Raw genomic sequence first — 230686 nt, 5'->3', positions numbered from 1 at the left:
CCCATGACAAATCCATCCCGGTTTTTATCAAACGGACGGCTTGCCGTTTTTGGATCTGGATTCGTCGATAAAGCGGTGTTGGCGCAAAATCCGGCAAACGCCATTTTCGTAATTGGCGCCTCCGTGCCGCCGGTAATCATTACATCGGCATCGCCGCGCTGAATCACTTTAAACGCGTCGCCGATCGAATTGGCGCCTGTCGCGCAAGCGGTGACGGTACAAGAATTGATTCCCTTTGCACCTAAAATAATAGATACTTGCCCTGCTGCCATATCCGGGATCATCATCGGCACAAAAAACGGGCTGACTCGGCGGTAGCCACGTTTTTGGAAAATTTCAAACTGTTGTTCAAACGTTTCCATGCCGCCGATTCCCGAGCCGATCCAAACGCCGACTCTTGCTGCGTTTTCTTCTGTGATTTCCAGCTTTGCATCTTTTACCGCCATCAATGAAGCAGCAACCGCATATTGCGTAAAGCGGTCCATTTTCCGCGCCTCACGGCGGTCGATAAAGCTTTCCGGATCAAAATCTTTTACTTCCGCTGCTACTTTCGTCGGAAACTCATCGGGATTGACACGGGTAACAATCCCGATTCCAGACTGGCCGGCAACGATGTTTTTCCATGTTGTTTCCACATCGTTTCCAAGCGGGGTTACTGCCCCAAGACCTGTAACAACGACTCGTCTTTTTTCCATCGCTTCGTCTCTCCTTTTTCATCCATCTTGATCTGTTATCGGCCCCAGCGCAAAGCGATTGCGCCCCACGTCAGTCCTCCGCCGAATCCGACCATAATAATCAAGTCATCTTCTTTGATTTTTCCTGCTTCGAGCTCCTCAACAAGCGAAATCGGAATCGAGGCAGCTGACGTATTGCCGTATTTGCGGATCGTTGTCGACATTTTCTCCTCCGGCAGCTCAAGGCGTTGTCTGGCTGCTTCCACAATGCGAATGTTTGCCTGATGCGGAATAAGAAAATCGACATCTTCTTTCGATAGGCCTGCTTTTTCTAAAACGTTAATGCTCGATTCTCCCATTTGTCGAACGGCAAATTTAAACACTTCCCTGCCGTTCATCACGATATATTCGTCTTTATATAAATGTTTTCCTCCTGTTCCATCGGCCCCTAATTCAAATGACAAAATTCCGCGGCCTTGCGTAACAGGCCCCATGACGACTGCTCCGGCGCCATCGCCAAATAATACTGCTGTATTGCGATCGGTCCAATCCATGATTTTGGATAGTTTTTCTGCCCCGACTACCAATATATAACGATACGCTCCATTGTCAATAAATTGGCTTGCTGTCACCATTCCATAAATAAACCCGGCGCACGCCGCGCTAATGTCCAGCGCCGCTGCTTTAACAGCGCCAAGCCGCTCCTGCAGCATGCAGGCGACAGATGGAAACGCCCGGTCAGGCGTCACTGTCGCTACTAAAATTAAATCAATGTCTTGTGGAGCAATTCCTGCGTCTTCCAATGCCTTTTTTGCTGCCAAATAGGCCATATCGGAAGTGTCCATGTCGTCTGCAGCAATTCTCCGTTCTTCAATCCCCGTTCGTGTTCGAATCCATTCATCGGACGTATCCATCATTTTTTCCAAATCAAAATTTGTCAACACCTTTTCCGGTAAATACCGGCCGATTCCAATAATACCTGCTCCCACACCGAACATCTCCTTTAGAATTATATAACCAATTATTATTACTTGGTACTAATTTTATCGAAAAAATGAAAAGCGCGCAATAAAAACATGTGATTTGTCTAGTCACTTTCGCTTCCTTCGCCATACAGTGCTAATAAGGAAAACGAAAAGGGAGGGCAGTGCGATGGCTGATCACGAAGAGCAAAAGCAGCAGGACAGACCGCTAGACCGTTTTTCCCGCTTAATGTTTGGTCCCTTTCCTCCGTCTCGCCAGTCAAACGATGGAGCCCCTATACAAAATGAGGCCCCTTCACAGCAAGGCCTTGATTTTATGCAGCTTCTCCAAAATATTGATACACTCGTCGCCTCGTTTGATCAATTAAAGCCGTTAATGAAAAAAATCACTTCCTTTGTCGACATGTTCAAAAAATAAAAAGCACCGCCTGCAATAACGGATTCGGGTTTGAAGTACAAAAAGATATTTAACAAATCTAATTTTAAGACCAATTCGCATAGGAATTGGTCTTTTTATTTTTATTGTTTTATATTATAAAATCGCAACTAAATTAGCATACGAATTAACAGAATAATAATATATTTTCACCGATAAAATGGATGTGTCAACATGATCATCGGATAACAATATACGGTCTCATCATCTCATAATCCTCGTGCTCCAAGATATGGCAGTGCCATACATACAATCCTGTATAAGGACCAAACTTCATGACAATTCGAGTTACCTGGTTAGGATTAGCTCTTACTGTATCCTTCCATCCCCGCTCTTGTGGTTCGGGAGGAATCGCCGGACCCGTATAATGGATAATTCTCTCCTTTTTATACTTTTCTACATCGAAATCTCTCCGGTCTAATATTTGAAAATTAATTAAGTGAAGATGAATAGGGTGTGTATCTTCAGTTAAGTTAATTAGATACCATATTTCGGTTGATCCCAATTTAGGATTTTCTGTTATAGGGTCATCCCACCGTTTATTATCCAATAGCATGAGTTTACGACCGTACTTATCCACATTATCGTTTAATGTTAGGTATCGTATCTTTGAAGCTAACTGTTCTTTTATTTTTGGAAGAGGCCCCATATAAGACGGTATAACACTCGTATCAATATTTGAAAGAGGAAGAGTCACTCTAAACTGCATCACAGTACTTGTATTTTCATCTGGCGGATCTCCGGTTGGAAAAGGAGCGGGAGCATCATTTGTCATGATGATATTCTTGCCCTCAAGATTGGTAAAATCAATGATTACATCTGCTCGTTCCGCAGGTGCCAACGTGATTTCTTTGACTCCTATCGGGTATTCCATCAATCCTCCATCCGTCCCGATTTGATAAAAAAGTTGTCCCGAATCAAGCTTTAGCCTATAAAAACGGGTGTTAGAGGCATTTAGAAGCCTGAATCGATATTTACGGGGTTCCACTTTTAGATACGGCCATACTTTTCCGTTCACCAAGATGGTATCCCCAATAAATTCAGGAACTATCGACGTTTCTAATTCCGGGATTGGTTTTTCTGGTTGTTTCGGATAATAAAGAGAACCATCTTTATTAAAAGTCTTGTCCTGTATCATAAGAGGGATATCATATTTCCCACTTGGCAAATTCAATAAACGTTCCCGATGATCTCTGATAATATAGAAACCCGCCAATCCAGCATACACGTTGAGCCTCGTGATACCAAGCGCATGGTCATGATACCAGAGGGTGCAAGCACGATCGTGATTATCATATCGATATATTTGCTTTCTAAAATATGGACCAACTTGTTTGAATCCCTTTGTAAACCAAGCATCCGGGTAGCCATCGCTTTCCCATTCAACACTAGCGCCATGTACGTGTACCACCGTTCGTACTTCCGGTACATCCACATGGGCACCATGCACCGTATAGTCTACTGGCAAAAGATGCTTATTTGGAAGATTGTTGATCCATTTAATAAACACTTTTTCTCCGCTCTCTACTTCAATTGTAGGTCCTGGATAGCTGCCTTCATAGCCCCATACGGTTGTATCATTTAACTCACTATGAAGTGATTGCTTAAATTCCGTCATATTCACTTCATAATAAGTATAAAACTGATCTTTCCATCGAGGATTTAAAATAGGAGGAATGGGGAGTTCATCTACAAATTTAGAGAGAATCATATTTCCACTCCTTTATTACCCTGATGATGATAATGACCTTCTTTTCTAAAGGTTATCAATATTACAAGTCCTGTATGACAAATGGAAATGGTTTTTGCGGTTGACAAACAGTGCGATTGCGCGAGAAAATCAAAGAAAACAAAAGAGAAGCCCGGCGCTGTACACATAGTGCGCACCATTGGAATAGGCGCTTGTTCAACGAACAGGCGCATTAGTTCAACGTAACATAAGATTAAAGCAAAAAGGCATTGTTTTTCCTAACAATGCCTTTTTGCTGCGAATGATAATGTTTTTTGCCGCTAATTACATAACCATTTACCAAACGAATAGTTATGCTAATTTATATTTTGTACCCCTAATCCGTATCCGTTACGCCTGCAAGTGCTTTTTGTTTTTTATCTACCAAAATAATTCCTCTATCGTGTCTAGAGAAGATAGAGGAATTTACGGGAGCTCGTTATATTTCCTGAAAAATTTAACAATTTCCCTTGCCAATTGGTAGTTCTTTTCCGGTAAGTAATAAACAACAAGAACACGATCGTTCATCGCTTTCATCCATTGCTCATACTTGCGACAATGAAGCGACGATGGATAATGGGTCACTCCTGATAATTGCCATATTTTAACCGGAACTTGGTGTGGGATGAGAAGCAGCGAAGGAACTGCTTTTTCGACGTTTGCTTCTTCTATGTCATAGGCAAGTGCAATCTCCTTTACCATGCGCTTATAAAAAAATTGATTTTCCTTTTCATATTCGAGCTGGGCGCGCAAATCGAGACAAGGGGTTAACATCACAACCGCACGGATTTGTTTCGGCATCGCTTCAAGAAGCTGCAAAGCAACGAGCGCTCCCATTCCTTCGGCAAGAATGTAAATGCGATTGTTTAAAATTTCACTTTTCAATACGTAGTAAATCAGCTGCTTCGCTAGACGTACCGCTTTAGAGCTTCCCCAATGCCGGCCATACAGATGAGAGTAAAATACTGTGTAACCATATTCGAGCATCTGATCAAGAAGATTGCGGCGACCTTTATGCTCGATCCAAAAACTTGTATGCTCGTTTACAAAATGGTCCGTATCACCAATAATAAAGAGAGCAAATCCATTTGGGCGTTCCGGCAGATGAATAATGCACCATTGGTCATCGAGCTGAAAAAACCGTTGTTGAACTGTCATATGGATATTCACCCTTGTTTTACGATGCATAATTGTACAGTATACCATATGCGGCGCATAATAAAACGTATGGGTATATGCCTAATGAGCAAGTTGTGGTAAGATAAGAAAAGGAATTTGAAATGATGGGAGGAATAATAAGAAGATGCGGCTGTTTTGGACGTTTTTCTGGACGTTTCTGTTAGTGCAGATGGCTACCTATGTAATGGGATCCATGCAAGGAATCACCTATAATTTTTCTACCGGAGCCTTACTGGGCGTCATTGTGACCGTTCTCATCTTTATTGTCGCCAGTCTGATTCCGGACGAGCCGGTAGAACATCACCATCATTAATCACTTGCATCATAACAAAAGGCTGTCCACGATTTGGACAGCCTTTTGTTATGATTGCGTTTTTATCACAATTTGCCCGTTTTCATAATCGACCACTACCGTACTGTAATCTTTCACCCGTCCAGCAATGATTTCTTTCGCCAGCGGGGTTTCAATTTGCTTTTGCATAAACCGTTTCAATGGCCGCGCTCCGTAAACCGGGTCAAATCCAGATTCAGCGATATATTCTTTTGCCTTATCTGTCAAAGAAAGCGAAATATGGCGGTCGCTGAGCCGTTTGGATAATTCATTGGCAAATTTCGAGACAATTCCTTTTATTTCATTCATCGTCAGCGGCTTAAACAAAACAATATCATCGATGCGGTTTAAAAATTCCGGACGGAAATGGGCACGCAGCTGCTGCAAGACTTGTTCGCGCGTTTCTTCTTTAATTTCCCCGCCTTCCGTCACCCCTTCTAGCAGCAGGTGGGAGCCGATATTGGACGTCATAATCACAACCGTGTTTTTAAAATCAACTGTGCGCCCTTGCGAATCAGTAATCCGCCCGTCATCGAGCATTTGCAGCAAAATATTGAACACTTCTGGATGCGCTTTTTCGATTTCGTCTAATAAGATGACGGAATACGGTTTGCGCCGCACCGCTTCGGTCAGCTGCCCGCCTTCTTCATAGCCGACATAGCCCGGAGGAGCGCCGATTAAGCGGGAAACGGCATGTTTTTCCATATACTCGGACATATCGATGCGGATCATTTGTTCTTCGCTGTCAAATAATGCTTGTGCCAACGTTTTAGCCAATTCTGTCTTTCCGACGCCGGTCGGTCCTAAAAAGATAAACGAACCGATCGGGCGGTTTGGATCTTTAATGCCGGCACGCGCCCGCAGCACCGCATCAGCCACTAGTTCCACCGCTTCGTCCTGGCCGATGACCCGTTCATGCAACAGTTCATGCAAGCGCAGCAGCTTTTCCCGTTCTCCTTCGACAAGCCTTGTCAACGGAATTCCCGTCCAGCGCGAAACGATTTCGGCGATTTCCTCTTCTGTTACTTCCTCGCGAAGCAGCCTTCCCTCATTATTTTCGTTCATTTCTTGTTCTAGCTGCTTTAATTGTTTCTCAAGCTGCGGAATGCGGCCGTGGCGGAGTTCCGCTGCCTTGTTCAAATCATATTCATTTTCTGCTTCTTCTAACTCACGCTTTGCTTTTTCCAGCGCCTCGCGCACATCGCGCACACGCCCAATTGCTGCTTTTTCCTGCTGCCATTGCGCTTTCATGCTGTTTGCCTTTTCCCGTAAATCCGCAAGTTCCTTTGTGAGCGCTTCAAGACGTTCTTTGCTCGCCTCATCCGTTTCTTTTCGCAGCGCCGCTTCTTCGATTTCCAGCTGCATAACGCGGCGCATCACTTCATCCAACTCCGACGGCATCGAGTCCATTTCCGTACGAATCGTCGCGCACGCCTCATCAACTAAGTCAATCGCTTTATCCGGCAAAAAGCGGTCAGAAATGTAGCGGTCCGCCAATGTCGCGGCGGCAACGAGAGCACGGTCATGAATTTTTACGCCATGATGGACCTCAAACCGCTCTTTTAAGCCGCGCAAAATCGAAATCGTATCTTCCACGCTCGGTTCTTCGACAAGCACTTGCTGGAAGCGGCGTTCGAGCGCCGGATCTTTCTCGATATATTGCCGGTATTCATCCAGTGTCGTCGCACCGATGCAGTGCAGCTCCCCGCGCGCCAGCATCGGTTTCAGCATATTGCCGGCATCCATTGCGCCTTCCGCCCTGCCGGCGCCGACAATCGTATGCAATTCATCAATAAATAAAATAATCCGACCTTCACTTTTCTTTATTTCGTTTAACACCGCTTTTAAACGCTCTTCAAATTCGCCGCGGAATTTTGCGCCCGCGACAAGTGAGCTCATATCTAACGCAAAAATCGTTTTGTCCTTTAATCCTTCGGGAACGTCTTTGCGGACAATGCGCTGCGCTAAGCCTTCGACAATTGCCGTTTTTCCGACCCCAGGTTCACCGATTAATACCGGATTGTTTTTGGTTTTCCGCGATAAAATGCGAATAACGCGGCGAATTTCGCTGTCGCGGCCGATCACCGGATCGATTTTTCCCGCTTTCACTTCCGCGACTAAATCGCGTCCATATTTTTTTAACGCTTCGTATGTAGCTTCTGGCGTCGGACTTGTCACGCGCTGATTCCCCCTTATTTCCACTAATACTTTCCATAATGAAGAACGGTGAATGCCGTAGCGGCGAAAAAGCTCACCGATATCATCCGTTTCTGATGCCATTGCAAGCAGCAAATGCTCTACGGAAATATATTCATCTTGCATTGTTTTCGCTTCTTTTTCTGCATTCGTCAAGACCCTCTGCAACCGTGAAGATAAATAAACGTTTTCTGCCCCCGTTCCTAGCACTTCCGGCTTTTTCTTTAACAATACTTGCAGTTCATGAATGAATGCGTCTATATTAACACGCAGCAGTGTGAATATTCTTTTGGCAAGTCCTTCTTCTTGCTGCAATAAGGCCAGCAGCAAATGTTCCACATCGAGCTGCTGATGGTGATGTTTCACAGCAGTCGATTGGGCCGTCATCAAAGCCTCTTGCACTTTTTCGGTAAATTTTTGAATATCCACTGACTCCCCTCCTTTTTGACCTTCTTTGACCTTTATGTATATTATAGCGAATGCTTGCTTGTTATTTCAAATAGAAAGCCACTCCTTGACCGGAATGGCTTTATGGAGGGTAAAAATCCATCACGAAAACGTTCTTTTTTATCCCTTTAACGTTTTAGCAACTAATAGCGACGCCGATTTTTCTCGGCTTATTGCCGTTACGGTTTGCGCATATACGTCCAATGACGATTATGATTCGATGTTTCCGGAAACGTATCTCCTGCTTTGAGCCTGATTTTTTTCGGATTCTTGACATTATCTCCTGTCTCGCCAATTTCAATGTATACTCCGTTGTTCGGCGCTTTATCGCCTGGTTTAAAATGGCGTTGTTGGCCCATTGTCGTATTCCCCCTTATTCAGAGTACATTTTTATCATTCCCTCTTCCCCGTTTGTTCATAACCAAGCAAATAATGGTGACATAAAAAACACCGGGCATATTCCCGGTGCTACTCTCTTATAACAAAGAAACCAAAATCGCTTTTTGCACGTGGAGGCGATTACCTGCCTGCTGAAATACGTATGAATTCGGTCCATCAATCACATCCGCAGTCACTTCTTCACCACGATGGGCCGGCAGGCAATGCAAAAACATATAATCCGGTTTCGCATGCTTCACTAATTTACCATTGACCTGAAACTCCTGGAATGCAGCAAGACGCTGCTCGCTTTCCTGCTCCTGTCCCATGCTCGTCCATACGTCGGTATAAATAACGTCGGCATCGGCGACGGCTTCGATTGGGTCGTGTGTCACCGCGATGTCAGCTCCGCTTTGTTTCCCAATTTGCACGGCTGCATTTACATAAGTCTCTTTCGGTTCATATCCAGGCGGACAAGCAATGGTGCAGTCCATGCCGACCTTGGCAGCAGCAATCATCAGCGCATGAGCGACATTGTTTCCGTCGCCGACATAAGCAAGTTTCAACCCTTTTAACTCCTTCTTTACTTCATAAATCGTCAATAAGTCGGCAAGCGCCTGGCACGGATGATCATCGTCTGTCAATCCGTTAATCACCGGAATCGCCGCATATTGAGCAAGCTCCTCCACTTTGCTATGCGCAAACGTACGAATCATAATCGCATCCACATATTGTGACAGCACTCGTGCGGTATCGGCAATCGTTTCGCCGCGTCCGAGCTGCAAATCATTGCTGTTTAAATAAAGCGCGCTTCCACCGAGCTGAATCATGCCGACTTCAAACGATACTCTCGTGCGCGTAGATGGCTTTTCAAAAATCATCGCCAACGTTTTTCCGGTAAGCGGAGTATAAGATTGTCCGGCAAGCCGCTTTTCTTTTAACTGCGCAGCAAGCGCCAGTAAATCATGAATGTCTTCTGACGAAATATCCATCAATGTTAAAAAATCTTTTCCTTTTAGGGAAACGACCGTGTTCATACGATCACCTCTTTCTCCATTTGTTTTTTCTTTTCAAGCCACTCTTGAACCGATGAAACCGGAAACGGATTTATGCCGATCGCCTGCAAAAAGAGCGCAAACGTCTCGTTTTCGGTAAACACCTTGATTTGGCGGGACAACGCAATGGTTCGATATTCAAAACTTGTTTCATCTTTTTGCAAATCAAAAAACGCCAGCGCTTCTTTTCGTTTCACCCATTCGGAAAAAGGCATGTCGGAAACAATGATTAATTGTTTTTCTTTTATTTGCTCAAGCAATGGTTCGGCTATTTCTCCATTTACATAAATTTCTCGCGCCTCACGCTTTTTCGCTAAATACGGATAAAAAGCTTTCGCCGCCGCTTCCTCTTTTGTTGCTGCAATGCTGATTCCTTCACCGGTCGATTTCATTTCCGGACCGACAAGCGGGTCGACGCCCGGCAGCTTATATGTCGAAAAGACGGGATATTTTAGAACAAAGTATGGCAAGTTCGCCAAATGCCACTGTTTTTCATCAACGACTTCGCGCAAGCATTTCCCAAGCAATAATTTTGTCGCAATTTGCGCAAGAGGAATTCCCGTTGTCTTGCTGACAATCGGCACGGTTCGGCTTGCGCGCGGATTGACTTCGAGAACATAGACTTGCCCGTTGGCAATGACATATTGGATGTTCATAATTCCTTTAAATTGCAGCTTTTTCGCGATTTTTGCTGCATAAGTAATAATATTGTTTTGCTCTTCTTTTGTCAGCGTTTGGGCCGGCAGCCATGCATAGCTGTCTCCGGAATGCACCCCTGCTTTTTCGACATGTTCAATAATCGTCGGCAGCAAAATATCGTTTCCATCAGTCACGACATCGACTTCCGCTTCTTTTCCGTCTAAATATGCATCAATCAGCAACGGATACGCAATCATACCTTGCGCTAACAGCGTTGCCAACTGCTGTTCGTCTTTGACAATAAACATTCCTCTGCCGCCAATCACATAGGAAGGACGAAGCAATATTGGATAGCCGATTTTTTCAGCATTGGCAAGCAGCTCTGTTTCGTTATTGGCCATCATTCCTGGCACATGCGGAATGTCGAGTTCTTCTAACAGCTGATAAAAACGGTCGCGATCTTCCAACCGGTCAATGACATCGTACGTAACGCCAAGAAGCGGGACATTTGCTTCCTCCAGCCCTTTCACTAAATTAATGGCCGTCTGTCCGCCAAATTGAACGATCACTTTCTTGATTTGTTCCGCTTCAATGACGTTTAACACGTCTTCTATCGTCAGCGGTTCAAAATAAAGCCGGTCCGCCACGGCAAAATCGGTGCTGACCGTTTCCGGATTGTTGTTCATTAGCACTGTTTCATATCCTTCTTCTTGAAGAGCATAGACGCTATGGACAGAACTGTAGTCAAACTCGATTCCCTGGCCGATACGAATCGGTCCGGCGCCAATTATCAGCACCTTTTCCTTATCGTTTTTTTTCCGTTCGTCCTCGCCGAAATAAGTGGAATAATAATAATCCGTTTCCGAATGAAATTCGGCGGCACACGTATCGACCATTTTATAGGCCGGAAGGATGCCGAGCTGTTTTCGCTTTGCCCTCACGTCTTGCTCCTTCACGCCCCACGCTTCCGCTAAAAATGCATCCGTAAATCCTTTTTCCTTCAAAAGGCGGAACGTCGCTTCGTCAATTTCGTCCAGATTTGTTTCTTTCGCTTCCTTTTCCAATTCAATGAGCTGATAAAACGAATGCAAAAAGAAACGGTCAATTTTCGTCAGCGCATAGACAGTATCGATCGTTTCCCCGCGTCGGAACAGCTCCAAAATGGCAAAGAAACGGCGGTCATCCCTATTTACAAGCAGCTGTTTCAGTTCGGCTTCTGTTTTTTCGGCAAGCTCCGGCAAATACAGGCCGTTATTTTTGCCTTCTAGCGAATAAACCGCTTTTTGAAACGCGCGTTCCATATTGCGGTCGATCGCCATTACTTCTCCCGTCGCCTTCATTTGCGTGCCGAGCTGGCGGTCAGCAAGCGGAAATTTGTCAAACGGCAGGCGTGGAAATTTTACGACGACGTAATCGAGCGCTGGTTCAAAGCTGGCGTACGTCGTTTTCGTCACCGGGTTCAACAGTTCCGCCAACGTATAGCCAACGGCCAATTTTGCGGCAATGCGGGCAATCGGGTATCCAGTCGCCTTGGAAGCAAGCGCCGAGGAACGGCTGACACGCGGATTGACTTCAATCAAATAATAGCGCTTGCTGAACGGATCGAGGGCAAATTGAATGTTGCAGCCGCCAATAATGCCAAGTGCAGAAATAATTTTAATCGCCGAGGAGCGAAGCATTTGATATTCTTCGTCTGTCAGCGTCTGCGACGGGGCGACGACGATGGAATCGCCCGTATGGATGCCGACAGGATCGACATTTTCCATATTGCAGACGGTAATGCACGTATCAGTATGATCGCGCATCACTTCATATTCAATTTCTTTAAACCCAGCGACGCTCCGTTCAATCAAGCATTGCGTAATCGGACTTTCGGCTAGTCCTTTTTCCACGAGCGCCACAAATTGCTCCATATTTTCGGCAATGCCGCCGCCGGTTCCACCGAGCGTATATGCAGGACGAATAATGATCGGAAATCCGATTTTTTCGGCAAATGCGACCGCTTCATCGATATTGGTAATAATTTCACTTTCCGGAACAGGTTCGCCTAATTCATACATCAAGGCGCGAAACGCTTCGCGGTCTTCCCCTCTTTTAATTGCTTCAATCGGCGTTCCGAGCAGTTTCACCCCGTATTTTTCCAAAATTCCCGCTTCATGAAGCTGAAACGCTAAGTTTAATCCTGTCTGTCCGCCAAACGTCGCAAGCAGCCCATCAGGCCGTTCTTTGGCGATCACCGCCTCGACGCTGTCTACTGTCAGCGGCTCAAAGTAAACAGCATCCGCATGAACATCATCGGTCATAATCGTCGCCGGATTATTATTCACTAAAATGACACGGTATCCTTCTTCTTTTAAGGCAATGCATGCTTGCGTGCCGGAATAATCAAACTCCGCGGCCTGGCCAATGACAATCGGGCCGGATCCGATAATAAGGATCGACTGCAGTGATGTATCCTTAGGCATAGACTTTCTCTCCCTTTACCACTGTTTGTAGAAACTCGTCAAAAATATGATCCGTATCGCCAGGACCCGGGTGCGCCTCCGGATGGTACTGCACCGATAAAATCGGTTTATGGCGGTGCACCATGCCTTCAACAGAACCGTCATTGACATTGGTAAAGCGGATATGAAACGGAGTGTTTGCCAAGCTGTCTTTTTTGACGACATAACTATGGTTTTGCGAGGTCATAAACACTTTTTGTTTCACCGCATCAAAGACAGGCTGATTGGCGCCCCGATGTCCGAAACGGAGCTTTTCCGTATCCCCCCCGTAAGAAAGCGCCACTAGCTGGTGGCCGAGACAAATCGCCAACGTCGGATAACGGTCGATGAGTTGCCGGATGCTGGCTAAATGTTGAGAAAGTTGTTTCGGGTCGCCCGGACCGTTGGATAAAACGATGCCATCCGGTTTTAGCGATTCGACCGTTTGCGGCAAAGTATGATATGGAACGACCGTCACTTTGCATCCGCGCGCGATGAGAGACTGCAAAATCGATTTTTTGTAGCCGAAATCGATTAGCATGAGATGGGGCTGGCCGTCCCCGTACGTTTCGATTTGCGTTGTTGACACATCGCGAACTGGAGATAAATGGCCATCCAACGCGGCGAGCGTACATGATGGCGATACGGTCAGCTGCGCCATCATCGTTCCTTCATTGCGGATTTCTTTCACTAATGCGCGCGTATCGACATGGGTTAATAACGGGATGTTCCATTGCTGCAAATATTCTTTCAAGCTATACTTCGCTTCGTAATGATATCCATGGCTGCTCGCCTCATAGACTACGACCGCCTGCACATGCGGACGCTTGCTTTCAAAATCATCGGCATTAATTCCGTAATTTCCGATGAGCGGGTACGTAAACACAATAATTTGATTTTTATAAGAAGGGTCTGTCAATACTTCTTGATAGCCGGTCATACCGGTGAAAAAGACGATCTCCCCGCTTACCTCCCCATTGGGAAGCGGCGATGCCAATTTTCCTGTGAACGTCTTTCCGTTCGCTAAATGCAAATATGCTTTCATTCATGACACCTCATGATCGAGTTTTTATTTATATGATAGAATTTTTATTCACCCATAAGGATAAAAATGCAGCCGACGATCATTTTGCCGCCGCGGCTCCCGCTTTTTGCATTGTTTGTTTCACGATCTGTACCGCTTGATCCAATTGTTCCTTTGTCACGATCAACGGAGGCAGCAAGCGAATGACATTTGGCCCCGCTGACAGGACAAGCAGTCCTTTTTCATGAATGGCTGGAAGCAAATTCGCAATATCCCCGTGGCATTCAATGCCAACTAATAAACCAAGCCCACGTACTTCTTTCACGAACTCCAATTCCTCGAGCGCTTCTTGAAGCTTCGCTAAAAAATACATTCCTTTTTCTTGGACATCTTGTAAAAAATCGGGCTGAAAAATAATTTCTAACGTTGCTTTCGCGGCTGCCATCGCAATCGGATTGCCGCCAAACGTCGAACCGTGCACCCCGGCACTGAACGTATCTTTCAAAAACGCTTTGCCGATCATCGCGCCGACTGGAATGCCGCTGCCCAACCCTTTCGCGGTGGTAATAATATCCGGTTCGATATTAAAATATTGATAGGCAAACGGTTTACCGGTGCGGCCAATGCCGGTTTGCACTTCATCGACAATGAACAGGGCGCCGTATTGCCGGCAAAGTTCAGCCGCTTTTTGGAGAAACGATGGCTCCGCCGGTCTGACGCCGCCTTCTCCTTGCACAATTTCCACTAGAACCGCGGCGACCTCTTCGTTCATTTCTTTTTCGAGCGTCTCCGCATCGTTAAACGGCAGATGAACAAATTCCGGCAAAAGCGGACCGAATCCTTTATGCACTTTTTCCTGACCGGTCGCCGCCATCGTGGCGAATGTCCGTCCGTGAAACGACTGCCGAAAGGTAATGACTTTATAGCGTCCCGTGTGTTTGCGCGCCAGCTTCAGCGCCGCTTCATTCGCTTCCGCGCCGCTATTGCAGAAAAATACGTAGTCGCCGCAGCTGTTTGCCGTAAGAAGCTGCGCCACTTCTTCTTGCAGAGGAATCGTAAATAAATTGGATACATGCCAAAATTGATTCAGTTGCGCTTCGATCGCTTTTTGTACGGCCGGGTGGCGATGCCCGAGGTTGCAAACCGCAATTCCGGAAACAAAATCTAAATATTGCTTTCCATTTATATCGGTAATTGTCGCTCCTTCGGCCGATTGTACACAAATGTTCCAACGGTTATATGTCGGAAATAGCGCTCCCATTAATATACCCCCACTTCACTTTGAATCGTTGTTCCGTACCAATTTCCGTTTTGATAAAATGACGTTTTTCCGCTGACGATCATCACTGCATGCAGCGATTCCGATAGCGCGGCCAGCGCTGCTTTTACTTTTGGAATCATTCCGCCTGTAATCACACCGTCTTTTATCATCTGTTCAATCGCCTCGACCGTCGCCCGCTCGACGACCACACCGTCCCGCAATATTCCCGGAACATCTGTCACGAACAAAAGCTGCGTTGCTCTAATCGCCTTTGCTACCGCCCCCGCCGCCGTATCGGCGTTAATATTGTATTTTTGTCCGTCCTTATCCGCGCCGAGCGGCGAAATAACCGGAATGTAACGCAACTGCAGCAATTGATGAATAAAAGCGGCGTTGACATCGATCACTTCGCCAACGTAACCAAGCTTCATGAAATCGATTGGCGCCGCTTCAAGCAGCCCGGCATCGAGGCCGGAAATACCGACAGCCGGCAAGCCATGCTGCTGCAAGAGTGTGACAAGCTGTTTATTCACTTTTCCCGCCAGAATCATTTCAACGACGTCCAATACTTCCTTTGTCGTTTTGCGCAATCCGTTCACAAATTCACTGTGTACTTGAAGCCGCTTTAACATCTGCCCGATCTCTGGCCCGCCGCCATGAACGAGAACGATGTTCATGCCTTGTGCATACATCGCTTGTAAACTAGCAAAAAACGCTGAAGACAAATCGCTTAATACGCTGCCGCCGCATTTAATGACAACCGTCTTTCCCATCCTTCTCTCCCCTTGTTACGTGCGATAGCTTGCGTTAATTTTCACGTAGTCGTACGTTAAGTCGCATCCCCAGGCAACTCCTTTGCCGCTGCCTAGATGCAGATCTACTTCAATAACAATTACATCGTTTTGTAAATACGCGATCGCTTCTTCCTCGGAAAACGGCTGCGGTTCGCTTCCTTTTAGCATGACAATCGGTCCAATCGCAATATCGACATTGTCCGGATTCACCATTGCGTCTGCGTAGCCGATCGCCCCGATAATTCTTCCCCAGTTTGCATCAGCACCATAAACGGCCGTTTTTACTAAATTAGAACCCACGATTTGTTTGGCGATTTTTTTCGCATCATTATCCGTTTTCGCCCCGTTCACACGCACTTCAATTAACTTCGTCGCCCCTTCGCCGTCTTTGGAGATTTGCTTTGCTAAATCTTCGCATGTTTTTTTCAGCGCTTCATAAAAGTTTTTCCAGTCTGGATGATCCGGAGTTAATTCCTTATTTCCGGCAAGCCCGCTCGCCATAACAATTACCATATCGTTCGTGGACGTATCGCCATCTACCGTAATTTGATTGAACGACACATCCGTGATCGAGCGAAGCGTTTCTTGCAATAGCGGCGAAGAAATATTGGCATCGGTGGTGATAAACGCCAGCATCGTCGCCATGTTTGGATGGATCATTCCCGATCCTTTTGCCGCTCCGGCGATGGTTACGGTTTTCCCGTCGATCGTCGTTTGGTAGCAAGCTTTTTTCATCACCGTATCCGTCGTCAAAATCGCTGTTTGAAACGCCTCGGCATGGTCGAGTGAATCTCCTGGCTGCAACTTTTTGATTCCTGTGCGGATTTTTTCCATCGGCAGCAATTCCCCGATGACGCCAGTGGAAGCGACAGCGACATGATGCGGGGCAATGCCGAATTGCTGCGCGCATAACTCTCTCATTTCATAAGCATCTTTTAATCCTTGCTGACCCGTACACGCATTGGCGCAGGCGCTGTTGACAACCACCGCCTGCAGCTTTTGCTCCACCGCGATGCTTTGCTGCGTCACTTTGAGCGGCGCAGCCTGAAAATGGCTCTGCGTATAAACGGCGGCGCAGGAGGCCGGCACTTCACATAAAATAACGCCTAAATCTTTTTTCGTATAACGCAAGCCAGCATGAACCCCGTCTGCCTTAAATCCTTTTGGTGTTACTACCGTGCCTTTGCCAACGGAAACAATCTTTCCATCTTGTTTTGCAATCGCCATCGTTTGCTCTCCTTCCTTACGGGTAAATCGGCATGTACGTAAGTCCGCTTTCTTCGTTCCAGCCCATCATCACGTTGAAATTTTGAATCGCCTGCCCCGCCGCCCCTTTGACAAGGTTGTCAATAACAGAAACGACGGTAATTCTTCCTGTCCGTTCATCATATGCAACGCCGATATCGCAGTAGTTGGAACCATATACTTCTTTCGTCGATGGAAATTGCCCAGGTTTGCGAATGCGGACAAATATCGAATCTTCATAACTGGTTTTATATAAATCTACCAACATGTCTACCGACAGAGGTTGCTTTGCTTTTGCATAAATCGTTGCCATAATTCCTCTTGTCATCGGAATTAAATGCGCGCTGAACGTAATCGGTTGAATGCGTTCATTCCACGTTTGCAACATTTGCTCGATTTCTGGAATATGCTGATGGGAATTTACTTTATAAATTTTGACGTTTTCGTTCACTTCAGAAAAATGGGTGTTCAATGACGCCTTTCGTCCCGCTCCCGATACGCCCGATTTGGCATCGACGATAATCGAATTTTCTTCGATGAGCTGCTCTCTGACAAGCGGCGCCAAGCCAAGCAATGTCGCCGTCGGATAGCATCCCGGGTTGGAAAGAAGCCGCGCCTCTTGGATGTTTGGCTTATTCCACTCCGTCAGCCCGTATACCGCCTGCTGCAAATAATGATCGGAAGCCGCCTGCCGCTTGTACCACGTTTCGTATACCGCTCCGTCTTTTAAGCGAAAATCACCCGATAAGTCAATCACTTTCACTCCTTGGTCGATGAACGCGGGCGCGAGTGTACTAGAAACTCCCGGCGGAGTGGCGAAAAAGACGGCCTCGCATTTATTGGCAATTTGTTCGACATCTATTTTTTGCAAAACCGCATCCTCGATTTCACCGACGTGCGCGAAACTTTCCGAAAGATGAATTCCTTCTTGCGAAGATGAATAAAGATAACAACGGCGCACATGAGGATGGTTGCGTAAAAACCGTAGCAATTCCGCGCCGCTGTATCCGGTTGCACCAATAATAGCAATATTCATTGCGCTCCTCCCCAGCCGAATTGTACTTTATGTAGTAATCATTATAATACTGTATAAAAATAAAATCAAATGTATATTTAATTATTTTCCAAATATTTTTTACCCATTTTCAAATATTTTTCAATATATTCACAGTAAATATGATTGACTCCCCTGTTTTTTACTGTAGAATCTTCTATTGGAATGATGTAAAAGGTGGGCTATATTATAATGAAAAGCATTTCTGGGGAACTTCAGGAATTATTGATGGCGATTTACCGCGATATTCCTGTTCAAAAAGGAACCTATTTATTTCAAGAAGGAGAAAAGGCAACGGAGCTTTACTATATTCAGTCGGGAAAAATACAAGTAAGCAAAATAACCGCAGACGGACAAGAACTGACTTTGCGCATCTGCAGCAAAGGGGATTTAATTGGGGAACTGACGTTGTTTTGCGACAATGCAAAATATATGTTGAATGCGAAAGTATTGGAAGATGGAGTCGTTTCCGTCATCAAGCGCGATGTGTTGGAAGAGCGGCTCATGGAAAACCAAAAACTGGCCCTTGAATTTATGACATGGATGAGCAACCATTTTCGCAAAACGCAGACGAAATTTCGTGATCTTATTCTTCATGGAAAAAAAGGCGCATTATATTCGACGCTGATCCGCTTGTGCAATAGCTACGGCGTTATGAAAGAAGACGGTATTCTCATTAACATCCAACTTACTAATCAAGAACTGGCCAACTTTTGCGGCACATCGCGCGAGGTGGTTAACCGCTTGTTAAGCGAATTACGCAAAAAAGGGGTCATTTCCATAAAAAAAGGAAAAATCAAGGTGCTAAATCTTCGCTATTTACGAGAAGAAATCGCTTGCGAAGGCTGCCCGCCGGAACTATGCAGCATCGATTAAGAAAACCGAAAGGCGCTTGATCAACGACAATACGCTATTAAAAAACGAGGTGCGTCAACAGGCGCACCTCGTTTTTATGAGTAAAAAACCATCATGGCAATAAGAAAATAAGCAGCGTTGGCGATTTCTAATATTCCTAGCTTCATAATCGGGAGCGATTTTCCGTATAAATAATCACTTTTGCTTTTGCTGATTTTTCATTGCTCTTATCCTCCACTTACCGGTGGAATAAAGGCGACAATATCGCCAGGCTGAAGTGTTTGCTCATCGCCGGCATATTCCTCATTGACCGCGACCATCACTTGTTCTAGGCTAATACGGTAACGTTGCTTCACTTCTTCCTTTAATTCTTTTACCGTTTTTGGAACATGCGGCAAGATGACGCGTTCTTCACCGACCGCCTCCTGCAAGTGGGCGAAAAAAAGCAATGTAATCATCGCAAATCCTCCTCTTCCGGTCTCCCTGTCGGGTACGCTTTTGTCTCCAATTGATTGCCGACCCATTCCGTGCCATCTTCCCAATGCTCTTTTTTCCAAATTGGAACAATTTGTTTAATGCGCTCAATTGCGTAACGATTCGCCGCGTATGCATCGTTTCGATGCGGCGACGATACAGCGATGACGACTGCGGTCTCACCGATATCGAGCCGGCCGATCCGATGGGTAATGGCGACTTTTGCTTCCGGCCACTTTTCACGGATCTCTTCTCCGATTTGCCTTAACATTTTTTCTGCCATCGATACATACGCCTCATATTGTAAAAACAACGTCCGTTTTCCCTTCGTCCATTCGCGCACCGTGCCAATGAATGTGGTCACCGCGCCGGCTTCCGGACGCATCACTTTTTGGATCACTTCTTCCAAAGAAATCGGCTTGTCCGTAATGACAAAAAGACGTTCATTCATTCGTGTTTTTTCACCTCATTCATCAACCAACGTAAATAACTTTCTTCATCGTCAATAGAAAATAAAGGATAGGAAAAAAAGGGTGGCTGCGAAAAAGGTTGCCACGTAATGACGGCAATAATGTTCGAAAGCTGGGAAAGCGAATCCCAGTCCTTTTCGTTTCGTACCATTACTACTTTTGGATATCGTTCGCTTTTGTAGCCCTCAACAAGGACCAAATCAAGCGGCAACAGCTGATAGAACGATAAAATTTGCGCGAGCGACCATGATGACTGCCGGGCGTAAAGCTGCAGCAATCCGTCTCCTTCCACCGACACACAAACCGCCCCCGCCCGTTCGTGGCGCTCTGAGTCGGTATCCGCATATCGTCTTTCCGGTTCGCCGCCATGCCCATGATGTTTGATCGTTCCAACACGGTACCCTTCAGAAGACGCGATTTTTACCCATTTTTCAATCAGCGTCGTTTTGCCGCTGTTTTTATAGCCGACTACCTGCCAGACGTTCATACGTCGCTTCCCTCTTCATCTTCTAGCAGCCACACCTCAACGGCATCGCCTTTGGCAAACCCGCGCGTTCCTCCTGGAAGCACCATCAGGGCGTTCGCTCTCGCCAATGATGTGACAATATTCGATTTATCCATGCCAACCGGTGCCACCGTTAACCGTCCGTCTTCGAGCGCTACGTAACTTCTGACAAAGCGGGTGAACGGATTTGGCTTTGGAAAGTCGGCCATCAACATAGCCGTTGCTTTTTTCAAATACGGTTTCGTGGAAAATAGACGCGTCCGCACAACAGGGCGCACAAACAGTTCATAGCCGACATAGCAGGCGGATGGGTTGCCCGATAGCCCAAACAATAGCTTGCCGTCAAGATGCGCAACCGTCGTCACGCTGCCCGGGCGCATCGCCACTTTATTGAACAGCACTTCAGCGCCGAGACGTTTATAAATGATCGGCAAATAATCATAATCCCCGACAGAGACGCCTCCTGTTGTAATCAACATATCCACTCGATCGAGCGCGGATTGGATCGCGGCAAAACAAGTATCCAGATCGTCCATTAATTTGCCGAAATAAATCGGCTCCGCGCCGCTGCGGACCACTTGCGCTTGAATCATATAGGCGTTGCTGTTGCGGATTTTTCCCGGTACGAGCGGGTCGGATACATCCAAAAGCTCGCTGCCTGTCGCAAAAATGCCGATGCGCGGCTTGCGCGCCACTTTTACCTTGGCATATCCAAATGTCGCTAATAGCGCCTGTACGCCGGGGTTGATCCGCGTGCCTTTTGGAACAAGAGCATCGCCCTTTTTCGCATCCTCCCCTTGAAACGAAATATTATCTCCCGGACGAAACGGCCGTTTGATCGACATATACGTTTTGCCATCCCGTTCATATTGTTTGGCTAGCTCCAACATGACAACCGCGTCGCATCCAGCGGGAATTTGCGCTCCTGTCATGATGCGCACCGCCTGAAACGGTTCCACCGCTTTTGTCGCCACCTGTCCCGCACCAATCGTTTCAATCACTTCAAATTCGACCGGGTTGTCCAGCTTCGCCTGCGCGGAGTCCACAGCGCGGATGGCAAAACCGTCATATGGGGAGCGGTCAAACGGCGGAACGTCATGATCGGCGCGCAATTCTTCAGCCAAATACCGACCGTATGCTTCCTCAAGCCGAACCGTTTCCGCTTCCCCTTCCCCCGCATATTTCATGACCCTTTCGATCGCTTCCGTTACCGGAATCGGAGTTCGCTTTTCCACCATGCTTTTCTCTCCCTTTCTCATTTAATGGCTGTCCACGATATCCATTATTTTACTTTTTTACATTTAGAAGAGCAAGCAAACTGCCAAAGAAAGCAAGTTTTTATTGGTTCATCCGCACTGTTGATGATCGGAAGTTTCGCGTGAAGATTTACTTAATGCATTGACATTATGTCGATTTTCGCTTTCCAACTGTTCAGCCTTCAACAGCCGAAACATCCCCCATCCCTTCTTTCCTATTTTCATTGTACGGAAACGAAACAAAGCTAGTCGTGATGTTCATCACATTTATCCGTTTCATTTCTTTTCTAACACAATTTGTTCAAAATTTCTTCCCTTATGTGATGTACATCACGACATGCAAAAAAGAAAAGAAATATGCTTAAGTTGTAACGATTGATATAAGATGGAGGTATCAGCCATGGAAAAATGGTTTACAGAACAATCGCTCATCGGTGATATCGTAGCACAATTTCCAAAAGCAAGCGATCTTTTCAAGTCATACAAAATTGATTTTTGCTGCGGCGGGCAGCGCCCATTGCAGGAGGCAATAAAAGAGCGCGGTTTGGACGAAAAAGCGATTTTGGAAGAGCTGAACACGCTTTATGCTCAATCGCTCGAAAATGTCGATCGAAACTGGAAGGAAGCTTCTTATCGCGAGCTGATCGATCATATCATTGGAAAACACCATCGTTACTTGGCGGAAGAACTGCCTCAGCTCAGCCCTTACGTCACCAAAGTGCTGCGCGTCCACGGAATGCATCATCCGCATCTTGCGCAAGTTCATAAGCTGTTTAACGAGCTGAAAACCGAACTGGAACAGCATACGGTGAAAGAAGAAACTTACGCTTTTCCGATTATTTTGCAATTTGAAGAAACTCCGACTCCAGAAAACAGAGAAACGATGAAACAAGTGATTCGCGAACTTGTCAATGAACATGACGTTGCTGGCGACATCATCAAAACGATTCGCAAAATTACGAATGACTTTACCCCACCGGAAGATGCATGCGGTACGTACCGCCTTGTCTACAATCGACTAGAAGCACTAGAAGAAGATTTATTTGAACATATCCATTTGGAAAATAACGTGTTATTCCCGCGCGTTCTCGCAGAAGCAGAGCCATCGGCGGAAATGTCTTGATAAACCAAAAACACTGGACCGTTCCACTAGAAGGAAACGGTCCAGTTTGCTTATCCGCCAATATAAGACATTTCAATTTTCTTCCGCATTTTTGCCGTTTGCTCCGTCCGTTCGTCCGAATAGCGGTCTGTCCGCGTGTTCCATGTGGATGCAATCACTTTCTTGATCTCCTCTTTATCCGCTCCAGAACGAAGCTTTTCTTTCAACGAAACGCCGCTTGTCGCAAACAAGCACGTATACAGCTTGCCATCGGCGGAAATGCGCGCCCGGGTGCAGCTGCGGCAAAATGATTCCGTCACCGAGGATATAAACCCGACTTCCACGTTGGTGCCAACATAGCGGTAGCGGCTTGCCACCTCGCCGAAGTAGGCTTTTTCCACAGGTTCAAGTGGATGCATTTGTTGCAAAAGTTCATACATTTCTTTTTTTGTGACGACATGGGAGAAATCCCAGCCATTGGTCGTGCCAACATCCATAAATTCGATAAAGCGAAGCGTAATGCCCCATTCCTTAAAATAAGAAGCCATCGGGATAATTTGCGAGTCGTTCATGCCTTTTTTCACAACCATGTTTACTTTGACGCCGAGCCCGGCTTCCTGCGCCGCTTCAATTCCTTTTAACACCGGCTTGACCCCGACGCCAACGCCGTTCATTTTTTTAAATATATCATCATCCAGCGCATCTAAACTAACATTAACGCGCTTCAGCCCCGCTTCTTTCAAACGTTTTGCCCATTTCACTAAATGAATCCCATTCGTTGTAAGGCCAATATCGCGGATGCCGGGAATGTGTGTCAATCGTTCAATCAAGATATCCAAATCCCGTCTTAGCAGCGGCTCTCCCCCGGTAATGCGAATTTTCTCGACGCCAAGCTCGGCAAAACTTTCAGCAAGCAGCACCATTTCCTCGATCGTTAATAATTCGTCTTCACGCAAAAAACGGAAATTCGGACCGAATATTTCTGCCGGCATGCAATATACGCATCGAAAATTACATTGATCCGTTACCGAAATGCGCAAATCGCGAAGTGGTCGGTTCCAGCGGTCGACAACGGCCTCCGATTCTTTTCTTTCCATCCCGCTTCCCCCTTTCAATGAGATTTAAACGTTGTCGCACACAGCAGCAGAAAAAACGACAAAAGCACCGTGATGGCTACCCATGCCCACGCTAAATTCATTTCTCCTGACTCAATCGCCACATAAATGGCGGTTGCCATCGTTTGCGTTTTTCCGGGAATATTTCCCGCAAACATGAGAGTAGCGCCAAATTCGCCAAGGCTGCGGGCAAACGCCAAAATCGCTCCGGAAATAAGCGCCTTTTTCGCCAACGGAATCGATATATGCCAAAAAACTTGGTATTCATTTGCTCCGTCGATGCGCGCCGCTCCTTCAATCGTTTCATCCACCGCTTCCAATCCGGCCTTGGCCGATTGATACATAAGCGGAAAGGAAACGACCACAGCCGCAATCACCGCTGCGTACCATGTAAACATCACCGGCGCGTGAAACAATGTTTCTATTCCTTTGCCAATCATACCGTTTTTTCCGAATAAAATGATAAGAAAAAAACCGACAACCGATGGTGGCAGCACAAGCGGAAGCATCAGCAATGTTTCAATGATAATTTTTCCTTTAAACCGGCGGCGCGCCATCCACTTAGCCGTGATGATGCCAAGAAGCATAACCATTACTCCAGAAACAAATGCAACCTTTATGGATAACCAAACCGGCCACCAAAATTCCATCATCATAAAACCTCTTTCAACAACACCATTCTGTTTCACTATATAAAAAAAAGAAGAAAAATGTTGTGATACTACTCACATTTTAACATAACAAACATGCAAATCGTTTTAGAAAAGTTTGTGACAGCATCGTGACAATCATCACGAAGCAAAAAAAGTGTGATTTTTATCACTTCAGGACAGTTTCATTGTTTTTACAATGAAAGTGACAACAAACTATTGGGGTGAACCAGATGCTTGCAGCCAAAAAGTTCAATCAGCAGGACCGCTTTGCCCATTTACGTGAATTGCTTCGTTCCGCCAAACATACAGTCAAAATACGAAAAGGAACGTTTTTATTCCAAGAAGGAATGGCAGCCGCTGAACTATATCTTATTCTTTCGGGGAAAGTGCAAATAAGTAAAATTTGCGCTGACGGAAAAGAGATGTGTTTCCGCATCTGCGGCCCTGGGGAAATTATCGGCGAGCTAACATTGTTTACAGCAGAACCTCGCTATTTATTAACAGCAAAAGTGATCGAAGATGGCGAAGTAGCAGCCATTAAAAAAGATGATTTAGAACAGCAGCTCCTCACTAACCCTTCACTTACCTATGAATATATGCAATGGGTCAGCACGCATGCGCGGCGGACACAAACAAAATTTCGCGATTTAATTATGCACGGCAAAAAAGGAGCACTGTATTCCACGCTTATCCGCATGTGCAACAGCTATGGCGTCAAGCTGGATAACGGAAGCATCCTCATCGACTTAACGCTGAAAAACCAAGATTTAGCCAACTTTTGCGGCACCACCCGCGAAAGCGTCAACCGCATGTTAAACACGTTAAAGCAGCAAGGCGTTCTTTCCATTAAAAAAGGAAAAATTACGATCCATGACCTCGACTATTTAAAGCAGGAAATTCAATGCGAAAACTGTCCGGTGGATATTTGTTGCATTGAATAAAAACCCCCTCCTTTTCGATGGAAAAGGAGGGATGTTTTTAAATTTTCTTTGCACGCATGCGGCGATATACAACATAATGTCTATTTAAATACGTCAGCGGAACGCTCCAAACATGAACAAGACGGGTAAACGGCCAGATGCCAAACAGCAATAAGGCGGTAATAATATGAATTTGGAATCCTAACGGGGCATCGCTTACTAGTTGCGGCAGCGGCCGAAACGTTAAAATGCCTCGAAACCATGGGCCAATCGTATCGCGATAATCAAACGTTCCTCCCGTAGCGGTATATCCTACTGTATTTGTAAATCCCGTTAAAATGACGATGGTTAACAAAAACAATACAAGGAAATCTCTTTTGCTGCTGTTGCGGAAAATACGACGAACGCTTAACCTCCGCCATAGCAGCAACAGAACGCCGATGACCGTCGCGACCCCAGCTGCGCCGCCGAACCAAACCGCCCCGAAGTGATACATCTCATCCGTAATTCCGATTGTTTCATAAAATGGTTTTGGCACCAGTATCCCAGCTACGTGCCCGAAAAAAACAAATATAATTCCCCAATGAAAAAGAATACTTCCCCATCGCAGCCGTCTGCTTTCAAGAAACTCACTTGATTTTGCCGACCAGCCAAATTGATCTGTATTATAACGGTAAATATGACCAACGACAAATAACGTAAGCATGAGATACGGATAAATTATCCAAAGAAATTGATCAAGTAAACTCATCGTGCGTCCTCCATTCATGTTCGTATTTTTAAGAAGCTTTTTTCTCCTCTAAAAATGCAACGATTCCTGCTGCACAACCATTCATGACAAGATAATACGGATTATTCGCTAATTTTAGTTCCTCTGCAATTTTATCAATGGTTTTTTTATGAATGAGAAGCATCTTCTTTGCATGCTCTTTGGGAGCGACAGACGCAAATTCTAAAATGACTGGCAAATAGTCTGGCAGCTCCCCATCCAAAAGATCAAAACCGGCGTTGCGAAACTCTTCTTTTAGTTTTAAAAAGGCTTGGCCGCGCTCTTTCTGATCGCCAAATAGATGGTAAGTTAAATACATTGTGGTTTTATCGCTAAAATCAAACGTATTCACATATATTTCGCATAACGTCTCTATTTCGTTTGTTGTTAAATAGTCCAGAAACTGCGTAAACAGTTTCCGGACGCTTTCATTGCTTAGCGAAGAAATTTCATGGAATAATTGTTCATCACCGATCCACCCTTGTTCCGGGTACTGCAGCAAAATCGAAGCGATTTTAAAAATTTTCCGGTGCTCTTCCATCGATATCACTCCAATAAAATTGATGAAAGTTTTCCGCGTCATATCCCGAACAGCCGGAACAAGATTCCATAAATTCATAACCGACTGCTCCTTGTCCGTAAAACATATTGTCTGCCTTCTCGCGATGTGAAGAAGGAATCACATAGCGGTCGGAATATTTCGCAACAGCGGAAAGCTTGTACATTTCTTTCACCGTATGTTCATCCATTCCAACTTTATCTAATATGCTCTTATCCGGTTCTTTCCCTAAGTTCACGGCGCGCATATAACTTCGCATCGCCACCATTTTTTTCAACACCGTGCGAATCACTTCCGTATCTCCTGCTGCAAGCAAGTTCGCCAAATATTCAATTGGAATACGCATTTGATCAATCGCTGGAAAAATGACGTGAGCATTAATGTCGTCCAATCCGCCGTCAAATGCTCCCATGATTGGGCTTAGCGGCGGAATATACCAAACCATTGGCAATGTGCGATACTCAGGATGAAGCGGAAGCGCAATTTTTTGTTCCACCGCCAATTTATAAACCGGGGAGCGTTGTGCCGCTTCAATCCAATCATCGGTATATCCTGCTTCACGCGCTGCTTTAATCACTTCCGGATCATACGGATTAAGAAATACATCTAAGTGGGCTTGATATAAATCTTTTTCATCCTTAACCGAAGCAGCAGCCTCCACTTTATCTAGGTCATAAAAAACAATGCCGATATAGCGGAGCCGCCCGACGCATGTTTCTGAACAGATCGTCGGCTGACCGGTCTCAATGCGTGGAAAACAAAATGTACATTTTTCCGCTTTATGTGTTTTCCAATTAAAATACACTTTTTTATACGGGCAGCCCGTCATACAAAAACGCCAGCTTCGGCACGCATCATGATCGACGAGCACAATGCCGTCTTCATCCCGTTTATAAATGGCGCCCGATGGACAGGAGGAAACACAAGGCGGATTTAAGCAATGCTCGCAAATACGCGGCAAATACATCATAAACGTTTGCTCAAATTCGAACTTTACTTTCTCTTCAATACCTTTTATGTTCGGATCGCGTTTTCCTGTTTCATATACTCCCGCCAAGTCGTCTTCCCAGTTCGGCCCCCACGTAATTTCCATATATTCACCTGTCAGCTGCGATTTTGGTCTGGCAACGGGCTGATGTTGTTTTTCCGGGCTGTTAATTAAATTTTCATAGTCATATGTCCAAGGCTCATAATAATCGTCAATCGGGGTCATGTCCGGATTATAGAAAATATTTAGCAGTTTATTCACCCGGCCGCCGGCACGCAGCTCGAGCTTCCCGTCTTTGAGCACCCATCCACCTTTACGTAAATCTTGATTCTCCCACTCTTTCGGGTAACCGATTCCCGGTTTTGTTTCTACGTTGTTCCACCACATGTACTCCGCCCCGGGACGATTCGTCCACGTATTATTGCATGTAATGCTGCATGTATGGCAGCCGATGCATTTATCTAAATTCATCACCATCCCAAATTGTGCCCTAATCCTCAAGCCAGTTCACTTCCTCTTTTTTAAGTTTGCGAATAATAACTTGTTCATCCCGTTGGTTTCCCGTTGGACCATAATAATTGAAGCCATAACTTAATTGCGCATAACCCCCGATCATTTGTGTCGGTTTTACATGAATTCGCGTCGGGCTGTTAAATGTTCCGCCGCGAAGTTTGCTGATTGGCGAGCCCGGAACATTAATATAACGGTCTTGCACGTGATACATAAACGCGACTCCGCGCGGCAGCCGGTGGCTGACAACCGCCCGTGCGACGACAACGCCGTTGCGGTTATACATTTCAATCCAATCGTTATCGGCAATGCCTACTTCCTCTGCGTCGTCTTTATTCATCCATACATGCGGCCCGCCGCGAAACATCGTTAACATCAGCAGGTTATCCCAGTAAGTGCTATGGTATGACCATTTATAGTGCGGCGTTAAATAGCGGAGCGCAATTTCTTTGCCGCTCACCTTCGGACGATGGTCCTGTTCATAGAAAGCCAGTTTTCGCAATGGTGCTTTAAACGTCGGTAATTCCTCGCCAAACTCCAGCATTAACTCATGGTCAAGGTAAAAATGTTGCCTTCCCGTTAACGTCCGCCATGGAATGAGCCGCTCGACATTGGTCGTAAACGGAGAGTACCGCCGGTTTCCTGTTTCGCTCCCGCTAAATACAGGAGTCGTCAACACTTGGCGCGGCTGTGATGTAATCGCTTGGAACGTAATGTGCTCTTCCGCCCGTTCTTCCACTAAATCTTTTAGCTTTTGCATCGTCTTTCTTTCCATCTCTCCCCAAGCTTTCAGCGCTAGCGAACCGTTTGTCGCGCTCGATAACGCCAATATCGCCTCCGCTGCGTCACGGTCGGTCAACAAGCTTGGGCAATCTTTATACGGCTCTGTCAGCGAGGAAGAACCAGCCGTATCAAGCAGCCATTTGTATTCTTCTTTGGCGTCCCAGCTGAGCCCTTTTGCTCCGATTTGTTCCCGAACCATCGGGCCGAGTGCCACAAATTTGTTGTACACTTCAGCATAATCCCTTTCCACGATGTGAAGACGCGGAAAATTCACCCCCGGAACCGGGTCGCTCGCTCCGTCTTTCCAATCGTTCACGATTCCAAACGGCTGGGCAATTTCATCTCGTGTATCATGCAAAAGCGGCGTTGCCACAACATCTTTGACTGGCGCAGAAAAATAGTGTTTCGCCATTTCCGAAAATGTTTTCGCTAGTCCTTTAAAGAAATCCCAATCCGATTTTGCTTCCCACGGCGGGGCAATCGCTGGATTAAACGGATGCACAAACGGATGCATATCAGTACTGCTGATATCGTATTTTTCATACCATGTGGCTGCCGGGAGGACGATATCAGAATACAGCCCTGTTCCGTTCATGCGAAAGTCGATGTTTATCATTAAATCGAGCTTTCCTTCGGGCGCGTCATCATCCCAAACGATTTCGTTCGTCTTTAGCCCATCGTTTTGTCCGCTTAAATTCGCGTGATGTGTCCCTAACAAATGTTTTAAAAAATATTCATGGCCTTTTGCCGAGCTGCCGATCAAATTGGCGCGCCAGACAAACATCACTCTCGGAAAGTTGATCGGATCGGACGGATTTTCGATCGCAAACGTTAATTTCCCTTGTTTGATTTCATTGACCACATATTGAATTACTTCTTCGTTTGTCTTTGCGTTCGCCTTTTCCACTAACGTGATGCTGTTTGTGTTAAATTGCGGGTAAGACGGAAGCCATCCTAAACGAGCCGCTAAATAGTTATAGTCGCCGCCATGCTGATAACGCGGCTGATCAAACAATGGAGAAATATGCTCGTCCATCTTTTGATCTTCGTATTTCCACTGCTCCGTTACAAAATAGAAAAACGATGTTCCGTTTTGCAGACGCGGCGGTCCTCCCCAGTCGCGCGCCATCGCAATCGTCTGCCAGCCTTCCAGCGGCCGTACTTTTTCCTGTCCGACATAATGCGCCCATCCTCCACCATTTACTCCTTGCGAACCCGTTAACAAAACAAGGTTTAAAATCGTACGGTAGATAGCATCGGAATGATACCAATGGTTGATGCCTGAGCCCATGACAATCATCGAACGACCTTTCGAATCGATCGCGTTTTGCGCAAATTCGCGCGCGATTTGCGCCGCCGTGTTTCGATCAATGCCAGTAATCGCTTCCTGCCATGCCGGCGTATACGGTTTCGGATCATTATAATCGACAGGATAATCACCCGGCAGCCCGCGGGAAACACCAGTTTTGGCCAGCAATAAATCGAAAACGGTCGTTACATACAGCGTATTTCCGTTTTTCTTGATTGCTTTTACAGGAACGCCGCGTTCCAGCACCATCTTTTTCTCTACTTCAAAATGCGGAATCTTAATCGTAACAATATCATCTTCTTTTCCTAAAAACGTTAATGCCGGATCGATGCCGATACGTTTATTGTCCATGTCGTTTAGCTTCAAATTCCAATTCCCGTTATTTTCCCACCGATGTCCAATCGTTCCGTTTGGCACGGCGAAAGTCTTTGACTTTTCATCCCATACGACCGTTTTCCATTCCGCGTAACGCAGCGGCATGCCGATATCGCTTGCCCGTAAAAAGCGGTCTGCCGCATAATGATCTCCATGTTTTTTAAGCGTGACTAAAAACGGCAAATCCGTATATCTTTTTACATAATTTATAAAGTAATCCGTTTGCCGATCGACATAAAATTCTTTTAAAATAACATGCGTCATGGCCATCGCCAACGCCCCGTCCATTCCAGGCTGAATAGGAAGCCAGTTGTCGGCAAATTTGACAAACTCCGCATAATCTGGGCTCACGGCGACAACTTTCGTTCCCCGGTAGCGCGCCTCTACATAAAAATGGGCATCCGGAGTACGCGTCTGCGGCAAGTTCGATCCCCACACAATCATATAGCTAGAGTTAAACCAATCGGAGCTCTCAGGAACATCCGTCTGTTCTCCCCATACTTGCGGGGAAGCAGGCGGAAGGTCGGCATACCAATCATAAAAACTAAGCATCGCCCCGCCGATTAAATTCAAAAATCTCGCACCGGCTGCATAACTCACCATCGACATCGCTGGGATAGGAGAAAAGCCGAAAATGCGGTCCGGGCCGTGCTTTTGAATGGTGTAAATCAGCGAAGCGGCGATCATCGTGTTGACTTCATCCCAATTTGCGCGGATAAATCCTCCTTTCCCGCGTGCGCTTTTATACCGTTTTGCCTTCTCGCGATCTTCCACGATCGATTTCCATGCAGAAACAGGGTCGCCTTCTTGCTTTAACGCTTCCCTCCATAGCTTTAAAAGCGGTCCGCGCACATAAGGATAGCGAACTCTTAGCGGGCTATATGTATACCAAGAAAAACTTGCTCCTCTTGGACAGCCTCGCGGTTCATATTCCGGCATATCCGGACCTGTTGTCGGATAGTCTGTTTGTTGTGTTTCCCAAGCAATAATGCCGTCTTTCACATGCACCCTCCAGCTGCAGGAACCGGTGCAATTCACTCCATGGGTTGTACGAACTACTTTGTCATGCTGCCAACGACGGCGGTACACTTTTTCCGAATCGCGTCCATACGGCGATACCTCGGCATGACCAGCGGTTTTTTCGGATTTGCCAAAATACTTTAGCTTTCTTAACAGCGGTGAAGGTTTCTTATTCATGTCAGCATGAAGCTCCTTCCTTTGCTTTATTAGCTAAAATAAAAATTTTTCTTCGTCGTCACTATGCATACGGTTAATATGCAAAAGCGCATGAAATCGGGTGAGTACGTCTTGATCAATTCGTTGCGCTAATAATTGTTTCACTTCTTCAATCAAATATCTCATCAAGTCATGGTCACGCTTTAACATCGCCACTTTTTCAAACAAATTATGGTCTTCCTCTACTTTTTCTTGATAAAATCCTTCTTCCTCTGCTTGCGCATGGGCAATGATTCTCTTTTCCCAATGTTCCACAAGCGCGTCGGCAACCTCGCCAAGATGCTCCTGACGCCCATCGTTATATAGCTTCTCAAGCAACTCAGTCAGATGTTTTGCCTCGATAAATGCGCCGTTATGAATGGAACGATGCGCCTCTAATTTCTTTAAGGAAGGGCCACTCATTTAATCACCTCTTTTTTCCTAATGCAGTACCATTTATTCATGTATTTTTTCTATAATTTTCTAGTATTATGCAAAAAAAAACAAAAAAGGAGAGTGATTTCTCTCCTTTGTCCATCTAAAACTATGCCTATGATGCACATCACTTACGTTTTTTATAATAATATAGAAAAGAGGAAATTTTGGTGGACGGCATATCATTTCTTTGTCTGACAGTACAATGATTAATGTCCATTTGTTTCTGCGCCGTCATCTTCACCTGTTTCCGTTACTTTTAATATCGCTACCGCTCCTTTTTGCGCTTGGTTGAACTGGTGAGAGACGATCGAGTAGCTGCCTGGACGTGTAACGGTAAACTCGACGACTGCGCCGCCGCTCGCCGGAAGCATCACTGTCTGCAAACCTTTTAGATGGTTGTTTGGATTACCGTCGATATAGACATCATCCAAAACGGTTCCAACGACATGGAATGAGCTGACTTCGTTCGGGCCAACATTTTCGATATAAATTCTGACTTTGTCGCCAACTTTGGCAACGAGCGGCTTCTCTTTTAGCGTAAATGTATCTCCGTTCGTATTTCGATCGCCTGCTTTTAACGCTTTTGTCGAAAAAACAACATAGCTTGGTACCCCGTTTTGGAAATCATCCATGTCATTATACTTGTACCACTCGTTTTGGATTAAGACAAATTCGCGGTCCACTTCTTTATCGGTCGGATAGCCGTTTTTCGGCTTGACGATAATCATCCCGTGCATGCCGTTGGCGATATGGGCGAGCACCGGCTTCGTGCCGCAATGGTACATAAATACGCCTGGGTTATTCGCTGGGTACGTAAACGTTCCCGATTTATTCGGCATGACGTCGACAAAATCTTTCGACGGCGAAGCGTGGACGGCGTGGAAATCTATGCTATGGGGCATCGCTGGGTCCATATTTTTTAACGTAAAATGGAGCGTATCTCCTTCATTGACGACAATGAGCGGTCCAGGTGCTTGACCGTTGAACGTCCATGCTTTATAGGCTTTCCCTTTATCAATTTCGATGTCAGTTACTTGTGCAGTCATCTCGATTTTGACATCATGCGGACCGATGCGTTCCATTTTCAACGGAACCGGTTTTTGGTTAAGACCTTCGTGAGCAGCAATGACATCCGAACTTGCGTGATGTCTGTCTATCTTCACCGTTTCCTTGGCAGTTTCTTTCCCTCCTGTCCTAGCATTTCCACAGGCGGCTAAAAGAGAAATAGCCGCGGCTATCGACATAAGCGTATAAAACTTACGCCCCATTTTTTCTCCCCCCGTATTTATTGATTTATTACACTTTCAGAGTACCGAGTTCATTCGTTCTCCCTAGTGATTTGTATCACGAATCATCACCAATGTTTGAATTGTTTGTGAAATAGTGAGCAATATTGCTTATATTTACGGTAACAATTATTTCCGTAGAGAAAATGATAAATAGAGTCACGGCCTGGTTTCGTTCCGTAACATCGGAAAAACATTTCACTATGCTGAATCAGGAAGGAAATGCTTCTCAAAAACAAAAAGCGGACCGCTGCAAACGATCCGCTGTTTCATCACCGTTACGATATATATGGATTTGCCGGTTCGCCCACTTTTTTGCCAAAAACCGTACGGTTAAGTAGGAAACAAATAAGGGCGAATAAGCTGAGAAGAATAAATCCAAGCACATAAGAGTCTGTGATATCTTTCACAATCCCCATTAAAATCGGTGGGAAAAAGCCGCCAAGCCCGCCCCATGCGCCAACGATACCGGTGACGGCACCTGTTTCCGCCGGGAACAACTGCGGGACAAGCTTAAAGACAGCGCCGTTCCCTAATCCAGCCATAATTGCGATAAACAAACATGCCGCTGTCATCACGATGATATTTTCCATTCCAAATGCAATGACAAGCGCTCCAATCGTAATTCCGGCATAGACGAAATTCAATACCCGTTCGGCACCGATTTTATCGCCAAGGTTTCCGCCAATCGGTCTTGCCAGTGTCGCAATAACAGTGAAACCAGCAGCGCGAAGCCCGGCATCCACCGGAGTTAAACCATATAAATCAATGAGCAGCGATGGCAAATAAATGCCGAATGCGACGAATGCACCAAATGTAACGAAATAAAAGAGAGATAACGTCCACGTATGTTTATACTTCAACACCGATAACGAATCAAGCATCGTTTTTTGCTGCTTAGGCTTTGGCATATCCGGAGTAAAGAACCAAACAAGAAGGAGCATGATGACAACTGGGATAATCATTCCCCAAAACGCCCATTTCACTCCAAACGCTGCCGCGATCGAAGGAACCGAAAAGCTTGCCACCGCTGTTCCAATATTGCCCATCGCGTTAATGCCGAGCGCTGTTCCTTGCTTTTCTGGCGGTGTTAAGCGCGATACGAACGTAACAGAAATGGCAAACGACGTCCCTGCCATTCCGATGAAGAACGCCCAAAACATTAACATGGCAAACGAATTAGCAAAACCCGCTCCAATTAGCGGAATAATCAAAAACAATAACAACAGCGAAAACAATCGTCTACCACCAATCCGATCCGTCCAAATTCCAAGCGGAATGCGCATGATAGAACCAAGCAGCACCGGAATCGCAACTAAAATGCTTTTTTGTGTCGATGTTAGTCCGTACATTTCTTGGAATGTATTCGCCAGCGGAGAAAATACAGCCCATACGGCAAACGCAAACGTCATCGCCAATGTTGTAATCGGTAAAAGTGCTTTTTGCTTATTCATCCAAAAATCCTCCTTTTTGACCACATCTATATAACTAACACATCTATATAACTAAATTTATCTGCTTTTGTGTCCATCATACGGAAATGAAAAAAGAATGTTTGTGAAATTTATCACATTTTTTCGTAGTGTCACATAATTGTAAAAAGTGGATTTCCATCTTTATTATTTCTTGTTTATTTATAAACACGTCTAGAAAACCATTTCCATAAATGCGTAAATAAAAACTGGCTCCCTAATAAAAGAGAGCCAGTAAAGATTATGATTAAGATAAGCGCTTTCCTTTTTGCCGCAATGCTTTTGGAATGTATACGCAATACGGTTCACTTTCTAAGTAATCGCCGGTAACAGCATACGCTCGCGAGCGTGAGCCGCCGCAAACGTAGCGGAATTCGCATACGCCACATTTTCCTTTATATTTATCAGGGTTACGCAAGTCTTGGAAAATTGGCGAATTCCGATAAATTTCCGCGAGAGGCGTTTCACGGACGTTTCCGGCTTTTACCGGAAGCAGTCCGCTCGGGTAGACATCGCCAATATGAGAAATAAAAACAAATCCATTGCCGTCGTTGACTCCTTTTGGCGCACGGCCAAGACCGTCGACTTGTCCAGTCAGTCCTTTCATCAGCACGTCTTCATAGCGGATTCCGTCGCCGGTTATTTGATTTTCCCGCATTTTCGCTTGCAAAACAACACGACGGTAATGCTGCCCTGCCGTTGTTTTTATGTCAAATGGGACGCGCTTGCTTGTTTCATAAAGCCAGCGAAACACTTTTTCATGCTCTACCGGGGAAATCATGTCCGATTCTTTTCCCCGCCCGGTTGGTACAAGGAAAAAGACGCTCCACAGCACACATTTTAGTTTTTCAATCAACTCTACCATTTCATCAAGGACATGAACATTGTAACGGGAAATAACGGTGTTAATTTGCACTGGGATATCAAGCTCATGCAAATATTCAATCACCTTGATCGTTAAATCGAAGGAGCCAGGCGTTCCGCGAAAATGATCATGAATTTCCGCGTTTGGCCCGTCCAAACTAATCGCCCAACGGGAAAGGCCGATTTCCTTCGCCTTGCGAATCGCCTCTTTTGTCACGTTTGGCGTTGCACTTGGCGTCATCGAGACACGCAAGCCTTTGTCAATCGCATATTTTGCAAGATCATATATATCCGGACGCATGAGCGGATCTCCGCCGGTAAACACGAGAAGCGGCTGATCCATCTCATATATATCATCAATTAACTTTTTCCCTTCTTCAAATGTCAATTCGCGTGGATCGCGATGATATTGCGCCTCGGCCCGGCAATGAAGACATTTTAACTGACATGCTCTTGTTAATTCCCAAATCACAATAAACGGATTTTCGTTAAAGTCTCTCACTATGTTCCCCCTCCTCGCTTTCATTGTACTGCATGGGAGGAAACACTCATGTGACATATATCACAAAGCGATTTATGTCACAATATCGTCACACTCATTCGGTTTATTTACATTGCGAAACACGACCTCATTTTCCCAAAAATCTTGCTCCGTCACATAACGAACATGACAACGATGAAGCAACGACTTCATCCTGTTATCCTTTGCTTGCAGCAGCTTTTTGATTTGCCCGAATGTCCGTCGATGATACATGCCAACTAACGGTTGAATTCGGCCAAAATGCGCACATATAATCGCATCAAACTCCTCGTTCGCATATTTAGCAAGTTTTACCGCTACTTCTGGCCGCATATACGGCATATCGCACGGAAGCACAAATATCCATTCCGCTTCGCTTTTTTTCATAACCGTATAGATTCCCGCCAGCGGTCCTTGACCACGATACCGTTCATCATCCATAATCACTTTTTCCACTGTCTTTTGTCGAAAACAATCTATTAGTGAAGGATGGCTAACAATATAAATATCCTCAACCACTGTGCGTAACGCTTCTACAGCAATTTCAAAAAAATATTTTCCGCTAAACTTGGCAAACGCTTTCGGGCTGCCAAAACGCCGTGACTGCCCTCCTGCAAGGACAACCCCTGTCATTCCTTTCACCGTCTGTCCCCTTTCTCCAACTCTCTGTTTCACTGTATCATGAAGGCAGCGAAAAGAAAAGATTCCCGTAATTTTTCGGGAATCTTTTTTAAAAATCTTATTTATTTTTTACCGATTGCGACTCGCCAAATTTCCGGACCTTCTTCTAAGTATTCCCAAGTAAATTGATCTGGGCGCTCCATCATAAACTGATAATGCAGCGGGCGCGGATCATGATCGTTTGTTAATTCCATCACTTCACCTGGTTTCAAGCTATCAAATAAGCGAAAGATCGCAGGATGTCTTTCACGCGGTTCATAATCAGGCGCATGAATTTTTGCAGCAAATTGACTCATAATTGTTGCCTCCTTTATAGTATAATGAATTATATATACATCATAATCGTTTTTGTCGTTTGTCGTAGTGATGAACATCACAACTTATGAATGATAATTTTCAATCGTTTATGAAAGGAGAAATGATGTTGGAAGAGCTTGTTGGCTTTTGTTCGCAGTGCGGCAAACCAATACATTGTTTGCATGGGTTTTTAAACGGCATCATTAGCGATGAAAAAGAAACGTTGTATTGTTTTCAATGCTACGAAGAAAAAGAAGAAGCAAAGAAGAGTTAACAACGAACAAGATAGAAAGCGCTATCATACAAAGATAAAAAAGAATCACAGCAATTTGTGCTGTGATTCTTTTTTATTTATTCTTCTTTCGTTAAATCGACCACCGGAAGCGCCTCTTCCTCGCCGTGTGTCGGTTTACGCAAATGGAATAGCGCTTTGACGCTGAACACCATAATTACAATGACACCTATTAAGAAAATCGTATCCGGAACAGCACGGAGCGTAAGCAAGGTTTGTACAAGATCCTGTTGTAAAAATGCCGGAGAACGCGATGCCCAATAGCCATGTTCAAACGCTTCTTTCATTTGCAGAATACCGATTGGCAATAGCGTCACTGCAATCATCCCTGCAAGCCCGATATTGAGCATCCAGCATGCGAATTTTAACCATTTATCGTTCCATGCTTCCGGCTTGACGATATTGCGCAGTGAATACAGCAACACCGCAATGCCGAACATGCCGTATACTCCCATCATTGATCCATGGCCGTGAGTCGGCGTTAAAAATTGTCCGTGTTCGAAGTAGCTGACTGCTGGCAAGTTAATTAAGAATCCGAGCACACCCGCGCCGACTAAGTTCCAGATCGCTGTAGAAATCAAAAACCAAAACGTTGACTTATAAGGGAAGTTAGCCCCGCCATCACGCATCATTTTGTATTGTTCATATGCTTCTAAAATAAGCAATGTAAGCGGAATGACTTCAAGCGCCGAGAAGACGGCACCAAGCGCAATCCATATTTCCGGCGCACCGTTGTAATAGTAGTGGTGACCGATACCAATGACCCCGCTGCCAAGCAAGATCGTAAATTGGAAATATAACGCTCTTACTGTAGAATTTTTTGTGACAAGTTTCATTTGCACTAACAAAAAGCCGATCACAACAACCGCAAACACTTCAAAAATTCCTTCTACCCACAAGTGGATGATCCACCAGCGCCAGTAATCGGCCATCGTAAAGTTTGTGTCCGGTTTCATAAAGAACGCAAAGATGTAAAAGAACGGCACCGCAATCGCCGAGTAGAACAATAAGTGAATCAATCCGCCTTTATCGCTTTCTTTCTTTAATCCGCTCTTAATGCCGCGGAAGACGATAAACAGCCAAATAAGCATACCTACTACTAAGATAATTTGCCAAATGCGGCCAAGCTCAATGTATTCCCATCCTTGGTTACCAAGCAAGAACCAGTTGTTTCCTAAATATCCTTTCACACCGAGCCATTGTCCGATCATGCTGCCGCCGACAAGAACAACGAGGGCCCAGAACAAAATGTCAACGAGAAGCCCTTGTTTTTTCGGCTCATGTCCGCCAACAAGCGGTGCGATAAAAATCCCCATGCCAAGCCATGATGTCGCAATCCAGAAAATCGCTAATTGTAAATGGTAGCCTTTCGCAATGTTAAATGGCAATAAATCATGAATCCATTTGATGCCGAAAAAGCTGTCTGGCTCTACATAATAATGGGCAAGCAACGCGCCAAACATCGATTGAACGAAAAACAGCACGGCTACGATCGTAAAGTATTTTCCTGATTTCACTTGCGAAGGAGTTAATGGCTGCTTACGCAAATCGATAACCGGGAATTGTCCTTCTTTATATGCTTCCTGCATGCTCAATTGATAGCGGTGGAAGAAGTATAAAATGATCCCAACGAATAAAATTAAGATAGTCACGCTTGCTCCGCTCCACCACATAGCGGAAAACGACATTGTATTTCCTGCATCTTCATAATATGGCCAGTTGTTTGTATACGTAATGTGGTCCCCAATTCTTGGAGTGCTTGATAACCAAGCTGTCCAGAAGAAGAAATCAGCAATTTGCTGAATTTGATCTCCATCCGCTACCCAGGCGCGATGTGTTTTTGGCATATCTGATTCTTTAATTAACCCTTTTTTCAATCCCCAGCCGTCACCGTTGGTGAATACATGGCGGTAATAATCGCGGACTTTTTCGAGTCCATACACTTGTGCATCGGTTAGCACAAGCACATCAGTAACAGGGTTGTAGCGGTTTTTCCGTATTTCTTTAATTACTTTATCACGAATAATCGTTTTTTCATCATTGGATAGTTGCGAGAATGGCTTATGATAAAGTTCTTTTGCTTTATAGTCTTGCATTCCTTCCGTGTAAATCTTCAATGCCTCTGCTGTATAATCTGGACCCATGTAAGATCCGTACCCAAGTACGGTACCGTAATCCATCAAGCCATATTTTTGCAATACTGCCTGCCCGCCGATAATCGTTTCTTTTGTCATCAACACCTTGCCGCTTTCACTACGCACTTCTTTCGGCCGTGGTGCCATTTCTTTAAAAATCCAGTATCCGCCGACAAGCAGGACGGTAAAGCTGATTAAAATCGTAAAAACTAATATTGATTTAAGGAAACTATTTTGTGTCCTCCGTTCAGGACGTAAAGACGGACCAACTGATGGGTTCACTTCCATCTATCTCAACCTCCTATCTTTGAATTCAACCTCATTGTAACGCTGAAAAAATAAAAAAAATGTGAGTCATGACAAACGCATACTATGATTTATGTCACAGCTTGCATATGAAGAAGCTCATAAAATGGTAGTATAGAAATAATGGAAAGCCTTGTAGTTTCTTTAATCCTTGTCAAAAGGGACTCCACTTGGTGAAAGACACATTTTCGTAAAATTTATATAAGGAGATGGAATAATGACAAATGATTGGATGAAAGAAAGGTTAAAAAATGTTCCGCTTTTTCGCGAGTTGTCCGATCATGAACTGGAGTCGCTCGTATCGATTTCCCATGTACGCGTTTATAAACCGCGGACATTTGTTTTTATGCAAGGGGATCCGTTAGAACGCGTCTATTTCATCCATTCCGGAACGGTAAAAATTTATAAAACCGATATGGGCGGAAAAGAACAAATTGTTTCGATTTTGCAGACAGGTGAAATGTTTCCGCATACCGGTTTTTTCTTAAAAGGCACATACCCTGCGCACGCGGAGATCATCGACGAAGCGACGTTAATTGTGATTCCAATCGCTGACTTCGAACAAATGTTAATTTGCTATCCCGAGTTATGCATTAAATTATTCCGCGTCATGGGTGAAAAAATCGTCGACTTGCAAAACCGTTTAGAAGAACAAATTCTCCATAACACGTATGAACAAATTATTATGCTTCTGTTGCGCTTAACGAAAACAAATGCGATGCGTCAAGGAAAGCTTTACCGTTTGACTGCTCATGTGACGAACCGGGAGCTTGCCAATATGATCGGCACCTCACGGGAAACAGTAAGCCGAACGCTCAGTCAATTAAAACGAAAAGGATTGATCGATATTAATGAAGATGGATTTTACCTTATTGATAAAGAAGGATTAGAAAAAGAAATCTTTTTCTAATGAATGTGATGCAAATCACAACATGTGAAAATGAAAATTACTATCATAGCAGTAAAGGAGGGATGATGGTGGGAACGATCGTAGAGTTAGATGTCCGTGAGGATTTAAAGAATAAAATCGAACCGTTTGAAAAAATTATGAATGCTGTTAAGCCGTTGCAGCCCGGAGACATCTTTATTTTGCATGCGCCATTTAAACCGATCCCGCTGTTTCCGATTATGAAGGCAAAAGGATTTTCGTATGAAGCGGAACAGATCGAAAAAAAGCATTGGAAAGTTACGTTCGTCAAACAGGGGTGAGAATGATGATTCTTGATAATCGTGGACTAGAGCCGCCGCAGCCAATGATGAGAACATTGGCGGCGTTAGGGAAACTGCAGCCGGGGGAAACGTTAACCATCATTAACGACCGCCGCCCGATGTTTTTATACGAACAGCTTGACGAACTTGGCTATAAATATGAAACAGTGGAGCGGGAAGACGGCAGCTTTCAAATTACGATTACAAAAGGATGACAGCAATGATCCCAACCAATACAGCATATGAAACGAATATTCGCCTTCCCCTTTTGTTCATCGTGTTTGGCGTCGTTGCCTTTGTTGCGGCACAGGCGATATTGCTTGCCGCCGGACCCGCGGTGACAAGCGGCGTGTTTCGCTTGCCGAACATCTGGGCGGCAGTTCATTTGGCAGTGCTCGGCTTTGCGCTAATGATCGCGATGGGGGCAATGTACCAGCTCGTCCCAGTCGCGTTTTTGACGCCAATTTGGAGCGAACAGCTAGGATTTGTGCAGTTTTTTATCACAGCAGCCGGAATCATCACATTTTCCGTGAGCTTGGCATTTTATGCCCATGTAGCATTGTTCCCGGGGATACTGCTTGTGCTTGGCATCATGCTCTTTCTTTTCCAAATGGCAATGACATTGCGGAAACAGGCGAAAAAAAATATCATGTCATTGTTCGTCGGTTCTGCGCTTGCGTTTTTACTATTGACCGTCCTGTTTGGGCTGACGCTTGCCCTTCATTTTTGGAGCGGCAACGAAGCGGCCGATCACCTTTTCATCCTGAAAACACACATTTTATTTGGAGTGTGTGGCTGGTTTTCCCTTCTGATTATGGGATTTTCGTATAAAATGGTGCCTATGTTCTCTCTCGCGCACGGATTTTCAATGACGCTGTCGCGATATGTATATGCCATCTATGTAACGGGGCTGAGCGTCACTTTCATCAGCTTTTTCCAGAATGGGCGCGGCCTGTTTGCCTCTGGTGCCGGTCTTTTATTGGCTGGATTTGCCTTATTTGCTTACCATATATGGACAATCCTACAAAAACGGGTGAAGAAAAACCTGGACCGGCCGTTTCAATTCGCTTTACTGGCGATCGGCATTGCCTTAATCTTGCACGCGGCGGCATTCCTCTTGTCGCTTTCCGGCAACAATCGCGGCATGGCGACTGTCATTTACGCTTATGTGCTCGGTTGGATTATGTTGAGTATTATCGGTTATCTATATAAAATCGTCCCGTTTTTATGGTGGACGCACCGCTACAGCAAAAAAATCGGACAAGAAAACGTTCCGACGCTGAAGCAAATGATCAATGAAAAATGGACGATCGCCCAATGCATATTATTTACCGTTAGTCTCATCGGAGTGGTCATAGCGTTAACAGTTTCCAGCCTGCCGATCTTTTACGCTGCTCAAAGCGCCATGACATTATTTTCTCTTTTCTTTGCGAGTACAATGATTTCTGTTTTATGGAAATGATAAGGAGGCCGTGTTGATGGATATTCGCGAATTAGTACTTGAACAACTACGAACGGTGGTTGACCCTGAATTAGGGGTCAATATCGTTGATTTAGGATTAATTTATGATTTGCAAATTAACGATGGCAATATATATATATTAATGACGCTTACGACACCGGGATGTCCGCTGCACGACTCGATCGTCGGCGGTGTGAAGCGGGCACTGGAACATATCGACGGAATCCGCGATGTACAAGTGCAAATTACATGGAACCCGCCTTGGACACCGGAACGAATGAGTGAAGAAGCGCTGCGGCAATTAGGATATTTTTGATCAAAATGAAGGCCGTTCCTCTTCCACTTTTTTCCTTCCCAAAACGTGCAATGAGGCTGATGCAAAAGGCTCGCTAAACAAGCCTTTGCACAACAGCCTCACTTTTTTATACATGCTTTGTAAACCATTTTACCGTTTCCAAAAACGCTTCCCTCGTCACTTTATGCCCGGCTATATCGTCAGAAATAAATTTTAAGTTTTCTTCTTTCCCTTGATAAAGAGGTTTTATCTGCTCATAAAACTCATATGTATAAGAATAAGGCACAACTTGGTCGCACTTTCCGTGCCAAATAAGAAGCGGGCGGCCCGCTAATTTCTCCGGCTGTTTAGAGAGATCATATTTCATTAATCGTGCCTTTTCCCGTTCCAGTTGTTCATCGGAAAGCGGTATCGTCACTTCCATTTTTTTGCCTGCTTCTATTAAGGCGTCAAAAAATGCTTCATACATTGGACTTCCCATCAGCGAAACGGCCGCCTTAATCCATGGATACACGGCAAGCGCCCCAAATGTGACGATTCCGCCCATCGAGGTACCGGCAAGCCCGACTCGGTCCGGCTGAATGAGCCTGCGAAGTTCCAATTCCTCTTTAATTTGTCTAATTTCCGTAATCGTACGCGTCACAATCTTCCAAAACGCCAATTGCAGCTGAGTCTCGGTCAACGCTTGTTCTCTTTCGCCATGATGCAGCGCATCCGGCAAAACCACGCGGTACCCCGCCTCGGCAAGCAAATAGCCAAAATGCAAATTATGTTCTTTTGCGCTTGTAAATCCATGAATAAACAAAATGAACGGCAATCGTTCTTCTCTCTTTTCTTTTTTTACGACATGCAATACAGGCACTTGGGCAATATTTTCTTTTTCAATAATGACCATAATCGGCAAAACTCCTTTTTTCTTTTTCTCATCATGTATAGTAACATGTAGACAAAAATTTTGGAAAAGAGTTACACTATAATGTAACAAAAACTAAAATTACCGCAGCAATCTCATTAATCATATGTCCATTCACTAAAAAATGAAAGTAAAGGAGCCATTATGGAACGATATTTAATTGCCTTAGATTTAGACGGTACATTGCTAAAAGATGACAAAACGATTTCCCCATTTACAAAGGAAATGATTTTGCGCGCCAAAGAAGAAGGGCACCTTGTCGTGATCGCCACGGGAAGACCGTACCGCGCCAGCAAAATGTATTACGAAGAGCTTGGGCTGGCAACACCGATCGTCAACTTTAACGGTGCATTCGTGCACCATCCCCGCAACCGTTCGTGGGGAATCCGCCATTTCCCACTCCCGCTCCCAACGGTGAAAGACATTATCGAAGCCAGCGAAACGTACGCGATTAAAAATATTTTAGCCGAAGTGATGGATGACGTATACTTTCATGAACATGATGAAGTGCTACTTGACATTGTCCGGCTCGGCAACCCAACCATCGAAATCGGCGACTTGCGCTATGCATTAAAAGATGATCCAACAAGCATTCTCATTCATACGGACAAACAACATATCGAACAAATTCAATCATACTTATCGGACGTGCATGCGAACGTATTGCACCACAGACGCTGGAATGAGCCGTGGCATATCATTGAAATTATCCGCAATGGCGTCCATAAAGCGTTTGGCCTGAAACAGATCGCTGATTATTTTCACATTCCAAAGGAGCGGGTCATTGCGTTTGGCGACGAAGATAACGATTTAGAGATGATCGAATGGGCAGGCCATGGCATCGCGATGGGCAACGCCATTGAGCCGCTGAAACAAATCGCTGACGATGTAACGGCCACCAATGAAGAAGACGGCATCGGCGTGTACTTAAAATCGATGTTAAAGCTGTAACGAATTGCCTTACTACAATCCCCCCTATCCGGTTACACTATCAATGACGCAACACTGCGTCTTTACTTTTCCAAAGGGGGAATACGTCTTGGGCAAACGAAACAAATCGAAACGCTTTATCCAGCAAAGCGTGGATGCGGTAGAAAAACATGATGAACGGATCCCTTATCATATGACGTACGCCGAAGCGGAAGAGCGCAAGGCGCAAAAAGCGCTCGAAACATCGCTTGGAGGCGAATAGCGATGGCGAACCGATTGTTTCAAGAAGCGCGCAAAGCGGTAATGCAGGCGAAACAAGCGGCAAGCGGCCAGGCCGATATAGACCTAGACCGTGCGATTGCTATCGCCAAAAACGCCTTATCGTCGGCCTACGCGCATTCCAATACGGCGGAAAAAGCGCAGTTGCGTCAATTTCAAGAAGAACTCGATCAACTCACTCCATAACGGTTGCGGCGCTCGTCCGCAGCCTTTTTCGTGAAAGAAAAATTGTCTTTTTTCCTCATCATCGCTACACTAAAAATATATTGTTATCTTAACTTTGCAAGAGGTGGATGTAGTGTTCATTCAAATTATTACAGACAGTGGCTGTGATCTTCCATATTCTTATTTGCAGGAGCGCGGCATCGCGTTTTTGCCGCTTCTTGTCCATTCCAATGGCGAAGAACACGAAGACTTTATCACCATCGAACCAAAACAAGTATATGACGCGATGCGAAACGGACTAATCGTGAAAACCGCGCAAGCAAATCCGCTGAAAATGAAAGAGCTGTTTACCAAATATGCAAAAGAAAAACGCCCTTGCCTATATATCGCGTTTTCCTCGCAGTTATCAGGTACATATCAAACCGCGATGGCGATTCGCAATGAATTGCTCGAGGAATATCCTGAATTTCAGCTAACGATTATCGATTCGAAATGCGCGTCGCTCGGACAAGGACTGGCGGTGATGAAAGCGGCGGAGCTTGCCGAAAAAGGCATGCCTTACAATTTGCTATGTGAAACGATTGCCTCCTATTGCCACCATATGGAACATATTTTTACAGTTGATAATCTTGAGTACCTGGCGCGCGGCGGCCGCATCAGCAAAACATCGGCAATGGTCGGAGGCCTTTTGAACATTAAGCCGCTTCTTCATGTCGAAGACGGCAAACTCATTCCGCTTGAGAAATTACGCGGCCGCAAAAAAGTGTTGAAGCGCATGGTCGAAATCATGGGCGAACGCGGCGATGACCTGCAAAAACAAGTCATCGGCATCAGCCACGGCGACGACGAAGAAGCCGCATTAGAATTAAAGCAGCTTATTGAAAAAACATATGGCTGCACGCGCTTTTTCATCACTGAAATCGGCGGCGCGATCGGCGCCCATGCCGGTCCAGGCACATTGGCACTCTTTTTCCTAAACAAATATATCGAAGTTTGACCACTCCCCATGCCTAAAGGCATGGGGAGTCTTGGGTAATCCCTTCTACCGAAGGGAAATTGAGAAGTTAGTCAAAGAGTATTTACAAAAAATGTCGGACTTGTGGGAGGGTTCATCCCCTCCCCCGTCCGACGCTCACTCTCATCTCCTTCGCTGAAAGCTAGGAGTTTTCCCGCTCGTATTCTATAAATGCTGTTTATCTTTGCTAGGAAAACAATGACTGGTCTGGCAACATTGATTCATCCAAACTCCTTCTATCGAAGCATAAAATCGCTTCGTTTCGAAAACACTATCGGTGTACATCTTATATAAAAGGAGTGCACACCGCTATGTCCCGTACGAGCGACAACGATAAAAAAGCGCGCGACAACAACGCGAAACGCCATGAAAAAAACATGCTTCGCGAAAAAAACCGCCAGGCGGGGAAATTTGCGTACTCGAAGGAGACGGATCATTTGTAAAAAACGGGCTGTCCTTTTATGCTGGACAGCCTTTATTTTCATTCCATCCGAAACTTTGCCATCACCTCACGCAGCTCATCAGTCAATTGTCTTAGTTTCGTCACTTTCTCCACCATTTTTTCAAATGCCGTCAGCTGTTCGGCCATCGATGCGGCGATTTCTTCGCTGCCGGCCGCCGATTGTTCGATGACAGCACTGATGCTTTCCACATTTTGCAATACTTTTTCTTCCAATTGTTTGGACATGCTGACACTATCGACAAGCGCTTGAATATCGGCGGAAATGCCGGCGACTTTTCCCTCGATTTCAGCAAATGCCCTCGTTGTCGTTTCAATCGTTTGCGATTGCTGCTCGGCGATTTTCACTCCTTGGGCGACAGCTGCGGAAACCGAAGAAATGCCCTGCTTAATCAGCGAAACGGTTTCAAAAATTTGCTTTGTCGCCTGTGCGGATTGCTCGGCAAGCTTGCGCACTTCATCAGCGACAACGGCAAATCCTTTTCCCGCTTCTCCCGCTCTTGCGGCTTCGATGGCTGCGTTTAACGCCAGCAAATTCGTTTGTTCCGCAATATCGGATACCGCCTTTGCCATTTGTTCAATGTTGACGGCATAGCTCGTAAATTCATTCGTCGCTTTTTCAATCAACAACGTCGCTTCATTGCTTTCACGGATGAAGTGCATTTGTTGTTCCATCGCTTTTTGGCCATGTTGAATCGCTTCGACCGCTGCCTCGCTGTAATGCGCTGTCTGCTTGGTTCGCTCCGCTGTTTTGGCAAACGTGTCATCCATTTTTTCAATCTGCTGTACCGCTTGCTGCAATTCTTCAGAGATGCTTTGCGCTCCGGCGGACAGCTCATTGGTGGATAGCGCGACTTGCTGGTTAATCTCTGTAAGCATTTGGTTGTCTGCTTCAATTTCTTTGGCAAATGTTTCGACTTGTTGACTAACCACCTCTACCGAGCGAAGCAGCCGCTTCAACTCCTCGACCATTGTATGAAATGCTACATTTAATGCGCCTAGCTCATCGTTTTGTTTATAGTCAATGCGCTCGACAAGCAAATTACCCCCTGCAATTTCGGCCGCGTTGTTGGCAAGACGCTTGAGCGGATTCGTAATCGAGCGCGTCAGGCGCAAGCTTATCGCTCCCGACAGCACGATGAGGGCAATGCTGCCGATGACCGCCGTCCAAATGACAAAATGAATTTGCCCCTGCAAATCGCGCTGAAGTTCTTTGTAATAATCGTTTGCATATAATTGCAGCGTGTAAACGTCATTGACCGCCCCTTCGATTCGCATTGCCTGCCGTCTCGCTTCCGATGCATCGCGATGCTCAAGAGCGGCAATCGACTTGGTGTGTACATCGGCAAATTTTTGTTTCGCTTTCGCTAATAGAGAGCGGAGCTCCTTTTGTTTCAACGATTTTTCCAACTTGCCAATCAGCTTTTCTGTCGCTTCGATTTGCGTCAAAACTTCTTGTTTATTTCCTTCTGTCATACTATAAGCGGCATTGTTTAAGCTTTGCTTTGCCGATTTCATGCTTGCCTCGAGCTTTTCTACCGTCAGCAAAACCGGAACGATATCTTTATTCGTTGCCTGAATCGACAACATATTGGCGATAATGAACCCCATCAATGTGATCGATGCAATAAGCGAAAGAAACGAATGAAGCCATAATTTTCTGCGAATTGTCATTCTAATCCCCTTTTCTGTGCTACTTGGTTGTCACTTTGCCGTCCACAATGTTTTGTTTCCACTGTTCAAGCAGCTGTTGCTTTTGCTCATCCCATGGCACAACGCGAATCGGCGCGAGCCCGACTCCATTTTCCGCCAGCCCCAGCTGAACGGTGCCGGTTGGCAATTCCCCTTTTTCCACGTATTGTTTTAACACGCGAAACAAAGCGATATCGACATTTTTGACCATCGACGTCACCACCGCTTTTTCCGCGTAAAAATATTGGTCGCTGTCTACACCAATGGCATACACGCCGCTTGCTTCCGCTTCCCGAAGCGCACCGACTCCGGTCAATCCAGCCGCCGTATACACGACGTCGCACTTTTTGGCAAACATGTCTTTGGCGATATTAGCGCCGAGCTTGTCATTGCCAAAATCGCCGGCATAGACAATTTGAACAGAAGCGGACGGCTTTACGGCGTGAACCCCTTTTTCAAATCCCGTTGCAAATTTATGAATCAACGGCGCATCCGCCCCACCGATAAACCCGAGGCGGTTTGTTTTCGTCGTCAGCGCCGCCACCACTCCGGCAAGAAAGCTTCCTTCATCTTCTTTAAACGTAATCGATGTCACATTTTTTAAATCCGAAACAGCGTCAACTAAAATAAAATGCTGCTTTGGATATTGTTTCGCCACTTTTTCCAAATCTTCTTGTACCATGAAGCCAAGGCCGATGATGATATCATTGCCATCTGCAGCAAGCTCTTTTAACCCTTGTTCATATGTTTTCGTATCTTTCAATTCACGGTAATCAAAAATAATGCCTAGTTCATCTCGTGCTTTCATTAATCCGCGAAACGCAGAATCGCTAAACGATTGATCCCCAAGTCCGACGTCCGACAACATAATTCCGACTTTGATCCTGTCTTTCTTTGCCACTGTCTCTTCCGGCGAACAGCCGGACATCATCGTAAACATAGCCAATAACGCGATAACAAGATGCCATATACGTCTTTGCTGTTTCATATGTTCGTCCCTTTCTTTTCATAGTGTCCATTATTGTTTATCGGCATGGTTCGACATTTGTTAAGTTTTTTGGCAGAAAAAAAGCAAAGCCCGACTGGCTCTGCCTCCTTTATTCCTTCTTATACGTCCAACCATTTTCTTGATATACTTTTCCTTCCTTCATCAGGCGGCCTAAAGCACGTTTAAAGGCGGCCTTGCTCATATGAAAGCGCGCTTGAATATCAGTAGGATCGCTTTTGTCATGATATGGCATCGCCCCGCCACGGCTTTCTAAATAGGCATAAATGGCCGCCGCGTCTTCGTCTATGCTTTCATGCTTGCGCGGCAACAGGGATACGTTCACCGTCCCGTCTTCTTTGACGGCGATAATCCGCCCTTCCACTGTTTCCCCAAGCCTCGGCGCGTTTCGCCACTGGGATTCATGAACAAAACCGAGATAGCCGATATCGGAGATAAGAAACGCTCCTACTTTAATCACGCGGTAGACGCGCCCGCGAATATTCTGGTTAAATGCTGATTCCGGCGCGCTCACGGCGATTTGTTTCATCGTTTCATCATCGGCAAGCCTAGCAAGAAGGCGGCCGCGTTTATCCGTTTTTAACGAACAATATAATTGATCCCTTCGCTTTGGCCATAACGAGCGAAGCGGCGGCAAATCATCGATGGACACAAGCAAATCTTTGGAAATGCCAATATCGACAAAAACGCCCAATTTCGGAACGACGTCCACCACTTCAACCCAGTCGTAGCAGTTGTTCGTGATTTTCGGCATTTTCATGGCGGCGCATAGCCGCCCGTCGTGGTCATGATATAAAAATACGGTTGCCTCGTCGCCCACCGCAAGCATGTCGTTCGCTTCACTTTTATGCAGCAGCACTTCCTCCATGCCGTTCGTTAAAACGTAGCCAAACGGCGTTTCCCGTTTTACCGTTAATGTCATGATTTCTCCAGGAATTAATCGTTTCATTGCAGCCTCTTCCTTTTGTCTATATTTTCACGCTTATTATTCCCCACTCCAATTGAAAGTTCCACGCAAAACGTCGTTTTTCCCTGCATCACAAGAACGCTGCTATCCGTGTTTGGTCCCCCACTCCTTTTCTTGTTGTGTCCCTTGCCACATTTTACTATAATGAAACTAAATAACGAAAAGTGCTGGAGGTTGTGTATGTCGAAAGAAAGTTCCTTTGATATTGTATCCAAAATCGACTTATCCGAAGTCACCAATGCGATCAACATCGCACTGAAAGAAATTAAAAACCGCTATGACTTTAAAGGCAGCAAAAGCGACATTTCCTTAGAAAAAGACGAACTCGTTCTCATTTCTGACGATGAATTTAAATTGGAACAGCTTAAAGACGTGCTGATCGGCAAGCTCATTAGACGAGGCGTGCCGACGAAAAACATTCAATACGGCAAAATTGAGCCAGCATCAGGCGGCACGGTGCGCCAGCGCGCCAAACTCGTGCAAGGCATCGACAAGGAAAATGCGAAAAAAATCAACACGATCATTAAAAACACCGGCCTGAAAGTGAAAAGCCAAGTACAGGATGATCAAATCCGCGTCAGCGGCAAAAGTAAAGACGATTTGCAAAAGGTCATCGCCGCAATTCGCGAAGCTGATCTGCCGATTGATGTGCAATTTGTCAACTATCGATAAAAAAGATGTTACGGCACTAAGTGCCCGTAACATTTTTTTATGCTCTTCCCCTCTATTTCCACATTTATAAATTCCAATCATTCACGTTCACTATAGTGAATGACACTGTTTTCATTAAATATCAAGTACTAATGCTTTTTCCATGTAAGGATGGGATATTTTCTTGAAAACGATTCCATTATATTGAATATTTTCAGAAAATGCTTTACATTATATATTAATATCAAAACTATATCGTTGAAACGTTTGGCTACAACTTCATAGCGAATTTCTTATCAAGAGAGGGGGAGGGACTGGCCCAGTGAACCCTCAGCAACCTGGCGGAAGCCAAGGTGCTAAATCCAGACAGGCGAAAACGCCTGGAAGATAAGAAGAGACGATACATAAAAAGTCTTCTTCTTATAGAAGGCTTTTTTCTTTTACCATTTTCATAGAACGGGGGAATGAGCGTGGGACTTTTGCAAGACTTAAAAGAACGCATCCTCATCGCCGATGGCGCGATGGGAACGCTATTATACTCGCACGGCGTCGACCGATGTTTTGAAGAACTAAATTTATCGAAGCCGGAAGACATCATTCATATTCATGAAGCATATATCGCCGCAGGCGCCGAGGTCATTCAAACGAATACATATGGCGCCAACTACGTCAAACTCGCCCGCTATGGACTCGAAGACGAGGTGCCGGCGATTAACCGCGCGGCGGTAAGGCTCGCCAAACAGGCGGCGGGAAATAAAGCCTACGTGCTTGGAACGATCGGAGGGTTGCGCAGCATCAATAAAAGCGCCGTTTCCATCGAAGAGGTAAAGCGGACGTTTCGCGAGCAATTGTTTGTGCTGTTAAATGAGGATGTCGACGGCTTGTTGCTCGAAACGTATTACGATTTAGAAGAATTAGAGACAGTGCTTGCGATCGCACGCAAAGAAACAGATAAGCCGATTATCGCGCACGTCTCCCTCCATGAAGTCGGCGTCTTGCAAGATGGCACTCCTCTTGCCGAAGCATTGGCGCGCCTAGAACAGTTGGGAGCCGATGTCGTCGGTCTAAACTGCCGTCTCGGCCCGTACCATATGATCCGCTCGCTGGAGGAAGTGCCGCTGCCAAACAGAGCGTTTCTTTCCGCGTATCCGAACGCAAGCCTGCCGGATTATCGCGATGGACGGCTTGTCTATGAAACAAACACGGATTATTTTAAAGAAACAGCGCTTGCCTTCCGTGAGCAAGGCGTGCGCCTGATTGGCGGGTGCTGCGGCACGACGCCGAAACATATCGAAGCGATGGCAAACGCCTTAACCGATCGGACGCCAGTGCAAACGAAAACGGTCAAACAGCGCCATATTTCCGTTTCCATATCATCAAACGAACCAAACGCGGTGCCGACGCTGCAAGACATCGTCCGCGAGCGCCGTTCGGTGATCGTCGAGCTCGATCCGCCAAAAAAATTAGGGATCGCCAAATTTTTAGAAGGCGCCAAAGCGCTGAAAGAGGCAAACATTGATGCCCTGACACTGGCTGACAACTCGCTGGCTACCCCACGAATCAGCAACATGGCGCTCGGCTCCATCGTCAAACAGCAGCTCGGCATCCGTCCGCTTATTCATATCACCTGCCGCGACCGCAATTTGATCGGGCTGCAGTCGCATCTGATGGGCTTGCATACGCTCGGTATCACCGATGTGCTCGCCATTACCGGCGATCCATCGAAAATCGGCGATTTTCCTGGAGCGACATCGGTCTACGACTTATCGTCTTTCGACTTGATTCGGCTCATTCGCCAATTTAACGAAGGGCTGTCGTATTCGGGAAAACCGCTCGGACAAAAAACGAATTTTTCGATCGCCGCGGCCTTTAATCCGAACGTCCGCCATTTGGATAAGGCCGTAGAGCGCCTGGAGAAAAAAATTCAATGCGGCGCCCACTATTTTATTACCCAGCCGCTTTATTCCGAACGGCAAATCGAGGAAGTGTACGAAGCGACGAAACATCTCGAAACGCCGATTTACATCGGCATTATGCCGCTTGTGAGCGCGCGCAACGCCGATTTTCTTCACCATGAAGTGCCGGGCATTACGCTGTCGGAAGAAATCCGCGCGCGCATGGCGGCATGCGCCAACGACCCAGTGCAAGCGGCGCGCGAAGGGATCGCGATTGCCAAATCGCTCATTGACGCCGCTTTTGACTTATTTAACGGCATCTACCTCATTACGCCGTTTTTACGCTATGAAATCACAGCCGAACTTGTCCGCTATATTCACGAAAAAGAAAAAGCCGCACAAGAAAGGAAGGTACTCCATGGCTAACGCAACACTCGAACAACAGCTTGCCAAAAAGATTCTCGTCATTGACGGTGCAATGGGAACGATGATTCAAAGCGCAAAGCTCTCGGCCGACGATTTCGGCGGCGAGCAATACGAAGGATGCAACGAATATTTGACGCTCACCGTCCCGCATGTGATCAAACACATTCATGATGCGTATTTGCAGGCGGGCGCGGATATTATTGAAACGAACACGTTTGGCGCAACAAGCATCGTGTTAGAGGAATATCGGCTCGGCCATTTAGCGCTCGAATTAAACATCGAAGCGGCTAAGCTTGCGCGCAAAGCCGCCGACGCCTACTCGACTTCCGATTGGCCGCGCTTTGTCGCCGGTTCGATGGGACCGACGACAAAAACGTTGTCCGTCACGGGTGGCGTAACGTTTGACCAATTAGTCGCCGCCTATGAAGAACAAGCGCGCGGGCTATTGCTTGGCGGCGTCGACTTGCTGCTTTTGGAAACGTGCCAGGACACCTTAAACGTTAAAGCCGGCTTTATCGGCATTTCCAAGGCGTTTGAAGCGGTCGGCAAACGGGTGCCGATCATGATTTCCGGCACGATTGAACCGATGGGCACGACGCTGGCCGGGCAGACGATCGAGTCGTTTTTCATCTCCGTTCAGCATATGAAACCGTTTGCCGTCGGTTTAAACTGCGCGACCGGCCCGGAGTTTATGACCGACCATTTGCGCACGCTCGCTTCCCTCGCCAATACGGCGGTCAGCTGCTACCCAAACGCCGGTCTTCCCGATGAGGAAGGGCATTACCATGAGACGCCGGAAATGCTGGCGAAAAAAGTTCAGCGTTTCGCCGAAAAAGGCTGGATCAACATCGTCGGCGGCTGCTGCGGAACGACGCCGGAACATATCCGCGCCATCGCCGAAGCGGTCCGCGATATTCCGCCGCGGCCGATTCCGAAGTCTTTTGCCATTCATGCCGTTTCCGGCATCGATCCGCTTATTTACGATGAAACGATGCGGCCATTGTTTGTCGGCGAGCGGACGAACGTGATCGGTTCTCGCAAATTTAAACGGCTCATCGCTGAAGGAAAATACGAAGAAGCGGCGGAAATCGCCCGCACGCAAGTGAAAAACGGCGCCCACGTCATCGACATCTGCCTGGCCGACCCGGACCGCAATGAACAAGAGGATATGGAAAAATTTATTCAGCAAGTTGTCAAAAAAGTCAAAGTACCGCTTGTCATCGATTCAACCGACGAACAGGTCATTGAGCGCGCCCTCACCTATTCGCAAGGAAAAGCGATCATTAACTCGATCAATCTGGAAGACGGCGAAGAACGGTTTGCCAAAGTCGTACCCCTTATTCACAAATACGGCGCCGCCGTTGTTGTCGGCACGATTGACGAACAAGGAATGGCGGTGAAGGCCGAGCGGAAGCTGGAAATCGCTTTGCGCTCGTATGACCTGCTTGTCAACAAATACGGGGTATCCCCGCATGACATTATTTTCGACCCGCTTGTGTTCCCGGTCGGCACTGGCGATGAACAATACATCGGCTCCGCTAAAGAAACGATCGAAGGCATCCGCCTTATTAAAGAGCGGCTGCCCCACTGTTTAACGATGCTCGGCATCAGCAACGTCTCGTTCGGGCTTCCGCCGGTCGGACGGGAAATTTTAAACTCCGTCTTTTTATATCATTGCACGCAGGTCGGTCTTGATTACGCGATCGTCAACACGGAAAAATTGCAACGCTTCGCCTCGATTCCGGAAGAAGAAGTGCGGTTAGCGGAAGAATTGCTGTTTAACACAAACGATGAAACATTAAATACGTTTATCCAATTTTACCGCGACAAAACAAAAGAGCCGAAAAAAGCGAAAATAGAACTTAGCTTAGAAGAGCGGCTCGCGGGCTATGTCGTCGAAGGCACGAAAGAAGGGCTGTTTGCCGATTTAAAACAGGCTCTGCAAGTTTATCCTGACCCGCTTGCCATTATTAACGGCCCGCTGATGGCCGGGATGGACGAAGTCGGCCGGCTCTTTAACAACAACCAGCTCATTGTCGCCGAAGTATTGCAAAGCGCGGAAGTGATGAAAGCGGCGGTCGCCTTTTTAGAGCCATACATGGAGAAAAAAGAAGACAGCACAAAAGGAAAGGTCATTCTCGCCACTGTGAAAGGCGATGTGCACGACATCGGCAAAAACTTGGTCGACATTATTTTAAGCAACAACGGCTTTCATGTCATTGACTTAGGCATTAAGGTGGCGCCGCAGCAGCTCATCGAAGCTGTTCAGGCGGAAAAGCCGGATATCATCGGCTTATCTGGCCTGCTTGTCAAATCGGCGCAGCAAATGGTCGTCACCGCGCAAGATTTGCGGCAGGCAGGCATTTCGACGCCGATTTTAGTCGGCGGCGCCGCGCTGACGCGTAAATTTACAGAAAACAAAATCGCTCCGGAATACGATGGAATTGTCCTATACGCCAAAGACGCCATGGAAGGGCTGGCGCTGGCAAACCAATTGCAGCAAAACGAAATCGAATATACAAAAACGGAAAAACGGGAAGTGGCACGGGAACAAGCCGCACCTGCCGTCATGACAGCGAAATCCAATGTTTCTACGGACGTGCCGGTATTTGTCCCAACCGATTTGGAGCGCCACATATTAAAAGAGATTCCGCTGTCCCATATTATTCCGTATGTCAACTGGCAAATGGTGCTCGGACACCATCTCGGATTAAAAGGAAAAGTGAAGCGGCTTTTGGAAGAAAAAGATGAAAAAGCTCTGATGCTAAAAGGAGTCGTGGATGAACTGCTTGAAGAAGCAAAGCAGCATGGCTGGATTACGCCAGCGGCGGTATATCAATTTTTCCCGGCGCAAAGTGATGGAAACCGCATTTACATTTATTCTCCAGAAGACAAGAAGACGGTGATCGAAACGTTTGAATTTCCAAGACAGCCGCGGGCCCCGTATCTTTGCCTCGCTGATTATTTAAAATCAATAGACAGCGGGCAAATCGACTACGTCGGCTTTTTTGCCGTCACCGCTGGCAAAGGCATCCGCGAACTGGCACAGCAGTGGAAAGAAAGCGGCGAGTTTTTAAAAAGCCATGCGATTCAGGCATTGGCGCTCGAAATCGCGGAAGGATTTGCGGAACGCATTCACCAAATTATGCGCGACCGCTGGGGCTTTCCAGATGACCCGGATTTTACGATGGAAGAGCGCTTTGCCGCCAAATACCAGGGGCAACGCTACTCGTTCGGCTACCCGGCCTGTCCAAACTTAGAGGATCAAGAAAAACTGTTCCGCCTTCTTCATCCAGAAGAAATCGGCATTCATTTAACAGACGGATATATGATGGAGCCGGAAGCATCCGTCTCCGCGATCGTCTTCGCCCATCCGGAAGCGCGCTATTTCAACGTGTTGTAAAAAAGCTGGCCGATTTTGGCCAGCTTTTTTATGCAATATGGTCAGCAATGATTGTTTGCCAACATTACATTATTTCCCTTTCCTTATTCCATACTAACGATGACAAATGATAACATAGGGAGGAATGGAAAATGGTCACGAAACAACAGGCAACGCTGCCGCCGCAGCACCAAGACCGACAGCCCGGACTGCAAACGGAGATGAACCCGCAGCCGGTCTCGATCAGCGAAACGTATAAAGGAAGCGGGAAGCTGCAGAACAAAGTCGCCATCATTAGCGGCGGCGACAGCGGCATCGGCCGGGCGGTCGCGATTCATTTCGCCAAAGAAGGCGCCGATGTCGCGATTATTTATTTAAACGAACATGAAGATGCCGAAGAGACAAAGCGGCTTGTCGAGCAGGAAGGAAAAACATGCTTGCTAATCGCTGGCGATGTAGGCGATGAAAACTTTTGCAAGCAAGCGGTCAAACAAACGATCGACCAATTTGGCAAACTAGACATCGTCGTCAACAACGCCGCCGAGCAGCATCCACAAAACAGTTTGCTCCATATCACTGCGCAACAGCTGGAAAAAACGTTCCGCACGAACGTCTTCGGCTATTTTTATTTGACAAAAGCAGCGCTTCCGTACTTGCAAAAAGGCAGCGCCATTATTAATACGGCGTCGATTACCGCTTATGAAGGCAACGAGCAATTGATTGACTATTCGGCCACAAAAGGCGCGATCGTCGCCTTTACGCGTTCGCTGGCAAAATCGCTCGTCGGGCAAGGCATCCGCGTCAACGGCGTCGCGCCGGGACCGATTTGGACGCCGCTTATTCCATCGACATTCACAAGCGACCAAGTCGCCACCTTCGGCTCCAACACCCCAATGAAACGGCCGGGCCAGCCGAGCGAAGTCGCCCCGAGCTATGTCTTTTTGGCAAGCGAGGAGTCATCCTATATTACGGGGCAAATGATACATGTGAATGGCGGGAAGATTGTTAATGGGTAGAAAGCAGTGGAAACGGAATATTCTTCATCGCCATGTGAATTTTATGTAATATTTTCTGACATATTTGTTGAGCGGTCTGTATATAGCAGCTATGATAAAAATACATGCTGCTTCTGATCCAAGTTCCTCAGCCTTTTGCACATATAGCAAAAGGCACCCTCTCTTCCTTGACTTGCAACAATTTGTTGCAAGTTTTTTTGTGTATGGCGATTTTTGGATGCAGCTTGTCGATAACGATAAATGGGAATTCATTTTTTTGTATTTTATCAGCTTATCATCCATACGCGAATATAACAAAATCACACCGTCCCCGCAGCAGCCTTGAAGCATGCCGATGCCTTCTTCATAAATTTCATCCCCTTTTTCTTCAATGAATGCCGTATTATATTCAAACACGCTTTAAACTACTGGATTATTTATTTTTTTATACAGATTATAAAAACTACTGGATTATTTATTTTTTTATACAGATTATAAATATTAACATTTTATACAAGTATTTTCGTCGGATTTTTGAACTTGTCGTACTGTAGCTTTATCTAAAAAACAGAATATCTTATGATAATTTGCGAAAGAATTTCCTGTTTTAAAGCATATGGGAGGGGATAGCGATGAAAGCTGCTGTAGTGGAACAATTTAAGGAACCATTAAAAATAAAAGAGGTGGCGAAGCCAACCATTTCATATGGAGAAGTATTAGTCCGCATTAAAGCCTGCGGTGTTTGCCATACTGACTTGCATGCCGCACATGGAGATTGGCCGGTAAAACCAAAACTTCCTCTCATTCCTGGCCACGAAGGAGTTGGAATTATTGAAGAAGTAGGACCGGGTGTAACTCATTTAAAAGTGGGGGATCGTGTCGGCATCCCTTGGCTATATTCTGCATGCGGCCATTGCGAATATTGTTTAAGCGGCCAGGAGACATTATGCGAGCAACAAGAAAACGCTGGCTACTCGGTCGATGGGGGGTATGCCGAGTATTGCAGAGCCGCAGCAGACTATGTGGTTAAAATTCCTGACAACTTATCGTTTGAAGAAGCTGCGCCAATTTTCTGCGCCGGAGTTACTACCTATAAAGCGTTAAAAGTAACAGGTGCAAAACCAGGAGAGTGGGTAGCGATTTACGGTATCGGCGGCCTTGGGCACGTTGCCGTTCAATACGCGAAAGCGATGGGTCTTCATGTCGTTGCAGTTGATATAGGTGATGAGAAGCTTGAACTTGCAAAAGAGCTTGGCGCTGATCTTGTTGTAAACCCAATGAAAGAAGATGCGGCGCAATTTATGAAAGACAAAGTCGGCGGAGTCCATGCAGCAGTTGTAACAGCCGTCTCTAAACCGGCTTTTCAATCTGCGTACAATTCCATTCGCAGAGGAGGAGCGTGCGTTCTTGTCGGACTTCCTCCGGAAGAAATGCCTGTTCCTATTTTTGATACCGTATTAAACGGAATTAAAATTATCGGTTCCATTGTCGGCACGCGGAAAGACTTGCAAGAAGCACTCCAATTCGCAGCGGAAGGAAAAGTAAAAACGATCATTGAAATACAACCTCTTGAAAAAATTAACGAAGTATTTGACAGAATGCTAAAAGGAGAAATTAATGGACGGATTGTTTTAACGCTAGAAAATCCAAACGATTAAAAGGAGAAGACGGCAAGAATGTTCTTGCCGTCTTCGCTTATCGACAAAGTCGACAAGCTGAGCCTCCAAAAACTTTCTAGCGATTGAAGGCTAGCTTTTTCATTTTTGATAATAATCACACGAAAACCGTTCGACAATCCGGTGCGGAATAATAATGCGCTTGATCGGTTCGTTTGGGTTGCCGATTTTTTCGATTAAACTTTTCGTTGCTTCATAGCCGAGCTGGAAAATGTGGATGTCCACCGATGTCAGCGGTGGGCGCGACATTTCCGCCAGCAGCGTGTTGTTGAAGCTGACGATCGAAATGTCATCGGGAACGCGCAGGTTCATTTCATCCAACGTCTTCAGCACCCCTAAGGCCATTAAGTCGTCGGCAACGACAAGCGCGGTCGGCGGGTCTGCGAGCGAAAGCAGCTCTTTCATCGCCTCTTGGCCGCCTTCCTGCAGAAATTCTTCATGCATGATATAGTCTTCCCGATAAGGAAGGCCAGCTTCTTTCAACGCCGCTTCATACCCGCTCAGTCGGTCAACGGTGACCAAATATTGCTTATTGCCGCCGACAAAAGCGATTCGCTCATGGCCGCGCGCGATCAAATACTCGGTCGCCTCTTTGCCCGCCAGGTAATTGTCATTATCGACATGAGTGATTTGTTCCGCCTTTTGATGCGGCTTCCCAATCACGACGAATGGAAATTTGTTTTTTTGCAAATATTTCATCAGTTTATCATCAATGCGCGAGTATAATAAAATCACCCCATCTACACGGCGGCCTTGCAGCATGTCGACGACCCCTTCATAAATTTCTTCTTCTTTTTCGCCCGTGGACATTTGCAGCGCGTATTTTTTCTCATGCGCCGCCTTACTGATGCCGCGGATGACCTCGGGAAAGAACGGGTTTTGCAGCGCCTGTTCCGCCGCGCTCGGCATGACGATGCCGATGACTTGCGTCGCTTGGTTTGCCAAGCTGCGCGCAATAAAATTTGGGTGATAGCCAAGTTCTTTCATCGCCTCGCGCACTTTCCGCTTCGTTTTCTCGCTGATGCGCGGACTGTCGGCAATAACGCGGGAAACCGTGGAGGGAGCCACGTTTGCTCGTTTCGCGACATCTTTGATCGTGACAGTCATCTTCACTCCCCCATTCACTTTTTATCCATAGTATAATTTTTATCACGTTATGTTGCACATAGTCATTCATTTTTGCTGTTTTGGAACGCCAAGCTTACGTCGCCTGTTTCGACCGCTTTTTAACAAGGTACAAAAATAGGATAAATAATACGTAAACAGCGGCAATCGCCATGATAAAAGGAATATTGATCCCTGTTTTATCGGCAAGCGCGTAAATTTCCGCCGTCTCGCGATTGATAATAATATCATAGCCATCGCGGCCGCTCCGCACTAAATCGCCGGCAAGGAGCCCACGCAGCTCTTTTCCCGGCGTCAGCTGGTCATTCGTGATATGCACCTTTTGCGTTTTTCCTGTATTATTAATGGCAATCACTGTTGTTTCGTCTTTGTAATGGCGCTTAAATACGGCCATGCCGTCTTTTTCATACAGCAATGTAAAATCGCCGCGCCGCAAGGAAGGAAGTTTTTGCCGCAATTCGCCAAGCTTTTTAATGTAATCAATGATTTCCCGGTCGGCGCGAAAATCCATTAAACGGCGGTTATCCGGGTCTTCTCCCCCATTCATCGCGATTTCCGTTCCGTAATACATAATCGGAATGCCAGGAGCGGAGAACAAATAAGACATGGCAAGCTTGATTCGTGAAATCGGATTTTGCCGATTGTCAATCGCCAGCTTCGTAAACCGGACCGTATCATGGTTGTCCAAAAACGTGCCAAGCAAGTACGGACGGTCATAAAACGTTTTGTTATATTCCCATACGTTGTAAAGCGGACGCAACGATTGATCGCGCTTCGTCAATGTTTTCGTTACCGCGTTATAAAACGGGTAATCGATAAATCCGTCAATGCCATATTTGCCGTAATCGGCGATATAGCGCGGGTCCTCGCTCCATACTTCACCAATAAGGAAGAAATCTTTTTTTACGGACTTCACTTCTTTGGAAAATTCTCGCCAAAACGACTTTGGCACATGGCGAACCGTATCTAAGCGGTAGCCGTCGATGTCAGTCTGTTTAATCCACCATTTCGCCGCATCAATTAAATAGCGCTTCACTTCCGGATTTTCCTGCGCCAAATCCGGGAGGCCGTACACCCAGCCGTTTTCTACTTGCTTTTGGTTATTCCAATCGAAAATTTCTTTTTTCTCATGGAACCAATCCTTTTTTGCCGGGTCATTCAGCCATGGATGATGATACCCCGTATGATTGGCGACAAAGTCTAAAATGACCTTCATCCCGCGTTTATGCGCTTCCTTGACTAATGTTTTTAAATCTTCCATCGTGCCAAAGTGCGGATCGACTTTGTAAAAATCTTGAATCCAATAGCCATGGTACCCGCCCGGTTCGTTTTTAAAAATCGGCGTGAGCCAAATCGCCGTAAACCCCATCTCTTTAATGTAGTCCAGTTTGGCAGTCACTCCTTTTAAATCACCGCCGAAATAGCCTTTCGGGTCATTGACGTTGACATTGTAATCATTGCTTGGGTCCATGTTGTTAAAGCGGTCAACCATGATGAAATAAATTGCTTCATCCTGCCAGGTTCGTTCTTCTTTTTCAGCGGCTTGTACCGGAAACGCATAAAAAAGAAGAAACGGAAGTATAAACATAGCGAATACTCGATTCCCCATTTCCGTTTCCCCCCTTTGATCGTAATATCGTTGCTTTTTCGGAAAGGGGTAATACCATTTTTATCATAACGGTTATTACCCTTTTGTTCCACCCGCTGTTAAGCCGGAAATTAAATAACGCTGCAAGAATAAGAATACGATAGCAATCGGAGCCGCAATTAAAATCGAGCCAGCCGCAAACCGCGTGAAGTTATTGGCAAAACGGTCGCTAATAAAGTTAAACAATCCGACGGCAAGCGTATATTTTTCTGGATCACGCAAAACGATAGATGGTAATAAAAAATCGGTAAACGGAGCCATAAAATTGAATAAAGCAACAACGGCCAAAATCGGTTTTGCCAGCGGAAGCATAATACGAAAGAACACGCCAAAATGCCCTGCGCCATCCATGCGCGCCGCTTCGTCAAGCTCGCGCGGAATCGTATCGAAATACCCTTTCACAAGCCAGGCGTTAAATGGAATCTGCCCACCTACGTAAATCAAAATCAGCCCCCACAACGAATCTAAAAGATGAAGCATGTTTAACAAAACATAAAGGGCAACCATTGCCATTAAGGACGGGAACATTTGCAGCACAAGAAACAAATACAGCCCCATTTTCCTCCCGACAAACCGGTAGCGGGAAAACGCATAGGCAATTAATGCAGTAAATAATACGGATAAAATCGCATTGATGGCAGCGACGAATAAACTATTTTTGTACCATAACAAATAATCACTTTGCGGGCTTGTAAATAACCATTTATAATGTTCCAGCGACGGCTTTTCCGGGATCAACGATGCGGAATATAAACTTGTCCCCGGATTTAACGACATGCTGATTGTCCAAAGAAGCGGATAGGCAATGACAACGAACATGAATGCAATAAATAAATATATCAAGGCCACCTCGATGCGTGATTTTATTTTCCGATTCATTAAATGTTCCCCTCCTCTTTAAAGGAACGTGTACGCCGGAATTGATACAAGGCAAAACCGCTCACGATCAACCCGATAATAATCGAAATTGCTGCAGCCATATTGTAGTTGTTTGTCGTAAACGTCAAATCATATACCCAAGAAATTAAAATATCCGTTCCTCCAGCGTTTTGTCCGCGCACAGCCGGGCCGCCGTCGTTGAATAGATAAATAATGTTAAAGTTGTTAAAGTTGCCGGCATACTGCATAATCAACAGCGGTGCTGTCGCGTATAAGACGTGCGGCAGCGTAATCGAGCGGAACTTTTGCCAGCGCGTTGCTCCATCCATCTCGGCTGCTTCGTACCAATCGCGGGAAATGCTTTGCAGAACTCCTGTAAATAAGGCAAATACGAACGGAAATCCGAGCCATGTTTGGATTAAAATAAGGGCTACTTTTGTCCAAAACGGATCGGTCATCCACGGAATCATGACGCCGAAAACGCTTAAAATATCACGGTTGATCGCTCCGAATTTATCGTTAAACATCGCCGCAAATACAAGAATGGTCACAAATGCCGGCACCGCCCAAGGCAAAATCAATACAGTGCGAATGAATCGCTTAAATTTAATGCGCGGGTCATTGACGAGTATCGCTAAAAACAAGCCGAGTGCAATTTGCAATGTCGTTGCGACAATGGTCCAGACAATCGTCCAGGCAAAGACGCTGAAAAACGTATCTTGCCAAATTGGAACCGATACTAAATTTTTAAAGTTTTTAAAGCCAACCCAATGCAATAGATGACGCGGCGGCGAGTTGTATAAGTTGTAATCCGTAAACGCCAGCGATACCATAAAAAGCAGCGGCAGCACAACAACAAATAAAAGCATAATCAGCCCTGGTGTGACAAATACATATGGAAATCCTTTATCCCACGCGTTTCTGCATGATTCCAGGAGCGACGGAAACGGCTCTCCTCGCTGCAGGCGAAGCGCATCTTTACGCGCATCGATAATATTGAGATAATGCAAAACAGCCGCGAATGCGATGATAATGACAGATACTAGCCCTTGAATCAATAGAAAAATCGAATGGTCTACCATCGGGATTTCTCCCAATGTAATAAGCCCCCATAATCCAATATTTAAAAAATTATAAAACGTGATTAGAAATGCGGCTTCAATAACAATAAATAAAATTCCTTTTACATAACGCCGGTTATATAGCTGACCCAAGCCTGCAAAAAGAATGGAAAGAATAATAGCAACAGTAGGACGATGCCGCATCTTTTGTTTAGACATGGTGAATCCTCCTTACACGTGATAAGAATGGTGGATAGAAACAGCTCTATCCACCATTCATTGACTTCAATAATTATTGTCCTCCGCCGCTGGCGGCAATTTTATCTTGAATCGTTTTTACCGCTTCTTTCAACACCTCTTTTGGATTATCGCCTTTGGCAATAAACTGTAGCGCATTGCCCATTGGGTCCCATACTTGCGACATTTGTGGTACATTTGGCATCGGTTCGCCATATTGGATTTGCTCTGCGAATCCAGAAATTAATGGGTCATTTTTAATTTTTTCGTTCGTTAATGCTTTTTCATTTGCCGGCATTTCCCCTGCGACTTCATAATAATGGAGCGAGTTTTCTTCATTTGTTATAAACTTCATCAAGTCTGTTGCCCACTCTTTATTTTTCGAATAAGCAGATAATATCCATGCTTTCACACCGACAAATGATTTTGGATGCTCCCCGTTTTCTAATACTGGAAGCGGCGCAGTTGCCAATTTGTCTCCTAGCGCATCGCGGTAGGTGGCAATGTTCCATGGGCCGCTAATTACCGTTGCTACATTTCCTTTCGTAAATAAACCATTCATGACATCTTGATTAATTTCTTTTGGAATGTATCCGTTTTTAAACCAAGATTGAACAAGCTCAGCACCTTTGACAGCACCATCATTCGCCAGTCCAATATCGCTTGTATCCATTTTTTCATCTTCGTTACGGAATACATAGCCGCCATATCCCGCAAAGAATGGATAGACAAAATAGAAGTTGGCCGCTTCCATCAAGAAGCCGTATTGATCTTTGGCTGGATTTGTTTTTTCTTTCGCGATTTTCATCAGCTCTTCCATTGTTTTCGGAGCTTCCGGCACTAAATTTTTATTGTAAAATAAGCCGTATGTTTCCACGACAAACGGCACGCCATAAGTCTGTCCATCGTAAGTAACCGCATCCACTGCTGTTTTACTATATTCACTTTTTGCGTCGCCAAGATCAACCGGATCAGCTAAGCCTTGGAGGACAATGTCGCCAATACGGTCGTGCGGCTGATAAAATATGTCAGGGCCTTTGCCTGCCGGACCATCTAATGCGATTTTTTTCACCTGATCCAGCATGCTCACAGCGACCGTTTCCACTTTAATTCCTGTTTTCTCCGTATATTTTTTAAATATATCATTTAATGCTTGCTTTTGTTTTTCTTCATCATTTACCCAGACTACTAATTTTTCCGGTTTTTCTACATTTTCTGTTGTATTCCCCTTGTTGTTCTCTTTCACTTGTCCAACATCACGTTTCGGGCCACAAGCAGCCAATACGCCGATCATGAGAATCATGGCCATAAACAGCGAAACAACTTTTCTCATACGTCCCCCTCCTAAAATGAATCATAAACAAATTCATTGGCGGCACAACCGTTTTAGGAAACCGTTTGCACAAAAAATTATTAAAAAATGATACCATTATTTAATGAAAGCGATTGCACCGTTCACTTTCATTATACCGCCTATTTTTTATTTTACAAGCTTTTTTTCAGTAAAATTTGACTTTTTTATTCAATTATTCTACTCTTTAAATAAAAAAGTTATCAAAGTGCAAACGATTGCGTTTATTTAAAGGGAGTGTTAAGAACATGTTTAAAGAAGCGATTTATCATCGTCCCAAAGATAACTTTGCTTACGCATACGACGAAAAAACATTACATATTCGCCTGCGCACGAAAAAGGATGATGTGGAAGCCGTTCATCTTCTTTACGCCGATCCATATGAATGGAAAGATGGCGTCTGGCAGCTAAATCGTGCACCTATGGTAAAAAGCGGATCTGACGATTTATTTGACTATTGGTTTATCGAAGTAATTCCCCCATATCGCCGCCTTCGCTACGGATTTGAGTTAACGTCCGGAAATGAAAAAATAGCATATACAGAAAAAGGGTTTTATCATGAGGCACCGACAGACGATACGGCCTATTATTTTTGCTTTCCGTTTTTAAATAAAATAGATGTATTTCATGCACCGGAATGGGTGAAAGACACCGTTTGGTATCAGATTTTTCCTGAACGCTTCGCTAATGGAAATCCAGCAATCGATCCAGAAGGAACACTGCCATGGGCAAGTGAGGACCCGACACCAACGAGCTTTTTCGGCGGCGATTTAGAAGGGATTATCCAGCATCTCGACTATCTTGTCGACCTTGGCGTTAATGGCATTTATTTAACGCCTATTTTCCACGCACCTTCTAACCATAAATATGACACAACCGATTATTTTGAAATTGATCCTCACTTTGGCGATAAACAAGCATTCAAGAAACTAGTCGATCTTTGTCATGAAAAAGGGATACGTGTCATGTTAGACGCGGTGTTTAATCATTGTGGCTACTATTTTGCACCGTTTCAAGATGTGCTGAAAAACGGGGAAGCATCTAAATATAAAGATTGGTTTCATATTCATGAATTTCCGCTTCAGACAACACCGAGGCCAAACTATGACACGTTTGCATTTGTCGCACAAATGCCAAAGCTAAATACGGAAAACCCCGAAGTGAAAAAATATTTGTTAGACGTAGCGGCCTATTGGATTCAGGAATTTGACATCGACGGTTGGCGGCTTGATGTGGCCAATGAAATAGACCATCAATTTTGGCGCGAATTCCGTCAGGTAGTAAAGTCTATGAAACCGGACGTTTATATTCTCGGAGAAATTTGGCATGATGCGATGCCATGGCTGCGCGGCGATCAGTTTGATGCCGTCATGAACTACCCATTTACCAATGGAACAATCCGCTTTTTTGCGAAAAATGAAATTGGTGCCAAACAATTTGCGAATATCATTACTAATGTTCTTCACTCGTACCCGGAAAACGTCAACGAAGTGGCGTTTAACTTGCTTGGCAGCCATGATACACCGAGAATTTTAACAATGTGTGGCAATGATGTGCGGAAGGTCAAACTATTGTTTTTATTTCAGTTCTCTTTTACCGGTTCGCCATGCATATACTACGGCGATGAAATTGGCATGACCGGCGGGCAAGATCCAGGATGTCGGAAATGTATGGTTTGGGAGGAAGAAAAACAAAACAGGGATATATTGGAGCATGTAAAAAAACTGATTGCGCTTCGCAAAGCCCATCCCGCTTTCAGTCGGGGAAAAATTACATTTATGGATGCAAGCGGTGAATCAAACCATTTAATATATACGAAAACCTATCTAGATGAAACGATTTTAGTCATGATCAACAATAGCAGTAAGGAGATTGACATCACCGTTCCTTTGTCCTTAAAAGGAAAATGGCTTGTCAATTTATGGACAAATGAACAGTTTGCTGCAGAAGCCGAAACATTGCGTGCTACTATTCCTCCATATAGCTTTCTCCTTTATCAAATAAAAAACTGGTAAAAAGAGCTGCGACAAGCGCAGCTCTTCTCTATTCTTTTATCGTAATGCCGTAGTGTTGGAACCATATGTGCACTTGACCAAGGTACGCCAACAGCTGCGGTCCCGTCATTAGCTGCCCGAACCAAGGCACTTGGAACGATTTCCCTTCTGTTTCCACTAACTCTTCCAATTTTTTAGTATCGAAAAATTCGTAAAGCACCGACGAGCGATCGTTCAACAGTTCTTTTAGCCAATTTTTCACTAGTTTCGTATAAAGCGGATGATGTGTTTTCGGATACGGGCTTTTTTTGCGATAGAGCACTTCTTCCGGCAAAATCCCCTCGAGCGCCTTGCGCAAAATGCCTTTTTCGCGATTGCCATACATTTTCATTTCCCATGGAATGTTCCACACATATTCGACTAGACGATGATCGGCAAACGGCACGCGGACTTCTAGACTGGCGCCCATGCTCATGCGGTCTTTTCGGTCAAGGAGCGTCGTCATAAACCAAATCATGTTTAAGTAAAATAGCTCGCGCCGCTTTGCTTCCTCAGCGCTTTCCCCTTCGAGCCTTGGGACCTCAGCAATCGTTTCATAAAAGCGCGTTTGTACATATTCGTCCAGCCGCAATTTCTTTCTCCAGTCTTTCTTTAGCAAATCGATGCGTGCTTCCGTCGAACGCATCCATGGAAATCCGCTCCTCGCCAAATCGTCTGGACGATGAAACCATGGATAGCCGCCAAAAATTTCATCGGCACACTCTCCAGATAAACTAACGACAAAATCTTTGCGAATTTGTTTGCAAAACCATAGCAAAGAAGAGTCCACATCGGCCATGCCTGGAACGTCTCGGACAATCACTGCCTCTCGTAAATGGTCAAACAAGTCTTCTTGACTAATGACGCAGCGGTGATGGACGGTTTGAAACGTTTCCGATATCAGGTCAATAAAAGGAGCGTCCGCATTGGGCTGAAAATCATTCGCTTTAAAATATTGGTCATTGCCTTCGTAATCAATGGAATACGTATGCAGCCGCCCTTTTCCTTCTTTGGCAAACACCGTCGCCGCAATGGCGGTAATGGAACTCGAGTCGATCCCACCGGATAAAAAGGTGCAGACAGGCACATCGGAAACAAGCTGGCGCGTTACCGCATCGGTAAGGAGGAAACGCAGTTTTTCCACTGTTTCCTCCAGCGAATCTCGATGGACATCGCTTTGCACATTCCAATAGCGCCATACTCTTACCCCTTCGCGGGAAAACGTTAACGCGTGCGCTGGGCGCAATTCTTTAATCCCGCAAAACACTCCGTGTCCCGGCGTCCGTGACGGCCCCAATCCGAACACTTCCGCCAACCCTTCATAATCGACTTCCGCCTTTACATTCGGGTGTGCCAAGATAGCCTTGATTTCTGAACCAAACAAGAAACCGTCGTCGTTGTGACGATAAAAAAGCGGCTTGACGCCGAGGCGATCCCGCGCTAAAAATAATTGCTCCCGCTGTTCATCCCAAATCGCAAAGGCAAAAATTCCGTTAAACAGCTCGACGCAGCGTTCTTTCCATTCGATATAGGCGTTTAGCAATACCTCTGTATCCGAATGTCCTTGGAATGTATATCCTTTTTTTAATAGCTCTTTACGAATATCCTCCGTATTGTACAATTCCCCGTTATAAACAACGGTATAGCTGTAGCCGTTTTTTTGTCTTGTCATCGGCTGTTTCCCGCCTTTCGGGTCCACGACGACAAGCCGCTTATGTCCAAACGCAGCGTGTTGGCCAAACCATGCATTTGTGTCATCAGGTCCGCGTTTTGCCAGTGTCTCGGTCATATTTAAGATAATCTCTTTTTCTATTCGCAAATCACGCTGAAAATCCACCCAACCAGTGATGCCGCACATACGAACCAACCCTTTCTTTTAAATACAAAAAAGTTATTTGCTGGACATCCTATGCTCCGGACTATTTCCCTTTCCTTTTCCATCAACAAGGCTCACTATATTTTATTACATCCTCTTGTTCGAACGTTCACGACCAACACTTGCCCTTTCCTGTTAGCAACATGCTCCTTCTCCGTATTGACATGATTCCATTTTATGCAATCCCTCGCATTTCGATGAATTGTCCGATGGCAACAACAACACGAATAAATGGAAGATAATCTGGAAAAACAAGAAATATAAGGAGGAGGAGAAAACTTGAATATCGAACAGCGCCTACAATGCATCACTGAACAACAGCGGGCCTATATACAAGGAACCGTTGAATTTGTAAACGACGAATGGGTTTTTTTTGATGAGGAAGAGGAAGAAGCATCATTGTTAGAGGAAATGACAGAAGGGAAAATAGAAGTGTTCCGTTACGGCCAATGGCTGCACGGCTATTTGCGCGAAAACGGAACTGTCGATACGGGCATCGGCATGTTGCCGCTTCAGACCGGTGACCGCGTCCGTTTTCACAAACGCTTTTCCTATGCTTATCAAGAGTGGCTGGCAGCGCTTCCGGACCATACATTTTTTCAGTTCGTGCAATGGCTAAATAAGCTTGGCTTTTCGTTATATGATTGTTTATACTGCTACAATGGATTGTTGTTTGCAAAATATACAGGCGTGAATTTCATTATTTACGACAACACCGAACTAATCAGCAATGTTCAGCACTACTACGAACGCGGGAATACATATAAAGATCACTTTGAAATTACGTTTAATAACGGAGAGCGGTTTATTTGCACCCAGCTTGGATAAACGGGGGAAAGAGGAATTTCTTTCCCCGCTTTTTATTTTTTTCGCTCCGCCATATACCCTGCTAACTCCTCTGCCGCCAGCGGCGGATATAGCACATCCCCTTGGGCGTAGCGGCAATATTTCTGCTAACCATACTACATTTTATACATATGAAAAAACGGCAACCCCATCCGGAATTGCCCCCCGTTTTAAAAGAGATCGATTCCTAGTGGCAACATCAAGCCTAAAAACAGAGCAAGGGCGAGCGCGACAACCCACTGCACCCATGCAACGGCTGTACTTTTCCCTTTTTTCATCGCCATTAAAACCATTTCCATCGCTCCGATTACCCATAAACCAGCGAGCGTCTTAATCACATATAATATGGACAACGAAGCAAGGCTATGTAATAAAAGCACACCCGTTACGATCGTAATGATATAAAACAACCGCAGCACCATTTGCACCATTTTCGCTTTCGCAGATCCAGACCGCTGCAACGACACAGCGATCAAAAACAATATGATCGCAATCAGCCAGCTTGTAATATGCGCATGTGTCATATAATCCCTCCATTTCCATGCATTTATCTTCATCATAACATGGAAAAATAAAAAAAAACAAACTTAACCATTGTTTTTCACCCAAAGAAATTTTATAGGGCTCGTGCCGCTTTATCCTTATATTGTCAACAATAGATCCTATGCATATCAATCAAGACACCACAATTTTCTGACAAAGGGATTTCTTTTTTGCTATAATAAGAAATAGAGCAAAATCCAATTTCATTATTATTAGGAGGCATGCTCATGAGTAAAACAACCGAAATCATTCGTTTAACCGAGCAATACGGCGCCAACAACTATCACCCGCTTCCAGTCGTCCTCAGCAAAGGGGAAGGGGTATGGGTAGAAGATCCGGAAGGCAATCGCTACATGGATATGTTAAGCGCTTACTCAGCCGTCAACCAAGGACATCGTCATCCGAAAATCATTCAGGCATTAAAAGAACAAGCAGACCGCATCACCTTAACTTCGCGCGCCTTCCATAACGACCAGCTTGGTCCCTGGTATGAAAAAGTGGCAAAGCTGACAGGCAAAGATATGGTGCTGCCGATGAACACCGGCGCCGAAGCGGTGGAAACGGCGTTTAAAGCGGCACGGCGCTGGGCATACAACGTAAAAGGGGTGGAAAAAGATCAAGCGGAGATCATCGTTTGTGAAAATAATTTCCACGGCCGGACAATGACTGCAGTATCGATGTCTTCAAGCGAAGAATATAAACGCGGATTCGGCCCGATGCTTCCAGGCATTAAAATCATTCCATACGGCGATGTCGATGCATTAAAGAAAGCGATTACACCGAATACGGCAGCTTTTATTTTTGAGCCGATTCAAGGCGAAGCAGGAATTAATATCCCGCCGGAAGGCTACTTAAAAGAGGCGTATGAAGTATGTAAACAACATAACGTTCTTTATATCGCCGATGAAATTCAATCCGGTCTCGGCCGTTCCGGAAAAATGTTCGCCTGCGACTGGGAAAACGTCGTTCCCGATATGTACATACTCGGCAAAGCATTAGGTGGCGGGGTATTTCCAATTTCCTGTGTTGCAGCCAGCCGTGAAATACTCGGTGTATTCAATCCTGGCTCACACGGATCCACCTTTGGCGGAAACCCTCTTGCATGCGCGGTATCGATAGCAGCACTCGATGTCATTATCGAAGAAAAGCTGCCGGAACGTTCCTTGGAATTAGGTAACTACTTTATTGAAAAACTGCGGGAAATTCAACATCCGGACATTAAAGAAGTGCGCGGCAGAGGATTGTTTATTGGCGTAGAACTCCATACTTCCGCCCGCCCATATTGTGAAAAACTAAAAGAAGAGGGATTGTTGTGTAAAGAAACGCACGATACGGTTATCCGCTTCGCTCCTCCGCTCGTCATTACAAAAGAAGAATTGGATTGGGCGATCGAGCGGGTGAAAAAAGTATTTGCTGAATCGTAAAAAAGAAGAACGGGGCGAGTACGGAAAACGCCCCGTTTTTCTATTCCCCAACGGTATTTCGCAACGTTCCGATTCCTTCGACAGTAATTTCTACGACATCGCCGGCTTGCAAAAAGCGCGGCGGCTTCATTCCTTTGCCGACCCCTGCCGGTGTTCCGGTTGCGATAATATCCCCTGGTTCTAGCGTAATGCCGCGGGAGATGGTTTCAATGATCGTCTCTATATTAAAAATGAATTGCTCCGTATTTGCTTTTTGACGAACTTCTCCGTTTACTCTCGTCTCAATTTGCAACTTATTTGGATTTTCAATGAGCGACCGATGCACAATCCACGGTCCCATTGGACAGAATGTATCTAAACTTTTTCCAAGAAAATATTGTTCATGGCGCTCTTGCAAATCGCGCGCCGTTACGTCATTAATGATCGTATAGCCGAACACGTAATCGAGTGCCTCTTCTTTGCGGATCGCTCGTCCCTGTTTGCCGATGACAACGGCAAGCTCTCCTTCATAATCGACTTCATCGGTTACCCCGGCATGCCGCAAGATCGTTTCTTCATGCCCAATAACCGTAGTCGGAACTTTGGAGAAGACAATAAGATGTTCTGGAATATGGGACTTTCCACCCAGTTCCATCGCATGATCGGCATAATTTTTGCCGATACAAAAAATATTTTTCGCCGGACGCGGAATCGGGGCAAGCAGGCGCACGTCAGCTAAATCATAGACGTATTGTGCGCCTCGGTTTTCTTTTGCCCAGTCAGCAATTTCTTCGGTCCGCCGTAGAAACGAATCCCCTTGCTTAATGCACTCGAGCAGCGATGAAGGGATCGTCGCGCGCTGGTCCATCGCCTGTTCAGCAAGACGCAGGTGAATGATTTTTCCTCCATCTTGTTCGACGACGCCGACAAACGTCTCGCCATGATACTCCGCTGTCACAAACTTCATTGCCCACTCTCTCCTTTCATATTGAAAATTTATGCATACTCGTTTATATTCGCGTTTTTACATAAAAATCCTACTATTTGTTGAATTTTGTCTAAATTAGAAAATTTATCTCTTATTTTAGCGAATGCCTTTCTTTTTTCGTCGCTATATGTATAATAATGTTTAGTTCTTTTCTTCAACGATAGTCATGACTTTGGAATCATACCAAAAGTATGATGGCATTGCGTGGACAGGGTTTATTCTCAAGGGCTTCTATAATGAAAGAAAGAGAATTCCTTCAGAATAAAAAAGGATTGATGGTGAATACAATGGTTCTTGTTTTAATTGAAGAAAAACGGCAACAGATGATCGAATTAGCATTGACGTACGGATTTACTGCAAAAGAAACGATTCAATGCAGTCAGGAACTAGATGAACTGATCAATCGCTATTTACAGCAAACGGTGCTAACCGAATCTCCTTCCCTGTCCGTCCCTCAGTAATACAACTCCATTGCGAGGGGCTTTTTTATTTATACAGAGGCGGTTTTTTTCCATACGTCACCCAGCGCCATACCCACTCGGCCGGGCCATAGTGGAAATGCATAAGCCACTTGCGGCTGATCACTAACTGCGCGCTATAGAGAAAAAGCGCAAGCAGCGCGCCGGCAAACACGCCCATTTTGCCATACCAGCCAAATCCATAATGATAAAACAGCAACGTGCAACAGAGCGATTGCAACAAATAATTGGTCAGCGACATTTTCCCAATATATTGAAAAACCATTAGTTTTTGTTTCCATTGCTTTTTTTGAAACAATAAAACAATAGCCGTTCCGTAAAAACACGCTAATGACGTTCCGCCGAATATATTTTGGATATACATTGTAAAACCATTGTTTACGGTAAAATATGGAAATGTTTTTAAAAATAGCCCTGCTATCAGCGAGAGAAGCGCTACATGACGAAGCACCGCCGTATGGCGCTCCACCTCCTCGATCCATCGTTTTTGCGCGACATATCCACCAATCAGGCAAAGCGGCAGCACGGTCACCACCGTAAACAGCAGCCCTCCTGAACCGTTGACATACATCCAATCATTCCACCGCTGCCAGAAAATATCGGATAGCGATCCGTTTTGGTAATGATCGATTGCTTCTGCTGCCAGCTGAACATCTTGATCTTCACTGCTTCCTTCCTTTCCGGAAAAGACCGTCATTCCAAGCAACAGCAGCATCAACAGATGGGGAGTAAAAAAGCAAATCAGCGCCCCGATAAGCCATACGCGCGGCCGGACTTTGAAAAACAAAAGCAATATTGCTCCGGCAAGGGCATATGGAATTAAAATATCGCCAAACCAAATGCCAAAAGCGTGGATCACCCCAATCACCAATAAAGCAATGAGCCGCCGCACCAAAATGAATTCAAACGGGAGATGTCTTTGCTGCAGCCGATGGCGAAATAAAACCATGCTAAAACCAAATAAAAAGGCGAACAACGGGTAAAAGCTTGCTTCGCAAACAACATCAATGGCCCCCATCGTTCCTCGGTCAAGCCAGTTTCCTTCCTTTACGCTTCCGTCGTACATGGCTGGCGAGGAGAAGTGGGGCATGTTTGCCAGCAAAATTCCTAATAGAGCAAAACCGCGCAGCACGTCAATCACTATAATCCGCTGTTCATTGGATTGTTGGCTCATTTTTTCTCCTTTCTTTCAGTATGTTTTAATAGAAAAAGGCACCGCATAATGCGGGCCCCATTTTTAGTTCACATACCGGCCTGTTTTCCCAACGGAATCCCAATATTGTTTGCGCAACTGCACTTTTTGAATTTTCCCGGACGCCGTTTTTGGCAATTCTTCAACAAAAGTAACGCCGGTAATCGCTTTAAAATGGGCGAGCTTTTCGCGTGAAAACGCGATTAATTCCTGCTCTGTCACTTCATGCCCCGAACGCACGACCACAAATGCATGCGGCGTTTCTCCCCATTTTTCGTGCGGCACAGCGATTACCGCTGCTTCCAGCACCGCTGGATGTTCGTACAGCACCCCTTCTACTTCAATCGAAGAAATATTTTCCCCGCCGCTAATAATAATATCCTTTTTTCGGTCGACAATATCAATATTTCCATATTCATCTACTGTTGCCATATCACCAGTATATAACCAGCCATTGCGAATGGTCTCCATCGTTGCCTCTGGATTTTTCCAATACCCTTTCATGACATTGTTACTTCTTATAATGACTTCACCGATCGTTTTTCCATCATGGGGTACTTCATCACCGTATTCATCTACCACCTTTACTTCACAACCGATCATCGGATACCCTGCTTTTGCTTTTATACGATATTGTTCTTCCAGCGGCAAATGGCTCAAATGCGGGCGGATCGTTGAGATCGTGTTAAGTGGAGAAGACTCCGTCATGCCGTATACTTGAATAAACTCCCAGCCAAGCTCTTGTTCGACGCGCGTGACAAACGCTGGCGGCGGCGCCGAACCGGCAATCACGACGCGGACTGGATGGTCAATCGCCGGCTTATGTTCATCATAGTACTTTAAAAGCATATTTAATACCGTCGGCGCCATATGCATGACGCTAACCTGATACGTTTGAATATAATCAAAAATCACTTTTGGATCGACTTTACGCAAGCCGATTTGCGTCGCTCCGTTTGCCGTATAATAAAACGGCGCCCCCCAGCCGTTGACGTGAAACATCGGCAATACGTGCAAATGCGTATCTTGATCGGAAACACGGAGATGATGCATCGCAATCAACGCATGAAGGTAATTGTTGCGGTGCGTCAGCATGACTCCTTTTGGATTTCCCGTCGTTCCGCTTGTATATAAAAGGCTGCATACATCGTTCTCATCGATATCCGGACGTTCAACGGGCACAGCTGGATATTGACCGATCCATTTATCGTAATCGATTTCATTTGTTTCTTTATTTTTTTGATGAACGATAATAGTCTTTACGGTTTGCAGCTGATCTTTAATCGGCGCAATTAAGTGGTACAAGTCTTGATCGACAAACAACACTTTGCTTTCGCTATGATTTAAAATAAACAAATAATCGGCGGGCTTGAGGCGCGTATTCAACGGCACCATAATCGCACCGAGCTGAAAGACGCCGTAAAATCCTTCTAGCATTTCGAGCGTGTTTGGCGCTAAGTATGCCACGCGATCCCCTTTTTCTACCCCCAACTGTTTTAGACCGTGAGAAAGTTGATTTACGCGCTCGCCTAGCTGTTTGTATGTAACTGTTCGTCCGGAACAAATCATGGCCGTTTTGTCTCCATACAGGGAAACAGCCCGATCTAAAAACTGCGTCAACACTAATGGCACATTCATTCTCCCATCTCCTAACTATGTTTTAGAAAATTCATAATTATAGTATATATAACTTTTTGCAAAAGAAAAAGATGGTCTTTGTCCATCACGACCACCTAATTATTTCCTTTCACCCCTGAGTCTACCGCATCAGGGTCTAATAGATTTACAACACTGCAAAACGTATTCGTCTGCAGAAAATCGCCTGAATTTCCTCCTCCTGCCCCTGAGTTTGATTTCGTCGTGCTTTTCGGTGCGATTTGCAGCACATCTCCCATATTGACCGTGCCATTTCCGCTTACGTTTGTCACTTTAATTCCGCCAATAATCATTGCCGGCATCACTCATTCTCCTTCTCATTTTTTCTTAAAATACAGGGAAGTAAAAGCGAGGGTAGTTCAATGATTAACATATGATCAAAAAATAGATTCGCTTGGACACCCATCCTATCTTGAACCGTTTTTCTTCCCCATTCATACACTGACAGTAAGCAATGAGAAAAAGGAGGAGCCCTATGCCTTCGTTTGTTAGCGGTCCAATTAAAATTACACATGTGAGCGGAGATGGCACCGTAAATTTTGGAGATGTATTGCAAATTGCCCCGAAAAGCACGCTAAAATCTAACACTGGCTCCGGCGGAAGCAATAATGGAGATTTTTTACAAACGAACACGTTTGTCAGTTTTACAAACACAGGAGATGCTGACGTCTCCGACTCTAACAATGTGGCAAACAATTAGAACGCTCACCTTTTTGCTGCTGCGCCCATACACTAATGTAAGACATAAAAGAAAGGTGCATGCCTTATGCCAGCATTTGTCGGAGTTGTCAAATTAAATAGCATCTCAAGCAGCGGCGTGTTTCATATTGGAGACGTGTTCGCGATTTCGCCCCAAAGCGTTGCCAAAACCTTTGCCGGCGCCGGTTCGTTTAACACGGGGGATGGTCTGCATATTTACAACTATTATAGCAATACAAATACTAATGACGCGGATGTCGCCGATGAAAATGTAGTAGCCAACGCTTAAAGGAGGAGAAGAAATTGAATTTTTACATTAATCAAAGTATATGTATTTACCAATTGAAAATTGGCTCTGTCACGAACTCATCCGTACTGCAAATCGGCAGCGCAGGCAGCATCCAAGCGCTTTCTACATTAATGAACACAGGAGGATACACAAAACCCGCTCCAGAGGCGATCACTACCGCTCCGCTCGCAGGGGAAGTAGCCGGTCCTCTCGTCCCACTTCATTCAGCAGGCCGTTAGAAAATCATGAAAATGGTGATGACAACAACTGGCCGTCCATATATTGAATAAGAAGGGACTTTGGAGAGGATGAGTTCACGATTATGTTCCTATATGATTATTTGGTAAAGCTACGGCGCTATTTGTCATGGCAAACAAAAAAAATACAGATGTTAGAACAGCGGCTTCTCCTCCTAGAAAATCAGCTAAAAGAACTGGAACAGCAACCTCGCACCACTATTGAACGAATCGAATATAAATTTGATCAATTAAAAGTGGAAACATTGGAAGGAACGTTAAATATCGGCATTACTCCTAACGGGGTTGGCAACGTTATCGAAGATTTTGCGGTTCAACAAGAAAAAACGGTTGTTCCAAAGCCGGAACCCGTCTTATTCCGTAACATTCAAGAAAAAGTTCATGCTTATTTAGGAAAGGAAGCAAAGGAAACGATAAAGAGATTCGAAAAACAGTACGCACATCATCTTGATGACACGTATCGGCATTTTATTTTGCAAGACATTGCCCGGCAAGTAGACGAACGAATTCGTTTTTATTTGCATCAAAAAATGAATAACGGGTACGTTCCTAAATCAGACAATGATGAGACCGTCGTAAACGAAATTTTTCAAAAAGTAAAGATGGATATTGAGCAATCGATTGACCTTTTTCTAAAACATTTGCCAAAGCAAGGAGGAGAATGATGAATTATACTGTGATCAACCGTGATGTTCATGTTGGAGATATTCATTTAATAGCTATAACAAGCTCCGCCGTTTTTTTAATCGGCGATGCGGATGTCATTAATCTCGCGTCTGCTTTTGATACTCCTCCAGAATCATTAATCATCGGGCCGTTCGTTCCGCTCGTCCCAGGAGGAGGGCGATGATGAAACGAACATCGGTCGTCCAACTCTTTCATGAGGAAACGCTCCTTCTTAGTTCCGTTTTACAGATTGGAGATTCGCAAAAAATTACTCCCCGTTCTCGCGTTTTAGCTGTCCAGCGGCAATATGAGCTATTTTTTGGAAACGAAGGGGAAATTAGCTTTCCTATTTTTACAAAACCGATTCCCAAAATTCAATCGGACCGCCGCAACATTTCGCTGCAAACACTTCATCAATCTCCCGTTATCTCCGTCCGTTCCGTTCGTATACTAGCGGTTTCCACTGCCGGTGTGGTGCATATCGGTTCAACATCTACCGTTGATGCAGAAGCAAGAATTAAACATATCCGCCAGCTTGCGCCGAATTCTTCAGCACCTTCTATGGGAAATACCCAAACAACTCCACCAATGGTAAAGGATGAGAAATAATGCCTTCTGTCGTCGGACCAATTAAAATTAATAATGTCAGCAGCGGAGCGGTTGTCCAAATGGGGGATTGCCTGTATATCGCTCCAAAAGTCGCAACAAAAACGCAAGCTGGTTCGGGAGGATTTAATACCGGAGATTTTGTCATTACCAATAATGGCATCAGTTTAACCAACTCGTTTGACCCTGACACGTTTGACAGCAATGTCGCCGCCAATAACTAGCAAAGCCGCCGTTTCAAAAAGTAACAGGCGGCTTTGCATGTATACGGTAGTTACATTACTTCTAATCTCACTCGCGTTCCGCGTCCCCCCGGCTCTGCCGGCTCGACAATCAGCCGTTTCGGCAACCGGGAGCGAATTTCCTGCACATGGCTAATGACTCCAACGGACAGCCTCTGTGTATGAAGTTTCTCGAGCGCGGAAATCACGGTGTCAAGAAGCTCGGCATCAAGCGTGCCAAACCCTTCATCCAAAAAGAAAAACCGCAGCGGATATTCTCCGCGTAACTGAATTTGTGCCGATAACGCCAAAGCAAGCGATAATGATGTTAAAAACGTTTCCCCTCCTGATAGAGTGGTCACCGGCCGCTTGACGCCGCCGTTGGCGTCATCGCGGATCAAGAACCCTCCTTGTGAATCGATTTCGAGCGAATAGCGCTGTCTAGTTAACGAGTGCAGCCGTTCCGACGCCATTCTCGTGACTTGAATGAGCTGTTCTTCTGCCATAAACTCCACAAAGCTGTTTCCCTTTAAAATGGATTGCAAATGTTTATAACGATCGAGCAGGGCAGTTAGTTGCTCCTGCTTTTTCTCCAACTCGATAAACCGCTGATGTTTTTTAGTTAACTCTTCTACTTTCGTTTGTGCGGCACCTAATTGCTGGATCGCCTCATCTACCTGCTGCTTGATCTCTCTGTATACCGCCTGCAGCTCTTCCCATTGCTCCTTATCGATCGTTTCCCCTTGCATCGCTTCCGCCAGCTGTTCAAGACGATGCTGTACTTGCTGTTTTTTCCGCCAATAGTCATCGATTTGTTGCTTCCACCCGAAATATACTTCCTCTGTAACCTTTGCTTCTATTGCTTCTTTTTCATCAGCAAATATCGTTTTTTGCAGTTCTTGAAGCCAGCGTGATTTCGTCTCTTCATACCGTGCTTTTCCTTCCTCTAGCGACTGCCCAGCCGCTTTTTCCTCAGCCTCTAGCGTTTGATATTGTTTCTGCATGTGCAGCCATGTTTGATAGGCTTGTTCTTCTTCTGCATGCAGCTTTTGCAGTTGTTCTTCTACTTGACGAAGCTGCGGTTCGATTTTTTCTGTCCCTGCCTTTTCTATTAATTGTTGCCGATATTCTTCCACTAACTTTTGTTTCGTTTGGCATAAAGAAGCGAGACGTACTTTTTCTGTTTCCAGCCTCCGCTCTTCTTCTGCCAGCCGTTCTTTTTCCCGCCATTTATTTTCAAGATATGAAACGCTGTCGTCAATCCGTTTTTGCAAATGGCGAACCATCTCTTCCTGCTTGCGCATTTGTTGACGCAGTTCATCGATCTCTGTCAGGGAAAAATCAGGATATTTTTCCCGCCAGTCTTTCTCTAGTTGATTATATTCGTCCACACGGCGCTGCCATTCGTTCTGCAGCTGTTGTATATCTTTTTCCAGCAGTTGGATTTCCCGCTCCGTTGCCTGCTGCGCCGATTCCGCATTGCGCCATTGCTGTAATGCTTGATGGACAGCTTCCTTTAACTGCAGACAGTCTTGTTGCAACGCCTTCACTTCCACGGTAATATTGACGTCCTCTTCCACCTTCCATTGGCTAACATCCAAACGCGCAAAGGTCCATTCATTGCCGACAAACTGCGCGAGCTGCTCCAGCTGAGCTTTGAGAGAAAGCAGCTGTTGCATATCGAGCTGTCCTTGTTTGATATGCTTCTCGATTACTAAGATCATCTGAGCATCGGCCGAGCCAACGTGTACATGAGGATGAGGGTGTTCGCGCGAGCCGCAGACAGGGCATGGTTCTCCGTGGCGGAGCTGTTTGGCCAAAATGGCGGCCAGTTCTGCCGTTTTCGCCTCTTCTGCTTTTTTCCGCTCTTTCTCGAGCTGTTGTTCGTACCGGTATAGGAGCTTCTCCAACTGCCATTGCCGCTCGCAAACCGAATGATATGTTTTTTCAATGCGCTGAAATAAAATATGTAATTTCTCTTTTGCTGTTTCTGCATACCGCTTTCTTTTTTCCCATTCTCTGTTTGCCTGCTCCCGTGTCTGCTCCTTTTGCGCCAGCTGTTGCTGCGCATGGCGGAGTGCGTCTGCCGCTCTTTCGATTTGCAGTTTTTCATCATGCGCCTGCTCGATCCGCTCTTTTTGTTCTAGTGAACGAACATGCTTTTGCAGCTCTTCTTTCAGCATTTGCTGTTTCGCTAAGCCGCGCTCATACCATCTTTCTGCTTCCCCGCGCTGCTCCGCCGCTTTTTGTTTCTCTAATTCGATTGAATGTTTTTGTTTTTTAAGCTCGTGAACTTCCGCTTCCAGCGCGCGGATTTGCATTGCCAATTGTTTTGCCTGCGCCAGCTGCTCTTTTTTAGCCAACAGGCGCGGCTCCTGGGAAGCCTTTTCTTCGCGAATTTGTTCATAACGGCGCATCGCTTGTCCGTAAAGCACCTTTGCCTGTGCAAGCTTATGCTGCAACTCCTTTTGTTTGGCGAAAGCAGCTTCCATAAAACGAAGCGCTTTTTCATACTGTTCCCAGTACGGCCATATCCGCTCGGCCTGCTCCGCCCGTTCTTTTTTTGTTTCCAATAGACGAATATGTCGCTCTTTCTCGGCAAAACGCGCCAGCTCCGCTTCAAGCTCTTCCTTTTCCTTTTGCCACGTCCATAACTGTCTGGCCCGTTCTACCGTTCTCTCCATATCATGCAACTCTTTTTTCCGCTTTTGCAATAATCCCTGCAAGGTATTGAATTGCTGTTTTGCCTGTTCCAATGCTTCTTTGGAAGCATCGCCCAAACCGGCTTTTTCAGCAGCCACCTCGTTCCACTCGTTCGAAATGCTGGCTAGTTTTTCTTTCAATTTTTTATTCAGACGGTCGCCATACGGTTCCAAATGGAAAAGACGCTGCAACATTTGCCGCCGTTCAGCGCCTTTTAGTGATAAAAACTCGGCAAATTTCCCCTGCGGCAGCACGACGGCGCGCGTAAAATCTTTCATCGTCAACCCGAGCAGCTGCTCGATCTCCTTATTGACTTCCGTCAATTTATCAGCAAGCACCACCGGCTCTTCGCCGTGCTCGATCAAGCGGCAGACGGCGCTTTTTATCCGCCATTCGTCCCCTCTTTTAAAGCTGCGCTCTACCGTATATCGCTTTGCACAAGACGCATTTTCCAATTCGAAGGTAAAAGAAACAAACAGCTCGTTTTCCGCGTGGTTCATGATCCCCTGTGTGTGGTTTGGCGCCCGTTCGACACTGCCGAACAAGGCGAGCGTCATCGCATCTAAAATCGTCGATTTGCCGCTTCCCGTCGGGCCGAAAATACCGAAAACGCCGCCTTCGCATAAGGATTGAAAATCGATCGTCTGCTTCTCGCGGAAGCTATGCAGCCCCGCGATCGTCAACGAAACTGGCTTCATTCTTCCGTCTCCCCCTCTTCTTCCCCGTCCGCCACCAGCTCTAAAAAGAGGCGGACAAGCTCGTCATCCGGTTTATGCCCGCCCGTTTGGCGTTCATAAAAGCGGCGGAACATTTCCTCTAATGACAATTGCTCTTGTTTTACACCTGTGTCATGCTCTTCTTTATCTGGGAAAACTGGACGAATATGTACAAAACCGGGATGCAGCTTGCGCAGACGGTAAATTTCTTCCATTGTCAGCGGCTCAGAAAGGTGGATCTCTAAATCAATCCAACTCGACACGTCTTTTCCTTCCTCACACCAGCGGTACACTTGCATAAGCCCGTCCGTCGCCTTCCATCTCACAAGCGGCTTGCCGGAAGAGAGCGGAATTTCCGAAACGGCCGCTTTTGCTCCCGGCTTTACATCGACGATCGTCACCGATTTAGCATAGCCCGATTCGGAAAAGCTATAGGCAAGCGGGGATCCCGAGTAGCGGGCCGCCGTTTCCGCGCGTTTGACATCCTGCGGCCGGTGCAAATGGCCGAGCGCAACATACTGCGCTTGTTTTGGCAGGCTTGTCGCAGCTACTGTATAAGCGCCTCCGACCTCGATCGGCCGCTCCGAATCCGAGGTGCTTCCTCCTGCCACATAAAGGTGGCTCATGGCGATATTAACCGTCTTTTCCGTAAAAGAAGCGGCCATGACGGCAAATAACTGGCGAATTCGCTCATCATACCGATCGCGTAGTGCCGCCTCGGAATGTTCTTTTGACAGCAGTTGCGCCAAGCGCGATTCGGACGGATAGGCAAGCGGAGCAAGCAGCATCGTTTCGTTGCACGCCGGCACATCAATACGATAGACGGACGTATCCGGCCAACCGAGCAAAAAGATGTTGTAATCATCGAGTAAAGCGCGCGCCGCGCTAATGCGCTCCGGGTGATCGTGGTTGCCGGCGATCACCGCGATCGGCCGTTTTCCTTTGTCGGAAAGGCGAGCAAGGCTTTCGTAAAACAACTGTTCCGCCGCTGCCGGAGGATTTACCGAATCAAACACATCGCCTGCCATTAATATGACATCAATGTTTTCTTGCTCAACGATGTCCGCTAGTTCATCTAAAAACTGCTCCTGCTCCGGCAGCCGGCTTCTTCCTTCCAGCGTTCTCCCCAAATGCCAGTCCGCGGTATGCAAAATGCGCATCACTGCCCTCCCCCTTTTACCATTTTTTAAACGGAAAGAAGATGCGATCCGTCAAATAAATATAAATAGCATTCATCAACACGGGTGCGCCAAATTTGTTCGACAGCGCGACGGTATAAACACATTTGTGTTTCATATCGGGATATAATCACCTGCTTCGCTTCGCTCCATCCGCCGTCAAACCGATTGGTGACCGTATCTGTTTTAAAATCGATTAAGACAAGCCCTTTTTCGTCGGCAAACAGGCAGTCGATCACCCCTTGCACCAACACTTGTCTTTCTTCGCCAATGCCGTCGCCGTATACTTCTTTGGCCGGAAGCGCGAAGCTAAACGGAACTTCTCGGTACACTTCGGCAGCGGCACACAAGCGCTGACCAATGTCTGTTGCGAAAAACGCGACAACGCTGGAAACATCGATCGCTTCCGCCTGTTCATGGGTCAGCAGCTCCCGTTGCACGAGCTTTGCGATTTGCTCGCGAACAGACGATTCAGTAACCGGTGCGGTTATGTCTACATGCTGCATAATGATATGCATTGCCGTTCCTTTTTCCGCCGGTGTCAATTTTTTCTCCTGCATAAACAGCGGACGTTCAAAAATCGGCGCGAAAGTGTGCTGAAGCAGCAGCCGGTCCGCGTTTTCCCCAAAAATGTCGCGCTGCCGCTTTAACTCTGATACCGTTTGCTTGGCACGCACCATCGTTTCTTTTTCATACGCGTACCGCCACGAAAGAAGGCGCTCTATTTCCTCTTTCCGTTCCCCTATGTTCGGGACCGGATCTCCTTTTTTTAGCGCAGACATTATTTGTTCATTTGCCTGGTCCGCTTCCGCATTTTCATCGTTTAACTGACTCGCCGGAATGACTTCCATATGCCAGGTGGACGGGTGGAAAGCGATTTTTTCGCACACACCGGGCACATCCGTCAGCCGCTGTCCATCGCGATGGCGGATAAGCGCTCTTCCGATCCAATCTAAATAACAGCGGGCGGAAGCGCGGACATCATCAGGCAAGAGCCATCCTTCTTCCGTTGCGGCGCTTTTCCATTTGGCTATTTCTTTTTCCGCATCTTTTACGGCAGCGACTAAATACAATTTTTCTTTCGCTCTTGTTAACGCCACATATAAAATCCGCATTTCTTCCGCCAAAAAGTCGAGCCGTTTTTTCTCCCGGATCGCCATTTGCGGCAATGTCGGATAACTGATGCGCAGCTTCGGATCCACAAAGCGCGAAGCAAAGCCGAGTTCTTTATCAAGCAAATATGGGCCGTGTAAATCGCGCATATGAAACGGGCGGGCTAATCCGGCTACAAACACGATCGGAAATTCGAGCCCTTTGCTGCCGTGGATCGTCATCATCCGCACAACATCTTCTTGCTCGCCAAGGGTGCGTGCCGCGCCCAAATCATCCCCCCGGTCTTGCAGGCGCTCGATAAACCGCAAAAAACGGAACAATCCGCGGAACGACGTTGTCTCATATTGGCGTGCTCGGTCATAAAGAGCGCGCAAATTCGCCTGCCGCTGTTTTCCTCCAGGCAGGGCGCCGACAAAATCGTAAAACTGCGTATCCCGATACAGCTGCCAAATTACATCGGCCAGTGAACGCTGCCGCGCCATCGTCCGCCATTGTTGTAATTGTTCGACAAACGAACGCAATTTTTCCTGCAGCCTTTCTTCTTCCGTACTCTCTGCCGGTTTCTGTAAAAAGGCCATCATTGCCTCATAAAATGTCCCTTTTTTATCGCTAATGCGAATCAGCGCTAACTCATTTTCGTTTAAGCCGACGATCGGCGAACGCAACACAGCGGCAAGCGGTATATCTTGATACGGATTGTCGACCACTTTTAACAGAGACAGCATAATCGATATTTCCGTCGCCTGAAAATAGCCGGAAGATAAGTCCGCATACACCGGAATACCATGCGCGCGAAATTCTTCAATGATCTGCGGCGCGTTTGTCATCGACCGAAGCAAAATGACAATATCCCGGTACATCGCGCGGCGCATTTGTTTTATGTTGCGATCATACACATAAAACGGCTTAGATACGATTTCCTTTATTTTTTTCGCCATCACGCGAGCTTCAAGTTCCGACAGCGCCAAGTCGCCGGCATTCCATTCTTCCGTTTCTTCCCCATCTTTGCTGCTTCGGTCTACGATGATGAATTCTGGAACAGCCTGCTCGTAATCAGGATAGTCAGTGGCTCCATATTTTAATTGCGCCGCTTCGTCATAATCCATCTCGCCGACGTTCTCGTCCATGATTTGCTGAAAGATAAAGTTGGTCCCATGCAGCACTTCGGAGCGGCTGCGAAAATTGCTCGCTAAATCAATTTTCATTCCTGACTCGCTTCCGTCCGATGTGAACCGTTTATATTTGCTTAAAAACAACAGCGGTTCTGCCAAACGGAAACGGTAAATCGACTGCTTGACATCGCCGACCATAAATAAATTTCCCGTATGTTCATTTCCTTTTTTGACCAGCTGCAAGATGGCCTCCTGCACCATATTCGTATCTTGATACTCATCAACAAGCACTTCGGCAAACTGTGCACGGTAATCTAAAGCCGCATCGGAAGGAAGCCACTGTCCATCTGGGGAGTCTGGATGGCGTAAAATTTGCAAACAATAATGCTCCAAATCGGAAAAATCGACAATCCCCTTTTCCCGCTTATATGCCTGAAACATTTCCGCAAAGCGCTTGACCAAGCGCACGATCGTTTCGACAACCGGCTTCATCTCGCGCATATGCCGAAGCCATGTGGCTGGACGAAGGGAAAAGACGTTATCGCGCAGCGATTCCAGCTTCTTTTTCGCCTGTTCGCGCAATGATTTCGCTTCCTCGATCAATTGCGGGTCGTACTCATTGCCGCGGCACGAATTCAACCGCGATAGCGACAAAGCCTGCAGCGCTTCATACAGCTCGTCCCATGACTGCTCTAACAACGTTTCTAAATGATGAATAAACTGCAAATCACTGCGATAATTTTCCGCGTATGGCAGCGGTCCTCCCGGCAAGTTCGTCAAATGAAGCGCCCTTGTAATAAACCGTTTTGCCGCAGACAGCTCCATCGTTACGTATTTTTTCAAATAGCAATAATATGGAAGCTCTGCCACCGATGCATTTTCCTCGATGTCATACATGGCGGCCAACTGATCGAGCCATTGCTGCGGTTCTGGATGCGAGCGGGAAAATTCATAGATTGCTAAAATCATCTCCTGCAGTTCGGCATCGCTCCGGTCCCCTGTATAGCGGTCTACCACATCGAAAAACAGCTCATTATCGGTCTTGCCGTACTCCTCCTCGAGCAGCTCTTCCATCACTTCCTCTTTCAGCAATTCGATTTCTGTATCATCGGCGATGCGAAATACAGGATCCAAGTCAATGAAATAATAATATTTACGAATCACATCCAAACAGAAAGAGTGGATCGTCGAAATCGAAGCGCGGTTTAATAAGCTGAGCTGCCGCCGCAAATGGAGCGAGTTTGGCTGCTTCTCCAGCTCACGTTCAAGCGCTTCAGCAATTCTTGCTTTCATTTCTGCCGCCGCCGCGTTCGTAAATGTAACAACAAGCAGCCGGTCTACATCGATAGGATCTTCTTCCGCCGTTATTTTTTGGATAATCCGTTCAACAAGCACAGCGGTCTTTCCGGATCCCGCCGCTGCCGCGACAAGAATGTCCTGTCCGTCGACGGCAATCGCTTTCCACTGTTCATCGGTCCAACGGCTTTCTGCCGGCTTCGGGCGAAACGTGACGTTCATTTCAGTCCTTCCCTTCCGATAATTTTTTCATGATCGCCTGATTGTCCTGCGGCGTTAACAGCCGGTAACGATTGCCTAGGAATGATTCGTCAAACTGGCAAACCGGCTTAAACGGGCAGAATTCGCAAGGAGTTTGTTCCTTTAGCTTGTACGGAGCGATATCAACGGCTCCGTCCACAATTTGTATGCCAATCATTTGGAACAGCTGGCGAATATGCTGGCGCAGATAGGCGAAATCTGTTTCACTGACAACAGAAGATTTCGAATGAATCGCACCTTTTTTTGTAATTTGAGCGGGAACGACGAGCGACCATTTGCCTTCTTCGATGTGCATATCCATCAAGCGGATGGCCTCCGCGTCTTCTAGCAGCAGACCTCGCATTTTAAACTGCTCGAGCAGCTTTTTCTCGATTTCTTTTTCATCTTGCAGGAATTGATTGCTTTTTATCATCGGATTGTGCACATGGAAATAAAGGATGCCGGCAGGGAAAGCTTCTTGGCCGACCAGCTGTTCGGCATACGTCAGCACAATATCCAAGTACGTAAGCATCTGCAAGGCGAGACCATAGTATACTTCCGTTAAATCTAGCGTTTTGGCGCTAGATTTATAGTCAATTACGCGCAATAAAACCCCTCTTGAACTCTCCGCTTTATCGACGCGGTCAATTCGTCCGACCAGTTCCATCACGGTGCCATCGGGAAGACGGAACGATAGTGGCGGAAGCACGCCGTTAGGGCCGAACTCCAGCTCCAAACCGACCGGCACAAAGCCGCTTGCCCGTGCGTGCTCGCTTAGCACATGCGCCGTTCTGGCGATGACGTTTTGCAGTTTCCGCTTCATATAGTAGTAGCGATTCGAGCTGAATAATACCTTTTGCTGAATGAGTGGTGCGACCTGTTCCACCGCTTCGATGGACAGCCGCTCGCATTGCTGTTTGGATAAATGGCGCCAATCGGTGTTTGCTTCACGCAGGCGGTCGGATATCATTTTCAGCGCAGAATGGAACAGCTGGCCGATGTCCGGAGCTTCAAGCCGGAAGACGGTTCGCTCCTTTAGGCGTAAACCGTGAGAAGCAAAATGGGAAAACGGGCATTTTTGAAATTGTTCCATGCGCGATACGCTAGCTTGGATTTTTTTTCCATACAGCCGCTTGCTGATTTCTTTTTTCAACGGCGCTGTTTCATTTGTATAAAATAGCCCGGAGATTGCTTTTTGCACCTGTTTTTTCCAATTTGAGTCGCTGATGAAAAAGTTGTATACATCCCACCATAGCGGGTCAATGGAATAATTGCGCTTCCATGCCTGAAGCTGTGCGACGAGATAAGTTTGCGTCGCGCGTGGTGCGGTCACAAACGATGCTTGTTCCGCAGGCGCTGCATCGAGCGGATCGTTTCCGCATACACGCTTTTGCAAATACGGAAATAAATCAGCCAGATGCTTGATGACGATCGAAGGCGGCAGTGCTTTTCCTTCTTCATTGGCAAGCGGATAAGTGACATATAGGCGTTCGCTTGGGCACGTTAATGCCAAATAGATGAAAAAAGGTTCATAAAATAATTGCTCTCTCCCTCCCGGAGCTACTCGCGCGCCCAGCTCGTGCAATAGCTGCCGCTCCGCCTCGGCGATCAACCCGTCTTCTTTTGCTTTGGCCGGAATCACCCCGTCATTGACTCCGATCACAAATGCACATTTTATATCGATGAGGCGTGAACGATCCAGCTGCGCGATAATCACTTGATCCATTGCCGGCGGGACAAGCGCAAATTCAAGACGGTCGAGACCCGTTTCAATAATGTTCGCAAACTCCGTAACAGGGAGCGTTTCATCCCCTAGCATTTCCACGTACTGGTTGAGCAAATCGATCACCGCGTTCCATACTTGTTCATGATGTCTTGCTTCGACGAGTTTTCCCTGCTCTTGTGCCGCCTTGCTCATGTTCTCCAGCTTTTTAGGAATTTGCAATTCTTCTAAAAATAGATAAACCGCTTCGCAAAGGCCTCGTCCGTCTTTTGCCCGGCGCATGCGGCGCTCGAGCCGCAGAAGCGGAGATGCCACCATCTCGCGCCATTGATTCAGCTTTTCTTCATATTGCTTCTCTTCGTCCGTCTGCGGAATCGCCAGCCCTTCTAATGCCTGATAGCGACGGTATGTCCAACGTTCGCCGTTCGTCCATTTGTCCCCTTTCACGCCGTACGCGAGCACGTAATTTTCCAGCTTGTCCATCGCTTCGCGCAGCGCGGCTACATCTTCGCCAACCGGAAACAGCAAATCGGTCTTAATCGCGCGGAACACTGCTTCATAACGCCACCGCGACGTCACAATTTCCATGCTTGCCCGTAGCAATTCAATGAGCGGGTGATGGCGCATCGGCTCTTTTTCGTCCATAAAATATGGAATATGAAAATCGGAAAAAATCGTTTTGATGAAATCGCGATATGCTTCCGTATTGCGGACGATGACGGCGATATCACGATAGCAGTAGCCTTTGTCGCGGACAAGATGAACGATTTCCCGCGCGATCGCCTCGATTTCTGCCCGGCGGTTTGCCGCTTCATACACGCAAATCGCATCGCTCTTTTCCGAATAGACAACGGCGGGGCGATCATGATAATGTGCTTCAAGGTGGACGATCGCCGCTTCCTGGTGGCGCCTATTTTCGCCCAGCACGACCGGATCTTCGATCGCAACCCCATTTAACAGCGCTATTTCGCGAATGTCATGGTATGTTTTTGCCGTTAAATAAAAGAGATGCAATTCGTTTGGCAGCCGTTCGTCATAAGGCGCATCCACCGTCAACGAAACGGTGACGCGACGGCAATGAATCAACAGCTGCTCAAGCACCATATACTCCTGCGGGGTAAATTGATGAAAGCCGTCCACATAAATCTCGGCGTCGCGCAAGTAGCGCGATTGCGGAATTTTTTCCGCAAGCAGCCGCAAATAGTCTTCCGAATCGATATAGTGATTGGCTAAACTTTTTTCCAGTTCCTCATAAATCATCGATATATCATTTAACTTATCCGCCAGCACTTTTTCAACGGGTTTTTTTCGATGTTCCTCCAACTCTTGTGCGTGTTGGCGGAGCTGCTGTGGGGTAAGGCAATACCGTTTACACTCCGTAATCATGTCATAAAGCTGTTGAATAAAACCGGTTTTATCAACCGCACGCCCAAATAATTGCAGTTGCTGCTTGCGATGTTCCACAATTTTGCGGATCATCATCTGCATGCCAACATCGTTAATATGATATCGATTCATTCCACCCGTTTCCTGCAAGACCCGCCACGCCAGCCGTGTAAAACTAAATACTTGTGCGCGGATCATTCCGCCAATTCCAGGTGTATGTATCAACGCGTATTCGGATTGAAACGTCATTTGTTCCGGGACAAGATAAATAATCGGTTTTCCTTTCGGCTCTTCTTGTAATTTGCGGCGAATCTCATTTAAGCATGTTGCCGTTTTTCCGCTTCCTGATCTTCCTAGCAGAAATCGAAGCGACATGGATATCACCTTCATTTTCCATTATTTCCTTCATTTTAGCACATATGTTCGTGTTTTGGAAGAAAAAAGCGCGCTTCCCTTTCCATTCCTACGTAACCAGTGTAAAAGGAAAGCACTGCTATCGCAACACGTTTTATTTTCCATCGGCGAAAGAAAAAAGGTATCCACGCGCAATTCGCATCGCTGAATACCTTTTTTTAGTCCTTTTGAAAATGATATTGCAAACGGCATGCATGACGAGACAACCTGCCAAACATTCCATTCATTGACGATTTTTATGTTCCCCGCTTTTTCATTAAAACTGGACTGCGAACTGCCGCACAGGCCAGTAGCGCAAATCTACTTTCCCTACTACCTGACTGATTTTCACGAATCCAAAATGGCGGCTGTCCCAGCTGCTTAGCCGGTTATCACCAAGGACAAAAATGTATCCTTCCGGCACCCTTTTTTTCCCTGTCAGTTCCTCTAACGTAAAATCTCCTGTCAGCTTTCCGTCAATCAATTTTTGCTTATATGGCTGCAAATAGGGTTCATTGACTTTTCTTCCATTAACGTACAGCACATCGTTTTTATATGCGATTTGATCGCCGGGAAGCCCGATGACGCGTTTGACGTAATCTTCTTTTTTATTGGCATGAAAAACAATGACATCAAACCGCTGAATATGCCCGATATGATAACTTAGCTTGTTGACGATGAGCAAATTTCCTTCCTGTAATGTCGGCATCATCGATTTTCCTTCCACCATATAATTGGTGAAGCAAAAAAGCCGAATGAAAATCACTGCAAGCACCCCGGCAAAAAGAGCCAGCTTGCGCCACCATCTTCCGTTTTTCTTCATTTTCCCATCACTTGTCATTCTGCGCCTCCCTCATTGCTCTGTTTCTCAGTAAGCGAAAATCTCGCTTCCACCCTTTTTCCCGTGTACCATAACAATATAATAACAACTGCAATCGCGATCGTGCGCAACGGTTGCTTCACAAGCGCCACAATGTCATAACCGATAAAACTAATGGTAAAAATCATAACCATTTTCCCTAATAATACCGCTAAAACAAACTGCTGCCGGCTGATCCGTGACAATCCCGCGACAATGTTTACCACCGCTGATGGAGTGAAGGGAAAACAATATAACAAAAACACGGGGCCAAAACCATGTCTTTCAATCCAATACATAAACTGTCTAACTTTCCGGTGGCGGCTGACAAAACGAAAAAAGCGTTTCTGTCCGATTTTTCGCGTCAGCCAAAAAACGAGAATTGAACCGAGGCAGGCACCAATCCAAGAAATCAAAAATCCCTTCCATAAGCCAAATGCAGCCGCATTAGCCATCACAAATACAAACATTGGCAAGATGGGAAAAAATGATTCCAACAATGTTGCCACAATTCCTGGAAGCATTCCAAAAGAGCGGTATTGTTCCAGAACCAATAGTACGTTTTCGAGAGTAAACCATTGTTTTATTGTTTCGATGTCCATGTATACTCCCCATTCAAATTCCTTATGTTTATATATTTATTTTACACACTTCTACGGGGAATTTGAACTAATCTTTACAATGCTAATGATTGAAATATTTTCATTATTAGAGATGCGGCACGTTCATGGCTTTCTGTTTCAAGTGCGGGAAAAGCCGATTGATGTAATATCGTTTAGCGAGGATTCATTGCTGCTGCCAGTCTTTCGATCGATTCATGCGAAATACATATTGCAATTTACGCTCCCTTGCTTCCATCCGCTCCGAGAGCTTCGTTCTAAGCTGAGCTGTTCGGTACAGTTGATTGACAAAAGAATGATAGGAAACATCCAGTAAAATACTTTTTTCATTTGTAAAATAAACGATTGTCTGATCATTTTTGGTAGGTTCATATTTATATACGTGAATGTGTGACAGCCATACACAGCGGGAATCACTTGGGGAAATTGTCGGGAAAACGTAAATTTCGTTGAGCGGTTCAATGGCGATTGGAGCTTTATGGGTAATGCCGATAACGGCTCTCGTTCCCTCTTTTCGGCCGCGAAAACTAGCTCCATAATAGTCGCAGCTTCGTTTAATAATATCGATCGGTCTCATTTTCACGATACACTCTCCGTCTTCCTCAATCACTTTCGCATAGGAATCGCCGTGAAAGTGATGGGGCAAGACCGCCATCGTGTAGCGGCTGATAATAAATTTATCGAGGACGACAAATTCATTTACCTTCATTCTATTTTCTCTCCTCTCTTATTGGGACATTGTATCTAATTCTATCATACCATTAATAGTTATATTTTTCTATATTTTCAAAAAACATTAAATCATTTTTTACCATAAAACACACAGAAAACCCATAACAAAAGTCATGGGTTTTGTTCAAGAATTATGAAACACTTGATGAACCTCTTTTGCCGCTAAGTATTCATTCGCCTGTTCGAGCGCCGTATGCTCGCCGACCGAATCTCCCGCATATGCTTCCTCGTTCATAAACGCCGGCTGAAAATGGAAATCTGTGCTCATGCGGAACTCCGAATGCAACGCCGGTTCGAACGGCATTTCTCTTTTCCCCTGTCCTTTTTCCATATGATCGCCTCCTATGCTTAGGATGCGTTATTTTTCCCAAATGATACAATCCTATAAAAGGAAAAAGGGCACGCTTATGTGAAGCATGCCCTTCTTTATATAAAACTCCCCCATTTCCCCTTATGCCGTCGTAAATTGCTCTTCTTCCGTCGAACCTTTTAGCGCAATCGTCGATGATTGACCGCCAGAAATCACTTGCGCCACTTCGTCGAAGTAGCCGGTACCGACTTCGCGTTGATGTTTTGTAGCTGTGTAACCATATTTTTCTGCAGCAAATTCCGCCTGTTGCAATTCTGCATATGCTGCCATGCCGCGCTCTTTGTATCCGCGCGCCAATTCGAACATGCTGTAGTTTAGCGTATGGAAACCAGCGAGTGTAACGAATTGGAATTTGTAACCCATTTTTGCGAGTTCTTTTTGGAAGTTGGCAATCGTTTCATCGTCCAATTTTTTCTTCCAGTTAAATGATGGCGAGCAGTTGTAAGCAAGCAATTTGCCTGGGAATTTTTCATGAATCGCTTCTGCAAAGCGGCGCGCTTCTTCCAAGTTTGGCTCGCTTGTTTCGCACCAGATTAAATCTGCATACGGCGCATACGCTAAGCCGCGGGCGATCGCTTGGTCAAGCCCTGCTCTTGTGCGGTAAAAGCCTTCTGTCGTCCGCTCGCCAGTAATAAATTCTTGGTCGTACGGGTCAATATCACTCGTAATTAAATTCGCTGCATTTGCATCCGTACGAGCGATTAACACGGTCGGTACACCCATGACATCTGCTGCAAGACGCGCCGCAATTAAATTACGTACCGCTGTTTGCGTTGGAAGTAGCACTTTTCCGCCTAAGTGACCGCATTTTTTCTCCGAAGAAAGCTGATCTTCAAAGTGGACGCCGGCTGCTCCCGCCTCAATCATCGCCTTCATTAATTCAAACACGTTCAGCTGGCCGCCGAATCCAGCCTCAGCGTCGGCGACAATCGGCACGAAATAATCGATATCGCCGCTTCCTTCCAAATATTGAATTTGATCTGCGCGCTGCAGCGCTTGATTAATCCGCTTCACCACATGTGGTACGCTATTTGCCGGATATAAGCTTTGGTCCGGATACATTTGTCCGGCAAGGTTTGCATCTGCCGCCACCTGCCAGCCGCTCAAGTAAATCGCTTTTAGCCCTGCTTTAACTTGCTGAACAGCTTGGTTTCCAGTTAACGCTCCTAACGCGTTAATATAATCTTCGCTATTCAACAATTTCCATAGTTTTTCTGCTCCGCGCCGGGCCAATGTATATTCGATGTCAATCGAACCGCGCAATTTAATGACATCTTCGGCACTGTACGGGCGGACAATTCCTTTCCAGCGCTCTTCATTTTTCCAGCTTTCTTCTAATTGTTTGACACGTTCTGTAAAACTCGCCATTTTCCTTCCCCCATCTCTATATTGTTATAATACATTATCGATTTGTACGTAGTTATTATATAACAGAAAAACAAAAAAGAAAATAGTTTTTTTAAAATTTTTGAAAAAAATACGCAGAAAGGAATTCCTTTCTGCTTTGTCATCATTCTTCCTGCAAAGGGGGCGCATACTCTTTTAAAAAGACGATCCGTTCTAACATCGTTGGGTGGGTATAACGGAATACTTTTACAACAAGCGGTGGATTGACTTCGCTTAACCCTGCTTTTGTCAGCTTTTGAAACGAAGAAATCGCCGCCTCTTTATTCCCCGTCAGCTCGATCGCATATCGATCCGCCGCGTGCTCTTCATAGCGCGACACCGTATTCACAAGCGGACTGACGGCAAAGTTAAGCAATGAAACTAGAAGCAACAGCAACGGAAAAGAAGCGATATCACTCAACCGGCGAATTCCGATACACCTTCCCCATCGGGCGAGACTCCATCCTATCATCTTGCCGACGAGCCACAGCCCAAAAAACGCTAAAACAATATAACCGGCAAGCCCCCAGTAAATATGTTTCATCACGTAATGCCCCATTTCATGGGCCATAACAAACAGCACTTCATCTTCATTTAGCCGCTGCAATGTCGTGTCCCACAGCACGATGCGCGCGTGGGAACCAATTCCAGTGACATAGGCGTTTAATGCATTTGTTTTCTCTGACATATTTACCTCAAATACATGCTCGGCAGGAATATTTGCTTTGCTTGCCAGCGCTAAAATTTTTGTTTCCAACTTTTTATCTTTCAGTGGATAAAACTCGTTATATAACGGATCAATGATAACTGGCTGAATGAACATAAAAAAAATCATAAACGGCACACACAGCATCCACGCATACAGCCACCAGCGCCGCTCAAAACGGCGGATCAGCCAATACAATACCGTCGCAGTCAAGACAAGCAGTACGGTATGGATGAAAAAATCGGTCATCCTGTCGCGAAACCAGCTGGCCAGCGATTGAGTGCTGACGCCATAGGTGCGGGAAAGGTGATAGACGGCAAATTGAATGGGAAGCAAAAGCACTGTGGTGATCAAAGACAGCCAAAACGCATAAAGCGCCGATTGTATAGGAACCCATTTCGCTGCCCGCTTTACCCATGTTCGCAGCGCCTGAGCGACGCCAAATGCCAATAGGCCAAAATAAATTAGCCATTCGTACGGAATAGAAAGAAAAAACAACAAATCTTTCCACCGCGAATATTCCCCGCTTAACTCTAGCTCTTTCGGCGTTAGAAATGTGGCGGGATCCGCGCTTGTTCCTTTCCACTGCGGCGGGATTGATATATCGGCGACACCGAGCAAATACCATGCCATGCCGATCCCGTACAGCACATAAATGGCGAGCGCCCAATAGACTAATTTTTTCATGCTATGCCCTCCTTAACAACGTTAGTATTTCTATTGTAATCACTTCTTCTTTCATTAAGAACGTCAAAGAAGTGTCATAAATATCTTTCGTTTCTGTTATCATTATCTTGTATGATAAGCATAGGAGAGTGATCATCGTGAAAAAATTGTATTTATCGTTGATCAGCTTGTTTATTATTTGCATCGGTGCCGGCATCTTTTATTTCACTGTATACAAACAGGCAAAGATGAGGCTGCCTGATGATGTAGTGATGGAAACAGCTTGGGGAAATGAGTATCATTTCAACGAGATGAAGCCAAAGATCCGCTTGCTGGAATTTATGTATACCAACTGTCCGGATATTTGCCCAAATACAACCTTTCAAATGACGAAATTGCGTTCAAAACTGGAACAAGCGCATGTTTTTGGCAAAAAGGTCGAGTTTATCACGATTACCATCGACCCGAAGCGCGATACTCCTGAAAAACTGCGGACGTACGCAAAAACCTTCGGCGTGGACAACGCCCAGCAAGGCTGGATGTTTTTGCGCGGAAGCGAAGCCGATACGAAAAAAGTAGCCGATGCTTTCGACTTTCAATATCGCGACCCCGGCAACGGTATGCTGATTCATACGACACTTACTTATTTGCTAGACGAAAATGGACGCGTCATCGAACAGTTTGGCATGGGCAAAAAGCGGTTTCACGTAGAGGAAGTGTATGAGGCGATTATGGACGAGCTTCAATAACGGCAAAAACAGAACGGTCCTCTCTGTCTCCTTCGTTAATCTTTTTTCTTTTCATCCTATAAACAGGAAAAAGGCAGGCTGGCCTATTTCGGATTCAAACAGGCGCCTGCCGTTTTTTTATTCTGAATGCATAAATTCTGTCTTATTATTACCAAATCAACGCATATACGCTTAATACAGCGACAGATATGAGAACAACGATAATGACGTTTGCCCCGAGCCAAGCGGCGACTAGTGCACTCGCAAACCCGAGAACACCAAACCAAATATCGTCCTGAATGAAAAAAATGCCAGGTACAATGAGAGCTCCTAACGCCGCATATGGAACATTTTTCAATACGCCTTGCCAAAACGGCGGCAGCTTGACGTGTTGAAACACGACAAGCGGAAGCATGCGCGGAATGTATGTCACAAGCCCCATCCCAATAATCATCCAAACGATCGTGCTATTCATTTTGTACTTCCTCACTTTCTTTCATGAAGCATTGCCCGATCATTGCCGCTACTAATGTCGCAATGACAACCGACCACCCTTTGGAAACATGTAAAAAAAGCGTGCATATGGAATTTATCACCGCCGCCATCCCCGCAAGCAAAATCGTTTTCCGCTGCTTTTTCAACGCCGGAACAAGCAAGCCAATAAACATTGCATATAGCGCCACCGACATGCTTTCTTGCAAGCTTTGCGGCAAGCTTGCCCCAACAACATATCCGATCGCCGAATTAATAACCCAGCTTCCGTACGCCGTCAAACCGAGGCCGAACATGTATGGGGAGTTGACCGTTCCTTCTTTCATTGCCGCTACGGAGAACGTTTCATCCGTAATTCCGAACGCATAAAGCGCTTTTTTCCAAAGCACGTCCGGTTCTGCTTTTTCGTTTAGCGAAGCGGACATAAGAAAATGACGAATGTTCAAAATAAACGTCGTCAGTACAATTTCAAACGCTCCCGTACCGATGGTAAGCAAATTTAACGCGATATATTGTGAAGCACCGGCATACACGATCGCGCTCATCATAATCGTTTCTGCAAGCGTCAGCCCCGTTGTTTTCGCAAGCAAGCCAAACGTAAGCGCAATCGGCATATAGCCAATGGCAATGGTTACTCCTGCTTGCACTCCTTGGCGAAACTGCGATGATTTGCCTGCTGCTAATGTTGTTTCCACGATGAATCCCCCGTTTCTATCTAGCTTTATGTAATATTATCTAAAAATTGTTTATTTTTCGCAATAACCAATTCATCGCGCTTCGACCGGAATATTTTTATTCGTGATATACTGAAAATAAATAAAATTTTATACCGACGAAAAAAGGAGCTGAAACCGATGACCTTAAAACCATATGTACTAACCGAAAAACAATTTCTCCCCTACCACGAAGTAACCTATCCAATGGAAGAACGGGGATTGCAGTTTGGTGATGGTATTTACGAAGTCACACGCATCTATCAAGGAATGTACTTTTTGCTCGAGGAGCATATCGACCGCCTATATCGTTCCGCCGCGTCGATTCGCCTTTCTGTTCCTTTTGACAAAGATGTGCTGATGGAAAAACTCGAACAGCTGCGGGAAATGAACGACGTCAAAGAAGATGCGATTCTCTATCTTCAGGTGACAAGGGGGAGCTTCCCGCGCAACCACGCGTTTCCGACCGAGAATCGTTCGAATTTGTACGCCTATATTCGGGAAATGCCAAGAAAAATCAATGAAATCGAACAAGGCGTGCGGGTGATTTTGACAAAAGATGTCCGCTGGGAATATTGCTACATCAAAAGTTTAAACTTACTGCCAAACGTGCTTGCCAAACAGGAAGCTGTGGAGCGACGAGCGTTTGAAGCCATCTTTCACCGCGACGGCATCATTACCGAAGGCAGCTCTTCGAACATTTTTCTAGTCAAAGATGGAAACATATACACCCATCCGGCGACAGAGCGCATTTTAAACGGCATTGTCCGCATGAAAGTAAAGCAATTTTGCAGCGAGCTTGGCATTCCGTTTGTAGAAGAAGCGTTTTCTATTAACGATATCGCTGAGGCAGAAGAAATGTTTCTCACCAGCACCACGTCATCCATTATTCCGATTATTCAAGTGGAAGATCAAATAATTGGCGATGGCAAGCCGGGAGAGCTGACGAGAAAGCTGCAGGCCGCCTATGAAAAAGCGGCGGGGCTTGCCGTTAAAAGCGGAAAATAATAAAGCGGGGGCGATTCCCCGCTTTATCTATTATCCTAGCACGGCGCGGTCGCTGGCGAATTGGCTGCCGCGGATGCGCTGAAACTCCTGCAGCAGCCGCTCAACCGTCAATGCTTGTTTTTCCTTGCCGCTTGCTTCGAAAATAATTTGTCCGCGGTCCATCATAATGAGGCGATTGCCGAGGCGGAGTGCCTGCTCCATATTATGCGTTACCATCAGCGTCGTCAGTTGATATTTTTCAACAATTTCTTTCGTCAGCTCGGTAACGAGCGCGGCGCGCGCCGGGTCCAGCGCGGCGGTATGCTCATCCAAAAGCAGCAAATCCGGCTTCGTAAACGTCGCCATTAACAGTGACAGCGCCTGCCGCTCCCCGCCGGACAGCATCCCGACTTTGGCATTCAACCGATTTTCCAGCCCCAAGTGGAGTGTCTTTAATATCTCGCGGAAAAAGTCACGCTTTTGTTTTGTGACGCCGAATTTTAACGTGCGCCGCTTCGTGCGGTTGTAAGCAAGCGCCAAGTTTTCTTCGATGGTCATATGCGGCGCTGTGCCGGCAAGCGGGTCTTGAAATACGCGGCCGATATAGCGGGCGCGTTCATGCTCCTTCATGGCTGTGACATCTTTGCCATTGATCCGCACCACACCCGTATCAGGAAACAGTCGTCCGGAAATAATGTTCATCATCGTTGATTTTCCGGCGCCGTTGCTGCCGATAATCGTAACGAAATCTCCGGGGGCAAGCGTTAAATTAATCGTTTGCAGCGCTACTTTCTCATCTACAGTTCCCTCATTAAATACTTTCGTAATCTGTTTGAGCTCCAGCAACGTGCTCCCCCCTCGCTTGTTCTTCCATTTTCCGCTTTTTCCGCCGTTTTTCTTTGTGCATAGCAGCAATGTTTGGAACGATCAAAGCAATCATGACAATAACAGCAGTGATGAGCTTCACATCTCCCGTTTCCAAAAACTGCACCCGCAGCGCAAGCGCCAAAATGATGCGGTAGACGATCGCGCCGCCGATGACCGCCAATGTAGCGCGCACAATCGAGCGCGTGCCAAACAGCGCTTCCCCAATAATGACCGAGGCTAGTCCGATGACGATCATCCCGATTCCCATGCCGACGTCGCTAAATCCGCCATATTGGGCGACAAGCGCCCCGGAAAAGGCGACGAGCGCGTTCGATAACCCGAGACCAAAAATGATGAGCCAATCGGTATTGGCTGAAAAGCTCGATACCATCGGCTGATTGTCCCCGGTCGCGCGCAGCGCCAGCCCGATTTCCGTTTTCAATAACAGGTCAAGCAGCAGCTTGACGACGACAGCAAGCAGCGCCATCGTGATGAATATCGCCCATGTTCGCGGCTGAAATCCGGAAAAAGCAATGACGCTGTTCAACACATTGTCTATCCCTGTTTTTTTCCACGCCTCCGTGATGATCGTCATGACCGTTTCCTGCTGTAAAAGCGGCACGTTCGAGCGTCCCATAATACGCAGATTAATAGAATAAAGAGCAATCATCATTAATATGCCCGATAATAATGAATTAATTTTCCCCTTTGTATGCAACAACCCGGTAACCGCCCCGGCGATAAATCCAGCGCCCAATGCGGCGGCGGAAGCAAAAAACGGATTCGTTCCGTTAATAATGAGTACGGCAGCGACAGCCGCTCCTGTGACAAAGCTGCCATCCACTGTTAAATCGGGAAAATCTAAAATTCGAAATGATAAATAGACGCCAAGCGCCATAATCGCATAGATGAATCCTGCTTCCATAGCACTAAAAATCGCCGTTAACATACATACCCCCACCTTTTTGAAACATATCCCTCCTTGATGCCAAGGAGGGATATGTGTTTATTCCGTATATTCGGCAATCGAATCCCATTCCGGGTTCAGTTCGATGCCCATGTCTTTCGCCGCCTTTTTGTTAATCAACAGCTTTAATTTTTTTGGATATTGTACTGGCAAATCAGCCGGTTTTTTGCCATCTTTTAAAATCTTTACGGCCATTTCCCCAGCTTGATAGCCAATGTCGTAATAATCAAACCCGTAAGCGGCAAAGCCGCCGCGCTTCACCGAATCCAATTCGCCAACAAACAATGGAATATCGTGATCGCTCGCCACTTGAATGATCGACTCGAGCGCAGAGACAACCGTATTATCGGTAATGATATAAATACAGTCTACTTTTCCGACAAGCGATTCGGCTGCCTGTTTTACTTCCGCAGACGTCGATACAGAAACGGGAACAATTTGCAAATCCGTGCCTTTGATCGCTTTTTTGACGACATCAACTTGGGCGACGGAGTTTTGCTCCCCAGCGTTATAAACCATGCCAATGCGATTGCCGTTTATATACTTATCGATGAATTGCACCGTTTTTGGAATCGCATCCGGATGCGTATCGGTCGTCCCCGTTACATTGCCGCCCGGCTTTTCCATCGATTGCACGAGCTGTGCTCCGATTGGATCGGTAACCGAAGTGAACACGATCGGAATATCTTTCGTTGCATTGAGTGCGGCTTGGGCGCTTGGCGTTGAATTGGCAAAAATTAAATCTACGCCATCCGATACAAAGTTATTCGCAATCGTCTGATTGTTATTCATGTCTCCCTGCGCGATTTGCACATCATAGGAAACGGACAACCCTTTGTCTTTCAGCGCTTGTTTAAAACCTTTGAAAGCCGCATCCAGCGAAGGATGCTCAACGATTTGCGTCACGCCGATATGGTACGTTTTCTTTTCTGCTCTCCCTTTGTTTTCACTCGTTTCTTTTGCCCCACAGCCACTCAGAAGCAAAAAGCTTGCCGAGCATAACATCGCCAAACGCTGAATCCTTTTTTTCATCATCCCATCCCCTTGTCGCTTTATTGCTTTTTAGCTTTTATACTTTTTTGCTTTTATGCATTAAATTATATAAATTTATGATTCTATTTTCAATAATATTATTTAAAAAAAAAGAAAGTACCGAAAATTCGGTACTTTTACGAATGGGATGAAATTAACCGTTCTTTTAGAACGCGCCGCAAAATTTTTCCAGTCGCATTTTTCGGAAGCTCGTCTAAAAACTCGATTGAACTAGGAACTTTATATTTGGCAAGATGCTGATGGCAATACTCGATCAATGCCGTTTCCGTTAATTGCGGGTTTTTCGAAACGACAAACCCTTTTACCGCTTCGCCGTAATCGGGATCCGGCACGCCAACGACCGCTGCTTCGACCACATCCGGATGGCTGTACAGCACTTCTTCTACTTCCCGCGGATAAACGTTATAGCCACCGACAATAATCATTTCTTTTTTGCGATCAACAATATAAAAATATCCTTCCTCATCCATTCTCGCTAAATCCCCGGTGTGGAGCCAGCCATCGCGGAGCGCATTGGCAGTTTCTTCCGGCATTTTATAGTAGCCTTTCATCACGTTTGGACCACGGACAACCAGTTCGCCGACTTCCCCTACCGGCACTTCCTCGCCAAATTCGTTGACCACTTTGCTTTCCACGTTCATAATACTTGTCCCAATCGAACCTGGTTTGCGCGGACGATCGAGCGGGTTAAAGCATGCAACCGGCGATGCTTCCGATAGGCCGTAGCCTTCCGAGACAATGACTTTGAATTTTTGCTCGAAATTTTTTAACAGCGCGACCGGCATCGATGAGCCGCCGGAAATGCAGAGGCGCAATGTGCGGAAATCTTCCGCACTTCCTCCCTGATATTGATATAGAAAATTATACATTGTCGGCACGCCGACAAAAATGGTCGCTTGTTGTTCGCGGGCAATTTGAAAAATTTTCGCCGGACTAAATTTTGGAACGATGAGGACGGTTCCGCCGTTCATCAGCGGCGCATTCAAGGCCACCGTCAAACAAAATACATGGAATATCGGCAAAGTCGCGATCACGCGGTCGTTTTCATTAATTTTTAAGTAATTGGCAATATCCTGGGCATTGCTATATAAATTTTTATGCGTCAGCATCGCTCCTTTTGGCTTTCCGGTCGTTCCCGACGTGTATAAAATCACGGCGACATCGTCATCTTGCAGCTCCGGACCTTGAAAATGCACATCGCCGGATTGCAGGATGTCTGTAAACGATTTCATTTGTTCCGGCAACGAAATCCCTTTTTCCTTTCCTTGTGGCGTCCTGCAAATGATCACATGTTTGAGAAGCGGCAGGCGTTCTTGCACTTGGGCGAACAGCGGAACGAGCAAGTCGAGCGCGATGACCGCTTTTACATCCCCATTCAGTAAAATATATCCGATTTCATCCGCCGTATAAATCGGATTGATCGGAATGACCGTCGCCCCCAACCGCAACGCTCCGTAAAAACCGATGACGAACTGCGGCGAATTTCCAAGCAGCAGCGCAATATGGTCGCCTTGGCGGATCCCCATGTTATATAATCCGCTGGCGAATTTAGAAATGGCGGCATTCAATTCCCCGTATGTACTGCGCTCCCCTTCAAATACATACGCTGGTTTGTCGGACAGCTGCTGTGCTACTTCCGCCAACCGTGACGATAAATTCATAAATCGCCCTCCCCCAAAATAATGAATGAATTATCATTCATTTTATAATTAAAAAAATTCTAACTATACTAATTATAAAAAATATAAAAAGGGAGAGCAAGAAAAAGCTTGCCCTCCTGCAAAAGCTCCAAATGGCATCGTTAACCCAAGAATAGAATTGTCAACTTAATTCGTGTTTCCACACAAGACCTGTTTTCGCCAGCTGTATTTTTCCAGAAAATTGCTGTCCGGCTTCTTCGACAAGCTGCGCATGATCGCCAAAATGCGGCAAATGAGTGAGCCACAGTTCCGCTACACCGGCATCGCGGGCAATGGCGGCCGCCTCCTCGCTTGTCATATGACCAGCGGGTGCGGCGTTTTGTCCGGCGTAAAAGTTGCATTCGCAAATAAGCAAATCGGCATTTTTTGCAAACGGCGCAAATTCCGGCAAATAGCTGGAGTCCGCTGTATACACGACCGTTTCTTCTCCTGCTGTAATCCGCATCGCATAACAAGTCACTGGGTGCACGGTTTTCATAAACGTGATATGAAACGGTCCCACTTGAAGCGGCTCTTCCGGATGATAAGCGATTCCTTTCGTTATCCCTTCGTGTGTTAAACGGGCAAATTCTCCTTGATCATATGGATGGCCGTAAATCGGCAGCACAGGCAAATCCATGCCGAGATTTTTCTTAATGAGGCGCCCATATTGCAACGGGCCGATATCGGCAACATGATCATGATGATAGTGAGAGACGACGACGGCATCCAGTTTTTCTACCGGCACGTAATTTTGCAGTTTGGACAAGACGCCGCTTCCACAGTCAACGAGCAACCGAAAATCGTCGTGTTCAAACAAATAACCGGATGTTGCTTCATTGGCTGCGGGAAATCCTCCCCAATAGCCGATGACGGTAACTTTCATACGTCTCCTGGTTACTAAAATCTATAAAAATCGATTCATCGCGATGGAACCAGCAAAACTGCTTGCCGCTCGGATTCTCACTGAGTTCCATCGGGAAGGGAATCCCCTTGTCATTCACCTGCTGTGAAAGACACCCCGTGGCTCGCTGTCAGCGACAGCACCTGTCGCGCACCATTCCTTCCATCGGTCCGTACACGACAACGATTTTAGCAACCAGGTCTACACCTCCCTCCTTTATGTATTCATCTTTTATCATCATACACCAATTTCATTCGTTTTGCATCTTTGTTGAAATTTGTTTTAAAACAGTTATTGACAAAGTGTTTTCTGTTATAATACAATACAAGTAACAAAACAACGGAGGCGATCAAAATGTTGGTGAAAGTGTTAGAATTTTTCAAAAATCTGCCGCCAAAAAAATGCGTGCAATGCGGCAAAGAAATTGAAGAGCAACATGAGTGTTATGGAAACACATGCCCTGATTGTCTTAATGTCACTTGCCAGCAATAAATAATGAAAGCTGTCATCAACCCTTTCGTCACGGATACCAATAAACTGTACTTCCAACATATCGATCCCCAACTGCAGGAAGATTATTCTTTCTGCCAGCTGCTTGAAAAGATGCTTCTAACCAAAGGGGCATCTTTATTTTTTTTCAAAAAAAGCTCCTAAAGCAATTAAGCTTCAGGAGCTTCCGTTTTATTTTTCAATAACGTGTAAAACTGGCGTTGATGCTGAACGGTAAAATATACAATTGTTCCGATGCCGAAAATGACGAGAAATAACGCCAAAATCGCTGCATTGTGCCACATAAAGGCAAAATCGCCAGTAGAGATGGCCGCTTTAAATCCGAATATGGAGTACGTCATCGGCAGCCAAGCGTTAAAATGCTGCAGCGTTTTCGGAATGAGTTCAAGCGGGAACGTGCCTGCGCTTGTTGTCAGTTGCAAAATCAGGATCACAACTGCAATCAATCTTCCCGGATCGCCAAGCAATGTTACAAAAAATTGGACTAAAGAAATAAACGTAATGCTTGTGACGATCGTAAATAAAATAAATTTCGCAACGCTTTGTACATGGATATCGAGCGCGCCAAGCAATACCGCGTCCGCTAACAGCGACTGAAGGATGCCTATGGCGGCTAAAATGCCGAACTTGCTGAAAAACCAGCTGATTCCCGATTTTGGCACAGCGGCAGGTTCGCGCAACGGAAATACGATCGATAAAAAAAGCGCGCCGACATACAATCCTAAAGACAGGAAATATGGCGTAATGCCTGTTCCATAGTTTGGCACATGATGGATTTTTTCCTTTTCTTTTTTCACCGGATCGGCAAACATGTTATATACATCATCATTAGCTTTTACACTGTTCGCTTTTTTCGCACCGTCTTTTAACTTGTCAGCCAATTCCTTCGAACCATGGTCCAATTTGTTCATGCCGTTCACCAGTTGGTCGGAACCGTTGGACAGTTTATCGATTCCTGCCGACAAGGCTGAAGCACCGTTGTCGAGTTCAGTCATGCCGCTTGCCAGCTGTCCCGAGCCAGCGGCAAGCTGATTCGTGCCATCTGTCAATTTCCCGGACCCCTGCGCAAGCTGATGCAGGCCGGACGACAATTCCCTGCTTCCAGCGGCAAGCTGATCTACCCCTGTTTTTCCTTCCGCTAATTTTTCACCAAACGTCGTCAATCCTTGCACTACTTTTGCCTGTCCGGCCACAAGCGCATCGACACCGCTTGTCAATTGCTGCTGGCCGGCCAAAAGTTTTCCTACTCCCGCATTCAACGCCAGCTGTCCCTGATGAAGCCCAGCAGCCCCATCGGCAAGCCGATCCGCGCCAGTTTTTAATGCAATGGCGCTATTGGTAAGTTCATTTATTCCACCGGCAACTTGCTTGCTACCTTCCACAAGCGGCAGCAAATTCTGTTTCACCGTTTGCAATAACGCTTTTTCTTTCGGGTCTGTCGTTTTGGAGATCAACCCATCTAGTTGTACCACTGCTTCTTCTAGCCCTTGGCTTACTTGCGCTGCTCCTGCTTTTGTTTGATCCGCTCCTTGCTTCCATTGTTCCATGGACGATGCAAGCTGGGCGGCTCCTTCATGTAATTTCTGTGACCCATCCGTTAATTGCGGCATTTTTTCTTTCATTTGTTTCATTCCGTTCAGCGATTGATGTAGACCGCCGGATAACTGTTGCGCTCCCGTTTCGACTTGTTTCGCTCCCGCCAGCAATCGCAAATGGCCGTCTTGCATTTTCGCAAATCCGCTTTGCAATTGCTGAAGCCCGGCGTTAAGCCGATCGGCGCCGGCGCTCGCCGATTGCAGCCCGTTTTCAAACGTCAGCGAATTTTCTGCAAGCAGTTTTAAGTTTTTATATAGTTTTGCAGCGCCGTTTTTCGCTGTATGCGCACCTTCCTTTAATTTACTGCTCCCGTCTTTGGCAGAGTGAAGACCGGTTTGCAGCGCTGCTCCCCCGTCTTTTACCTGCTTCACGCCATCATGCAGCTGATTGGCGCCACCGCTCGCTTGCTCGATCCCTTTCGCCATTGCTTTCATGCTGTCCAACATTGTTTCTGCATATGTTTTCGTGACGTTTTTAGCGACTTCTTCTTTAATTTTTTCTATCGCTGAATCGCCAATTTGCGCTGCTAAAAAGTTAAATCCTTCGTTTGGCATATAAATCAGTTTCATCGGCTTCGGATGTTCGTCTTGCAATGTTGTCGCGTTTTCGGAGAAGTTTTCCGGTATGATGACTGCCATGTAATATTTTTGATCTTCCAATCCTTTTTTTGCTTCCTTCTCTGACACAAAACGCCAGTCGAATTTTTTATTTTCCTTTAAGTTTTTGACTAATTCTTTTCCAAGCTTCAATTTTTCGCCATGGAATTCCGCACCCTTATCGCTGTTGACGACCGCCACTGGTAATCGGTCCAAATGACCGTATGGATCCCAAAATGCCCATAGAAACATGCCGCTGTATAAGAGTGGGATGAACAAAATGGCGATGATAGGAATGAGCATTTTTCGATTGCGGACGATAGCCTGTACTTCTTGCCATAATAACGAAATGCCCCTCATTGTTCTCCTCCTTTGTACAAATGACCATTTTGTTCATTCAGTCATTTTTGCTAAAAAAGAGAAGGATTATCTAACGGACAATCCTTTCAGAAAATAAAGCTCAAATAATTCCGCGATTTTTTCCTTTGGCAGCGGCTCATGGTCTTTTTCCCAGTCGACAATGAGGGCAATATACGCTTTTAGCATTAAAAACGCGGTAATTTCCGAATCGCATGGACGGATTTCGCCCTTGCGGATCGCTATATCGATTTTTTCACGAATGAAGTCGATAATTGCCCGGTCTAGTTTTTTCAACACTTCTTGGACCGCTGACGTCCCTATGCTCCGCACTTCTTGAAGCAGCTTCGCCGTCAGCTGATGGCGCTGGCGAAACTCCAAAATGCGGTATAAAGCGCGGTGGACGTTTTCGGAAAAAGGAAGATTTGGTTCCATCGCCTGCTCTGCCGCTTCTTTTATTTCCAACATTAAGGATGAAATAATTTCATCCAGCAAATCTTCCTTGTTTTTAAAAAACGTGTAAATCGTTCCTTTCCCGACATTGGCGAGCTTGGCGATCTGTTCCATCGTTGTCGCCTTGTAGCCAAACTGGGAAAACGATTGTGCCGCCGCTTCGATAATTTGTCGTTTTCGATCCATAGACATATTCCTCATCTTTCAGAATTGACTAAATGAATAATTTGGTCATTCCGTATTAATCATAGCATATAAGCCAAGAAAAAGAAAGAGGTTAACGCTATTTTTAGTTAACCTCGGCAAATTTTTTCTTATTGATGCGCAAATAATCCAGCACGTTTTGAACGGCCCTTTCTCCTTGATCGATGCAATCCGGCAATCCCAATCCTTCGTAAGAGCTTCCCACTAAAAACACGCCTGGAAGTTCCGCCGCCATCTGGCCTTTTATTTTCGCCAGCCGTTCTTTATGGCCGACCGTATACTGCGGCATCGCCCGTTTCCAGCGAGAGACGACAAAAAATTCTGGTCGTCCGTTAATGCGCATAATTTTATTTAAATCATCCATGACGACACGGACAATCTCATCATCAGATTGCTCGACGATTTCCTCATCGCCCGGACGGCCGACATAACAGCGCAGCAATGCTTTTCCCGGCGGTGCGGTATGCGGCCATTTTTTATGCGTCCACGTGCAGGCGGTAATCGTATAATCGTTGCGGCGGGAAACGACAAAACCTGTCCCGTCAATATCTTGTTCGATGGCGCTTTCCGAAAAAGCTAACGCAACGGTCGCCACCGATGTAGCTGGCACCGACCGGAGTGGCGCAAAAAAGGAGTAATCGGCAAATATTTCTGGCACAAATAAATGCGGTATTGCAACGATGACACTGTCCGCTTTCCACTCCTCGCCAGTGCTTAAACGTAGACGGTATTCTGCTCCGTCCCGCTTTACCTGTTCCACTCGTACACCTTTTACGACGCTGCCTGGTTCCAGCCGTTTCTCCACTTCATCGATCAAGGATTGCAACCCAGTTTTTAACGTTTGAAACGCTCCTTTTCGCTCTTTTTGTATCTTTGGGGTGGTTCGTTTCGTGCCGAGCACCAAACTGCCGTGCTGCTGCTCTACTTGAAAAAATTGGGGAAATGTCGCCATTAAACTCATTTGATCAATATCACCGGCATAAATGCCAGATAGCAGCGGTTCGATTAAATTGTCAACGACTTCATCGCCAAAACGACGGCGGAAAAATTGGCCTAACGATAAATCTCCTTCCACTTTCGTCGGCGGCAGCACAAAATCCAGCGCGGCCCGCAATTTTCCTAATGGTGAAAGCAGTCCCGTCGTGATAAACGGGCCGATCCGGGTCGGAATTCCCATCACTGCACCGCCTGGTATCGGATATAATTTGCCATTGACTAAAATATACGATTTTCCTGTTGCATTATGGACGATTTCGTCTTCCAATCCTACTTCATGCACCAGGCGGGAAGCGCTCGTTTTGCGTGCTAAGAACGAATCAGGACCGCGCTCAATGACAAACCCATCGCGAATCACCGTTTGCACTTTGCCGCCGAGACGATGCGTTGCCTCAATCAGTTTGCATTCTAGCGGGAGCTGCTGCTCTTTTACCATCTTTTGCAAATAATAAGCGGCAGTAACGCCTGTGATGCCTCCTCCGATAATCACTACCGTACGTTTTCCATCACTCACTGTTCATCGCCTTCTTTATCAATGTTTGATACGTTTTAGTACAACAGTCGCCAATGCGTCGATAAATTCCGGATTCGCATTTGGCATTTCCGGCCGATAGTATTTCGCGCCGATTTCCTCTGTCACCTGCTTACATTCGATATCATTATCATACAGCACTTCTAAATGATCGGCGACAAAACCGACCGGAGCATAGACAAACGAGGTGTACCCTTTTTCTTTATGCAGCTGTCTCGTCAAATCTTGCACATCCGGCCCCAGCCAAGGTTCCGGTGTATTGCCGGCGCTTTGCCAGCCGACTGCATAATGCTTCACACCTGCTTTTTCAGCGATCTGTTTCGCTGTTTCTTCCAGCTGTTTTGGATACGGATCGCCGGCGGCGATAATTTTTTCCGGAAGGCTGTGCGCTGATACAATGAGCACCGCTTTTTCCCGTTCTTCTTCCGGCATCGAGGCAAACACTTTTTTTACATTTTCCGCCCAATAGTCAATAAATTTCGGCTCATCATACCAGCTGTCAATCGGATAAATGACCGGTCCTCCTAACTTTTCCGCCTCCGCTTTTGCCCTCTCGTTGTACGATTGAATGCTGAAGGTGGAAAAATGCGGAGCAAGGACGATGCTTACCGCTTCCTCGATTCCGTCTTTGTGCATCTTTCTTACCGCATCCTCTACAAACGGTTCGATATGCTTTAATCCTAAGTACATGCGGAACTCCACATCGTCTTGCATTTCATTGAGCCGATGTTCCAGCTGTTTTGCTTGTTCGAGCGTAATTTTGGCCAATGGCGAAATGCCGCCAATCGCTTTATAGCGCTGCTTTAAATCTTCAAGCAGCTCATCGGAAGGTCTTCTCCCATGGCGAATGTGCGTATAGTACCGCTCAATATCCTCTTCTTTGTACGGAGTTCCGTATGCCATTACTAGTAATCCCATTTGCTTTCTTGCCATACTTTCTCACCTCTTTATTTCCCAGCTGTATAGTCGTGAATAAACTCCGTCAGCCGTTTTAGCGTTTCCGGCTGAATATCCGGGAAAATGCCATGGCCTAAATTAAAAATATATCCTGGCCGCTCCATGCCTTCGTCTAGAATTTGCTTCACCCGCTTTTCAATTACTTCCCAAGGGGCAAGCAACACCGCCGGATCTAAATTGCCTTGCAGCGCTTTTGTCACTCCTTTTTGACGCGCTTCACGAATCGAAAGTCGCCAATCGAGCCCAATCACATCGAGCGGCAGATCATTCCATTCGAGCGCTAAATGGCTTGCGCCCACGCCAAACATAATGAGCGGCACGTTTTCTTCGCGCAGCGCAGCAAAAATCCGCGCCATCGCTGGCTTAATAAAAGTGCGGTAATCCTCGACATTGACCGCTCCGACCCACGAGTCAAAAATTTGAATCGCACTCGCCCCAGCATGAATTTGCGCCTTTATATAGCGAATCGTCATATCGGCCAGCTTGTCCATGAGCGCAAACCAAGCTTTTGGCTCCGCATACATAAACGCCTTTGTTTTATGATAATTTTTCGACGGTCCTCCCTCGATCATGTAGCTTGCTAGCGTAAACGGCGCGCCCGCAAAACCGATCAGCGGCACGCTTAACTGCTCTGTCGTCAGCAGTTTAATCGTTTCCAATACATACGGCACATCTTCTTCCGGATGGATTTCCCCAAGCTTTTCTACGTCGGCGAGCGAACGAATCGGATTGGCAATGACCGGCCCGATCCCTCCTTTAATTTCCACCTCCACGCCAATCGCCGGCAGCGGAGACATAATATCTTTATATAAAATGGCCGCGTCCACACCATATTGTTCGACCGGAAGCCTTGTTACGTAAGCGCAAAGCTCCGGCTGATGCGTAATTTCAAACAATGAATATTTTTCCTTCAGCGCCCGGTATTCCGGCTGTGAGCGCCCCGCCTGCCTCATGTACCAAACAGGAACATACTCCGTTTTTTCGCCGCGGCAGGCGCGCAAAAATGTATCTTTCATTGGTTTTGCCATTTTCATCCGCCTTTCTTCACTTCCTCGATCGATCCTTACCGTTTTCATTACAAACTGGTTAAAAAACTTAATTAACAGCAAAACTACAATTACAACTATACAAGTTTCTTTTCCTAATGTATAGCTAACAAGGGAAACTGTCAAAAAATTGACCATTTATCTGCACTATTTTTTATCGAAATATATTGTCTGCTTCAAGCTTTTGGCTATGTGCTCCTCCACGTATTATCAAAATTCATTATACCAAAAAAGCTGCCCCCTCCTACGGGGACAGCTCGTGCATTTATGTCAAATAAGAAACATCGCAACGATCGTCGTAATAACAAGCCCGACGGCGACCGGTATCAAATTGCGCCGCGCCAGCTCAAATGGATCGACGCCGCAAATGGCAGCAGCCGGAATCAGCGCCCAAGGAACTAAAGTGCCGCCGCCAACCCAAATCGCGGCAATTTGGCCAAGTGCGGTTAATGTTGCGGCGCCGCCGCCAATGGCGGTTGCAAATAAATGAGCGACAGATCCTGCCAAGGAAATGCCGGAAAACCCTGAGCCATCTAAACCGGTTATCGCACCGACAATCGTTAATGTCATCGCGCCGATTTCATTGTTCAGTGGCACAACATGGGCAAGCGCGACTCCTAAATCATTGACAATTCCTTGCGACATCTTTGGCAAATATTCCCCAATAATTTTAACAAACCCCGCGTCACCAAGATAAAAAAATGCGGCGATTGGAATCACGGGTCCGAATACTTTAAAGCCAAACTGAAACCCTTCGATAAAGTAATTGGTAATCTCTTCAAAACTTTCTTGGCGGTGGGCGAAAATAGAAATGAGAATTAAAATAAAAATCGCTGTCCCACCAATGAGAGCGGTCGCTTCTCCGCCTTGCAAGTGCAGATAAAACATCGTGACAACATCAAGGACAAATAAAACTGGAATGATGATCGCCAACATTTTTTTCACTTGCCCGGATAACAGTTGTCTTGTTTTTTCTAAAGCTGAATCGGCCGTGACGGCAATTTCATGTTCCTCATTGGCGAAAAATCCCTTTTTCATATCGCGGCGCAGCAAGATAAAGGCGGTAATCGTCGTGGCAACTCCCATGACAAATACGAGCGGGATACTGGCAGAAATAACATCAGCAACCGGCAGACCCGCCGCATCGGCGGTCAGCTTTGGCGCTCCTTGAATGACAAAGTCCCCTGATAAAGCGATGCCATGGCCAAATAGATTCATGGCCATCGCTGCTCCTAATGCCGGCAACCCGACGCGAATGGCGACAGGCAGCAGCACCGCCCCCATCAGCGCCACCGCGGGAGATGGCCAGAAAAACCAGGAAATGACCATCATCAATATTCCGATCGTCCAATACGCCCACCCCGGGGTGCGAATAAATCGGGTAAACGGCGAAATCATCACGTCATTGATTCCTGTTGACGTCAGCACTTTGCTCATAGCCACAATGATCGAAATAACTAAAATCGTCGGCAGCAGCTCCGTAATCGCGTAAATAAAGCTGTTAAACACTCCACTGATCGCCGCGCTCAGCGAATGGGTTGCGGTCGCCGCCAATAAAAAGATTCCGACGATGCAGACAAGCGATGTATCTTTTCGGGCTATCATGAACCCAATAATGAGCACGATAAACGCCAAGTAAATCCAATGCAGCACTGTCAACTCGACACCCATCGATATTCCCCTTTCTGCTGTATTCCCAACTTGGTAAATGGGACATTTACCTAACTTGGTGTACTACAGCATATGAAAAGGGACGAAAGGTGTGAAACATGCGAAGCATTCTGCTGTAAAAAAGGACAAGGAGAGAGATTTAGCACGAATGGAAGCCCAGCTGAACGGAATGCATTAACAAATAGAAAAAAAGCGCCCCAAGCAAAATACAAGGGCACCAATCCATTATTTATCCTTCTTTTGCCACTACGTATGTCGTTATATAAGACGGGCGTGGAAATAGCCGCAAACCCGCCGGCTTGGTTTCTTTTCCTTGCTGATGCGCCTTGACAAACGCTTGCGAGCGCTGCCAACGTTTAAAATGTTCTTTTCCATCCCACAGCGTCATGATAATATACGTATCATTGGAGAGCGGCCGAAGCACGCGGATAGCGGCAAAGCCCGGTTCTTGCTCAATCAGCCTTGCCCGCTGTTGAAAACGGTACTCAAAAAGCGGGCGGCCTTCATCGGTCACCGGAACGTTATTGCATACAACAAACGCACCAGCCAACGGACCCACGGCATCGATCACTTCATATGCGCGCGGTTCCTGGAACACGGTTTCCCCCGCCGTTTCATGAAGCAACACCGCATCCTCTTCTCCCTCAAGCAGCAGCATCGTTTCATCTGGATGACTATTTTTCAGCTGTTGTAAATAGTCTTTCGTTCCCGTCGTGATATACATTTTGTTCATCGTTTTCCCTCCCGATGATGGCGTTTCACAAAATAATAAAATATGAGCCAATAATTGAACATATTTCCCGCTATCCATGATGCAATCCAAAGCGGGCGGATGGCCATCCAAGTTAAAAACAAATGGAATACACAGTTTTGCACCATCAATAGCAAAAAGAGAAGTCGGCACACCGCTTGAACTTGCAGCCGCTTCGCAAGCGGGTACAGCCGCATCCATAAGATGGCCCGATGATGATCGAGCAAGGCGAATAATTGAAAGCCAGTTATGTAAAGGAAGAAAAACGCCGCCGCCATTTTTCCGTATTCGTTTGGAATAATGTAAAGCAATAGGCAGCCAATAATGGTTAAGCGGATATACAGACCCAAATATCCACCGGTACGGATCCATGTTCTCACATACAAATAAAGAAACGTATTTTGTTGCCCATACGGAATCATCTTGACGATAAAATCCAGCCAGCGCCGCCGTTTCACGTCTTCTTTCCATTGCGGAACATCGGTAAACCAATTAGCGACACGGTAAAATGCGCGCACCGCTTTTGCTTCCTGTGCGATAATTCGCTCCCATTTCCAACCTTTTTGCTTTGTTGCCTGTTGCAAATAAGCGGTGACGCTAATGGCGAGCACCGTTAGAGCGATCAAAAACAGAACAGAAGCACTGACAAGCAAAAAGTAAAGAAAAAGGACATTCATGCCAAAACGGACCGTCATGCTAAGGCGATGAAAGGACGGTTCAATAAAATAATTTCCTTTCCAGTTGATCCATAAATTCCATCCTTTTAAAATAAGCAATACGAGAAAAAACAGCCATAAAGAAACGGGGGAAAAGCGAAGATGAAGCGGCGCTGCCACCAATAAAAGCAAAAGCAGGCCATATCCCTGCAAAACAAAATTCATGACAAAAGCCCGCTGTATATAGGGACGAAGCTTTATTTCCGCCGGCAGCAAAAACACGATATCCGCTTCCCGAAATAACGTACGTATCGAACCAAAAGTCAAGGCAAAGGAAAAGATGACTGCCGCCACCATGGCGTAAGGAAATGTCTGCGGCAGTGTTTGCACCCAACGATGGTAGGCAAGCGCTCCTCCTCCTAGAGCGATCAACAATACGAACAATAAATGATCATTCAGCATATAGCGCAAATACCGCCGCATGTTTCGCATTTCCTGTCCAAGCCGGTCTCTCCACAACTGCTTTCCGTCCATCATACGCTTTCTTCCTTTGTTAATTCAATATATAATTCATCCAACGTTCCCGCTTTTGAACCAAATTGATCACGCATTTCCTCGAGCGTCCCTTTTGCTTTGATTTTTCCATTATGCAAAATGACAAACGAGTCGCAATATCTTTCCGCCGTTGCTAAAATGTGCGTTGACATTAAAATGCCTGCTCCTTTCTGTTTCATTCGCTGCATTTGCTCGAGCAATGCATGAATGGCGAGCGGATCTAAGCCAAGAAACGGCTCATCAATAATGTAAAGGGGCGGCTCCACTAAAAACGCGCACATGATCATCACTTTTTGTTTCATCCCTTTGGAAAAATGGGCGGGAAACCATTTCAGCTTTTTTTCCATACGAAATTCTTTCAACAGCGCAGGCAGGCGCCGTTCATATTCCGCCTTGTCGAGTCCGTAAGCCATGGCGGTTAGGCGCAAATGTTCTTCAAGCGTCAATTCCTCATATAAAACCGGTGTTTCCGGAATATAAGTAAATTGAGAGCGGTATGTTTCCGGATGTTCGGAAAACGTTTGGCCGTTAATCGTAATTATCCCTTTTCGCGGCTCCATCAGTCCGATAATGTGCTTAATCGTCGTGCTTTTTCCTGCGCCGTTTAAGCCGATTAAGCCGACGATCTCACCGCGTTCGACGGTAAACGATACGTCTTCGAGCACGTTTTGCTTTGTATATCCTCCATATAAATGCTGCACCTCTAAAAGCGACATCGTCCGCTTCCTTTCCATCCTGAATTGTCAGTTCCGCTTTCATTGTACCAAAGCGGTTCATGTTTTTCCAAAAATTATCTATTCTCTCTTTCGCATATATTGTCCCACCCTGGGCATGATAATTAGCGAAGAGGGGATGAGGAATAAACCAAAAAGGATTTGGTGAATCATCCACTTTGAAATGAGGTGTTCACGAAAGACACATTTGTCCAAGTAACACCGTTGTAAAAAGTGAAGCTGCGCAAAACTCCTTTAATAATAATTGGGGTGTTTGCGAAAGACAGGACCATCTTGCCATTGCTGTGAAGCAACGAACCTCTATGCAACCAACAAGGGGATGGTCATCTTGAACAAAGGAAAGCTCACCCTTTAACCAATTTCTTGCAAATGGGGTGTTCATCAAACGCCATTTTGATTAATGCAAATCCTCGCCCCTTTTCACAGTCGGGATGTAATCTTGCGATTACATCCCGCTTTTTTTATGGTAAAATGGAAGAAAAAATAGGAAAGGTGGCTTTTCCAGTGAGCGATTGCATTTTCTGCAAAATTGTAAACGGCGACATCCCTGCGGCAAAAGTATATGAAGATGAACATGTGCTGGCGTTTCTCGATATCAGCCAAGTAACAAAAGGTCATACTCTTGTTATTCCAAAAGTACATAAAGAAAATATTTTTGAACTCACTCCAGACGTAGCAAGCCACGTTTTTACCGTCGTTCCGAAAATCGCCAATGCGATTAAGAAACAATTCGTCCCGATTGGCCTAAATTTGCTGAACAACAATGGGGAACAAGCAGGGCAGACAGTCTTTCACTACCATGTCCATCTCATCCCGCGCTACGGCAAAGGCGACGGTTTTGGCGCTGTATGGAAATCCCATGCCAGCGACTATACGTTTGACGATTTGCAAACGATTGCGTCAACCATTCAAAAAGGATTGTCCTAAACAAAAGGAAGCGGTCTACCTCCCGCTTCCTTCGTTGTTTTTGGCCGTTATTTTAACACATCTTGCAAATCTTTATCTTCAATCTCCACTTTTGCATCTTTTACCAGTTTTTCTACTTTTGATTGTACTTTCGTCGGGTCCAATTTTCTTTGCTTTACTTCAAATTCAATTTCATCTTTCATTTCGTTAAACGGCTTTTTCTTCTCTTTGGCGGTCACTTTAATAATGTGATAGCCGTAGTCTGTTTTCACCGGATCGCTCACTTGCCCTACTTTTAGCTTATAAGCCGCATCTTCAAATTCTTTCACCATTTTCCCTGGCCCAAACCATCCTAAATCGCCGCCATTTGTGGCCGAACCAGGATCTTGCGAATATTGTTTCGCCAGCTTCGCAAAGTCCTCCCCTTTATCGAGCTTTGCTTTAATTTCTTTTGCCGTTTTTTCGTCTTTCACTAAAATATGGCTGGCGCGAATTTTCGGTTTATAGCTATTATAATATTCCTTTAATTCTTTCTCCGTCACTTTAATATCTTCCATTGCCGCTTTTTGCCGCAGCAAATCCAGTTTCACCATCTCGCGAATCGCTTTTTCACCATTTTGCTGGACGGCTAAATCGTATTGCGTTCCGTATGCTTCTTTTAAGTTTTCGATTTGTTTGTCGATTTCTTTGTCCGTGACTTTGTATTTTTTGCTTAACACTTTTTCATCGATAAGATCGCGAATCACTTCTTTGCCAACGCGAGCCTTCATCTCATTGTAAAATTCTTCTTTCGTAATATTGCCATCCTTCGTTTTTACAATCACTTCCGAGCCACCGTTATTGCACGCCGATAGGGCAAAAACGGAGGCGACAGCTGCCGCAACCATCCATTTTCTCATTTGTTTCACAACCCCTACACCATTTTTTTTACAAAAAAAATTACAACAATAACTATAACATATTTTCAGGAAAGAAAAAAACCTTTTTCCTTTTAGTTATCCGCCCATACATGTGTGTTTGTCTGTCATATGATGATGGTGAAGCATCCAGGCGGAACCGCTCCTTTTTGAAAGGAGGTGTTATGATGGGCGCACCTTATGCAGGAGGCTTTGCGTTAATTGTTGTGTTGTTTATTTTATTGATTATCGTTGGATGCGCATGTTTATTCTAATGCCGGGCAACATCTACAAAAAAGCTGGCAGCGGCGCAAGCTGTCAGCTTTTTTTATGTAAATAGCACCTCAAAATAAGAAGAAATTAATAAAATAGTAATAAGGACATTAATTGTTCGAAAGATGCTCGGCTGTTTTTCCTCCGGGATCTGCCTTTGCGTACAAAGACTGGATGTTAGTTGGTTAATAAGAAACAAAATAATCACGGCAAGGGGTATAAAGTAAAGCGCCAAACCAGTTCCCCTCCTTATTCATGGCAAACATATTCATGATTTTTACTTTACAATGTTTCATACTATAAATCAATATGCTTTTTTACGGTAAAATCTTTCTGACATAAAAACTTTTTGATTGGTTGATTTTCGTAAATTCGGTAAAATATACGTAACAACTTGCCATTATGTGAAACAAAAGGGGTACATATATGGGAACGCTGGAGGAACGGATCGCCAAACTGGAATTTCATCGCTCATTGTTAATGGAAATGGTCGATGAAACAAAAAAACCGTTTTATTATCTTGTTATCAAAGCCAATTTAACAAAAGAAGAAGTAGATGAGGTGCTTGCCCTTTGCGAACAGTTAAGCAAGGAATATGAAAAACAAAAAGCGGAAGGGCTGATGGTGTTCACCCCGCTTCTTGTTCAATTTGCCGGGATGCTCCATCCAAGCCTTCCGCTTGAGCAGACTGTGGACGCTCTTCTTGAGCAGCAAATGTTCGTTCCGCTAATGACCGAGTTGAAAAAATTAATGAAAACAATTAGTTAGATTGGCCTGTCAGCTCTTTTTCTTTCTCTTCCGCTTTTGCATTTCGTTTTACCAGCTTTCCGTCCTGCTCAATAAAGTCTTTTTTAATATTTTCAAATGCTCTTTCAAAAATTTCCATAAAATCATCGCCGTAAATGTTGCGAATAATACACATCATTTCTAAAATTTCTGGAAACTTTCCATACAGTTCGCGCAGCGGCAAGGCTCCATTAAACACGGCATTTTTCGTTGGGTCATACGTTTCCATTAACTTTAGCAACACTTCTTCCCCTTTTTTCGTCAGCTCAATATACGTATTGCGCTTGTCGTCCTGCTTTTTCGAAAAGGAAAGCAAGCCTCTCTCTTCTAACTTTTTTGAAAAATTAAACGCTGTGGAAACATGCATGACGCCAAATTTAGCGATTTCTGAAATCGATGCCCCTTTAAAATGATAGGCGATCCATAAAATATGATGCTCATTAATGTTTAAATCAAACGGTTTAATCCATTGCTGCCAGTCCTTTTCAATCGATTTCCAAAGCGCCTTGCTTAACTGTGCAATCCGTTGGCTAAATAGCATCGCCTCTTTTATGGAATAATGTTGCTCTGTCGCTTTCATCGTTCCACCCACTCTTCCCTCACCGTATTTTTTACTTTCTATTATATCAGTAAAATAAAAAGTAATAAAGATAAAAATGTCTATTTTTTTACTTTTATGATAATTTATGCATGTTCATAGTCACAAAAGCGTGAGCATATAGTGAATACAGGAGGAGAATGCAATGATATATGTGCAGTCATTTTTTTTTATCATGAGCTTCCTATTTTTCTGCCTTTTCATAAATACTCTTCTTTCATTAGCAAAAACAAAAATGTACCCGCCGAAAAATCTCCTAAAACAGCGCGCCTTCATTTATATTGGAATAGCGTTTTTTTTCTTTATCACCGCTTGGCTTCTCCGATACGTATAAGGTGTGATAGCAAAAAACCCGACCAAGATGATGATCGGGTTTTTTACCATTTACACGTGCGCTGTTATGTTCATCCGTTTGAGAATCGACGACGCAATTGGGTAGATAATCACCATCACAATCGTATTAATCACGGCCGCCGGCAGAACAACGGTTAGGAATAAAGTGGAAAATGCGGCACCACCCGGCAACCCGACCAATAGCAGCGCGGCCGTCAGAAAAACCGTGCCGGAAACCACCGTTCCCATCGCCGTCAGCACCGCCGCGGAAACAACGGTTTGACTATATTTTTTCACCGCTAAGGCAATGACGAACACGACAAAGGCGGTAATAATCTTATCGACGATATTTGGAATTTGTCCCCCTGGAAAATTGGTGGTCAACGCAGAAATAATTCCAGTCACGATTCCGACAAGCCCCACCGCTTTCACATCCGGGAACAATAAAATCGCCAAAAACATCATCGTTAACATCATATCCGGCTTCATTCCGAAGAAAATTCCCGGAATGACGGCATGCAATACTGCCCCGATTCCCACTAACAGCGCCAAAGAAACTAATATTCTTGTATTCATACTCATCTCTCCTCATCTCTTCTTTTCTAGTCTCCTCTTTCTCGTGCCTTTTGCACATATGGCGAGAATTTTCTATTATTATATCACTTTGCAGTGTAAAAGTTAAGTGGAAATTTTCAGGCAAAACGACGGCGGAAATCATCCATAAATGCTGCCAATGCCTCGCACGCTTCCAACGGAACGGCGTTGTAAATCGAAGCGCGGCAGCCGCCGACCGAGCGGTGTCCCGCCAGTCCAACAAACCCTTTTTCTTTCGCTTCCTCCAAAAACTTCTTCGTCAATTCTTCATTCGGCAATGTAAACGTCACATTCATGAGCGAACGGCTTTCCTTCTTGGCATGCGGCGCGTAAAAGCCATTGCTGGCATCTATCGCCGCATATACAATGGCCGCTTTTTCTTGATTGCGCGCTTCAATCGCTTTCACACCTCCCTCTGCTTCGACCCATTCGAGCACGAGCGAAAGCATGTAAATCGCAAACGTCGGCGGTGTATTGTACAATGAATTGCTTTGGCTGTAAGTGCGGTAATCAAGCATCGTCGGCAAGTTGTCTGGAATGCGCCCTAATAAGTCATTGCGGATAATGACGACCGTTACGCCGGACGGACCAAGATTTTTTTGCGCTCCGGCATAAATTAAAGCAAACTGTCCGACGTTGATCTCGCGGCTTAAAATATCACTCGACATATCGGCGACAAGGTCGACCGGCACATTTGGAAATTCACGCCACTGCGTGCCGAAAATCGTATTGTTCGAGGTAATATGTAAATACGCCGCATCTTCGGAAAGCTGAATGTCTTCGAACTTCGGAATATACGTGTAATTCGCTTCTTTGCTCGAGGCGGCGATATGCGTTGGTCCGACTTTTTTCGCTTCTTTGAGCGCCTTTTCCGACCATGATCCGGTCAATACGTAATTGCCGATTTTCCCTTTGGACAGGAAATTCATCGGCACCATCGAAAACTGCAGGCTCGCTCCACCTTGCAAAAACAAGACGTCATGGGTATCCGGAATGTTCATCAGCCGCTTCAGCCGCTCCTTCGCGCTATTATGCACCACTTCATATTCTTTGCTGCGGTGGCTCAGCTCCATCACCGACATTCCCGTGTTTTGGAAGTTAAGAAGCTCGGACTGCGCCCGCTCTAACACCGGAAGCGGCAGTGCGGAAGGTCCGGCGTTGAAATTATAGGCTCGCTTCATGTCTTATCCCCCGCTTTATCTCTTTAGTGTGTAATAGTTATTATTATATTATCCTAGCACGAAATTGAAAAAAATAAAGGGAATTTTGAAAAAAAAATAAAAGTCCTTGCTTATTACAAGGACTTCGCCTGCTGGCGCCGCTCCCGCTCTTTGCGGATGCGCTCCATATAAATTTCCCCTTCTTTTTCGATAAACGCTTGATCGATTTCGCGCTCTTGCGCTGCCGTTCTTACCGTCATATAGCCGCTAAAAATGATGCCAGCCACAACTAAATAAATCCACCATGGCAAGCTGCTAAGCATATATCCCCCTCCTTGCCTGCTTTAAAGCGTTCCATCGTTCCGTGTTTTGCTTGTCTTACTAAACTATACGCAAGGAAAAGGCGGGATATGCATAAAGAAAGAGACGGAGTTTTCCGCCTCTTTCCCTTTGGGACAACGCAGTGGCTATTTATCTTTTTGCTTTTCTCTATTTTTCTTTGCCTGCTGTTCTTTCCGCAACTGCTTCAATTCCTCTTTTTACCTTCATATTCTGCCTCTTTCACCAATTCGATAATCGGCTCCATCATAAGCAATCCTTCTTTGTTCGGGACTACTTATCATTACCCTTTTTTTCCTCGTTTGAAACAGAAGAAAAAATCGGTTTATAAAACGAACGGTTATCAAGAGCAAAAATGCGTTCCGTAAACTCGCCAGGCTTCACTTTTTCCAGAGCGCGGTCAATCATGTTCATTTTCGCATCCAAATTGTCGATGTAATGCAAAATTTCCGCTTCCTTTACCATCGGCGGCTTCGGGCTGCCCCATTCCGCTTTTCCGTGATGGGAAAGCACCATATGCTGCAGCACAACAACTTCTTCGCCGCGAATGTCAAGATGCTCGGCCGCTTTGCTAATTTCGCTTACCATAATCGAAATATGGCCAAGCAAATTGCCTTCCAGTGTATACGACGCCGACACCGGTCCGGACAGCTCGATCACTTTGCCGAGATCGTGCAAAATCACGCCGGCATACAACAAATCTTTATTCAGCGACGGATATAAATTCGCAAGCGCTTTGGCCAATTCGAGCATCGAAACAACGTGGTATGCCAAGCCGGAAATAAATTCATGATGGTTTTTTGTCGCCGCGGGATAGTCAAAAAATTTCTGTTCATACTTTTTTAATAAATAGCGCGTAATCCGCTGGATATTTGGATTTTGCATCGCAAATATGTATTCTGTAATTTTTTCCATCATGTCTTCCCGTTTCATTGGCGCCGTTTCGAGAAAATCGGAAACGCGGACAGCATCTCCTTCATGGGCAGGACGAATGGAGCGAATTCTTAGCTGCATTTTGCCGCGGTAATTATGAATGTCGCCAAATACTTTGACAATGCTTTCCGGCACGTAGACGCTTTCCGCTTCCGGCGATACATCCCATAGTTTTGCTTCAATATCTCCTGTTTTGTCTTGCAAAATCAGCGTTAAAAACGGTTTCCCATTACTGGCGATTCCTTTTGTCACCGATTTAATGAGCAAATACACATCGACTTGCTCGCCGACTTCATAATGAACGATTCCTTTCGCCAACCTTTCCTCCTCCGTTTCCACGTTCGTGTATAGTTAGTATACCACAATTGCGCAAACGCCAGAAAGAAGACCTTGCTTCCCGCAAAGCCTTATTTTTTCGTCAATTGCACCGCTTTTTTCACATCTTTCAGCGAACCAGCCTTTCCGTACATGAGCACCCCGCCTCGGTACACTTTCGATCCGAAAAAGGCAAGCAGCCCGATCGTCGCAACGAGCAGAACGAGGCTGAGCGCCACTTCCCAAAACGGAACAGGAAGCAGCCCGACCCGCAAAAACATAATCATCGGCGTGAAAAACGGAATAAATGATGCCCCCGTAATAAAGGACGACTCTGGCGCGTTTAAGCCAAACATCGCGATCATAAACGCAGCAACGACAATAATCATGACCGGAGTAATCATTGGCTGGACGTCCTCGACGCGGCTGACGAGCGAACCGAGCACGGCAAATAATGTCGCATATAAGAAATAGCCTAAAAGGAAGAAAATAATCGCATACACAAATGTCGAGACAGGAAGATGGTCAAAGCCGAGGAAATTCCACAATTCTTGCCCGCTGCTTTTCAGCGCTGTGAAGCCAATTGCAAATAAAATCGCAAACTGTGTTAAACTAAGAAGCGCAACCCCCAGGATTTTTCCGAACAGCTGCTGGAGCGGAGGAACGCTTGACACCAAAATTTCCATGACGCGCGACGATTTTTCCGTCGCCACCTCTGTGGAAATCATGCCGCCGTACATAAGAACAAACATGTACATCGCAAACAGCAGCACGTAAACGAGAACGCGCGCCTGATTCAGCTCTTCTTCCGTTTTCGCGTTTTTTTCCAACGCCACTTTTTCAAACGGCACCGGCTCATACAATTGCGCGATTTGCTCTTGCTTCAGACCGATTTTTTTGGTCGCAATCGCTGTTTTCAGCTGTTGGAGCGCTTGTTCAAGCTCGCTTGGCGTATCGCTGTCGGCAATCGTGTTTGCATAATACACCGCTTTCGGCAGCTGTTTATCGTCAGCCGAAAGGATAAGGAGCGCATCCCATTTGCCATTTCGGACGGCCGCCTTTGCCTTTTCTTCTGGGCCGGTCACCTTCTTTAACTGGAGATCATCGTGTTTTCCTTGTTTCAGCTGTGCTGCAAGCGGTTCGTAAAACGCTCCCGTGGTATCGATGACCGCCACCGTTGTTTTTTCATCCTTCGTAAAAAATTCAATAATATGCTGGATGTTCGCGATCGCAAAGACAAAGAGACTCGTAATAATCGTTGTGATGATAAACGATTTCGCTTTCAGCTTTGTCGTATACGTATGCCAAAGCACAATCCAAAACTTATTCATACGCCGCACCTACTTTTTCAATAAAAATATCGTTTAACGAAGGCTCTTCCAGCGCAAACTTGCGGATAAATCCTTTGTTGGCAATATGGGAAAGAATTTTTTGCGATACGTCTTCGTTTTCGATTTGTAAATGCACGCCTTCCGCTGTCCGCTTCATTTTGATGACTCCCGGAAACTCCGCCAGCTCATCAAGCGGCATATCAGCATGAATAATAATGTTCTTTTTGCCAAAGGACCGTTTTACTTCTTTCAGCGGCCCGTATACGACCGGCCGCCCGCGATGCATAATGCAAAGATGTTCGCACAATTCTTCGACATGCTCCATGCGATGGCTCGAGAAGACAATCGTCGTTCCATTGTTTTTTAAATCGATGACCGCTTCCTTTAACAGCTCGACATTGACGGGATCAAGTCCGCTGAACGGCTCATCCAAGATTAATAGCTTCGGTTTATGTAACACGGCAGCGATAAATTGAATTTTTTGCTGATTGCCTTTCGACAGCTCCTCAACCCGCTTTTCCGCGTACTCCGGCACGTTAAACCGTTCGAGCCACGCCTCCATTTCTTTCACAATCATCGCCTTATCCAAGCCGCGCAGCCTGCCTAAATAAATAAGCTGCTCCTTTACTTTCAACTTCGGATACAACCCTCGTTCTTCCGGCAAATAACCGATGAGATGGCTTTTCGAGTAGTCAATTTTTTCTCCATTCCACGTAATTGTTCCTTCTGTCGGCTCCAACAAGCCCAAAATCATGCGAAACGTTGTCGTCTTCCCCGCCCCGTTCGCACCAAGAAATCCAAATAAGTTTCCTTCTGGAATCGTTAATGTGACATCATTAACCGCGGTTACCGCGCCAAATCGCTTTGTCACATGCTCTAACTGTAACGCCATTCTCACTCCCCCAGTTTTAGATAAAAATTCCATCATTCTATTACACGTTTATCATAGCGAAAAGTTTCGCTATGTAGAAGGAATTTTTTTAAAAATAGCAAAGTAATAATATGAATCACCATTCAGCAAAGGAGGAGCTCCCATGCCAACGTATATATTAACGGCTTTCGACAAAAGCGGGGAAAAACTGTTGGACGAAACGTTCGAAGCCGCAAATGATGACGAAGCAAAAAAAATCGGTGAACAAAAATTACGCGAACATAACTGTCACGATAAAACGCACCGCTGTGTAACATCAAGCGGAAAGCTGATTCTGTTCCACCGCTGACATGAATAAAGCCCGGTTGCCCAAGGCAATCGGGTTTTGAACAGAAAAGGGCGATGAAAACAGTGAAAGATATGCATGAAACGCAACGGGCAGAACAGCTTCACCATGATGAGCAGGGAAAGTCTTTGCACCTACCGAAGACTTGCAAAGTATTGAATTATAAGCAGCTTGTTAAACATCTATAAAAATAGATAAAATCATGTAAATATCTCCTGTTATCGGACGTAAAGAGGCGGATGTTCTCCATCTTTTCCATTGTCTCCTGGCTTAGGATAAAAAATCATCTCTCCCTTCCTCATGGAAAAGGGAAAGGAAGAAGAGTTGTCGAATATATGTTCTTAAGGATCCAAACAAGGGGGAAGGCAAGGGGATGAAAACGGTTTGGGGAATGAAAATCGTTTCTCATGATGAATCACAACTTCATTTATTAGATGAGCTGATGCGCGTCTTTGGTTCCGCGAAGTGATACGCGTCCACCGTTTGCTCGAGGGATGAAACGCCAAAGACATCATCAAGCGCCTTCCACGCCAATTTCGGCTCAACAAGCGGTTTGTCGAAGATGCGGTCTTGCTTGTTCAATCACTGATTTCTTCCCAACGTGAGCTGCTTCCAACGCTTTTGGAGGATGTGCGGGCGAAAAATCGAAAAAGCCGAAAAGAAAAGCGATGACTACCAACACGGAAGAAAAACACCGAAAAAAGCCGATCTTCCAACATGTCTAGGTGGATTGCACCAACGGTTAGAAAAGATCAAGGCGAAAAAAGCCGAGCTAAAGCGCCATCTCGACCAAGGAACAATTCCACGTGTGATTTTTGGCGGAAAACGAAATTTTTACAAGCGCTTGAAAGGAAACATCACGAACGAAGAATGGAAAGACTTACGCTCTAATCAGTTGTACGCCAGAGGCGATAAAAGCAAGACGTACCAATGTTATGTAGAAATCGCCAATCCACTTGGACAACCAAAAGGGAAACACGCTCCACGCTTGAGGATGCCTGTGTCTGTTCCTGAAAAATATGAAAAGGAAATCATCGATCTTGTCATGGGAGAACCCAGTCGGAGTGAATGCAAAAGGAAAGCCGGTCATTCAATATCATATATCGTCGAAATCCAACGCAAAAACGGGGAGATTTTTATAAATTTTAGTAACCAGGCGTATGGAGCCGGGAGAGCTTTCGGCTCGATTCACATCCTAAAAGAATTGGATGGATTGGGTGTATGATTGCCTGCTTTGTTTTTATAATGGTAGCTATTGTTATCCTAAATTTCTTCAACGAATAATCTCTCCATCTCAGTTTACGTCTATATATTCAGTGAAACCCTTTCTTTAAACCTTAAACTACAAAAGACAGGCCCCAGACATTTGTCCGAAGCCCGTCCGTTTCGCCTATCCAAACAACTTTTCCATCATTTTCAGTTTTTCTTCTGTATAGTGGACAAAGTGCTCGTTGTACACTTTCGGTTCTTTCGGATTGGCAAAGCGGGTAATTTTCCGTGTTTTCGGATCGACAAACTTGCTTGAGGCGCCGCAGCCAAGCCCGATAATTGATTGTTGTTCTTCCATAATCATAATGTTGTAGATGCTTTCTTTTCCCGGCAAGGCGTATCCGACATTTTCAAGGTTGCCGAGAATGTTTTTTTGCCGGTACAAATAATACGGAACGTAGCCGTGCCGCTTCGTCCACTCTTGGGCGGCTTTCATCATTTCGCTGATTTCATCGCGGTCGGCAACTTTATATTTCGCTTTGTTTTTCGTCATTTCCGATGCCCGTTTAAACGAGAGCGTGTGCACTGTTAACGACTCCGGCATGAGTTTTTCCGTTTCCGCTAATGTGTAAGAAAACTCTTTCAGCCCTTCTCCCGGAAGGCCGATGATTAAATCCATGTTAATGTTGTTCATACCCATCTCGCGGGCGAGGTGGAATTTTTCAATCGTTTCGTCGACCGTATGGTGGCGGCCGATTGCTTTTAACGTTTCTTGAATGTACGACTGCGGGTTAATGCTGATGCGGTCAATGTTCCATTTTTTCAGAACGTTCAGCTTCTCCGGCGTAATCGTGTCCGGGCGCCCCGCTTCGACCGTGATTTCGCGGACGCGCTCGACGTTTGGGAACGACTCATACATTTCCTCATACAGCTGATCCATTTCTTCGGCGGTAATGCTCGTTGGCGTGCCGCCACCGTAATAAATCGTCGTAATATTGATGCCGCGCTCTTTTAAAAAGCGGCCGATTGCGCGCATTTCGTAATGCAGACCGGCTAAAAAGGCATCGACGGAACCTTGGCGTCCATTAATGGCGTACGCTGGAAACGTGCAATAAGCGCATTTCGTCGGGCAAAACGGGATGCCGATATAAATGCTGACCTCTTGAGCAAGGTCGTACAAATTCGGCACGACCGTGAGCTGGCGGTCGACAATGTCCTGCATCAGCTGAATTTTTTCTTCTGTTACTAAATAATCTTCGCGAAGCTGGCGGTGCGCTTCGTCTTTAGAAAGCCCGGAACGCAACATTTTATGCAATAATTTGACGGGGCGGATCCCCGTCAGCACGCCCCATTGCTGGATGAGGCCGGTGTATTGCTGCAGCAACGTCAAGTAGACATGAAATACGGCGTACTTCACTTGCTTAAACCGTTCTTTTTCCTCTTGAAAATTTGATATGTCCCGTGCATGATCCGCTTCATATCTATTGCCGGTGGATGATTCGGTTAATATTCCATGAACATGGATAGACTCCTGGCCATTAACGGAAAATGCAACCGTTATATCCGCATCTGGAGCAGGCGCGAATGCCAATTCATATTCTTCATAAAACAACCCTGTAATGACTTCCAGCGGTCGTTGAAATCGTCCGGTATCGTGCAATCCTTGAATTTCAATGCGCAATGAAATCACCTTTCCCTATCAGGCTTACTTAAGTGTACAGAAAGTGTTTTTTGCCCGTCAAGTGAAACAGCGCAAAAAAGCTGGGATCAATCTATCCCAGCTTTTCCATTTATCGTTTCATTTTCAGCTTCCGCAAAAACTCTGGGCGCTGCTGCTTGCGGAAATGTTCTTTGATCATGTAAGCGACGCCGAGCTGTTCGTTCGAACGCGTCACCCAGTCTGCGACTTTTTTCACTTCCGCTGGAGCGTTGCCCATCGCGACGCCTAAACCAGCCGCTTCGATTGCCGGAATGTCATCGACGCCATCACCAATGACAACCATTTCTTTTAAAGAAATGCCTAAATAATGCCCAAGCCGGCGCAATCCCGTGAGTTTAGACACTCCTTGCGGGACAATTTCCATTTTCCCGTTTGGATGCATAATCATGTCAATAGTTGAAAACGCTTTGGCCAGCACGGCGGCGGCTTCGTCCCGCTCCGCGTCGCTGGCAAAATACACATCGATTTTCGGAACAGCCAGCGGTTCATCCATGAGCACATCGCCAAGCGAATCGACAAACTGTGTCGGGTAAAAAAATGGATCGCCAGATGATAATACCGTTTTGACAACTAAATTTTTTTTCACTTTTGTTCGATTGCCGAGTGAATACCGTTCGTGCATCAAGCGAATATTGCAGTTAAAGTTTTCTAGTATCTGCACGATATTAAACGTCCGTTCTTCCGGAATAAGCTCTTCAAACAGTTTTTCGTTCAATGATTTGCCGATGATGGCACCTTGGAACGTAATGAGTTCGCTCTCTAATTTTAACGCCCTTGCGACTTTTCGTGCTGCGAGCAAATTGCGACTTGTCAAAAGCGTGATATACACTCCTTTTTTCTTGACATATTCGACCGCTTCCTTTGTTTCGCGCTGCAACCGGCCGTTGTTTTTTAAAATGGTTCCGTCAATATTAAGAGCAAGCAATTTGTAAGCCACTGCTGTCTCCCCCTTTTGTGAAAAAAGTCGATCTTGCTCGCTTTTCTTGTTGTGTTCGCCGCCTCCGCTTTTCAGATTGTCTAGCTTCGGCGGATAGCTCTCTTGCGCGAAATAACCTTCGCCCTTGAAGTGCAAGCACTTCCGCAGACGAAGAACATTTCGCTTCGAGAGCTGTTCGCGCCGCCTCCACTTTTCTTCTTTGTCTAGCTTCGGCGGCTAGCCTTCTTCTGCCAAATAACCTTCTCCCTCGGGGTGACAAGCACCCCTGCGGTCGAAGAACATTTGGCTTCGAAGGCTAATCGCGCCGCCTCCGCTTTTCTTCCTATCACTTCATAGCTATGATAAAACGGACAAAAAAAGAACACTCAATATGAGTGTTCGTCATTATTCCGTTTCCATGAAAGAACGGTACAGCTCTTCGAGCGGTTTCATCGCGATGCGCTGGATGTCAGCCAAGAGCATGCTCATCCGCTGTTCGAGCGCCATCAACTGTGCGAGTTTTTCGTTTTGCTGGGCGAGGATCATCGCTTTTTGCGCATGTTCGACTTCTTCCGGAAAAATTTCCGCCCCAGTCAGTTGTTTTTCATGCATCCGCATTTGCGCATCTCGGAAATTGGTAAATAGGCGGTACGCCGTTTCATCTTGGCGCACCGCTTCGTACGCCTGCTTTAACTGCTGAAAATCGTGGCTTGCGCGGATCGCTTTCTCAAGCTGCTCGGCAAGATCATATAGCTGATTGGACATAAAAAAGCCTCCTATAAAAAGTAACGTATCTCTATCATAACGTATGCGCCGAGAAAAAGCGATATGACTAATAAAAAGCAAGGGGAAATCTTACATCCATAAGCCGATGATGCCTTGAGCCGCACCGATGATTCCTCCTAGCAGCGCGCCTAAATACGTAATCATTTTTAATTCGCGACTCGCGATCGATAAAATGATTGCTTCAAGGCGTTCAATGGAAAACGATTCAACTTCGGAACGGACGATGTCCGCCAGCTGCAGGCGGGTGATAATCGTTTCCACTTGACCGCTGATCCATTGGCTGCCCGCTTCCGCCACTTGCGGAATCCATTCGTTCATCATCCGCTCTTGATACGGAGCAACCATATCGGCGACCGGCTGTTCGAGAATATCGTTTCGTTCGACCACATCAAGCGCAAAATGATGAAGCATTTCACAAATCCGCTCTTTTCCAATCAATTCTTCTACCGCGATAAGCGGATAGCTTGTCAGCTTATTCCATTCCGTCCATAAAAGACGAGCCAGCAGCTCTCTTGTCCCAGAATGGCGCAAAAATTTTATGATTTCCGGCTGCACTTTGTCCACAAGGTTGACGTTGCCAAGAAACATTTGCAGCATATTTCCAAGCATCCCGCGACCGCTAAAAAATTCGTCAATCATTTTCGCAATTCGCCCTTTTCCTTCCTCGCTTTCGAAATAGTCGAGCGCCCGGTCGGCAATGTAGTTGGCGAGATCGCCGATGCGCTCTTCCATTTTTAATTGCACTTCGTCAGGAAATATATCACGGATCGCTTTTGCGCGCATCGTTGCCATCCACTGCTCATACGCCTTGTCCACCCACTGCGTCGCCTTTATGCAAAGCAGCTCTTTGGCATTTTCGATTCCCGCGCGCTGCAGAAGCTCCGCGACCGTATTTCGGCGGGAAAGCCATTCTTCCGCGTGCCGCCGTGCCCAGTCAATCATGCTGTCCATCAAGTCACGAGCCACTAATTTGCGACGAATCCCTTCCGGCGTCAATAAATGTTCAACGACCGTTTTGCCAAGCTGTTCAGCCAGCTCCCTCCGCCGTTTTGGAATCAGTCCTGGAGTAAACGGAAGCCGTTTTCCAAACCAATAAATCGGCTCATATGGCCGAAATAGCATTTGAATGGCGAGAAAATTTGTCACTCCGCCAATCAGCGCCCCGACCGCAATCATAAATAGCAAGTAAAAAATAGTCTCCATGTTTTTCCCCTTTCACGCCTATAAGATAATCACCAAAATTAAGCGAACATCATACGATACGATATAAACATTTGCCTAATTTTTCATTATAGGGCTTGCGCGACGGAAGCGCAAATGAGGGAGAACAATGAATCAGCAGCCAACGGTCGCCGTGTTGACGGAAATTTTCCATAAGGATTCGTGTGTTCATTTCGGATCGATTCATGATTTTTGCGAGGAACTAGCGAACTATAGCATGCAGCGCCAGCTTATTTTCTACGTCACGTCTTTGTCGATGTATTTAAAGAACGAAAAGAGCGGCTACCGCTGGATCGATGGGGAATGGAGAGAAACGAAAGTCCCCCCTGCGAACGTGATCTATAACCGCCTCCACTCACGGAAGGCTGAACATTCTTATTTATTTGAGCAGCTGATCGAACAACTGAAAAACGAGCACGTTCTGATGTTTAACCATCGTTTTTTGCATAAATGGGAAGTGCACCAATATTTAGCAAGCCATTCGTACTTGCATCCTTATTTACCGAAAACGGAATTATTCAGGAATAAACAAACGCTTGATAGCGTTGTTGAACGGTTTCCCGTCGTATTTATTAAACCGATCCACGGCAGTCAAGGGCGGCATATTTTTCGTATTGAAAACAAGGAAACCGGCTTCCTCCTTGACTACTCGACGTCAATGAAAGATGCGGTGCAACAGTATGCTTCCACTTCGGAGCTGTTTGCCGCCTTAAAAGAACGGCTAAAGTCGGCGGCGATTATTCAGCAAGGAATCGATATGCAAACGATTGACGGACGGCCGATCGATTTCCGCCTTTTGTGCCACCGCGCCCATGACAGCGAATGGCGTGTGACATCGGCCGTCGCACGTATAGCGAATCAAGAACAGTTTGTTGCCAACCTTGCTCGCGGCGGAGAAATCGTCCCGATCGACAACGTGCTGCAACAATGGTATGAACGAAGGAAAGCGTTTCAGCAAAAAATGCTGTTAAAAGACATTGCCATCGAAGTATCAACCGTTTTAGCCAGTGAAGCGGAAGGATTGTATGGGGAATTCGGCATTGATCTAGCGATAGATCGGGAACATAAACCATGGATTATTGAAGTGAACACCAAGCCATCGAAACAGACCAACATGTCAATATCGAAACATTTTATTCGTCCGTCGGCGAAAGCCATTATCGACTATTGTCTGTCACTGATCGACGAAAAGGAGTGATTCGCCTTGATTTCTCTTGGATTTATCACGATTGAGGAACAACAGGAAATGGAATACTGTACAGAAATCGCGAAACGTGCCGGCCGTTACGGCATTGCTGTCTACCGCTTTACCCCGCTTGATATCGATCCGTTAACGGAAAAAGTTCATGGCCGCGCTTTTGATGAAAAAAGGCAAGCATGGACGAAAAGCACGTTTGATATTCCATCGTTTTTATACGACCGCTGTTTTTATCGTTCCGATATCCGTTCGAAAAAATGCAAACCAATCATGCAATGGCTGAAACGCCGGCCGGACCTTGTCTTTTTAGGATACGGATTTCCAGGTAAATGGGACGTATATGAGAAAATGATCGAGCATCCGCTGCTGTCCCCTTATGTGCCGAAAACCGCCCGTTTGCAGTCGTCCGCCGACATTTTGCGCATGATTCGCCGCGAGCAAGCGGTCATTTGCAAACCGGAGAACGGAGCGGGCGGCCGCGGCATTTATGTCATCCAAAAAGCAGAAAGGAAGCTTCATATTTGCGATGCATCCGGGCAGACCACCGCTTTGGTTGGACAAAAAAGCGAACTGGAGCAATGGATCTCTACATTATTGCAACAACATTCCTACTTGATACAGCCGTTTTTGCCGTTGCAGACAAAAGAAAACGAACCGTTTGACGTCCGCTTCCTGTTCCAAAAAGATGGAACCGGCAAATGGATAGAGCGATGCCGCGCCGTGCGGGTCGGACACCCGGGAATGTTTATCGCCAACGTCCGCGCCGGTGCCGACGTTCGTGATTTTTCCGGGTGGATCCGTTCCTTTCCTTCTTCACAGCGCATTTTGATTATCGATGGCATCGAAACCATTATTCGCGCCCTCCCGTCCTACATGGATGAACAATTCGGCCCTCTCTTCGAATTAGGGCTTGATATTGGTATTACAAAAGAAGGCGGTGTATGGATCATCGATGTCAATTCCAAGCCAGGAAGAAAGATCGTGGCCGCGCTTCATCCTGACAAAAAGGACGACGTATACGAAGCGCCGCTGCAATATTGTTTGTTTCTCGCCAACGAGGTGAATATCTTATGACCTATTCATTAATGATTCAGGAAAAAGAAGAAAATACGATCTATCTTCCATCAACCATTTCTCTCTCCGGGCAGACGATGGCGGCATTTGGAAGCGTCTCTACCCCTTGCCGTTTTGTTTCCTCTCCTCTTTTAGACCAACAGATTATCGTGACAAAAGACGTAGCACGACGCTTGTACATTCCGTTTGCCGCGGACGTCCATCTTGTTCTCGATAACGATACCATTCATCTCGGTCCGCTCGTTGGCATTTTTACCGCCGGATTTACGAAATCACCGCTTCGTCCTGTCGGGAAGCGCAGCTTCTTCTTTGCGAAATTGCTCTCCCAGGAGAAGAAAGTCGGCGGATTTGCTTTTCTATTTGGTGCCCATCATATCCACTGGGAAACCGGAACGGTAACCGGCTATTTTTATACAGAAAGCGGTTGGGTGCAGCGGGAAGTGCCACTGCCAACCGTTATTTACAACCGCCTGCCAAATCGCCGCATTGAAAACAGCGAAACATTCCAAACGATTAAAGAAACGCTAAAAAACCAATATGGCATTCCTTGGTTTAATGAAAACTTTTTCAATAAATGGGAAGTATACTGCCTGTTAAAGGAGCATCCGCACTCCCGGCCCTATCTTCCCGATACTTCGCTTCATCCTACCGTAGAAACTGTTCAACGTTTTTTAGAACGTTATGGCGAAGCATATTTAAAACCGACCAACGGCAGCCTTGGTTTTGGCATTTACCATCTTGTAAAGAAAAATGGCCAATACGAATGCCGATTTCGCGACGAACATGGATACAACCGGATGCGCATCTTTCCGACATTATCTTCGCTATGGCAACACCTATTTTCGCATCAAAAATTGGACCATTATATTATCCAGCAAGGGATTCGGCTCATTGAAGTCAACGGCAGAAAGGTCGATTTTCGCATCCATACGAATAAAAATGAACAAGGCGCTTGGCAAGTGAGTGCGGTCGCGGCAAAAATCGCCGGAAAGCGAAGCGTAACCACCCACATGAACAACGGCGGCATTGTGAAAACAATGGAAGAAATTTTTCCTGACGCCTCCGTCCGCCAGCGCATTCTCAAGCGGCTTCATGACGCTGCTCTCACGCTAAGCCGCGGCCTGGAAGAGCAGATGGGCATCACGATCGGCGAAATCGGCTTTGACATCGGCCTTGACCAAAAGCAGAATATTTGGATGTTTGAAGCCAATTCCAAACCAGGAAGATCGATTTTTAAACATCCAAAGCTAAAGCAGGATGATGAGCGGACCGCAATGCTTTCCCTTGCTTATGCCGTCTATTTAAGCAAAAAAACCATTGCCGAACCAGAGGCGTTATTGCAATGACCGTTATTTATTACAATCAAGATAGAGGCGCATGGTTTCATCAAGACCACGGCCGCGCCTACTCGTTTGGTTGCAATGGGCTGCTGCCGTTTTCTGACGATACGCCATCGTTTTCCCTTCCTGTAAAAGAGAAAAACGGAAAAATCGGGCCGCTCGTCGGCATCATGGTTAGTGAATCATCTATTCCGGTCCTGCTCAACAGGAAAAAGCGCTATATCGAACTCATCGTCCATTGCCTGCAAAAAGCCGGGGGGATCGGCGTCGTTTGTCCGGTCAACGCAATCGGTGAACATGCCATTCGCGGATATGTATTCGTTCCAGCGCTGGATCGATGGGTACCCGTTACCGCCCCGCTTCCTGATGTTTTTTATAACCGAATCAAAAGCCGGCAGGAAGAAAAATCAACGGTATTCCAACAGACCGTTGCTCGTTTTGGAAACCTCTGCATCCCTTTTTTTAACCGCACTTTTTTTACAAAATGGGAAATATATGAGACGCTCGTGAAAAATGAACGACTGCGGGCCCATTTGCCGCATACGGTGCCAGTGCAGCACATCGACGATATACAGAACATGTTGAAAACGTACGGAAGTGTCTATATGAAGCCAAACGACGGGGCAAAAGGAAAAGGGATTTTCCGCCTTACCGCTTCTCTGTTACCGAATACAATCCTTTACGAGCACATCAACGGCAAAAAAACGCTCGCCTCCCTTGACGAACTGGCCCCGCTTTTGGCGGCGACACGCTACATTGCCCAGCAAGCAATCGACGCCGATACATGGAATGGACAACGCTATGATTTGCGCGTTCTCGTTCATTATAAACATGGCCGCTACATCATCAGCGGCATCGGCGTCCGGTTGGCACAAACGCAGCAGCTGACGACCCACGTCTTAAACGGCGGAACCATTTTACCATATTCCGAAGTAAGGGAGCGCGTCGATGAAAAAGAGCTGCACAGCCTCCTTGACGCCTGCGGAAAAGAAATAAGCGGCCGTTTTGGCTTTGTCGGCGAGTTTTCCGCCGATATCGGCGTCGGCAAAGACGGCACATTGTACGTATATGAGCTCAACGCCAAGCCGATGATTTTTGACGAACCGGATATTCAGCAGAACGGTGCAAAACAACTTATTTCTCTATTTGCGGAGCTAGCTGGGTTTGCACCATCGTAAAAAATAAGCGGCTGTATTGCATCGCTTGCTGCAAAACTTGATCCGCCGCCTTTTGCGCGGCTCCTGACAAACCTTTTCTTGCCTTTCGACATAACATTGCTTTTTTCAATTCCTGCAAGCAAAGCCTGTGCAGCAGTTCAGAAGAAAAAGCATGCACCACCTCTTCCCTGTCGCTTTCTGCATATGTCCCGGCAAGCAAATAATGAATGTATTGCCAAAGTTGATATTGACGCTTGGCATCTTCTAAATATCGTATGAATTGCTGCTGCCACGTTTCCTCCTCCACTGTTTCCATGAGCCGTTCTGCCAGCTGGGCGGATGTGGAGGTAATGTGCAACAGTTGTTTCACCATGCGTATCATTGCCTTTCCCTCCTTGCTTGTCCTACTGTTTGCCATATATATGACGAGCGCGGATATTCTATGCCTTTTTCACACAAACTAAAAAACAAGGAGGGAACATCATGATGGAACGAAACGAACGGTCGCTCCAAGATTCTCAATATGAGGGCCGCGACGAATACTATATGGACATCGATCGAATGATTAATGAAGGTATGGCGGGCGGCTATGTCCATGGCCGTGAAGACGCCGTCAATATCGAAGAGGCGCGCGACTTAGTCAAAGAAGAACCGCCTCATGAAACAACATAATCATGCAAAAAACCGATTTTCCTTGCGACAAGGAAAATCGGTTTTTTGTATTATAATGAAATTAACATGAAGAAAGAAAGGAAACGTACCGATGCTTGAACGGCTAAAATCTTATTACAAAGATGCAATCGTCATTAACGAACAGGTCGCTGACGCCGCTAGATATGAATGGTTTTATACAAAAGAGGGAGATAAAATCGGCATCGATAAACACCGCCTATCCAAACGGGAGAAACAGTTATTGTCGATCTTTCTCACCCCGATTCTTGACGCGGATCGTACGATGAGCGAAGAAGAGCAGGCATGGCAGCGATGGATCATGCACGAAGATGCAACGATGCTGCAGCATCTCTTCTCCCTGCCTCCATATTGCCGTTTTATTCACTTTATAACAAAAAGATCGGTTACAAATAAAGACGACTTTTACGATGCCGTGAGCGGATTGTTCCCTGACCCGATTACAATCGTTTGGGAGCATGAACATCGCGGCGTCATTATTGAGAAGAAACAAAAGCAAGCGGCAGAACCTTTGCCATTTGCTGATATTATCGATACGCTGGCAACCGATTTTTACGCTACCATTCATTTATTTATCGGACAAATCCATCCGTACGATGATCAGCTTTACGAGTCATTCCGCTATGAAAAACGTTGCTTCGAGTTAGCCCAGACATATATGCCGAAACAGACGGTCTATCAAATGGAAGATGTGATTCCGCTTTTGCTGATTCATGGCCATCCCGAACTGGAAGCGGTCAAAAAGGCCTTTCCTTTTCTCAAAACATTGGACGATGAATGGCTGCGGATCATACAAACATTTCTGCAATGCAATCTTAACGTTTCCATGGCAGCGAAAAAATTATATATGCACCGCAACAGCCTGCAATACCGCATTGATAAATTTATTGAAAAAACAGGAATCGATATTAAACATTTTAAAGGGGCGGTAGCCGTTTATTTGGCAATATTGTTGCAGCAATATACAGATCAATAAACGCTGCTGAGTCCAATGGAAGCCAAGCACGTTTAAAATGGTAACGGAATGCCCCCCTTTTTATTTTTACTAAGAAAAAAGCAAACGTTGTTCGGCCGCTTAACAACCAAAAAAGTGGATGCTCTATTTTTTCTTACTAGAAGCAGAATCTTCAGGTGAAACTGATATCGTTTTCCTATCGTCTTTGCCGTTTGGCATCTTGCCAAAAATGACGACTCTTTTTTGTGCAAATTGTCCATTTACGAATCTTCCTATTTTTCTGTATGCTTAAAGCGGTTGAAACCGATTTCATAATGGAGGTGCGTGACAATGGCAGAACTTCGTTTAGAGCACATTTATAAAATTTACGATAACAACGTCACAGCGGTAAAAGATTTCAACTTGCATATTCAAGACAAAGAATTCATCGTTTTTGTCGGTCCGTCCGGCTGCGGAAAATCGACAACATTGCGGATGATTGCCGGTCTTGAGGAAATTTCAAAAGGCGACTTGTATATCGACGGCAAGCGGATGAACGATGTTCCGCCAAAAGACCGCGATATTGCGATGGTATTTCAAAACTATGCGCTTTATCCGCATATGAGCGTCTATGATAACATGGCATTCGGCTTGAAATTACGCAAATTCCCGAAAGCGGAAATCGAACGACGCGTCCGTGAAGCAGCGCGCATTCTCGGACTGGAACAATATCTGGACCGCAAGCCAAAAGCTCTTTCCGGTGGTCAGCGTCAACGCGTCGCGCTAGGCCGCGCCATCGTCCGTGATGCCAAAGTATTTTTAATGGACGAGCCGCTTTCCAACTTGGATGCCAAACTGCGCGTACAAATGCGTTCCGAAATTGCGAAATTGCATCAACGTTTGGAAACGACAACGATTTACGTCACCCACGACCAAACGGAAGCAATGACGATGGCAACACGGCTAGTAGTGATGAAAGACGGGGTTATTCAACAAGTCGGCACGCCAAGAGAAGTATATGAAAAACCGGAAAATATTTTCGTCGGCGGCTTTATCGGCTCCCCAGCGATGAACTTTATTAAAGGAACACTGCAGGACGGCAAGTTTGTTGTCGGCAATATTAGACTCGATGTTCCGGAAGGAAAAATGAAAGCGCTTCGCGATCAAGGCTACGTCGGCAAGGAAGTCATCTTAGGCATTCGTCCAGAAGATATCCATGATGAACCACTCTTCCTTGAATCATCGCCAAATACGAAAATTACCGCCCACGTTGAGGTAGCCGAGCTGCTTGGTGCAGAATCGATGATTTATTCCAATATTAATGGACAAGAATTTGTCGCGCGCATCGACGCCCGCACGGAAATCAAGCCAGGCCACCAATTAGACCTTGCCTTAGATATGAACAAAGCGCACTTTTTCGATATCGAAACGGAAAAACGAATCCGTCCTGCTAATGAAAAATAACGATATGGTTCCCCCTTATTTTCATATAAACGCTATACAGGCTCTAGCGATGATGCTAGAGCCTATTCTTTAATAAACCGCACTTCTTCCTGCTTGCAGTATGGACAGTAAAACAGATGCACACATTCATGGTTGGCTAATGTGTGCGGATAGCCATCCACTAATTTCATCATATTGATATCCATATAAGGACTATAGTCATCAAAATAATCGGTTATCTTTCCTTGATCCTGCATCGGCTGTTGACAATGGTTGCAATATACCGTCACCTTACACAATCCGTTGCATAGTGGGCAAATGTTCATGCTGTTTCCTCCTAAACACAATCCCTTATTTTACATATTCCCTGATTTCGGCAACGGTAAAACGTTAAAAATTTCCATAAAAAATCGGTGAATAATGAACACAAAACGTTTCAAACTATTAGTGCAAGCAACCAATAACCCATTGGGTTCAGCCAAGCTTGGCAGCATGCTTTATAGCATGCGTTGCTGGTGCAATTCCAGCTAACCCAGCCAACAAAACTCAAACAAGGAGATGATGACACATGGCACGTAACAACAATTCTAACCAATTGTTAGTTGCTGGTGCGCAACAAGCAATCGACCAAATGAAGTATGAAATCGCTCAAGAATTTGGTGTAAATCTTGGCCCTGATACCACTTCTCGCGCTAACGGTTCTGTTGGCGGCGAAATTACAAAACGTCTTGTCGCAATGGCCCAACAACAACTTGGCGGTCAATTCGGCGCTCGCCAATAACAACTTCATATACATGGCTAAAGCCCCAGGCGCCTTGCCTGGGGCTTCATTTGTCTTGTTACTCGATGAGTTGTAAAAATTGTTTTGTGCGTTCATGTTTTGGTGAAACGAGCAACTGTTCTGGAGCTCCTCTTTCTACGATGATTCCTCCATCCATAAAAACCACTTCATCGGCTGCTTCTTTCGCAAACCTCATTTCATGAGTGACGACGATCATTGTCATCCCTTCATTTGCTAAACTTTTCATGACTTTCAGTACTTCACCGACAAGCTCTGGATCCAATGCTGATGTCGGTTCATCAAACAGCATGACTTCCGGTTCCATAGCAAGCGCCCGCGCAATCCCGACACGCTGCTGTTGCCCTCCAGACAGCTGAAATGGATAATGGTGCGCTTTATCTTCGAGTCCCACTTTAGCTAATAATTCCATCGCTTTTTCCCGCGCATGTTCTTTCTTTTCCCGTTTAACCGTAACAGGTCCTTCCATGACATTTTCCAGCGCAGTCATATGCGGAAACAAATTATAGTTTTGGAACACCATTCCTGTTAACCGACGAAATTCATGAATCTCACGCTTCGTCACAGGCTTCGAAAAATCAAGCTGACTATTTGCTATCGAAATTTTCCCTTTCGTCGGCGTTTCAAGCGCATTTAAACAACGCAAAAACGTCGTCTTTCCCGACCCTGATGGACCGATAATAACCACTACTTTTCCTTTTTCTACTGTGATATCGATCCCTTTTAATACTTCTATGTCACCAAATTGCTTATATAAACCTTGAACAGAAATCATCATGATATCTCCTTATCGGTTATCTTGCAATATAACGATTTAAGCGCTCTTCGATTCGGTTTTGCACAATTGATAATAGAAAGCAAATCACCCAATAAATAACTGCCGCTTCTGTGTATAATAATAGAAATTCATAGTTCGTCGAGGCGATTTCTTGTGCTTTCCGAAACATCTCCGAAACAAGAATAAGCGATGCAAGCGACGTGTCTTTGACTAAGCTAATGAATGTATTGGACAGCGGTGGAATCGAAACCCGCGCTGCCTGTGGGAATATTACCCGGCGCAGTGCCTGCCACGACGTCATTCCTAACGAATACGCCGCTTCCCATTGACCCTTCGGAATGGATAAAATTGCAGCACGGATAATCTCTGAAGCATATGCACCGACGTTTAAGGAAAAGCCAATAACGGCGGCAGGAAATGAAGGGATTGTAATGCCAATATTCGGCAGTCCGTAAAAGATAATAAACAACTGAACAAGAAGTGGTGTCCCGCGGATGGCGGATACATATATTCTAGCGATCATTTCTAATACTTTTATTCCGGAGATACGCGCCAAAGCTGTAGCAATTGCTAATACCAGCCCAATGGAAAACGTAATAATCGTCAGCGGAATCGTATAATACAAAGCTCCCTTCACCAAAGGGAGAAAGGAACTTTGTGCAATGGATACCAATCTGCTTACTCTTTCAGGGTCTACCATCACATTACTTAGATACATCTTCACCAAACCATTTCTTAGAAATTTTTGCGTATGTGCCGTCTTTTTTCATATCTTCTAGCGCTTTATTCACAGCTTCTACCAATGTATCGCTGCCTTTGCGGAACATAAACCCGCTTTGAGATGCATCACTGTGCTTCGCCACAATTTTAATTGGCGCGTCCGGTTTTTGTCTTAAATAATCAAGAACCGATAAGTTATCATTAATCGTAACGTCCGCCCTTTTCGAGCTTAACAATTCGATCGCTTGATTAAATCCCTCTACGCCGACAATTTGCGCGCCGTAAGACCGTGCTAAATCGGCAAAATTGCTTGTCATCGATTGTGCCGCTTTTAGCCCTTTTATGTCTTCAAATTTAGATACTTTCTTGTTATCTTTATGAACGACTAACACCGCCATGGAAGTAATATACGGATCAGAAAAATCATATTTCTGTTGTCGGTCCGGGCGGATTCCGACTTCATTGGCAATCATATCAAACCGTTTCGCATCCAATCCTGCAAACATCGCATCCCACTGTGTTTCCATAAATACTGGTTTAACCCCAAGACGCTTCGCTACTTCTCTTGCCAAATCCACATCGAATCCGGTTAGCTTTCCGCTTTTATCGTGAAAAGTAAACGGCGGGTAGGTGCCCTCTGTTCCAATTCGCAACTCTCCGGATTTTTTCACCTGCGCTAATAAATCGTTTGCTTGCTTATTCGGCTTCTCTTGCGATTGCTGATTGCCGCATGCAGCCAATAACAAAATAGAAGCCGCCATCAAAAAGAACAGACTTCGTAATAAAATTTTTTTCATATATTCCAAACCTCCATCATTCCGATTGGTTTTTAACACCTATGTTATAATAAAAAAGCCATAAGCAAGTTGTCAAATGGAAAAGAAATGATTTATTCCCCTTCTAGTCAAAAAAAAGGAGCTTTACGCTCCTTATATATTTTCCGCCAACGGTTTGTTTAGCGAAACAAGCACTTTGCGAATTCGACGGTTTTCCACTTGCCGCACCGTAAATGTAAGCGGCCCGTAATGCAGTGTTTCACCAACATTTGGCACGCGTTCAAACATTTCAAATATCCAGCCGCCTAACGTGTGCGACGCGCTTTCCGGCGTATCAATTTTCATCATTTCGCAAAATTCATCAAGCGGCAATTCGGCGTTAAACTCATAGCTGTTCTCATCGATTTGCCGGATACTTTTTACCGCTTCATCATGTTCGTCCCATATTTCGCCAACAATTTGTTCAATAATATCTTCGAGTGTAATTAACCCGGCGGTACCGCCGAACTCATCGACAACAATGGCCATATGCACCTTGCTTTTTTGAAACTCCGGCAGCAAATCGGAAATTTTCATCGATTCCACGACAAACAGCGGCTTGCGTAATAACTTGCGAATGTTGACCTCTTTTTGCTGCACCAGTTCACTAAAAAAGTCGCTTTCCGACAAAATGCCGATAACATTATCAATATCTCCCTCATATACCGGGATGCGGGAGTATTTTTCCTCTAAAAACACATCGCGGATCTCCTCGATCGGCTGGTTTACTTCGACAGCAACCATATCAGACCGTGGCGTAAAAATTTCTTCCACTAAAATTTCATCAAAATCGAGCGAACGATGAATAAGCTCTTTTTCTTTATTGTCAATAATTCCTTCTTCCTCGCTTAAATCAATCATTACTTTAATTTCTTCCTCCGTCACCACGGGAACAACCGCTCCGCTAGTAAACCATTTTGCGACATGTTCCCTTACTGCATGAAACAGCGTCGTGACGGGAGAAAGCAACTTCATCAATACGTAAATAATGCCTGCATAACGAATCGATAACGATTCCGCATGCACTTTCGCAATCGATTTTGGCAAAATTTCACCGAAGACCACGAGAAGCACAGTCATCACGATAATTGCGGCGACTAGACCCGCGCGCTCCCCAAGCATGGTTGTCGCCATATCCACTAAAAAAGCGACCGCCACAATGCCGGTGATTCGATTGGCTACAAGCACAGTCAATAAGACGTGGTCTAAATGCTCCATAATATAATTTACCCGTTTACTACCACGGTGATTTTCTTCTACATAATTTTTCAGACGAATTTTATTGGCGGACGACAATGCAGTTTCTGCCGAAGAAAAGAAAGCGTTTAACATCACGCAAAGGAAAAACCACCCTAACAACCCTAGAGGCAACTCTCCCAAAGAATCTTCACACTCCTAAAATAAAACAGTTATTATTATCCATTTATATGATTATCATATCAAATTTTTCACCAAATGCCTATCGTCTAAACATACAAGAAATAAAAACTGCAGAGTAACCCCTGCAGTTTTTACGACTCAATCAAGCATGAGCCGATAAAATATACCAGTACCAGCAAAGAAGCAATATTCAAGGTGACGGATAGCTCTTCCATTTTGTCCCCTCCTCATCATTCATCCCCATTATCATCGTAACATAGCACTTTTTCTATGTGGCAGACACTTTATACAACTTTTTGACAATTTTATTACTTAAGTGAGCCTCCCCGCCTAACTGCTTCGAGAATTTTGGCTCAATGTTTTGGCCAATCGCCAAGAGCAAGACAAAAGGTGGCTTCCCACAAAAAGGGCCCCTAGCCCAAATAGCGGTAATAAATCGATTTCGCCTCTTGAATATCTTTTGTCCCATGAATCAACGCACGCCCGTCGGAAAAGATGACAAGCCGCTCATTTCCAAGCGATACGGAAACAAGATATGGATTGACATGCACAGCCAATCCTTGTTTCGCAAACAAGTCGGCCAGCTCTTGCAAATCATAATTTCGTTTGACAGCGGGGCGGATTTGCACCGAATTGCGCCCGCATAGCACCGCTGTTTTTGTTTGCTGCTCATAGGAAAGGAACGGATAGGACGGCTTGGAGCCGCAAGTCGGGCAATCTTCCTTTTTCACCGAATCAATGCGTATCGCCGTATGCTGATTTTTCCATAAATCAAACGACACGAGCTTGTTGCGCAACGCCGCCCAGTCTTCGACTAAAATTTTCAACGCTTCCGTCACTTGATAGCTGACGACCATTTGTACCGCCGGACTGATAATTCCCGCCGTGTCGCACGTCAGGCCGCCCGTCGGCACCGTGTCAAGCAGGCAGTGAAAACATGGCGTTTTGCCGGGAATAAACGCGTAGCTAATACCATAGCTGCCGACACAGGCACCGTAAATCCAGGGGATGCGATATTTATAGGCGGCGTCGTTGATAAGCATGCGCGTATCAAAGTTATCGGTCGCGTCCATTAAAAGATCAGGCGTTCTTGTAGTAATCAGCTCTTCAAGCTCTTGCGCCGTCACATCGCCGACAATTGCGTCGATTTCGACATCGGAGTTTACTTCCTGAAGCCGCCGCTTAGCAGCAACCGCTTTCGGCAGGCGCTCTTTTGCATCAGCTTCGCTGTATAACTGCTGACGCTGAAGGTTGCTCCATTCAACATAGTCGCGATCGACAATCGTCACTTTACCGACGCCGGCGCGCACCAGCGCCTCGGCACTGCCTGTTCCTAACGCACCGGCGCCAATAATAAGCACATGTTTTTGTCTAATTTTCTTTTGCCCTTCTTCGCCAATTGGCGCAAACAACTCTTGACGAGAATATCGTTCGTTCAAACAACACTCATTCCTTCCGTTGGACTGCTTGCGGTAGCGTACCGTTTTTTCGGAATTCTGCCCGCCTCATAGCCGAGCCGTCCCGCTTCCACCGCTAATTTCATCGCTTTAGCCATTTTGACTGGATCAGCTGCACCGGAAACAGCCGTATTTAACAACACGCCGTCCGCCCCTAACTCCATCGCCAATGCCGCGTCAGCCGGGCTGCCAATTCCGGCATCTACAATCACCGGCACTGTCGCCTGCTCGATAATGAAACTTAAGTTGAGCGGATTGACAATGCCCTGTCCGGAACCGATCGGCGCAGCACCCGGCATCACCGCATGGCAGCCGAGCTCTTGCAGCCGTTTGGCCAGCACAACATCATCGGAAGTATACGGAAGAACGATAAAACCTTCCTCGAGCAGCATTTCCGTTGCTTTTAGCGTTTCTACCGGATCTGGCAGCAGCGTTTTCTCGCAGCCGATCACTTCTACTTTAATCATATCACATAATCCCGACGCTTTGGCGAGCCGCGCGATTCGCACCGCTTCTTCCGCCGTTTTCGCTCCCGCGGTGTTTGGCAGCAGTTTGTATTTTGCTAAATCTAAGTTTTCCAAAAAGTTAGGTTGGTTTGGTTCAAAAATGTTCATGCGCCGGACCGCAAATGTCAAAATTTCCGCTCCCGACGCTTCGACCGCTTGTTTCTGTACTTCCAAACTTGGATATTTTCCTGTTCCGAGCAATAATCTCGACTGAAATTCATATGGACCGATTTTTAACATCTCAACCGCCTCCTACAAAATGAACAATTTCAATTTGATCGCCGTCGCATAAGGTTGTCGTGTCATATTGGCTTTTTTCAATAATGGTTAAATTTACTTCGACAACGGCCAGCTTGTTTTGTAATTGAAAATGCGCAAGCAAATCGCTAACCGTTTTCACCTGCTCGGGAACATGAATCGATTCGCCGTTAATAATAAGCTTCATTCCTTTCCCACCTTTGTCTGATGTCGTGTGAGGGAAAACGGAGCAAGATCGACATCTGTTTCTTTTCCTTCCACTAAATCCGCCAACAATACGCCCGTAATCGGGCTTAACAAAATACCGTTACGGTAATGGCCGGTCGCCACCCAAACGCGCGGGTAATGAGGATGTTCCCCTATGTACGGCAGACCATCGCCCGTTTGCGGCCGGATTCCGCTCCATGCCTTTTCCCATTCTGCCTTTTCCAACTCCGGAAGAAGGCGACATGCGCGTTCGAGCAGACTCCTCATTCCTTGAACCGATACTTTTCGATCAAACGTATGCGGCGTCGAAGTCGCCCCAATAAGCAGCTGGTTTCCGCGTTTCGGCACGATATAGCAGCCGCTTTTGGCAAATACAGTCGTTTGAAGGAGCGGCGTTTCTGTTTTCACAGAGATGCACTCGCCTTTGACCGGATACATCGAAAGAGAAAGACCTGTTTGTGCAAGAAGCAGGGAAGACCATGCCCCTGAAGCGATGACGACAACGTCCGCGGCAAACGTTCCTCGATTCGTCTCGATTACGTACGAATCGCCTAGCTTTCTTAAATGCATCGCCTCGGTGTACTCATGCCACTTTGCTCCATAGGCTATCGAAGCGTTCGCCAATGCAAGCGCAAAATCGGGAGCGCTTACTTGGCTGTCTTTCGGAATATACATCGCTGCCGCAAGATCGCAGGAAACATGCGGCTCGATTTCCCTCGCCTCATCCGCCGAGAGCCAGCGCGGCGGATAATCCGTCTGCCGCCAAAATTCGTAATGGCGGCGAAGTGCGGCAGCTTCTTCTTCGGTCACCGCCACTTTCAGCATCCCTTTTTCGACGAGTCCGATATCGATGCCAGTCAGTTCTTTTAATTCCTCGGCAAGCTCCGGAACGAACGCCCGGCTTTTCAATGCAAACGGAATCAGCGGACTTTCTTCGAAAAATTCCGACTGCGCCCCAAGCATTCCCGCCGCTGCGCTGGATGCCTGGCTTGCTATCCGTTCTTTTTCGAGCACGCCGACACGAAATTGTCGTTTTGCCAGTTGAAATGCAATCGATGCGCCGATAATTCCTCCGCCAACCACCAACACATCGTAATCATGACGTTCCATCAACATCCCTCTCCCCTGTTCATTTACTATGTTTGTTTGACTATATGTGCGAGCTTTTTTGTTTCCGCGACAGGATCTTTCGCCAAAAACACCGCCGACATCACGGCGATCCCATCGGCACCCGCCTGCAGCACTTGCGCTGCATTCCCCGCGTGAATGCCGCCGATTGCAATGACCGGAATATGAACGCCGTCTGCAACAATCCGCAATGATTCAACTCCGCGCGGCCGCATCCCCGGCTTGCTTGCGGTCGGAAAAATATGTCCATAGATACAAAAATCTGCGCCGCTTTTCTCTGCTTCCTTCGCCTCGTCAAGCGAATGGACCGAACAGCCGACAGCCAGCGCCGGAAAATGAGGCTTTACTTGGCATACCGATAAGCTGTGGTGCGCCAGCTGCACCCCTTTTACGCCAAACACCGCCGCCACATCGACGCGGTCATTGACAATGATCTTCTGTGGCGGCACCCCGCTTTCGATGAGAGCGGCAACGAACGCGGAAACCTCGCGCGCCGTTTTCCTTTTTTCCCGCACATGAATCGCATCGATATACGGATGGATGCGGGCACAAATAGACGCAAACTGTTCGGCAGACTGTTTTCCCGTCGAAATGAGATGAAGCTGTTTTGTCATTGTCATCCCTTGCTTTCTAGCGCACATCGGTAACCGGAATATACGGGTAATGCACGCCGGTGTAATAAGCCGCCGCCGCTACAAAGGCGAATAGAGCGACAAGCGCGATATCGTATTTGTTAAAGCCGATTTCATAGTAAAACGTCCGCTCTGTGCTGCTGGAAAAACGCTTTGCTTCCATCGCCACCGCGATGCGCTGGGCGCGGCGGATGCTTTGCGACAGGAGCGGAATCGCATAGCGCTTCATTTTTTCCAGCCATCCGTGGCTTGCCGTTCCCCGCACTTTTAACGCATTATGCACGGTCTGAAACTCCTCGAGCATAATCGGAAGCAAGCGCACAGCCGCCAAAAAGCTGTAAGCGTATTTCGGTTTTAACTTTAGCTGCTGCATCAAAGAATAAAACAAACGGACCGGCCTCGTCGTTAAGGAAAACAAAAGCCCAAGGAACGCGAAGGAAAGGGCGCGAAAGCCAATATGCAGCCCGCGCAAAAAGCTTTCCTCCGTCACATGGATCAGCCCCCAGCGAAACCATGTTGTCTCCCCCTCGCCAAACATCATCATCGACGAAGCGGTCGAAACAAAGATAAGAAGAAATGGCAAAAACAATAGCAGCAAAAACTTCCACGGGTAGCCAGTAGAGAACATAAACAGCAAAAGCAGCGCAAGCGAAAAATTGATTAATACATTTGGATTATGAATAAACAATACAGCCAAAAACAGAAACAGAAGCACGATCAGTTTTAAACTTGGATTTGTTTGGTGCAGCCATGTTTCCCGATAGCGAATGTTCCATTTCATCGTCTGTTCCCCCTACACAAACAGAGCGGCTGCTGTTGACCGCTGCCCGGAAATCGATTCATCCTTGACGAGCTGCCCGTCTTCGATCACCCATCTTCTGGTGGCAAAATGCTTCACAATATTTTCGTCATGGGTGGCCATAATGATGGTTGTCCCTTGTCTGCGATACGACTCTAGCAGTTCAAGAAGCGCAAACGTATTTTTCGCATCCTGTCCAAACGTCGGTTCATCAAGAAGAAAAATTTGCTGTCCGCTTACAATCGAAGCGGCGACGCTTAAACGGCGTTTTTGCCCCATGGAAAGCTGATATGGATGCTGATCTTGCTGCTCATAAAGATGAAACTGCCGCAGCAGCCCTTCCACTGTTTCCGTAATCTCGGCCTCTTTTCGTTTTTCCAAGCGAAGCGAATAAGCAAGCTCTTCGCGTACAGAATTGGTGACAAACTGAAATTCCGGATTTTGAAAGACAAAGGCAAGCAAGCGGTGCAGCTGTTTTAGCTGCTTGCTGTCTTTGCCGTATAGCTCATATGTTCCATCGGTACGGATCAGCTTCATGAGCGCATGCAAGAGCGTGCTTTTTCCGGCGCCATTTTTGCCCGTGACAGCAATCCACTCCCCCGCATGTACGGCCGCTTCTTCAATGCGGATTTTCACCTCATTGGACCGATAGCCTTGAAATTGGCGTAGATATATCCTTTTCTCCCCGCCGCTCTCCGTGCTCCGGCGCCGCTTTGCCGTATACTCCTCCCATACGCCCGGATACCAAATACCTTGAGAAGCGATGATGTTTTTATAGTTGGCAAACACCGTTTGTGCCTTGTCATCGGCGATAATTTCCCCGTCATCGTTAAATAAAACGATGCGGTCGACAAAATCGAGCACATGATCGATTTTATGTTCAACAATAATAACCGTTTTTTCTTTAGCGATTCGTTTCACCGTCTGCCAAATCTCTTTTGTTCCTTCCTCATCGATCATCGCTGTCGGCTCATCCAAAAACAGCACATCCGGATCCAATGCCAATACAGACGCCAGCGCCAGCCGCTGCTTCATCCCTCCCGACAGCGTGTGAATATCGGTATGCGGCTCGATAAACAGGCCGACTTTTTCTAACAGCGTTTTGATTCGCTGATGCATCTCGCTCCGCGGCACACCGATGTTTTCAAGGGCAAAAGCAATTTCTTCATCGGCAAACGGCATGCAAAACTGCGTGTCAGGATCTTGAAACACATATCCCCAGTTGGTTGGAAGCTGCAGACGTTCCGCCTTCATCGGCACATCGATTGAATTCGGAATCAATCCTGACAACACTTGCAATAACGTCGATTTGCCGCATCCGGATGGACCGAGCAGCAATACTTTTTCCCCTTCGTAAAACGTGAGCGATAAATCTTTAAACAAGAGCGTATCTTTGCCTGGAAATTTTAAGCGGAGCCGCTCTACAGCAGCGATCGGTTTCATCGTTTCACCGCCACCTTTTTCAACGATCAAGAGCGTCATAATCTTCTTTCGAAGCCGGGCGCAACATTTGCGTTACCCCCGTTTTCTCTAAGGCTTTTACTAGTGAAACGGCGAAAAAGCCGGAAATGACCACCGCGCCGACAAAGCGGGCAATCAAGAATAATGCCAAATTCCAAGGTGCCAGCGCTTCAATGTATCCTTTGTAAAAATCCATCACCAGCGAGCCGATGGTCGCTCCAATCGCGCCAAGCGACACAACTAACACGTCAAATCTCTTATAACGAAATGCCGCAAATACCACTTCCGCCAACAGCCCTTGAATCACTCCATAAATAAGCACTTCAAGCCCCCACTCAGATCCCATGATCAATTCACCGGAAGAAGCGGCAATTTCCGCCAACAGCGCAACGCCTGGCTTGCGAATGAGCAAATACGCTACTGACGCGGCAATAAACCACATGCCGTAAATCAATTGATCAAGATGAAAGCCAAACACTTTCACAAAGTCGTACACTGGTCCCCAAATTTTATAAATGATGCCGAATATCACTGCAATCACAATCGTTGTCAAAATATCAGCGAGTTTCAACCCTTTAGTCGTTGTGGACATACGCTTGAATCTCCTTTCTTGCCGATGGCCATGTTTCTAAATAATAGGCCATTTCCCAAAATTCGTACTCATATTCACTGCTGATGAGAAAATGCTGCTCCATCCGCTTGCGGTCCGCTTCCGTGACCGCTTCAGCGATCGCATCCAACCGGGCGATCTGCTCTTCTACTAAACTGCGGAACCAATCGGAGCTATACGTGCCAATCCATTTTTGATAAATCGGCTCATCTGGCTTGCAATCTTTTAATCTTTCGCCAATTTCATAATAGAGCCAGTAGCATGGCAAAATTGCGGCAATGACATCGCCCAAATGCCCTTCATACGCCGCTCTGTACATATGGGACGTGTAGGCGTATGCCGTCGGCGCCGGAATAAAAGCCGCTTTTTCTTCGTCGGTAATGCCAAGCAGTTCAGCAAATGTTTCATGCAAGGACAATTCCGCCTCGCATGTGCTCTGAGCATGATGCGCCAGCCTTGCGGTTGTCGCTAGATCTGGAGACTTCGCCGCTCCAATCGCTTGCACTCTCGCAAAATGGCGTAAATAATAGGCATCCTGCATCACATAATAGCGAAAACGCCTTAGATCAAGCGTCCCTTCTCCCAGTTCTTTTACAAACGGATGATGAAAGCTTGCCTGCCAGATCGGGTCAGCTTTTTTCCTCACTTTTTTTGCAAATGACATCCTCTTCTCCCCCTCTTTTCATAAAAATAAACGCCACTTCCTTTACAAAGGCGTAAAGAAAGTGGCGTTGCATACGAGCCGTCAAAACTACAACAAAATATCGATCCACGACTGCGCTGCTCCACTTCCCTACGCTGGTATTACCCAGATCAGGTTCTAAGGGTCTCAAAGGCACACTTTGATCTCAGCCTTTCTAAAGGCCCCCCTAGTGGATTGCGTCCGTTATGAAATTTTCTCGTTTGAGTTTATCATATCACTCGGTAAATGGTTGTCAACCCTTTTTTTCTATTCCACATCATTTCCGTATTCGGTATCTCAAAAAATCATCCTGCCAAATGTCGACGGACGCTGCCTTCATTGCGTCTTCGCCTGCAATTCGGTATCATAAAAACGCAAACGACTACTATCATATTGGAGTGGGTAATGTGGCGAAAGTATTTTTAAAGCGAAACCGGAAAAAACGGCTCGAGCAAGGGCACCCATGGATTTTTCAAAGTGAAGTCGATCATATTGAAGGCGATTTTGCACCGGGAGATTTCGTCGATGTATACAACCATCAGCACTACTTTTTAGCCAAAGGCTATATTAACCCAAAATCGCAAATGATTGTCCGCGTATTGACGCAAAATCCCGAAGATGAGTTAAATGAGCAATTTTTCGTTGAGCGAATCCGTCAAGCATGGGCGTACCGCGAACGGATGATTCCCGGCGTCCGCTCATGCCGCGCCATTTACGGGGAAGCCGACTTTTTGCCGGGGCTGATCGTAGATAAATACGAAGACGTGCTTGTCGCGCAAATTCTTTCCCTCGGCATGGAAAAACGGAAAGACTGGATTTTGCGCGGCTTACTGGAAGTGTTTCAGCCGCGGGCGATTTATTTGCGCAATGACGTGTACGTCCGCGAACTCGAAGGATTAGATCAGGAAAAAGGCTTTTGGTACGGCGAAGCAGAAACGGAAGTTCTCATTGAAGAAAACGGCGTCAAATATATCGTCGATATTGAAAACGGGCAAAAGACCGGATTTTTCTTCGACCAGCGGCAAAACCGCGCGGCAATTAAACCGCTCATTGACAGCAGCACAACGGTGCTTGACTGCTTTACCCATACGGGTTCATTTATGCTGAACGCCTGCTTATACGGAGCAAAGCACGTCACCGCGGTCGATATTTCCGAACACGCGATTGAAACAGCGAAACGCAATGCGGCCTTAAACGGCTTTACAAACGTCGAATTTGTCGTCGCCAACGCTTTTGACTATTTGCGCGAAGCGGTTCACGACGGAAAACAATGGGATGTCGTCATCATCGACCCGCCGGCGTTCGCCAAATCCGCGCATGCCGTTCCGAAAGCGCTGCGCGGCTACAAAGACATTAACTTAAACGGCTTAAAGCTTGTCAAAGACGGCGGCTTTTTCGTTACATCGAGCTGCTCGTACCATGTCCGCCCGCATATGTTCGAAGAGATGGTGGCCGAAGCGGCATTTGACGCAAAGAAAATTTTGCGGCGAGTATATTGGAACGGCGCCGGCTACGACCATCCGAAGCTACTTGCCGCCGATGAAGGCGATTATTTAAAATTTGCGATTTATGAAGTGCGTTCGCGCCGATAATCCATCAGAACAAAAAACGCTTAGGTGGTTCAATATCCCTAAGCGTTTGCTTTTTTATGTTTTTGCAAAATATAGAGATAAAAGCTGATAGAGATGAACACAGACAAAGCCGCGGCAAGATAAATGCTGGAGTAGCCGAACCAATGGCTGATTTGCCCGAAGACCATCGCGCCTACTCCGACTCCTAAATCGAAAAAGGCAAAAAAGGTGGCGTTTGCCATTCCTTTACGGTCTCTCGCCGCCCGTTCGACAGACCATGCCTGCAACGCCGGCTGCACTGTTCCGAATCCAAGTCCGTAAAGAATTGCTGCCGTAAATAGCATCATGCTGTTCGGCAGCCATGCCAACAATAACATCGCCAGCAAAATAAGCGCGGCACCCGGAATAAATACGACCTGATGTCCTTTTTTGTCATACAATTGGCCGGCAAACGTTCTTGTTACCATTAAGGCAAGCGCATAAAGCAGAAAATACCATTGGATTCCTGAAATCCCTTTTTCTGCAGTATATAGTGGTAGAAACGAAGCAATTCCGCCAAATGTCACGGTCAGAAAAAAAAGCAGGATCGAAGGCTCTAACGCACTTTTTTCGTAAATGTCCCATTTGCGCTGTGCCTGCTTTCGCGGCGGTTCGACTTTTTTATATGTAATATTCGCAGCGAACAATAAGGAAGCCAATCCTAATGCGGCGCAAATCAAGAAAAGGGGGGTAAACGACAACACGCCGGCAAGCAATAATCCAAGCGACGGTCCAAATGCCAGCGCTAAGTTTCCTGACAGCCCGTAATATCCCATTCCTTCGCCTCTGCGGCTAGCAGGGATGATGTCCGTGGCAATCGTGCCTGAGGCAGTAGTTGAAAACCCCCAGCCGATCCCTTGAATAACCCTCATCATAAACAACAATAAAATGCTCGTAATAAAGCTGTACGATCCTACCGAAAGAACAAAGATCGCAAGCCCTAACAAAAAGACAAAACGCCGCCCCTTTGTTTCTAATGCATGACCGGCAAACGGCCGCATAATTAATGCCGAAAAGGTGAAAATCCCGACCACTAAGCCGATCAGCTGGTCATTGCCGCCAAGATGCTCAACAAACAGCGGAATTGTCGGTAATGTCATTTGAAAGCCAAGAAAAACAAAAAAGTTGGCTAAACAAATAAGGACAAAATCTTTTGTCCATATTCTTTCTTTTGTCACTGCCCATGCTTTGCTCTGTTGTATGTTCACAAAACATCCTCCCTCTAAATGGTATTTTATTTCGTGCCCCTTAATATTTTGTAGTATAACATATAGCTAAAAAAATGGCGTCGAAAAAGCTTAATCACTTCTTTCTGCTACCTTTTATATTTTCTGTTAACCGGCAAACAGCCTTCATGGATAAATAAAACAAAATTGGACCGAAGCCGCCAAAAATTTGTCGTTGAAGCCTATCTCTCTATATTCAAGGGAAAAGAGACTAACCGAAATATGGTCAGTCTCTTTACATCGTTACACTTCCAGCATTTTATGCTGCGCCTTAATCAGCTCGTAATAGGTGCCGTGCTTTCGTATCAGCTCCTCGTGCGTTCCCTGTTCCATGATTTCGCCGTGGTCAAGCACGATGATGTTATCGGCATCGCGGATCGTCGAAAGGCGGTGGGCGATAATAATCGCCGTTCTTCCTTTCAGCAGCTTTTTCAATGCTTGCTGAATAACAAGCTCCGTTTCCGTATCGATGCTTGCCGTTGCTTCATCTAAAATTAAAATTTTCGGGTCGGCAAGCAAGGTTCGCGCAAACGAAAGGAGCTGGCGCTGTCCGACCGATAAAATATTTCCGCGCTCTTCCACTTCCGTTTCATATCCGTTCGGCAGCTTCATAATAAAATCATGCGCCCCTACTGCTTTTGCCGCGGCGATGACATCCTCGTCGCTCGCGCCCGGATTGCCGAAGCGGACATTTTCCATAATCGTTCCAGAGAAAATAAACGTATCCTGCAGCACGATGCTTACCTGCGAGCGCAGGCTGGCCAGCGAAATTTGCCGAATCGGATGGCCGTCAATTTTGATGACGCCGCCGGTCGCATCGTAAAAGCGGCTGATTAAATTGGCAATCGTCGTTTTCCCCGACCCGGTATGTCCGACAAGCGCGACCGTTTCCCCCGGATGAATCGTGAGCGAAATCCCCTTTAACGCTTTCCGTTTGTCATCATAGGAAAACTCGACGTTTTCAAAATCGATGCGTCCGTGGATATGCTCGATGACAATCGGATTTTCCGACTCGCCGACCAGCGGCCGTTCATCCAAAAATTCAAAAATCCGTTCTGATGACGCCATTCCCATTAAAATTTGATTGTACACTTGCCCAAGCCGCGAAATCGGCTCCCAAAACATGCCTAAATAGAAAGAAAAAGAAACAAACTCGCCAATCGTGCATTCGTCATGTTGAATCAAAGCCGCTCCATACCATATTAAAATCGCCGTTCCTAGCGCTGTCGTCATTTCGACAAACGGACTGAACATCGCGTTTTTCTTGACCGCTTCTTTCCAAGTAGCAAAGTTTTCTTCGTTTACCCCGTGAAAGTACTCGCTGTTCTCCTGCTCTTGCGTGAACGACTGGGTCACGCGGATGCCTTGCAGGCTTTCATTCAAATGCGAGTTTAATTTTGACTGTTTGATGCGCACCCGTTGCCAGGAAGCGCGGATTCGCTTCCGCAGGCTCGTTGAAATGAAAAACATGATCGGCAAAATCACCATAATAGCGATCGTCAGCTTCACATTGAGCGAAAGCAAAATAGTAATGATCCCGACAAGCAGCAAGACATCCGTCAGCAAATTCACCACGCCGTTGGTAAACAAGTCCTGCAGCGATGTCGTGTCATTCATGATGCGCACCAAAATCGACCCTGCGGAACGCTGTTCAAAAAAGCGGTGCGACAACATTTGCACATGCGTAAACAAATGTTTGCGCAAATCGTAAATGACGTTTTGCCCAAGCATGTTCATCCAGCGGATGCGCAAAAAATTTGCCACATATAAAAGAAGGTATAAGCCGGCAATCAAAAGAACGAGCATCGTTAACAGTTTCGTATTTTTTTGGATGATCGCTTTATCAAACATGTACACGCCGATTAAAATCGGCAGCAGGAGCCGCACGACGGTAGCCACCATCACCGTCGTAAACGAAAGCGGCAGCAAATTCGTCACGTACGGCTTTAAATAGCCTAAAAGCCGCCACATTTGCCGCCAGTTAAACGGTTTATCAATCGCCACGTCTTGCGGGTAATGAAATCGCTCCATCACCAGCCGTTTTTTCTCTGCTATGTTCATCTTTTTCACCTACCTTGCCGTTTCCTGAAGAACTGTCGCCTGATTCCGATATTGAATATCATAAATGCGTTTATATAATCCGTTTTGCCGCAGCAGCTCCTCATGGGTGCCTCGTTCGACAATTCTGCCTTGATCCAGCACGAAAATTTCATCAGCATGTTTCAACGAAGAAATGCGGTGGGCGATAATAAACGTCGTTTTTCCTTTCATCACTTCGCGCAGCGCCGATTGGATGCGAAATTCCGTTTCCATATCGACCGCACTTGTCGCGTCGTCTAAAATAAGAATGCTTGGATTTTTGCAAATCGCCCTGGCAATCGCAATGCGCTGCTTTTGCCCGCCGGAAAGCCCTAAGCCGCGTTCGCCAAGAATCGTGTCGTATCCCTCTGGAAGTTCCATAATAAAATCATGCGCCCCGGCCCGCTTCGCCGCTTCGATAATCTCTTCCATCGTCGCATCCGGCCGTCCGTAAGCGATATTGGCTTTAATCGTCGACGAGAATAAAAACGTTTCCTGCATGACGACGCCGACGTGGGAGCGCAGCGTTTTTAGCGGATAATGCTCAATCGGGCGCCCATCAATCAAAATTTCCCCTTTGTTTCGTTCATAAAAGCGCGAAATCAAATGGGTAATGCTCGATTTTCCCGAACCGGTTGCACCGATGAGCCCGATCGTTTTCCCAGGATGCGCGTAGAAGGAGATATTTTCCAACGCCAAAGCGGCCTTGTTTTGATAATGCAAGGTGACGTTGCGGAATTCGACTTCTCCGCGAATCGTTGTTAGCGAAGCGTCTGCCTTGTCGTCACGAATCGTTTCTTCCGCTTCTAAAATCCCCAACAGCCGTTCCCCAGATGCTTTTGCCTGCGAAAACATATTTATCGTAAAGCCAAGCTGCATAATCGGCCCTAAAATGTACCACGTCAAGCTGTAAAAAGCAACCAGCTCGCCCGGCTGCAGCTGGTGATGCGTCACAAGGTAGCCGCCGTACGCAAGCAGCAGCACAACGCAAATGTTGCCGATCGCCTCCATAAGCGGAAAATATTTGGCCCACAGCGCCGATGTCACAAGCTGGCTCGTTCGCAAATTCCCGTTCTTTTCATTAAACCGCTCGATTTCCGTTGCTTCTTTCGAAAGCGCCTTTACAGTATGAATCCCGCTGATGTTTTCCTGCACTTTTGTATTCAGTTTCCCAAACGACTGGCGAATGCCACGAAAGGCGGGGTGCACGCGTTTGTCAAACTGGTAAACGACGACGGCCAAAAACGGCAGCGCGGCGACAGTCACAAATGTTAGTGTTGAAGAATAATATAGCATGACACAGAAGCTCGCGCCGACCATAATGAGAAACCGCAATAATTCGGAAAAACCGAACGCCAAAAAGAAACGAAATCCTTCGACATCCGATGTCAGACGGGACATCAAATCGCCGGTTTTCGCGTTATCATAATAGCCAAACGGCAGGCGCTGCAATTTTTCATAGAGAGCATCCCGCAGCGCGCGGACTGATTGAATGCCAAACATGTCGGCCAAATAATGCTGGATAAACGTCGACCATGCCTTCAGCGCCATGATCGCGATAAATCCAAGCGCCATCCACGGCACCAAATCGTATTGCCCGCCGAGAATGACGGTGTCAATCGTCTGTTGCAAAATCATTGGGTATACGACCGTAATCCCCGTCACAACAAGCAAGAAAATCATCGACCAAATAAAATCTTTTTTATACGGAAGATAAAACTGCTTTAATTTTCGAAAAACAGACATGCTTTCCCCTCTTTCTTGCCCAATCTCCCATCCTATAATCCATAAAATCCGTCGCTGCACATCTATTTACACTTTCCCAACCCCCATTTAGAAAGAAAATGGAAAACATGCGCTAATAAAACTTCATTTTCCTCATTTTACTGTCCCACTATGTAAATAAATAGATGTAATCATAACAACAATTTGTATTATCGTAACATTGCATCTTTTGTAAAACGAAGCCCGTATTGCTTGCGAAATTCATTCGGACTCATTCCTTCATACCTTTTAAAGATTCGACTGAAATACGCTGACTGGGAAAAGCCGCAGCACTCGGCAATTTGTTCAATGCTTAAGCCGCTGGAAACAAGAAGAAGGCGCGCTTGTTCTACTCTTACTTTCTGCAAGTATTCCATTGGCGTGCAATCCAATACGGCGCGCATGCAGCGGGCGATGTGATTCGGATGAAAGCGAAGCGCCTCACCGAGATCGCGGTAGTTTATTTTACGGTAATAGTTTTTTCGTAAAAATTCCGCTGCCCGTTCAGCCACCACGGCCGCTTGCGACGGAGTATCCGCCGCCGTATGCATGCACAATTCTTGAAGCAGTTGTTGGAACCAAAGATGGCGCTGCCATTCGCCAAAAAAGGAAGTGTCACTCAAGGAATGGACAAGCTGCCGGCATATTCGCTTGACCGTTTCCATATTGAGGACGGCTCCGTATTTCGGCAAGCGAATGGCAAACGGCTGCTCGGAAAACAAATTTCTCCGTTTCACCCGCTCGCATTTTTCCGAAGCCGGTTTCTCGACATGTTTCCAGCGGTTTGCCGCCAAAAAATGAAACCAATAAAAATGTGTTTCCGTTTGGCAAACAGCGGTCGGATAGTGATGGCCATTCGGATAGAGAATAAGAAACTGCCCGCCTGCCACTTCATACTTTTCCCCCTGCTCGCCAAGAAATAGGCATCCTTCCGTGACAATAAGCAAGTCAAATACGCCGATATCGCGCCGGTCGGGGTGGTGCTGGCCAGTTTGATAGGTCATCTCCCCACCCGCCAGAAAAGACGGCAGCGGCGGGGCAATTATTTCGAGCACGTATATTCCCCCTTTCTTGTTAAACTGCATCATTAGGATAAAAAAAGCTGCCTAATCGGCAGCTTTTCATTTCCATCCTTTCCGCTCGCGCAAGGCGGTGATTTGCGCCGTATGGTGCTTCCCATGCCACGCGTACAGCGCCGTTAATACGTATAAAAATGCGGTTTCTTTTGTTCCTTCATGATAAAACGTCCGCTGGAAATCTTCTTCATCGAGCGCTTCAAGCAGGCTTGCCCACCGCTCATGAAGGCCTTCGAGCAATTTTAACGACGGTTCGATCGGCAGCGAACGGGCTTCAATTGTTTTTGCCCACTCGCTCTCCTCAAACGGCTTAATCGCCGGCGTATCTTCCGTTAAAATCCATTTCGTGCGCAAAAACGCATTCATGCTTGCATCGGCGATATGGTGCACTACTTGAATTACCGTCCATCCGCCATCGCGGTACGGCGTATTCAGCTGTTCTTCACTCAAGCCGCGCACCGCTTCCCTCAATGCGCCAGGCGTTTGGCGAATATCGGCAATCCAACGCCCGACATCTTCTTTTCGAAATGCTTCCGGTGCTTTAAACTTTCCTATTGGATAGCGAATGTCATCCATGATTGATCTCCTCCTTTTTTATTCATATTCCGCACCAATACAAAAAATCCTTCCTTTTGAAATGGAAACGTGTGTACCAGTCTTGATTAATCAACAACAATAAATCTGCTATTTTTTATCCCCTTCGTGTAGACGCTTACTTTTGCTCAATCACCCATAACTTCTATCTACTATTTCAATAAATACACGCGCGCCTCATAAGGCTTTAGCTTAAAGCGCGTTGCGTTTTTATGTGGTTTGACGTCATAGTTTTGCAATACCAAGTTTTCGGAGCTCAAGCGGATGCCGTCATAACGGTACAGCGCTGCCCGGTCGCTCAGGTTCACAATAATGACCGCTTTTTCGCTGCCGAGTATTCTTGTATACGCGTAAATCGTCGGATGTTTTTCTAAAAGCAAGTCATATGTTCCGTAAACGAACACTTCGTTCGTCTTGCGAAGCTGAATCATTTTTTTATAAAACCAAAGCACGGAGTTCGGATCGCGCAATTGTGCCTCAACGTTAATAGTCTTATAGTTTTCGTTCACTTTCATCCATGGCGTTCCCGTCGTAAACCCAGCATTTGGAGCGTCGGACCATTGCATTGGCGTGCGTGAATTGTCACGTCCCGTTTTCCAAATCACTTTCATAATTTCTTCATGGGAGCGCCCCTTTTTCTGTTCGATTTGATACATTCTTTTAATGGCGACATCATTGTAGTCTTCAATATTCGGAAATTGGACGTTCGTCATGCCGATTTCCTGGCCTTGGTAAATAAAAGGTGTTCCCTGCATCAAAAAGTAGAGAGCACCGAGCGCCTTGGCGCTTTCGACCAAGTATTCCTTGTCATTTCCCCATGTCGAAACCGAACGGGGCTGATCATGGTTTTCCAAAAACAGCGCGTTCCAGCCGCGGTTTTCCAGCCCCTTTTGCCATTTCGTCAGCGTGCGCTTTAATTGGCGTACATCAACGCCGCCATCCGTTCCTTTTTGCCATAATCCTAAATGTTCAAACTGAAAAATCATATTAAAAATACCGTCTTCTTCGCCGACCCATTGTTCTGCATCATCGACAGTCACACCGTTCGCTTCCCCGACCGTCATAATATCGTATCGTGCAAACGTTTGCATTTTCAGCTCTTTTAAATAATCCATAATCCCCTCTTGGTTCATATGGCCCGCAAAAGACGGAACATAATCCAATCCTTTGGGATTCGGCAAATCCGGCAATCCCGGCTTTTTCTTAATGTGGGAAATCGCATCGACGCGGAAGCCGTCAATGCCTTTATCGAGCCACCAATTAACCATTTGATAAAGCGCTTTGCGTACTTCTTCGTTTTCCCAGTTCAAATCTGGCTGCTTTACATCAAAGATATGCAAATAATATTGGTCGGTTTTCGCATCGTACTCCCAGGCAGAGCCGCCAAAAATACTTGCCCAGTTGTTCGGTTCCCGCCCGTTTTTTCCATCGCGCCAAATATACCAATCCCGCTTCGGGTTGTCCCTTGATGAACGCGATTCGATAAACCATGGATGTTCATCGCTTGTATGGTTAATGACTAAATCCAAAATCAACTTCATGCCGCGCTGGTGAACTTCCTTCAGCAGCACATCGAAATCTTCCATCGTTCCGAACTCTTCCATAATCGCATGGTAATCGCTGATATCATATCCGTTATCGGCGTTTGGCGACTTGTAAATCGGACATATCCATATAATATCAATTCCAAGGTCTTTTAAATAATCAAGCTTCTCGATTATGCCACGGAGATCGCCGATTCCGTCCCCATTTGCATCCATGAAGCTTCTTGGGTAAATTTGATATACCACTCCTTCTTTCCACCAAGCTTTCCTCAAGGCTGTATCCTCCTCTTTTTGTGCATACGTTTTCACTATTAACTTTACACTACATGATGGTGATATACAATCTTTTTTGCAAAAAGAAGGCAGCCTTCTTTTCGACACATATTGGAAGGCTGCGCTTTTTCCCTTTCTTACTCTGTTTTGGAGCGATTCGCCTCTTGATTCTTTTCGTACTTTCTGAAGTATTTTGGTGCATTGATTTTTTCTCCAGTAGGGAGAATGGCGAAATCTTTTAAACCAAGATCCACGCCGACTGCTTTTTTGGAAGTTGGCAACGGCTCGATTTTGGTTTCACAAACGATAGATACAAAATATTTGCCTGTTGGATTGCGGCAGATCGTAGCAGAAAGGATTTTTCCTTCGACTTCTCTTGATTTCGCAAACGTTGTCCATCCTAACTTTGGCAGTTTGATCTTATTTCCAACTACTTCAACCGTTGGTTTTCCTTTCTTCGGGCAATTGCGTTTTACTACATCCAGGAACACCGTCCCAACGGTTGCTACAAAGTAAGAGTTTGTCCATATGGATGGTAAGCGTGATTTTAAATGCGGGAACTCTTGACGCAGTATTCGGGACGCATATCCTTTTAAATGCTTAATCACTCTGTGAATCTCAAACTGTGGATCGCATTGAATCAATAGATGTACATGATCCGGCATAATTTCCATTTCCGCAATTTCTACTTGTAGTTCTAGTGCCTTTGATTGGAACAGTTCTTTTCATCGTTCACTTACTGGAGGAACAAGTACTTTCTTACGATACTTCGGACAGAATACGACATGATACTTGTAGTCATACACAATATTTCAGTTATTTTCCACTTTTCTCATACTTCTCACCTAATGAAATTCGAAATTCTAATACAAAACGTTAGATACAATCAAAATATATCTAACAAAGCAGATGGGAAAAAACGTCGGACTTGCGAGAGGGTTAACCCCCTCCCTCGTCCGACGCCCGCTCTCATCCCCATAGCTGAAGCTAAGGGTTTTCACGCTCGCTTTTTATAGATTTCTAGATTATGGTAAACAACTTTTAACAGCGGCGTTTCGATTTCGTATTGTTTAGCCAATGAAAGCAAGTAGCCTTGCAAATGGTCGGCTTCAATCAGCTGCCCTTTTTCCATATCGCGCTGCATCGATGATTTCATTGCCGCTTCAATTTTATTTAACTGGGCCAATTGCTGATCGACCATTTCTTCCGTCAATGGAGCGCCATGCGCCTGCATGACGGCCGCAATCTCTCTCAGCAAACCATCCACAATTTCTTGTCCGTATTCTCCCGACCGAATCGGGCCGATCGGCGCGCGAAACAGCGTCGTCACTCCAGACATCGTTGCAATAAATAAATATTTATTCCACATATCTATTTCAATGTGCTCGCTTAAACGGAAACGGGCTTTGCAGCCGGAAAATAATTGTTCCAACGCAAGAACGCGTTCCGTCCGCTCCCCGGACCATTCACCAAAGCGGACATCATGGGAAACGCTCGTTTGTACGATTTCTCCATGTTCATTCAATGTTGTTTCAATAAAGCAAAGCCCGCCGAGCACATTGTCTTTGCCAAATTCCTTCCAAAGCATATCCATATGCGCCATGCCGTTTAACAGCGGCAAAATCATCGTTGCTTCGCCTACATACGGCTTCGCGTCGCGGATTGCTTCCGGCAGATGATATGCTTTGTTGGAAAAAATGACGACATCAAACGGCTCGGCCTGCTCTCCTGTCACAAGCAGCTTCGGAGACAGCACCGCATCGCCGTGAACGCTATGAATCACCAGTCCCCTCTCCTGCAGCTGTTTTTTCCTCCGCTCGCGGACAAGAAATGTCACATCGACTCCTTTTTCCAACAATCTTCCGCCAAAATAACCGCCGACTGCGCCGGCGCCGACGACAAGAACACGCATCTATGTATTCCTGGTTACTAAAATCTATAAAAATCGACTCCTCGCGATAGAACCAGCAAAACTGCTTGCCGCTCAGGAAACACCTGAGCTCCATCAGGAAGGGAAATCCCCTGTCATTCACCTATTGTGAAAGGCACCCCGTGGCTCGCCGTCAGCGACGGAGCCTGTCGTGCACCATTCCTTCCATTGGTCCGTACACGACAACGATTTTAGCAACCAGGGTTACACCTCCTTCAGTTGAATTTGGTACTGGTTCAGCCAACAACATTTGTGCAATACATTCCATAATGACCATTCATGTTCCTCTTTGAAATTCTCGATTGTGCGTAACATCATCGCAATATATTGGCGTTGTTTCGTTCCGCTTTTTGATTGCTTGTAGGATTCTTCCATCGGCCCTAACGCGTCAATCAAATGGCGTTTCACTTTCGTTTTTATGGTGTCCATGAGTTCTTTTGGCAATCGTTCCTGATACCCTAATCTCCGTCTGCCAAGCACCAAAGCGGCGCTTTCATGGACGGATAACCCATACTTTTTCCTATACTTGAAATGTCCGATGACGCTCGTGTACGCCGGATTTACTTTTTTGACGCGAAACCCAAGCCTTAAGCCCCGACGAAGGATCATTTCCGTCAGTTTTTTCTTGTTGAAATGATGGGTCAAGCGATGGAATCGTTTGTTTGTATCGTGCCGCTGTCTTAGTTGGATGTTTTCGATGACCACTGACCCGACATTTTCTTGCATCAGCCAGTCATACACGTCTCGTACGGTTTCTCCAACGATGTTGTTTCGTTTATTCGTCCGCACATCCTCTAGTCGCATTGGAAGCAGTTCACGTTGGGAAGAAATCAGTGATTGAGCAAGCAGGACCGCATCTTCGGCAAACCGTTTGTTGAGCCGAAATTGGCGCGGAAGGTGCTTAATGATGTCTTTGGCGTTTCATCCATCCAGTAAACGATTGAACGCGTATCGCTTCGCGGAACCAAAGACGCGCATCAGCTCATCTAATAAACGAAGTTGTGGTTCATCATAGGAAACGATTTCATCCCTCGAACCATTTTCATCCCCTTGCCTTCCCCCTTGTTTGGATCCTTAAGAACATATATTCGGCAACTCTTCTTCTTTTTCCTTTTTTATATGAGGAAGGGGGAGATGATTTTTTATCTTAGCCAGGAGACGATGGAAAAGATGGAAAACATTCACCTCTTTACGTCCAATAACAGAAAATATTTACATGATTTCATACATTTTTATAGATATTTAACAAACTGCTTATACTTCCTTGCAAAAATAATTAAGAAACAGCCACGATGTTCATTTCCGCACGACTGCCGAACATAACGTTACAAATGGGAAAAGGGGAACGTGCTCTTCCCCTTTTTCCCTTCTTATCAGCTTAGCAGCAGCGCGAAACTTTGCCACCCTTCCCGTTATAGCGCGCTTCCTGCACTTCGCAGAAAAACTCTTTTCTTGATTTGATCGGCTCTCCCGGATGGTGCGTTTTCATATGCTCGACATATTTTTCATAATTTGGAACGCCGACAAGCAAATCAAGAAATTGTTTGCGGTAGGACAGAATGGTATGAAGCCACTTACGCATAATGTTTAACCTCATTTCCTCCCTCTCTTGGAATATAAGGTGCTTCTTTCAACGGCACGTGTTTGTTTTGCAATACTTTGATCCACATATTTACTGCCGAAATCAACATGGCAATCACCACAAGCATGAAAATCGCGCAAAGCGTTGCATCAATGTAGTCATTCATAATGATTTGCCGCATTTGTGCTTCATTGGCCGCAGGAGCCAAGATCTCTCCTGCGTTTAATTTATCTTTAAACATATTCGCATGGGCGAGAAAGCCGATTTTCGCATCGCTATGGAACAGCTTTTGATATCCTGCGGTGAGCGTGACAACTAAAAGCCAAGTAGTCGGGATCAGCGTCACCCAAACGTACGCTTTTTTGCCCATTTTGAACAGCACGGTCGTGCCTAATAGCAACGCAATCCCTGCCAGCATTTGGTTGGCAATGCCGAATAGCGGCCACAACGTATTAATGCCGCCAAGCGGATCGACCACACCTTGGTATAGGAAATATCCCCAAGCAAGAACGCACAGCGTCGTCGCGATAATATTGGAAACTAGCGAATCGGTTTTGCCAAGCGGTTTGTAGAAAGTGCCCATAATATCCTGAATCATAAAGCGGCCAACGCGTGTACCCGCGTCGATCGTCGTTAAAATAAAGAGCGCTTCAAACAAAATCGCGAAATGGTACCAGAACGCCATTAACGTTTTGCCGCCGATTACCTTCGAGAGAATAACCGCCATTCCAATCGCCAGTGTCGGCGCACCGCCAGTCCGCGATAAAATCGTCTGCTCGCCGACATTTTTCGCAAGCTCTGACAGCATGTCAGGCGTCACGGTAAATCCCCATGATGACACGACCTTCGCTGCTTGCACTACATCTTGGCCAATGACAGCAGCCGGGCTGTTGATGGCAAAATACGCTCCCGGAGTCAGCACGCAGGCTGCCACCATCGCCATGACAGCAACGAATGATTCCATCAACATCGCGCCATAGCCGATTGGGCGGGCATGGCTCTCAAATTCAATCATTTTTGGCGTCGTACCGGACGAAACAAGGGCATGGAATCCCGACACGGCACCGCAGGCGATCGTAATAAACAGGAACGGGAATAAATCTCCGGCGAACACAGGACCAGTACCGTCGATAAATTTCGTTAACGCCGGCATTTGCAAATCTGGCGCCACAACCAAAATGCCTAAAGCAAGTCCGACAATCGTACCGATTTTTAAGAACGTGCTTAAATAGTCACGCGGCGCAAGCAATAACCATACCGGCAATGCTGATGCAACAAATCCGTAAATGATCATTAAAATCGCGATCGTTTCGCCTTTTAATGTAAAAATTTTCGCGAGCGTCGGATGTTCTGCTACATACTGTCCGGCAACTAGCGAGAAAAGAAGCAGAACAAATCCGATTAAAGAAGCTTCCGCCACGCGTCCTGGACGAATAAAGCGCATGTAAATTCCCATCAAAATCGCAATCGGAATCGTCGCAGCGATGGTGAACATGCCCCACGGGCTTCCTACAAGAGCTTTCACCACCACCAATGCCAAAACAGCCAATAAAATAATCATGATTCCTAAAATACCAAGCGCAGCAATGAAGCCTGTCACAGGACCGATTTCTTCTTTCACCATTTCGCCAAGCGATTTACCATTGCGGCGCATCGAAGCGAATAAAATAACAAAGTCTTGCACGGCTCCGCCTAACACAACACCGATCACAATCCAAAGCGTTCCCGGCAGATATCCCATTTGCGCCGCCAAAATCGGTCCAACAAGCGGGCCGGCGCCGGCGATCGCCGCAAAGTGATGGCCGAACAACACCCATTTGTTTGTCGGCACATAATCTTTTCCGTCGTTAAACACCTCGGCAGGCGTTTTGCGATTGTCATCAAGCCCAAATACTTTGCGGGCGATAAACTTGCTGTAAAAACGGTAGGCCACCGCATACGTACATACAGCAGCAACAATCAGCCAAGTCGCATTAACCGTTTCGCCACGGCTTAATGCGAGGATCGCAAATCCTACTGCTCCAAGTACGGAAATAAGACCCCAAAGCAAAACGGATTTAAGCCCCTTCACATTTTTTCCCCCTTTGTTATTCAATTATTATTCAATAAAATTCATTACATTAATATTATATTAATTATTCTGAAAAATTTAAAGAAAATATTTTTGGATTATGTTAACCAATAATACGATTTACAAGCATTTTATTCCATAAAACTATTTATTTACAAAAAAGAAACATTCCATTTAATTGTTGTAAAAAAGCATAAAATATCGCTTATTGTTAAATAATGTAATTGCAGTAAATATAAAGGAGGTGCAATTCCCTTTTCATCGCAATAACAGGCAATACAATCTTAAAGCCACTTATTTTTAGTAAAGGGTTAGAAAACGTGAAGGCAATAGAACAGTTATTGTGGAGCATTGCACTACCTGGATTTGGGCAAATTTTAAATAGAAAATATTTTAAAGGTGCTTTATTTATCTTCCTGGAGTTTGTTATTAATACTCAATCACGGTTTAACGAGGCCATTCGGTTAAGTTTTTTAGGAAATACTCATGAGGCCAGCCACATCATTGACTTTGAGTGGCTCATGTTTTATCCATGTTTATATTTTTACGCGATGTGGGACGCGTTCAAAGATGCTGGCGGAGGAAAAACTCCTTATTCGTTTCTGCCGTTTGTATTTTCCGCCTATTTCGTTACCATCGGTCTGATGTATTCCTCGCACGTTACATTTTTGGGCATATTTTTCGGTCCTATTTGGCTGCCGATGCTGTTTGCCATTCCTGGGATATGTATCGGACGGCTGCTTCAAATTTTATTGCTAAAATTCCATACTCCACGCCAATGAGAAATGCTTGGACAACGAAACAGCATTTCTCATTTTTCCTTTCTGTCGTAAAATCACAGTTGAATTTTCCAGCGTTTTATTATATGCTTATACCAACAACAAATACTATATATTGTGTTTTTTACTAATCAAACAACTATATATAGTAAAACCACAAGCAATGGTGTCCGTTCGGACTTAATAGGGAATCTGGTGAGAATCCAGAACTGTCCCCGCAACTGTATGTGCGGACGAAATGGAGCATCCACTGTATGCGAAAGCTCGCTTGGGCGCGCATATGGGAAGGATCCAAAGTAGGAAGAAGCACGAGTCAGGAGACCTGCCTTGCTTGGTTGCGTTTCATGTTCTCCGGGGAGCGGGAAGATGAAACGATGGTGGAAAAGGGATTCCCCTGCCCTTTTTATGCTGTCGTTTCATCCGCTCGTTGACCCGAGTGGATTTTTTTATGGACGATAAGGAGGAGAAAACGATGGCGTTGCAAACAAGCAATACGATGATTACGAAAGAAAATGGACAAGCGGAGCCATTTTCCCGCGAGAAACTCATTTCCTTTATCCGCCGCATGACAAGCGATTTTCCACACTTACGGACAGACGACTATACCGAACGCATCATCCGCTTAATCGAACATAAAAAGGTCATGTCTGTCGAGCAGCTCTTTCATTATCTCATACTAGAGGGACTTTCCTATATTAGCGAAACGGAACCGGAATGGACATTTGTCTGCGCCCGCATTTATTTAGAACAATTATACAAAGAAGCAGCAAAGCAGCGCGGATACGATGAAACGCAACGCTACGGCAGCCTTTATGATTTAATTGCTACACTTGTCGCAAAGGGAGTGTATCATCGTTTCCTTTTGGAAGATTATACAAAAGAAGAAATCACGGAACTCGCCAAACTTATCGATCCGGAAAAAGACAAGCTGTTTACCTATATCGGCTTGCGCACACTTGCCGATCGCTACCTTGCCCGCGACTACGAACGCAACTTATATGAGCTTCCGCAAGAGCGGTTTCTTATCATCGCAATGACGCTAATGGCCAAAGAGCCAAAACAGCGCCGTCTTGCCCTTATCCAAGAAGCGTACTGGGCGTTAAGCAACTTGTACATGACCGCTGCCACACCGACTTTGGCAAACGCCGGCAAACGCTGTGGACAACTGTCAAGCTGCTTTGTCGATACGGTTGATGACAGCCTACAAAGCATTTACGACAGCAATACCGATATCGCCAACCTTTCGAAATCGGGCGGGGGAATCGGCGTCTATCTTGGCAAAATCAGAAGCCGCGGCAGCGACATCAAGGGCTTTAAAGGCGTTTCCTCCGGCGTGATTCCATGGATGAAGCAGCTCAATAACACCGCCGTCAGCGTCGATCAATTAGGGCAGCGCAAAGGCGCGATTTCCGTTTACTTAGACGTGTGGCATAAAGATATTTTCGCCTTTTTGGACGCGAAATTAAATAACGGCGACGAACGGATGAGAACGCACGATTTATTTACGGGCGTCTGCATTCCTGATTTGTTTATGGAGCAAGTGGAAAAGCGCGGCGATTGGTATTTGTTTGACCCGCATGAAGTGCGGAAAGTGATGGGATTTAGCCTGGAGGACTTTTATGATGAAGAAAAAGGGCGCGGCAGCTTCCGCGAAAAATACTGGCAATGTGTTCAAGAGGCGCGACTTTCTAAAGAAAAAGTACCGGCGATTGAAATCATGAAAAGCATTATGCGCAGCCAACTAGAGTCAGGGACACCGTTTATGTTTTACCGTGATGAAGTGAACCGGAAAAACCCGAACGCGCATCTTGGCATGATTTACTGCAGCAACCTTTGTACGGAAATCGCGCAAAACCAAAGCCCAACCGTCGTAGAAAAGCAATATACAAAGGACGGAAAGGTTATCATTGAAAAAATCCCGGGCGATTTTGTCGTCTGCAATTTGTCGTCCATCAATCTTGCCCGCGCCGTCACCGACGATGTGCTCGAGCGGCTCATTCCAATTCAAATGCGCATGCTTGACAACGTCATTGACTTAAACAACATTCCTGTCCTGCAAGCGCAGCTTACCAATCAAAAATACCGCGCCGTCGGGCTTGGCACGTTCGGCTGGCACCATTTGCTTGCGTTAAAAGGCGTTCGCTGGGAATCGGATGAAGCAGTTGAATATGCGGACAAGCTGTACGAAAAAATTGCTTACTTAGCCATCAAAGCGAGCATGGAGCTTGCGAAAGAAAAAGGAAGCTATCCGGCGTTTCCAGGGTCTGAATGGCAGACGGGCGCCTATTTTGACAAACGAGGCTACCGTCGCAACGATAATGTCGACTGGGACACGCTGAAAAAACAAGTCGCCAAACACGGCATGCGCAACGGTTACGTCCTGGCGGTTGCGCCAAACGCCTCGACATCGATTATCGCCGGCAGCACCGCAAGCATTGATCCGATCTTTTCAAAAGTGTACGCCGAAGAAAAGAAAGATTACAAAATCCCGGTCACTGCACCTGATTTAAATGAAAAAACAACATGGTACTATAAATCGGCGTACCATATCGATCAGCATTGGAGCATCAAGCAGAACGCAGCTCGCCAACGCCATATCGACCAGGCGATTTCGTTCAACTTTTACGTCATGAACACGATTAAAGCAAAAGAACTGTTAGACCTTCATCTCACCGCCTGGAAGTCAGGACTAAAAACAACCTATTACATCCGTTCTACTTCCAGTACGATCACTGAATGCGAATCATGCGCAAGTTAAGGGGGACAAAACATGGCACATGCATTAACGAAAAGAGTCATCATGGACCCGGAAGCACCCAACCGCTCGACACGCATCATTAACGGTAAATGCTCAAACGTCCTGAACTGGGACGATGTCGCCTACCCGTGGGCGTACGCTAAATATAAACGGATGCTGGCCAACTTTTGGACGCCATTTGAAATCAATATGTCGCAAGATGTCAAGCAATTTCCATTGCTAACAGAGCGCGAGCAAGACGCGTTTTTGAAAATTATCGGCCTGCTCGCCCTGCTTGACAGCATTCAAACCGATTACGCCGGCAGGGTCGCTGATTATATTACCGATTCGAGCATTAACGCGCTCATGATCATGCTTGCCCAGCAGGAAGTCATTCATAACCATTCGTATTCTTACGTGCTTTCAAGCCTTGTGCCGAAACAAAAACAGGACGAAGTGTTTGAATTTTGGCGGAATGAGCCGATTTTGCGCAAGCGAAACGATTTTGTCACGAACGGCTACAAAGCGTTTGCCGAAAATCCGAACGTCGAAAACTTATTAAAATCGATTGTCTATGACGTGATTTTAGAAGGATTGTTTTTCTACTCCGGGTTTGCTTTCTTTTACAATTTGGCGCGCAATCAAAAAATGGTCGCGACAAGCACGATGATTAATTATATCAATCGGGACGAACATATCCATGTCGATCTGTTCGCGAAAATTTTTAAAGAAGTACTGAATGAATACCAAGAATACAATACTCCTCAGCTCGCTGAATTCGTGCGGGAAACGTTCGTTAAAGCGGCCGAGCTGGAAATCGAATGGGCCAATTACATTATCGGCAACGATATCGATGGCATTGATATGTACGATTTAAGCGCCTACATTAAATTTTATGCCAACGTCCGCGCCCATCAGCTTGGCTTTGACCGTCCGTTTGACGGCTATCGAACCAATCCATTGCGCTGGATTAAAGCGTATGAAGAAGTCGACCTTGGCAAATCCGATTTCTTTGAACAAAAATCACGGCAATATACAAAAGTGAATATCGATAACGGATTTGATGAGTTATAGGCAAAAGCCGCCAATCACCCGTTGGCGGCTTTTGTTTCTAATTTGTTTTCACTTTTCTTCTTTTTCAACGTGCCAGCGGCAATAACCCCAGCGATGACAAGAATTTCAAATCCGTATTTGACAACCGGATTGGCAAAGTACTGATCTAAAAACGGCTCATCTACAATCATTTTCGCCGCAGTCCAAGCCAATACCCCTGCCCCGATTGTAATAATGACCGGAAAACGCTCGATCCATTTTAAAATGATCGTGCTTCCCCATACCATAATCGGTACGGAAATCATCAATCCAAGTATGACTAGTAAGAAGCTGTCATGTGCTGCTCCAGCCACTGCCAACACGTTATCCAATCCCATTAACGCATCGGCGATAATAATCGTGCGGATCGCTTCCCATAAGCTTCCTCCCGCTTCGACATCATGTCCTTTTTCCTCAACAAGCAGCTTATAGGCGATCCAAACAAGCAAGATACCGCCAATTAACAGCAATCCAGGAACTTTTAATAGCCATACGACAAATAAAGTCGCAAGCGCGCGGATCACCACCGCACCTACTGTCCCCCAAATAACCGCCTTTTTTTGCTGGTGCTTTGGCAAATTACGCGCCGCCAAGCCAATGACGATCGCATTGTCGCCCGCCAATACAAGATCAATAATAACAATCGATAAAAGCGCTGTTAAAAATTCCACTTACCATTCCTCCTTTACACGCCGTATTTATTTTTTAAATGGGAAGGAGCCATTTTGATGATTTGCTGAAGGATAAATAATAACACCGTTATATCATCGATAATGCCAAACAAGCCAAGCCAGTCGGGAATGAGATCAAACGGAAACGCGACATAAGCGAGCAGCAAGAAAACAGAGAACGCTTTTTTTCGCATCGGCACTTCGCGGGATCGGAAAAATTCAAGCAAAAATGGAGCGAAGCGGCGGATTTTCACAATGAAACGAAGCCGTTTCCACCATTTTCTCATATGATCCCTCCTACTATAACTTTTCTCCGCCTTTGTATTGTATCCAAATCCTCATTACAATAGCCTTACGCGCCGAAAGTGTGGCATTGCTATCGGCTTCCATCCTCCCTTCTTTTTCATTAAAAATAAAAGACCTTTACCGATTTGGTAAAGGCCTTTCATAAAAAACAGACCTTTACCAATATTGGTAAAGGTCTCGCTAACAACGTTGCCGTTGCCAACAAAGCCGAGGGTGTTGCCCTGAACTGACGACTTTGTTGTTAAAGCTACTCCCCTTTAACAAAGAAAACATGTATTTACCTTCAATTTAATGATATTCAATCCTTATCTATATTGTCAACCAAAAACTGCTCTCTTATAAATAAATATCATGAGTAATGATCACCATTGTCAATCCATATTTTCTGTGTCAATATAAAAAATATGATATAATTCAGAAAAAATTCATTGGGGAGAGACAAATATGAATACCAAAGAAATTGCTGCTCTTTTTCTGCTTGCGGCTTTATGGGGAGCCTCTTTTTTATTTATGCGCATCTCCTCCCCTGCCATCGGCCCTGCGCTTACGATCGAGCTGCGCGTGCTTATTGCCGGCATTGTGCTGTTATTGTATGTATGGATGTTCAAAAAAAGCGTAGAGCTGAAAGCTTATTGGAAGCAATATCTCATCGTCGGGGCGCTGAATGCGGCAATTCCGTTTACACTGATCGCCGCTGCCACCCTGCATCTGCCTGCTTCCGTAGCGGCCATTTTGAACTCAACCACCCCGTTGTTTACCGCGTTAGCTTCGCGATGGTTTCTTCATGAGCCGCTTTATGCAAAAAAATGGATCGGCATCGGCTTCGGCATTGTCGGCGTGTTTGCGCTAGTCGGCTGGAGCCCTGTTCCGTTGTCGACGCAAACCGTTTTTTCCGCGTTACTGTCGATTTTGGCCGCGTTCTCATACGGATGCGGCGGTGTGTATGCTAAAAAAGCGTTTACGGGAGTTTCTTCCTTATCCTTGTCGATTGGACAGCAACTAGGCGCCGCTATTGTGCTCATTCCATTGGTGGCCTTCGATATTCCAACGAAACCAGTATCGCCGCTCGTCGTGTATTCGATATTGGGGCTGGCCGTTTTTTGCACGGCGATTGCTTACTTATTTTATTTTTACTTGCTAGCAAACGTCGGGCCAACCAAAACGTTAAGCGTCACCTTTCTTGTACCTGTTTTCGGCGTCGTCTGGGGGATGATTTTCCTTCACGAAAAAATCTCGATTGGCATGATCGGCGGATTAGCCATTATTTTAACAAGTATTTTCCTCTTGTCAGATGTCAAAATCACCATGAAGCGACAAGAGTACATAAAAGGATAAGGGGGAAAAACGATGGAAAAGCCATATTACGCGGTGATTTTTACCTCGGAGCGAACCGAAGGAGACCACGGATATGAAGCAGCGGCGAAGCAAATGGTGGAACTGGCCTCCCAACAGCCTGGCTTTCTTGGCGTCGACAGCGTCCGCGACGAAAACGGCATCGGAATCACCATTTCGTACTGGGACTCTCTCGAAGCGATTCAGCAATGGAAGGAGCACGCGGCACACCAAATCGCGCAAGAAAAAGGAAAGCAGCAATGGTACAGACGCTATTCCATCCGGGTGTGCAAAGTGGAACGGGAATATGATTTTGAAAAGTAACCCAGACTGCTGCATTTCGTCAGCAGTCTTTTTTCAATGTGCAACAAAAAATTAAACCGTTTTTCCTCTTCTTTCGCCTTATATGCAGATAAACTCAAAAGAAAGGATGATCGTATGCATGATGAACAACATCTTTTGCTTCAATGCAGGCAAGGAAACAAAGACGCCTTTTATCTGCTTGTTTCCCCATATCTAGCGAGAGCGTACCGGCTCGCTTTTACGATTCTTCGCTCGCACTATGATGCCGAAGACGTGGTGCAAAATAGTTTACTCGAAGTTTATCATGCCATCAACGAAAATAAAGAAATCCGCCATTTCGCTCCATGGTTTTATCGCCTTGTCACACATCGTGCCATTGATTTGGCGCGCAAAATCGGAAAAGAAAGGCAATATGCCGAAATCAGCGATGTGCTTCCGTTTTTATCGAATTCTCATCGCTTGCCCATTGACGAAGTGATCAATAAAGAAGAGAAGCAGGAACTTTTGGCGCATATTCTTAAGCTCGACATTAAGTACCGCGTTATTCTTGTGCTTTATTACTATCAAAACATGAAAATTAGCGAGATTGCCGAACTTCTCCAAATCAAAGAAGGCACGGTGAAATCGCGGCTGTTCCAAGCGCGGAATTTGCTTTATCAATATTTCCAAAAAGAACGGAAGGAGGAGCTTCGATGAATTCCCACGATGATTTGGTAAAACAAAAGATAGAAAGCTCGATCGATCATATTCCCGTTCCGGAAAGTATTTTTGCTTTTGCCAAAGAACTTCCTTCCCAAGTGGAAAAGCAACAAAATCCAAAACTCCTACGTCAGACGAAATGGCGAAAATGGCTAGCGGTTGCTGCCGCTTCCGTCGTCATCGGGATTTCAACGGGAGCTTATATTTCTCCGACATTCGCCGCCTATATTAAATCCTTTTTCATCCGCCCTGAACTGGATAAAGGCTTGCAAACCGCCGCAAAAGAAGGATTCTCGCAACAAACAAAAGCCGCTGTCACCGATCACGGTATTACGTTTAGAATCAAAGAAGTAATGGCGGATACGAATCGTCTTATCTTTACGTATAGCCTTAAAGACAAAAACGGGAAATTGATTGACCCAACTATTCTTTTTGAAAAAAATCAATTGGGACCAGAACGAACAATGTATTTTGTGAAGGGCCTAGACGCATTTTACATTACAAACGAGAAAGGGGAGATCGTATCCACCAATACGACATATAAAACAAAAACGGGGAGAATGGTTTCCCAATCTATTGATCGAGTATTCCCTCACGGTCATTACGCCGATATTATGTTCGAGTTAAACGATAAAGCCCGCGAGGCAAAGCAGCTTTTTATTCATATCGATATCCATCAAATCGGTACGGTCGAAGGAGAATGGAAACTTAAAATTCCAGTTAATATGAACAAAAGCATGATGGCTACAAAAACCATCCCGATCGATAAAACGTATGTAACAAAAGACGGATTGCAAGTCACCATAAAAAATCTCGTCCATTCTCCTACATTAACAAGCATTGAGTTAGAAACGTCTTGGACAGAGAAAGGAAAAGAACGGCTAAAAAGCCACCCAGAATACTGGCTTGGTGGCCAAATGTTTTATCAGCCGCTATTTGATATTGTCGATAGCAATGGAAATATTGTCGCAACAACTTTATCAAGAGGGAACATCGAAACGTCCAAAAGTACGGTATTTGTTTATAAAAAAGAACTTCCTTCCCGACATCCAGATGTCGTCCGCTGGTGCTATTCGTTCCTCCCGTTTTCATCAAAAGGAACATATACATTTGTATTTCGCGGGATCGAAAGAACGGAATTCCCAAATCAATTTCTGACATTCTCTGTGGACGAATTGGAAAAACAACCTGTTTCCCTTCGCTATAAAGGAAATACGCTTACGTTTCATCAGTTAAGATTAGATAAGAAAAAACAAGCAGGCATATTAGAGGTAGAAGAAAACACTTATTTACTTATGGATTTCAAAGTAAGCGACGAAAAACAGCACGTTTACACAATAAACAAAAAAGACTTTTCAGAGACACCGATCATTCGCTATGACGAAAACACCATGATGTACAACATAAAAAGAAATACGATGCTAGAAGGAATGAATAAAACGCCGAAACAATTGACAGTAACGTTAACAACGGTAATTGTATCTTATCTAAATGAGAATTGGCATGTTTCACTTCCTGCCAGCAATGAATGATAAAAAAGCAGGGTGCCCCCCCTGCTTTTTTTACTGCCCTGACGTGAACTTCAACCCGATGATCCCGACAAGAATAAATAATAAAAAGACCATTCTCGGCGCATTGACCGGCTCGTTTAAAAACAACATGCCGATAATGACCGCCCCCATCGCCCCGATTCCCGTCCATACGGCATAGGCGGTTCCGATTGGCAGCGTTTTTGTCGCCATCGACAAAAAATAAAAGCTGGCAAGCGCACCGAAAACCGTAATGATGGACGGCACAAGCCGTGTAAATCCCATCGTATATTTTAACGCGACCGCCCATACCACTTCGAAAATGCCGGCAATGACTAAGTATACCCAGGCCATGTTCGTCACTCCTTTGTTGCAAAATAAAAAAGCCGCGAAGAAATATCGAAACGATATCCTCCCGGGCTTTTGTCCCTCCGTGTACGCGGAAATGCCGCGCGTTTTCTCTCGGTCGCAGACTGGCCGCCGTGCAGCCACGGAACCCTAGAAAACTTTTATTCTAATTATACAGTTTTTATTGTAGCATACCAAGCGTATTGATTAACGAATAAAAACTAGTTATCATCGATCCGCCAATTGATATCGGGTTTAGTTAGGCAAATACAAGGAGTTTTCTTTATGTCCAGAGAATACAATAATAGAGAAAAGGAAGGGAGAAAACAGCGTATATGCGAGAAGTACAGCGTCCACCTTGGTATGCGAACGTGTTTGTCCTTATTGCCGCCGCTGTTATGTGGTATGGATTTATTCAACAAATCATATTTGGGATCCCATTTGGCGCAAAGCCGGCAAGCGATACGGAAATGTGGGGCTTGTTTCTGTTGTTCGGCATTTGTTTTCCCCTCTTCTTTCTGTCGCTGAAACTAGTCATAAAAACGGAAAAAGAAGGGCTTGTCATTCGTTTTTTCCCATTTCGCTCCCGTGTTATTCCATATCAACAAATAAAAAACGTTCAAGTCCAGCCTTATCATCCTATGTCTTACGGCGGCTGGGGAATTCGCTGGAGCTTGAAAAAAGGCCGTGCTTACACGATGAAAGGAAAGAAGGGAATATGGATCGAGCTGACGGATGGAGACGGTTTGTACCTTGGCTCGCAAAAGCCGGAAGAACTTGTGAAATATATACAAAGAGAGTGTTTGCACCGCTAACAGGTACACACTCTCTTTTGTATATCATCCAACCTGCCTTCATAGAAAAAGCGCATAAAACTATATAAATGCAACTTGATATTTGGTTCTTTGCACTTTTTATCAAGAAATTTTTCCAACTGTCGGAGGCAAGTCGATGACTTGCCTTCGTCACGCATAAACGTGACAGATGACCGAACAACACCGTAGCGGACAAATAACATTTGTCCGCATAACGGGTTGTTGTTCGGTCACCTACAGTCGAAAAAATGGATCACAAGAAGTAGAATTTTCAAATTTACTTAATATATTGCTGAATGATCAGCTCGATTTCGTTGCCAAACGGATCGCTCGTCAATATGCTATTTTCGTTTCGTCGCACCGATGCACCGATATGTTGCAGCCGTTTTGCTACCTTCTGCCGTTCTGTTTCATATGGAAGCACAATGGAAAATACACGTAGTCCCACGGCATTCACTGGCGGTTTTGGCGCCCCGACTCCGGCCCATGTGTTCAGTCCGATATGGTGATGATAGCCGCCCGCGGATACGAACAAAGCGTGCATTCCCATGCGGATCGTCGGTTCAAAGCCTAGCCCTTGCGCATAAAAATCATAAGCTTCATCTATGTGGGCGACGTGGAGGTGGATATGGCCAATCCGTGTTTGCTTTGGAAGCCCCGACAACGCTTCCGTGCCTGCTTGCGCAAGCAAATCCTCTATATCCAGCGGCTCCGTTACCGCTTTATATTCTCCATTTGGCGTCTTCTCCCACTTTTCCATCGGCCGATCGGCGTATATTTCAATGCCGTTTCCGTCCGGATCAGCTAAATAGACCGCCTCGCTGAACAAGTGATCGGATGCTCCCTGCAGCGGATAACCGGTCTGTAATAAATGGAGTAGCGACTGGGCGAGGCTCTTTCTGTCAGGAACTAAAATCGCGAAATGATAAAGTCCCGTTGTCCGTGGCGGCTTCGGCACTGCATCCGCTTTTTCCTCGAGCACCGCTAACGGGGTAACCCCATCCACGGTTAATACCGCTTCGTTTTGATTTTGCTTTAATAGACGAAAGCCAATGATTTCTGTTCTCTAGCCTTTTAGAATAAATTCATTTCCATCGATGTCTTTAAATTGTACAAATGTGCCCCATTGCATTTTTTGCGGCTCTCCTAAAAATTCCATACCTTTCGCTTTCATCGTTTCATATGTACTTAGCACATCATCGCACTCAAACACAATAGACGGCTTTCTTTCATTCCAATCTTTCATCATTGATTTTGGATAAATGGCCAATGCTGTTTGCGCCCCTTTTGGAGCTACTTCCAGCCAAAAGGCATTCGGCCCCATTGGATGCTCAGCAACCACTTCAAACCCTGCTTTTTCTGTCCAAAACTCTTTCGCTTTTTGCTGATCTTCTACATAAACAGCAACAGTCGCAATTCGTTTGATCATTAAGTTTCCTCCCTTTATAAATATGCTTCAGCTTGTCCATTTCGAATATATCATATTGTTGGCTTACTCATCTTGTAAAAAACGACATCATTTTTATATGATTTCCCTCATAGCAAGCATGCTATTTTGAACTTAATCGGTGTTATTCCGAGATACTTTCGAAAGCCTTTTGACAAATGCGAGTAATCGTTGTAACCATAATGAAATGCCAAATTCAGAACTACTTGTTTATCTTTATTTTACCACTTCTTGAAATGTCGCTTCGGTTACGTTTTGTAAATCTCTCACGCTAAGTTCAATTAGCACGCCGATTTTGCCGCCGCTGACGATGATCTGCTCGAGTTGAGAAGCACTCGAATCGATAAAAGTCGGATAAGATTTGACCATACCTATCGGTGAACACCCACCACGAATATAGCCCGTCAACTTTTGGATCTCTTTCATCGGCGCCAATGCGACATTTTTCTCTCCTGTTATTTTCGCGGCTTTTTTTAAATCCAGTTCCGATTCTACGGGGATGACAAACACATAAATATTTCCGCTGTTTCCCTGTGTTACTAATGTTTTATATACCAATTGAGGGTCTTTTCCAATTTTTTGGGCAACAGATATGCCGTCAATTCTTCCATCCTGACTGTCGTAGGTCATTACATTGTAAGGAATCACTTTTTGATCAAGAACACGCATGGCGTTGGTTTTTTCTTTCGCCAATTTTCTTCCCTCCAGTTCGTTTCAACAGTAAAATGCCGGATGATGTTTGCCGTTGCCTTTATGTCCTGTACCATCTTCACCTTTCTTCCTAATCGAACTACTGCAATCCCTGAATGCTTGCTGCTATTCTCCCGTGTAATCTTTAGGTTGCCATAAAATTTTAAGAAGCTTTATTCGTCAAATTCAGACCAGTGCATTAACGAACAATGGCCATCACAGAAAACAATCCAAGGACCGGCGATTCCGATCTCAAAGTTCGTTAGAACGGAATAGCCTGAGTCCTTCATAACGAACCAAGTGTGCGTTGACGATTTCAATACGTTCGTGCGCCGAATCCTTCTTCTCCAACATGTTTCATTCACTAAATCACTTTTTCCCGGTTAATGCCGGAAAGTGCGGAACAACTTCTTCCCCTAATTCTTCAATCACTTCTTCAACAGGGCGATGGCCATATTTTAAGTTGATAATCACGTGATTAACACCAATACTTTTAAGACTTTCAAGGAATTCAATGAGTATGTTGCGCCCGGCTCGGAACCCTAGATGAATAGGGATTGGCGGATGATTTGGGTCCTCCGTCAAATCTACATATAAAGATTGAGTGAACGGTTTAAACTGATCGGTATGAGAACGCCAATTTTTAATCAGCTCCGCTTGGAATCTCAAGTTTCGAGGATAATACATCCAACCATCACCGTTTTCGGCAATCCATTCTATGGACTGAGAGCTGTGACCGGTTACCAGCACCGGAATGTCCGACAAGCGCGGTTTTGGCAGAAGGTCCCCGCTCGACATATGAACTCGTGGCGTTTGGATTACCGGAAAATTCTCCTTCCACGCTTTTTTCATTACCAACACGGCTTCTTGAAACAGGGCACTGCGCTGTTCAGAATCAACGGAAAACGCTGGAAACTCTATCGGACGATCCCCGGTCGCCACCCCGAGAATCAAACGTTCACCAGATAGTCTGTCAATCGAAGCCGCTGCTTTGGCAACATGCAAAGGATGACGCAAGGTAAGAATAATACTTGCAGTTCCCAAAGCAATCTTTTCTGTATGGGCGGCTATATATCCTAAATAGACCCAAGGATCATAAATTTGACCCACATCACCAAAATAAGGATCATGTAACGGAACATCCCTGACAAACAACGCAGCAAAATTGAGTTCTTCTGCTCTTTTTGCCAGTTTTATTTGCTTTTCCACGTCCATCTCTGGAATGCTGCCTTCGTATGATTCTATAGGAAAGAACAATCCAAGAGTGAGATGATTTTCCTTAAACATGCGCGAATATCCTTTGTGCTTTTCAAATCGGTTCATCATCGTTCCTCCACTCTGCATTTCTTTTTTACAGCTCTTCCTATCTTTGGAATGCTGCCCTTGTATGATTCCATCAGAAAAAACAGTCGAGAGTCATATGCATAAATGTTATGTTTACCAAACTTGTTCTTCCTCATTCTTGTTTAATCTTTAATCTGTTTTTATAAATATCTAGAATTATAGATATAGAACACAAAAATAAAAGTGAAATCTATATTTATAAATATCCAAAACTATAGAGAAATAAAAAAGGGATTCAGGCCAAAAATCGATTTGGTCTATAAATCTCTAGATAACAATTCGAGCAATTTTTTGATGTTCTCCTCATTTCTTTTATAATAAGTCCATTGCCCGACTCGCTTCGCTTTTATCAATCCGGCATTTTGCAGCATGGATAGGTAAAGGGACACTGTAGACTGTGACAATCCAACTTTTTTATGGATGTCGCTCACGCAAACTCCATCTTCGTGTATATCGCCATGCTGCGGTTTTGGAAAGTGGATTTCAGGATTTTTTAGCCACTGTACGATCTGCAGCCTTGTTTCATTGGACAAGGCTTTAAACACTTCTAAAAGTTCCATTGCTACCTCCAAATTCGCCCATGAATCGTATTCTTATATTAAAATATTACTGTACTTAAATCAACCAACATCAATTCAAACCGATTCCTTAATTAGAATAAAAATGCACAACAAAACCAGCCAGTCAAAGGAGTTCATTTATGAACAGATTAACACATCGCCAAGAAATCTACAATATCTACCCTGGTGATAACAGGCGCTAAGTCGAGCAATTAGAAAAAAAACCCGTATCATTGTATAATATGATACAGGTTCTAATGATCAAGAATTGATTTTTTGGAATATAAAGAAAACCTAGTCGTTAGAAATAATGACCTTTAATGCCCTTTCTTTCGCCGCATTTCCAAATATTTCATAAGCTTTCATAATATCGGAAAAGGCAAAGCGATGTGTAATTAATTGTTCCGGTTTCAATTTTTTCGACTGCACCGTTTTTAATAGCATTGGTGTAGAAGTCGTATTGACAAGACCGGTTGTTAGCGTAATGTTACGTATCCATAATTTTTCAATATGAAACTCGACACTTTTTCCATGAACACCTACATTGGCTATATGGCCGCCTTCTTTTATAATTTCTTGGCAAATATCAAATGTTGGTCGAATTCCGACGGCTTCTATCGCGACGTCTACACCTTTTCCGTCGGTTAATTCCATAATCTTTTCAACCGCCTTGCCGTCACCACTATTCACCACTTGGGTGGCACCAAATTTTTTGGCAACTTCTAGACGGTTATCGTCTAAGTCAACCATAATGATCTCTGCAGGGGAATAAAACTGAGCGGTTAATAGCGCTGCCATACCTACGGGACCAGCTCCGATAATGGCAACTGTTTGCCCAGGCTGAACTTTACCGTTTAACACGCCAATTTCAAACCCTGTCGGAAGAATGTCGCTAAGCATGACGAGAGCCTCTTCATCCATACCTTCCGGAATTGGATAAAGGCTATTGTCCGCGTGCGGAATTCTTACATACTCTGCTTGGGTTCCATCAATTAAGTGTCCTAAGATCCAACCTCCATCTTCACAATGGGCATACAACCCTTTTTTGCAATTTTCGCATTTTCCGCAGGAGGTAATGCAGGAAATCAACACTCTATCGCCTTTTTTGAAATTTTTTACGGCTGAGCCGACTTCTTCAATAATCCCTACACCTTCATGGCCTAAAATGCGGCCTTCTTCTACGGTTGGGACATCTCCTTTAAGAATATGCAAATCCGTTCCGCAAATCGTTGTTTTTGTGATCTTAACGATTGCATCTGTTTCTTTTTCAATTTTCGGTTTTGGCCTGTCCATTACCTCTTTTTTTCCTGGTCCTAGGTATGTAAGGGCTTTCATTTTAGTACCTCCTTGAATAATAAATGATTAAATGTTTCTAATTTTTATTTTATAAAAAAATCAATTGATATTCAATAAAAATATTTTGCCAAAGTTTTGTCAATATTACATCGATTGATATCTCCTCCAAATGAAAAAAAACAAACTTTTTCCGCCAACATTTTACTCATGGATAGGCAAGGAAATCCTCACCTATTCACACTGGGTCATTGTCCGCGTTACTGTAAGATTCAATTGCTTGATCGAGCGCCCGATACGCTTCGGCAAAAGCGTTCGTTGCCGACTCATCGCCCGCATTGGCAAGCTGTGCTTGCGCGTTTTTCGCGTGGGTGACAGCGCGAATGACATCTTCAATCATTTGTTGTTTATCACCTGCCGTCGCCTTTAACTGCTCAAGTTCGCGGAGACATTGATCCAAATCATAGGCGCCCGGTTGGTTAAACGATTGTTCCAGCTTTTCTTTGACACGTTGCAATACTTCTTTCATCCATGCCCACCTTCCTGATTATTTTTATCATCAGTTAGTGTGGGCAGTTTTGAAACAAACTATTCGTGAAAATGAAATGATGGAAATAAAACGCAGTTCATACTTGCAAGACGAATTATAAAATATCAGCCCAAATTTTTACGGCCGTCGCTAAAATTAACCCTGCTAAAATAACTTGTAATACTTTTGTGTTCATTTTTTGCCCCATTTTTGCTCCTAAAGGAGAGGCGATTAAGCTGGCAACAACCATGATGATGGAAGGAATCAGTTCCACTTGACCCGTTGTGATTTTTCCAAACGCCGAACCAATGGATGAAATAAACGTAATCGCCAGCGAGGAGGCAATCGTCATTCGTGTTGGAATCTTTAACACAACAAGCATAATCGGCGCTAGTAAAAACGCTCCCGCTGCGCCAACGACCCCTGAACCAATTCCAATGACAAGCGCTAATGCAGCGGCCAGCCATTTGTTAAAAGTCACTTGACCGCTTGGAATATCGTCAATGCCTCTTTTCGGAACAAACATCATGACAGCAGCCAATGCGGCGAGAATACCATACACGACATTAATCGTTCCTTCGCTCATCATTTTCGAACCGAACCCACCAAGAAAACTGCCGATCAAAATACTAATCCCCATATAAAGAATTAACGTTTTATTTAAATAACCGCTTTTTCGATATGCCAAAACGCCGCCAATCGTCGCAAATAACACTTCGACCGCACTAATTCCTGACACTTCATGGGCGCTAAACGAAGCAAGCCCAAATAGCGGCGGAAGATAAAGCAACATCGGATATTTAATAATGGCCCCTCCAATGCCAACCATGCCAGAAATAAACGAACCGATAAAACCAATGAGGAAAATCACGATGATGAAATTCAACGTCACTTCCATCAATACATTACCCCTTTTGACTTTTCGAAAACTAGGGGGTACTTTATACGTACCCCCGAACGATTATTTTCTTTTAACCCAAAATTTCCATACACCATTTTCTTCTTTATAATCGACTAGCCCATGACCGCTCACGTTTATCCAAGCAGTTAGATCATTTTTTGCTCCTTGATCCGTCGTTTCGATTTCAAGTATTTGACCCGGTGTCAATTCATCGATAGCCTTTTTTGCCTTCACAACGATCATGGCACAAGATAATCCTTTTGTATCGACGACCTTATTCCCATTCATTTTCTCAACTTCCTTCAAATTAACGGGTATGATGCAGCGCGCAACGGTTTGGACCGATTTCAAGTTCTTGTTGTTGTTCCATGCCGACCGCTTTTAGCCCGCGGTTGATTGCCACGATGTCTTCAAAGTTTGGCGGTGTCTCTGTGTTTGCGTTTTGAACAACAATATCGATAAATTCTTGTTTTTGCTTATGCTGCATCATTTCGTTGCGGGCGCGAATATTGCCTAATGTGTCGCCGATATATCCCGCTTTGTTCATTTCTTCATCCAAATTAGAGTAATGGGCAGGCAGAACGATTACATCATCCGCAATCACAGCCACTTTTTCGTATACCGTGTCATACAAATCCGCGGCCCATTCCGCCGCTTTTCCGCCTAAATCCGGGCGTCCGAGTCCGCCGACAAAAATCGTATCTCCAGAGAAAAGCAGTTGATTGTTTACGAAGAAGGAAACACTTCCCGGCGTATGTCCTGGCGTTTTTACCGCCAATACTTCTAATTGTACTTGCGCAAAATCAATGCGGTCATGTTTCTCAAGCGGTTCGAAATCAAACACCGCTCCTTCGCTTTTCATCAAGTAATATGTCGCACCTGTACGTTCCGCCAGCACTTTTCCGCCAGAAATATGATCTGCATGTAAATGGGAATCGACGATATGCGTAATCGCTGCTCCTTCTTCTTGCGCGACTTGTTCATATACATCAATAAACCGCGATGGATCAACGACAAGCGCTTCTTTTCCGGAAATCACCATATAAGAGAGGCACCCTTTTCCGACACGAATGAATTGATATACTTTCATCTTGTCATCTTCATATACTTTTGCTCTGTGAAGATGTTCGCTCCATGCTTTCATGCCGCCAGCAAGCGTATAAATATTGTTAAACCCTGCCTCTACTAATTGTTCTGCCACAAACGCCGCTGAACCGCCTTTGGCGCAAACGACGACAACCTCTTTGTCTTTTGGGAGGCGTTCGACAACCGAATCTACACCATCAATCAACTCAAAGTATGGAACATTAATATATTCAAAGTTCTCCCCTTCAATTTTCCAATCATGAAAATCGCTTTTATTGCGTACGTCGAAAATAACGAGATGTTCTTTATTTAATACTTTTTCTGTCAATGTTTGCACCGTCATTTCTTTTACCGCCATTTTTATACCCCCTATAGTATATTTTGCCTTTTAAAAAACCGCTCAATCATAATTGAGCTGTATCAAGCGGTCCTTCCCATTTCGACATGCCTGGAACGACATTCCATACATTAGCAAATCCTTTTTCGGTTAATTTTTGCGCCGCTAAATTGCTGCGCGTCCCAGTACGGCAAACAACATAAATCGTTTTATCCTTTGGCAGCTCATTGATGCGGTCTTCTAATTCTCCAAGCGGAATCGAAACCGCTCCTGGGATATGCCCGAACGCATACTCCGCCGGTTCACGGACATCTACAATGACCACAGAATCATCATTTATTTTTTCCGCCAGCTGCTCGTTGGAAATCACATGAGGATATGTTGCTTCGCCTTTTGTCTCATGGTCACTTGCTTTACGAATATAATGTTTTAACACGTTTCCTTCCTCGATCGTTCCCAAATATTGATGGCCGGTACTTTCCGCCCATGCTTTGATATCAGCTCTCGAACCTTTATCGGTTGCCTGTACTTCGAGCACTTGTCCTGGTTGTAACTCACTGATCGCTTTTTTTGCTTTTACAATCGGCATTGGGCAAGATAACCCCTTTGCGTCAACTGTCATGTTTACTCGAATCATGCTGCATTCCTCCTTTTGCCGTTTTATTTATTCTACAGGTCCTTCCCATTCCAACATGCCGCCAGTCATATTGATCACATGATATCCATGGCTTTCCAACAGCTGTGCTGCACGTCCGCTTCTTCCTCCCGAACGGCAAACAAGGATATATTCCTTGTTTTTATCCAGCTCATGCATGCGAAATTCAAGCAATCCTAACGGAATATTGATCGCACCAGGGATTTTCCCGGTCGCCACTTCCTCCGCTTCACGAACATCGATAATGTTCAGCTGTTTTCCTTCTTGAAAAAGTTTTTCTACTTCTTTTGTCGTTAATTGTTTCATCAACGCTCCCCTCCTTTTTTTATGACCAAGCGTTCATTCCGCCTTTTACGTTCGTTACGTGTGCGAATCCCAGCTTCTTCAATAGTCTGCTGGCTTTTGTGCTTCGCATTCCACTTTGGCAAATTACAATCACTTCTTTTTCCTTGGATAATTCATTCGCGCGTTTTGGCAATTCATGAAGCGGAATATTTTTAAATCCGCGAATATGGTTCGCACGAAATTCCACGGGAGTACGTACATCCACATACTGCACATCTTTTTTTTCTAACTCTTTCTTTAGCTCTGTTGTCGTAATCATCCGTACCCCTCGCGGTGGAATGACGCGACTTGTAATAAACCAAGCGAGCAATAGGAATAAAACGATATTCATTACTGTTTGTGTCATTCGTAATCACCTTTAAATGAATAAGTTTATGTTACCTTCTGACGCATCCGCCAAATACGTTGCCACTCCGGCAAACTCAATGCCATCGATCAATTCTTCTGGTTTCAGCCCTAATAAATCAACGGTCATTTGACACGCGACTAATTTAACCCCTTGCTCTTTTGCCATTTCGATTAATTGTGGCAGCGGCATCGCGTTATGCTTTTTTATAACGTGTTTGATTAATTTTGGTCCGATGCCGCCAAAGTTCATGCGTGAAAGCCCCATGCGATCCGCTCCACGCGGCATCATTTTGGCAAACATTTTTTCCAAAAACCCTTTTTTCACCGAAATATGCCCGTCTTTTCGCAATGCGTTTAATCCCCAAAACGTATGGAAAATCGTGACGTCATGGTCATAAGCGGCGGCACCGTTCGCAATGATGTAAGCCGCCATCGCTTTATCATAGTCGCCGCTAAATAAAATAATTGTTGTTTTTTTCTTTTGTTTCGGCATTAAGTTCCCCCTCTATATACATATACTTATATAGGTATATGAACAACTAAAAAATTACCCTTTTTGAATCCAAAACGTAAATACGCCATTTTCTTCTTTCATATCAATAACCGTATGGCCGCTTGCTTTCGCCCATGCCGGCAAGTCGCTTTTCGATCCTTTATCGGTCGTTTGAATTTCGAGCACTTGTCCTGATGTTAATTCATCCATCGCTTTTTTCGCTTTTACAACCGGCATTGGACAAGCTAATCCCTTCGCATCTAATACTTTATTTACATTCATGATGGATAACCTCCTTGTTATTTTACTATTACCCCTATAGGTATATTAGTATGGATAAAAGAATGTGTCAACCCTTTTTGAAGAGTTGACTTATCTGCTTTTTACTAATAGCTCTACTGCCTCTTTGACTAAATGTTCCGTTTTTTCCCCTTTTTCCATGCTTTCGCGGAGACAATTTTCTAAATTGGTGCTTACAATGACCGCAATGGCGCGATCGATCGCATTGCGTGCCGCCGATAACTGCGCGACAACACTTTTGCAGTCTTTTCCTTGTTCCATCATGCTAAGAACACCTTTCACTTGTCCTTCAATCCGTCTTAAGCGGTTTTTGATTTCTTTATTGTATTCCATTTTTCATTTCCCCTTTCTCGACAAGGACAATGGATGATTGAATAGCTTTGTACGTCAAAACCGTGACGGCGCAAAAAACGTATGCCTAAATTTTTTTCGATTTCATTGTTTGCGATAATATGAAGCGATTTGCTCGGAATAGTAGAAAAATGCCGTTTTAAATAAGCATACGGAATATGAAGCGAATTAGCAATAGGCGGTTCTGTCGCTTCATTATAATCACGAATATCTAAAACAATCATATCCTTGATTCGTTCATCGGCTATATCTATACATGGAACATTGTTTACCGGATAATAACGGCGATACAATGCCATAAATAATAAACCGAAAATAATCAGGCCAATGATATACAAACGGCGATCACCTCGATCCATTACTATTATCCCTGCTTATTATATACCCTAATAGGTATATTAGCAACTGTTTTATTTTAACAATATATGGATGAATGATGTATCGTTCATCATCCCGACATGTATTGAGACAACCGCTGTTGCCTCAATACGTTAGCAATATGCCGTATACGGTTGGATGAAAGGAGAAAAATTCCGCATTCTGGTGTTTTGTTTTCATATATTCCAACAATTGTTGAGAAGGAATTCTCTCATGAAGCGGCGGCCCCATTTCGCTTTCCACCGCTTCCCATTCAATGATCAGAAATTTTCCGTTCGGTTTCATCACCCGTTCGATCTCAGCAAGCACTGCGTCATGATCATCTACTTCATGAAACACAAACGACATGAGTCCTTTGTCCACTGATTGTGCAGGCAAAGATGTATTAGATATATCTCCTAGTATATATTCGATATTATCCACTTGTTCTTTTTCTGCGTGTTTCTTTAAAAATTCCAACATTTCTCGTTGTACATCCACCGCATATACTTTTTCTTTCGTCTTTTTCGCCATTGGCACGGTAAAATACCCATTGCCGGCTCCTAAATCAGCAATGACATCTTGTGTTCCGATTTGCAATATCTCTATCACCCTTTCTGGATCAATGATTTCTTTTCGCTTCGGATCTAATAATTTTTCCGCCTTTTCTGGGTGAAAACGATGCCCTGCCATTCATAAATCCTCCTGTACTCTTTTTTTAATGGTTATTATAATCAAAAAGCTTCGGAATCCATAATCCGAAGCTTTTTCTTGCTGATGCATTTTTAGCAAACCGCACGACGGTTTGGATCGCTTTCCATTCCCCGTTGTTCTTTATCTGGTTGAAATTTTTCTATATTCGTTTGACGCACTCTCAATCGTATATGCTTCTTTCCTTCCGTTTCCAATCGCCGAATTCCTCTTTGTTGCGTACATCCAAAATAAATCGTTTCACACCGCTTGGAAACGGGTTCTTTTACAGGAATTACGTCCCGTGCCTCATTAACGCTGCAACAATTGCATGATGGCGTCCGGGTCAAAGCCAATTACCCATTGGCCATCAATTTCGATTTGTGGAACTCCGATTTGCCCCGTTGTTTCAACAAGTTTCCGCGCCGCGGCAGGATCCCGCTGCACGTTTACTTCTTCAAACGGAACGCCTTGTTCACGTAAAAAGTTTTTCACCATTACACAATACGGACATGTCGTTGTTGTATATACCGTAACTCGTTTCATTTTCATCCCTCCACTAGAACGTCAACGTAATGTCGGCGTCTTTCGCAAAGTTTAAAAATGTGGCCGCTCCAGCGACTTCAATTCCATCGACAAATTGATCTTTGTCAAGACCCATGACGTCCATCGTCATTTGGCATGCAACCAGTTTCACACCTAATTCTTGCGCCATTTTTACAAGCTCTTCGATTGACGGAACATTCGCTTTTTGAAATCCTTCTTGAAGATGCTCTTTTCCTTCTGGAAGCGGTAAGTTTTTATGTGCTTCTTTATGAATGAGATTCAACCCTTCAAACGTGAAAAAAATGCCTACTTCTGCCTCTGATGCCGCTGCCGCTGTGGCAATATTGAATACTTTGTATGCGTCAAATAAACTACCGTTAGCTGCGATAATCGCTACTTTCATCAAGAATTCCTCCTCGTTTTTTCTCGATCATAGTTTTTACAAAACAAAATATTTTATTTACATATACATGTATGGGTATATAACCTAGTCTTTATAGTAATCGATTTTTCCATAAATGTCAACTAACAAATATAAAAAATGCCGAGCAGGAAGCCCTACTCGACCTGTTTGTCTTTCAATCCGGCCCAAAACGCGGCAACCACAGACAACGCCACAATAAGAATTGGTGCATACATAATAAGAAATGTTTGCATGTTATGCTCCTCCTATAATTGTCCTTTTACATATTTTTTGTTGAATAAAAACAATCGCATTAACAAATACAGCGATGGAATTAATAACAACAAACCGGCGATAAACGCGATAATAAGCGCGATCGCCATTGTTTGATTCGTAAATCCGTCGTAAATCGTTAAGTATGGGTACAACAAATATGGATAGTGAGAAATGCCGTATGCGTAAAACGCGAACGCATATTGCAGCAGCAAGCTAATAAACGCCCAGCCAAAATGTCTCTTTTTCCAAAGCAAATAAACGGTCAACACGAAAAACAGAAATGATATGGCAAACATCCAAGCAATATTGAACATGTTGCTATAATGCTCCGGATTATGATGCCGCAGCTGATAAATGATGAGGAGCGCCGATAAAATCGTTGGTCCGCTCCAACTTAGCGCATATTTCCGCAGCAATTCGCGCGCCTGCATATCCCCCGTTTCATTAGCGTAATATGTTAGAAATGTAGCGGAAATATAGAGAACGCTCGTAATGCTTAACAACACAATACTCCAAGTAAGCGGACTGATAAACAGCTCTTTATATAATAAAGTGAGTTTTTCCCCGCTTTTCTCCACAAATCCCCCTTCCGAAATCGTCAGCACAATCGATAGTGACGCCGGAATAAACAGCCCCGTTAGCCCGTAGGCAAACAAATACCAATTTCTTTCCGTCCCGCCATACGTATGAAACGCATAATACGACCCGCGGATCGCCAAAAGCACAATGGCAATGCTGGCAGGAACGAGCAAAATCGAGCCGTAATAATAGGCCGTTTTCGGGAAAAAGCCGACGATGCCGACGAAGAAAAAGACGAGAAACACGTTCGTCACTTCCCATATCGGGGAAAGATAGCGCTGGATAATTTTATGTAAAATATGCTTTTTCTTGGCAAAATCGCTGTATGCGCTGAAAAATCCAGCACCAAAGTCAATTGAGGCGACTATAACGTATCCGAACAAAAACAGCCATAAAACAGAAATGCCAACAATCTCCAACGTCATTCCGCCATCACCTCCTGCTGGCTCGAACGTTCCACCAATTCCCGTTTGACCGGGTTTTTGCGGAACATGTTAATCAGCACCGCCGCACTCGCGATTCCTAAAATAAGATACAAGATCGAAAATAAAATGAGCATCGTATCGACATACGCTGACGATGTCGCCGCTTCCGCCGTTTTCATATAACCGCGCAAAATCCACGGCTGCCGGCCGACTTCGGCAAGATACCATCCCGCTTCAATCGCCAGCATCGAAAGTGGACCGGAGGCTACCAACAAACCGAAAAACCATTTTTTCTCGACAAACTTCCACTTAAATATTTTTCCAAGCCAATAAACCGCCGCTACAACGGTGAGAAACACGCCAAGCGTCACCATTAAATCAAATAAATAGTGAATGTAAAGCGGGGGCGTTTCCTCCTTCGGAAATTCGTTTAATCCTTTTACTTCCGCGGCGGGATGATTATGCGCCAAAATGCTTAATGCGTTTGGAATTATCAGCGCATTTTTTATATTGTTGTTTTCATCAAGTGTCCCGAACAAGACAAGCGGCGCATGGGTGCTCGTTTCAAAGTGCCATTCCGCCGCCGCTAATTTTTCCGGCTGGTACTCGGCTAAAAACTTGCCGGATAAATCGCCGACAAGTGCACTTGCAAGTGAAAAAATCAAAGCTGTTTTCATCGTTAAATGTAGTGCTTTTTTGTGATAAATATGGCGGTTGCCTCGCATTAAATGCCAAGCGGCGATGGACGCCAAGACAAAAGCACAAGTCATATAGGCTGTCGCCAAGACGTGCGCCACTTTCGTCGGCGTCGCTGGATTAAACATTGCCACAAGCGGCTCGATATTCGTGATGGCTCCGTTTTTCAATTCAAAACCTTGCGGAGTATTCATAAACGCGTTTACCATCGTAATAAACATTGCCGATGCCGAAGAACCGATGGCAACCGGAATGAGCAGCAACAAATGTTTCTTCTGATTTTCAAATCGATCCCACGTATATAAATAAATGCCAAGGAAAATCGCTTCAAGAAAGAAGGCAAACGTCTCCATAAACAGTGGCAGACTGATGACTTGACCTGCAAGTTGCATAAAGTTCGGCCATAATAACGACAGCTGCAATCCGATCGCCGTTCCCGTCACAACGCCGACGGCTACCGTAACGACGAAGCCGCGCGTCCATCTCCGCGCCAGCAAAATGTAATGTTCATCGTTTTTGCGGATGCCCACCCATTGAGCAATCGCAATCATTAACGGGACGCCGACGCCGATCGTTGCATAAATAATATGGAACGTCAGCGTCAGTTCCGTAAGCACTCGGCTAAACAGAACTGGATCATATTCCCACATCGCAATATCCCCCTTTTATGAAAACAATCTGCCGGCCATCGACAGAAGCATAACCACCGCAACAAGAAAACTAACCATCACAAGCCATTTTTCTTGGCGTTTCCACACATTTTTTCCTCCTTTGATTCCTCTTGCTCTTATTTATTTATTTTGTCAACAATTATAATAAAAAACTTTGACAAGATACCGAGTTTGTGATGTTTTTCACAAATTTATCATGATTAATAGGGTTATAAATGTAAAAATGTTTTATACCATAAAATTTTTTATCCATTATGCTTATGGATCCCAAAAATAAAATGGTTACCACCGATAATGATGATAACCATTTTCTTATGCTTTATACAAAGAAACAAAAAAATAATAACCAAACAACAGTGTGACAAATAACACTAAAAGTGCTAAAAACCAAATAAGAAAACGAGCGGTACGAAATGTTTGTTCATTAATTTGTCTTGCTTTTTGGAAATAGCTAATAGTGGCAAAAACAACCGTACACACTCCCGTTACGACAGACAACGTTCCAATCATTTGCACTGCCATGTTGGATAAAGAATGATGGGACGATTTGATATGCAAGTTAATGATAAGAAATCCAATTCCTGTTATAGCGATAGCCGTTCGAATCCACGCTAAAAACGTACGTTCATTGGCGAGATGCTGTTGAATATATTTGGAATCCTCCGTTGGTGCTTGCGCTTTCTCCTTCATTTCCCACACACCTTTCTTCCGTAAACATTGTTGACAAATAAAAACCCCCTATAGTATACTAACCTTTCCATCAAGCTGTCTACTATAAGGGGATGGGAAGGCAATTATAATCAATCGACATTCCCGATTTGCACTTCGATTGTATAGTGGAACAAATTCCTTTTCTCCTTTCTTGGCCACTGTTGCTGTTTTTTATTGTATACAAACAAATAAAAAAAGCTGCCTTCAAAGCAGCTCTATGTCACACGGATTATATATATTTCCGATGCACTGTTTTTCCATCATACGTAAATAATATAGGCTTCTCTTCCACCACCGTTTCCATATGAACAGGACGCCCCCATAGCTGATAAATATACGGAAGCACTTTTTCTAAATATTTAATGTCTAATTCGATCCCTTCGTACCAATGCTTTAAATATAGTTCGCCATTGCGCATGTAATCTCCGTCATTGACCGTAATGTACGGAAACCCGCCATTGACCCGCATGCTCACGAGCTGATCGCGAACATGCTCCCAGCTTTTATCAACAATTTTATACTCTTTTCCTTGCTTTTGGAATAAATACATATCTTCGCGCATTACTAACTCTTTCGTTAAATAATTGCGCAAAAACGAAATATCGGATTCCAATTCGCGCACTTCGAAAATTTTTTCGCGGCCCGATCCCGGCTTCACCCCACGTTTTTTCATTTCCTCCGTTGGGTTGTTCCAACGCTCTTCAATGTCTTCAAAAATTTTCAATCCTAAATAGTACGGATTAATTCCTGTGCGCGACGGTTGTACAACATTCGCGTTTAATTTCGCAAATTCAATCGCCTCGTCGCTTGTTAAGTCCATTTCCCGCAAAATGCGCTGATGCCAATACGTCGCCCAGCCTTCATTCATGATTTTCGTCTCAAGCTGCGGCCAGAAATAGAGCATTTCTTCGCGCATCATCGTTAAAATATCACGCTGCCAGTCTTCCAATTCACGGCTATACTCCTCAATAAACAACAATACGTCTTTTTCCGGCTGCGGCGGAAACTTCCTGCGCTTTTTGCGCGGAGGCGGAGCTGGGCGATCTTTTTCATCAAGACTCCATAAATCGTCATATGGCGTCGCTCTTTTTGGCGGTTCTTCCTCTTCATATACTTCCGTATCTTCCCACGTCCACGATAGTTTTGGACGAAGCAGTGACGGGTCGATATGTTCTTGAATCGCCAATACCGCATCTAAAAACTTTTCTACTTCCAATTTTCCATATTGATGTTCGTAATGTTTGATTCTCTCGGCGGTCGCTGCCATGCTTTCGACCATATCGCGCTTTGTATTGCTAAAGCGCACATTATTTTTAAAAAAGTCGCTATGCGCCAGCACATGAGCGACAATTAGTTTGTTTTGGATTAACGTATTCGTATCTAACAAAAACGCATAACACGGGTCAGAATTAATCACCAACTCATAAATTTTGCTTAACCCCAAATCGTAATGCAGCTTCATTTTATAAAACTGCTTGCCAAAGCTCCAGTGGGAAAACCTTGTGGGCATGCCATACGCACCAAACGTATAAATAATATCCGCTGGGCAAATTTCATAACGCATCGGATAAAAGTCCAACCCAAATCCTTCGGCAATTTCCGTAATCTCAGCAATCGCCCGTTCCAACTCCTTTAACTCATCTTGTCGCATGCACATCTCCTCCCCTTTTCCTCTTATCACAATGTATGAGAAAACAGGAGTTTTGATACGTATAAGTCCGTTTCATATTTCTATATCTTGCCTCATGGGAAATCCATATTGCCGGTAAATCTGATTTAGATGGAATATACTCCTGGAGACTATGGCGAGGTAGTAAAAGGAAAACAATACAGGGTATATTGCGGTATTTTAGCTGCAGCACGCAAAATGAAAGAGCTAGGCATTATTATTGATACTCGAACAAAACATATATCATTCATTTTCCTTGGATGGACAAAAATGCAATTTCCCTTCAACACATGCATTGTTTTATAATGAACATTAGCGAATAATGAAGCCCTTTCATTTTCTGCTTATTCGCTTTGCTCGCGACTAAATTCATTAAAGCGTGGTGGTACAGTGGAGCATTATTTGCATTATTTTATCAACCATTTTGGCTATATTGGCATCATGATTGTACTTATGTTAGGTATTGTCGGCATGCCCATTCCCGACGAACTTCTGCTCACCTATGTCGGTTACCGCATTTCTGTCGGTTCTCTGTCCTATCCTATTGCTTTTATTTGCAGCTTTTTTGGCGCTACTATCGGTATTTCCATTAGCTACTGCTTAGGAGTCTTATTAGGTTTGCCATTCTTGCGGAAATTTGGCCCAAAAATACATATTACGGAAAAACGAATGGAGCAAACAAAAACATTATTTGCCAAACTAGGACCTTCCGTGCTGTTTATTTGCTACTTTATCCCTGGCATCCGCCATGTTGCCGCCTTTTTAGCTGGCGCGAACGCATATGACTGGAAAAAATTTATGGTGTATGCTTATAGCGGAGCATTTGTATGGATTTTTACCTTTCTTGCCATTGGCAATTATTTGGGGGAAAACTGGATCAAAATTAAACAATATATGGATTCGTACCGCTCTTTTTTCGCCCTTTTCTTTATTTTTCTCGTTGTCCTGCTGACGTTATACTGGTACTACCAGCAGAAAAAGAAATAAAACACCGGCGTTTAGCAGCCGGTGTTTTTACATACTTTTTTTCGTATTTCTATATGTTTCCGTTAAAATCCCCATAAACGTTCCAAAGCCGAACATAAACATCGAAGCGCCAATAATTCCTAAACTTACAATAGTAAGGAAAAAGTCTTTGTTGTAACCGATTGCAACAAAACTTAACAAAAACAAGGAAAATCCGACAATCAATCCTACAGCAGCGATCATTTTACACATTTGCGTAATCTCTTTCCCCTCGTGCCGTTCTTTCATTTTCACCATCCCCTTACTTTGAGGATACTGTTTTTGTCATAAAATTGCAACATTTATTTTTACTTTTCCCCGCTTATTTCAGTTATAATTTATTTTTTACCTACCTGCGTAACATTGACAGTGTAAAAAAAGTTCGAGCATCATACACTAACAATAACTCCTTCGCTAAAGGAGGCATGCTTATTGAACACGATTGATTATGATAAAGCGTTGTATTACACGCACCGTTCCGAATGGGATAACTTGCTTATTTTAATGGTGCGCACGCAAGATGACTTGCTTTCGAAAAAAATCGAGAAGTTTCTTCACGCTTACAACTTCGAACATGATTACTCCGTGATTCAGGAGCGATTGACGTCTTTGCTCCGCTACATCGACCATGCTCTTGAAGTAAGCGAACCAAAAACAGAAGCAGAGCAGTACGCATGCTTCTATTCGTAAATAAAAAACGGGGAATTGGTCCGGTCCAATTCCCCATTACATATCATATCGGCCTCCCGCCAATGTATAAAAAATCCCTTTTATCCCATGGATGTCAGATGAACTTGCTCTTTTTTCACTGATTCCCCTGTCTTTAGCACCAATACCCCGGAAATGATAAGCAATCCGCTTAATACAGCATATGGAATCAGGACATGCTGTAATGACACAAGACCAGTAAATACGCTTAACAAAGCGGAACGAATAAGAAAACCGAGCGCTCGAAACAAACCATCCACCCTTCCGATTTTCTCATTAGGAATTCGTTCCATCATTAGTGAATTACGAGCCACCCTTGTACCCGCATTACCAAACGCCGTAAGGCTTACAAGCACATAAAATATCCACATGTTTTTTACAAATAGAAACATGGTCATCGCCATCGCATACATAAAGACGGTGATGGTGATGCTTACTTTGGTTCCGACTTTCCTTAGCCACAACGGCACTACCGCCCCTGCGAGTGCGGCCCCGATTCCGTATACCATGCTTTGGATTCCGTATACCGAACTATCTTCCTTTAAGACATCGACAATATAAATCGGGTGAAGGTAATTGGTCATCATCACACCAATGAAGGGCATGAGCGAAGCGAACAAAAACCAAAATAGCAGCGGCTGAGCTTTCATATAATGGTATCCTTCGGTCATTTTCACCCAAAATGAATATGTTTTTCCATTTCTGAAAGAACGTTGATATGGGATAAAGAAAAAGCAAATAATCGCTACTGCATACGTGCACGCATCTAGCCATAAAATCCAGTAAAGCGGCACTTTCGTAAGAAGCAGGCTTGCCGCTCCGCCGGAAATGACGGTGGCTAATTGCCCTTGAATCTCCATAATCCCATTCAACATTTTGTATTGATCAGGGTGAAATACTTCCTGGCTAAATGCAAATAGCGTCGGATAAAAGAGAAAATAATATAGAGAGCCGCTGGCAAATAAAAACACTAAATGCCATACATGATACTTCATTTCTGCCATTCCGTACAGGGCAAACATAGCGGCGATCACCAATCCTATCGCCTCACCAAACACCAACATGACTTTGCGGGAAATTTGATCAATCCACATTCCGACATACGGTGTCAATAAAAACATAATGATCGTCATCGCTGTGGACATGTAGCCAAACCACATTGCTCCATCAGGCTTTTGCACGAGCATCCAAGGAACCACCATCATCGTGATTCCTGTTCCAACGGAAGAGAACAGATTAGCAACGAGCAACAAATATAACCGGCGGTCGCGATACAGGCTGCTCATAGCTTCTCCCTCCACCACTTGGCTGCGTTGATATAACGCTGCAGTTCGGAAAAGATAGCATCCACCTGTAAAGCTGCCGACTTCGTTAAATGATCACCAGCAAAACTAGGAGGATCTAAAACCAGCTGCTTAGGAATGGCATTCGCATGCAGGCTGCGCATCACCGTCCGCATATTGTTTAAGGCATTGATACCACCCTTTCCTCCCCCTGCTACCGCAATAAGAGCAACTGGCTTGTGTTCAAATTGGTCGCTGCTTAAAAAATCAAGAGCGTTTTTTAACGCTCCACTCATGGCGCCGTGATACTCAGGTGAGCAAAGTATAATGCCAGCTGCTTTTTGCATTTGCTGACGCAGATGAAGGACGCTGGGCAATTCTTCTTGGCTTGCCTCCCCGTTATATAGCGGGATCACTTCTTTACTCAAATCAATAAGCTGAGCCCTGTATTGCCTTGCAATATGTCTGGCGACGATTCCCGTTCTCCCCGATTTGCGTGGGCTCCCGTTTACGACCACGATATGCATATCATTTCTCTCCTTTGCTCCTTTGTGTTTCTAATTATAATGTAATCAAAGAAAAGGTTTCTTTCGTCGGCAAATCGGGGGAGCGTTGCGTCCGAAAATAGTAGAAGCCGCGATACAACTAAAGTCTGAGATGTTTTACGGCATAGAGTGCCGCTTGGGTACGATCCGCAAGATTTAACTTCGCAAGTATATTGGATACATGCGTTTTGACCGTTTTTTCCGTAATCATCAATGCTGCGGCAATCTCTTTATTGCTTTTTCCTTTCGCTATTTCAGCAAGTACTTCTTTTTCCCGCTTCGTCAACGTTTCAATAAGTTGCTTCTCACGATCTCCACCTTTTGATAAGTGAGTCATTAAATGAGCAGTGATTTTTGGATGAAGCTGATTTTCACCTCGGTACACAGATATAATCGCTTGTACTAACTGATCTGGTTCCACATCCTTCAATTGATACCCCGACGCGCCGGCACGAATGGCGGGAATAACATGGTCAACATCGGAAAAGCTAGTTAAAATGAGAATTTTCACGTGCGGAAATATTTCCTTTATTTTTTTCGTGGCTTCCACTCCATCCATAACCGGCATGACCAAATCCATTAACACGACATCTGGCTGCAGCTCTTTTACCTGTTCCACCGCTTCTTCGCCATTGGCTGCTTCACCGACTACATTGATTTCCTTTTGCGTGTTGAGGAAAAAAACTAATCCTCGCCGAACAACATGATGGTCATCCACAATAAGCACTTTGATCCCCATTATCCTCTCCCCTTTTTCAACGGAATGATGATATCAATCGTCGTTCCTTCTCCAACAGAACTTTCGATATGAATTTCGCCATTTAATGATGCGACCCTTTCTTTCATGCTATTTAAGCCGAGAGAAAAAGGCTGGCCATCAGCCTTGGAAAATCCGCATCCCTCATCATGGACCTTCATATGGATATGGTGCTTTTGGACGTGGATGGCAATATCCACCTCGGACACTCCCGCATGTTTTTTGCAGTTATTCAATGCTTCTTGCCCCACACGCCATAAACACTCTTCGACTTCGTTAGGTAAATCCATTAGTCCGTTAATCTCCACGTTTACTTTTAATCCGAGCATATCTCCGTAATGCTGAAAGGCATTGGCTAGTCCATGTTCCAAACCGTACGGACGAAGCTGCCAAATAAGCGTCCGCATTTCCTGAAGGGCTTCCTGCGCTAATTGTTGAATGTATGCGAACATATCTTTTATCGTTTTATCTTCCGTCATTTCCTTTGCGCCGCGTGCCGTCAACTGCAGCGAAAATAATAATTGGCTCACTGAATCGTGCAAATCTCTCGCCAAGCGGTTACGTTCTGCAATTAACGCGAGTTTTTGTTCATTTTCAGCAAGCTTGATTCGCTTTATTGCTGTCCCGATTTGATAAGCAACCGCTTCTAATAATGCCAGTTCCTTATTGGAAAAGCTCGTTTTATGCGGAGCAGCTACATTGAGCACCCCAAATTTTTCGTCCCCTGCACGAAGGGGAATGCTCGCATGGTGGGTGACGCCATTGGCATCTCCCCATTTCTCTTCGATTGCCTTTCCAAGCCGTTTGCATTCAATAACGTTCGCAGCCCGCTGCAGCCGCCCATCTCTGTACCGTTCCAAACACCAACAATCCCCTTCGCACATCAGCTTTTTGTTCTCTCTTGCCAGGGCTGAAGGCAATTGATAGTCGGCAACAAGAGAGTATCCTTCTTTAGAATCAACGAAAAAAATCCAGCCGCATTGCAATTCCATCACTTGTATTAATTCCTTTAATACGGTCTGCAGCATTTCCTTTACATCATTGCACTGATTCAACGTTTCCGCAATAGATTTTAACGTCAGCAATTCTTGAATATCCTGCTTCTCTCTGTCCATCGAATTTCCTCCTCGCCCAAATTGTATAGAAAAAGACAACGCCGACATCGGCATTGTCTTTTTTTCGCTTATGCAATAGGATATTGCTGAATTAGCGGATGAAGGATAATCTCATCAATAAGCATATGTTTTGGAGCGCTTGCCATATACACGATTGCTTGAGCGACATCTTCGGCTTTTAGCCAATCGCGTTTTTCTGGAACGCCTTGGATGGAATTAGCAAAGTACGTATCAACCATTCCTGGGTTAATCGTGCCAACGCGAATGCCGTACTTTCTTACTTCCTGCGCAAGCGAACCAGAAAATCCTTGAACAGCGTATTTGGTCGCGGTGTATGCCGCACCGTTCGGAATCGTGTAACGGCCGACATCGGAAGAAACGGTAATAATCGTTCCTGATTTTCTTTCTTTCATATGCGGAAGCACGGCTTTTACCCCGATAAACACGCCTTGAACATTGATGGCAAAGATGCGCTCCCATTCTTCCACGGTCGTCTCTTCCACTTCCTTAAAAAATCCGATTCCTGCGTTGTTAACGAGAATATCGATTTGCCCAAATGCTTCTAATACTTCTATAACCATCTTTTGCATTTGTTGTTCATTGGAAACGTCCACTTGGAACGCCTTCACATAAGAAAATCCTTTCTCTTTTAGCTCTTTTTCCGTTTCATAAACCCCTTCAGAACTTCCCGTCAGCGCCAATTTTGCTCCTTGCTCCGCTAATTGAAACGCAACGGCTTTTCCGATTCCGCGAGAAGCTCCTGTGACAATCGCTACTTGGTTTGTTAACATATAGAATTATCCTTTCTGTATGTGTCTGTTCGTTTATGATTAAGATAGCGAAGCAGTGCGAAGAAGGTCATGAACTCGTTTCATCACTGCGTTAGAAAGGCGATTTAATTTTTCTTCACTATCAGCTAATGACTTTCCTTTCACGCCAAAATACACTTTAATTTTTGGCTCCGTTCCCGAAGGACGCAAGCAAAACCATGAATTGTCCTCCAATACATACTTTAATACGTTGGAAGTTGGAAGCGTAATCACTGTTTTTTCGCCCATCAATGTATGGATCCGTTCTTTCGTTTTATAATCCTCGATCACGGTTACCCTTTTTCCGTCTACTTCTGTCGGAGGTTCATTGCGGAATGATGTTAAAATCGCTTGAATGGTTTCTGCTCCTTTTTTTCCTTTTAACGTTAATGACTGCTGTCCTTCACGATAATAGCCGTATCGGTCAAACAAGTGTATTAATCCTTCATATAAAGACATACCCTGTTTTTTATAAAATGCGCATACTTCCGCGGCCAATACGGCTGCTTGCACCGCATCTTTGTCGCGGACAAAATCGCCGATTAAATAGCCGTAGCTTTCCTCATAACCAAATTGGAACGTATATTGCCCCGTTTGCTCATATTCTTTGATTTTTTCGCCGATAAATTTAAATCCGGTTAATGTATCCACCGTCTCTAGGCCAAACGATTGCGCAATCGCGCGTCCGAATTCCGAGGTGACAATCGTTTTTAGCACCACGCCGTTTTCCGGCAATATTTCTTTTTCTTTTCTTTGCGATAGTAAATAGTGCAACAGCAAAGCGCCCGTTTGGTTTCCGGTAAGCACTATATATTCGCCTTGATCATTTTTGACGGCAACTCCCAACCGGTCGGCGTCAGGATCTGTTGCAATTAACAAGTCAGCATTAACTTTTTTGCCGAGCTCTATTGCTAAGACAAATGCTGCGTGTTCTTCCGGATTTGGCGAGGCTACGGTAGAGAAATTCGGATCAGGCTGTTCTTGCTCTTTGACGACAAACACATTACGATATCCAAGTTCCTTTAAGGCACGACGGACCGGTTTGTTGGATGTGCCGTGAAGCGGTGTGAAAACAATGTTAATATCGACTTCTTCCGCCAGCTTCGGTTGAAGAGAGATTGTTTTTACAGCGTCAATATAAGCATTGTCCACTTCTTCGCCGATAATTTGAATGAGCCCTTTTTCTTTTAAAATCGCTTCATCCTCAACGTGGATATCAAGTTCATTTGCCACTTCATTGACGTATCGAATTACCGCATCTGCCGTATCCGGAGGAAGTTGCCCCCCGTCTTCGCCGTACACTTTATATCCATTATATTCCGGTGGATTATGGCTGGCGGTAATGACAATGCCGGAAAATGCGTGCAAATAGCGAACAGCAAACGAAAGCTCCGGCGTCGGCCGCAGTTCATCAAATATATACGTTTGAATGCCATGAGTGGCCAACGTTTTCGCCGCTTCCATCGCAAAATCCCGAGACTTATGCCGCGAATCATAAGCAATGACCACACCGCGTTTTTTCGCTTCTTCGCCAAAGGACTCTATGTATCGCGCCAACCCTTCCGATGCTTTCCTTACGGTATATATGTTCATCCGATTTGTTCCGGGACCAATTTCTCCGCGCATGCCACCGGTGCCAAATTCTAAATTTTTATAAAAACCATCCTCAAGCCACTTTAGATCGTCTTGGCGGTCTTGTAATAAACGCTTTAATTCTCCGTCTAGCTGCTCGTATGCCATCCATTGCTCATATTTGCTTTTCCAATCCACCCGACATCCCTCCGATATTAATACGTTCATTTTTATGTATTCGTTATCATCATACAATATACTTCCAAAAAGAAAAAGGATGTCTCGAAAAAAGAGACATCCTTCCTTTTCTTTATCCTTGTGGCTGCGATGGCTCTGAAATGTTTGTCAATGCCTGCTCCGCCGCATCATTAGCAGCGCTGTTCGTCGCAATGTCACCTAAAGCGACGATACCTTGGAGCTGATTGTTTTCCACAATCGGCAAACGGCGGACCTGATGCTGCGCCATCACGTTTGCTGCCTCTTGCACGCTCATATCCGGTGTCCCGGTAATCACGCGATTGGTCATTACTTCCGATACAGGAGTGGAAGCTGGGTCTTTTCCTTGCGACGACGTACGCAACGTAATGTCACGGTCGGTAATCATCCCTTTTACTTGCCCGTTTTCCACTACTGGAAGCGCACCAATATTTTTTTGGCTCATGATTTGTGCAGCTTCTTGCACCGTTTGGTTTGGAGAAACAGTTGCCACGTTTTTCGTCATAATGTGTTGAACTTTGTTTCCGCTATTATTGTTGTTCAATGTGATCCTCCCCTTTCACCGATTATTGTGGCCGACTTTTGGGAGGATATAGGTAGAAAATAATGTTTGCATCGCTTTGTATTGGCATCGAAAAAAAGAAATGTTTTTATGACAAACGGAGTTTATACACGCGCGCTTCCCATGGGCGCAAATGAATTTTTTTCAGCCCTTCTGTTTCGTCTACATCGTAATTGCTGATGAGCAGTTCTTTTGTTTTGTAGGTGATATCATCCGGAAGCCGGAAAACAGGATTTTTTCCAGAAAAATTCGTAATCACAATCAGTTTTTCATTTCCCAGTGTACGTGTATATGCGTAAATATACGGGTCATCTTCTAAAATTAAGTCATATGTTCCATAGACAATAATGTCATGTTGCTTGCGAAGTTGAATTAACTTTTTATAATAGTGAAATACTGAGTTTGGATCAGCAAGGGCCGCCTTCACATTAATTTCCTTATAATTTGGATTCACGCGAATCCATGGCGTTCCCGTCGTAAATCCTGCATGTCCGCTGTCATCCCACTGCATCGGCGTGCGCGCGTTATCGCGTCCTTTATAATAAATTTTTTCCATTACTTTTTGCGGATCTTCGCCGTATTCTTCCACATGCTCTTTATACATGTTTAACGTTTCAATATCCCGATAGTCTTCAATCGACGGGAAGCGCACATTTGTCATTCCGATCTCTTCTCCTTGGTAAATATACGGGGTTCCTTGCATCATATGGAGAAACGTAGCCAGCATTTTTGCGGATTCCACCCGATATTTGCCGTCATCGCCAAAACGCGAAACAGCGCGCGGCTGATCGTGATTGTTTAAGTAAAGGCTGTTCCATCCTCTTCCTTCTAGTTCTTTTTGCCATTTTGTCATCGTTTTTTTCAAATCGGCCAACGACCATGGACGAATATCCCATTTTCCCCCAGGTCCTGAATCTAAACCAACATGCTCGAATTGAAACACCATGTTTAATTCATGGCGGGATGGATCCGTATATAAAATGCCTTCTTTCGGGGTCACCCCTGGCGTTTCTCCCACCGTCATAATATCGTACTTTGACAACACTTCCCGATTCATCTCCTGCAAAAATTCATGAACGCGCGGACCGTTCATATAATATCGGCTTCCCGAAGCGTATTTTTTCCCTTTTTGCGGTTCGCCGTCCGGTAATCCTGGCACTTTGGAAATCATGTTAATGACGTCCATTCGGAAGCCATCGACGCCTTTGTCAAGCCAAAATTTCATCATCTCATACACTTCGCGGCGCACTTTCGGATTTTCCCAGTTTAAATCAGGCTGTTTTTTGGAAAAAAGATGCAAATAATATTCTCCCGTCGTTTCATCATATTCCCAAGCTGAACCGCCAAAACACGACTCCCAATTATTCGGTTCCTTTCCATTTTTCCCAGGCCGCCAAATATAATAATCGCGATACGGATTGTCTTTTGACTTTCTTGCTTCGATAAACCACGGGTGCTCATCTGAGGTATGATTAACGACTAAATCCATCACTAGCTTAATCCCTCGTTTGTGCATTTCCTCAAGCATTTCTTCCCAATCTTCCATCGTGCCAAATTCATCCATAATGTCCCGATAATCGCTTATATCGTATCCGTTGTCATCATTTGGCGATTTATATACCGGAGATAGCCATACCACATCCACGCCAAGTTCTTTTAAATAGTCAAGTTTAGCGATAATACCGCGGATATCGCCAATGCCATCCCCGTTGGAATCGTAAAAACTGCGTGGATAGATTTGATATACGACCGCTTCTTTCCACCATGCACGTTCCAATTCTCTCACTCCTATATCAGTTTGCGAAAACGATTGCACATTCATATTGTACTACAAAATAAACGGAGCAGCGATTCATTTTAAATTTTATATTCCCTCTTCTGTTCAAGATAATGAAACTGGTAAGTAAACATGGAGCAATAAGGAGTCCTAGAAATGAAGGATAACAAAAACTTGAAAAATGTTCTAGTTAGCGCATGGGTTATTTCATTGATCGCCACATTAGGTAGCTTTTACTTTTCGGAAATTTTAAAATTTATTCCTTACGATCTTTGCTGGTTTCAGCGCATTTTTATGTATCCTCAGGTGGCTTTATTAGGGATCGCTGTGATTCGCAAAGAATACGGCATCGCTCGCTATAGCCTGGCGCTGTCGGTCATTAGCGGGACGATTTACTATCTTTTTCAAAAAATTCCGTTTTCCCAAAGTCATTCCATTTCCTGTGGCCGTATTCCTTGTCCCTTTGGCAAAACAAATAGGGATTGACTTAAAAATGTTTAATTTGCTGGAATTCGAAGAGGGATGGGATAAGTATCATATTGGCGGAACACCAACGATTGTTCACTATGAAAACGGAAAAGAAGCAAAACGAATTGAAGGCTATGATGAAAAAGCAGTTTTCCAAGACTGGTTTTCTTCCCTTCCCCATCACAAAAAATAAAGGAACTTGGCCAGCAAACGGCAAGCTCCTTTTCCATTTACATTAACCATTTGCTCGATGAAGGAAAATACGCACTGCACGGATAGCGTCTTTTGTTCGCAAACTGCTCAATCATAAACGGAAATGTAATGCCGTACCGCCTAAGAATGTCGATATTTCGTTCAAATAAATAACGGTACCGCTCATAATCGCCGTTTTCCCCTATATATTCAATGATCGTAATCAATGATTGCAGAGCTGAAATGATTTGAAACGCTTCCTTCATCGTTCCATTATATGTAATATGTTCTCCATCAGGCAAAAGAATCCGCAATTTTTCAAACTCTTCAATCTGTTCGTCGGCAAAATAATATGGAAAAACGTTTGTGTAAAAATAACGAACTAAATAATTCATATATTCTTCCTGTTCCTCTGTTACGGCGTAAACGACTTTCATGTTCATACCACCTTTTCTCACCATAACACTTGCGTTCTATACACATAAAACGATACTATGAGTGTATCATATAGAATGCATCCATAGAGATAGAAAGTGTTTCCACCGCTATTGAAAATCTGGAGTGAAGTCATGATGTGGTCGAAAAAAGGTGACTGGCTGGAATGTGTCATTCCGTCTTTTTGGCAGGGACTCACCATTGAAATGCTGCTAAAAGAAGTCTGGTATGCATCGAAAAAATTTGCCCACCAGCTACGCATGGAAAAAGGAATCAAGCTCAACGGAAAAGAAGTATCATGGCAAACGCCATTACAAGAAAAGGACCGCCTTCAGCTGCACCTTTATAATCCTGAACCTTCCACCATTCTTCCTGAGTATCGGGAACTTTCTGTTTTATGGGAGGATGAGCATCTGCTCATTATTAATAAAGACGCCGGCATCGATATCCATCCCTCCGAACCTTCGCAAACCGGGACATTAGCGAATGCTGTGGCCTTTCATTTACAATCGCAAGGAATTTTAACAAAAATCCGGCACATTCATCGGCTTGACCGCGATACATCAGGAACGATTTTGTTTGCCAAACATATGCTTGCCGGAACAACGCTTGACCGCATGTTGGCAAAACGTGAAATTAAACGGACATACGTAGCGCTCGTCCATGGGATCATAAAAAAGCGAATCGGCACGATATCCGCGCCGATTGGGCGCGACCGTCATCACCCGACAAGACGGCGCGTCTCTAAAACAGGGGCAAAGGCGGTAACGCACTACCGCGTCTTACATACGTTTCCTAATGAACAAACATCGCTCGTAGAGCTTTCCCTGGATACCGGACGCACCCATCAAATTCGCGTCCATATGAGTTACATTGGTCATCCGTTGGTCGGAGATGTATTGTACGGCGGAAGGGAGACATTCCATCGCCAAGCTTTGCATGCGGTGAAATTAACGTTTTTCCATCCTTTTATCAATGAACCGGTTTCCTGCCTCGCCCCTGCTGATGACTTTCCCGTTGATCTCACACCGTTTTATCATCATTAGCAAAAAAGGCAGACGTCCTGCACCTGACGTCTGCCTTACAAATGCAATTCCTCTTTTTCATTCAATTCCTCATCTGCCGCCTGCTCTTCTTTCTTCTGTTTCACCACTTCTACCGTCTTCACATGGTGTCCATCCATTTCCTTTACGGTAAACAAATAATCATCAATTTCCACGCTGTCGCCTGCTTTAATATCATAATGCTTCGTTAAAATCCAGCCGCCGATCGTATCGACATCATCATCATCAATCGAAAGACCAAACAAATCATTTACCTCACTGATCAGCACTTTTCCATCAATAATCGTATGCGTTTCATCTATCTTTTGAATCAATGGAATTTCATCCACATCAAATTCGTCTTGAATTTCGCCGACGATTTCTTCTAAAATATCCTCGACCGTGACAAGCCCTGATGTACCACCGTATTCATCGACTAAAATCGCCATATGGATGCGCTCTTTCTGCATTTTGACCAGTAAATCATGAATAGCAATCGATTCGATCACTTGAATAATGGGGCGGATATAGTCTTTCATCTGTTTTTCTTCTGACGGATTTGTCACCAAGTCCGTAAACACTTCTTTAACGTTAATCAGCCCTAACACATGGTCTTTATCGCCATCAATAACCGGGTAGCGCGTATATTTTTCTTCCTTGATGATTTCCAAATTCTCTTTTACGCTTTTGTTGATATCCAAGGCGACTATTTCTTTGCGCGGCACCATAATTTCTTTCGCCACGCGATCGTCAAAGCGAAAAATATTATTGACATAGCGGTACTCCGACTGGTTAATTTCGCCACTTTTATAACTTTCCGATAAAATCAGGCGCAGCTCTTCTTGAGAATGAGCGAGGTCGTGCTCTGATGCGGGTTGCAGCCCAAACAGTTTCGTGACGAAGCGGGATGCGGAGTTTAACGTCCAAATAATTGGATACATCACCTTATAAAAGAAAATGAGCGGCTGCGCCGTGAATAACGCAAGCGACTCCGCTTTATGAATAGCGAACGTTTTCGGAGCCAACTCTCCAAGTACTACTTCAAGAAAAGTAATCAACGAAAATGCGATCACAAAAGATAACACTTGTGCAATCGAATCCGACAAATGGAGACGTTCAAACAGCGGCGTTAATATATGCTCTACAGTTGGTTCACCAAGCCAACCAAGAGCTAATGAAGTAATGGTAATACCTAATTGAGTAGCAGATAAATAACCGTCAAGGTTGGAAATAACCTTTTTGGCAGCAATCGCTCGTTTATTTCCTTCACTCACTAGCTGATCAATGCGCGAGCTGCGAACTTTGACAATCGCAAATTCTGAAGCTACAAAAAAAGCGGTACATGCAATAAGCACTGCCACTAAAAATAAACTGGCTATATCCAACTGGTTTCCGGGCGCGGGTCATGCGCCCGGATCACACCTCCTACAGATAAGTTTAAGTTTATGTCGTTATTCTTCATTATTATTTTGTGTAAAAATTAACACGTATTTTAACAATTCTAATACGGAAATGAGCGTCGCTGCTACATATGTCAATGCAGCCGCTCCCAACACTTTGTTGACGCCGCGCTTTTCATCCGGATAAATAAGCCCTTCCGCCAGCATAAATTTTTTCGCCCGCGAGCTGGCGTTAAACTCTACCGGCAGCGTAATGACTTGAAAAGCAACGGCAAAGGAGAAAAAAATAATCCCTAAACCAATCAGCGAAAGTTGGTGAAGCAAAAATCCGATCAGCAATAAAAACGGCGCTACTCCTGATGTGAAGTTTACGATTGGAAACATGCGATGACGGAGCACTAGCGCGCCGTATGCTTGCTGATGCTGCACCGCATGTCCGACTTCGTGTGCGGCTACCGATATGGCGGCAATCGACCGGCCATAATATACCGGTTCCGACAAGCGGACCACACGCGAGATCGGATCATAGTGATCCGTTAATCTTCCTGGAATCACTTCGACCGGTACATCATAAAGACCGTTGCGATCTAAAATCATCCGCGCCACTTCCGCGCCTGATAAACCGGAAGAAGCAGGAACTTGCGACCAAGTATTGAAGTTGCTTGACACTTTCAATTGCGCCCATAGCGCAATGCCAAAGGCGATGATAATAAGAAAATCCATCGGATGGAATAGCAGCATGACAGCTCCCTCCGTTATTTCTGCGCCATATTAAGAAATGTGTATACTAATATTTATTGTACTTTATGATTATTTCATACGTCAAATCATACAATTTGTCATTACGTGGACGATCATCCTTTTGCGAAAGAAAGCAATGATCCTCGTTGGATACAAAAAAAGCGAAATCACAAATGCAAACTTTATTTTGGCAAAAAGGGGACCTTCCCGACGGAAAGGTCCCTTTATTTTATGCCATCAAAAGTTGAAATTATCTGGATCTGGCCCAATTCGTTTATTTAAATTAAGCGCATCAATTTTTGCCATTTCTTCCGGCGTTAGTTCAAAATCAAAAATATCAGCGTTTTCTTTAATACGCGCCGGGGTTACGGATTTTGGAATCGTGACGACTTCGTTTTGCAAATCCCAGCGCAGCACGACTTGAGCAGGCGTTTTTCCGTACTTTTTGCCAATTTCAACAATCGTCGGCTCTTGTAAAATTTCCCCTCTCATCAGCGGCGACCATGCTTCAAGCTGAATGCCATGCTGCTTGCAAAATGCATGGAGCTCTTTTTGCGTCAACCGCGGATGATATTCCACTTGGTTGACCATCGGTTTAATTTCGCAATCGGCCATTAAGTCTTCTAAATGATGGATTTGGAAGTTGCTGACGCCGATCGCCCGCACAAGACCGTCTTTATACAACTTTTCCAACGCCTTATACGTTTCTTTATACTTCCCTTTGACCGGCCAGTGTACTAAATATAAGTCAACATAGTCAAGGCCTAACTTTTTCAGGCTTGTTTCAAACGCTTTCAGTGTTGTTTCGTATCCTTGATCAGTGTTCCACACTTTTGTTGTAATAAATATTTCTTCACGTGGAATTCCTGATTCACGAACCGCTTTTCCTACCCCTTCTTCGTTTTGATAAAACGCTGCTGTATCTACATGGCGGTAGCCGATTTCCAACGCAGTACGCACCGCGTTGATTACTTCCTCTCCCTCTTTTACTTTATAGACTCCAAGTCCAAGCCACGGCATTTGCACCTCATTATGTAATGTCACCCGGTCTTGTAAATGTTTCATATTTTCTCTCCTTTTCTAAAATTTTTCCACTTTATATTATGTTGGCGCAAGGAGAAAAAAGCAAAGCATATGCATAAAAAAGATGAGGAAAAGCCTCATCTTTTATTGTTGCATTCCGTTTTTCACCCATTGTGCGACTTGAACGGTACGGCGCGCTTGGTGTTTCACGGCTGCCTCTGCATTTTCTACTATTTTTCCATTTTGATCCACCGTTACACTCGTTCCGTACGGATTTCCTCCTGCGGCAAAAATAGATGGATCCGTATATCCAGGCGCTACGACAATGGCACCCCAATGGTACATGGTTGTATACAGCTGCAAAATGGTTTGTTCTTGACCGCCATGTGCGTTTCCCGCGGATGCCATGGCGCTAACCACTTTATTAGCAAGCTTTCCTTGCGCCCATAATCCGCCAGTTGTATCTAAAAATTGCTTTAATTGGGAAGGTATATTGCCAAAGCGAGTCGGAACGCTGAAAATAATGGCATCCGCCCATTCTAAATCCGCTAACGTAGCGGTCGGAACGTCCTTCGTTGCCTCTGCATGCGCTTTCCATGCCGGATTCGATTCAATTGCTTCTTTCGGCGCAAGTTCAGGAACTTTGACTACTTTTACTTCCGCCCCTGCTTCTTTTGCTGCTTCTTCCGCCCATCTTGCTAATTGGTAGTTCGTACCTGTAGAGCTGTAATAAATGATCGCCAATTTTACATTTGCCATGACTCTTCTCTCCTTTGCGCAAATTTTTCCATGTTCATTTTGACAGTATTCCCAGAACTCCCTAAATGATAATTTGTCCGATTTTTTTCTTTCATTCATTACTTTACTTTTTTAAGGGCCGCCAAAATATTTAATTCTTAAATCTCGAATTCGAGATTTATTATATAAAACATTGGCTTTCATTGTCAACAAAAAAATGCTTTCCTGCCATTTGGCGGGAAAAACCTCCCGCCTTCTATTCCCCGCTATGACATGGCAGCGGAGAAAATAATACGCCGGCAGAAAAGCATCTTCCCTATTCGTCTATTTTAGTTCGCAATACTGATATTCGTTTTTTCTACATTTTGCTCTGCAGAAGGATGAAATTCATTTTCCATTTTGGAAACAACAACCGTTGCTACTGCATTACCAATGATGTTCGTAATGGCGCGCGCCTCCGACATAAAACGGTCAACGCCAAGCAACAAAGCGATGCCTTCTACTGGAATCATTGGGAAGGCGGCCAGCGTGGCAGCCAGTGTAATAAATCCTGAACCCGTTACTCCCGCTGCTCCTTTGGAAGTGAGCATTAAAATGCCGAGTAACGTAAGCTCTTGCCAAATGCTTAAATCAATGCCGTAGGCTTGCGCAATAAACATAGCTGCCATCGAAAGGTAAATAGACGTTCCATCCAAGTTAAATGAATATCCCGTCGGCACAACAAGCCCGACAACCGATTTGGAGCATCCATATTTTTCAAGGCGTTCCATCAACTTTGGCAGCGCCGATTCTGAAGAAGATGTGCCAAGCACAAGCAAAATTTCTTCTTTGATATAAGCAATAAATTTAAAAATATTAAATCCATAAAACTTAGCGATCGCACCTAACACACCAAAAATAAACAATGCCATCGTAATATATACAGAACCCATTAATTTTCCTAGCGACAATAATGAACCGATTCCAAACGTGCCAATCGTATACGCCATCGCACCAAACGCAGCAATTGGCGATACTTTCATGATCATATTCACAACACCGAAGAAAATGTCCGCCAAACGTTCAAATAATGTAATAACCGGCTTTGCTTTTTCTCCTAACCCTGCCGCAGCAAGTCCGAATAACACGGCAAAAAATAAAATCGGCAGCAATTCGCCTTTCGCAAGCGCCCCAACAACATTATCTGGAATAATGCTAAGTAAAAACTCAATGACACCGTGATTTACTTCTTCTGCCTGTTTCGTATATTGCGACACATCGCCGCCTTTTACGGCATCAGTATTAAACCCTACCCCTGGTTTGACCAAATTAACGACAATAATTCCGATTGCTAAGGCAAATGTAGTAACAATTTCAAAGTAAATAAGCGCTTTTCCGCCGATGCGGCCAACTTTTTTCAAATCTCCCATGTTTCCAATTCCAATCACAACCGTGAAAAAAATAATCGGTGCAATCACCATTTTGATTAACTTAATAAATGCATCGGCAAGCACTTTCAATTTCGAGCCAAATTCAGGAAATAAAAAACCAACGATAATTCCTAATATAATTCCAATAATTACTTGCACGGTTAAGCTTTTAAACTTGCTCCGCATTTCTCCCCTCTCCTTTCGTTGTCCTGATAACGCTTTCAATCACCATGTTACCGCAATGTTCAGAAAATAAAAATATTATGTTAATAATGGTCTTTTTGTTCTTTTTGGTCTTGCAAAGAAAAAAAGGCCTTATTTTAAGGTCGCTTTCTGTTTTATCTTTGTTTGATTTCGCGCAGCAGTTTGTCGCCAAACTCTTTTGCAAACTGGTCATACAAAGGCGCAAATTTCTGTTCCCATCGCTTTTTTTCTTCTTCAGATAGTTCATAAATATGAATATTTTCGTTTTGCTTTATTTCTTCTAATTCCTGTTCATTTTGATTTTTCGATTGCTGTAGATTCCACATGGTTGTTTCCTGAATCGCTTCCGTTATTTTTTGCTGGATATCTCTCGGCAAACTCTCCCAAAACGATTTGTTCATCATCACCGCATAGCCAAGATATCCGTGGTTGCTGATCGTTATATATGGCTGAAATTTGTAAAAGCCTTTCGAGTAAATATTAGAAATCGTATTTTCCTGTCCATCAAATTCATGCTTTTCTAAGGAACGATATACATGATCAAACGAAACGACAATCGGTTCGCCGCCCAGCAAGCGAAATTGCTCTTCAATCACTTCGCTTGGCATAATACGAAAGCGCAATCCGCGAAAATCATCAGGGCGGACCAGCAAACGAGTTGTGCTCGTCATTTGTTTAAAACCGTTGCTCCACAACGCCAATCCCTTAATTCCTTTTGAATCTAACATCGCTAAAAGCTGTTTGCCTACACTTCCTGTAAACGTCCGCTCCACATCGTGGTAGTCTTGAAATAGATAGGGTAAATCTAATACTTGCCATTCAGGAATTAATTCCGTCACTTTGGAAAACGTCGGCGCAATCATTTGCACGTCACCATGCAATAGTGCGTCCATTTCCTCGCCATCGGAATATAAAGAACCGTTCGAAAATACTTCTACTTTTACACGGCCATTTGTTTTTTTTTCGACAAGATCGGCAAACTTTTGCGCCGCCAATCCTTTTGGCGTATTTTCCGCTACTACATGGCTAAAATAGATAACAATTTGCTTTTTTAGCCCTTGTTGCTCATCATCATATACCATATTTTCATTGCGAAAATGCTGTTTTAGTAAAAACGCTGCACATCCTAAACAAATAAGCAAAACAAGAGATGACACCCACCATTGCTTTTTCATATTCCACACCATTTATGAATAAGTTTTTTAATCAAATTTTATCATATTGTCGAAAAATGCTAAAATAATCAACAAAATTATATTATTTTCCATGAAGACGAGGTATTCGTTGTGATGCATCGGCTATCCATTCGCTGGAAAATCACCATCTTAATTTTTTTTATCGTTAGCTTCTCCTTATTGTTAAGCGGAATGTTTGTCATCGGCGACTTTTTTCACACAAAAGAAGAGGAATTGCGGCAGCGGGCATTGTTGACGGCACGGACGGTATCCGAGCTTCCTGAAATCAAATCACATATTGTCGGAACCCAAAAAGAACGATCTTCCATCAACATCATTGTCGAACGTGTTCGCATTATTCATAACGCCGACTACATTGTTGTTCTTGATATGAATAAAATTCGCCTTTCCCATCCGGTCCCATCCATGATTGGGCGTGTTTCCCGCGGCGTCGATGAAGGCCCGGCCTTTGCGGAACATACTTACACTTCGAAAGCGCACGGCGAAATCGGCACTGTCATTCGTGCATTCGTTCCAATTATGAACCAAGATCACCAACAAATCGGCGTCGTTATCGCGGCATATCGATTGCCAACTTTTTTCGAAGTGATCGATGCTTTAAAAGAAGAAATTTTGATTGCCATAAGTCTTTCTTTACTCATCGGCGGAATCGGGGCTTGGCTGCTTGCTTCCCATATTAAACGGCAAATGTTTCAGCTTGAGCCTCATGAAATTGCCAAACTGCTTGTCGAACGTACCGAAGCCTTTAACGCGATGCACGAAGGGGTCATTGCGATTGACAGTGATGAAAAAATCACTATTTTTAATAACCGGGCAAAACAGATGCTCGGCGTTAAAGGTGATGTGATCGGCAAACCGATTCGTTCTGTTATTCCTGACACGCATCTGCCGGAAATATTAGAAATTAACCAGCCTATTTATAATAAAGAATTGCAGATAGGAAACTTGACGATTTGGAGCAATCGCATTCCAATTAAAGTCAATGGCAAAATCGTCGGTGCCATCGCTATTTTCCAAGATCGCACAGAGATAAAGAAGCTAGCCGAAGAGCTGACAGGTGTTAAAGCTTTCGTCAGCGCTTTGCGTGTGCAAAATCATGAATATATGAATAAACTTCATACGATCGCCGGATTAATTCAATTAGGACACCAAGAAAAAGCGCTTGAATACGTCTTTCAAGTGACGGAAGAACAAAAAGGGTTAACCCGTTTTTTAAGCAAACATATTAAAGACGAAAGCATTTCCGGTCTGCTTCTGAGTAAAGTCCGCCGCGGCAAAGAGCTGGGCATTCATGTGATTATCGACCGTCATAGTCGTCTGCATGCTTTTCCGCCTACATTGGACCATCATGATTTCGTCGTCATTCTTGGAAATTTGATTGAAAACGCTTTTGACTCCTTTCAAGGCATTACGGATCGGGAAAAAGAAATATATGTAAGCATCGAGCAAAATGAGGAAATTTGTTCTCTCTCGGTGGAAGACAACGGCCAAGGCATTGATCCGGAGCATCTCGACCGCATTTTCGAGGAGGGGTTCTCCACCAAAGGCAAAAATGGACGAGGCATCGGTTTGTACTTAGTCAAGCACATTGTGGAAAAAGGAAAAGGGCATATGGATGTAAAGTCGGAAAAAGGAAAAGGAACAATATTTACGATTACTTTTGACATGTAAGGAGGGAGAAGATTGTACCGCGTACTGCTCATTGAAGACGATCCGATGGTACAGGAGGTGAACCGCCAGTTCATCGAACAAGTAGAAGGATTTACAGTAATCGGCGTTGCCGGAAACGGGATCGAAGGAATACAACTGATCCGCGAACTTCATCCCGATTTAGTCATTATCGATATTTATATGCCCGAGCAGGACGGCTTGGAAACATTAAAAGAAATTCGCTCAAAAGGGTATGAAGTCGATGTCATCGCCATCACCGCAGCAAGCGACATCGATACCGTACGCCGTGTACTGCAAAACGGCGCGTTTGATTACATTATGAAACCCTTTAAATTTGAACGCCTTAAACAGGCTCTCGAAAATTACCATGCATTTCGCCAAACGTTAGCCGAAAAAGAAACGCTAACACAAAAAGAGCTAGATGCTCTTTTGCAAACGCCGGAACAGCAAACATTGTCGCATGACGGGCTACCAAAAGGATTAAACGAAGTGACATTGCAAAAAATCGTACATTATCTCCGGAAACAGGCAAGCCCCGTTTCCGCCGAAGAAGTTGCCGAAGGGGTCGGTATCGCCCGGGTAACTGCCCGCCGCTATTTAGAATACTTAGAAAAGAAAGGGGAAGTCACTCTCGACGTTCAATACGGCGGAATCGGGCGCCCGGTAAACCGGTACATGATGAAACACATATAAGGAAAACAGCTGCCATGTTCTTATACCGATGAGCGTTCCATGAAACGAACAGGCAGTTTTTCCTTTTTCTTCACGATATTCCCCGTTTCGATGTAATGATAGATAAGACGAAAGGCCTTCGTTCCCATCAGCGCAAGCGGCAGCTCCATCGTCGTAATTTGCAGCGGTTCTGAAATCGGGTGATTATCGAAACTGACAATCGCAAGATCGTCAGGGATCTTTACCCCTTCTTTTCTCCCCCACAACACGATGCCCGCCGCCACTTGATCGCTCGATACAAGCAGCGCGCTCGGCTTTTCGGACAGATCCATCCATTGATGGATCACCCGCTTTCCGTCTTCGACGTATAAACAATGGTCAAAAATCCACTCTTTTCGCGGTTCAACACCAATTTGCCGCAGCGTGTCATAATAGGCCGTTTCCCGCGCTTTGCTATTTGTTCCTGTCGTTCTTCCGATGCAATAACCGATGTGCCGATGCCCTTTCCGAATTAAATAGCGCAACGCCTTAGCAAACGCTTCATAATGGTCAATATAGACAGATAAAAAATCTTTATCTCCAACATCCTCGCATAACACGATTGGCCCATTTTCCTTGTACGCCTCGATTACGTCCCAGCCCGCCACATGCGAACAAATAATAAGCCCGTCGACTTGTTTCATTCGTATCATTTCCAATGCTTCTAATTCCTTTTCCACATCGTAATTCGTTTGAAATAGCAAAAGGTGGTACCGGTGACGAAGCGCCTCTTTTGATATCCCTTCCAATATGGCGCCGAAATACGGGTGATTCACGTAGGGAAGCATGACCCCGATAATCGACGTTTTTCCTTTTGCTAAATGAACTGCATTAATGTTTTTCGTGTAATTTAATTTTTCTACCGCTTCCCATACCGCATTTCTTTTCTCTTCTCGCACGTAAGGATAGCCGTTTAGCACCCTTGACACCGTTGCCACGGAGACCCCTGCTTCTTTGGCGATTTCACGGATATTTGCCATCGTATCACCTTTTTTCAAAAAACTATTGCATTGAAACGCGTTTCATACATTATTGTATCCTCAAACAACATAAAGGAGGAATAAATCGATGATAAGCGGAATATTGTTGATTTTGTTTCTATGTGCAGTTGAATGGATTGGAGCTTATATAGCTTTAGAAGCCAATCCCCAAGCAAAGCGGGAAGATTATCATAAAAACGACCGTTCATGCAACGGTAGAACTTCGCAAAAAACGATTGACAGACGTATGAAATAAAAGAAGTGATGTTGGGAGATCATGACTTTTCAAAAATTATTTCTTGCCACAAACATGTTCTCCCTTTACGCTGCTAATCGTCCAGTAACTATTGTAACAAAAACATTTATCATCGAAACATTTCTCCTTCATGTTTCAACTGATATAATAAAATGTATAAACTTAAGGAGGAATGGTGATGCAATTAGCTTGGAAGCCATTGATAACTGCCATCATGGTCATCGCTCTGGTTTCAGGGTGCGGAACGAAAGAAACAAACGGAGGAAAACAACCGAATTCTTCTAATAACGACACAAACCAAACGGAAACGACGCAATCGGATCATATAGGGCAATCAGAGGCATCGCAACCTTCGAGCGGCGTCTCAGAAAACGGCACCACTAGCGCAGAAGAAAACAAACAACAAGAAACGCGTCCTTCCGAAATTCAATTATCTTATATGGCCGATGGAAAAGAAGTGAAAGAAACTGCTTCTTTAAAAACAAGCGACAACCAAGGTTTTTCCTTATATGTACTAAAAGGCTGGAATCTTGATGCCGAAGAGCCTCATTCCGATGTGTTGCTGCACGATAACAGCTTCGTCAGAATCCGCCTCCTTCATGTGGAAGGAAACGGAACAGATTATGGGAAACTAGCTGAAGAACACGCACAAGCAGTGTCTTCCGACGCTGTTCGCCAGGACAGCACAAATCTTCCAGAATCATTGAAAGGAGCCGCTTGGTATACCGCACACTCGGAAAACATGACGGTTCATGTCATCGGTACAAGCAGCCCTGTTCCTATGCTGGTGATAATTCAAACGCCAAAAGATAAGGAAGAGCTTGCTCCTATTTTAGCAATGATTGAAACGATACGAAAAACGGATTCGGCAAAGCTGGACAAAGAAGCGGCAGACCCGAATGAATCTGTCAGCTCCTCCAATTAGAATACTTTCTTCAACATCTATCCATTTGAAGAAGAAAATTGGTCCTGTTTCTGCACGCAAACGGGACCTTTTCTTATGTCAGCAAACAAAAAAAAAACCCTATTTGAAACAAAGGGTTATACGTATGCCTTATTTTCTTCTTTCCGAAAAAATGTTTTCATCGCATGAAACACATCAGACTTTTGTTTTAAAATGTAATAACGGAACTTTTCATCTTTAATATTTTTGTAAGCGGACATCAGTGTAGAATGGCGATTGTATTGATTGACTTCTCCATATCCAAACATGTTCGACACTTTCATTAGTTCTTGAACAAGCTTCACGCAGCGAGCATTGTCCGATGTCAAGTTATCGCCGTCAGAGAAGTGGAACGGATAAATATTATAGCGCGATGGTGAATATTGCGTTTCAATTAGCTCCAACGCTTTTCGATAGGCAGAGGAACAAATCGTGCCGCCGCTTTCCCCTTTGGTGAAAAATTCATCTTCGGAAACTACTTTTGCCTCCGTATGATGAGCAATAAAGGCGATTTCCACCGTTTCATATTTTGTACGTAAAAAACGTGTCATCCAAAAGAAGAAACTGCGAGCCATATATTTTTCCCATAATCCCATAGAACCGCTCGTATCCATCATGGCCAGTACCACGGCTTTTGACTCTGGCTTGACTACTTCATTCCACGTTCTAAATCTTAAATCTTCGCGATAAATCGGATAAAAACTTGGATTTCCATTCATCGCATTTCTCTTAAATGCGGCGAGCATCGTTCGTTTTTTGTCAATATTCCCCGTTAAACCAGTACGGCGAATATCATTAAATTCGATATGTTGCACAACATTTTGGTCTGCTTCTTTTCTTTGCAAATTCGGCAGCTCCAATTGGCTGAATAGTGCTTCTTCCAATTCCATCAACGATACTTCTGCTTCATAATAGTCTTGGCCAGGCAAGTCACCGGCTCCTTGCCCTTTTCCAGGTCCCTGTCCCTCCCCAGCTCCTTCTCTTGCCACCACATCGCCAACTTGGCTGTCTCCATCCCCTTGGCCGACATGTTTATTTTTCTCATAGTTATAACGAATTTTATATTCATCTAAAGAACGGATCGGAATTTTAATCACATCGCGTCCGTTTGACATAATAATGCTTTCTTCGGTAATTAAATCCGGCAAATTATTTTTAATCGCTTCCTTTACCTTTTCCTGGTGACGTTTTTGGTCGTCATGTCCTTTCCGATGGAGGGACCAGTCTTCTTTCGATACAACAAAGTTTCCTTTCATTTTTCCCCTCCTCATCTAAAATAATTTTCACACTTTTTTCTTTTCAGCATATACTTATGTTGGCGTCAAAAAACATATTTATATAAATGACAGTTTGTTTACTCTATCCTATGCAAAAAATCAAAATAATTGACAAATTATTACGAGAGTTACAAACTCAATTTTAAGTGGACAAGCCTGATTTCTTCTGCGTTTGTGCTCAAATGAGAGTAAAAAAGCATGCCTAACGGCTTTAGGCATGCTAGCGGTTTAATAGGCTGCCGACATAGCGGAGCAGTTCATTGGCAGACGTGGAATTATAACCGTATTCATCAATCAAGCGTGCCACAACCTCATTAATTTTCTTTAACTGCTGCTCATCCGGAGTTTTGGTGGAAGTGGTGATTTTTACAATGTCTTTTAAATCAGCAAATAATTTCTTCTGAATCGCCTCCCGCAGCCGCTCATGTGAATTGTAATCAAATTTTTGTCCTTTCCGTGCGTAGGCGGAAATACGAATCAAAATTTCTTCCCGGAATGCCTTTTTTGCATTTTCCGAAATGCCGATTTGCTCTTCAATGGAACGCATCAGCTTTTCATCCGGATTCATTTCCTCGCCTGTCAGTGGGTCGCGCAGCTTCGTTTTATTGCAATATGCCTCTACGTTATCCAAGTAATTGTCCATCAGTGTTTTCGCTGATTCTTCATACGAATAGACGAATGCTTTTTGCACTTCTTGCTTCGCGATTTCGTCATATTCCTTTCGCGCAAGGGAAATAAAGTTCAAATACCGCTCTTTATCTTCTTTGGAAATAGATGGATGCTGATCAAGCCCTTCTTTTAACGAACGCAGTACATCGAGCGCATTAATCGATGGAACTTCCTTGCGAATAATGCACGCGGAAATCCGGTTAATAACGTAGCGTGGGTCGATGCCGCTCATTCCTTCATCCGGGTGTTCCTTTTTCAACTCCTCGACATCGACCTCATTAAAACCTTCGATCATTTCCCCGTCATACAGGCGCATTTTCTTGATAAGATCCACATCTGGCCGTTTCGATTCTTTTAATCTTGTCAAAATCGTAAACATAGCGGCAATTCGCAGCGTATGCGGGGCAATATGCACATCGGCGACATCGCTTTCGCGAATCATTTTTTCATAAATGCGTTCTTCTTCCGAAACGCGCAAGTTATACGGAATCGGCATGACAATAATCCGCGAATGAAGCGCTTCATTCTTTTTATTGGCGATAAACGAGCGGTATTCCGTTTCGTTCGTATGGGCGACAATTAATTCGTCAGCGCTTATTAACGCAAACCGTCCTGCTTTGAAATTGCCTTCCTGCGTTAAAGAAAGCAAGTGCCAGAGAAACTTTTCATCACATTTTAGCATTTCTTGGAATTCCATGATTCCGCGATTCGCTTTATTTAGCTCTCCGTCAAATCGGTAAGCCCTTGGATCTGATTCTGAACCGTATTCAGCAATGGTGGAAAAATCGATGCTTCCTGTAAGATCCGCAATATCCTGCGATTTCGGATCCGACGGGCTGAACGTCCCAATGCCGACGCGTTTATTTTCCGAGAAGAAAATTCTCTCCACCATTACATCTTCAATGCGCCCGCCATATTCTTTTTCCAATCGCATCATGTTCAGCGGCGAAAGTTCTCCTTCAATGCGGATGCCATATTCCTTATAAAAATCGTCACGTAAATGATGGGGAATTAAATGAAGCGGATCCTCATGCATCGGGCAGCCTTTAATCGCATACACGGCGCCCCGTTCTGTCTTCGAATATTCTTCTAGCCCCCGTTTTAGCAATGTAACAAGCGTTGATTTTCCGCCGCCAACAGGTCCCATTAACAACAAAATCCGTTTGCGTACATCGAGACGTTTTGCCGCTGGGTGGAAATATTCTTCCACCAGGCGTTCAAGCGCTTCTTCTAATCCAAACAAGTGATCACTAAAAAACTTATACCGTTTTCTTCCGTTTACCTCCTCTACTCCTGCATCTTTAATCATATTATAAACACGTGAATGTGCGGACTGAGCAACCCACGGTTTTTCTTTCAAAATCTCTAAATACTCCGCAAATGTTCCTTCCCATCTTAACCGTTCTTCTTCTTCACGATATTGTGCAATTTTCTTTAAAATATCCATAAAGGACCTCCTTATCCTTGATGTCTAACAGCAAGATTATTACAATGTATGCAAGGATGTCCCGTATCATTCGTTGCAAAAAAAATTTTGTCTCATTGTTCCAACCGCGCCTCCATTCACAAGGCTTGTCATATTCGCTATAATGAAGGAGACAGAACCATCATTTCGTAAAGGGGGAATCGCGATGCGTACATTGCTTGTATTAGGTGTGATCATCGCTTTTTTAAGCGCAATCTTTACAGCTGGTTATGAAGATAAACCGGGCGTGAAAAATTAATGCCAAAAAAAACGACCTCCTTTTCAGAAGGTCGTTTTTTATTAAGATAAACCATTAAATTTTTGCTGGCGCAGCGCTTCATACACCAAAATCGCCGCCGTATTCGATAAATTTAAGGAGCGGACTTTGTCGTTCATTGGGATGCGCAGGCAACGGTCCATATTTGCCTCGAGCAAATCTTTTGGCAATCCCGTTGTTTCTCGGCCAAACACAAAAAAAAGGTCTTTTTCGGTATCGCTAAAATCAAAGGAATCATAATATTTTTTGCCAAACTTCGTGATAAAATAAAACTCTCCGTGCGGGTACTGCTCAAATAACTCGTCTAGCGAGTCATAATAAGAAATATTGACATACGGCCAATAGTCCAGCCCCGCGCGCTTTAACATTTTATCATCTGTAGAAAAGCCAAGTGGACGAATCAAATGGAGTGCCGTATCGGTCGCCGCGCAAGTGCGGGCGATGTTTCCTGTATTTGCTGGAATTTCTGGTTGGTACAATACGACATGTAATGGCATAATTGCTTCACCCCAAACGATAGCATTATTTTCGGTCGATAATATGAAAAAACTTATAACGGATATTCGGCGTGTACGCACTAGAATCTTCGTACGACCAGTAACGCATGCGGCTGTTGGTAGTATGCGCGTTTACGAGCGGCATCCCATCTTTATCCTTCGCCACGACGATCGTCGAATGGTCAAAACGGCCGTTCCCTTGAAAATCATAACAAATAACATCCCCAGCCATCAATTGTTCTGGCGATGATACTTCCACAGTCTGCAATCCAACGCGCGATCCACTTAAATACCAACGGAACGAATGTGCCACCGCCCAGCTATAACTCCAACTGTTGTTTTTGCACCACCATCCTTTAGCGCGGTTCGGATATCCGGTCATCGGCGCTCCGCCGGCATATAAACATTGTGATACAAAATTAGTGCAATCGACATCAAACTTCGGAAACGCCGGATTATAGCTGTTCCACCATATTTCCGCATAACGCACCGCCTTTGCCCGATTATATTCATAGGAAATTCGCTCATCGACTGGCATCTCGCGTTCTAAACGCGGGGAATCCATTTCCCCATCCGTTTTGCTTACCTTTTCATCTTTTACTAACTCTCCATCCAAAAAATACGCCTGTCTTTCCTCTATTTGCTCCTCGACGTACATCTCACGGCCATGCTTGATCAAAAACTGATAATGAGCGCAATAAGAAAGCCTTGCTTCGTTTTCCATTACATGCTTGCCTACAACTTGGCAATGGATCGTGCAACGAACTATTTCCGCCCCGCGTTTTTCGCACAGCTGCCTTTTTCTCTCTACCGCTTCCTCCATCATATCGTCCCTGGTAGAAACAAATAGTTGCGCCTGCGTTTTCAGCAAATGTTGCAGTTGCTTTTTCACGTCGCTCCCCACTTTCTTTTTTGTTACTACCTTATGTGGCAAAGAGCGAAACTTTCCCTATTCTTTCGATGCTTGCAACAATTGCAGGCCTTTTTCTATTTCAGCAAGAACTTCTGGGTCTTTTTCTGTTTGGCTCGCTTTTTGTAAATCCGTAATTACACTTGTATCACCGATTTTTCCGAGCGCCCATGCCGCTGTACCGCGAATGACTGGACGACTGTCTTCTTTTAATAACTTTAACAAATGCGGGATGGCTGTTTTATCCTTATAGTGTGCCAAAGCTAAAATGGCGTTGCGCTGAATCGGTTTTTTCCCGCGCCACGATCCCGCCACCGGGCCGAATTTCTCTTTAAATTCGCGGTTGCTGATATGCAAAAGCGGAATCAACTTTGGCTTTGCCACTTCCGGATCTGGTTCCATCTCTGGGTGTAAGTGAAAATCTTTCCCCTTATTTTCTGGACAAACCATTTGGCACGTATCACAGCCATATAAGCGGTTTCCGATTTTATCGCGAAACTCATCGGCTAAAAAGCCTTTCGTTTGTGTCAACAATGAGATACATCGCTGCGCATTTAACTGTCCACCTTGCACAAGCGCTCCCGTTGGGCAGGCATCAATACACTTCGTGCACGTACCACAGCGGCTCTCAATCGGTTCATCGGGAGGAAATGGAATATTGGTAATCATCTCTCCTAAATAAACAAAAGAGCCAAACTCAGGAGTAATAATGGAGCAGTTTTTACCACTCCAGCCGATTCCTGCGCGCTCGGCAACGGCGCGGTCCGCCAGCTCCCCAGTATCTACCATCGATTTGACACGGGCTTGTGGCACTTTTTCCAAAATAAACGCTTCTAATTTCTCTAGGCGCTCACGCAAAATATCGTGATAGTCCTTTCCCCATGACGCTCGGCAGAAAATCCCCCTTCGTTCCGTTTTCGTACCGCGGGGAGCGTTTCTCATTTTCGACGGGTATGCTAAAGCAATCGCAATGATCGATTTTGCTTCCGGCAAAAGCAGGGAAGGATTTGTTCTCTTTTCAATATCCGGTTCTTCAAACCCTGATTGATATCCTAACTCCTGCTGCCGACGTAATCGCTCCTTTAGCTCCACAAACGGATCTGCGCTGGCAAAGCCAATTTTATCAATTCCGATTGTTTTGCTATATTCAATAATTTCCTTTTTAAGTGCCATCACATCCATCGCAATCCCTCCTTTCCTCAAATTTCGCAATCTATGCTACAATGAAAGAAAAAATCCGAGGTGAGAAATACATGGAAGCGATTGTTGCCGGAGCGCTTAAACAAATGATCCCTTCATTTAAATTAGGAATTATCCTTTATCATCATATCGTTGTCGACGATTCTCCGCAAATGCTAAAAGGAAGACTCCAATTATTTCAAGAATCGATTTACTTTGACCTTCAGGAAACTGCCATTGCCGATATTCCTGAACTGGCGGAATGGCGCAAAATCTTTAAAACCATCGGAACGGATCCAAGCAGATACCGCCCTTCCTCTGAGAGTTTGTACCGGCGGATTCAGAAGAAAAGTTTTATCTCAACGATTCATTCCGCAGCTGACGTCAATAATTTCTTTTCACTGTATTATAAAATTCCAATCGGTATTTATGATCTCGATAAACTGGAGGGACCGATTACGATTGATATCGGAACCGAACAAGACGAATATATGGCAATCAACGGACGTCCCGTTAATTTTGCCCAAAAGCTTGTGTCGAAAGATATGCATGGACCTTTCGGAAGTCCAATTGTCGATTCCAAGCGAACTGCTGTCACCAAAGAAACCAAAAACGCCATACAAATTGTCTATTTACTGCCTTCCATGCAACGAGAACAGTGTGAAAAAATATTGGAATCAATGAAAAACATGTTTTTCCAAATTCATGGAGGAGAGGCAGCGTTTCAATTATTAACATAAAAAAATAAAAACGCAATGCCTCGTTCTTCCTAGAAACGAAACACTGCGTTGTCCCCATAACCGTTATTGACAATGAAGCGAGTAATGATAATAAATCCCATTGCGTACAGCTTATGCTTTTTTCCTTGCCAAATGGAACTAACAGTATTAATTATAGCAGACAATATATGATATTGCAACGATAAAACGCAAAATTCGACAAATTTCGTTTTTCTCTGTTAACAATATTTTTTGTGCATAAAAGAAGAAAAGCACCAGTTATTCCGGTGCTTTTGATGACCCGTACGGGATTCGAACCCGTGTTACCGCCGTGAAAGGGCGGTGTCTTAACCACTTGACCAACGGGCCATATTCAATGGCGGAGAAGGCGGGATTTGAACCCGCGCGCCGCAAAACTGCGACCTAACGGTTTAGCAAACCGTCCCCTTCAGCCACTTGGGTACTTCTCCGTATGGCTCCGCAAGTAGGATTCGAACCTACGACCTACCGGTTAACAGCCGGTTGCTCTACCGCTGAGCTATTGCGGAACAATAAAACCTAACAAAAAGCCGTCTTTCGGTATACTTACTGCCTCTTCCTCTACCAGCCGTCTCAAGAAGCTAAATGCGCTGAAGCAATTTGGAATGGATTTATTTCGAGAAACAATGCAAGATAAAGTGAATCTAATTATAGTTTAACTCATGATAAGATAATATGCAATAATGGTGGGCCTAAGTGGACTTGAACCACCGACCTCACGCTTATCAGGCGTGCGCTCTAACCAGCTGAGCTATAGGCCCAAGAAGCGGGTGATGGGAATCGAACCCACGACATCAGCTTGGAAGGCTGAGGTTTTACCACTAAACTACACCCGCATATCATAGGGCGACTAGTGGGAATCGAACCCACGCATGCCAGAGCCACAATCTGGTGCGTTAACCACTTCGCCATAGTCGCCACAATCTAGTCTGGTGCCGGCTGCAGGACTTGAACCCGCAACCTACTGATTACAAGTCAGTTGCTCTACCAATTGAGCTAAGCCGGCACGAGAAGCATGACATACATGCTTAGTTTTTGTGTCCCTTCCTCTTCTAGCCCATTCAATGATGTTGGATGCGTCGGGACAACTCGAGGCAAATTCACAGAAGCTTAAGCTCGTCTCTACCAATTGAGCTGAGCCGGCATAGGGAATTTGTCTATACTTCAATTATTTCGTTGCTTAATTTTTAGGAATGGCGGTCCCGACGGGACTCGAACCCGCGATCTCCTGCGTGACAGGCAGGCATGTTAACCACTACACTACGGGACCTATACAGATTGCGGGGGCAGGATTTGAACCTGCGACCTTCGGGTTATGAGCCCGACGAGCTACCGGACTGCTCCACCCCGCGACGATAAAAAGGAATAGCTGACAAACTCTATGGCGGAGGAGGAGGGATTCGAACCCCCGCGCGCCTTGCGGCGCCTCTCGGTTTTCAAGACCGACCCCTTCAGCCAGACTTGGGTACTCCTCCAGCAAATTGAAAATATGGTGGACCTTGTAGGACTCGAACCTACGACCGGACGGTTATGAGCCGTCTGCTCTAACCAGCTGAGCTAAAGGTCCATTACAATGTGGCGGCGGAGGGGATCGAACCCCCGACCTCACGGGTATGAACCGTACGCTCTAGCCAGCTGAGCTACGCCGCCATGAATTACAAATCATTTAAACCAGATGGTGGAGCCTATCGGGATCGAACCGATGACCTCCTGCGTGCAAAGCAGGCGCTCTCCCAGCTGAGCTAAGGCCCCATATGACCAAAATCGGGAAGACAGGATTCGAACCTGCGACCCCATGGTCCCAAACCATGTGCTCTACCAAGCTGAGCTACTTCCCGTTATGGCGCGCTCGAGAGGATTCGAACCCCTAACCTTCTGATCCGTAGTCAGATGCTCTATCCAATTGAGCTACGAGCGCACGTGCCGAGGGCCGGACTCGAACCGGCACGGTAGTTACCTACCCCAGGATTTTAAGTCCTGTGCGTCTGCCAATTCCGCCACCCCGGCGAATGATGGAGCGGAAGACGGGGTTCGAACCCGCGACCCCCACCTTGGCAAGGTGGTGTTCTACCACTGAACTACTTCCGCGTACACTTAAGCATGCGGGTGGAGGGACTTGAACCCCCACGCCGTGAGGCGCCAGATCCTAAGTCTGGTGCGTCTGCCAATTCCGCCACACCCGCAAGGTGGTGAGCCATGGAGGACTCGAACCTCCGACCCTCTGATTAAAAGTCAGATGCTCTACCTACTGAGCTAATGGCTCGTGCGATGAATCAAAACACTCCGTATTTTCGTTGTCCCTTCCTCTTCTAATTTATTCAACGATGCTGGATGCGTCGGGACAACTCGGAGCGAATTCATGGATATTTAGCTCATCGCTTTCCTGCTGAATTAATGGGTCGCGCATTGTAGCAGTGCCGGCTGCAGGACTTGAACCCGCAACCTACTGATTACAAGTCAGTTGCTCTACCAATTGAGCTAAGCCGGCATGAGAAGCATGACATACATGCTTAGTTTTTGTGTCCCTTCCTCTTCTAGCCCATTCAATGATGCTAGATGCGTCGGGACAACTCGAAGCAAATTCACAGAAGCTTAGGCTCGTCTCTACCAATTGAGCTAAGCCGGCACACGAGAAGAAGTAGGTGGTGGCTCGGGACGGAATCGAACCGCCGACACAAGGATTTTCAGTCCTTTGCTCTACCGACTGAGCTACCGAGCCGAATCAGTCATATAAACAAATTTATGTAAACCTTCCTGTATTTTCCATGACAGAGGATTCATGGATATTCAATATGTCAAGGCATCGCTTGGTGTTTCTATATACAACCGTGGTGGAGGATGACGGGATCGAACCGCCGACCCCTTGCTTGTAAGGCAAGTGCTCTCCCAGCTGAGCTAATCCTCCCTTTATAAACTTGCCTAGCGACGACCTACTCTTGCAGGGGCGCTGGCCCCAACTACCATCGGCGCTGGAGAGCTTAACTTCCGTGTTCGGGATGGGAACGGGTGTTTCCTCTCCGCTATAGTCACTAGACAAGTAATGGACAAGTTTTATTATAATGGAACTATACTCATTGTCAAGAGGTTTTCATTCCTTCAAAACTAGATAACCGTCTGCTTGGAAGAAGCCAAGCGCCTCCGCTTTTCGCGCTGTCTAGCTCCGGCTCGCCGCCGCTCGGGGTCAAATAACCTTCGCCTTCGGGATGCAAGCATCCCTCCAGGCGAAGAACATTTGCCCTTCGCGGCGAACCGCTCGCCTTCGCTTTTCTTGGTTAAGTCCTCGATCGATTAGTATCCGTCAGCTCCACGTGTCGCCACGCTTCCACCTCGGACCTATCGACCTCGTCATCTTCGAGGGATCTTACTCGCTTGACGCGATGGGAAATCTCATCTTGAGGGGGGCTTCACGCTTAGATGCTTTCAGCGCTTATCCCTTCCGCACATAGCTACCCAGCGGTGCCCCTGGCGGGACAACTGGTACACCAGCGGTGCGTCCATC

228 protein-coding genes, 22 tRNA genes, 2 rRNA genes, 5 pseudogenes and 4 riboswitches (1 of these 261 cut by a window edge) are annotated in these 230686 nt (G+C 45.1%); of the genes and pseudogenes, 68 read left to right on the top strand and 189 right to left on the bottom strand.

Annotated features, from left to right (window positions below; translation table 11 throughout):
* Both fabF and HT574_RS01250 read right to left on the bottom strand, forming a co-directional pair.
* Positions 1-695 carry the 5' portion of a beta-ketoacyl-ACP synthase II gene (fabF, locus tag HT574_RS01255; RefSeq protein WP_175243190.1) on the bottom strand. 547 nt of this gene lie to the left of the window's left edge, so 695 of the gene's 1242 nt are visible here — the first part of the coding sequence; the start codon lies at positions 693-695; its stop codon lies beyond the left edge, outside the window.
* A 35-nt stretch (positions 696-730) separates the two neighbouring features.
* The gene (locus HT574_RS01250) at positions 731-1663 is read right to left on the bottom strand and encodes a beta-ketoacyl-ACP synthase III (RefSeq protein ID WP_175243189.1); all 933 of its coding nucleotides are present in this window, start codon (positions 1661-1663) and stop codon (positions 731-733) included.
* A gap of 163 nt (positions 1664-1826) precedes the next feature.
* On the opposite strand from HT574_RS01250, the gene HT574_RS01245 reads away from it, so the two are divergent.
* Positions 1827-2075 (top strand): hypothetical protein, encoded by a 249-nt coding sequence (locus HT574_RS01245; RefSeq protein WP_175243188.1) that lies wholly within the window; start codon positions 1827-1829, stop codon positions 2073-2075.
* A 196-nt stretch (positions 2076-2271) separates the two neighbouring features.
* Here HT574_RS01245 and HT574_RS01240 read toward each other — a convergent pair whose 3' ends face one another.
* Entirely contained in the window at positions 2272-3804 is a 1533-nt protein-coding gene (locus HT574_RS01240) for a multicopper oxidase family protein (RefSeq protein WP_175243187.1), read from the bottom strand.
* Positions 3805-4248: 444 nt separating this feature from the next.
* Complete coding sequence (locus HT574_RS01235) at positions 4249-4980, bottom strand: alpha/beta hydrolase (RefSeq protein WP_175243186.1); 732 nt, start codon at positions 4978-4980, stop codon at positions 4249-4251.
* A gap of 145 nt (positions 4981-5125) precedes the next feature.
* On the opposite strand from HT574_RS01235, the gene HT574_RS01230 reads away from it, so the two are divergent.
* Positions 5126-5314 carry a YjzD family protein gene (locus HT574_RS01230; RefSeq protein ID WP_017436329.1) on the top strand — a complete coding sequence of 63 codons (189 nt, stop codon included), beginning with the start codon at positions 5126-5128 and terminating at the stop codon, positions 5312-5314.
* 48 nt (positions 5315-5362) lie between these two features.
* On the opposite strand, the gene clpB is transcribed toward HT574_RS01230, so the two are convergent.
* From clpB to argC, 9 genes are all read right to left on the bottom strand, one after another.
* Positions 5363-7957: an ATP-dependent chaperone ClpB gene (clpB, locus tag HT574_RS01225; RefSeq protein ID WP_175243185.1), complete on the bottom strand. Its 2595-nt coding sequence runs from the start codon at positions 7955-7957 to the stop codon at positions 5363-5365.
* 197 nt (positions 7958-8154) lie between these two features.
* Positions 8155-8334 carry a YjzC family protein gene (locus tag HT574_RS01220; RefSeq protein ID WP_175243184.1) on the bottom strand — a complete coding sequence of 60 codons (180 nt, stop codon included), beginning with the start codon at positions 8332-8334 and terminating at the stop codon, positions 8155-8157.
* Between the two features lie 117 nt (positions 8335-8451).
* The gene (gene argF, locus HT574_RS01215; protein WP_175243183.1) at positions 8452-9390 is read right to left on the bottom strand and encodes an ornithine carbamoyltransferase; all 939 of its coding nucleotides are present in this window, start codon (positions 9388-9390) and stop codon (positions 8452-8454) included.
* Complete coding sequence (locus tag HT574_RS01210) at positions 9387-12512, bottom strand: carbamoyl-phosphate synthase (glutamine-hydrolyzing) large subunit (protein WP_175243182.1); 3126 nt, start codon at positions 12510-12512, stop codon at positions 9387-9389. The genes argF and HT574_RS01210 overlap by 4 nt, the downstream gene beginning before the upstream one ends.
* Positions 12505-13575 carry a carbamoyl phosphate synthase small subunit gene (locus tag HT574_RS01205; RefSeq protein ID WP_175243181.1) on the bottom strand — a complete coding sequence of 357 codons (1071 nt, stop codon included), beginning with the start codon at positions 13573-13575 and terminating at the stop codon, positions 12505-12507. The genes HT574_RS01210 and HT574_RS01205 overlap by 8 nt, the downstream gene beginning before the upstream one ends.
* 79 nt (positions 13576-13654) lie before the next feature.
* Positions 13655-14815: an acetylornithine transaminase gene (locus tag HT574_RS01200; RefSeq protein WP_175243180.1), complete on the bottom strand. Its 1161-nt coding sequence runs from the start codon at positions 14813-14815 to the stop codon at positions 13655-13657.
* Complete coding sequence (gene argB, locus HT574_RS01195; protein ID WP_175243179.1) at positions 14815-15588, bottom strand: acetylglutamate kinase; 774 nt, start codon at positions 15586-15588, stop codon at positions 14815-14817. Before argB ends, HT574_RS01200 begins: the two co-directional genes overlap by 1 nt.
* A gap of 15 nt (positions 15589-15603) precedes the next feature.
* Positions 15604-16836 (bottom strand): bifunctional ornithine acetyltransferase/N-acetylglutamate synthase, encoded by a 1233-nt coding sequence (gene argJ, locus HT574_RS01190; RefSeq protein WP_175243178.1) that lies wholly within the window; start codon positions 16834-16836, stop codon positions 15604-15606.
* A gap of 16 nt (positions 16837-16852) precedes the next feature.
* The gene (argC, locus tag HT574_RS01185; RefSeq protein ID WP_175243177.1) at positions 16853-17890 is read right to left on the bottom strand and encodes an N-acetyl-gamma-glutamyl-phosphate reductase; all 1038 of its coding nucleotides are present in this window, start codon (positions 17888-17890) and stop codon (positions 16853-16855) included.
* Between the two features lie 210 nt (positions 17891-18100).
* Between argC and HT574_RS01180 the strand changes: the two genes are divergently transcribed.
* Positions 18101-18784, top strand: a complete 684-nt coding sequence (locus HT574_RS01180; protein ID WP_175243176.1) for a Crp/Fnr family transcriptional regulator — start codon at positions 18101-18103, stop codon at positions 18782-18784.
* 74 nt (positions 18785-18858) lie between these two features.
* Here HT574_RS01180 and HT574_RS20625 read toward each other — a convergent pair.
* The 5 genes and pseudogenes from HT574_RS20625 to HT574_RS01160 form a co-directional block, all read right to left on the bottom strand.
* Positions 18859-18960 (bottom strand): annotated as a pseudogene (locus HT574_RS20625) (YwiC-like family protein); the annotation flags it as partial.
* A gap of 30 nt (positions 18961-18990) precedes the next feature.
* Positions 18991-19221 carry a molybdopterin converting factor subunit 1 gene (gene moaD, locus HT574_RS01175; RefSeq protein ID WP_017436340.1) on the bottom strand — a complete coding sequence of 77 codons (231 nt, stop codon included), beginning with the start codon at positions 19219-19221 and terminating at the stop codon, positions 18991-18993.
* Positions 19218-19688: a molybdenum cofactor biosynthesis protein MoaE gene (locus HT574_RS01170; protein ID WP_175243175.1), complete on the bottom strand. Its 471-nt coding sequence runs from the start codon at positions 19686-19688 to the stop codon at positions 19218-19220. The genes moaD and HT574_RS01170 overlap by 4 nt, the downstream gene beginning before the upstream one ends.
* Positions 19685-20194, bottom strand: a complete 510-nt coding sequence (gene mobB, locus HT574_RS01165) for a molybdopterin-guanine dinucleotide biosynthesis protein B (RefSeq protein WP_175243174.1) — start codon at positions 20192-20194, stop codon at positions 19685-19687. The genes HT574_RS01170 and mobB overlap by 4 nt, the downstream gene beginning before the upstream one ends.
* Positions 20191-21450, bottom strand: coding sequence for a molybdopterin molybdotransferase MoeA (locus HT574_RS01160; protein WP_175243173.1), 1260 nt, complete (start codon positions 21448-21450; stop codon positions 20191-20193). Before HT574_RS01160 ends, mobB begins: the two co-directional genes overlap by 4 nt.
* Positions 21451-21868: 418 nt before the next feature.
* Between HT574_RS01160 and ric the strand changes: the two genes are divergently transcribed.
* Positions 21869-22591, top strand: a complete 723-nt coding sequence (gene ric / locus HT574_RS01155) for an iron-sulfur cluster repair di-iron protein (RefSeq protein WP_175243172.1) — start codon at positions 21869-21871, stop codon at positions 22589-22591.
* A 50-nt stretch (positions 22592-22641) separates the two neighbouring features.
* Here the strand turns inward: ric and moaA are convergent, their stop codons facing one another.
* Positions 22642-23667 (bottom strand): GTP 3',8-cyclase MoaA, encoded by a 1026-nt coding sequence (moaA, locus tag HT574_RS01150; protein WP_175243171.1) that lies wholly within the window; start codon positions 23665-23667, stop codon positions 22642-22644.
* 14 nt (positions 23668-23681) lie between these two features.
* Complete coding sequence (modB, locus tag HT574_RS01145) at positions 23682-24338, bottom strand: molybdate ABC transporter permease subunit (RefSeq protein ID WP_175243749.1); 657 nt, start codon at positions 24336-24338, stop codon at positions 23682-23684.
* Between the two features lie 230 nt (positions 24339-24568).
* Here modB and HT574_RS01140 point away from each other — a divergent pair, with 230 nt between their 5' ends.
* Positions 24569-25279 carry a Crp/Fnr family transcriptional regulator gene (locus HT574_RS01140; protein WP_175243170.1) on the top strand — a complete coding sequence of 237 codons (711 nt, stop codon included), beginning with the start codon at positions 24569-24571 and terminating at the stop codon, positions 25277-25279.
* A gap of 37 nt (positions 25280-25316) precedes the next feature.
* Here the strand turns inward: HT574_RS01140 and narI are convergent, their stop codons facing one another.
* From narI to HT574_RS01090, 10 genes are all read right to left on the bottom strand, one after another.
* Positions 25317-26009 carry a respiratory nitrate reductase subunit gamma gene (gene narI / locus HT574_RS01135; protein ID WP_175243169.1) on the bottom strand — a complete coding sequence of 231 codons (693 nt, stop codon included), beginning with the start codon at positions 26007-26009 and terminating at the stop codon, positions 25317-25319.
* A 28-nt stretch (positions 26010-26037) separates the two neighbouring features.
* Positions 26038-26568 (bottom strand): nitrate reductase molybdenum cofactor assembly chaperone, encoded by a 531-nt coding sequence (gene narJ, locus HT574_RS01130; protein WP_175243168.1) that lies wholly within the window; start codon positions 26566-26568, stop codon positions 26038-26040.
* Positions 26543-28075, bottom strand: a complete 1533-nt coding sequence (gene narH, locus HT574_RS01125; protein WP_175243167.1) for a nitrate reductase subunit beta — start codon at positions 28073-28075, stop codon at positions 26543-26545. Before narH ends, narJ begins: the two co-directional genes overlap by 26 nt.
* The gene (locus tag HT574_RS01120) at positions 28065-31748 is read right to left on the bottom strand and encodes a nitrate reductase subunit alpha (protein WP_175243166.1); all 3684 of its coding nucleotides are present in this window, start codon (positions 31746-31748) and stop codon (positions 28065-28067) included. The genes narH and HT574_RS01120 overlap by 11 nt, the downstream gene beginning before the upstream one ends.
* Positions 31749-31781: 33 nt before the next feature.
* Positions 31782-32189, bottom strand: a complete 408-nt coding sequence (locus tag HT574_RS01115; protein ID WP_175243165.1) for a hemerythrin domain-containing protein — start codon at positions 32187-32189, stop codon at positions 31782-31784.
* 221 nt (positions 32190-32410) lie between these two features.
* Positions 32411-33472: a multicopper oxidase domain-containing protein gene (locus HT574_RS01110; protein ID WP_175243164.1), complete on the bottom strand. Its 1062-nt coding sequence runs from the start codon at positions 33470-33472 to the stop codon at positions 32411-32413.
* Positions 33473-33768: 296 nt separating this feature from the next.
* Complete coding sequence (locus HT574_RS01105; protein ID WP_175243163.1) at positions 33769-34944, bottom strand: MFS transporter; 1176 nt, start codon at positions 34942-34944, stop codon at positions 33769-33771.
* A 265-nt stretch (positions 34945-35209) separates the two neighbouring features.
* Positions 35210-36328 (bottom strand): TIGR04053 family radical SAM/SPASM domain-containing protein, encoded by a 1119-nt coding sequence (locus HT574_RS01100; RefSeq protein ID WP_175243162.1) that lies wholly within the window; start codon positions 36326-36328, stop codon positions 35210-35212.
* A gap of 72 nt (positions 36329-36400) precedes the next feature.
* Entirely contained in the window at positions 36401-36988 is a 588-nt protein-coding gene (locus tag HT574_RS01095) for a molybdenum cofactor guanylyltransferase (RefSeq protein ID WP_175243161.1), read from the bottom strand.
* A gap of 101 nt (positions 36989-37089) precedes the next feature.
* Positions 37090-37323 (bottom strand): DUF2249 domain-containing protein, encoded by a 234-nt coding sequence (locus HT574_RS01090; protein WP_013401470.1) that lies wholly within the window; start codon positions 37321-37323, stop codon positions 37090-37092.
* Positions 37324-37445: 122 nt separating this feature from the next.
* On the opposite strand from HT574_RS01090, the gene HT574_RS01085 reads away from it, so the two are divergent.
* Positions 37446-37598, top strand: a complete 153-nt coding sequence (locus tag HT574_RS01085; protein ID WP_155835555.1) for a hypothetical protein — start codon at positions 37446-37448, stop codon at positions 37596-37598.
* 77 nt (positions 37599-37675) lie between these two features.
* Here HT574_RS01085 and HT574_RS01080 read toward each other — a convergent pair whose 3' ends face one another.
* Positions 37676-40039: a nitric-oxide reductase large subunit gene (locus HT574_RS01080; RefSeq protein WP_175243160.1), complete on the bottom strand. Its 2364-nt coding sequence runs from the start codon at positions 40037-40039 to the stop codon at positions 37676-37678.
* Positions 40040-40274: 235 nt separating this feature from the next.
* Here HT574_RS01080 and HT574_RS01075 point away from each other — a divergent pair, with 235 nt between their 5' ends.
* From HT574_RS01075 to HT574_RS01055, 5 genes are all read left to right on the top strand, one after another.
* On the top strand, positions 40275-40967 hold the full coding sequence (locus HT574_RS01075) for a Crp/Fnr family transcriptional regulator (protein ID WP_175243159.1): 693 nt from the start codon (positions 40275-40277) through the stop codon (positions 40965-40967).
* A 65-nt stretch (positions 40968-41032) separates the two neighbouring features.
* A complete protein-coding gene (locus tag HT574_RS01070; protein WP_175243748.1) occupies positions 41033-41266 on the top strand; it encodes a DUF2249 domain-containing protein in 234 nt (77 codons plus the stop codon).
* Between the two features lie 5 nt (positions 41267-41271).
* The gene (locus HT574_RS01065) at positions 41272-41481 is read left to right on the top strand and encodes a DUF2249 domain-containing protein (protein WP_043903765.1); all 210 of its coding nucleotides are present in this window, start codon (positions 41272-41274) and stop codon (positions 41479-41481) included.
* 5 nt (positions 41482-41486) lie between these two features.
* The gene (locus HT574_RS01060; protein WP_175243158.1) at positions 41487-42728 is read left to right on the top strand and encodes a hypothetical protein; all 1242 of its coding nucleotides are present in this window, start codon (positions 41487-41489) and stop codon (positions 42726-42728) included.
* A gap of 16 nt (positions 42729-42744) precedes the next feature.
* Positions 42745-43044 carry a metal-sulfur cluster assembly factor gene (locus tag HT574_RS01055; protein WP_175243157.1) on the top strand — a complete coding sequence of 100 codons (300 nt, stop codon included), beginning with the start codon at positions 42745-42747 and terminating at the stop codon, positions 43042-43044.
* A gap of 106 nt (positions 43045-43150) precedes the next feature.
* Here HT574_RS01055 and yjfP read toward each other — a convergent pair whose 3' ends face one another.
* Positions 43151-43918, bottom strand: a complete 768-nt coding sequence (gene yjfP / locus HT574_RS01050; protein WP_042408746.1) for an esterase — start codon at positions 43916-43918, stop codon at positions 43151-43153.
* 162 nt (positions 43919-44080) lie between these two features.
* Here yjfP and HT574_RS01045 point away from each other — a divergent pair, with 162 nt between their 5' ends.
* The 5 genes from HT574_RS01045 (at position 44081) to HT574_RS01025 (ending at position 46768) form a co-directional block, all read left to right on the top strand.
* Positions 44081-44887 carry a Cof-type HAD-IIB family hydrolase gene (locus HT574_RS01045; RefSeq protein ID WP_175243156.1) on the top strand — a complete coding sequence of 269 codons (807 nt, stop codon included), beginning with the start codon at positions 44081-44083 and terminating at the stop codon, positions 44885-44887.
* Positions 44888-44975: 88 nt separating this feature from the next.
* On the top strand, positions 44976-45128 hold the full coding sequence (locus HT574_RS01040) for a hypothetical protein (protein ID WP_175243155.1): 153 nt from the start codon (positions 44976-44978) through the stop codon (positions 45126-45128).
* 2 nt (positions 45129-45130) lie between these two features.
* Complete coding sequence (locus HT574_RS01035; protein WP_017436367.1) at positions 45131-45331, top strand: DUF3813 domain-containing protein; 201 nt, start codon at positions 45131-45133, stop codon at positions 45329-45331.
* Positions 45332-45443: 112 nt separating this feature from the next.
* Entirely contained in the window at positions 45444-46307 is an 864-nt protein-coding gene (locus tag HT574_RS01030; protein WP_175243154.1) for a DegV family protein, read from the top strand.
* Between the two features lie 329 nt (positions 46308-46636).
* Complete coding sequence (locus tag HT574_RS01025; protein WP_017436369.1) at positions 46637-46768, top strand: DUF3941 domain-containing protein; 132 nt, start codon at positions 46637-46639, stop codon at positions 46766-46768.
* 38 nt (positions 46769-46806) lie between these two features.
* Here HT574_RS01025 and HT574_RS01020 read toward each other — a convergent pair whose 3' ends face one another.
* The 3 genes from HT574_RS01020 to HT574_RS01010 all read right to left on the bottom strand — a co-directional run bounded on the left by HT574_RS01020 (position 46807) and on the right by HT574_RS01010 (position 50432).
* The gene (locus tag HT574_RS01020; protein WP_175243153.1) at positions 46807-48459 is read right to left on the bottom strand and encodes a methyl-accepting chemotaxis protein; all 1653 of its coding nucleotides are present in this window, start codon (positions 48457-48459) and stop codon (positions 46807-46809) included.
* A gap of 19 nt (positions 48460-48478) precedes the next feature.
* On the bottom strand, positions 48479-49465 hold the full coding sequence (locus tag HT574_RS01015; protein WP_175243152.1) for a BMP family lipoprotein: 987 nt from the start codon (positions 49463-49465) through the stop codon (positions 48479-48481).
* A gap of 109 nt (positions 49466-49574) precedes the next feature.
* Complete coding sequence (locus HT574_RS01010) at positions 49575-50432, bottom strand: CvfB family protein (RefSeq protein WP_175243151.1); 858 nt, start codon at positions 50430-50432, stop codon at positions 49575-49577.
* 198 nt (positions 50433-50630) lie between these two features.
* Between HT574_RS01010 and HT574_RS01005 the strand changes: the two genes are divergently transcribed.
* From HT574_RS01005 to adhP, 5 genes are all read left to right on the top strand, one after another.
* The gene (locus tag HT574_RS01005; RefSeq protein WP_042408734.1) at positions 50631-51122 is read left to right on the top strand and encodes a YajQ family cyclic di-GMP-binding protein; all 492 of its coding nucleotides are present in this window, start codon (positions 50631-50633) and stop codon (positions 51120-51122) included.
* 269 nt (positions 51123-51391) lie between these two features.
* Positions 51392-51495: riboswitch (SAM riboswitch) on the top strand.
* Positions 51496-51571: 76 nt separating this feature from the next.
* Entirely contained in the window at positions 51572-53422 is a 1851-nt protein-coding gene (locus tag HT574_RS01000) for a bifunctional homocysteine S-methyltransferase/methylenetetrahydrofolate reductase (protein ID WP_175243150.1), read from the top strand.
* On the top strand, positions 53415-56825 hold the full coding sequence (gene metH / locus HT574_RS00995) for a methionine synthase (protein WP_175243149.1): 3411 nt from the start codon (positions 53415-53417) through the stop codon (positions 56823-56825). Before HT574_RS01000 ends, metH begins: the two co-directional genes overlap by 8 nt.
* Positions 56826-56956: 131 nt before the next feature.
* On the top strand, positions 56957-57820 hold the full coding sequence (locus HT574_RS00990; protein ID WP_175243148.1) for an SDR family oxidoreductase: 864 nt from the start codon (positions 56957-56959) through the stop codon (positions 57818-57820).
* A gap of 611 nt (positions 57821-58431) precedes the next feature.
* Positions 58432-59457, top strand: a complete 1026-nt coding sequence (gene adhP / locus HT574_RS00985; RefSeq protein WP_175243147.1) for an alcohol dehydrogenase AdhP — start codon at positions 58432-58434, stop codon at positions 59455-59457.
* 99 nt (positions 59458-59556) lie between these two features.
* On the opposite strand, the gene HT574_RS00980 is transcribed toward adhP, so the two are convergent.
* The 5 genes from HT574_RS00980 to HT574_RS00960 all read right to left on the bottom strand — a co-directional run bounded on the left by HT574_RS00980 (position 59557) and on the right by HT574_RS00960 (position 65758).
* The gene (locus HT574_RS00980) at positions 59557-60582 is read right to left on the bottom strand and encodes a LacI family DNA-binding transcriptional regulator (RefSeq protein WP_175243146.1); all 1026 of its coding nucleotides are present in this window, start codon (positions 60580-60582) and stop codon (positions 59557-59559) included.
* A gap of 94 nt (positions 60583-60676) precedes the next feature.
* The gene (locus HT574_RS00975; RefSeq protein ID WP_175243145.1) at positions 60677-62209 is read right to left on the bottom strand and encodes an alpha-amylase family glycosyl hydrolase; all 1533 of its coding nucleotides are present in this window, start codon (positions 62207-62209) and stop codon (positions 60677-60679) included.
* Between the two features lie 75 nt (positions 62210-62284).
* On the bottom strand, positions 62285-63127 hold the full coding sequence (locus HT574_RS00970) for a sugar ABC transporter permease (protein ID WP_017436517.1): 843 nt from the start codon (positions 63125-63127) through the stop codon (positions 62285-62287).
* Positions 63127-64407: a sugar ABC transporter permease gene (locus HT574_RS00965; protein WP_175243144.1), complete on the bottom strand. Its 1281-nt coding sequence runs from the start codon at positions 64405-64407 to the stop codon at positions 63127-63129. Before HT574_RS00965 ends, HT574_RS00970 begins: the two co-directional genes overlap by 1 nt.
* A gap of 73 nt (positions 64408-64480) precedes the next feature.
* On the bottom strand, positions 64481-65758 hold the full coding sequence (locus HT574_RS00960) for a sugar ABC transporter substrate-binding protein (protein ID WP_175243143.1): 1278 nt from the start codon (positions 65756-65758) through the stop codon (positions 64481-64483).
* Between the two features lie 266 nt (positions 65759-66024).
* On the opposite strand from HT574_RS00960, the gene HT574_RS00955 reads away from it, so the two are divergent.
* Positions 66025-67791 (top strand): alpha-glycosidase, encoded by a 1767-nt coding sequence (locus HT574_RS00955; RefSeq protein WP_175243142.1) that lies wholly within the window; start codon positions 66025-66027, stop codon positions 67789-67791.
* A gap of 28 nt (positions 67792-67819) precedes the next feature.
* Here HT574_RS00955 and asnB read toward each other — a convergent pair whose 3' ends face one another.
* Entirely contained in the window at positions 67820-69667 is a 1848-nt protein-coding gene (asnB, locus tag HT574_RS00950) for an asparagine synthase (glutamine-hydrolyzing) (RefSeq protein WP_175243141.1), read from the bottom strand.
* A 297-nt stretch (positions 69668-69964) separates the two neighbouring features.
* Here asnB and HT574_RS00945 point away from each other — a divergent pair, with 297 nt between their 5' ends.
* Entirely contained in the window at positions 69965-70513 is a 549-nt protein-coding gene (locus HT574_RS00945; RefSeq protein WP_175243140.1) for a DUF2777 domain-containing protein, read from the top strand.
* Between the two features lie 188 nt (positions 70514-70701).
* Here HT574_RS00945 and HT574_RS00940 read toward each other — a convergent pair whose 3' ends face one another.
* Entirely contained in the window at positions 70702-71055 is a 354-nt protein-coding gene (locus tag HT574_RS00940; protein ID WP_175243139.1) for a YisL family protein, read from the bottom strand.
* A gap of 246 nt (positions 71056-71301) precedes the next feature.
* Here HT574_RS00940 and HT574_RS00935 point away from each other — a divergent pair, with 246 nt between their 5' ends.
* Positions 71302-72498, top strand: a complete 1197-nt coding sequence (locus tag HT574_RS00935; protein ID WP_175243138.1) for an ornithine--oxo-acid transaminase — start codon at positions 71302-71304, stop codon at positions 72496-72498.
* Between the two features lie 40 nt (positions 72499-72538).
* Here the strand turns inward: HT574_RS00935 and HT574_RS00930 are convergent, their stop codons facing one another.
* On the bottom strand, positions 72539-73444 hold the full coding sequence (locus HT574_RS00930) for a fumarylacetoacetate hydrolase family protein (RefSeq protein WP_175243137.1): 906 nt from the start codon (positions 73442-73444) through the stop codon (positions 72539-72541).
* A 308-nt stretch (positions 73445-73752) separates the two neighbouring features.
* On the opposite strand from HT574_RS00930, the gene HT574_RS00925 reads away from it, so the two are divergent.
* On the top strand, positions 73753-73926 hold the full coding sequence (locus HT574_RS00925) for an aspartyl-phosphate phosphatase Spo0E family protein (RefSeq protein ID WP_175243747.1): 174 nt from the start codon (positions 73753-73755) through the stop codon (positions 73924-73926).
* Between the two features lie 25 nt (positions 73927-73951).
* On the opposite strand, the gene HT574_RS00920 is transcribed toward HT574_RS00925, so the two are convergent.
* The 3 genes from HT574_RS00920 to HT574_RS00910 all read right to left on the bottom strand — a co-directional run bounded on the left by HT574_RS00920 (position 73952) and on the right by HT574_RS00910 (position 77094).
* On the bottom strand, positions 73952-75118 hold the full coding sequence (locus HT574_RS00920) for a DUF418 domain-containing protein (RefSeq protein ID WP_175243136.1): 1167 nt from the start codon (positions 75116-75118) through the stop codon (positions 73952-73954).
* Between the two features lie 63 nt (positions 75119-75181).
* Complete coding sequence (locus tag HT574_RS00915; protein ID WP_175243135.1) at positions 75182-76774, bottom strand: long-chain-fatty-acid--CoA ligase; 1593 nt, start codon at positions 76772-76774, stop codon at positions 75182-75184.
* A gap of 95 nt (positions 76775-76869) precedes the next feature.
* Complete coding sequence (locus HT574_RS00910) at positions 76870-77094, bottom strand: spore germination protein (RefSeq protein ID WP_017436504.1); 225 nt, start codon at positions 77092-77094, stop codon at positions 76870-76872.
* Positions 77095-77267: 173 nt separating this feature from the next.
* Between HT574_RS00910 and HT574_RS00905 the strand changes: the two genes are divergently transcribed.
* The 7 genes from HT574_RS00905 (at position 77268) to HT574_RS00875 (ending at position 79533) form a co-directional block, all read left to right on the top strand.
* The gene (locus HT574_RS00905) at positions 77268-77492 is read left to right on the top strand and encodes a spore germination protein (RefSeq protein ID WP_175243134.1); all 225 of its coding nucleotides are present in this window, start codon (positions 77268-77270) and stop codon (positions 77490-77492) included.
* A 66-nt stretch (positions 77493-77558) separates the two neighbouring features.
* Positions 77559-77780, top strand: coding sequence for a spore germination protein (locus HT574_RS00900; protein WP_017436502.1), 222 nt, complete (start codon positions 77559-77561; stop codon positions 77778-77780).
* Between the two features lie 14 nt (positions 77781-77794).
* Positions 77795-78019, top strand: a complete 225-nt coding sequence (locus tag HT574_RS00895; protein ID WP_175243133.1) for a spore germination protein GerPB — start codon at positions 77795-77797, stop codon at positions 78017-78019.
* An 83-nt stretch (positions 78020-78102) separates the two neighbouring features.
* Positions 78103-78702: a spore germination protein GerPC gene (gene gerPC / locus HT574_RS00890; protein ID WP_175243132.1), complete on the top strand. Its 600-nt coding sequence runs from the start codon at positions 78103-78105 to the stop codon at positions 78700-78702.
* Complete coding sequence (locus HT574_RS00885; protein ID WP_175243746.1) at positions 78702-78887, top strand: spore gernimation protein GerPD; 186 nt, start codon at positions 78702-78704, stop codon at positions 78885-78887. Before gerPC ends, HT574_RS00885 begins: the two co-directional genes overlap by 1 nt.
* On the top strand, positions 78887-79312 hold the full coding sequence (locus HT574_RS00880) for a spore germination protein GerPE (protein ID WP_175243745.1): 426 nt from the start codon (positions 78887-78889) through the stop codon (positions 79310-79312). Before HT574_RS00885 ends, HT574_RS00880 begins: the two co-directional genes overlap by 1 nt.
* Positions 79312-79533 carry a spore germination protein gene (locus HT574_RS00875; RefSeq protein ID WP_017436497.1) on the top strand — a complete coding sequence of 74 codons (222 nt, stop codon included), beginning with the start codon at positions 79312-79314 and terminating at the stop codon, positions 79531-79533. Before HT574_RS00880 ends, HT574_RS00875 begins: the two co-directional genes overlap by 1 nt.
* 50 nt (positions 79534-79583) lie before the next feature.
* Here HT574_RS00875 and HT574_RS00870 read toward each other — a convergent pair whose 3' ends face one another.
* The 10 genes from HT574_RS00870 to HT574_RS00825 all read right to left on the bottom strand — a co-directional run bounded on the left by HT574_RS00870 (position 79584) and on the right by HT574_RS00825 (position 96750).
* Positions 79584-82931: an AAA family ATPase gene (locus tag HT574_RS00870; RefSeq protein ID WP_175243131.1), complete on the bottom strand. Its 3348-nt coding sequence runs from the start codon at positions 82929-82931 to the stop codon at positions 79584-79586.
* Complete coding sequence (locus tag HT574_RS00865) at positions 82928-84109, bottom strand: exonuclease SbcCD subunit D (protein ID WP_175243744.1); 1182 nt, start codon at positions 84107-84109, stop codon at positions 82928-82930. The genes HT574_RS00870 and HT574_RS00865 overlap by 4 nt, the downstream gene beginning before the upstream one ends.
* 26 nt (positions 84110-84135) lie before the next feature.
* Positions 84136-87870, bottom strand: a complete 3735-nt coding sequence (gene addA, locus HT574_RS00860; protein WP_175243130.1) for a helicase-exonuclease AddAB subunit AddA — start codon at positions 87868-87870, stop codon at positions 84136-84138.
* 1 nt (position 87871) lies between these two features.
* On the bottom strand, positions 87872-91372 hold the full coding sequence (addB, locus tag HT574_RS00855; RefSeq protein ID WP_305798060.1) for a helicase-exonuclease AddAB subunit AddB: 3501 nt from the start codon (positions 91370-91372) through the stop codon (positions 87872-87874).
* A 295-nt stretch (positions 91373-91667) separates the two neighbouring features.
* Positions 91668-92231, bottom strand: a complete 564-nt coding sequence (gene lepB, locus HT574_RS00850; RefSeq protein WP_375154078.1) for a signal peptidase I — start codon at positions 92229-92231, stop codon at positions 91668-91670.
* The gene (locus HT574_RS00845; protein WP_175243128.1) at positions 92228-92851 is read right to left on the bottom strand and encodes a TVP38/TMEM64 family protein; all 624 of its coding nucleotides are present in this window, start codon (positions 92849-92851) and stop codon (positions 92228-92230) included. The genes lepB and HT574_RS00845 overlap by 4 nt, the downstream gene beginning before the upstream one ends.
* 184 nt (positions 92852-93035) lie before the next feature.
* Positions 93036-93578: a competence protein ComK gene (locus tag HT574_RS00840; RefSeq protein WP_017436490.1), complete on the bottom strand. Its 543-nt coding sequence runs from the start codon at positions 93576-93578 to the stop codon at positions 93036-93038.
* A gap of 147 nt (positions 93579-93725) precedes the next feature.
* A complete protein-coding gene (locus HT574_RS00835; RefSeq protein WP_175243127.1) occupies positions 93726-93932 on the bottom strand; it encodes a hypothetical protein in 207 nt (68 codons plus the stop codon).
* 120 nt (positions 93933-94052) lie between these two features.
* Complete coding sequence (gene aceA, locus HT574_RS00830) at positions 94053-95339, bottom strand: isocitrate lyase (RefSeq protein ID WP_042408640.1); 1287 nt, start codon at positions 95337-95339, stop codon at positions 94053-94055.
* Positions 95340-95481: 142 nt separating this feature from the next.
* Positions 95482-96750 (bottom strand): M48 family metallopeptidase, encoded by a 1269-nt coding sequence (locus HT574_RS00825; protein WP_175243126.1) that lies wholly within the window; start codon positions 96748-96750, stop codon positions 95482-95484.
* Positions 96751-96887: 137 nt separating this feature from the next.
* On the opposite strand from HT574_RS00825, the gene HT574_RS00820 reads away from it, so the two are divergent.
* Positions 96888-97478: an SCO family protein gene (locus HT574_RS00820; protein WP_175243125.1), complete on the top strand. Its 591-nt coding sequence runs from the start codon at positions 96888-96890 to the stop codon at positions 97476-97478.
* Positions 97479-97626: 148 nt separating this feature from the next.
* Here the strand turns inward: HT574_RS00820 and HT574_RS00815 are convergent, their stop codons facing one another.
* A complete protein-coding gene (locus HT574_RS00815) occupies positions 97627-97932 on the bottom strand; it encodes an AzlD domain-containing protein (RefSeq protein WP_175243124.1) in 306 nt (101 codons plus the stop codon).
* Positions 97925-98644, bottom strand: coding sequence for an AzlC family ABC transporter permease (locus HT574_RS00810; protein ID WP_175243123.1), 720 nt, complete (start codon positions 98642-98644; stop codon positions 97925-97927). The genes HT574_RS00815 and HT574_RS00810 overlap by 8 nt, the downstream gene beginning before the upstream one ends.
* Positions 98645-98803: 159 nt before the next feature.
* On the opposite strand from HT574_RS00810, the gene dat reads away from it, so the two are divergent.
* The gene (dat, locus tag HT574_RS00805) at positions 98804-99670 is read left to right on the top strand and encodes a D-amino-acid transaminase (protein ID WP_175243122.1); all 867 of its coding nucleotides are present in this window, start codon (positions 98804-98806) and stop codon (positions 99668-99670) included.
* 30 nt (positions 99671-99700) lie between these two features.
* Here the strand turns inward: dat and HT574_RS00800 are convergent, their stop codons facing one another.
* The 5 genes from HT574_RS00800 to HT574_RS00780 form a co-directional block, all read right to left on the bottom strand.
* Positions 99701-100495: an ABC transporter ATP-binding protein gene (locus HT574_RS00800; protein WP_175243121.1), complete on the bottom strand. Its 795-nt coding sequence runs from the start codon at positions 100493-100495 to the stop codon at positions 99701-99703.
* Positions 100461-101465, bottom strand: coding sequence for an ABC transporter permease (locus HT574_RS00795; RefSeq protein WP_175243120.1), 1005 nt, complete (start codon positions 101463-101465; stop codon positions 100461-100463). The genes HT574_RS00800 and HT574_RS00795 overlap by 35 nt, the downstream gene beginning before the upstream one ends.
* Before the next feature lie 57 nt (positions 101466-101522).
* The gene (locus tag HT574_RS00790; protein ID WP_042408629.1) at positions 101523-102518 is read right to left on the bottom strand and encodes an ABC transporter substrate-binding protein; all 996 of its coding nucleotides are present in this window, start codon (positions 102516-102518) and stop codon (positions 101523-101525) included.
* Between the two features lie 134 nt (positions 102519-102652).
* Complete coding sequence (locus HT574_RS00785) at positions 102653-104197, bottom strand: fatty acid--CoA ligase family protein (RefSeq protein ID WP_175243119.1); 1545 nt, start codon at positions 104195-104197, stop codon at positions 102653-102655.
* Positions 104198-104357: 160 nt separating this feature from the next.
* Positions 104358-105101, bottom strand: coding sequence for an MBL fold metallo-hydrolase (locus tag HT574_RS00780; RefSeq protein WP_175243118.1), 744 nt, complete (start codon positions 105099-105101; stop codon positions 104358-104360).
* 372 nt (positions 105102-105473) lie between these two features.
* Between HT574_RS00780 and yhfH the strand changes: the two genes are divergently transcribed.
* Positions 105474-105611: a protein YhfH gene (gene yhfH / locus HT574_RS00775; protein ID WP_175243117.1), complete on the top strand. Its 138-nt coding sequence runs from the start codon at positions 105474-105476 to the stop codon at positions 105609-105611.
* Between the two features lie 167 nt (positions 105612-105778).
* On the opposite strand, the gene HT574_RS00770 is transcribed toward yhfH, so the two are convergent.
* From HT574_RS00770 to HT574_RS00730, 9 genes are all read right to left on the bottom strand, one after another.
* Positions 105779-108181, bottom strand: coding sequence for a YhgE/Pip domain-containing protein (locus HT574_RS00770; RefSeq protein ID WP_175243116.1), 2403 nt, complete (start codon positions 108179-108181; stop codon positions 105779-105781).
* Positions 108182-108247: 66 nt separating this feature from the next.
* Positions 108248-108823 carry a TetR/AcrR family transcriptional regulator gene (locus tag HT574_RS00765; protein ID WP_175243115.1) on the bottom strand — a complete coding sequence of 192 codons (576 nt, stop codon included), beginning with the start codon at positions 108821-108823 and terminating at the stop codon, positions 108248-108250.
* Positions 108824-108920: 97 nt separating this feature from the next.
* Positions 108921-110345: a protoporphyrinogen oxidase gene (hemY, locus tag HT574_RS00760; protein WP_175243114.1), complete on the bottom strand. Its 1425-nt coding sequence runs from the start codon at positions 110343-110345 to the stop codon at positions 108921-108923.
* A gap of 18 nt (positions 110346-110363) precedes the next feature.
* Complete coding sequence (gene hemH, locus HT574_RS00755; protein ID WP_175243113.1) at positions 110364-111296, bottom strand: ferrochelatase; 933 nt, start codon at positions 111294-111296, stop codon at positions 110364-110366.
* A 14-nt stretch (positions 111297-111310) separates the two neighbouring features.
* Positions 111311-112348: a uroporphyrinogen decarboxylase gene (gene hemE, locus HT574_RS00750; RefSeq protein ID WP_175243112.1), complete on the bottom strand. Its 1038-nt coding sequence runs from the start codon at positions 112346-112348 to the stop codon at positions 111311-111313.
* Positions 112349-112636: 288 nt separating this feature from the next.
* Positions 112637-114037, bottom strand: a complete 1401-nt coding sequence (locus HT574_RS00745) for a hypothetical protein (RefSeq protein WP_175243111.1) — start codon at positions 114035-114037, stop codon at positions 112637-112639.
* Between the two features lie 229 nt (positions 114038-114266).
* Positions 114267-114770 carry an antibiotic biosynthesis monooxygenase family protein gene (locus HT574_RS00740; protein WP_175243110.1) on the bottom strand — a complete coding sequence of 168 codons (504 nt, stop codon included), beginning with the start codon at positions 114768-114770 and terminating at the stop codon, positions 114267-114269.
* Entirely contained in the window at positions 114767-115981 is a 1215-nt protein-coding gene (locus tag HT574_RS00735) for an ABC transporter permease (protein WP_175243109.1), read from the bottom strand. The genes HT574_RS00740 and HT574_RS00735 overlap by 4 nt, the downstream gene beginning before the upstream one ends.
* Entirely contained in the window at positions 115978-116715 is a 738-nt protein-coding gene (locus HT574_RS00730; RefSeq protein WP_175243108.1) for an ABC transporter ATP-binding protein, read from the bottom strand. The genes HT574_RS00735 and HT574_RS00730 overlap by 4 nt, the downstream gene beginning before the upstream one ends.
* 522 nt (positions 116716-117237) lie before the next feature.
* Here HT574_RS00730 and HT574_RS00725 point away from each other — a divergent pair.
* Positions 117238-117660 carry an HIT family protein gene (locus tag HT574_RS00725; protein ID WP_175243107.1) on the top strand — a complete coding sequence of 141 codons (423 nt, stop codon included), beginning with the start codon at positions 117238-117240 and terminating at the stop codon, positions 117658-117660.
* Between the two features lie 47 nt (positions 117661-117707).
* Here HT574_RS00725 and HT574_RS00720 read toward each other — a convergent pair whose 3' ends face one another.
* A complete protein-coding gene (locus HT574_RS00720; RefSeq protein ID WP_175243106.1) occupies positions 117708-118538 on the bottom strand; it encodes a peptidylprolyl isomerase in 831 nt (276 codons plus the stop codon).
* 185 nt (positions 118539-118723) lie between these two features.
* Here HT574_RS00720 and HT574_RS00715 point away from each other — a divergent pair, with 185 nt between their 5' ends.
* A complete protein-coding gene (locus HT574_RS00715; RefSeq protein ID WP_088124104.1) occupies positions 118724-118810 on the top strand; it encodes a YjcZ family sporulation protein in 87 nt (28 codons plus the stop codon).
* Positions 118811-118863: 53 nt separating this feature from the next.
* Here the strand turns inward: HT574_RS00715 and HT574_RS19700 are convergent, their stop codons facing one another.
* Positions 118864-119043, bottom strand: a complete 180-nt coding sequence (locus HT574_RS19700) for a hypothetical protein (protein ID WP_042408598.1) — start codon at positions 119041-119043, stop codon at positions 118864-118866.
* 191 nt (positions 119044-119234) lie between these two features.
* On the opposite strand from HT574_RS19700, the gene HT574_RS00710 reads away from it, so the two are divergent.
* Positions 119235-119576, top strand: coding sequence for a YhaI family protein (locus HT574_RS00710; RefSeq protein WP_175243105.1), 342 nt, complete (start codon positions 119235-119237; stop codon positions 119574-119576).
* On the opposite strand, the gene HT574_RS00705 is transcribed toward HT574_RS00710, so the two are convergent.
* On the bottom strand, positions 119569-120174 hold the full coding sequence (locus HT574_RS00705; RefSeq protein ID WP_017436753.1) for an HTH-type transcriptional regulator Hpr: 606 nt from the start codon (positions 120172-120174) through the stop codon (positions 119569-119571). The genes HT574_RS00710 and HT574_RS00705 overlap by 8 nt on opposite strands.
* 163 nt (positions 120175-120337) lie before the next feature.
* On the opposite strand from HT574_RS00705, the gene yhzF reads away from it, so the two are divergent.
* Positions 120338-120526, top strand: a complete 189-nt coding sequence (yhzF, locus tag HT574_RS20620) for a membrane protein YhzF (protein WP_017436754.1) — start codon at positions 120338-120340, stop codon at positions 120524-120526.
* 50 nt (positions 120527-120576) lie between these two features.
* On the opposite strand, the gene HT574_RS00700 is transcribed toward yhzF, so the two are convergent.
* From HT574_RS00700 to HT574_RS00675, 6 genes are all read right to left on the bottom strand, one after another.
* Positions 120577-121101, bottom strand: coding sequence for a tryptophan transporter (locus HT574_RS00700; RefSeq protein ID WP_175243104.1), 525 nt, complete (start codon positions 121099-121101; stop codon positions 120577-120579).
* Between the two features lie 116 nt (positions 121102-121217).
* Entirely contained in the window at positions 121218-122300 is a 1083-nt protein-coding gene (serC, locus tag HT574_RS00695) for a 3-phosphoserine/phosphohydroxythreonine transaminase (RefSeq protein ID WP_175243103.1), read from the bottom strand.
* Positions 122301-122413: 113 nt separating this feature from the next.
* Positions 122414-122602, bottom strand: a complete 189-nt coding sequence (locus tag HT574_RS00690) for a sporulation YhaL family protein (protein ID WP_017436757.1) — start codon at positions 122600-122602, stop codon at positions 122414-122416.
* Between the two features lie 289 nt (positions 122603-122891).
* On the bottom strand, positions 122892-123869 hold the full coding sequence (gene yhaM / locus HT574_RS00685; RefSeq protein WP_175243102.1) for a 3'-5' exoribonuclease YhaM: 978 nt from the start codon (positions 123867-123869) through the stop codon (positions 122892-122894).
* Between the two features lie 89 nt (positions 123870-123958).
* Positions 123959-125197, bottom strand: a complete 1239-nt coding sequence (locus tag HT574_RS00680) for an ABC transporter permease (protein ID WP_175243101.1) — start codon at positions 125195-125197, stop codon at positions 123959-123961.
* Complete coding sequence (locus HT574_RS00675) at positions 125190-126089, bottom strand: ABC transporter ATP-binding protein (protein ID WP_175243100.1); 900 nt, start codon at positions 126087-126089, stop codon at positions 125190-125192. Before HT574_RS00675 ends, HT574_RS00680 begins: the two co-directional genes overlap by 8 nt.
* A gap of 142 nt (positions 126090-126231) precedes the next feature.
* Here HT574_RS00675 and HT574_RS00670 point away from each other — a divergent pair, with 142 nt between their 5' ends.
* Positions 126232-126417 (top strand): YhzD family protein, encoded by a 186-nt coding sequence (locus tag HT574_RS00670; RefSeq protein WP_017436761.1) that lies wholly within the window; start codon positions 126232-126234, stop codon positions 126415-126417.
* A 420-nt stretch (positions 126418-126837) separates the two neighbouring features.
* Here the strand turns inward: HT574_RS00670 and HT574_RS19695 are convergent, their stop codons facing one another.
* On the bottom strand, positions 126838-126996 hold the full coding sequence (locus tag HT574_RS19695) for a hypothetical protein (protein WP_254698540.1): 159 nt from the start codon (positions 126994-126996) through the stop codon (positions 126838-126840).
* A 46-nt stretch (positions 126997-127042) separates the two neighbouring features.
* Between HT574_RS19695 and HT574_RS00665 the strand changes: the two genes are divergently transcribed.
* On the top strand, positions 127043-127639 hold the full coding sequence (locus HT574_RS00665) for a hypothetical protein (protein ID WP_254698539.1): 597 nt from the start codon (positions 127043-127045) through the stop codon (positions 127637-127639).
* A 165-nt stretch (positions 127640-127804) separates the two neighbouring features.
* Here HT574_RS00665 and HT574_RS00660 read toward each other — a convergent pair whose 3' ends face one another.
* From HT574_RS00660 to HT574_RS00645, 4 genes are all read right to left on the bottom strand, one after another.
* Positions 127805-129310 (bottom strand): coproporphyrinogen III oxidase, encoded by a 1506-nt coding sequence (locus HT574_RS00660; protein WP_175243742.1) that lies wholly within the window; start codon positions 129308-129310, stop codon positions 127805-127807.
* 103 nt (positions 129311-129413) lie between these two features.
* On the bottom strand, positions 129414-130280 hold the full coding sequence (locus tag HT574_RS00655) for a Cof-type HAD-IIB family hydrolase (RefSeq protein WP_175243099.1): 867 nt from the start codon (positions 130278-130280) through the stop codon (positions 129414-129416).
* A 384-nt stretch (positions 130281-130664) separates the two neighbouring features.
* On the bottom strand, positions 130665-131024 hold the full coding sequence (locus HT574_RS00650) for a YlbF/YmcA family competence regulator (protein WP_081160636.1): 360 nt from the start codon (positions 131022-131024) through the stop codon (positions 130665-130667).
* Positions 131025-131114: 90 nt separating this feature from the next.
* A complete protein-coding gene (locus tag HT574_RS00645; RefSeq protein ID WP_175243098.1) occupies positions 131115-132248 on the bottom strand; it encodes a DUF445 domain-containing protein in 1134 nt (377 codons plus the stop codon).
* Between the two features lie 127 nt (positions 132249-132375).
* Between HT574_RS00645 and HT574_RS00640 the strand changes: the two genes are divergently transcribed.
* From HT574_RS00640 to HT574_RS00625, 4 genes are read left to right on the top strand one after another with little or no spacing between them, the layout of a single operon-like run.
* On the top strand, positions 132376-133464 hold the full coding sequence (locus HT574_RS00640) for a YheC/YheD family endospore coat-associated protein (protein ID WP_175243097.1): 1089 nt from the start codon (positions 132376-132378) through the stop codon (positions 133462-133464).
* Between the two features lie 6 nt (positions 133465-133470).
* Complete coding sequence (locus HT574_RS00635; RefSeq protein ID WP_175243096.1) at positions 133471-134538, top strand: YheC/YheD family endospore coat-associated protein; 1068 nt, start codon at positions 133471-133473, stop codon at positions 134536-134538.
* Positions 134535-135884 (top strand): YheC/YheD family endospore coat-associated protein, encoded by a 1350-nt coding sequence (locus HT574_RS00630; protein ID WP_175243095.1) that lies wholly within the window; start codon positions 134535-134537, stop codon positions 135882-135884. Before HT574_RS00635 ends, HT574_RS00630 begins: the two co-directional genes overlap by 4 nt.
* Positions 135881-137056, top strand: a complete 1176-nt coding sequence (locus tag HT574_RS00625; RefSeq protein WP_175243094.1) for a YheC/YheD family endospore coat-associated protein — start codon at positions 135881-135883, stop codon at positions 137054-137056. Before HT574_RS00630 ends, HT574_RS00625 begins: the two co-directional genes overlap by 4 nt.
* Here HT574_RS00625 and HT574_RS00620 read toward each other — a convergent pair.
* Entirely contained in the window at positions 137013-137417 is a 405-nt protein-coding gene (locus HT574_RS00620) for a hypothetical protein (RefSeq protein WP_175243093.1), read from the bottom strand. The two genes, HT574_RS00625 and HT574_RS00620, sit on opposite strands and share 44 nt — an antisense overlap.
* Before the next feature lie 104 nt (positions 137418-137521).
* On the opposite strand from HT574_RS00620, the gene HT574_RS00615 reads away from it, so the two are divergent.
* The 3 genes from HT574_RS00615 to HT574_RS00605 all read left to right on the top strand — a co-directional run bounded on the left by HT574_RS00615 (position 137522) and on the right by HT574_RS00605 (position 140123).
* Complete coding sequence (locus HT574_RS00615) at positions 137522-137707, top strand: hypothetical protein (RefSeq protein WP_026078511.1); 186 nt, start codon at positions 137522-137524, stop codon at positions 137705-137707.
* Between the two features lie 91 nt (positions 137708-137798).
* Positions 137799-138701 (top strand): helix-turn-helix domain-containing protein, encoded by a 903-nt coding sequence (locus HT574_RS00610; protein ID WP_175243092.1) that lies wholly within the window; start codon positions 137799-137801, stop codon positions 138699-138701.
* Between the two features lie 309 nt (positions 138702-139010).
* Entirely contained in the window at positions 139011-140123 is a 1113-nt protein-coding gene (locus HT574_RS00605) for an ABC transporter ATP-binding protein (RefSeq protein WP_017435821.1), read from the top strand.
* 62 nt (positions 140124-140185) lie between these two features.
* Here HT574_RS00605 and HT574_RS00600 read toward each other — a convergent pair whose 3' ends face one another.
* Positions 140186-140428 carry a hypothetical protein gene (locus HT574_RS00600; RefSeq protein ID WP_175243091.1) on the bottom strand — a complete coding sequence of 81 codons (243 nt, stop codon included), beginning with the start codon at positions 140426-140428 and terminating at the stop codon, positions 140186-140188.
* Between the two features lie 242 nt (positions 140429-140670).
* Between HT574_RS00600 and HT574_RS00595 the strand changes: the two genes are divergently transcribed.
* Complete coding sequence (locus HT574_RS00595; protein WP_017435819.1) at positions 140671-140883, top strand: alpha/beta-type small acid-soluble spore protein; 213 nt, start codon at positions 140671-140673, stop codon at positions 140881-140883.
* Between the two features lie 58 nt (positions 140884-140941).
* Here HT574_RS00595 and HT574_RS00590 read toward each other — a convergent pair whose 3' ends face one another.
* The 13 genes from HT574_RS00590 to tenA all read right to left on the bottom strand — a co-directional run bounded on the left by HT574_RS00590 (position 140942) and on the right by tenA (position 152316).
* Entirely contained in the window at positions 140942-141676 is a 735-nt protein-coding gene (locus tag HT574_RS00590) for an amino acid ABC transporter ATP-binding protein (protein WP_175243741.1), read from the bottom strand.
* 19 nt (positions 141677-141695) lie between these two features.
* Positions 141696-142397, bottom strand: coding sequence for an amino acid ABC transporter permease (locus tag HT574_RS00585; RefSeq protein ID WP_175243090.1), 702 nt, complete (start codon positions 142395-142397; stop codon positions 141696-141698).
* Entirely contained in the window at positions 142384-143196 is an 813-nt protein-coding gene (locus HT574_RS00580; RefSeq protein WP_017435816.1) for an amino acid ABC transporter substrate-binding protein, read from the bottom strand. Before HT574_RS00580 ends, HT574_RS00585 begins: the two co-directional genes overlap by 14 nt.
* Before the next feature lie 132 nt (positions 143197-143328).
* Complete coding sequence (locus HT574_RS00575; protein WP_175243089.1) at positions 143329-144594, bottom strand: hemolysin family protein; 1266 nt, start codon at positions 144592-144594, stop codon at positions 143329-143331.
* Between the two features lie 413 nt (positions 144595-145007).
* Positions 145008-146033, bottom strand: a complete 1026-nt coding sequence (locus HT574_RS00570) for a thiazole biosynthesis adenylyltransferase ThiF (protein ID WP_175243088.1) — start codon at positions 146031-146033, stop codon at positions 145008-145010.
* Positions 146030-146797: a thiazole synthase gene (locus HT574_RS00565; RefSeq protein WP_042410698.1), complete on the bottom strand. Its 768-nt coding sequence runs from the start codon at positions 146795-146797 to the stop codon at positions 146030-146032. The genes HT574_RS00570 and HT574_RS00565 overlap by 4 nt, the downstream gene beginning before the upstream one ends.
* Before the next feature lies 1 nt (position 146798).
* Complete coding sequence (thiS, locus tag HT574_RS00560; RefSeq protein ID WP_017435812.1) at positions 146799-147002, bottom strand: sulfur carrier protein ThiS; 204 nt, start codon at positions 147000-147002, stop codon at positions 146799-146801.
* Positions 146999-148132, bottom strand: a complete 1134-nt coding sequence (gene thiO, locus HT574_RS00555; RefSeq protein ID WP_175243087.1) for a glycine oxidase ThiO — start codon at positions 148130-148132, stop codon at positions 146999-147001. The genes thiS and thiO overlap by 4 nt, the downstream gene beginning before the upstream one ends.
* Before the next feature lie 26 nt (positions 148133-148158).
* Positions 148159-148764 (bottom strand): thiazole tautomerase TenI, encoded by a 606-nt coding sequence (gene tenI, locus HT574_RS00550; protein WP_175243086.1) that lies wholly within the window; start codon positions 148762-148764, stop codon positions 148159-148161.
* Between the two features lie 16 nt (positions 148765-148780).
* Positions 148781-149563, bottom strand: a complete 783-nt coding sequence (locus HT574_RS00545) for an energy-coupling factor transporter transmembrane component T family protein (RefSeq protein ID WP_175243085.1) — start codon at positions 149561-149563, stop codon at positions 148781-148783.
* A gap of 12 nt (positions 149564-149575) precedes the next feature.
* Positions 149576-151024: an ABC transporter ATP-binding protein gene (locus tag HT574_RS00540; protein WP_175243084.1), complete on the bottom strand. Its 1449-nt coding sequence runs from the start codon at positions 151022-151024 to the stop codon at positions 149576-149578.
* Between the two features lie 19 nt (positions 151025-151043).
* Positions 151044-151634, bottom strand: coding sequence for an ECF transporter S component (locus tag HT574_RS00535; RefSeq protein WP_017435807.1), 591 nt, complete (start codon positions 151632-151634; stop codon positions 151044-151046).
* Positions 151618-152316: a thiaminase II gene (gene tenA / locus HT574_RS00530; protein WP_175243083.1), complete on the bottom strand. Its 699-nt coding sequence runs from the start codon at positions 152314-152316 to the stop codon at positions 151618-151620. Before tenA ends, HT574_RS00535 begins: the two co-directional genes overlap by 17 nt.
* A 109-nt stretch (positions 152317-152425) precedes the next feature.
* A riboswitch (TPP riboswitch) is annotated at positions 152426-152533 on the bottom strand.
* 208 nt (positions 152534-152741) lie between these two features.
* Between tenA and HT574_RS00525 the strand changes: the two genes are divergently transcribed.
* Positions 152742-153926 carry a class I SAM-dependent rRNA methyltransferase gene (locus tag HT574_RS00525; protein WP_175243082.1) on the top strand — a complete coding sequence of 395 codons (1185 nt, stop codon included), beginning with the start codon at positions 152742-152744 and terminating at the stop codon, positions 153924-153926.
* Positions 153927-153964: 38 nt separating this feature from the next.
* Here HT574_RS00525 and HT574_RS00520 read toward each other — a convergent pair whose 3' ends face one another.
* From HT574_RS00520 to HT574_RS00465, 12 genes and pseudogenes are all read right to left on the bottom strand, one after another.
* Complete coding sequence (locus HT574_RS00520; protein ID WP_175243081.1) at positions 153965-155152, bottom strand: MFS transporter; 1188 nt, start codon at positions 155150-155152, stop codon at positions 153965-153967.
* A gap of 261 nt (positions 155153-155413) precedes the next feature.
* Positions 155414-157231: an ABC transporter ATP-binding protein gene (locus tag HT574_RS00515; protein ID WP_175243080.1), complete on the bottom strand. Its 1818-nt coding sequence runs from the start codon at positions 157229-157231 to the stop codon at positions 155414-155416.
* A gap of 9 nt (positions 157232-157240) precedes the next feature.
* Entirely contained in the window at positions 157241-158995 is a 1755-nt protein-coding gene (locus tag HT574_RS00510; RefSeq protein ID WP_175243079.1) for an ABC transporter ATP-binding protein, read from the bottom strand.
* A gap of 188 nt (positions 158996-159183) precedes the next feature.
* Positions 159184-160068, bottom strand: coding sequence for a helix-turn-helix transcriptional regulator (locus HT574_RS20300; RefSeq protein ID WP_175243078.1), 885 nt, complete (start codon positions 160066-160068; stop codon positions 159184-159186).
* Positions 160069-160134: 66 nt separating this feature from the next.
* Positions 160135-160665, bottom strand: coding sequence for a YfiT family bacillithiol transferase (locus HT574_RS00500; RefSeq protein ID WP_175243077.1), 531 nt, complete (start codon positions 160663-160665; stop codon positions 160135-160137).
* 170 nt (positions 160666-160835) lie between these two features.
* Positions 160836-162500, bottom strand: coding sequence for a glycoside hydrolase family 13 protein (locus HT574_RS00495; protein ID WP_175243076.1), 1665 nt, complete (start codon positions 162498-162500; stop codon positions 160836-160838).
* Between the two features lie 170 nt (positions 162501-162670).
* Positions 162671-162967, bottom strand: a pseudogene (locus tag HT574_RS19685) (IS200/IS605 family element RNA-guided endonuclease TnpB); the annotation flags it as partial.
* A pseudogene (gene tnpA / locus HT574_RS00490) lies at positions 162968-163309 on the bottom strand (IS200/IS605 family transposase); the annotation flags it as partial.
* A gap of 188 nt (positions 163310-163497) precedes the next feature.
* Positions 163498-164412, bottom strand: coding sequence for a 2-dehydropantoate 2-reductase (panE, locus tag HT574_RS00485; RefSeq protein ID WP_175243075.1), 915 nt, complete (start codon positions 164410-164412; stop codon positions 163498-163500).
* 222 nt (positions 164413-164634) lie between these two features.
* On the bottom strand, positions 164635-165234 hold the full coding sequence (locus HT574_RS00480; protein ID WP_254698538.1) for an IS200/IS605 family accessory protein TnpB-related protein: 600 nt from the start codon (positions 165232-165234) through the stop codon (positions 164635-164637).
* 574 nt (positions 165235-165808) lie between these two features.
* Complete coding sequence (locus tag HT574_RS00470) at positions 165809-166012, bottom strand: YbdD/YjiX family protein (protein ID WP_017435755.1); 204 nt, start codon at positions 166010-166012, stop codon at positions 165809-165811.
* On the bottom strand, positions 166005-168083 hold the full coding sequence (locus HT574_RS00465; protein ID WP_175243074.1) for a carbon starvation CstA family protein: 2079 nt from the start codon (positions 168081-168083) through the stop codon (positions 166005-166007). Before HT574_RS00465 ends, HT574_RS00470 begins: the two co-directional genes overlap by 8 nt.
* A gap of 320 nt (positions 168084-168403) precedes the next feature.
* Here HT574_RS00465 and HT574_RS00460 point away from each other — a divergent pair, with 320 nt between their 5' ends.
* From HT574_RS00460 to HT574_RS00450, 3 genes are all read left to right on the top strand, one after another.
* Positions 168404-168865, top strand: a complete 462-nt coding sequence (locus HT574_RS00460) for a DUF5683 domain-containing protein (protein WP_175243073.1) — start codon at positions 168404-168406, stop codon at positions 168863-168865.
* A 143-nt stretch (positions 168866-169008) separates the two neighbouring features.
* A riboswitch (cobalamin riboswitch) is annotated at positions 169009-169206 on the top strand.
* Positions 169207-169334: 128 nt separating this feature from the next.
* Positions 169335-171620: a ribonucleoside-diphosphate reductase subunit alpha gene (locus HT574_RS00455; protein WP_175243072.1), complete on the top strand. Its 2286-nt coding sequence runs from the start codon at positions 169335-169337 to the stop codon at positions 171618-171620.
* Positions 171621-171632: 12 nt separating this feature from the next.
* Positions 171633-172673, top strand: coding sequence for a ribonucleotide-diphosphate reductase subunit beta (locus HT574_RS00450; RefSeq protein ID WP_017435751.1), 1041 nt, complete (start codon positions 171633-171635; stop codon positions 172671-172673).
* Between the two features lie 14 nt (positions 172674-172687).
* Here HT574_RS00450 and HT574_RS00445 read toward each other — a convergent pair whose 3' ends face one another.
* Positions 172688-173362, bottom strand: coding sequence for a TerC family protein (locus tag HT574_RS00445; protein WP_175243071.1), 675 nt, complete (start codon positions 173360-173362; stop codon positions 172688-172690).
* Between the two features lie 14 nt (positions 173363-173376).
* Entirely contained in the window at positions 173377-173649 is a 273-nt protein-coding gene (locus HT574_RS00440; protein WP_017435749.1) for a YkvA family protein, read from the bottom strand.
* Between the two features lie 463 nt (positions 173650-174112).
* Between HT574_RS00440 and HT574_RS00435 the strand changes: the two genes are divergently transcribed.
* From HT574_RS00435 to HT574_RS00420, 4 genes are all read left to right on the top strand, one after another.
* Positions 174113-175003 carry a DMT family transporter gene (locus HT574_RS00435; protein ID WP_175243070.1) on the top strand — a complete coding sequence of 297 codons (891 nt, stop codon included), beginning with the start codon at positions 174113-174115 and terminating at the stop codon, positions 175001-175003.
* A 12-nt stretch (positions 175004-175015) separates the two neighbouring features.
* Positions 175016-175324: an antibiotic biosynthesis monooxygenase family protein gene (locus HT574_RS00430; protein WP_175243069.1), complete on the top strand. Its 309-nt coding sequence runs from the start codon at positions 175016-175018 to the stop codon at positions 175322-175324.
* Between the two features lie 114 nt (positions 175325-175438).
* On the top strand, positions 175439-175999 hold the full coding sequence (locus tag HT574_RS00425; RefSeq protein WP_175243068.1) for an RNA polymerase sigma factor: 561 nt from the start codon (positions 175439-175441) through the stop codon (positions 175997-175999).
* Positions 175996-177534 (top strand): DUF4179 domain-containing protein, encoded by a 1539-nt coding sequence (locus tag HT574_RS00420; protein ID WP_175243067.1) that lies wholly within the window; start codon positions 175996-175998, stop codon positions 177532-177534. The genes HT574_RS00425 and HT574_RS00420 overlap by 4 nt, the downstream gene beginning before the upstream one ends.
* A gap of 30 nt (positions 177535-177564) precedes the next feature.
* Here the strand turns inward: HT574_RS00420 and sugE are convergent, their stop codons facing one another.
* A complete protein-coding gene (gene sugE, locus HT574_RS00415; protein WP_017435744.1) occupies positions 177565-177885 on the bottom strand; it encodes a quaternary ammonium compound efflux SMR transporter SugE in 321 nt (106 codons plus the stop codon).
* 56 nt (positions 177886-177941) lie between these two features.
* Positions 177942-178044, bottom strand: a riboswitch (guanidine-I (ykkC/yxkD leader).
* Between the two features lie 170 nt (positions 178045-178214).
* Between sugE and HT574_RS00410 the strand changes: the two genes are divergently transcribed.
* On the top strand, positions 178215-178694 hold the full coding sequence (locus tag HT574_RS00410; protein WP_017436654.1) for a DUF6141 family protein: 480 nt from the start codon (positions 178215-178217) through the stop codon (positions 178692-178694).
* Between the two features lie 277 nt (positions 178695-178971).
* Here HT574_RS00410 and HT574_RS19680 read toward each other — a convergent pair whose 3' ends face one another.
* The 26 genes from HT574_RS19680 to HT574_RS00285 all read right to left on the bottom strand — a co-directional run bounded on the left by HT574_RS19680 (position 178972) and on the right by HT574_RS00285 (position 196378).
* Positions 178972-179748 carry a VOC family protein gene (locus tag HT574_RS19680; protein WP_375154084.1) on the bottom strand — a complete coding sequence of 259 codons (777 nt, stop codon included), beginning with the start codon at positions 179746-179748 and terminating at the stop codon, positions 178972-178974.
* 12 nt (positions 179749-179760) lie between these two features.
* The gene (locus tag HT574_RS00400; protein ID WP_175243066.1) at positions 179761-180123 is read right to left on the bottom strand and encodes a VOC family protein; all 363 of its coding nucleotides are present in this window, start codon (positions 180121-180123) and stop codon (positions 179761-179763) included.
* Positions 180124-180230: 107 nt separating this feature from the next.
* On the bottom strand, positions 180231-180335 hold the full coding sequence (locus HT574_RS20380) for an AraC family transcriptional regulator (protein WP_175243065.1): 105 nt from the start codon (positions 180333-180335) through the stop codon (positions 180231-180233).
* Between the two features lie 22 nt (positions 180336-180357).
* Positions 180358-180834, bottom strand: coding sequence for a Cys-tRNA(Pro) deacylase (gene ybaK, locus HT574_RS00390; RefSeq protein ID WP_081160269.1), 477 nt, complete (start codon positions 180832-180834; stop codon positions 180358-180360).
* Positions 180835-181200: 366 nt separating this feature from the next.
* Positions 181201-182154, bottom strand: coding sequence for an LLM class oxidoreductase (locus HT574_RS00385; RefSeq protein ID WP_175243740.1), 954 nt, complete (start codon positions 182152-182154; stop codon positions 181201-181203).
* 278 nt (positions 182155-182432) lie between these two features.
* Positions 182433-182735: an ArsR/SmtB family transcription factor gene (locus HT574_RS00380; RefSeq protein WP_081160274.1), complete on the bottom strand. Its 303-nt coding sequence runs from the start codon at positions 182733-182735 to the stop codon at positions 182433-182435.
* 294 nt (positions 182736-183029) lie between these two features.
* The gene (locus HT574_RS00375) at positions 183030-184070 is read right to left on the bottom strand and encodes a zinc-dependent alcohol dehydrogenase family protein (protein WP_175243064.1); all 1041 of its coding nucleotides are present in this window, start codon (positions 184068-184070) and stop codon (positions 183030-183032) included.
* Between the two features lie 196 nt (positions 184071-184266).
* The gene (locus tag HT574_RS00370; protein ID WP_175243063.1) at positions 184267-184557 is read right to left on the bottom strand and encodes a hypothetical protein; all 291 of its coding nucleotides are present in this window, start codon (positions 184555-184557) and stop codon (positions 184267-184269) included.
* Between the two features lie 115 nt (positions 184558-184672).
* Positions 184673-185455 carry a sulfite exporter TauE/SafE family protein gene (locus HT574_RS00365; RefSeq protein ID WP_175243062.1) on the bottom strand — a complete coding sequence of 261 codons (783 nt, stop codon included), beginning with the start codon at positions 185453-185455 and terminating at the stop codon, positions 184673-184675.
* A gap of 63 nt (positions 185456-185518) precedes the next feature.
* Positions 185519-185746: a sulfurtransferase TusA family protein gene (locus tag HT574_RS00360; RefSeq protein WP_175243061.1), complete on the bottom strand. Its 228-nt coding sequence runs from the start codon at positions 185744-185746 to the stop codon at positions 185519-185521.
* Between the two features lie 19 nt (positions 185747-185765).
* A complete protein-coding gene (locus HT574_RS00355) occupies positions 185766-186902 on the bottom strand; it encodes an MBL fold metallo-hydrolase (protein ID WP_175243060.1) in 1137 nt (378 codons plus the stop codon).
* A 46-nt stretch (positions 186903-186948) separates the two neighbouring features.
* The gene (locus HT574_RS00350) at positions 186949-187518 is read right to left on the bottom strand and encodes a sulfurtransferase TusA family protein (RefSeq protein ID WP_175243059.1); all 570 of its coding nucleotides are present in this window, start codon (positions 187516-187518) and stop codon (positions 186949-186951) included.
* A 27-nt stretch (positions 187519-187545) separates the two neighbouring features.
* Positions 187546-187842 (bottom strand): rhodanese-like domain-containing protein, encoded by a 297-nt coding sequence (locus HT574_RS00345; RefSeq protein ID WP_175243739.1) that lies wholly within the window; start codon positions 187840-187842, stop codon positions 187546-187548.
* Between the two features lie 19 nt (positions 187843-187861).
* Positions 187862-188227: a rhodanese-like domain-containing protein gene (locus tag HT574_RS00340; protein ID WP_175243058.1), complete on the bottom strand. Its 366-nt coding sequence runs from the start codon at positions 188225-188227 to the stop codon at positions 187862-187864.
* 12 nt (positions 188228-188239) lie between these two features.
* Positions 188240-188722 (bottom strand): DsrE/DsrF/DrsH-like family protein, encoded by a 483-nt coding sequence (locus tag HT574_RS00335; protein WP_175243057.1) that lies wholly within the window; start codon positions 188720-188722, stop codon positions 188240-188242.
* 54 nt (positions 188723-188776) lie between these two features.
* A complete protein-coding gene (locus tag HT574_RS00330) occupies positions 188777-189004 on the bottom strand; it encodes a sulfurtransferase TusA family protein (protein ID WP_061580314.1) in 228 nt (75 codons plus the stop codon).
* A 90-nt stretch (positions 189005-189094) separates the two neighbouring features.
* On the bottom strand, positions 189095-189355 hold the full coding sequence (locus tag HT574_RS00325; RefSeq protein WP_012749266.1) for a metal-sensitive transcriptional regulator: 261 nt from the start codon (positions 189353-189355) through the stop codon (positions 189095-189097).
* The gene (locus HT574_RS00320) at positions 189322-189732 is read right to left on the bottom strand and encodes a sulfurtransferase (RefSeq protein ID WP_175243056.1); all 411 of its coding nucleotides are present in this window, start codon (positions 189730-189732) and stop codon (positions 189322-189324) included. The genes HT574_RS00325 and HT574_RS00320 overlap by 34 nt, the downstream gene beginning before the upstream one ends.
* 124 nt (positions 189733-189856) lie before the next feature.
* Positions 189857-190423: a class I SAM-dependent methyltransferase gene (locus HT574_RS00315; protein WP_175243055.1), complete on the bottom strand. Its 567-nt coding sequence runs from the start codon at positions 190421-190423 to the stop codon at positions 189857-189859.
* 309 nt (positions 190424-190732) lie between these two features.
* Positions 190733-190966 carry a glutaredoxin family protein gene (locus tag HT574_RS00310; protein ID WP_017436631.1) on the bottom strand — a complete coding sequence of 78 codons (234 nt, stop codon included), beginning with the start codon at positions 190964-190966 and terminating at the stop codon, positions 190733-190735.
* 13 nt (positions 190967-190979) lie between these two features.
* Positions 190980-191369, bottom strand: coding sequence for a DsrE/DsrF/DrsH-like family protein (locus tag HT574_RS00305; RefSeq protein ID WP_175243054.1), 390 nt, complete (start codon positions 191367-191369; stop codon positions 190980-190982).
* Between the two features lie 155 nt (positions 191370-191524).
* Positions 191525-191623, bottom strand: a complete 99-nt coding sequence (gene cydS, locus HT574_RS20375; protein ID WP_017436629.1) for a cytochrome bd oxidase small subunit CydS family protein — start codon at positions 191621-191623, stop codon at positions 191525-191527.
* 12 nt (positions 191624-191635) lie between these two features.
* Positions 191636-192649, bottom strand: coding sequence for a cytochrome d ubiquinol oxidase subunit II (locus HT574_RS00300; RefSeq protein ID WP_175243053.1), 1014 nt, complete (start codon positions 192647-192649; stop codon positions 191636-191638).
* A complete protein-coding gene (locus HT574_RS00295; protein WP_175243052.1) occupies positions 192646-193995 on the bottom strand; it encodes a cytochrome ubiquinol oxidase subunit I in 1350 nt (449 codons plus the stop codon). Before HT574_RS00295 ends, HT574_RS00300 begins: the two co-directional genes overlap by 4 nt.
* A gap of 333 nt (positions 193996-194328) precedes the next feature.
* A complete protein-coding gene (locus HT574_RS00290) occupies positions 194329-194706 on the bottom strand; it encodes a YidH family protein (protein WP_175243051.1) in 378 nt (125 codons plus the stop codon).
* 250 nt (positions 194707-194956) lie between these two features.
* Positions 194957-196378, bottom strand: coding sequence for a SpoVR family protein (locus HT574_RS00285; protein WP_175243050.1), 1422 nt, complete (start codon positions 196376-196378; stop codon positions 194957-194959).
* Between the two features lie 408 nt (positions 196379-196786).
* Between HT574_RS00285 and HT574_RS00280 the strand changes: the two genes are divergently transcribed.
* Positions 196787-197383, top strand: a complete 597-nt coding sequence (locus tag HT574_RS00280) for a DedA family protein (RefSeq protein ID WP_175243049.1) — start codon at positions 196787-196789, stop codon at positions 197381-197383.
* A gap of 27 nt (positions 197384-197410) precedes the next feature.
* On the opposite strand, the gene HT574_RS00275 is transcribed toward HT574_RS00280, so the two are convergent.
* Complete coding sequence (locus HT574_RS00275; protein ID WP_175243048.1) at positions 197411-197650, bottom strand: MFS transporter; 240 nt, start codon at positions 197648-197650, stop codon at positions 197411-197413.
* A 183-nt stretch (positions 197651-197833) separates the two neighbouring features.
* Between HT574_RS00275 and HT574_RS00270 the strand changes: the two genes are divergently transcribed.
* Positions 197834-198091 carry a YhdB family protein gene (locus HT574_RS00270; RefSeq protein WP_017436621.1) on the top strand — a complete coding sequence of 86 codons (258 nt, stop codon included), beginning with the start codon at positions 197834-197836 and terminating at the stop codon, positions 198089-198091.
* Positions 198092-198171: 80 nt separating this feature from the next.
* Here the strand turns inward: HT574_RS00270 and HT574_RS00265 are convergent, their stop codons facing one another.
* The 8 genes from HT574_RS00265 to HT574_RS00230 all read right to left on the bottom strand — a co-directional run bounded on the left by HT574_RS00265 (position 198172) and on the right by HT574_RS00230 (position 206745).
* Positions 198172-199395 carry an MFS transporter gene (locus HT574_RS00265; RefSeq protein ID WP_175243047.1) on the bottom strand — a complete coding sequence of 408 codons (1224 nt, stop codon included), beginning with the start codon at positions 199393-199395 and terminating at the stop codon, positions 198172-198174.
* Positions 199392-199919: an NADPH-dependent FMN reductase gene (locus HT574_RS00260; RefSeq protein WP_175243046.1), complete on the bottom strand. Its 528-nt coding sequence runs from the start codon at positions 199917-199919 to the stop codon at positions 199392-199394. The genes HT574_RS00265 and HT574_RS00260 overlap by 4 nt, the downstream gene beginning before the upstream one ends.
* A 118-nt stretch (positions 199920-200037) precedes the next feature.
* Positions 200038-200676, bottom strand: coding sequence for a response regulator (locus HT574_RS00255; RefSeq protein ID WP_175243045.1), 639 nt, complete (start codon positions 200674-200676; stop codon positions 200038-200040).
* Positions 200676-201809, bottom strand: coding sequence for a GAF domain-containing sensor histidine kinase (locus HT574_RS00250; RefSeq protein ID WP_175243044.1), 1134 nt, complete (start codon positions 201807-201809; stop codon positions 200676-200678). The genes HT574_RS00255 and HT574_RS00250 overlap by 1 nt, the downstream gene beginning before the upstream one ends.
* A gap of 68 nt (positions 201810-201877) precedes the next feature.
* Positions 201878-202600: an SDR family oxidoreductase gene (locus HT574_RS00245; RefSeq protein ID WP_175243043.1), complete on the bottom strand. Its 723-nt coding sequence runs from the start codon at positions 202598-202600 to the stop codon at positions 201878-201880.
* Positions 202601-202639: 39 nt separating this feature from the next.
* The gene (locus HT574_RS00240; protein WP_175243042.1) at positions 202640-204388 is read right to left on the bottom strand and encodes a phospho-sugar mutase; all 1749 of its coding nucleotides are present in this window, start codon (positions 204386-204388) and stop codon (positions 202640-202642) included.
* A 112-nt stretch (positions 204389-204500) separates the two neighbouring features.
* On the bottom strand, positions 204501-204911 hold the full coding sequence (locus HT574_RS00235; RefSeq protein ID WP_175243738.1) for a CBS domain-containing protein: 411 nt from the start codon (positions 204909-204911) through the stop codon (positions 204501-204503).
* A gap of 145 nt (positions 204912-205056) precedes the next feature.
* On the bottom strand, positions 205057-206745 hold the full coding sequence (locus tag HT574_RS00230) for a glycoside hydrolase family 13 protein (protein ID WP_175243041.1): 1689 nt from the start codon (positions 206743-206745) through the stop codon (positions 205057-205059).
* A gap of 156 nt (positions 206746-206901) precedes the next feature.
* On the opposite strand from HT574_RS00230, the pseudogene HT574_RS00225 reads away from it, so the two are divergent.
* Together HT574_RS00225 and HT574_RS00220 are read left to right on the top strand one after the other, a co-directional pair.
* Positions 206902-207204: pseudogene (locus tag HT574_RS00225) on the top strand (disulfide oxidoreductase); the annotation flags it as partial.
* Positions 207200-207406, top strand: a pseudogene (locus tag HT574_RS00220) (thioredoxin family protein); the annotation flags it as partial. The pseudogenes HT574_RS00225 and HT574_RS00220, both read left to right, overlap by 5 nt.
* A 37-nt stretch (positions 207407-207443) precedes the next feature.
* Here HT574_RS00220 and HT574_RS00215 read toward each other — a convergent pair.
* Entirely contained in the window at positions 207444-207842 is a 399-nt protein-coding gene (locus HT574_RS00215) for a YhcU family protein (protein WP_175243039.1), read from the bottom strand.
* Positions 207843-207977: 135 nt separating this feature from the next.
* On the opposite strand from HT574_RS00215, the gene HT574_RS00210 reads away from it, so the two are divergent.
* Positions 207978-208886, top strand: a complete 909-nt coding sequence (locus HT574_RS00210; protein ID WP_175243737.1) for an RluA family pseudouridine synthase — start codon at positions 207978-207980, stop codon at positions 208884-208886.
* Positions 208887-208921: 35 nt separating this feature from the next.
* Here the strand turns inward: HT574_RS00210 and HT574_RS00205 are convergent, their stop codons facing one another.
* The 6 genes from HT574_RS00205 to HT574_RS00180 form a co-directional block, all read right to left on the bottom strand.
* Positions 208922-210268 (bottom strand): hemolysin family protein, encoded by a 1347-nt coding sequence (locus HT574_RS00205; RefSeq protein ID WP_017436608.1) that lies wholly within the window; start codon positions 210266-210268, stop codon positions 208922-208924.
* 66 nt (positions 210269-210334) lie between these two features.
* Positions 210335-211021, bottom strand: coding sequence for a zinc metallopeptidase (locus HT574_RS00200; RefSeq protein WP_026078591.1), 687 nt, complete (start codon positions 211019-211021; stop codon positions 210335-210337).
* A gap of 240 nt (positions 211022-211261) precedes the next feature.
* Complete coding sequence (locus tag HT574_RS00195) at positions 211262-212089, bottom strand: aldo/keto reductase (protein ID WP_175243038.1); 828 nt, start codon at positions 212087-212089, stop codon at positions 211262-211264.
* A gap of 102 nt (positions 212090-212191) precedes the next feature.
* Positions 212192-212806 (bottom strand): NAD(P)H:quinone oxidoreductase, encoded by a 615-nt coding sequence (gene wrbA, locus HT574_RS00190; RefSeq protein ID WP_017436605.1) that lies wholly within the window; start codon positions 212804-212806, stop codon positions 212192-212194.
* Positions 212807-213114: 308 nt separating this feature from the next.
* On the bottom strand, positions 213115-214380 hold the full coding sequence (locus HT574_RS00185) for a dicarboxylate/amino acid:cation symporter (RefSeq protein ID WP_175243037.1): 1266 nt from the start codon (positions 214378-214380) through the stop codon (positions 213115-213117).
* Between the two features lie 152 nt (positions 214381-214532).
* Positions 214533-215573, bottom strand: coding sequence for a TRAP transporter substrate-binding protein (locus tag HT574_RS00180; protein ID WP_175243036.1), 1041 nt, complete (start codon positions 215571-215573; stop codon positions 214533-214535).
* 114 nt (positions 215574-215687) lie between these two features.
* Here HT574_RS00180 and HT574_RS00175 point away from each other — a divergent pair, with 114 nt between their 5' ends.
* The gene (locus HT574_RS00175; RefSeq protein WP_175243736.1) at positions 215688-217265 is read left to right on the top strand and encodes an ATP-binding protein; all 1578 of its coding nucleotides are present in this window, start codon (positions 215688-215690) and stop codon (positions 217263-217265) included.
* Between the two features lie 12 nt (positions 217266-217277).
* On the top strand, positions 217278-217958 hold the full coding sequence (locus tag HT574_RS00170) for a response regulator (RefSeq protein ID WP_175243035.1): 681 nt from the start codon (positions 217278-217280) through the stop codon (positions 217956-217958).
* Positions 217959-217978: 20 nt separating this feature from the next.
* Here the strand turns inward: HT574_RS00170 and HT574_RS00165 are convergent, their stop codons facing one another.
* The gene (locus HT574_RS00165; protein ID WP_061580325.1) at positions 217979-218956 is read right to left on the bottom strand and encodes a LacI family DNA-binding transcriptional regulator; all 978 of its coding nucleotides are present in this window, start codon (positions 218954-218956) and stop codon (positions 217979-217981) included.
* An 88-nt stretch (positions 218957-219044) separates the two neighbouring features.
* Here HT574_RS00165 and HT574_RS00160 point away from each other — a divergent pair, with 88 nt between their 5' ends.
* Both HT574_RS00160 and HT574_RS00155 read left to right on the top strand, forming a co-directional pair.
* Positions 219045-219212, top strand: coding sequence for a hypothetical protein (locus HT574_RS00160; RefSeq protein WP_169735614.1), 168 nt, complete (start codon positions 219045-219047; stop codon positions 219210-219212).
* Between the two features lie 178 nt (positions 219213-219390).
* Entirely contained in the window at positions 219391-220137 is a 747-nt protein-coding gene (locus tag HT574_RS00155; protein ID WP_175243034.1) for a hypothetical protein, read from the top strand.
* A gap of 116 nt (positions 220138-220253) precedes the next feature.
* On the opposite strand, the gene yhbH is transcribed toward HT574_RS00155, so the two are convergent.
* The 5 genes from yhbH to queG form a co-directional block, all read right to left on the bottom strand.
* Positions 220254-221411: a sporulation protein YhbH gene (gene yhbH / locus HT574_RS00150; RefSeq protein WP_175243033.1), complete on the bottom strand. Its 1158-nt coding sequence runs from the start codon at positions 221409-221411 to the stop codon at positions 220254-220256.
* 241 nt (positions 221412-221652) lie between these two features.
* Entirely contained in the window at positions 221653-223548 is a 1896-nt protein-coding gene (locus HT574_RS00145; protein WP_017436595.1) for a PrkA family serine protein kinase, read from the bottom strand.
* Between the two features lie 318 nt (positions 223549-223866).
* Positions 223867-224340: a tRNA (uridine(34)/cytosine(34)/5-carboxymethylaminomethyluridine(34)-2'-O)-methyltransferase TrmL gene (gene trmL / locus HT574_RS00140; protein ID WP_017436593.1), complete on the bottom strand. Its 474-nt coding sequence runs from the start codon at positions 224338-224340 to the stop codon at positions 223867-223869.
* A gap of 25 nt (positions 224341-224365) precedes the next feature.
* Complete coding sequence (locus tag HT574_RS00135; RefSeq protein ID WP_175243032.1) at positions 224366-225232, bottom strand: amidase domain-containing protein; 867 nt, start codon at positions 225230-225232, stop codon at positions 224366-224368.
* Between the two features lie 57 nt (positions 225233-225289).
* Positions 225290-226432, bottom strand: coding sequence for a tRNA epoxyqueuosine(34) reductase QueG (gene queG / locus HT574_RS00130; RefSeq protein ID WP_175243031.1), 1143 nt, complete (start codon positions 226430-226432; stop codon positions 225290-225292).
* A 71-nt stretch (positions 226433-226503) separates the two neighbouring features.
* Between queG and HT574_RS00125 the strand changes: the two genes are divergently transcribed.
* The gene (locus HT574_RS00125; protein WP_175243030.1) at positions 226504-227169 is read left to right on the top strand and encodes a B3/B4 domain-containing protein; all 666 of its coding nucleotides are present in this window, start codon (positions 226504-226506) and stop codon (positions 227167-227169) included.
* A gap of 276 nt (positions 227170-227445) precedes the next feature.
* Here the strand turns inward: HT574_RS00125 and HT574_RS00120 are convergent.
* The 25 genes from HT574_RS00120 to HT574_RS00005 form a co-directional block, all read right to left on the bottom strand.
* A tRNA-Glu gene (locus HT574_RS00120) sits at positions 227446-227517 on the bottom strand.
* A gap of 8 nt (positions 227518-227525) precedes the next feature.
* Positions 227526-227618 (bottom strand) — tRNA-Ser (locus HT574_RS00115).
* Positions 227619-227621: 3 nt separating this feature from the next.
* A tRNA-Asn gene (locus HT574_RS00110) sits at positions 227622-227696 on the bottom strand.
* 175 nt (positions 227697-227871) lie between these two features.
* Positions 227872-227948, bottom strand: a tRNA-Ile gene (locus HT574_RS00105).
* A 4-nt stretch (positions 227949-227952) separates the two neighbouring features.
* Positions 227953-228023, bottom strand: a tRNA-Gly gene (locus tag HT574_RS00100).
* 9 nt (positions 228024-228032) lie between these two features.
* A tRNA-His gene (locus HT574_RS00095) sits at positions 228033-228105 on the bottom strand.
* A 12-nt stretch (positions 228106-228117) separates the two neighbouring features.
* Positions 228118-228193: transfer RNA gene (locus HT574_RS00090), tRNA-Thr, on the bottom strand.
* Positions 228194-228381: 188 nt separating this feature from the next.
* A tRNA-Asp gene (locus HT574_RS00085) sits at positions 228382-228457 on the bottom strand.
* A gap of 8 nt (positions 228458-228465) precedes the next feature.
* Positions 228466-228539 (bottom strand) — tRNA-Met (locus tag HT574_RS00080).
* Positions 228540-228569: 30 nt separating this feature from the next.
* Positions 228570-228662: transfer RNA gene (locus HT574_RS00075), tRNA-Ser, on the bottom strand.
* A gap of 15 nt (positions 228663-228677) precedes the next feature.
* Positions 228678-228754, bottom strand: a tRNA-Ile gene (locus tag HT574_RS00070).
* 9 nt (positions 228755-228763) lie between these two features.
* Positions 228764-228837: transfer RNA gene (locus HT574_RS00065), tRNA-Met, on the bottom strand.
* A gap of 26 nt (positions 228838-228863) precedes the next feature.
* A tRNA-Ala gene (locus tag HT574_RS00060) sits at positions 228864-228939 on the bottom strand.
* Positions 228940-228951: 12 nt separating this feature from the next.
* Positions 228952-229025: transfer RNA gene (locus HT574_RS00055), tRNA-Pro, on the bottom strand.
* 3 nt (positions 229026-229028) lie between these two features.
* Positions 229029-229105 (bottom strand) — tRNA-Arg (locus tag HT574_RS00050).
* Positions 229106-229108: 3 nt separating this feature from the next.
* Positions 229109-229194 (bottom strand) — tRNA-Leu (locus HT574_RS00045).
* Positions 229195-229200: 6 nt separating this feature from the next.
* Positions 229201-229275: transfer RNA gene (locus HT574_RS00040), tRNA-Gly, on the bottom strand.
* A gap of 13 nt (positions 229276-229288) precedes the next feature.
* Positions 229289-229370: transfer RNA gene (locus HT574_RS00035), tRNA-Leu, on the bottom strand.
* A 4-nt stretch (positions 229371-229374) separates the two neighbouring features.
* A tRNA-Lys gene (locus HT574_RS00030) sits at positions 229375-229450 on the bottom strand.
* Between the two features lie 152 nt (positions 229451-229602).
* A tRNA-Thr gene (locus tag HT574_RS00025) sits at positions 229603-229675 on the bottom strand.
* A gap of 155 nt (positions 229676-229830) precedes the next feature.
* Positions 229831-229906: transfer RNA gene (locus HT574_RS00020), tRNA-Phe, on the bottom strand.
* Positions 229907-230016: 110 nt separating this feature from the next.
* Positions 230017-230092, bottom strand: a tRNA-Val gene (locus HT574_RS00015).
* Between the two features lie 12 nt (positions 230093-230104).
* A 5S ribosomal RNA gene (gene rrf / locus HT574_RS00010) occupies positions 230105-230221 on the bottom strand.
* Positions 230222-230264: 43 nt separating this feature from the next.
* Complete coding sequence (locus HT574_RS20150; protein ID WP_256409422.1) at positions 230265-230396, bottom strand: hypothetical protein; 132 nt, start codon at positions 230394-230396, stop codon at positions 230265-230267.
* Between the two features lie 59 nt (positions 230397-230455).
* Positions 230456-230686: ribosomal RNA gene (locus HT574_RS00005) — 23S ribosomal RNA — on the bottom strand; the annotation flags it as partial.

Source organism: Parageobacillus sp. VR-IP (assembly GCF_013357975.1).
In the GTDB taxonomy this organism is placed as follows: Bacteria; Bacillota; Bacilli; order Bacillales; family Anoxybacillaceae; genus Saccharococcus; species Saccharococcus caldoxylosilyticus.
This window is presented reverse-complemented; position numbering and strand designations above follow the sequence as displayed.

Coding starts and splice junctions, on each gene's coding strand:
- HT574_RS00870 (WP_175243131.1), bottom strand. CDS start 82,931: ATGAAGCCAGTTTCGTTGACGATCGCGGGGCTGCATAGCTTCCGCGAG.
- HT574_RS00510 (WP_175243079.1), bottom strand. CDS start 158,995: ATGTCTGTTTTTCGAAAATTAAAGCAGTTTTATCTTCCGTATAAAAAA.
- HT574_RS00735 (WP_175243109.1), bottom strand. CDS start 115,981: ATGATGGACGGAAAGCAGTTGTGGAGAGACCGGCTTGGACAGGAAATG.
- aceA (WP_042408640.1), bottom strand. CDS start 95,339: ATGGCGAGTTTTACAGAACGTGTCAAACAATTAGAAGAAAGCTGGAAA.
- HT574_RS00125 (WP_175243030.1), top strand. CDS start 226,504: ATGGAAGCGATTGTTGCCGGAGCGCTTAAACAAATGATCCCTTCATTT.
- HT574_RS00715 (WP_088124104.1), top strand. CDS start 118,724: ATGGGCGCACCTTATGCAGGAGGCTTTGCGTTAATTGTTGTGTTGTTT.
- HT574_RS01070 (WP_175243748.1), top strand. CDS start 41,033: ATGGTGGGAACGATCGTAGAGTTAGATGTCCGTGAGGATTTAAAGAAT.
- narJ (WP_175243168.1), bottom strand. CDS start 26,568: ATGGAAGAGCACCGGAAAATTTTTAAAATCGCTTCGATTTTGCTGCAG.
- HT574_RS01015 (WP_175243152.1), bottom strand. CDS start 49,465: ATGAAACAGCAAAGACGTATATGGCATCTTGTTATCGCGTTATTGGCT.
- mobB (WP_175243174.1), bottom strand. CDS start 20,194: ATGAACGTCTGGCAGGTAGTCGGCTATAAAAACAGCGGCAAAACGACG.
- HT574_RS00350 (WP_175243059.1), bottom strand. CDS start 187,518: ATGATTCGAGTAAACATGACAGTTGACGCAAAGGGGTTATCTTGCCCA.
- HT574_RS00215 (WP_175243039.1), bottom strand. CDS start 207,842: ATGAAAGTCGTTTACGCCGTAACAGAGGAACAGGAAGAATATATGAAT.
- HT574_RS00790 (WP_042408629.1), bottom strand. CDS start 102,518: ATGATGAAAAAAAGGATTCAGCGTTTGGCGATGTTATGCTCGGCAAGC.
- wrbA (WP_017436605.1), bottom strand. CDS start 212,806: ATGGCAAATGTAAAATTGGCGATCATTTATTACAGCTCTACAGGTACG.
- HT574_RS00180 (WP_175243036.1), bottom strand. CDS start 215,573: ATGAAAAAGCAATGGTGGGTGTCATCTCTTGTTTTGCTTATTTGTTTA.
- HT574_RS00435 (WP_175243070.1), top strand. CDS start 174,113: ATGAATACCAAAGAAATTGCTGCTCTTTTTCTGCTTGCGGCTTTATGG.
- HT574_RS00765 (WP_175243115.1), bottom strand. CDS start 108,823: ATGTCTATGGATCGAAAACGACAAATTATCGAAGCGGCGGCACAATCG.
- yhzF (WP_017436754.1), top strand. CDS start 120,338: ATGATATATGTGCAGTCATTTTTTTTTATCATGAGCTTCCTATTTTTC.
- HT574_RS00615 (WP_026078511.1), top strand. CDS start 137,522: ATGGAACGAAACGAACGGTCGCTCCAAGATTCTCAATATGAGGGCCGC.
- yjfP (WP_042408746.1), bottom strand. CDS start 43,918: ATGGTCATTATTGAAAAAGAAAATATTGCCCAAGTGCCTGTATTGCAT.
- HT574_RS01110 (WP_175243164.1), bottom strand. CDS start 33,472: ATGGGGCGTAAGTTTTATACGCTTATGTCGATAGCCGCGGCTATTTCT.
- HT574_RS00385 (WP_175243740.1), bottom strand. CDS start 182,154: ATGAACCGATTTGAAAAGCACAAAGGATATTCGCGCATGTTTAAGGAA.
- HT574_RS00450 (WP_017435751.1), top strand. CDS start 171,633: ATGGCACATGCATTAACGAAAAGAGTCATCATGGACCCGGAAGCACCC.
- argB (WP_175243179.1), bottom strand. CDS start 15,588: ATGGGAAAGACGGTTGTCATTAAATGCGGCGGCAGCGTATTAAGCGAT.
- HT574_RS01035 (WP_017436367.1), top strand. CDS start 45,131: ATGGCGAACCGATTGTTTCAAGAAGCGCGCAAAGCGGTAATGCAGGCG.
- HT574_RS00535 (WP_017435807.1), bottom strand. CDS start 151,634: ATGTCCACAACGACTAAAGGGTTGAAACTCGCTGATATTTTGACAACG.
- HT574_RS00975 (WP_175243145.1), bottom strand. CDS start 62,209: ATGGGGAATCGAGTATTCGCTATGTTTATACTTCCGTTTCTTCTTTTT.
- HT574_RS00740 (WP_175243110.1), bottom strand. CDS start 114,770: ATGAACAAAATGTATATCACGACGGGAACGAAAGACTATTTACAACAG.
- HT574_RS00195 (WP_175243038.1), bottom strand. CDS start 212,089: ATGAAACATTTACAAGACCGGGTGACATTACATAATGAGGTGCAAATG.
- cydS (WP_017436629.1), bottom strand. CDS start 191,623: ATGCAAACATTTCTTATTATGTATGCACCAATTCTTATTGTGGCGTTG.
- HT574_RS00440 (WP_017435749.1), bottom strand. CDS start 173,649: ATGAGAAAATGGTGGAAACGGCTTCGTTTCATTGTGAAAATCCGCCGC.
- HT574_RS01075 (WP_175243159.1), top strand. CDS start 40,275: ATGACAAATGATTGGATGAAAGAAAGGTTAAAAAATGTTCCGCTTTTT.
- queG (WP_175243031.1), bottom strand. CDS start 226,432: ATGGATGTGATGGCACTTAAAAAGGAAATTATTGAATATAGCAAAACA.
- HT574_RS00470 (WP_017435755.1), bottom strand. CDS start 166,012: ATGCGTAAGTGGCTTCATACCATTCTGTCCTACCGCAAACAATTTCTT.
- HT574_RS01085 (WP_155835555.1), top strand. CDS start 37,446: ATGATGTTGGAAGAGCTTGTTGGCTTTTGTTCGCAGTGCGGCAAACCA.
- HT574_RS00345 (WP_175243739.1), bottom strand. CDS start 187,842: ATGAAACAATTAACGACAAAAGAAGTAGAAAAACTTTTTCAAGAAGGA.
- HT574_RS00745 (WP_175243111.1), bottom strand. CDS start 114,037: ATGGGTGTCGAGTTGACAGTGCTGCATTGGATTTACTTGGCGTTTATC.
- HT574_RS01025 (WP_017436369.1), top strand. CDS start 46,637: ATGTCCCGTACGAGCGACAACGATAAAAAAGCGCGCGACAACAACGCG.
- thiO (WP_175243087.1), bottom strand. CDS start 148,132: ATGGAACGTCATGATTACGATGTGTTGGTGGTTGGCGGAGGAATTATC.
- HT574_RS00720 (WP_175243106.1), bottom strand. CDS start 118,538: ATGAGAAAATGGATGGTTGCGGCAGCTGTCGCCTCCGTTTTTGCCCTA.
- HT574_RS00910 (WP_017436504.1), bottom strand. CDS start 77,094: ATGCCGGCAATGATTATTGGCGGAATTAAAGTGACAAACGTAAGCGGA.
- panE (WP_175243075.1), bottom strand. CDS start 164,412: ATGCGTGTTCTTGTCGTCGGCGCCGGCGCAGTCGGCGGTTATTTTGGC.
- HT574_RS00380 (WP_081160274.1), bottom strand. CDS start 182,735: ATGGAACTTTTAGAAGTGTTTAAAGCCTTGTCCAATGAAACAAGGCTG.
- HT574_RS01055 (WP_175243157.1), top strand. CDS start 42,745: ATGGATATTCGCGAATTAGTACTTGAACAACTACGAACGGTGGTTGAC.
- HT574_RS00585 (WP_175243090.1), bottom strand. CDS start 142,397: ATGTATCTAAGTAATGTGATGGTAGACCCTGAAAGAGTAAGCAGATTG.
- HT574_RS00880 (WP_175243745.1), top strand. CDS start 78,887: ATGAAACGAACATCGGTCGTCCAACTCTTTCATGAGGAAACGCTCCTT.
- moaA (WP_175243171.1), bottom strand. CDS start 23,667: ATGGAAAGAAAAGAATCGGAGGCCGTTGTCGACCGCTGGAACCGACCA.
- HT574_RS00265 (WP_175243047.1), bottom strand. CDS start 199,395: ATGAGCAGCCTGTATCGCGACCGCCGGTTATATTTGTTGCTCGTTGCT.
- HT574_RS01240 (WP_175243187.1), bottom strand. CDS start 3,804: ATGATTCTCTCTAAATTTGTAGATGAACTCCCCATTCCTCCTATTTTA.
- HT574_RS00315 (WP_175243055.1), bottom strand. CDS start 190,423: ATGGCAGGGCATCGTTTTCACCCAGAAAAGGCGGAAAAATTATTAGAT.
- HT574_RS00875 (WP_017436497.1), top strand. CDS start 79,312: ATGCCTTCTGTCGTCGGACCAATTAAAATTAATAATGTCAGCAGCGGA.
- HT574_RS01080 (WP_175243160.1), bottom strand. CDS start 40,039: ATGGAAGTGAACCCATCAGTTGGTCCGTCTTTACGTCCTGAACGGAGG.
- HT574_RS00320 (WP_175243056.1), bottom strand. CDS start 189,732: ATGGATCGAGGTGATCGCCGTTTGTATATCATTGGCCTGATTATTTTC.
- HT574_RS00795 (WP_175243120.1), bottom strand. CDS start 101,465: ATGTTAACGGCGATTTTTAGTGCTATGGAAGCAGGATTCATCTATGCG.
- gerPC (WP_175243132.1), top strand. CDS start 78,103: ATGTTCCTATATGATTATTTGGTAAAGCTACGGCGCTATTTGTCATGG.
- dat (WP_175243122.1), top strand. CDS start 98,804: ATGACCTTAAAACCATATGTACTAACCGAAAAACAATTTCTCCCCTAC.
- HT574_RS00935 (WP_175243138.1), top strand. CDS start 71,302: ATGAGTAAAACAACCGAAATCATTCGTTTAACCGAGCAATACGGCGCC.
- HT574_RS00730 (WP_175243108.1), bottom strand. CDS start 116,715: ATGTCGCTTTTAGAGGTGCAGCATTTATATGGAGGATATACAAAGCAA.
- HT574_RS01220 (WP_175243184.1), bottom strand. CDS start 8,334: ATGGGCCAACAACGCCATTTTAAACCAGGCGATAAAGCGCCGAACAAC.
- HT574_RS00865 (WP_175243744.1), bottom strand. CDS start 84,109: ATGCGCATTTTGCATACCGCGGACTGGCATTTGGGGAGAACGCTGGAA.
- HT574_RS00680 (WP_175243101.1), bottom strand. CDS start 125,197: ATGAATAAGTTTTGGATTGTGCTTTGGCATACGTATACGACAAAGCTG.
- asnB (WP_175243141.1), bottom strand. CDS start 69,667: ATGTGCGGCATCACTGGTTGGGTGGATTTTCAGCGTGATTTGCGAATA.
- HT574_RS00705 (WP_017436753.1), bottom strand. CDS start 120,174: ATGAAAGCGACAGAGCAACATTATTCCATAAAAGAGGCGATGCTATTT.
- HT574_RS00625 (WP_175243094.1), top strand. CDS start 135,881: ATGACCGTTATTTATTACAATCAAGATAGAGGCGCATGGTTTCATCAA.
- HT574_RS00605 (WP_017435821.1), top strand. CDS start 139,011: ATGGCAGAACTTCGTTTAGAGCACATTTATAAAATTTACGATAACAAC.
- tenA (WP_175243083.1), bottom strand. CDS start 152,316: ATGTCATTTGCAAAAAAAGTGAGGAAAAAAGCTGACCCGATCTGGCAG.
- HT574_RS00970 (WP_017436517.1), bottom strand. CDS start 63,127: ATGAATCGGAAAATAAAATCACGCATCGAGGTGGCCTTGATATATTTA.
- HT574_RS00980 (WP_175243146.1), bottom strand. CDS start 60,582: ATGACTGTCACGATCAAAGATGTCGCGAAACGAGCAAACGTGGCTCCC.
- narI (WP_175243169.1), bottom strand. CDS start 26,009: ATGAGTTTACTTGATCAATTTCTTTGGATAATTTATCCGTATCTCATG.
- metH (WP_175243149.1), top strand. CDS start 53,415: ATGGCTAACGCAACACTCGAACAACAGCTTGCCAAAAAGATTCTCGTC.
- addB (WP_305798060.1), bottom strand. CDS start 91,372: ATGTCGCTTCGATTTCTGCTAGGAAGATCAGGAAGCGGAAAAACGGCA.
- HT574_RS00455 (WP_175243072.1), top strand. CDS start 169,335: ATGGCGTTGCAAACAAGCAATACGATGATTACGAAAGAAAATGGACAA.
- HT574_RS01205 (WP_175243181.1), bottom strand. CDS start 13,575: ATGAAAGCATATTTGCATTTAGCGAACGGAAAGACGTTCACAGGAAAA.
- HT574_RS00540 (WP_175243084.1), bottom strand. CDS start 151,024: ATGAAACCGATCGCTGCTGTAGAGCGGCTCCGCTTAAAATTTCCAGGC.
- HT574_RS00845 (WP_175243128.1), bottom strand. CDS start 92,851: ATGGACATCGAAACAATAAAACAATGGTTTACTCTCGAAAACGTACTA.
- HT574_RS00480 (WP_254698538.1), bottom strand. CDS start 165,234: ATGCGACTAGAGGATGTGCGGACGAATAAACGAAACAACATCGTTGGA.
- HT574_RS00330 (WP_061580314.1), bottom strand. CDS start 189,004: ATGAATGTAAATAAAGTATTAGATGCGAAGGGATTAGCTTGTCCAATG.
- HT574_RS00930 (WP_175243137.1), bottom strand. CDS start 73,444: ATGAAGTTTGTGACAGCGGAGTATCATGGCGAGACGTTTGTCGGCGTC.
- yhfH (WP_175243117.1), top strand. CDS start 105,474: ATGTTGGTGAAAGTGTTAGAATTTTTCAAAAATCTGCCGCCAAAAAAA.
- HT574_RS00825 (WP_175243126.1), bottom strand. CDS start 96,750: ATGAAAAAATTAGTCTATTGGGCGCTCGCCATTTATGTGCTGTACGGG.
- ric (WP_175243172.1), top strand. CDS start 21,869: ATGGAAAAATGGTTTACAGAACAATCGCTCATCGGTGATATCGTAGCA.
- HT574_RS00275 (WP_175243048.1), bottom strand. CDS start 197,650: ATGAAAGAACGGCACGAGGGGAAAGAGATTACGCAAATGTGTAAAATG.
- HT574_RS01010 (WP_175243151.1), bottom strand. CDS start 50,432: ATGAAACGATTAATTCCTGGAGAAATCATGACATTAACGGTAAAACGG.
- HT574_RS00430 (WP_175243069.1), top strand. CDS start 175,016: ATGGAAAAGCCATATTACGCGGTGATTTTTACCTCGGAGCGAACCGAA.
- HT574_RS00360 (WP_175243061.1), bottom strand. CDS start 185,746: ATGAATGGGAATAAGGTCGTCGATACAAAAGGATTATCTTGTGCCATG.
- HT574_RS00310 (WP_017436631.1), bottom strand. CDS start 190,966: ATGAAACGAGTTACGGTATATACAACAACGACATGTCCGTATTGTGTA.
- HT574_RS00335 (WP_175243057.1), bottom strand. CDS start 188,722: ATGCCGAAACAAAAGAAAAAAACAACAATTATTTTATTTAGCGGCGAC.
- HT574_RS00785 (WP_175243119.1), bottom strand. CDS start 104,197: ATGAATTTATCGTCACGGTTGGCGGAAGTAGCACAGCAGCTGTCCGAC.
- HT574_RS00670 (WP_017436761.1), top strand. CDS start 126,232: ATGCCAACGTATATATTAACGGCTTTCGACAAAAGCGGGGAAAAACTG.
- HT574_RS00400 (WP_175243066.1), bottom strand. CDS start 180,123: ATGATCAAACGAATTGCGACTGTTGCTGTTTATGTAGAAGATCAGCAA.
- HT574_RS00260 (WP_175243046.1), bottom strand. CDS start 199,919: ATGCATATCGTGGTCGTAAACGGGAGCCCACGCAAATCGGGGAGAACG.
- HT574_RS00325 (WP_012749266.1), bottom strand. CDS start 189,355: ATGGAATACAATAAAGAAATCAAAAACCGCTTAAGACGGATTGAAGGA.
- HT574_RS00185 (WP_175243037.1), bottom strand. CDS start 214,380: ATGCGGAGCAAGTTTAAAAGCTTAACCGTGCAAGTAATTATTGGAATT.
- modB (WP_175243749.1), bottom strand. CDS start 24,338: ATGATGGAATTTTGGTGGCCGGTTTGGTTATCCATAAAGGTTGCATTT.
- HT574_RS00420 (WP_175243067.1), top strand. CDS start 175,996: ATGAATTCCCACGATGATTTGGTAAAACAAAAGATAGAAAGCTCGATC.
- HT574_RS00675 (WP_175243100.1), bottom strand. CDS start 126,089: ATGGCGTTACAGTTAGAGCATGTGACAAAGCGATTTGGCGCGGTAACC.
- HT574_RS01065 (WP_043903765.1), top strand. CDS start 41,272: ATGATTCTTGATAATCGTGGACTAGAGCCGCCGCAGCCAATGATGAGA.
- HT574_RS00580 (WP_017435816.1), bottom strand. CDS start 143,196: ATGAAAAAAATTTTATTACGAAGTCTGTTCTTTTTGATGGCGGCTTCT.
- HT574_RS00210 (WP_175243737.1), top strand. CDS start 207,978: ATGTGGTCGAAAAAAGGTGACTGGCTGGAATGTGTCATTCCGTCTTTT.
- HT574_RS00905 (WP_175243134.1), top strand. CDS start 77,268: ATGCCTTCGTTTGTTAGCGGTCCAATTAAAATTACACATGTGAGCGGA.
- HT574_RS00960 (WP_175243143.1), bottom strand. CDS start 65,758: ATGAGAAAAGTTGTTTCGCTGTTTATGGCCATGATTCTCATGATCGGC.
- HT574_RS01210 (WP_175243182.1), bottom strand. CDS start 12,512: ATGCCTAAGGATACATCACTGCAGTCGATCCTTATTATCGGATCCGGC.
- HT574_RS01020 (WP_175243153.1), bottom strand. CDS start 48,459: ATGACAATTCGCAGAAAATTATGGCTTCATTCGTTTCTTTCGCTTATT.
- HT574_RS00300 (WP_175243053.1), bottom strand. CDS start 192,649: ATGACGTTGGAGATTGTTGGCATTTCTGTTTTATGGCTGTTTTTGTTC.
- HT574_RS01245 (WP_175243188.1), top strand. CDS start 1,827: ATGGCTGATCACGAAGAGCAAAAGCAGCAGGACAGACCGCTAGACCGT.
- yhbH (WP_175243033.1), bottom strand. CDS start 221,411: ATGAAAGGAAACTTTGTTGTATCGAAAGAAGACTGGTCCCTCCATCGG.
- HT574_RS01140 (WP_175243170.1), top strand. CDS start 24,569: ATGCTTGCAGCCAAAAAGTTCAATCAGCAGGACCGCTTTGCCCATTTA.
- HT574_RS00595 (WP_017435819.1), top strand. CDS start 140,671: ATGGCACGTAACAACAATTCTAACCAATTGTTAGTTGCTGGTGCGCAA.
- HT574_RS00620 (WP_175243093.1), bottom strand. CDS start 137,417: ATGATACGCATGGTGAAACAACTGTTGCACATTACCTCCACATCCGCC.
- HT574_RS00295 (WP_175243052.1), bottom strand. CDS start 193,995: ATGTGGGAATATGATCCAGTTCTGTTTAGCCGAGTGCTTACGGAACTG.
- HT574_RS00815 (WP_175243124.1), bottom strand. CDS start 97,932: ATGAATAGCACGATCGTTTGGATGATTATTGGGATGGGGCTTGTGACA.
- HT574_RS00375 (WP_175243064.1), bottom strand. CDS start 184,070: ATGAAAGCCCTTACATACCTAGGACCAGGAAAAAAAGAGGTAATGGAC.
- HT574_RS00645 (WP_175243098.1), bottom strand. CDS start 132,248: ATGGAGACTATTTTTTACTTGCTATTTATGATTGCGGTCGGGGCGCTG.
- HT574_RS00365 (WP_175243062.1), bottom strand. CDS start 185,455: ATGGAAGTGACGTTGAATTTCATCATCGTGATTTTCCTCATTGGTTTT.
- HT574_RS00640 (WP_175243097.1), top strand. CDS start 132,376: ATGAATCAGCAGCCAACGGTCGCCGTGTTGACGGAAATTTTCCATAAG.
- HT574_RS00835 (WP_175243127.1), bottom strand. CDS start 93,932: ATGGAAAAAGGACAGGGGAAAAGAGAAATGCCGTTCGAACCGGCGTTG.
- HT574_RS00780 (WP_175243118.1), bottom strand. CDS start 105,101: ATGAAAGTTACCGTCATCGGCTATTGGGGAGGATTTCCCGCAGCCAAT.
- HT574_RS01005 (WP_042408734.1), top strand. CDS start 50,631: ATGTCGAAAGAAAGTTCCTTTGATATTGTATCCAAAATCGACTTATCC.
- HT574_RS00250 (WP_175243044.1), bottom strand. CDS start 201,809: ATGGACAGAGAGAAGCAGGATATTCAAGAATTGCTGACGTTAAAATCT.
- thiS (WP_017435812.1), bottom strand. CDS start 147,002: ATGAAGCTTATTATTAACGGCGAATCGATTCATGTTCCCGAGCAGGTG.
- HT574_RS00340 (WP_175243058.1), bottom strand. CDS start 188,227: ATGACACAAACAGTAATGAATATCGTTTTATTCCTATTGCTCGCTTGG.
- sugE (WP_017435744.1), bottom strand. CDS start 177,885: ATGGCCTGGGTATACTTAGTCATTGCCGGCATTTTCGAAGTGGTATGG.
- HT574_RS00565 (WP_042410698.1), bottom strand. CDS start 146,797: ATGTTAAAAATCGGTCCATATGAATTTCAGTCGAGATTATTGCTCGGA.
- HT574_RS00165 (WP_061580325.1), bottom strand. CDS start 218,956: ATGGCAAATATCCGTGAAATCGCCAAAGAAGCAGGGGTCTCCGTGGCA.
- HT574_RS01180 (WP_175243176.1), top strand. CDS start 18,101: ATGAAAAGCATTTCTGGGGAACTTCAGGAATTATTGATGGCGATTTAC.
- HT574_RS00965 (WP_175243144.1), bottom strand. CDS start 64,407: ATGTCTAAACAAAAGATGCGGCATCGTCCTACTGTTGCTATTATTCTT.
- HT574_RS00610 (WP_175243092.1), top strand. CDS start 137,799: ATGCTTGAACGGCTAAAATCTTATTACAAAGATGCAATCGTCATTAAC.
- HT574_RS01105 (WP_175243163.1), bottom strand. CDS start 34,944: ATGAATAAGCAAAAAGCACTTTTACCGATTACAACATTGGCGATGACG.
- HT574_RS00175 (WP_175243736.1), top strand. CDS start 215,688: ATGCATCGGCTATCCATTCGCTGGAAAATCACCATCTTAATTTTTTTT.
- HT574_RS00255 (WP_175243045.1), bottom strand. CDS start 200,676: ATGGGGATCAAAGTGCTTATTGTGGATGACCATCATGTTGTTCGGCGA.
- HT574_RS01090 (WP_013401470.1), bottom strand. CDS start 37,323: ATGAGTCAATTTGCTGCAAAAATTCATGCGCCTGATTATGAACCGCGT.
- HT574_RS00410 (WP_017436654.1), top strand. CDS start 178,215: ATGCGAGAAGTACAGCGTCCACCTTGGTATGCGAACGTGTTTGTCCTT.
- adhP (WP_175243147.1), top strand. CDS start 58,432: ATGAAAGCTGCTGTAGTGGAACAATTTAAGGAACCATTAAAAATAAAA.
- HT574_RS00305 (WP_175243054.1), bottom strand. CDS start 191,369: ATGAAAGTAGCGATTATCGCAGCTAACGGTAGTTTATTTGACGCATAC.
- HT574_RS00710 (WP_175243105.1), top strand. CDS start 119,235: ATGGGAACGCTGGAGGAACGGATCGCCAAACTGGAATTTCATCGCTCA.
- HT574_RS00355 (WP_175243060.1), bottom strand. CDS start 186,902: ATGGCGGTAAAAGAAATGACGGTGCAAACATTGACAGAAAAAGTATTA.
- HT574_RS00990 (WP_175243148.1), top strand. CDS start 56,957: ATGGTCACGAAACAACAGGCAACGCTGCCGCCGCAGCACCAAGACCGA.
- HT574_RS00425 (WP_175243068.1), top strand. CDS start 175,439: ATGCATGATGAACAACATCTTTTGCTTCAATGCAGGCAAGGAAACAAA.
- HT574_RS00145 (WP_017436595.1), bottom strand. CDS start 223,548: ATGGATATTTTAAAGAAAATTGCACAATATCGTGAAGAAGAAGAACGG.
- HT574_RS00920 (WP_175243136.1), bottom strand. CDS start 75,118: ATGAGCCAACAATCCAATGAACAGCGGATTATAGTGATTGACGTGCTG.
- HT574_RS00590 (WP_175243741.1), bottom strand. CDS start 141,676: ATGATTTCTGTTCAAGGTTTATATAAGCAATTTGGTGACATAGAAGTA.
- argC (WP_175243177.1), bottom strand. CDS start 17,890: ATGAATATTGCTATTATTGGTGCAACCGGATACAGCGGCGCGGAATTG.
- HT574_RS00900 (WP_017436502.1), top strand. CDS start 77,559: ATGCCAGCATTTGTCGGAGTTGTCAAATTAAATAGCATCTCAAGCAGC.
- HT574_RS00885 (WP_175243746.1), top strand. CDS start 78,702: ATGAATTATACTGTGATCAACCGTGATGTTCATGTTGGAGATATTCAT.
- HT574_RS01200 (WP_175243180.1), bottom strand. CDS start 14,815: ATGGGAGCGCTATTTCCGACATATAACCGTTGGAACATTTGTGTACAA.
- HT574_RS00155 (WP_175243034.1), top strand. CDS start 219,391: ATGCAATTAGCTTGGAAGCCATTGATAACTGCCATCATGGTCATCGCT.
- trmL (WP_017436593.1), bottom strand. CDS start 224,340: ATGCCATTACATGTCGTATTGTACCAACCAGAAATTCCAGCAAATACA.
- HT574_RS00700 (WP_175243104.1), bottom strand. CDS start 121,101: ATGAATACAAGAATATTAGTTTCTTTGGCGCTGTTAGTGGGAATCGGG.
- HT574_RS00940 (WP_175243139.1), bottom strand. CDS start 71,055: ATGACACATGCGCATATTACAAGCTGGCTGATTGCGATCATATTGTTT.
- HT574_RS00955 (WP_175243142.1), top strand. CDS start 66,025: ATGTTTAAAGAAGCGATTTATCATCGTCCCAAAGATAACTTTGCTTAC.
- lepB (WP_375154078.1), bottom strand. CDS start 92,231: ATGACAAGTGATGGGAAAATGAAGAAAAACGGAAGATGGTGGCGCAAG.
- hemE (WP_175243112.1), bottom strand. CDS start 112,348: ATGGCAAAACCAATGAAAGATACATTTTTGCGCGCCTGCCGCGGCGAA.
- HT574_RS00515 (WP_175243080.1), bottom strand. CDS start 157,231: ATGAACATAGCAGAGAAAAAACGGCTGGTGATGGAGCGATTTCATTAC.
- HT574_RS00690 (WP_017436757.1), bottom strand. CDS start 122,602: ATGCTTAGCAGCTTGCCATGGTGGATTTATTTAGTTGTGGCTGGCATC.
- HT574_RS00650 (WP_081160636.1), bottom strand. CDS start 131,024: ATGTCCAATCAGCTATATGATCTTGCCGAGCAGCTTGAGAAAGCGATC.
- HT574_RS00915 (WP_175243135.1), bottom strand. CDS start 76,774: ATGAATGTGCCATTAGTGTTGACGCAGTTTTTAGATCGGGCTGTTTCC.
- HT574_RS00370 (WP_175243063.1), bottom strand. CDS start 184,557: ATGAAAGAAGTATTGCAACGTGTCAAAGAAAAGCTGGAACAATCGTTT.
- HT574_RS00285 (WP_175243050.1), bottom strand. CDS start 196,378: ATGCGACAAGATGAGTTAAAGGAGTTGGAACGGGCGATTGCTGAGATT.
- HT574_RS00245 (WP_175243043.1), bottom strand. CDS start 202,600: ATGTTAACAAACCAAGTAGCGATTGTCACAGGAGCTTCTCGCGGAATC.
- HT574_RS00545 (WP_175243085.1), bottom strand. CDS start 149,563: ATGAAATGGAACATTCGCTATCGGGAAACATGGCTGCACCAAACAAAT.
- HT574_RS00770 (WP_175243116.1), bottom strand. CDS start 108,181: ATGAGGGGCATTTCGTTATTATGGCAAGAAGTACAGGCTATCGTCCGC.
- HT574_RS00160 (WP_169735614.1), top strand. CDS start 219,045: ATGATAAGCGGAATATTGTTGATTTTGTTTCTATGTGCAGTTGAATGG.
- HT574_RS00630 (WP_175243095.1), top strand. CDS start 134,535: ATGACCTATTCATTAATGATTCAGGAAAAAGAAGAAAATACGATCTAT.
- serC (WP_175243103.1), bottom strand. CDS start 122,300: ATGAAGCGAGCCTATAATTTCAACGCCGGACCTTCCGCACTGCCGCTT.
- HT574_RS00665 (WP_254698539.1), top strand. CDS start 127,043: ATGTGCGGGCGAAAAATCGAAAAAGCCGAAAAGAAAAGCGATGACTAC.
- moaD (WP_017436340.1), bottom strand. CDS start 19,221: ATGATTACATTGCTTTTTTTCGCCCACTTGCAGGAGGCGGTCGGTGAA.
- HT574_RS01115 (WP_175243165.1), bottom strand. CDS start 32,189: ATGAGTGGCCCTTCCTTAAAGAAATTAGAGGCGCATCGTTCCATTCAT.
- HT574_RS01160 (WP_175243173.1), bottom strand. CDS start 21,450: ATGGTGGAAAAGCGAACTCCGATTCCGGTAACGGAAGCGATCGAAAGG.
- HT574_RS01060 (WP_175243158.1), top strand. CDS start 41,487: ATGATCCCAACCAATACAGCATATGAAACGAATATTCGCCTTCCCCTT.
- HT574_RS00840 (WP_017436490.1), bottom strand. CDS start 93,578: ATGAAGGTAAATGAATTTGTCGTCCTCGATAAATTTATTATCAGCCGC.
- HT574_RS01235 (WP_175243186.1), bottom strand. CDS start 4,980: ATGACAGTTCAACAACGGTTTTTTCAGCTCGATGACCAATGGTGCATT.
- HT574_RS00500 (WP_175243077.1), bottom strand. CDS start 160,665: ATGGATGACATTCGCTATCCAATAGGAAAGTTTAAAGCACCGGAAGCA.
- tenI (WP_175243086.1), bottom strand. CDS start 148,764: ATGACAAAACAGCTTCATCTCATTTCGACGGGAAAACAGTCTGCCGAA.
- argF (WP_175243183.1), bottom strand. CDS start 9,390: ATGAACACGGTCGTTTCCCTAAAAGGAAAAGATTTTTTAACATTGATG.
- HT574_RS01230 (WP_017436329.1), top strand. CDS start 5,126: ATGCGGCTGTTTTGGACGTTTTTCTGGACGTTTCTGTTAGTGCAGATG.
- HT574_RS01120 (WP_175243166.1), bottom strand. CDS start 31,748: ATGAATAAGAAACCTTCACCGCTGTTAAGAAAGCTAAAGTATTTTGGC.
- addA (WP_175243130.1), bottom strand. CDS start 87,870: ATGAACGTCACGTTTCGCCCGAAGCCGGCAGAAAGCCGTTGGACCGAT.
- hemH (WP_175243113.1), bottom strand. CDS start 111,296: ATGGCAAGAAAGCAAATGGGATTACTAGTAATGGCATACGGAACTCCG.
- argJ (WP_175243178.1), bottom strand. CDS start 16,836: ATGGCGATTGCAAAACAAGATGGAAAGATTGTTTCCGTTGGCAAAGGC.
- HT574_RS01045 (WP_175243156.1), top strand. CDS start 44,081: ATGGAACGATATTTAATTGCCTTAGATTTAGACGGTACATTGCTAAAA.
- HT574_RS00290 (WP_175243051.1), bottom strand. CDS start 194,706: ATGAAGGAGAAAGCGCAAGCACCAACGGAGGATTCCAAATATATTCAA.
- HT574_RS00235 (WP_175243738.1), bottom strand. CDS start 204,911: ATGACGAAAAACGTGGCAACTGTTTCTCCAAACCAAACGGTGCAAGAA.
- HT574_RS01170 (WP_175243175.1), bottom strand. CDS start 19,688: ATGAATGAACGTCTTTTTGTCATTACGGACAAGCCGATTTCTTTGGAA.
- HT574_RS00600 (WP_175243091.1), bottom strand. CDS start 140,428: ATGAACATTTGCCCACTATGCAACGGATTGTGTAAGGTGACGGTATAT.
- HT574_RS00925 (WP_175243747.1), top strand. CDS start 73,753: ATGGTTCTTGTTTTAATTGAAGAAAAACGGCAACAGATGATCGAATTA.